Source organism: Pararoseomonas baculiformis, assembly GCF_017813395.1.
Classification (GTDB): Bacteria; Pseudomonadota; Alphaproteobacteria; order Acetobacterales; family Acetobacteraceae; genus Roseomonas; species Roseomonas baculiformis.
Genome location: NZ_JAGIZB010000004.1, coordinates 54773 through 273495, shown reverse-complemented (window position 1 = coordinate 273495; position 218723 = coordinate 54773). Strand labels below are relative to the sequence as shown.

Annotated in this window: 198 protein-coding genes, 1 tRNA gene and 2 riboswitches (1 of these 201 cut by a window edge); of the genes, 116 read left to right on the top strand and 83 right to left on the bottom strand. The window is 70.7% G+C overall.

Annotation, left to right across the window (positions count from 1 at the left end):
* Positions 1-240 precede the first annotated feature (240 nt).
* The 4 genes from J8J14_RS06115 (at position 241) to J8J14_RS06100 (ending at position 4599) form a co-directional block, all read left to right on the top strand.
* The gene (locus tag J8J14_RS06115; protein WP_209378565.1) at positions 241-1209 is read left to right on the top strand and encodes a Bug family tripartite tricarboxylate transporter substrate binding protein; all 969 of its coding nucleotides are present in this window, start codon (positions 241-243) and stop codon (positions 1207-1209) included.
* A 116-nt stretch (positions 1210-1325) separates the two neighbouring features.
* Positions 1326-3191 (top strand): hypothetical protein, encoded by a 1866-nt coding sequence (locus J8J14_RS06110; protein WP_209378564.1) that lies wholly within the window; start codon positions 1326-1328, stop codon positions 3189-3191.
* Between the two features lie 80 nt (positions 3192-3271).
* On the top strand, positions 3272-4042 hold the full coding sequence (locus tag J8J14_RS06105) for a DUF2272 domain-containing protein (protein ID WP_342452403.1): 771 nt from the start codon (positions 3272-3274) through the stop codon (positions 4040-4042).
* Between the two features lie 188 nt (positions 4043-4230).
* Entirely contained in the window at positions 4231-4599 is a 369-nt protein-coding gene (locus J8J14_RS06100) for an H-NS histone family protein (RefSeq protein ID WP_209378563.1), read from the top strand.
* Positions 4600-4719: 120 nt separating this feature from the next.
* Here the strand turns inward: J8J14_RS06100 and J8J14_RS06095 are convergent, their stop codons facing one another.
* From J8J14_RS06095 to J8J14_RS06090, 3 genes are all read right to left on the bottom strand, one after another.
* Positions 4720-5601 carry an aldose 1-epimerase family protein gene (locus J8J14_RS06095; RefSeq protein WP_209378562.1) on the bottom strand — a complete coding sequence of 294 codons (882 nt, stop codon included), beginning with the start codon at positions 5599-5601 and terminating at the stop codon, positions 4720-4722.
* A gap of 377 nt (positions 5602-5978) precedes the next feature.
* Complete coding sequence (locus J8J14_RS25385) at positions 5979-6101, bottom strand: hypothetical protein (protein ID WP_280842872.1); 123 nt, start codon at positions 6099-6101, stop codon at positions 5979-5981.
* Positions 6102-6392: 291 nt separating this feature from the next.
* Positions 6393-6599, bottom strand: coding sequence for a cold-shock protein (locus J8J14_RS06090; protein ID WP_209378561.1), 207 nt, complete (start codon positions 6597-6599; stop codon positions 6393-6395).
* Positions 6600-7106: 507 nt separating this feature from the next.
* Between J8J14_RS06090 and pnp the strand changes: the two genes are divergently transcribed.
* The 4 genes from pnp to J8J14_RS06070 all read left to right on the top strand — a co-directional run bounded on the left by pnp (position 7107) and on the right by J8J14_RS06070 (position 13806).
* Positions 7107-9353, top strand: a complete 2247-nt coding sequence (pnp, locus tag J8J14_RS06085) for a polyribonucleotide nucleotidyltransferase (protein WP_209378560.1) — start codon at positions 7107-7109, stop codon at positions 9351-9353.
* 172 nt (positions 9354-9525) lie between these two features.
* Complete coding sequence (locus J8J14_RS06080; protein ID WP_209378559.1) at positions 9526-10926, top strand: NAD(P)H-dependent flavin oxidoreductase; 1401 nt, start codon at positions 9526-9528, stop codon at positions 10924-10926.
* Positions 10927-11087: 161 nt separating this feature from the next.
* The gene (locus J8J14_RS06075) at positions 11088-11534 is read left to right on the top strand and encodes a (2Fe-2S)-binding protein (protein WP_209378558.1); all 447 of its coding nucleotides are present in this window, start codon (positions 11088-11090) and stop codon (positions 11532-11534) included.
* Positions 11535-11550: 16 nt separating this feature from the next.
* Positions 11551-13806: a xanthine dehydrogenase family protein molybdopterin-binding subunit gene (locus J8J14_RS06070; protein ID WP_245215446.1), complete on the top strand. Its 2256-nt coding sequence runs from the start codon at positions 11551-11553 to the stop codon at positions 13804-13806.
* Positions 13807-13835: 29 nt separating this feature from the next.
* Here J8J14_RS06070 and J8J14_RS06065 read toward each other — a convergent pair whose 3' ends face one another.
* Together J8J14_RS06065 and J8J14_RS06060 are read right to left on the bottom strand one after the other, a co-directional pair.
* Positions 13836-14312 carry an MgtC/SapB family protein gene (locus tag J8J14_RS06065; RefSeq protein ID WP_245215444.1) on the bottom strand — a complete coding sequence of 159 codons (477 nt, stop codon included), beginning with the start codon at positions 14310-14312 and terminating at the stop codon, positions 13836-13838.
* A 26-nt stretch (positions 14313-14338) separates the two neighbouring features.
* Positions 14339-15691 (bottom strand): amidase, encoded by a 1353-nt coding sequence (locus J8J14_RS06060; protein ID WP_209378557.1) that lies wholly within the window; start codon positions 15689-15691, stop codon positions 14339-14341.
* 149 nt (positions 15692-15840) lie between these two features.
* Here J8J14_RS06060 and J8J14_RS06055 point away from each other — a divergent pair, with 149 nt between their 5' ends.
* The 15 genes from J8J14_RS06055 to J8J14_RS05985 all read left to right on the top strand — a co-directional run bounded on the left by J8J14_RS06055 (position 15841) and on the right by J8J14_RS05985 (position 32451).
* The gene (locus tag J8J14_RS06055; protein ID WP_209378556.1) at positions 15841-16821 is read left to right on the top strand and encodes a TRAP transporter substrate-binding protein; all 981 of its coding nucleotides are present in this window, start codon (positions 15841-15843) and stop codon (positions 16819-16821) included.
* 17 nt (positions 16822-16838) lie between these two features.
* Positions 16839-17345 carry a TRAP transporter small permease gene (locus tag J8J14_RS06050; protein ID WP_209378555.1) on the top strand — a complete coding sequence of 169 codons (507 nt, stop codon included), beginning with the start codon at positions 16839-16841 and terminating at the stop codon, positions 17343-17345.
* Positions 17346-17350: 5 nt separating this feature from the next.
* Complete coding sequence (locus tag J8J14_RS06045) at positions 17351-18649, top strand: TRAP transporter large permease (RefSeq protein ID WP_209378554.1); 1299 nt, start codon at positions 17351-17353, stop codon at positions 18647-18649.
* Between the two features lie 84 nt (positions 18650-18733).
* Complete coding sequence (locus J8J14_RS06040) at positions 18734-19579, top strand: NAD-dependent epimerase/dehydratase family protein (protein ID WP_209378553.1); 846 nt, start codon at positions 18734-18736, stop codon at positions 19577-19579.
* 7 nt (positions 19580-19586) lie between these two features.
* Entirely contained in the window at positions 19587-20426 is an 840-nt protein-coding gene (locus tag J8J14_RS06035) for an aldose epimerase family protein (RefSeq protein WP_209378552.1), read from the top strand.
* A gap of 54 nt (positions 20427-20480) precedes the next feature.
* Entirely contained in the window at positions 20481-21242 is a 762-nt protein-coding gene (locus J8J14_RS06030; protein ID WP_209378551.1) for a DUF5872 domain-containing protein, read from the top strand.
* Positions 21239-21592 (top strand): DUF3140 domain-containing protein, encoded by a 354-nt coding sequence (locus tag J8J14_RS06025; RefSeq protein WP_342452402.1) that lies wholly within the window; start codon positions 21239-21241, stop codon positions 21590-21592. The genes J8J14_RS06030 and J8J14_RS06025 overlap by 4 nt, the downstream gene beginning before the upstream one ends.
* A 50-nt stretch (positions 21593-21642) precedes the next feature.
* On the top strand, positions 21643-22776 hold the full coding sequence (locus J8J14_RS06020) for an FAD-dependent oxidoreductase (protein WP_209378550.1): 1134 nt from the start codon (positions 21643-21645) through the stop codon (positions 22774-22776).
* The gene (locus J8J14_RS06015) at positions 22773-24353 is read left to right on the top strand and encodes an acyl-CoA dehydrogenase family protein (RefSeq protein WP_209378549.1); all 1581 of its coding nucleotides are present in this window, start codon (positions 22773-22775) and stop codon (positions 24351-24353) included. The genes J8J14_RS06020 and J8J14_RS06015 overlap by 4 nt, the downstream gene beginning before the upstream one ends.
* Before the next feature lie 110 nt (positions 24354-24463).
* Positions 24464-26011, top strand: a complete 1548-nt coding sequence (gene crtI, locus J8J14_RS06010) for a phytoene desaturase family protein (RefSeq protein WP_209378548.1) — start codon at positions 24464-24466, stop codon at positions 26009-26011.
* Between the two features lie 2 nt (positions 26012-26013).
* Complete coding sequence (locus J8J14_RS06005; protein ID WP_209378547.1) at positions 26014-27639, top strand: phytoene desaturase family protein; 1626 nt, start codon at positions 26014-26016, stop codon at positions 27637-27639.
* Between the two features lie 2 nt (positions 27640-27641).
* On the top strand, positions 27642-28436 hold the full coding sequence (locus J8J14_RS06000) for a lysophospholipid acyltransferase family protein (protein WP_209378546.1): 795 nt from the start codon (positions 27642-27644) through the stop codon (positions 28434-28436).
* A gap of 44 nt (positions 28437-28480) precedes the next feature.
* Complete coding sequence (locus tag J8J14_RS05995; RefSeq protein ID WP_209378545.1) at positions 28481-29575, top strand: glycosyltransferase; 1095 nt, start codon at positions 28481-28483, stop codon at positions 29573-29575.
* A 10-nt stretch (positions 29576-29585) separates the two neighbouring features.
* The gene (locus J8J14_RS05990; protein WP_209378544.1) at positions 29586-31190 is read left to right on the top strand and encodes a squalene/phytoene synthase family protein; all 1605 of its coding nucleotides are present in this window, start codon (positions 29586-29588) and stop codon (positions 31188-31190) included.
* A 61-nt stretch (positions 31191-31251) separates the two neighbouring features.
* Positions 31252-32451 (top strand): hydroxysqualene dehydroxylase, encoded by a 1200-nt coding sequence (locus J8J14_RS05985; protein WP_209378543.1) that lies wholly within the window; start codon positions 31252-31254, stop codon positions 32449-32451.
* Here J8J14_RS05985 and J8J14_RS05980 read toward each other — a convergent pair.
* Positions 32448-33104: a DsbA family oxidoreductase gene (locus tag J8J14_RS05980; protein ID WP_209378542.1), complete on the bottom strand. Its 657-nt coding sequence runs from the start codon at positions 33102-33104 to the stop codon at positions 32448-32450. The genes J8J14_RS05985 and J8J14_RS05980 overlap by 4 nt on opposite strands.
* Positions 33105-33243: 139 nt before the next feature.
* On the opposite strand from J8J14_RS05980, the gene J8J14_RS05975 reads away from it, so the two are divergent.
* On the top strand, positions 33244-33987 hold the full coding sequence (locus tag J8J14_RS05975; RefSeq protein ID WP_209378541.1) for an SH3 domain-containing protein: 744 nt from the start codon (positions 33244-33246) through the stop codon (positions 33985-33987).
* 27 nt (positions 33988-34014) lie between these two features.
* Here J8J14_RS05975 and J8J14_RS25380 read toward each other — a convergent pair whose 3' ends face one another.
* From J8J14_RS25380 to J8J14_RS05950, 5 genes are all read right to left on the bottom strand, one after another.
* Entirely contained in the window at positions 34015-35112 is a 1098-nt protein-coding gene (locus J8J14_RS25380) for a methyl-accepting chemotaxis protein (RefSeq protein WP_209378540.1), read from the bottom strand.
* Between the two features lie 100 nt (positions 35113-35212).
* Positions 35213-35297, bottom strand: a tRNA-Leu gene (locus tag J8J14_RS05965).
* A 53-nt stretch (positions 35298-35350) separates the two neighbouring features.
* On the bottom strand, positions 35351-37429 hold the full coding sequence (locus tag J8J14_RS05960; protein ID WP_342452401.1) for a protein-disulfide reductase DsbD family protein: 2079 nt from the start codon (positions 37427-37429) through the stop codon (positions 35351-35353).
* 14 nt (positions 37430-37443) lie between these two features.
* A complete protein-coding gene (locus J8J14_RS05955; protein WP_209378539.1) occupies positions 37444-38394 on the bottom strand; it encodes an aldo/keto reductase in 951 nt (316 codons plus the stop codon).
* 74 nt (positions 38395-38468) lie between these two features.
* Positions 38469-40199: a sensor histidine kinase gene (locus J8J14_RS05950; RefSeq protein ID WP_209378538.1), complete on the bottom strand. Its 1731-nt coding sequence runs from the start codon at positions 40197-40199 to the stop codon at positions 38469-38471.
* Positions 40200-40374: 175 nt separating this feature from the next.
* Here J8J14_RS05950 and hrpB point away from each other — a divergent pair, with 175 nt between their 5' ends.
* The 5 genes from hrpB to J8J14_RS05925 all read left to right on the top strand — a co-directional run bounded on the left by hrpB (position 40375) and on the right by J8J14_RS05925 (position 47363).
* Positions 40375-42813, top strand: a complete 2439-nt coding sequence (gene hrpB, locus J8J14_RS05945) for an ATP-dependent helicase HrpB (RefSeq protein WP_209378537.1) — start codon at positions 40375-40377, stop codon at positions 42811-42813.
* 79 nt (positions 42814-42892) lie between these two features.
* Positions 42893-43990 (top strand): trypsin-like peptidase domain-containing protein, encoded by a 1098-nt coding sequence (locus tag J8J14_RS05940; protein WP_209378536.1) that lies wholly within the window; start codon positions 42893-42895, stop codon positions 43988-43990.
* 104 nt (positions 43991-44094) lie between these two features.
* The gene (locus J8J14_RS05935; RefSeq protein WP_209378535.1) at positions 44095-44781 is read left to right on the top strand and encodes a winged helix-turn-helix domain-containing protein; all 687 of its coding nucleotides are present in this window, start codon (positions 44095-44097) and stop codon (positions 44779-44781) included.
* A gap of 9 nt (positions 44782-44790) precedes the next feature.
* Positions 44791-46236, top strand: a complete 1446-nt coding sequence (locus J8J14_RS05930; protein WP_245215442.1) for a sensor histidine kinase — start codon at positions 44791-44793, stop codon at positions 46234-46236.
* The gene (locus J8J14_RS05925) at positions 46233-47363 is read left to right on the top strand and encodes a YbfB/YjiJ family MFS transporter (protein WP_209378534.1); all 1131 of its coding nucleotides are present in this window, start codon (positions 46233-46235) and stop codon (positions 47361-47363) included. Before J8J14_RS05930 ends, J8J14_RS05925 begins: the two co-directional genes overlap by 4 nt.
* Positions 47364-47379: 16 nt before the next feature.
* On the opposite strand, the gene hemN is transcribed toward J8J14_RS05925, so the two are convergent.
* On the bottom strand, positions 47380-48735 hold the full coding sequence (hemN, locus tag J8J14_RS05920) for an oxygen-independent coproporphyrinogen III oxidase (RefSeq protein ID WP_209378533.1): 1356 nt from the start codon (positions 48733-48735) through the stop codon (positions 47380-47382).
* 125 nt (positions 48736-48860) lie between these two features.
* Here hemN and J8J14_RS05915 point away from each other — a divergent pair, with 125 nt between their 5' ends.
* The 4 genes from J8J14_RS05915 to J8J14_RS05900 all read left to right on the top strand — a co-directional run bounded on the left by J8J14_RS05915 (position 48861) and on the right by J8J14_RS05900 (position 53524).
* On the top strand, positions 48861-49841 hold the full coding sequence (locus J8J14_RS05915) for a phosphoribosylaminoimidazolesuccinocarboxamide synthase (RefSeq protein WP_209378532.1): 981 nt from the start codon (positions 48861-48863) through the stop codon (positions 49839-49841).
* A 75-nt stretch (positions 49842-49916) separates the two neighbouring features.
* Positions 49917-51146 carry a CaiB/BaiF CoA transferase family protein gene (locus J8J14_RS05910; protein WP_209378531.1) on the top strand — a complete coding sequence of 410 codons (1230 nt, stop codon included), beginning with the start codon at positions 49917-49919 and terminating at the stop codon, positions 51144-51146.
* Positions 51143-52045 (top strand): hydroxymethylglutaryl-CoA lyase, encoded by a 903-nt coding sequence (locus J8J14_RS05905; protein WP_209378530.1) that lies wholly within the window; start codon positions 51143-51145, stop codon positions 52043-52045. Before J8J14_RS05910 ends, J8J14_RS05905 begins: the two co-directional genes overlap by 4 nt.
* A 147-nt stretch (positions 52046-52192) precedes the next feature.
* Positions 52193-53524 carry a solute carrier family 23 protein gene (locus tag J8J14_RS05900; protein WP_209378529.1) on the top strand — a complete coding sequence of 444 codons (1332 nt, stop codon included), beginning with the start codon at positions 52193-52195 and terminating at the stop codon, positions 53522-53524.
* A 57-nt stretch (positions 53525-53581) separates the two neighbouring features.
* Here J8J14_RS05900 and nth read toward each other — a convergent pair whose 3' ends face one another.
* Positions 53582-54229 (bottom strand): endonuclease III, encoded by a 648-nt coding sequence (gene nth / locus J8J14_RS05895; protein ID WP_209378528.1) that lies wholly within the window; start codon positions 54227-54229, stop codon positions 53582-53584.
* Positions 54230-54368: 139 nt separating this feature from the next.
* On the opposite strand from nth, the gene J8J14_RS05890 reads away from it, so the two are divergent.
* Positions 54369-54881 carry a DUF2244 domain-containing protein gene (locus tag J8J14_RS05890; RefSeq protein WP_209378527.1) on the top strand — a complete coding sequence of 171 codons (513 nt, stop codon included), beginning with the start codon at positions 54369-54371 and terminating at the stop codon, positions 54879-54881.
* 48 nt (positions 54882-54929) lie between these two features.
* Here J8J14_RS05890 and J8J14_RS05885 read toward each other — a convergent pair whose 3' ends face one another.
* From J8J14_RS05885 to J8J14_RS05855, 7 genes are all read right to left on the bottom strand, one after another.
* Positions 54930-55388: a helix-turn-helix domain-containing protein gene (locus tag J8J14_RS05885; protein WP_209378526.1), complete on the bottom strand. Its 459-nt coding sequence runs from the start codon at positions 55386-55388 to the stop codon at positions 54930-54932.
* A 176-nt stretch (positions 55389-55564) separates the two neighbouring features.
* Entirely contained in the window at positions 55565-57121 is a 1557-nt protein-coding gene (lnt, locus tag J8J14_RS05880; RefSeq protein WP_342452400.1) for an apolipoprotein N-acyltransferase, read from the bottom strand.
* Positions 57122-57136: 15 nt separating this feature from the next.
* Positions 57137-58078: a hemolysin family protein gene (locus tag J8J14_RS05875; RefSeq protein WP_342452399.1), complete on the bottom strand. Its 942-nt coding sequence runs from the start codon at positions 58076-58078 to the stop codon at positions 57137-57139.
* The gene (gene ybeY / locus J8J14_RS05870) at positions 58075-58632 is read right to left on the bottom strand and encodes an rRNA maturation RNase YbeY (RefSeq protein WP_342452398.1); all 558 of its coding nucleotides are present in this window, start codon (positions 58630-58632) and stop codon (positions 58075-58077) included. Before ybeY ends, J8J14_RS05875 begins: the two co-directional genes overlap by 4 nt.
* A 7-nt stretch (positions 58633-58639) precedes the next feature.
* Complete coding sequence (locus tag J8J14_RS05865; protein ID WP_209378584.1) at positions 58640-59584, bottom strand: PhoH family protein; 945 nt, start codon at positions 59582-59584, stop codon at positions 58640-58642.
* Between the two features lie 128 nt (positions 59585-59712).
* Positions 59713-61098, bottom strand: coding sequence for a tRNA (N6-isopentenyl adenosine(37)-C2)-methylthiotransferase MiaB (miaB, locus tag J8J14_RS05860; protein ID WP_209378583.1), 1386 nt, complete (start codon positions 61096-61098; stop codon positions 59713-59715).
* Between the two features lie 180 nt (positions 61099-61278).
* Positions 61279-62208, bottom strand: a complete 930-nt coding sequence (locus J8J14_RS05855; protein ID WP_209378524.1) for a lysophospholipid acyltransferase family protein — start codon at positions 62206-62208, stop codon at positions 61279-61281.
* 134 nt (positions 62209-62342) lie between these two features.
* Here J8J14_RS05855 and J8J14_RS05850 point away from each other — a divergent pair, with 134 nt between their 5' ends.
* The 3 genes from J8J14_RS05850 to ggt (J8J14_RS05840) are packed head-to-tail and all read left to right on the top strand — an operon-like array spanning position 62343 to position 66404.
* Positions 62343-63938 (top strand): ABC transporter substrate-binding protein, encoded by a 1596-nt coding sequence (locus J8J14_RS05850; RefSeq protein WP_209378523.1) that lies wholly within the window; start codon positions 62343-62345, stop codon positions 63936-63938.
* A 5-nt stretch (positions 63939-63943) separates the two neighbouring features.
* Entirely contained in the window at positions 63944-64795 is an 852-nt protein-coding gene (locus J8J14_RS05845) for an alpha/beta hydrolase (RefSeq protein ID WP_209378522.1), read from the top strand.
* A 1-nt stretch (position 64796) separates the two neighbouring features.
* On the top strand, positions 64797-66404 hold the full coding sequence (ggt, locus tag J8J14_RS05840) for a gamma-glutamyltransferase (RefSeq protein WP_209378521.1): 1608 nt from the start codon (positions 64797-64799) through the stop codon (positions 66402-66404).
* Positions 66405-66419: 15 nt separating this feature from the next.
* Here the strand turns inward: ggt (J8J14_RS05840) and J8J14_RS05835 are convergent, their stop codons facing one another.
* The 3 genes from J8J14_RS05835 to J8J14_RS05825 all read right to left on the bottom strand — a co-directional run bounded on the left by J8J14_RS05835 (position 66420) and on the right by J8J14_RS05825 (position 68343).
* Positions 66420-67229 (bottom strand): GNAT family N-acetyltransferase, encoded by an 810-nt coding sequence (locus tag J8J14_RS05835; protein ID WP_209378520.1) that lies wholly within the window; start codon positions 67227-67229, stop codon positions 66420-66422.
* Positions 67226-67654: a Fur family transcriptional regulator gene (locus J8J14_RS05830; RefSeq protein ID WP_245215483.1), complete on the bottom strand. Its 429-nt coding sequence runs from the start codon at positions 67652-67654 to the stop codon at positions 67226-67228. The genes J8J14_RS05835 and J8J14_RS05830 overlap by 4 nt, the downstream gene beginning before the upstream one ends.
* A gap of 233 nt (positions 67655-67887) precedes the next feature.
* The gene (locus J8J14_RS05825; RefSeq protein ID WP_209378518.1) at positions 67888-68343 is read right to left on the bottom strand and encodes a MucR family transcriptional regulator; all 456 of its coding nucleotides are present in this window, start codon (positions 68341-68343) and stop codon (positions 67888-67890) included.
* Between the two features lie 181 nt (positions 68344-68524).
* On the opposite strand from J8J14_RS05825, the gene J8J14_RS05820 reads away from it, so the two are divergent.
* Positions 68525-68761, top strand: a complete 237-nt coding sequence (locus J8J14_RS05820) for a sulfurtransferase TusA family protein (protein ID WP_209378517.1) — start codon at positions 68525-68527, stop codon at positions 68759-68761.
* 52 nt (positions 68762-68813) lie between these two features.
* Here J8J14_RS05820 and J8J14_RS05815 read toward each other — a convergent pair whose 3' ends face one another.
* Positions 68814-69293 (bottom strand): GNAT family N-acetyltransferase, encoded by a 480-nt coding sequence (locus J8J14_RS05815; protein ID WP_209378516.1) that lies wholly within the window; start codon positions 69291-69293, stop codon positions 68814-68816.
* Entirely contained in the window at positions 69290-69928 is a 639-nt protein-coding gene (gene tsaB, locus J8J14_RS05810; protein WP_209378515.1) for a tRNA (adenosine(37)-N6)-threonylcarbamoyltransferase complex dimerization subunit type 1 TsaB, read from the bottom strand. The genes J8J14_RS05815 and tsaB overlap by 4 nt, the downstream gene beginning before the upstream one ends.
* Before the next feature lie 141 nt (positions 69929-70069).
* Between tsaB and J8J14_RS05805 the strand changes: the two genes are divergently transcribed.
* A complete protein-coding gene (locus J8J14_RS05805) occupies positions 70070-70666 on the top strand; it encodes a hypothetical protein (protein ID WP_209378514.1) in 597 nt (198 codons plus the stop codon).
* A 13-nt stretch (positions 70667-70679) separates the two neighbouring features.
* Here J8J14_RS05805 and J8J14_RS05800 read toward each other — a convergent pair whose 3' ends face one another.
* Positions 70680-71132, bottom strand: coding sequence for a nucleoside deaminase (locus J8J14_RS05800; protein ID WP_209378513.1), 453 nt, complete (start codon positions 71130-71132; stop codon positions 70680-70682).
* Positions 71133-71196: 64 nt separating this feature from the next.
* Between J8J14_RS05800 and J8J14_RS05795 the strand changes: the two genes are divergently transcribed.
* From J8J14_RS05795 to rsmD, 3 genes are read left to right on the top strand one after another with little or no spacing between them, the layout of a single operon-like run.
* Positions 71197-71940: a gamma-glutamyl-gamma-aminobutyrate hydrolase family protein gene (locus J8J14_RS05795; RefSeq protein ID WP_209378512.1), complete on the top strand. Its 744-nt coding sequence runs from the start codon at positions 71197-71199 to the stop codon at positions 71938-71940.
* The gene (locus J8J14_RS05790) at positions 71937-72818 is read left to right on the top strand and encodes a pseudouridine synthase (protein ID WP_209378511.1); all 882 of its coding nucleotides are present in this window, start codon (positions 71937-71939) and stop codon (positions 72816-72818) included. Before J8J14_RS05795 ends, J8J14_RS05790 begins: the two co-directional genes overlap by 4 nt.
* A 16-nt stretch (positions 72819-72834) precedes the next feature.
* On the top strand, positions 72835-73392 hold the full coding sequence (gene rsmD / locus J8J14_RS05785; protein WP_209378510.1) for a 16S rRNA (guanine(966)-N(2))-methyltransferase RsmD: 558 nt from the start codon (positions 72835-72837) through the stop codon (positions 73390-73392).
* 9 nt (positions 73393-73401) lie between these two features.
* Here rsmD and ribF read toward each other — a convergent pair whose 3' ends face one another.
* From ribF to J8J14_RS05770, 3 genes are read right to left on the bottom strand one after another with little or no spacing between them, the layout of a single operon-like run.
* Positions 73402-74343: a riboflavin biosynthesis protein RibF gene (gene ribF, locus J8J14_RS05780; RefSeq protein ID WP_209378509.1), complete on the bottom strand. Its 942-nt coding sequence runs from the start codon at positions 74341-74343 to the stop codon at positions 73402-73404.
* Between the two features lie 11 nt (positions 74344-74354).
* The gene (locus J8J14_RS05775; protein ID WP_245215440.1) at positions 74355-74951 is read right to left on the bottom strand and encodes an LOG family protein; all 597 of its coding nucleotides are present in this window, start codon (positions 74949-74951) and stop codon (positions 74355-74357) included.
* A 28-nt stretch (positions 74952-74979) separates the two neighbouring features.
* A complete protein-coding gene (locus J8J14_RS05770; RefSeq protein ID WP_209378508.1) occupies positions 74980-75414 on the bottom strand; it encodes a MaoC family dehydratase in 435 nt (144 codons plus the stop codon).
* Between the two features lie 90 nt (positions 75415-75504).
* Here J8J14_RS05770 and J8J14_RS05765 point away from each other — a divergent pair, with 90 nt between their 5' ends.
* Positions 75505-76647, top strand: a complete 1143-nt coding sequence (locus J8J14_RS05765) for a M20 family metallopeptidase (RefSeq protein WP_209378507.1) — start codon at positions 75505-75507, stop codon at positions 76645-76647.
* Positions 76648-76862: 215 nt separating this feature from the next.
* Positions 76863-78812: a putative bifunctional diguanylate cyclase/phosphodiesterase gene (locus J8J14_RS05760; RefSeq protein ID WP_209378506.1), complete on the top strand. Its 1950-nt coding sequence runs from the start codon at positions 76863-76865 to the stop codon at positions 78810-78812.
* A gap of 99 nt (positions 78813-78911) precedes the next feature.
* Here J8J14_RS05760 and J8J14_RS25375 read toward each other — a convergent pair whose 3' ends face one another.
* On the bottom strand, positions 78912-80900 hold the full coding sequence (locus J8J14_RS25375; RefSeq protein WP_209378505.1) for a TonB-dependent receptor plug domain-containing protein: 1989 nt from the start codon (positions 80898-80900) through the stop codon (positions 78912-78914).
* 149 nt (positions 80901-81049) lie between these two features.
* Positions 81050-81276, bottom strand: a riboswitch (cobalamin riboswitch).
* Positions 81277-81347: 71 nt separating this feature from the next.
* Positions 81348-81992, bottom strand: coding sequence for an exopolysaccharide biosynthesis protein (locus tag J8J14_RS05750; protein WP_209378504.1), 645 nt, complete (start codon positions 81990-81992; stop codon positions 81348-81350).
* A 213-nt stretch (positions 81993-82205) separates the two neighbouring features.
* On the opposite strand from J8J14_RS05750, the gene J8J14_RS05745 reads away from it, so the two are divergent.
* Entirely contained in the window at positions 82206-82826 is a 621-nt protein-coding gene (locus J8J14_RS05745; RefSeq protein ID WP_209378503.1) for a DUF1194 domain-containing protein, read from the top strand.
* Between the two features lie 10 nt (positions 82827-82836).
* Here J8J14_RS05745 and J8J14_RS05740 read toward each other — a convergent pair whose 3' ends face one another.
* Positions 82837-84948: an HWE histidine kinase domain-containing protein gene (locus tag J8J14_RS05740; protein WP_209378502.1), complete on the bottom strand. Its 2112-nt coding sequence runs from the start codon at positions 84946-84948 to the stop codon at positions 82837-82839.
* Positions 84949-85190: 242 nt separating this feature from the next.
* On the opposite strand from J8J14_RS05740, the gene J8J14_RS05735 reads away from it, so the two are divergent.
* Positions 85191-86303: a 2-aminoethylphosphonate--pyruvate transaminase gene (locus J8J14_RS05735; protein ID WP_209378501.1), complete on the top strand. Its 1113-nt coding sequence runs from the start codon at positions 85191-85193 to the stop codon at positions 86301-86303.
* A 46-nt stretch (positions 86304-86349) separates the two neighbouring features.
* Here the strand turns inward: J8J14_RS05735 and J8J14_RS05730 are convergent, their stop codons facing one another.
* Together J8J14_RS05730 and J8J14_RS05725 are read right to left on the bottom strand one after the other, a co-directional pair.
* Positions 86350-87024 (bottom strand): OmpW/AlkL family protein, encoded by a 675-nt coding sequence (locus tag J8J14_RS05730; RefSeq protein WP_209378500.1) that lies wholly within the window; start codon positions 87022-87024, stop codon positions 86350-86352.
* 100 nt (positions 87025-87124) lie between these two features.
* Complete coding sequence (locus J8J14_RS05725; protein WP_209378499.1) at positions 87125-88135, bottom strand: Bug family tripartite tricarboxylate transporter substrate binding protein; 1011 nt, start codon at positions 88133-88135, stop codon at positions 87125-87127.
* A gap of 129 nt (positions 88136-88264) precedes the next feature.
* Here J8J14_RS05725 and J8J14_RS05720 point away from each other — a divergent pair, with 129 nt between their 5' ends.
* The 10 genes from J8J14_RS05720 (at position 88265) to J8J14_RS05675 (ending at position 98862) form a co-directional block, all read left to right on the top strand.
* Positions 88265-89935 (top strand): formate--tetrahydrofolate ligase, encoded by a 1671-nt coding sequence (locus tag J8J14_RS05720; protein WP_209378498.1) that lies wholly within the window; start codon positions 88265-88267, stop codon positions 89933-89935.
* Between the two features lie 200 nt (positions 89936-90135).
* A complete protein-coding gene (locus J8J14_RS05715) occupies positions 90136-91065 on the top strand; it encodes a transglutaminase family protein (RefSeq protein WP_209378497.1) in 930 nt (309 codons plus the stop codon).
* A 67-nt stretch (positions 91066-91132) separates the two neighbouring features.
* The gene (locus J8J14_RS05710) at positions 91133-91945 is read left to right on the top strand and encodes a transglutaminase domain-containing protein (RefSeq protein ID WP_209378496.1); all 813 of its coding nucleotides are present in this window, start codon (positions 91133-91135) and stop codon (positions 91943-91945) included.
* Complete coding sequence (locus J8J14_RS05705; RefSeq protein ID WP_209378495.1) at positions 91942-92703, top strand: N-formylglutamate amidohydrolase; 762 nt, start codon at positions 91942-91944, stop codon at positions 92701-92703. Before J8J14_RS05710 ends, J8J14_RS05705 begins: the two co-directional genes overlap by 4 nt.
* 77 nt (positions 92704-92780) lie before the next feature.
* The gene (locus J8J14_RS05700) at positions 92781-93428 is read left to right on the top strand and encodes a YitT family protein (protein WP_245215438.1); all 648 of its coding nucleotides are present in this window, start codon (positions 92781-92783) and stop codon (positions 93426-93428) included.
* Between the two features lie 102 nt (positions 93429-93530).
* Complete coding sequence (locus J8J14_RS05695) at positions 93531-94880, top strand: carbohydrate porin (protein ID WP_209378494.1); 1350 nt, start codon at positions 93531-93533, stop codon at positions 94878-94880.
* Between the two features lie 249 nt (positions 94881-95129).
* Positions 95130-96689 (top strand): aldolase catalytic domain-containing protein, encoded by a 1560-nt coding sequence (locus J8J14_RS05690; RefSeq protein WP_209378493.1) that lies wholly within the window; start codon positions 95130-95132, stop codon positions 96687-96689.
* 25 nt (positions 96690-96714) lie between these two features.
* Positions 96715-97398, top strand: coding sequence for an HAD family hydrolase (locus J8J14_RS05685; RefSeq protein ID WP_209378492.1), 684 nt, complete (start codon positions 96715-96717; stop codon positions 97396-97398).
* Between the two features lie 14 nt (positions 97399-97412).
* On the top strand, positions 97413-98111 hold the full coding sequence (locus tag J8J14_RS05680) for an acylneuraminate cytidylyltransferase family protein (RefSeq protein ID WP_209378491.1): 699 nt from the start codon (positions 97413-97415) through the stop codon (positions 98109-98111).
* A gap of 4 nt (positions 98112-98115) precedes the next feature.
* The gene (locus J8J14_RS05675) at positions 98116-98862 is read left to right on the top strand and encodes a hypothetical protein (RefSeq protein ID WP_209378490.1); all 747 of its coding nucleotides are present in this window, start codon (positions 98116-98118) and stop codon (positions 98860-98862) included.
* Positions 98863-98940: 78 nt separating this feature from the next.
* On the opposite strand, the gene J8J14_RS05670 is transcribed toward J8J14_RS05675, so the two are convergent.
* The 4 genes from J8J14_RS05670 to J8J14_RS05655 form a co-directional block, all read right to left on the bottom strand.
* A complete protein-coding gene (locus J8J14_RS05670; RefSeq protein WP_209378489.1) occupies positions 98941-99672 on the bottom strand; it encodes a glycosyltransferase family 2 protein in 732 nt (243 codons plus the stop codon).
* Positions 99669-101285 (bottom strand): phosphotransferase family protein, encoded by a 1617-nt coding sequence (locus tag J8J14_RS05665; protein WP_209378488.1) that lies wholly within the window; start codon positions 101283-101285, stop codon positions 99669-99671. Before J8J14_RS05665 ends, J8J14_RS05670 begins: the two co-directional genes overlap by 4 nt.
* Positions 101282-101662, bottom strand: coding sequence for an HAD family hydrolase (locus J8J14_RS05660; protein ID WP_209378487.1), 381 nt, complete (start codon positions 101660-101662; stop codon positions 101282-101284). Before J8J14_RS05660 ends, J8J14_RS05665 begins: the two co-directional genes overlap by 4 nt.
* 144 nt (positions 101663-101806) lie before the next feature.
* Positions 101807-103894 carry a tetratricopeptide repeat protein gene (locus J8J14_RS05655; protein ID WP_209378486.1) on the bottom strand — a complete coding sequence of 696 codons (2088 nt, stop codon included), beginning with the start codon at positions 103892-103894 and terminating at the stop codon, positions 101807-101809.
* A 435-nt stretch (positions 103895-104329) separates the two neighbouring features.
* On the opposite strand from J8J14_RS05655, the gene J8J14_RS05650 reads away from it, so the two are divergent.
* From J8J14_RS05650 to J8J14_RS05635, 4 genes are all read left to right on the top strand, one after another.
* Positions 104330-105691: a DUF1800 domain-containing protein gene (locus J8J14_RS05650; RefSeq protein WP_209378485.1), complete on the top strand. Its 1362-nt coding sequence runs from the start codon at positions 104330-104332 to the stop codon at positions 105689-105691.
* Positions 105688-106881, top strand: a complete 1194-nt coding sequence (locus J8J14_RS05645; protein WP_209378484.1) for a DUF1501 domain-containing protein — start codon at positions 105688-105690, stop codon at positions 106879-106881. Before J8J14_RS05650 ends, J8J14_RS05645 begins: the two co-directional genes overlap by 4 nt.
* A 136-nt stretch (positions 106882-107017) precedes the next feature.
* Positions 107018-107782, top strand: coding sequence for a DUF1194 domain-containing protein (locus J8J14_RS05640; protein WP_209378483.1), 765 nt, complete (start codon positions 107018-107020; stop codon positions 107780-107782).
* Between the two features lie 47 nt (positions 107783-107829).
* Positions 107830-108081: a hypothetical protein gene (locus J8J14_RS05635; RefSeq protein WP_209378482.1), complete on the top strand. Its 252-nt coding sequence runs from the start codon at positions 107830-107832 to the stop codon at positions 108079-108081.
* A gap of 42 nt (positions 108082-108123) precedes the next feature.
* Here the strand turns inward: J8J14_RS05635 and J8J14_RS05630 are convergent, their stop codons facing one another.
* The 3 genes from J8J14_RS05630 to ygfZ all read right to left on the bottom strand — a co-directional run bounded on the left by J8J14_RS05630 (position 108124) and on the right by ygfZ (position 110704).
* On the bottom strand, positions 108124-109074 hold the full coding sequence (locus J8J14_RS05630; RefSeq protein ID WP_209378580.1) for a 2-hydroxyacid dehydrogenase: 951 nt from the start codon (positions 109072-109074) through the stop codon (positions 108124-108126).
* 90 nt (positions 109075-109164) lie between these two features.
* Positions 109165-109839 (bottom strand): GntR family transcriptional regulator, encoded by a 675-nt coding sequence (locus J8J14_RS25600; protein WP_209378481.1) that lies wholly within the window; start codon positions 109837-109839, stop codon positions 109165-109167.
* A gap of 46 nt (positions 109840-109885) precedes the next feature.
* Complete coding sequence (gene ygfZ, locus J8J14_RS05620; RefSeq protein WP_209378480.1) at positions 109886-110704, bottom strand: CAF17-like 4Fe-4S cluster assembly/insertion protein YgfZ; 819 nt, start codon at positions 110702-110704, stop codon at positions 109886-109888.
* 114 nt (positions 110705-110818) lie between these two features.
* On the opposite strand from ygfZ, the gene J8J14_RS05615 reads away from it, so the two are divergent.
* Genes J8J14_RS05615 through asnB form a run of 4 tightly spaced genes read left to right on the top strand, consistent with a single transcriptional unit; the run spans position 110819 to position 115280 of the window.
* On the top strand, positions 110819-111724 hold the full coding sequence (locus J8J14_RS05615) for a glycosyltransferase family 9 protein (protein WP_209378479.1): 906 nt from the start codon (positions 110819-110821) through the stop codon (positions 111722-111724).
* On the top strand, positions 111721-112491 hold the full coding sequence (locus J8J14_RS05610) for a glycosyltransferase family 2 protein (RefSeq protein ID WP_209378478.1): 771 nt from the start codon (positions 111721-111723) through the stop codon (positions 112489-112491). Before J8J14_RS05615 ends, J8J14_RS05610 begins: the two co-directional genes overlap by 4 nt.
* The gene (locus J8J14_RS05605) at positions 112488-113519 is read left to right on the top strand and encodes a glycosyltransferase (protein WP_209378477.1); all 1032 of its coding nucleotides are present in this window, start codon (positions 112488-112490) and stop codon (positions 113517-113519) included. The genes J8J14_RS05610 and J8J14_RS05605 overlap by 4 nt, the downstream gene beginning before the upstream one ends.
* 3 nt (positions 113520-113522) lie before the next feature.
* On the top strand, positions 113523-115280 hold the full coding sequence (gene asnB, locus J8J14_RS05600) for an asparagine synthase (glutamine-hydrolyzing) (protein WP_209378476.1): 1758 nt from the start codon (positions 113523-113525) through the stop codon (positions 115278-115280).
* A 2-nt stretch (positions 115281-115282) separates the two neighbouring features.
* Here the strand turns inward: asnB and J8J14_RS05595 are convergent, their stop codons facing one another.
* On the bottom strand, positions 115283-115732 hold the full coding sequence (locus J8J14_RS05595) for a BLUF domain-containing protein (RefSeq protein WP_209378475.1): 450 nt from the start codon (positions 115730-115732) through the stop codon (positions 115283-115285).
* A gap of 183 nt (positions 115733-115915) precedes the next feature.
* Here J8J14_RS05595 and J8J14_RS05590 point away from each other — a divergent pair, with 183 nt between their 5' ends.
* Positions 115916-117253: a hydrolase gene (locus tag J8J14_RS05590; protein WP_209378474.1), complete on the top strand. Its 1338-nt coding sequence runs from the start codon at positions 115916-115918 to the stop codon at positions 117251-117253.
* Positions 117254-117515: 262 nt separating this feature from the next.
* Here the strand turns inward: J8J14_RS05590 and metE are convergent, their stop codons facing one another.
* Together metE and J8J14_RS05580 are read right to left on the bottom strand one after the other, a co-directional pair.
* Positions 117516-119849: a 5-methyltetrahydropteroyltriglutamate--homocysteine S-methyltransferase gene (gene metE / locus J8J14_RS05585; RefSeq protein ID WP_209378473.1), complete on the bottom strand. Its 2334-nt coding sequence runs from the start codon at positions 119847-119849 to the stop codon at positions 117516-117518.
* Positions 119846-120043, bottom strand: coding sequence for a DUF1289 domain-containing protein (locus tag J8J14_RS05580; RefSeq protein ID WP_209378472.1), 198 nt, complete (start codon positions 120041-120043; stop codon positions 119846-119848). The genes metE and J8J14_RS05580 overlap by 4 nt, the downstream gene beginning before the upstream one ends.
* 106 nt (positions 120044-120149) lie before the next feature.
* A riboswitch (cobalamin riboswitch) is annotated at positions 120150-120375 on the bottom strand.
* A 103-nt stretch (positions 120376-120478) separates the two neighbouring features.
* On the opposite strand from J8J14_RS05580, the gene J8J14_RS05575 reads away from it, so the two are divergent.
* Positions 120479-121813 (top strand): dihydroorotase, encoded by a 1335-nt coding sequence (locus J8J14_RS05575; protein WP_209378471.1) that lies wholly within the window; start codon positions 120479-120481, stop codon positions 121811-121813.
* On the opposite strand, the gene J8J14_RS05570 is transcribed toward J8J14_RS05575, so the two are convergent.
* Positions 121810-122160, bottom strand: coding sequence for a hypothetical protein (locus tag J8J14_RS05570; protein ID WP_209378470.1), 351 nt, complete (start codon positions 122158-122160; stop codon positions 121810-121812). The two genes, J8J14_RS05575 and J8J14_RS05570, sit on opposite strands and share 4 nt — an antisense overlap.
* 108 nt (positions 122161-122268) lie before the next feature.
* On the opposite strand from J8J14_RS05570, the gene J8J14_RS05565 reads away from it, so the two are divergent.
* From J8J14_RS05565 to J8J14_RS05550, 4 genes are all read left to right on the top strand, one after another.
* Complete coding sequence (locus J8J14_RS05565) at positions 122269-122922, top strand: tetratricopeptide repeat protein (RefSeq protein ID WP_209378469.1); 654 nt, start codon at positions 122269-122271, stop codon at positions 122920-122922.
* Between the two features lie 16 nt (positions 122923-122938).
* Entirely contained in the window at positions 122939-124279 is a 1341-nt protein-coding gene (locus J8J14_RS05560; RefSeq protein ID WP_245215436.1) for an outer membrane protein assembly factor BamB family protein, read from the top strand.
* Between the two features lie 77 nt (positions 124280-124356).
* Positions 124357-125703 (top strand): ribosome biogenesis GTPase Der, encoded by a 1347-nt coding sequence (der, locus tag J8J14_RS05555; RefSeq protein ID WP_209378468.1) that lies wholly within the window; start codon positions 124357-124359, stop codon positions 125701-125703.
* A 91-nt stretch (positions 125704-125794) separates the two neighbouring features.
* Positions 125795-127303 carry a tetratricopeptide repeat protein gene (locus J8J14_RS05550; protein ID WP_209378467.1) on the top strand — a complete coding sequence of 503 codons (1509 nt, stop codon included), beginning with the start codon at positions 125795-125797 and terminating at the stop codon, positions 127301-127303.
* A gap of 141 nt (positions 127304-127444) precedes the next feature.
* On the opposite strand, the gene J8J14_RS05545 is transcribed toward J8J14_RS05550, so the two are convergent.
* The 5 genes from J8J14_RS05545 to J8J14_RS05525 all read right to left on the bottom strand — a co-directional run bounded on the left by J8J14_RS05545 (position 127445) and on the right by J8J14_RS05525 (position 132244).
* Complete coding sequence (locus J8J14_RS05545; protein ID WP_209378466.1) at positions 127445-128155, bottom strand: SDR family NAD(P)-dependent oxidoreductase; 711 nt, start codon at positions 128153-128155, stop codon at positions 127445-127447.
* The gene (gene purF, locus J8J14_RS05540) at positions 128152-129630 is read right to left on the bottom strand and encodes an amidophosphoribosyltransferase (protein WP_209378465.1); all 1479 of its coding nucleotides are present in this window, start codon (positions 129628-129630) and stop codon (positions 128152-128154) included. Before purF ends, J8J14_RS05545 begins: the two co-directional genes overlap by 4 nt.
* A gap of 3 nt (positions 129631-129633) precedes the next feature.
* Complete coding sequence (locus tag J8J14_RS05535; protein ID WP_209378464.1) at positions 129634-130212, bottom strand: CvpA family protein; 579 nt, start codon at positions 130210-130212, stop codon at positions 129634-129636.
* A gap of 171 nt (positions 130213-130383) precedes the next feature.
* On the bottom strand, positions 130384-131823 hold the full coding sequence (gene radA, locus J8J14_RS05530) for a DNA repair protein RadA (RefSeq protein WP_209378463.1): 1440 nt from the start codon (positions 131821-131823) through the stop codon (positions 130384-130386).
* A gap of 100 nt (positions 131824-131923) precedes the next feature.
* On the bottom strand, positions 131924-132244 hold the full coding sequence (locus J8J14_RS05525; RefSeq protein WP_209378462.1) for a four-helix bundle copper-binding protein: 321 nt from the start codon (positions 132242-132244) through the stop codon (positions 131924-131926).
* A 122-nt stretch (positions 132245-132366) separates the two neighbouring features.
* Here J8J14_RS05525 and J8J14_RS05520 point away from each other — a divergent pair, with 122 nt between their 5' ends.
* The gene (locus J8J14_RS05520; protein WP_209378461.1) at positions 132367-132765 is read left to right on the top strand and encodes an MAPEG family protein; all 399 of its coding nucleotides are present in this window, start codon (positions 132367-132369) and stop codon (positions 132763-132765) included.
* A 7-nt stretch (positions 132766-132772) separates the two neighbouring features.
* Here J8J14_RS05520 and J8J14_RS05515 read toward each other — a convergent pair whose 3' ends face one another.
* Entirely contained in the window at positions 132773-133849 is a 1077-nt protein-coding gene (locus J8J14_RS05515) for an SPL family radical SAM protein (protein WP_209378460.1), read from the bottom strand.
* A complete protein-coding gene (locus tag J8J14_RS05510) occupies positions 133839-134903 on the bottom strand; it encodes a spore photoproduct lyase family protein (protein WP_209378459.1) in 1065 nt (354 codons plus the stop codon). The genes J8J14_RS05515 and J8J14_RS05510 overlap by 11 nt, the downstream gene beginning before the upstream one ends.
* Before the next feature lie 95 nt (positions 134904-134998).
* Here J8J14_RS05510 and J8J14_RS05505 point away from each other — a divergent pair, with 95 nt between their 5' ends.
* The 3 genes from J8J14_RS05505 (at position 134999) to J8J14_RS05495 (ending at position 137373) form a co-directional block, all read left to right on the top strand.
* The gene (locus tag J8J14_RS05505; protein WP_209378458.1) at positions 134999-135841 is read left to right on the top strand and encodes an ABC transporter permease; all 843 of its coding nucleotides are present in this window, start codon (positions 134999-135001) and stop codon (positions 135839-135841) included.
* A gap of 32 nt (positions 135842-135873) precedes the next feature.
* Positions 135874-136500: a histidine phosphatase family protein gene (locus J8J14_RS05500; protein ID WP_209378457.1), complete on the top strand. Its 627-nt coding sequence runs from the start codon at positions 135874-135876 to the stop codon at positions 136498-136500.
* A gap of 75 nt (positions 136501-136575) precedes the next feature.
* Positions 136576-137373, top strand: a complete 798-nt coding sequence (locus tag J8J14_RS05495; RefSeq protein ID WP_209378456.1) for a lipid-binding SYLF domain-containing protein — start codon at positions 136576-136578, stop codon at positions 137371-137373.
* Between the two features lie 100 nt (positions 137374-137473).
* On the opposite strand, the gene ggt (J8J14_RS05490) is transcribed toward J8J14_RS05495, so the two are convergent.
* Both ggt (J8J14_RS05490) and J8J14_RS05485 read right to left on the bottom strand, forming a co-directional pair.
* Complete coding sequence (gene ggt / locus J8J14_RS05490) at positions 137474-139105, bottom strand: gamma-glutamyltransferase (RefSeq protein ID WP_245215434.1); 1632 nt, start codon at positions 139103-139105, stop codon at positions 137474-137476.
* A gap of 67 nt (positions 139106-139172) precedes the next feature.
* Positions 139173-140372, bottom strand: a complete 1200-nt coding sequence (locus tag J8J14_RS05485) for an MFS transporter (protein ID WP_209378455.1) — start codon at positions 140370-140372, stop codon at positions 139173-139175.
* Positions 140373-140552: 180 nt separating this feature from the next.
* Here J8J14_RS05485 and J8J14_RS05480 point away from each other — a divergent pair, with 180 nt between their 5' ends.
* The gene (locus J8J14_RS05480; RefSeq protein ID WP_209378454.1) at positions 140553-141287 is read left to right on the top strand and encodes an SDR family NAD(P)-dependent oxidoreductase; all 735 of its coding nucleotides are present in this window, start codon (positions 140553-140555) and stop codon (positions 141285-141287) included.
* 169 nt (positions 141288-141456) lie between these two features.
* Complete coding sequence (locus J8J14_RS05475) at positions 141457-144249, top strand: sensor domain-containing protein (RefSeq protein ID WP_209378453.1); 2793 nt, start codon at positions 141457-141459, stop codon at positions 144247-144249.
* Between the two features lie 37 nt (positions 144250-144286).
* Here the strand turns inward: J8J14_RS05475 and J8J14_RS05470 are convergent, their stop codons facing one another.
* The gene (locus tag J8J14_RS05470; protein WP_209378452.1) at positions 144287-144925 is read right to left on the bottom strand and encodes a VOC family protein; all 639 of its coding nucleotides are present in this window, start codon (positions 144923-144925) and stop codon (positions 144287-144289) included.
* On the bottom strand, positions 144925-145770 hold the full coding sequence (locus J8J14_RS05465) for an NUDIX hydrolase (protein ID WP_209378451.1): 846 nt from the start codon (positions 145768-145770) through the stop codon (positions 144925-144927). Before J8J14_RS05465 ends, J8J14_RS05470 begins: the two co-directional genes overlap by 1 nt.
* 198 nt (positions 145771-145968) lie before the next feature.
* Here J8J14_RS05465 and J8J14_RS05460 point away from each other — a divergent pair, with 198 nt between their 5' ends.
* From J8J14_RS05460 to J8J14_RS05445, 4 genes are all read left to right on the top strand, one after another.
* Positions 145969-147891 (top strand): ABCB family ABC transporter ATP-binding protein/permease, encoded by a 1923-nt coding sequence (locus J8J14_RS05460; RefSeq protein ID WP_342452397.1) that lies wholly within the window; start codon positions 145969-145971, stop codon positions 147889-147891.
* 37 nt (positions 147892-147928) lie between these two features.
* Positions 147929-148195 carry a hypothetical protein gene (locus J8J14_RS05455; protein WP_209378449.1) on the top strand — a complete coding sequence of 89 codons (267 nt, stop codon included), beginning with the start codon at positions 147929-147931 and terminating at the stop codon, positions 148193-148195.
* Between the two features lie 123 nt (positions 148196-148318).
* A complete protein-coding gene (gene rpmB, locus J8J14_RS05450) occupies positions 148319-148615 on the top strand; it encodes a 50S ribosomal protein L28 (RefSeq protein WP_209378577.1) in 297 nt (98 codons plus the stop codon).
* Between the two features lie 141 nt (positions 148616-148756).
* Positions 148757-149518: a sensor histidine kinase gene (locus tag J8J14_RS05445; protein ID WP_209378448.1), complete on the top strand. Its 762-nt coding sequence runs from the start codon at positions 148757-148759 to the stop codon at positions 149516-149518.
* Here J8J14_RS05445 and J8J14_RS05440 read toward each other — a convergent pair.
* From J8J14_RS05440 to J8J14_RS05420, 5 genes are read right to left on the bottom strand one after another with little or no spacing between them, the layout of a single operon-like run.
* Positions 149503-150477, bottom strand: a complete 975-nt coding sequence (locus J8J14_RS05440) for an esterase-like activity of phytase family protein (protein ID WP_209378447.1) — start codon at positions 150475-150477, stop codon at positions 149503-149505. The two genes, J8J14_RS05445 and J8J14_RS05440, sit on opposite strands and share 16 nt — an antisense overlap.
* A 52-nt stretch (positions 150478-150529) precedes the next feature.
* Positions 150530-152407: a cobaltochelatase subunit CobT gene (gene cobT / locus J8J14_RS05435; RefSeq protein WP_209378446.1), complete on the bottom strand. Its 1878-nt coding sequence runs from the start codon at positions 152405-152407 to the stop codon at positions 150530-150532.
* The gene (locus J8J14_RS05430) at positions 152404-153051 is read right to left on the bottom strand and encodes a glutathione S-transferase family protein (RefSeq protein ID WP_209378445.1); all 648 of its coding nucleotides are present in this window, start codon (positions 153049-153051) and stop codon (positions 152404-152406) included. The genes cobT and J8J14_RS05430 overlap by 4 nt, the downstream gene beginning before the upstream one ends.
* An 8-nt stretch (positions 153052-153059) precedes the next feature.
* On the bottom strand, positions 153060-154064 hold the full coding sequence (gene cobS / locus J8J14_RS05425) for a cobaltochelatase subunit CobS (RefSeq protein ID WP_209378444.1): 1005 nt from the start codon (positions 154062-154064) through the stop codon (positions 153060-153062).
* 50 nt (positions 154065-154114) lie between these two features.
* Positions 154115-154705: a J domain-containing protein gene (locus J8J14_RS05420; protein WP_209378443.1), complete on the bottom strand. Its 591-nt coding sequence runs from the start codon at positions 154703-154705 to the stop codon at positions 154115-154117.
* 73 nt (positions 154706-154778) lie between these two features.
* Here J8J14_RS05420 and J8J14_RS05415 point away from each other — a divergent pair, with 73 nt between their 5' ends.
* Together J8J14_RS05415 and J8J14_RS05410 are read left to right on the top strand one after the other, a co-directional pair.
* Positions 154779-155081: a BolA family protein gene (locus J8J14_RS05415; RefSeq protein WP_245215433.1), complete on the top strand. Its 303-nt coding sequence runs from the start codon at positions 154779-154781 to the stop codon at positions 155079-155081.
* Between the two features lie 25 nt (positions 155082-155106).
* Entirely contained in the window at positions 155107-156597 is a 1491-nt protein-coding gene (locus J8J14_RS05410) for a tetratricopeptide repeat protein (RefSeq protein WP_209378442.1), read from the top strand.
* 7 nt (positions 156598-156604) lie between these two features.
* On the opposite strand, the gene J8J14_RS05405 is transcribed toward J8J14_RS05410, so the two are convergent.
* Together J8J14_RS05405 and aroB are read right to left on the bottom strand one after the other, a co-directional pair.
* A complete protein-coding gene (locus J8J14_RS05405) occupies positions 156605-157159 on the bottom strand; it encodes a DUF2889 domain-containing protein (RefSeq protein ID WP_209378441.1) in 555 nt (184 codons plus the stop codon).
* Between the two features lie 74 nt (positions 157160-157233).
* Positions 157234-158976 (bottom strand): 3-dehydroquinate synthase, encoded by a 1743-nt coding sequence (gene aroB, locus J8J14_RS05400; protein ID WP_342452396.1) that lies wholly within the window; start codon positions 158974-158976, stop codon positions 157234-157236.
* 89 nt (positions 158977-159065) lie between these two features.
* Between aroB and J8J14_RS05395 the strand changes: the two genes are divergently transcribed.
* Positions 159066-159212 (top strand): hypothetical protein, encoded by a 147-nt coding sequence (locus J8J14_RS05395; RefSeq protein ID WP_209378440.1) that lies wholly within the window; start codon positions 159066-159068, stop codon positions 159210-159212.
* A gap of 24 nt (positions 159213-159236) precedes the next feature.
* Positions 159237-160139: a tyrosine recombinase gene (locus tag J8J14_RS05390; protein WP_209378439.1), complete on the top strand. Its 903-nt coding sequence runs from the start codon at positions 159237-159239 to the stop codon at positions 160137-160139.
* 6 nt (positions 160140-160145) lie between these two features.
* Here the strand turns inward: J8J14_RS05390 and J8J14_RS05385 are convergent, their stop codons facing one another.
* Both J8J14_RS05385 and J8J14_RS05380 read right to left on the bottom strand, forming a co-directional pair.
* Positions 160146-160889: an SDR family oxidoreductase gene (locus J8J14_RS05385; protein ID WP_209378438.1), complete on the bottom strand. Its 744-nt coding sequence runs from the start codon at positions 160887-160889 to the stop codon at positions 160146-160148.
* A 15-nt stretch (positions 160890-160904) separates the two neighbouring features.
* Positions 160905-161897, bottom strand: coding sequence for a Bug family tripartite tricarboxylate transporter substrate binding protein (locus J8J14_RS05380; protein ID WP_209378437.1), 993 nt, complete (start codon positions 161895-161897; stop codon positions 160905-160907).
* A gap of 194 nt (positions 161898-162091) precedes the next feature.
* On the opposite strand from J8J14_RS05380, the gene J8J14_RS05375 reads away from it, so the two are divergent.
* Positions 162092-163048, top strand: coding sequence for an acetyl-CoA carboxylase carboxyltransferase subunit alpha (locus J8J14_RS05375; RefSeq protein WP_209378436.1), 957 nt, complete (start codon positions 162092-162094; stop codon positions 163046-163048).
* The gene (locus tag J8J14_RS05370; RefSeq protein WP_209378435.1) at positions 163045-163389 is read left to right on the top strand and encodes a hypothetical protein; all 345 of its coding nucleotides are present in this window, start codon (positions 163045-163047) and stop codon (positions 163387-163389) included. The genes J8J14_RS05375 and J8J14_RS05370 overlap by 4 nt, the downstream gene beginning before the upstream one ends.
* A 7-nt stretch (positions 163390-163396) precedes the next feature.
* Here J8J14_RS05370 and J8J14_RS05365 read toward each other — a convergent pair whose 3' ends face one another.
* Positions 163397-163780, bottom strand: a complete 384-nt coding sequence (locus J8J14_RS05365; protein WP_209378434.1) for a hypothetical protein — start codon at positions 163778-163780, stop codon at positions 163397-163399.
* A 158-nt stretch (positions 163781-163938) separates the two neighbouring features.
* Here J8J14_RS05365 and J8J14_RS05360 point away from each other — a divergent pair, with 158 nt between their 5' ends.
* The 9 genes from J8J14_RS05360 to J8J14_RS05320 all read left to right on the top strand — a co-directional run bounded on the left by J8J14_RS05360 (position 163939) and on the right by J8J14_RS05320 (position 172848).
* Positions 163939-164871, top strand: coding sequence for a LysR substrate-binding domain-containing protein (locus J8J14_RS05360; RefSeq protein ID WP_209378433.1), 933 nt, complete (start codon positions 163939-163941; stop codon positions 164869-164871).
* Between the two features lie 70 nt (positions 164872-164941).
* Positions 164942-166276, top strand: a complete 1335-nt coding sequence (locus J8J14_RS05355; protein WP_209378432.1) for an NAD(P)/FAD-dependent oxidoreductase — start codon at positions 164942-164944, stop codon at positions 166274-166276.
* Positions 166276-167412 (top strand): M24 family metallopeptidase, encoded by a 1137-nt coding sequence (locus tag J8J14_RS05350; RefSeq protein WP_209378431.1) that lies wholly within the window; start codon positions 166276-166278, stop codon positions 167410-167412. Before J8J14_RS05355 ends, J8J14_RS05350 begins: the two co-directional genes overlap by 1 nt.
* An 11-nt stretch (positions 167413-167423) precedes the next feature.
* Positions 167424-167801 carry a RidA family protein gene (locus tag J8J14_RS05345; RefSeq protein ID WP_209378430.1) on the top strand — a complete coding sequence of 126 codons (378 nt, stop codon included), beginning with the start codon at positions 167424-167426 and terminating at the stop codon, positions 167799-167801.
* Positions 167801-169045, top strand: coding sequence for an NAD(P)/FAD-dependent oxidoreductase (locus J8J14_RS05340; protein ID WP_209378429.1), 1245 nt, complete (start codon positions 167801-167803; stop codon positions 169043-169045). The genes J8J14_RS05345 and J8J14_RS05340 overlap by 1 nt, the downstream gene beginning before the upstream one ends.
* A 30-nt stretch (positions 169046-169075) precedes the next feature.
* Positions 169076-170131 (top strand): ABC transporter substrate-binding protein, encoded by a 1056-nt coding sequence (locus tag J8J14_RS05335; protein ID WP_209378428.1) that lies wholly within the window; start codon positions 169076-169078, stop codon positions 170129-170131.
* Between the two features lie 11 nt (positions 170132-170142).
* Entirely contained in the window at positions 170143-171204 is a 1062-nt protein-coding gene (locus J8J14_RS05330; RefSeq protein WP_209378427.1) for an ABC transporter ATP-binding protein, read from the top strand.
* Between the two features lie 4 nt (positions 171205-171208).
* Positions 171209-172045 carry an ABC transporter permease gene (locus tag J8J14_RS05325; protein WP_209378426.1) on the top strand — a complete coding sequence of 279 codons (837 nt, stop codon included), beginning with the start codon at positions 171209-171211 and terminating at the stop codon, positions 172043-172045.
* Positions 172042-172848, top strand: coding sequence for an ABC transporter permease (locus J8J14_RS05320; protein WP_209378425.1), 807 nt, complete (start codon positions 172042-172044; stop codon positions 172846-172848). Before J8J14_RS05325 ends, J8J14_RS05320 begins: the two co-directional genes overlap by 4 nt.
* 37 nt (positions 172849-172885) lie before the next feature.
* Here the strand turns inward: J8J14_RS05320 and J8J14_RS05315 are convergent, their stop codons facing one another.
* From J8J14_RS05315 to J8J14_RS05295, 5 genes are read right to left on the bottom strand one after another with little or no spacing between them, the layout of a single operon-like run.
* Positions 172886-174631 (bottom strand): hypothetical protein, encoded by a 1746-nt coding sequence (locus tag J8J14_RS05315; protein ID WP_209378424.1) that lies wholly within the window; start codon positions 174629-174631, stop codon positions 172886-172888.
* Between the two features lie 21 nt (positions 174632-174652).
* Entirely contained in the window at positions 174653-175765 is a 1113-nt protein-coding gene (locus J8J14_RS05310; RefSeq protein ID WP_245215431.1) for a CgeB family protein, read from the bottom strand.
* Positions 175762-176859: a CgeB family protein gene (locus J8J14_RS05305; protein ID WP_209378423.1), complete on the bottom strand. Its 1098-nt coding sequence runs from the start codon at positions 176857-176859 to the stop codon at positions 175762-175764. Before J8J14_RS05305 ends, J8J14_RS05310 begins: the two co-directional genes overlap by 4 nt.
* Positions 176856-177455 (bottom strand): histidine phosphatase family protein, encoded by a 600-nt coding sequence (locus J8J14_RS05300; RefSeq protein WP_209378422.1) that lies wholly within the window; start codon positions 177453-177455, stop codon positions 176856-176858. Before J8J14_RS05300 ends, J8J14_RS05305 begins: the two co-directional genes overlap by 4 nt.
* Before the next feature lie 8 nt (positions 177456-177463).
* Positions 177464-178543, bottom strand: a complete 1080-nt coding sequence (locus J8J14_RS05295) for an inositol-3-phosphate synthase (protein ID WP_209378421.1) — start codon at positions 178541-178543, stop codon at positions 177464-177466.
* Positions 178544-178920: 377 nt separating this feature from the next.
* On the opposite strand from J8J14_RS05295, the gene J8J14_RS05290 reads away from it, so the two are divergent.
* From J8J14_RS05290 to J8J14_RS05255, 8 genes are all read left to right on the top strand, one after another.
* Positions 178921-180033, top strand: a complete 1113-nt coding sequence (locus tag J8J14_RS05290; protein ID WP_209378420.1) for an NAD-dependent epimerase/dehydratase family protein — start codon at positions 178921-178923, stop codon at positions 180031-180033.
* Positions 180030-181109: an NAD-dependent epimerase/dehydratase family protein gene (locus J8J14_RS05285; protein WP_342452395.1), complete on the top strand. Its 1080-nt coding sequence runs from the start codon at positions 180030-180032 to the stop codon at positions 181107-181109. Before J8J14_RS05290 ends, J8J14_RS05285 begins: the two co-directional genes overlap by 4 nt.
* Positions 181106-182224, top strand: coding sequence for a glycosyltransferase family 4 protein (locus tag J8J14_RS05280; protein ID WP_342452394.1), 1119 nt, complete (start codon positions 181106-181108; stop codon positions 182222-182224). Before J8J14_RS05285 ends, J8J14_RS05280 begins: the two co-directional genes overlap by 4 nt.
* Entirely contained in the window at positions 182221-183363 is a 1143-nt protein-coding gene (locus J8J14_RS05275) for a CgeB family protein (RefSeq protein ID WP_209378419.1), read from the top strand. The genes J8J14_RS05280 and J8J14_RS05275 overlap by 4 nt, the downstream gene beginning before the upstream one ends.
* Entirely contained in the window at positions 183360-184130 is a 771-nt protein-coding gene (locus J8J14_RS05270; RefSeq protein ID WP_209378418.1) for a TIGR04290 family methyltransferase, read from the top strand. Before J8J14_RS05275 ends, J8J14_RS05270 begins: the two co-directional genes overlap by 4 nt.
* Positions 184127-185035 carry a glycosyl hydrolase gene (locus J8J14_RS05265; protein ID WP_209378417.1) on the top strand — a complete coding sequence of 303 codons (909 nt, stop codon included), beginning with the start codon at positions 184127-184129 and terminating at the stop codon, positions 185033-185035. Before J8J14_RS05270 ends, J8J14_RS05265 begins: the two co-directional genes overlap by 4 nt.
* 71 nt (positions 185036-185106) lie before the next feature.
* The gene (locus tag J8J14_RS05260; RefSeq protein ID WP_209378416.1) at positions 185107-186090 is read left to right on the top strand and encodes an MDR/zinc-dependent alcohol dehydrogenase-like family protein; all 984 of its coding nucleotides are present in this window, start codon (positions 185107-185109) and stop codon (positions 186088-186090) included.
* Positions 186087-187073: a Gfo/Idh/MocA family protein gene (locus tag J8J14_RS05255; RefSeq protein ID WP_209378415.1), complete on the top strand. Its 987-nt coding sequence runs from the start codon at positions 186087-186089 to the stop codon at positions 187071-187073. Before J8J14_RS05260 ends, J8J14_RS05255 begins: the two co-directional genes overlap by 4 nt.
* A 16-nt stretch (positions 187074-187089) precedes the next feature.
* Here the strand turns inward: J8J14_RS05255 and J8J14_RS05250 are convergent, their stop codons facing one another.
* A complete protein-coding gene (locus J8J14_RS05250) occupies positions 187090-187281 on the bottom strand; it encodes a hypothetical protein (RefSeq protein ID WP_209378414.1) in 192 nt (63 codons plus the stop codon).
* A 170-nt stretch (positions 187282-187451) separates the two neighbouring features.
* Positions 187452-188276, bottom strand: a complete 825-nt coding sequence (locus J8J14_RS05245) for an IclR family transcriptional regulator (RefSeq protein ID WP_209378413.1) — start codon at positions 188274-188276, stop codon at positions 187452-187454.
* A 116-nt stretch (positions 188277-188392) separates the two neighbouring features.
* Here J8J14_RS05245 and J8J14_RS05240 point away from each other — a divergent pair, with 116 nt between their 5' ends.
* The 5 genes from J8J14_RS05240 to J8J14_RS05220 all read left to right on the top strand — a co-directional run bounded on the left by J8J14_RS05240 (position 188393) and on the right by J8J14_RS05220 (position 194721).
* A complete protein-coding gene (locus J8J14_RS05240) occupies positions 188393-190117 on the top strand; it encodes an AMP-binding protein (protein ID WP_342452393.1) in 1725 nt (574 codons plus the stop codon).
* Complete coding sequence (locus J8J14_RS05235) at positions 190114-191292, top strand: acetyl-CoA C-acyltransferase (RefSeq protein WP_209378411.1); 1179 nt, start codon at positions 190114-190116, stop codon at positions 191290-191292. The genes J8J14_RS05240 and J8J14_RS05235 overlap by 4 nt, the downstream gene beginning before the upstream one ends.
* 10 nt (positions 191293-191302) lie before the next feature.
* A complete protein-coding gene (locus tag J8J14_RS05230; protein WP_209378410.1) occupies positions 191303-192505 on the top strand; it encodes an acyl-CoA dehydrogenase family protein in 1203 nt (400 codons plus the stop codon).
* A gap of 12 nt (positions 192506-192517) precedes the next feature.
* Positions 192518-193666 carry an acyl-CoA dehydrogenase family protein gene (locus J8J14_RS05225; RefSeq protein WP_209378409.1) on the top strand — a complete coding sequence of 383 codons (1149 nt, stop codon included), beginning with the start codon at positions 192518-192520 and terminating at the stop codon, positions 193664-193666.
* A 65-nt stretch (positions 193667-193731) separates the two neighbouring features.
* Positions 193732-194721, top strand: a complete 990-nt coding sequence (locus tag J8J14_RS05220) for a tripartite tricarboxylate transporter substrate binding protein (protein ID WP_209378408.1) — start codon at positions 193732-193734, stop codon at positions 194719-194721.
* 48 nt (positions 194722-194769) lie between these two features.
* On the opposite strand, the gene J8J14_RS05215 is transcribed toward J8J14_RS05220, so the two are convergent.
* From J8J14_RS05215 to secA, 3 genes are all read right to left on the bottom strand, one after another.
* Positions 194770-195762 carry a Bug family tripartite tricarboxylate transporter substrate binding protein gene (locus J8J14_RS05215; protein WP_342452392.1) on the bottom strand — a complete coding sequence of 331 codons (993 nt, stop codon included), beginning with the start codon at positions 195760-195762 and terminating at the stop codon, positions 194770-194772.
* Positions 195763-195971: 209 nt separating this feature from the next.
* Entirely contained in the window at positions 195972-196952 is a 981-nt protein-coding gene (locus J8J14_RS05210; protein ID WP_209378407.1) for a hypothetical protein, read from the bottom strand.
* A gap of 252 nt (positions 196953-197204) precedes the next feature.
* Complete coding sequence (gene secA / locus J8J14_RS05205) at positions 197205-199940, bottom strand: preprotein translocase subunit SecA (protein ID WP_209378406.1); 2736 nt, start codon at positions 199938-199940, stop codon at positions 197205-197207.
* A 250-nt stretch (positions 199941-200190) separates the two neighbouring features.
* Here secA and J8J14_RS05200 point away from each other — a divergent pair, with 250 nt between their 5' ends.
* Together J8J14_RS05200 and argJ are read left to right on the top strand one after the other, a co-directional pair.
* Complete coding sequence (locus tag J8J14_RS05200) at positions 200191-201204, top strand: peptidylprolyl isomerase (RefSeq protein ID WP_245215430.1); 1014 nt, start codon at positions 200191-200193, stop codon at positions 201202-201204.
* 19 nt (positions 201205-201223) lie between these two features.
* Positions 201224-202459 (top strand): bifunctional glutamate N-acetyltransferase/amino-acid acetyltransferase ArgJ, encoded by a 1236-nt coding sequence (argJ, locus tag J8J14_RS05195; protein ID WP_209378404.1) that lies wholly within the window; start codon positions 201224-201226, stop codon positions 202457-202459.
* Positions 202460-202531: 72 nt separating this feature from the next.
* Here argJ and J8J14_RS05190 read toward each other — a convergent pair whose 3' ends face one another.
* Positions 202532-203740, bottom strand: coding sequence for an MFS transporter (locus J8J14_RS05190; protein WP_209378403.1), 1209 nt, complete (start codon positions 203738-203740; stop codon positions 202532-202534).
* 293 nt (positions 203741-204033) lie between these two features.
* Here J8J14_RS05190 and J8J14_RS05185 point away from each other — a divergent pair, with 293 nt between their 5' ends.
* Positions 204034-204888, top strand: a complete 855-nt coding sequence (locus tag J8J14_RS05185) for a shikimate dehydrogenase (protein WP_209378402.1) — start codon at positions 204034-204036, stop codon at positions 204886-204888.
* Positions 204889-204959: 71 nt separating this feature from the next.
* Here J8J14_RS05185 and J8J14_RS05180 read toward each other — a convergent pair whose 3' ends face one another.
* From J8J14_RS05180 to J8J14_RS05170, 3 genes are read right to left on the bottom strand one after another with little or no spacing between them, the layout of a single operon-like run.
* Positions 204960-205919, bottom strand: a complete 960-nt coding sequence (locus J8J14_RS05180) for a Bug family tripartite tricarboxylate transporter substrate binding protein (protein ID WP_209378401.1) — start codon at positions 205917-205919, stop codon at positions 204960-204962.
* Positions 205920-205940: 21 nt separating this feature from the next.
* A complete protein-coding gene (locus J8J14_RS05175) occupies positions 205941-207059 on the bottom strand; it encodes a pyridoxal phosphate-dependent aminotransferase (protein ID WP_209378570.1) in 1119 nt (372 codons plus the stop codon).
* 52 nt (positions 207060-207111) lie between these two features.
* Complete coding sequence (locus tag J8J14_RS05170; RefSeq protein ID WP_209378400.1) at positions 207112-208491, bottom strand: gamma-glutamyltransferase; 1380 nt, start codon at positions 208489-208491, stop codon at positions 207112-207114.
* Between J8J14_RS05170 and J8J14_RS05165 the strand changes: the two genes are divergently transcribed.
* From J8J14_RS05165 to J8J14_RS05150, 4 genes are all read left to right on the top strand, one after another.
* Positions 208466-209911, top strand: coding sequence for a M48 family metalloprotease (locus J8J14_RS05165; protein WP_209378399.1), 1446 nt, complete (start codon positions 208466-208468; stop codon positions 209909-209911). The genes J8J14_RS05170 and J8J14_RS05165 overlap by 26 nt on opposite strands.
* The gene (locus J8J14_RS05160; RefSeq protein WP_209378398.1) at positions 209908-210669 is read left to right on the top strand and encodes a DsbA family protein; all 762 of its coding nucleotides are present in this window, start codon (positions 209908-209910) and stop codon (positions 210667-210669) included. The genes J8J14_RS05165 and J8J14_RS05160 overlap by 4 nt, the downstream gene beginning before the upstream one ends.
* A gap of 74 nt (positions 210670-210743) precedes the next feature.
* On the top strand, positions 210744-212003 hold the full coding sequence (locus J8J14_RS05155) for a D-amino acid dehydrogenase (RefSeq protein ID WP_209378397.1): 1260 nt from the start codon (positions 210744-210746) through the stop codon (positions 212001-212003).
* 179 nt (positions 212004-212182) lie between these two features.
* Entirely contained in the window at positions 212183-213118 is a 936-nt protein-coding gene (locus tag J8J14_RS05150; RefSeq protein ID WP_342452391.1) for a M14 family metallopeptidase, read from the top strand.
* On the opposite strand, the gene J8J14_RS05145 is transcribed toward J8J14_RS05150, so the two are convergent.
* The 3 genes from J8J14_RS05145 to J8J14_RS05135 form a co-directional block, all read right to left on the bottom strand.
* Complete coding sequence (locus J8J14_RS05145) at positions 213115-213885, bottom strand: competence/damage-inducible protein A (protein WP_209378396.1); 771 nt, start codon at positions 213883-213885, stop codon at positions 213115-213117. The genes J8J14_RS05150 and J8J14_RS05145 overlap by 4 nt on opposite strands.
* A gap of 73 nt (positions 213886-213958) precedes the next feature.
* On the bottom strand, positions 213959-215008 hold the full coding sequence (locus J8J14_RS05140) for a bifunctional GNAT family N-acetyltransferase/(deoxy)nucleoside triphosphate pyrophosphohydrolase (protein ID WP_209378395.1): 1050 nt from the start codon (positions 215006-215008) through the stop codon (positions 213959-213961).
* Complete coding sequence (locus J8J14_RS05135; protein WP_245215429.1) at positions 214965-217973, bottom strand: Rne/Rng family ribonuclease; 3009 nt, start codon at positions 217971-217973, stop codon at positions 214965-214967. Before J8J14_RS05135 ends, J8J14_RS05140 begins: the two co-directional genes overlap by 44 nt.
* A 694-nt stretch (positions 217974-218667) precedes the next feature.
* Between J8J14_RS05135 and J8J14_RS05130 the strand changes: the two genes are divergently transcribed.
* Positions 218668-218723, top strand: the start of a protein-coding gene (locus J8J14_RS05130) for an N-acetylmuramoyl-L-alanine amidase family protein (protein ID WP_209378394.1). The gene runs 1066 nt beyond the window's last position; only the first 56 of its 1122 coding nucleotides appear in the window; it begins with the start codon at positions 218668-218670; its stop codon lies beyond the right edge, outside the window.

Genomic DNA, 218723 nt, shown 5'->3' with positions numbered 1-218723 from the left:
GCTTCATGGCTGACAGAATCGCAGGAATACCGCATCGTTCCAACTGAACCCTGCAATTCCAGCATCCCAAATCCCGAACTTTCCTGCTCCAGATCAACAGGTTGCTGGTTATTCAAGGCCGACCAAGTAGGGCCGGGCGGGCGCCGTAGCCTCCCTGCCTCGCTTGCCCGGAGGGTGCCGCCGGCCTTATCTCGGGCGGGGATTGCAGTTCCAGCTATCACAACAGGGGGAAACCACCACATGGCGCCCACGCACCGGATCAGCCGCAGGCTGGCCATTGCCCTGCCCTTCGGGCTGGCCTTCGCGGCCCGTGCACAGGCGCAGGCCGCGCCGCTGCGCCTCGTGGTCGGGTTCCCCGCGGGCACCACGCCGGACACGCTCGCCCGCCTCTACGGCGCGTCCATCGCCGCCACGCTCGGCCAGCCCGTGGTGGTGGAGAACCGCGTGGGCGGTGGCGGCATCCTGGCGGCGGAAGGGGTGGCGCGCGGGCCGGCCGATGGCTCCGTCCTCTTCGTCGCGGGGAACGGCCCGATCTCGATCAACAAGCACCTGACGGACCGCCTGCCCTTCGATCCGGATCGCGACTTCCGCCCGGTGGGCTTCCTGGGTGTCTCCATGCAGGTGCTGGTGGCGCGCCCCGGGCTAGCCGCGGATCTGGCGGGCTTCATCGCCCATGCGAAGCGCGAGGACATCAACTACGGCAGCGTCGGCGCGGGTTCGGCCAGCCACCTGCTGATGGCCGGGCTTTCCGCCCAGGCGGGGCTGAAGGCCCAGCATGTTCCCTATCGCGGCGCTCCGCAGGCACTGCTTGAAATCGCCGCGGGGCGGCTGGATGCCATGGTGGCGGCCATCGGCTCCGCGCTGCCGCTGATCCGCGAGGGCAAGGTGGTGCCCCTGGCCGTGACCGGCCCCGGGCGCGATCCGCTCCTGCCGGAGGTGCCGAGCTTCGAGCAGGCGGGCCTGCCCGGCTTCGTGCTGCCGGTCTGGAACGCCGTCTTCGCCCCGCGGGCGACGCCGGACGCGGTGGTGGAACGGGTTGCGGCCGCCCTCAGGCAGGCCCAGCAGGATGAGGCCGTGCGGCGTGGCGTCACCGCCGCCGGCTTCTCGATCGAGGCGCGCGACCCCGCGGCCATGACGCGTTTCATCGCGGCCGAAAGCGCCCGCTGGGGCGAGATCGCCCGCGCCACCGGGGTTCGCCTGACGGACTGATCCCACGCGCAAGCCCTGTCCGGACGCCGGTTTTTCGCTGCTGCATCATTCCAGCAACCGGCGATCCGCTTTACCATAGCGCCTCGTGATCGAGACCCAGCCGAGGCCTCAGCCCCATGCCTGACTTGCTGCATGTCCAGGAGCGCGACCGGCTCCTCGGTTCCCTGCGCCGTATGCTCCGCCAGGTGAATCTGGACGGCCAGCCCATGTCCGGACTGGCCCACAGCATTGGCGCCAACACCTCTCTGCGGACGCTGGACAATGCGATCGCGGCCGAGCTGATGGCCATCCCGGCGCTGCGTGCCGCCGACGCGACCATGGCCGACGCGGTCTTCAGCTTCGTCGCGGCCATGGCCGAGGAGGCCGGGCCGCCGCCGCGTGGCGTGATTCCGCCGGCCGCCCCGCGCGCCGAGATCCTCCGCGGCGACCCGCGCGACCTTCGCGTGCTGACTCCCTGGCACGAATACACGGGCGACCTCACCCATGGCGTGCTGCGCCAGCGCCTGCGCGGCGAGGGGCGGGATGCCGATGTCCTGCACACCGGCAACATGGCAAGGCTCCGCCTTCAGGGCGGCCTGCCCGGCCTGCTCGGCCGCTTCTCCCTTCGCGCCCGCACCCTCGACATCGAGGAGAACATCACCGGCCAGGGGGTGCAGGCCGAGGGAAGCGGCGTGCTGATGTGGCATGAGAGCACGCTGCGCCTCAGCCCCATGCCCGGCATTACGGTGCAGGCCGGCACGGTCCGGTACGAATACCGCGTCTCCGGCGCCGATCCCGTGCTGCGCCTGACGGTGGTGCTGCGCGCCGGGCAGAAGGCGGGGCTGACCGGGGTGCGCCTGACCACGGCGCTGGATGCGCTTTCGGAACGGAGCGTGGCGCCCGCCCATGTCTCCGTCGGCCGGTCCGGAAGCCAGTCCCGGCGTCCGCCCGGACCCTTCCCCGATGAGGCGCTGCTCGCCCAGGGCGCGATCGACTCCCTCCATCTCTGGCAGGCGGGACCGGAGGACGAGGCCCTGGCGCTGCATATCCGCCCGCGCGCCGGGGAGCAGGTGTTCAGCGCTCGCCTTCATGCGCGCCAGGGCGTGCCGCACTGGCTCGTGCTCCGCCACGCCATGCCCGATGTGCCGCGTGGCGGCACCGCCACCTTGCGCGAGGATCGCCTGCTGGCCCGCGGCGTCGCGCCGGGCGCTCCGGAGGCCGCACTTCGCCTGCTCCGCAATCCCGAGGCCCTGGCCGGGCGCGATCCGGGCCAGGCAGGGCTCGGCGCGCCCCTGGCGGCCATGGCTTCGGTGCTGCTGAACGCACCGGGCTTCAACCCGCCCCTGTCGCGCGACCGGGCCGCCCGCCTGCGCGAGGCGCTGGACCGCCAGCTCGCCGCGCTGCCGGATGAGGAGGGAGCAGCCCTGCCGGTTGCCGAGCTTGCGTCCCTCGCCCTGGGCCTGGATGCCGTCTGGCGGGGCGGTGGCCTGCCGAGGGAGGGCCGCCGCCTGCGCCAGGTGCTGGGCCAGCTTGTTGCCGCCGCTTCGCCCGAAGGCGCGGTGGGCCAGAGCCTCGCCGAGCATGGCGCGGCCATCCTGGCCATCGCCCGCGCCGCCACCCTGTTGCCGGAGCCCTGGCTGCTGGAAGCGCTGCATCGCGCCGTCATGGCGCTGAACCCGGATGGCCCGGCGCTGGCCGGCGTGGCGCCTGTCCGGCCCGTTCCCACCCGGGCCCTGGCCGCCCTTCTGCGGGGCGTGCGCGCCGTGGAGCTGGTTGCGCGTACGGGGCGGGTGGACCTGGATGCCGGCATGCTGGCGCGGGCCGCGGAGGTGCGGGATGCCTGCCTCCAGGCCCTGTCGGGGCGCCTCCGCGCCCAGGAGGACCGGCTGGAGGTGCTGCCGGGCGAGGCGGGCGAGCCCGATGCACCCAGCACGGCGGCGCTTCTTCTCGCCGTGCTGTCGCCGGACGAGGTGGCGCTCACGGCGGGTGGTGTCGCGGCTTGAGGCATCGCTGCCGGTTTCGCCTGGCCTCGGTCCTCGGCTTTGTCCTTCTTGCCGCCTGCGCGGCTCCGGAATCGCGGCCGGTGCGCGAGGCGCCGATCGCCTATCCTCCCTCGGTGCGGGACCGGCTCCTCCAGATTGCTGAGGCGGAGTGGCGCGAATGGGGTGGGCTGGTCGTCGGGCCGGGCCTGGCCCGACTGCCGCCCGGTGCCGAGAGCGCGACCGATTCCTTCCCCCGCGTCCTTGCCTACTGGCGGGCCGTGCCCGACGCGGAGGCCGCTTCGGCCGTGGCACGCAACCGCCTGCGCTGGGCGACGCAGCTGGCCGGGGCGCAGGGGCCGGGCGTCTGGTCCGAGCCGGCCTGGTCCGCCGCCTTCATCTCCTATGTGATGCGCCGGGCGGGGGTGGACGAGCGGGAGTTCCATGCTTCGGCCGCCCATTCCTTCTACCTTGATGCCATACTGCGGGATGCGAGGGAGTTCCCGGCCCAGGCACCCTTCCTGCCTCATGACCCCCCGGTCCGGGTGCCGGAGGCCGGGGACCTGATCTGCGCCGACCGGTCGCGAAGGCCCCTGGCATCCTGGCGGGATCGTCTGCCTGAAGCCGGCGAATTCCGGCCCATGCATTGCGACATCGTCATTCGCACCATGCCCGGCGCCGCCGAAGCGGTGGGCGGGAATATCGCCGATGCGGTGACCATTACGCGCTATGCGACGGATCCGGATGGCCGGTTGCTGCCGCGCAGATCCGGGGAGCCGTTTATCTTCGCCGTCATCGAAAATCGCCTGGGGCGGCTGCCGCCATTCTCCTCCGCTCCAGTGATCGCTCGGATGCGTGGAGACAGTCCGGGATAGATCTCCCGGGCCGTTGCGTCATGCGGCACCCGCGAAATAGCTGGCCGGATGATCTATAAGTGGGGCGATGCCCTCGACATTATCTCGGCATTCACGATATGCGCAGTTAATCTTCCCGAATCGGTCCTTCCTGGGTGAAGCGGCCATTCCATCGGGGAAAGCGACGATGAAGCTGAGGAAATTGTGCAATGGCTGAAACGGGCACCACATCGAAGGTCAAATTCGACCTGGACTCCATGACGGCGCAGGACCTGACGGCATTGATCGCCGCTGCTGAGGCAAAGCGTGCTGAAAAGCAGGACGAGGCCCGGAATGCGTTGATCGAGGAGTTCCGGGAAAAGGCCGCGCAGCTGGGATTGCCGCTGGAGGCGCTGCTGACAAACCAATCTGCCTCCCCTGGGCCTGCCGCCCGCCGCACAAGGCGTGATGCCGGCGGTTCCGTGCCGGCGCGCTACCGCGGCCCCAATGGCGAAACCTGGAGCGGCCGCGGGCGGATGCCGAAATGGCTTTCGGCCATGGAGGCCGAGGGCCGTAAGCGCGAGGAATTCCGCCTCTGACGCAATGCCGGCCGGGGCTCTTCCCGGCCGCGTGGCTTTTGGAATTCGGAAAGCCGGGGCGGCAAAATGCCGCCTCGGGCGATTGCCAATGATTGGCCGCCCTTCATTGACAGCTCCGGATCAACCGGGGCGCGGATTGAACCTGACAAACCAGCGGAACACGCGCGAACCGCCGGGGTCCAGAAGCGTCACGCCGGGTTTGGTACTGAAGGCGTCATCCCATCCCAGGGGCGCTGCAGTGCCGTTCCAGGGTTCTATGCAAAGAAACGCGGCGCCCGGCCTGGACCAGATTCCAAGATCGCCATACCCGTCCCAGGCCATTTCCAGCGCCGTTCCTCCGGGCGCGGAATAGCGGATAAGCCGGCCTGGAAATGCGGGAAGCACAATGGCATCGGCTTCGAAAAGATCGGGGTGTAAAGGAAGCACACCATCGGCCAGCGGGATGATTTCGGCCGAATCCAGAAGTCCGCCATTCAGTCGCCGCGCGTGGAGGTTTTCCTCCCGGAAATCGGGAAAGGAAAGGCTGTGCCCCTCGGCCAGGGGCGCCCCCGGCAATGGCCATGCAAAAGCGGGATGGGCGCCGAGGCTGAAGGGCAGCGTGGTTGGTCCGGAATTGGATACGGTGACGCTGCAGGAGAGTGCTCCCTGCGCAACTTCCCAGGCGACATCGAGCGTGAAGGGGAAAGGAAAGACCTCTCGCGTGGCCTCGTCATCGCAGAGGCGGAGCGCGGCGCCCGTCCGGTCCCGGCGTATCCAGGCGAAGGTCCGGTCGCGGGCGAAGCCATGCTGGGTCATGCGGTAAGCCCGGCCGTCATGCCGCAGCACATCGCCTGGAAGCTTGCCGACGATGGGGAAGAGGATGGGCGCGCGCCTCGGCCAGGCCGGCCCGGCCTGCCAGAGCCATTCCTGGCCCGATGCGTCCTGCAGGGACTGCAGTTCCGCCCCGGCCTCCGAAACGGTGGCGGAGAGTTCGTCGTCGCCGAAGCGGTGGATCTCGCTCATCCTCCTTGGATGGCGGTGCTGAGCCCCGGCCGCAACCCCGGCCGCCGCTGCGCACGCCTTCCAGGCAGTCGGGCCAGCGGTCCCCATGCTGGAAATGCTGCCGGCCCGGCATCAGCCACCTGCTCCATGCCGGGGTGAATGCACCGGCGGTGCTGCAGGTCACCAGCACCGCCTTCGGGCAGGGGAAGTGATCCTGGCGGTCCACACCGCCGATGGTCCGGGGCTTTCGCCACCCCTCGCCTGAAGAGGCGCGCCAGAGGGCACCGGGGCGGTGATCCTGGTGGGGGAGGATGCTGAAATCCCCACCTATTCGCGATGAAGAACGGCCCGGAAACGCGAAGGGCGCCCCGAGGGCGCCCCATGGGCCGGGAAACGGCCTAGCCCAGCACGTCCTGGACAATCTGGCGGATCTCGGCCTCGGTCAGCGTGCCGGTCTGCGCGGGATGGCTGGCGGTGCGGGGCAGGTTCTCGGCCCGCGGGTGATGGGGAATGTTCTGCATAGTCCTTGTCTTTCCTTGGCCTGGCGGCGCCGGGGCGTCGCTGGGCGGTTCTGGACCGACCTCAGCCTCGCGCCCCGAGAGGGCGCCGGCGGGGCCGGACCGTGGCGTGATCGTGGCTACGACGATCCCGGGCGTGCGGAGCATTCTGCCCAGTGGCCCGGCCCTAACGCGCCGGATCGTTCCTGGATGCACCCCGGATGCGGAACGAGCGCCGCTGGCCTGCCGGCCCTCGGCGCTCGTCCGGTTCTTGAGCCCTGTGGAGGGCCGGAAGGGCGGAAGCCCGCCTTCCCGTCAGCCCATCTGGAGGTTGGAGGCCGACATCTTGCCCTTCGGGTCCTTCTGGACATCGAAGGAAACCTTGTCGCCTTCGTTCAGGCCGCGCAGGCCCGCCCGGGTGACGTCGGAGATGTGGACGAACACGTCCTTGGACCCATCATCCGGCTGGATGAAGCCATAGCCCTTGGTCGCATTGAACCACTTCACGGTTCCAGTGGGCATCGATCGCATGTCTTTCGTAGAGGTTGCCCCCGTGAATCCCGGGCGGTGGCGCCATGGCGGGGGCGAGAAACCGGCAACTGGCGGCCCGGCGTCCTGGATGGATCGGCGGACGGTCTGGGCCAGCACTGGCGAAAAGAATGTGGGAGCCGGGGGGCGGGATTGCAACCCGCCTGGCCCAGGGCCGGCGCCGGCGGTGTTTTCCCTGGTCTTTTGAGGGAGGAGGGGTCATATAGCGCCTCGCCGGGCGAAGCCGTAAGGTTCCGCCCGCCCTCCGCGCATGCGGTGGGCTGACAGGAACGGCCGCGCCGCGGCGTTTCCGGCCACATGGAACCCCGCCGCGAAAAGCCCGCGCGCGGACCCCATGCCGCCCGAGACGCCGGGCATCCCTGCCCGGATGCATGTCTTGAACATGGGGGCAGGGCCGGCGCAGAGACCCTTCATCCCATCCGTGTGTCGCACCACCGCCCCACCGGCAATCCGGCCGCCTGGGGCCGACAGGACGCACGCATGTTCGATAACTACTACCGCAAGGACATCGACTGGGGCGGCAAGACGCTGACCCTCGAGACGGGCAAGGTCGCCCGCCAGGCCGATGGCGCCGTGATGGCGCGCCTGGGCGACACCATCGTCCTCTGCACCGTGGTCGGCGCCCGCTCCGTGAAGCCGGGCCAGGACTTCTTCCCCCTGACCGTGAACTACCAGGAGAAGGCCTTCGCCGCCGGCAAGATCCCGGGCGGCTTCTTCAAGCGCGAGGGGCGCCCCTCCGAGTTCGAGACCCTCACCTCCCGCCTGATCGACCGCCCGATCCGCCCCCTGTTCCCCGAGGGTTTCCGGAACGAGGTCCAGGTGGTCGCGACCGTGCTGTCGCATGACCTGGAGAACAGCCCGGACATCGTGGCGATGGTCGGCTGCTCCGCCGCGCTGACACTTTCCGGCATCCCCTTCTTCGGCCCGATCGCCGCCGCCCGCGTCGGCTATGCCGCCGGGGAATACATCCTCAACCCGACCCTCGAGCAGACCAAGACGAGCGAGCTGGAGCTTGTCGTCGCCGGCACCGCCGAGGGCGTGCTGATGGTCGAGTCCGAGGCGAAGGAGCTCTCCGAGGAGGTGATGCTCGGCGCCGTGGAGTTCGGCCACAAGGCCTTCCAGCCGGTCATCCAGGGCATCATCGAGCTGGCGGAGCGCGCCGCCAAGGAGCCCTGGCCGCTTGCCGAGGAGTCCGAGGCGACCAAGTCGCTGAAGACCCGCATCTCCGAGATCGGCCGCGCCGAGATGGCCGAGGCCTATAAGGAGACGGTGAAGCAGGCCCGCTACGCCAAGGTGGGCGAGGTCAAGAAGAAGGTCGCCGAGCAGCTCGAGGCCGAGGGTCTCGATGTCGGCGCCGCGAAGGGGCTGATGAAGGAGCTCGAGGCGGATGTCGTCCGCAACGCGATCCTCGACACCGGCATCCGCATCGATGGCCGCGACACCAAGACCGTGCGCCCGATCGTGGCCGAGGTCGGCATCCTGCCGCGCTCCCATGGTTCCGCCCTGTTCACCCGTGGCGAGACGCAGGCCTTCTGCGTGGCGACGCTGGGCACGGGCCAGGACGAGCAGATCATCGACGCCCTCGCGGGCGAGTACCGCGAGGACTTCATGCTGCACTACAACTTCCCGCCCTACTCGGTGAACGAGACGGGCCGCATGGGCTCCCCCGGCCGCCGTGAAGTCGGCCATGGCAAGCTCGCCTGGCGCGCCGTGCACCCGCTGCTGCCGGAGAAGGAGAAGTTCCCCTACACGATCCGCGTCGTGTCGGAGATCACGGAGTCCAACGGCTCCTCCTCCATGGCGACCGTCTGCGGCACCTCGCTGTCGCTGATGGATGCGGGCGTGCCGCTGAAGCGCCCCGTGGCCGGCATCGCCATGGGCCTGATCAAGGAGGAGAAGGGCTTCGCCGTTCTCTCCGACATCCTGGGCGACGAGGATCACCTCGGCGACATGGACTTCAAGGTGGCCGGCACGGAGCAGGGCATCACCGCCCTGCAGATGGACATCAAGATCACGTCCATCACCTTCGACATCATGAAGACCGCGCTGGAGCAGGCCCGTGACGGCCGCGTCCACATCCTCGGCGAGATGGCGAAGGGCCTGTCCGGCTCGCGCAACGAGGTGGCTGCCACCGCGCCGCGCATCACCGTGATCCAGGTGCCCAAGGACAAGATCCGCGAGGTGATCGGCACGGGCGGCAAGGTGATCCGTGAGATCGTCGAGCAGACCGGGACGAAGATCGACATCGAGGACGATGGCACGATCAAGATCGCGTCCAGCAGCACCGAGGCGACCCAGGCCGCCATCGACCGCATCCGCGGCATCACCGCCGAGGCCGAGGTGGGCGCGATCTATAACGGCACCGTCGTGAAGGTCGCCGACTTCGGCGCCTTCGTGAACTTTCTCGGCACCAAGGACGGGCTGGTCCACATCTCCGAGCTGAACCAGGAGCGTGTGAACAAGACCTCCGACATCGTCTCCGTCGGCGACAAGGTGAAGGTGAAGGTCATCGGCTTCGATGACCGCGGCAAGGTCAAGCTGTCCATGCGCGTTGTGGACCAGCAGACCGGCGCCGACATCACCGATCAGGTCGGCGCCAAGCGCCCCCGGGCCGAGGGTGAGGAGAATGGCGGTGGCAACGGTGGCGAGCGCCGCGAGCGCTCCGACCGGGGCGACCGTCCCCGCCGCGACCGCGGCGACCGTCCGCCGCGCCGTTACGAGGACTGAACCGTAAAAGGGTGCCCGGCCTGGCCCGGGCACCCTGCCGCGGGCAACCGCGGCCCCATAAAATCTCTGTCACGCCGGGGCCGGGGGACTGTTCTGCCCTCCGGACTCGGACCATATGCGGCCCGCGGGAAGGTCCCCCGACCATCCGCAGTTTCCAGGGAAGAACCCGGCCTTGAAGGCGATCAACACCATCCGCATGGGCGGCGCCGAGGTCCTGCCCCTCGTCGAGGGTGGCAAGGGCGTCTCCGCTTCCAACGGCGCCTCCTGCGGCCATTGGGCTGCCGAGGGTGGAGTAGGCACCTTCTCCGCCGTGAACGCGGATAGCTATGACGCCCAGGGGAACATCATCCCCCAGGAATACCACGGCAAGACCCGGCGCGAGCGGCATGAGGAGCTGGTCGCCTATGGGATCGCCGGCGGCATCGCCCAGGCGCGCGAGGCGCATGAGCGTTCCAACGGCCAGGGCCGCATCCACGCCAATATCCTCTGGGAGATGGGCGGGGCGGAGCGCGTGGCGCGCGGGATGCTGGAGGGGGCCAAGGGCCTGATCCACGGCATCACCTGCGGCGCCGGCATGCCTTATCGCCTGGCCGACATCGCGCGCGAGTACCGCGTGCACATCTATCCCATCGTCTCCTCCTCCCGCGCCTTCTCGGCACTGTGGAAGCGCGCCTATTCCAAGGCCAGCGAGTGGCTGGGCGGCGTGGTCTACGAGGATCCCTGGCTTGCGGGTGGCCATAACGGCCTCTCCAACTCCGAGGATCCGCGCAAGCCCGAGGCGCCCTATGCCCGCGTGCTGAAGCTGCGCCAGCAGATGCGCGAGTTCGGCCTGGGCGAGGTGCCCATCATCATGGCCGGCGGCGTCTGGTGGCTGGAGGAGTGGGAGGACTGGATCGACAATCCGGAACTCGGCCCCATCGCCTTCCAGTTCGGCACCCGTCCGCTGGTGACGCGCGAGAGCCCGATTCCGGATGCCTGGAAGCAGAAGCTGCTCACGCTGAAGCCCGGTGACGTCTCCCTGCAGAACTTTTCGCCCACCGGCTTCTACAGCAGCGCGGTCCGCAACCCCTTCCTGCGCGAGCTGGAGGACCGGAGCGCCCGGCAGGTGGCCTATACCGGCGAGCCCATGGGCGAGCACACGGCGACCTATGGCGTCGGGCCGCGCAAGCGCCCGGTCTACCTGGTGCCGGGCGACCTGGACCGGGTGCGGAGCTGGGAGTCCCAGGGCTTCACCGAGGCGCTGCGTACCCCGGACGAGACCCTGATCTTCGAGACGCCCGAGGCGAGCCGGCAGATCCTGGCGGACCAGGTGGCCTGCATGGGCTGCCTTTCCCAGTGCCGCTTCTCCAACTGGGCGCAGCACACGGACGACCATTCCAACGGCAAGAAGGCCGACCCCCGCAGCTTCTGCATCCAGAAGACCCTGCAGGAGATCGGCCATGGCGGCGACCCGGACCGGAACCTGATGTTCGCCGGGCACAACGCCTACCGCTTCGCCCAGGATCCGTTCTATTCCAACGGCTTCATCCCGACGGTGAAGGAGCTGGTGGGGCGGATCATGACGGGGCGCTGAGGCGCCACGACCGGATCGGGACCCTTTGGACGGCCCGGCCCTGAAAGGGGCCGGGCCGTCTTGATTCCGTGATCCTCCTGCCGCCCCCTGGCGCATGACAGCCCGGCAGCCACCGGAATAGCCTCGGCCCAAGGACCCTTCCGGCCCTGGCGGAGGCGAGCATGCTTGAGCTGACGATCAACGGCGAAACGCGGCGGGTCGAGGTGGAGGGGGATACCCCGCTGCTCTGGGTGTTGCGTGACACGCTGGGCCTGACCGGCACGAAATATGGCTGCGGCATCGCCCAGTGCGGCGCCTGCACGGTGCTGGTGGACGGCACCGCCATGCGGTCCTGCGTGACGCCCGCCGACAGCGTGGTGGGCACGCAGGTCATGACGATCGAGGCGGTGGAACGCGACCCGGTCGGTGCGAAGGTTGTCGAGGCCTGGGTGGAGAAGCAGGTGGCCCAGTGCGGCTATTGCCAGTCCGGCCAGGTGATGGCGGCCACGGCCCTGCTGAAGCAGACGCCAAAGCCCACCGAGGACGACATCGCCGCCGGCATGACCAATCTCTGCCGCTGCGGCACCTACAACGCCATTGCCGCCGCCCTGCGGCAGGCCAGTGCCTGAAGCGGAGGAGAGATCCATGGACGGCATGATCCATCCCGGCTCCGACGCCATCCTGCAGGCGGGGCCCGTTGAGCTGGCGATCCCGGAAACGGGCATCGCGAATCTTTCCCGCCGTGGGCTGCTGGGCAGTGCTGCCGGCGCGCTGCTGCTCGGCGTGATGCTGAAGGGGCGCCCGGCCCGCGCGCAGGGCGAGGGGCTGGCCGCCGCGGCACCGCGCCCCGGCACGCAGGTCCCCGCCTTCCTGGAGATCCGCCAGGATGGGACGGTGCGGCTGCTTTCTCCCTTCGTGGAAGGCGGGCAGGGCATCGCCACCGCCATGGCGCAGATCGTGGGCGAGGAGCTGGATGTCGATCCGGCGCGCTTCGTCGTGGATTGTGCCCCGCCGGGCGCGGATTACCTCGTGGTGAACGGCCGGCGGCTGACAGGCGGCAGCTACTCCGTCCGCTCCAGCTACGGCACCATGCGCCAGCTTGGCGCGACGGCGCGCAACCTGATGATCCGCGCGGCCGCCGCCCGGCTGAACCTGCCGGAGGCCGAGCTGGAAACCGAGAACGGCACGGTCATCCATCGCCGTTCCAACCGCTCCCTGACCTATGCGGAGCTGGTGGAGGCGGCGTGGAGGCTGCCGCCGAGCGAGGTTGCCGCGCTGCGCGACCCCGCGACTTTCCGCTGGATCGGCAAGCCGGTGCCGCGGATCGATGTGCGCGACAAATCCACGGGCCGCGCGCAATACGCGATCGACCTGACGGTGGAGAACATGCTGCACGCCGCCGTGCAGCACGCCCCGCGCCTGGGCCAGGAGCCAGCGAGCTTCGGCAATGAGGCGGCGGTGCGGGCGATGCCCGGCGTGCATTCCATCCAGCGCCTGCCCGGGGCCGTGGCCGTGCTGGCCGACAGTTGGTGGCGTGCCCGCCGCGCGGTGGAGACGCTGGAGGTCACGTGGAATGACGGGCAGCACGCGCGCGCATTGCCCGCCGACTTCTCATCCGCCGGAATGCTGGCCGCCTTGCGCGGCGAGCGTGGCGCGGGCAGCCCGGCGGAGGAGAATGGCGACCTCCGGGCCGCCTTCGCCGGCGCAGCCAAGGTGATCGAGGCGGAATACGACGCGCCCTATCTCGCCCATGCGCAGCTGGAGCCGCCCTCGGCCATCGCACGCTTCAACGAGGATGGGACCCTGGAGCTCTGGCTGCCGAACCAGGCACCGGAGATGTTCCAGGCCAGCGCCGCGCGGATGGCGGGGCTGGAGCCGGGGAAGGTGAAGATCCATTCCCCAATGCTGGGCGGCTTCTTCGGGCGGCACTTCCTCTATGACGCCGCCATGCCCTATCCCCAGGCCATCGCCCTTGCCAGGGCGGTGGGCCGGCCGGTGAAGGTACTTTGGACGCGGGAGGAGGAGTTCCTGCGCGACGCCTATCGCCCCATCGGCTTCGCCCGCTTCCGGGGCGCGGTGGGGGCGGATGGCATGCCCGTCGCGCTGCATGCCTCCGCGGTCGGGGAGGGGCCGATCGGCCGCTACTTCACGCCCGACCGGCCCGTGGATTCCTCGATGGTGGAGGGCATCGCGGGCAAGCCCTATTCGATCGCGGCGAAGCGGGTGGACTGCGTGAAGGTGAAGCAGCCGCCGGTCATTTCCTTCTGGCGCTCGGTCGGGCATTCGATGAACGACTTCTTCTACGAGTCCTTCCTCGACGAACTGGCCGATGCGGGCGGCAGGGATCCGTTCGAGATGCGGCTGGCCATGCTGTCCGACAAGCCGCGCCAGGCGACGCTGCTGCGCGCGGTGGCGGAGCTTTCAGGCGGCTGGAAGCGCGGGCCCTTCGAGCTGGACGGCGTGCGCCGGGCCCGCGGCGTGGCCATGGCCTCGCCCTTCGGCTCGGAGGTGGCGACGATCGCCGAGGTGTCGATCGGGGAAGGCGAGATCCGTGTCCATGACCTCTGGATCGCGATTGACCCGGGGCGTGCGGTGAACCCCGCCATCATCGAGGCGCAGGTCCAGTCCGCCGCCGCGATTGGCCTGTCATCCTCCTTGCTGGAGGAGGTCACCTATGAGGGCGGGGCGCCGCAGCAGCGCAACTTCGACACCTATTCCATCCTGCCCCCGGCCCGGATGCCCCGGATCCATGTGCGGATCGTGGAAAGCGGTGCCGCGCTGGGCGGCGTCGGGGAGCCGGGGGTGCCCGGCGTGCCGCCGGCGGTGGCGAATGCGGTGGCCGCGCTGACGGGCCAGCGCATTCGCAGCCTGCCCATGTCCAAGGTGCGGCTGGGCGCCTGAGCCACCGAGGCGCCGCGGGCGGAGGGGGATCAGTCCTCCTCCGCCTTGCGACTGCCCGGGATCAACCGCTCGGCCATCCGCACCACGGTCAGGATGACGATGCCCAGCACGGCCGACATGGCGGAGAGGGCGAACTGCCCTGCCCCGGCGGTGATGCCGACAGCCGTGGCCAGGGTGATGCTGGCGGCGCTGGTCAGGTTATGGACCCGGCCGTGATGCGCGAAAACCAGGCCCGCGCCGATGAAGCCGATGGCCTGGTAGATCCCTTGCACCACGCGGAGCGGATCGGCATCCCCACCCCCGCTCCGCACCTCGGCGTAGAGCAGCAGGCCCGAGGCAGTGACGGCCGAGGCGCTGAGTGCCACCAGCCCATGCGTCCGCACCCCCGCCGCGATGCCGCGTATCTCCCGGTCCAGGCCGAGGAGCATGCCGAGCAGGGCTCCCAGCCCGATGCGGAGCAGTAACTCGGCGTTCGAGATGGCCTCAGGCAGATGCGAGCGGACCAAGCCCCTTCCTCCTGCGCCTTGGCCGCTCAGCCCTGTCGCAGCGCGGCCTCGACCGCCTGCGCCACGCTGAAGAGCCGCGTGTCCCCGCCATGCTCGCCGACCAGCATCAGCCCAACCGGCGCCTGGCCTTCCTCATGGCAGGGCATGCTGACGGAGCAGCGGTCCAGGAAGTTGGCCACTGCGGTGTTGCGGAGCAGGAGGAGGTTGATGCGGTTGAACGCCTCCGCCGTGGCCAGTTCCTCGATCGCCGGGGGCGTCAGCGGGCAGGTCGGGGCGATGATGGCGTCGAAGGGCGCGGTCCGCGGGGCCAGGGCGGCCATGATCCGCCGCCGCTCCGCCATGAGCACGATGAGATCCGCCGCACTCATGCCGGAGCCGCGCTCGATGCGCGCGAGGATCAGCGGGTCGTAGAGGTCGCGGGAACGTCCGATCAGCTCCCGGTGCAGCGCCCAGGATTCGGCGGCCGCGAAGCCGCCCGTGGCATTGGCGGCAGGGATTTCCGCGATTTCAGGCAGGGACACGTCGATCAGCTTCGCACCGGCGGCTTCCAGCCGGCGCAGCGCGATGTCGAAGGCGGCGATCACGGGCTGGGAAAGGCCATCGAACAGAAAGGTCGAACTCGGCAGGCCCAGCCTCAGCCCTTCCAGCGGCAGGGCGGGGGGCGGGGTAGGGTCCTCCGCCCCCGCCATCACCGCGTCCAGCACCGCGCAGCAGGCGACGCTCGGCGCCAGTGGCCCGATGCTGTCCAGGGAGGTGGAGAGCGGGAAGGCACCCGCCGTGGGCACGCGGTGCGAGGTGGGCTTGAAGCCCGTGATCCCGCAGAGCGCGGCGGGCACGCGGCAGGAGCCGCCCGTGTCGGAGCCGATCGCTCCGAAGCCCATGCCATCCGCCACGGCCACCGCCGCCCCGGAGGAGGAGCCGCCGGGCGCATGCCCCGTTTCGCGCCCATAGGGGGAAAGCGGGGTGCCGTGATGCGGGTTCAGCCCCGTGCCGGAGAAGGCGAATTCCACCATGTTGGTCCGCCCGAGCACCACGAAGCCCGCGCGCTCAAGCCGTGCGATCGCAGGGGCGGTGGCGGCGGCGGGCTGCTCGTTGCGCCGTGCCATGGAGCCGGCGGTGGTGACGATCCCGGCCTGGTCGAACAGGTCCTTGATGCTGATGGGGATGCCGGCATAGGCGCCCGGCGCCCGCCCCACGCGCCGGAGCGTGTCCATGGCGCCGGCGGCGGCCATGGCTGCCTCGGCCTGTACCTGCACGAAGGCACGCCCTCCCTCGCCCGAGGGGGACGCGATCCGCGCGAGTGCCTCCTCTGTCAGGCGTGCCGCGCTGGTCGTGCCTTCCGCCAGCGCGCGGGCGGCGTCTTCGATCGTCTGTCGCATTCCCCCATCCTCGCCGGGGGCAGGTGGCGCGTCCAGAACCCATCCTTTCCGCCAGCGCCGGGATGGGCCGTTGACAGCGCTGCCGCAGCCGCCGCACGCTGCGCGTAACCAGAGGGTTATTCGCCCCGGCAGTCTGGAGGAGTTCCAAGATGTTCCGTCGCGCCGTCCGTTTCGCGGCCGCGGCCGCGCTTGCCGCGTTGCCATGGATCTCCACCCCGAGCCAGGCGCAGGAGTGGCGCGGCTGGAACATCCACCCGCCTGACTACCCCGTGTCCCGCGGCATGGACCGCTTCACGGAACTCGTCGCGCAGCGCACCAACAACCGCATCCGCATGCGCACCTACCACTCCGCGCAGCTCGGCCAGCAGGACGAGGCGATCCAGCAGATGCGAATCGGCAGCATCGACTTCGCCGAGTTCAACATGAGCGGGCTGAACAACATCGTCCCGTCCACCCAGGTGCTGACGCTGCCCTTCATCTTCCGCGACGTGGCGCACCAGCACATGGTCGTGGACGGCCCGATCGGCGATACGGTCGGCGAGGACCTGGAGAAGGCGGGCTTCGTCGTGCTCGCCTGGTACGATGCCGGCGCCCGCAGCATGTATGGCCGCCGCCCCATCCGCACGCCCGAGGACATGCGCGGGCTGAAGATCCGCGTGCAGACCTCCGACCTTTGGATCGACATCATGCGGGCCCTCGGCGCCAACGCGACGCCGCTGCCCTATGGCGAGGTCTATACCTCCCTCCAGTCCGGCGTGCTCGACGCGGCCGAGAACAACTGGCCCTCCTATGAGAGCAGCCGTCACTTCGAGGTGGCGCGTTACTTCACCACCACCGAGCACTCCAACGTGCCGGAGATCCTGGCCGTCTCCCGCCAGCGCTGGAACCGGCTGAACCCGGCTGACCGCGAGATCCTTCGCACCGCCGCCCGCGAGAGCGCGGCCTACCAGCGCCAACTCTGGGCCGAGCGCGAGCGGGTCAGCCGCGAGAAGGTCATTGCCGCAGGCGTTCAGGTGATCGACATCACGGACCGCTCCCCCTGGGCGCGGCTGATGGAGCCGGTCTATGCCAAGTATGCCTCTGATCCGCGCATGGCCGAGTTGGTGCGGCGGATCCGCGAAGCGCGCTGAGAGGGCGGCCTGAGAGCATGAACGCCGTATCCCGCCTGTTCGACCTGCTCTGCCGGATCGTCATCGTGGTGGCCGGCGCCGCGCTCATCTTTCTCGTGGCCATCACGGGATGGATGGTGTTCGGCCGCTACGTGCTGAACGATACGCCCACCTGGGTCGAGCGGGCGGCGGTGCTCATCGTGCTCGCCATTTCCCTCCCCGTCGCGGCGGTGGGAGTGCGCGAGCGCTTCCACCTCTCCGTCGTCGGGTTCCGCGAGGCGCTGCCGCGCCGCGTGCAGCGCTGGGTCATGGTCGGCTGCGATGCCGCGGTGGGCCTCTTCGGCATCGCGATGGCCTATTATTCCCAGGAACTGGTCGAGACAGCCTGGGCCATCCGCATCCCGCTCATCGGCGTCAGCCAGGCCTGGACCTATATGCCCCTTATCATCGGCGGCATCCTGATCGCTCTTTTCGCCGCCGAACAGGTGCTGCGCGACATCACTGGCGCAAACCAACCCGAAGCCACCATCGTCACCCTGGAGTAGCCTCCTTGGAAACCGGCCTGATCATCATCTTCGCGATCTTCATCGCGGGGATCGTCACCGGCTTGCCGGTGGCCTTCACCCTGGGCGTCGCAGCCCTGGTCGGCTTCATGTGGGAAGACATTAATCCCGCCGTCGCCTTCCAGCAGATGACGGCGGGCATGAGCATCTTCTCGCTCCTCGCCATTCCCTTCTTCATCTTCGCCGGCGAGATCATGATGCATGGCGGCATCGCGCGTCGCCTCATCAATGTCGCATCCGGCTTCGTGGGGTGGATGCGCGGTGGCCTCGGCGTCGTGGATGTCACCGCGTCGATGCTGTTCGGCGGCATCTCGGGCTCGGCGGTCGCCGACGCCTCCGCAGTCGGCACCCTGCTCATTCCCGCCATGAAGGAGAAGGGCTACGGCACGGATTATGCCGTGGCCGTCACGGCCACATCCTCCATCGCGGGCATCATGATCCCGCCCAGCCACAACATGATCATCTACTCGCTGGCGGCGGGCGGCGGCATCTCGGTTTCCGCCCTGTTCCTGGCGGGCATCGTGCCGGGCGTGCTGATGTGCCTCTGCCTCGCCACCACGGCCTATATCATCGCCGTGAAGCGCGGCTACCCGGCCGAGCCCTGGGCGGGTTTCAGGGCGCTGGCCTGGAGCTTCATCGATGCGCTGCCCGGCATGATGACGGCGGTGATCATCCTCGGCGGCGTGCTCTCCGGCGTCTTCACTGTTACGGAAAGCGCGGCTTTCGGCGCGATCTGGGCGGTGCTGGTCACGCTGATCGTCTATCGCGGCCTGACCTGGGAGAACTTCAAGATCTCGGTCGCGGCCTCGGTCCGCACCACGGCCATCGTCATGCTGCTGGTCGGCACCGCCAGCGCCTTCGCCTATCTCCTGGCGTTGTACCAGTTCGCCGACATGCTGACGGCGGCGATGCTCTCCATCAGCGACAACCCGATCGTCATCCTGCTGCTGATCAACGTGGCGCTCCTGCTGCTGGGCTGCGTGATGGACATGGCGCCACTCATCCTGATCACCACCCCAATCTTCCTGCCCGTCGTGCAGTCCATTGGCATGGACCCCGTGCAGTTCGGCATGGTGATGATGATGAATCTCGGCATGGGACTCACCACACCGCCGGTGGGCGCGGTGCTCTTCGTGGGCTGCGCCATCGGGCGCATCCCGATCGAGCATGTGCTGAAGACCATCGTGCCTTTCTACTGCGCCATCCTGCTTGCGCTGGCGCTCACCACCTACTGGCCGGCGGTTTCCCTCACCATTCCGCGCCTCGCCCTTGGCTATGGCAGCTAGGCGCCGATTCACGGCGGGGGCGCTTCACGGCGCCCCCGGTCCGCGCCACCATGCCGGCCTGATTCCCCGATAAGGACTGATCTGATGAGCGCTTCGAAGGACCGGCCTGTCCTTCTCACCGGGGCGTCCGGCAATCTGGGCCGGGCCCTGGTGCCCGCCCTGGCCGCGTCCGGCTGGAAGCTTCGCCTGACCGACATCGCCCCCTTCCCGGATGCGCTGCCGGAGGGGGTGGTGTTCACGAAGGCGGACCTGAATGACGGCCCCACCATCCTCCGCCTCGCCGAGGTCTGCCAGGCGATCCTGCATTTCGGCGGGATCAGCACGGAGCATCCGTTCGAGGTGGTGCTGGGCCCCAATCTCCGCGGCCTCTATCACATCTATGAAGCGGCGCGGCGCGAGAAGGCACGCGTGCTCTTCGCCAGCAGCAACCACGCCATCGGCTTCCATGAGCGCCCGGCCGGCAATGGCGAGTTGCTGGATGCCGATTGCGCCTTCCGCCCGGACAGCTTCTACGGCCTTTCCAAGGCCTATGGGGAGCTGATGGGGCGCCTCTACTGGGACAAGCACGGGGTGGAGAACCTCAATGTCCGCATCGGCTCCTCCTTCCCCGAGCCGGCCGATGCCCGCATGCTCTCCACCTGGCTGTCCTATGCCGACCTCGCGCGGATGATGGACAAGTTCCTCTCCGCGCCGCGCATCGGCCATGCCGTGGTCTGGGGCGCCTCGAAGAATCCTGCGACCTATTGGGGCAAGGACCACCGGGACCGCATCGGCTGGGAACCCGAGGACAGCGCCGAGGACTTCCGCGGCAAGGTGGGCGGCAAGCTCTCGGGCGATCCGGTGACGGAGCGCTACCAGGGCGGCGGCTACACCGCCATGGACTACACAAGGGACAAGCCTTCGCCGAAGGACCAGTTCTCGCTGGATTGAGCCGCCGGTGCTGGATATCGCAGGCGGCGCCTGGCGCGCCGCCCTGCTGCCCGGGCGCGGCGGCGCCCTGGCGGCCCTCACCCATGCCGGCCGGGATGTTCTCGTCCCCCTGCCCGAAGGCGCCGATCCCAACGACCACTGGGCCGGCGCCTTTCTCATGCTGCCCTGGACGAACCGGCTGGACGAGGGGCGGCTGCCGCATCCGGGCGGCCTGCATCACTTCCCCTGCAATCGCGTGGCGGAGCGCACGGCGTTGCACGGGCTTTCGCGCGAGCACCCCTGGGAGGTGGAGCGAAGCGAACCCGCCCTGGCCGTCCTGGTCCAGTCCATCGAGGACGGCCCCTATCGCTACCAGGCGAGGATGGAGATCGCGCTCGGCGAGGATTTCGCCATCAGCCTTTCCGTGACCAATCGCGGCATGGATGGCGTTCCCTTCGGCACGGGCTGGCATCCGTTCTTCGCCCGCCCGCCCGGAACGCGGCTCGCCTTCCACGCCACGGGCATGCTGCTGCGCGACGAGCGGAACCTGCCGGTGGAGGCCGTCGCCTCGTCCGGGCTGGATGGCGGGGAGGAGGTCTTCGTAGGTCTCGACACGCATTTCACGGGCTGGGATGGCGGAGCGCGCCTTACCCTCGGCGAGGCTTGCTTCCTGTTGCGGGGCGAGGAGGCCTGGTCCCGCAACATCCAGGTCTTCGCGCCGCGCGGCGCGGGCATTCTCTGTGCCGAGCCGGTGAGCCATGTCCCCGATGCGGCGAACCGGCCATTTCTCTCCGAACTCGGAGACATGGTGCGCCTTGCGCGGGGCGAAAGCCTCACCGGGCGCGCGCGGCTGCTCTTCCTTCCCTGAGGCAACCTTGCCGATTCGCGCGGCGTTGGCCGGCGGATCACGGAGGATCGCGGCATGGCATCCGGCACGGCGCAGAGGACCGATCCGAAACTCTGGGAGAAGGTGAAGGCCCGCATCATGCGCGGGAGCAAGGGTGGCGATGCCGGCGAATGGTCCGCGCGCAAGGCGCAGCTCGCCGTGCAGGAATACAAGAAGGCCGGCGGCGCCTATGAGGGCCGCAAGAGCGAGGCCAACCACCTGACGCAGTGGACCAAGGAGGAGTGGGGCACGAAGTCGGGCAGCAAGAGCGGCGAGACAGGCGAGCGCTACCTGCCCCGCAAGGCCCGCGAATCCCTGACCGACGAGGAATATGCCCGCACTACCGCCGCCAAGCGGCGTGACACGGCCAAGGGAAAGCAGTTTTCCCGCCAGCCCGCGGATGTGGCGCGCAAGGCGGCGAAGGCGCGGGATCACGCAGGCTCCGCCACGAAGGAAAGCGGGACGGCGGCGGGCAAGCGGCGCCCGGCGGCCGCGAAGCGGGCCCCGGCGACGGCCACAGCGAAGGCGGCCAGCGCGCCGCGCAAGCCGTCCACCACCAAATCCAAGGCGCCTGCCCGCCGGGCCGCCGCCGCCGAGGCCGCCGCTCCCCGCAAGACGGCCGCGGCACCGAAAGCCTCTGCGAAGCGTCCGGCCGCGGCGCGCAAGGCAAGGCCGGCGGGCAAGTCCGCCGCGCCCCGCCAGGCCACGGCGAAGAAGGCGCAGCCCCGCCGCAGCCCCGCTGCCGGCAACACCACCGCGACCCGCCGCGCCGCCCCGAACAAGCGAATCTCCCGGTGAGCGGCGAGCCCGACCCGAAGGAGGTGGTGCGTTCCTTCCGGGAGGCGGTGAACATGACGCCGGCCGCGCTGCGCAAATGGCTTTCCACCGAGGAGAGCCGTTCCGTCGGCGTGACCCATGAGGGCCATTCCGAATCCGTGGGGCATGAAAGCGGCCGGCACATCCTCCGCCTGCTGGAAACCGGCCTTTCCCATCCCTCCGAGGAGGACTTGGCCCATATGCGCAAGGTGGTCGGCTATGTGCATCGCCACGGTGCCCGGCGACCGGAGGGGGAGATCGAGCACACGCGCTGGCGCTACAGCCTGATGAACTGGGGCCATGACCCCCTGAAGGATCGCGGCGGGAGCTGAGGCCCAACGCCGGGGTTTCCCCCGGCCGCGCCGTGCCGCAGGATGACGCGATGGGTGACGCGCTCGTCCTCGGGGCCGGGATCATGGGCCTCTCCACCGCCTTCGCGCTGACGGAGGCCGGGCACCGGGTCACGGTGGTGGAGCAGGATCCCATCCCCAATCCGCGTGGGTCATCGGTGGATGACCACCGGCTGATCCGGCATGCCTATGGCGCCGCCACGGGCTATATGCGGATGGTCGAGGATGCCTATGCCGCCTGGGACCGGCTTTTCGCCGCCATTGGCGAGCGCCCCTATGCCGAAACCGGAGTCCTCGCCCTGGCCGGAGGGGCGGTGGGGGAGGCGGATTGGCTCGGCGCCAGCCGCCAGGCCCTGCGCGCCGATGCCCACGCCGTGCAGGATCTGCCGCCGGATTACCTGCAGGAACGATTCCCCTGGCTGCGGGCGGAAGGGCTGTCCGATGCCTTCTTCACGCCGCGCGGCGGCGTGCTGATGGCACGCCGCATCGTGGAGGCCACCGCGCGGCACCTGAACGAGCAGGGCGCGCTGTTCCTGCAGGGGCGGGTCACCTCGGTCGATCCGGCCCGCGCCCGCCTCTCCCTCGCGGATGGGCGCGTGCTGGAAGGCGACCTGCTCGTCATCGCCGCCGGACCCTGGGCGCCGCGCCTGCTGCCCGGCCTGTCCGCGCGTGTCACGCCCTCCCGCCAGATCGTCGTCTATCTCGAACCTCCGGTGGAGCAGCGGGAGGCCTGGGCCCGCGCGCCCATGCTGCTGGACCTCTCGGCGGATGGCGGCTTCTACGCCGTGCCCCCCGTGGCCGGCACCGGGCTGAAGATCGGGGACCACCGCTTCTCCTGCCAGGGCGATGCCGATGACCCGCGCGAGGCGACGGCCGTGGAACGGGACGCCATTCTCTCCCTCGCACTGCCCCGCCTGCGCGACGCGGAGAGCTACCGCGTGCTGCAGGCCCGCGCCTGCTACTATGATGTGGAGCCGCAGGAGCGCTTCGTGGTCGAGCCGCTCTCGGAGCACTGCGTGGTGATGAGCGGCTTCTCCGGCCATGGCTTCAAGTTCGGCCCCGTGCTGGGCGAGGCGGTGGCGGCCTCCTTCGGCGATCCCGCCCGCATGGCCGCGCTGCCGCGCTGGGCGGCCGGGGATGCGCGGGGCTGGGACATCGCCGCATGAACGCCGCCGAATCCCTGGCCTTCACCCTGAACCGCCTCCACGGGCTGCCCGCCCTCTCGGATCGCCTCGGCACGCCGCTGGCGGAGGGGGATGTCGCCGCCATCCTGGAGGAGGCTGGCCGCTTTGCCGAGGAACGGATCGCCCCGGGCCGGTTGGAGGCGGACCGGGCCGGCTGCGTGCTGGAGAATGGCCGCGTCCGCACCCCGCCCGGCTATCCCGCCCTGCTGAAGGAGTGGCGGGAGGCGGGCTGGCAGGGCGTGGCCGCGCCAGCGGAGCATGGCGGGCAAGGGCTGCCGCATTCCCTCTGGGCGGCGGTCTTCGAACTCGCCTCCTCGGCGGATATGAGCTTCGCGCTGATGCCGATGCTCACGGCGGGCGCGGTGGAACTGCTCTCTCACCATGCCAGCGCCGAGCAGGCGGCCCGCTTCCTGCCGCCCCTGATCTCGGCGGCCTGGAACGGGACCATGTGCCTGACCGAGCCCCAGGCCGGGAGCGACCTGTCGGCTGTCCGCAGCCGCGCGGTGCCGGACGGGCAGGGGGGATATCGTCTCTCCGGCCAGAAGATCTTCATCACCTGGGGTGAGAACGACCTGGCGGAGAACACCCTCCACCTCGTCCTGGCCCGCCTGCCGGATGCGCCGCCGGGCTCGCGCGGCATCAGCCTCTTCGCCTGTCCGAAGATCCTGCCCGATGGCCGCCGCAACGGCGTGCGCTGCGGCGGGGTCGAGCACAAGCCGGGCATCCATGCCTGTCCCACCTGCACCATGCTGTTCGAGGAAGCCGAGGCCGAGCTGGTGGGGGAGCCGAATCGCGGCCTGGCCGCCATGTTCGCCATGATGAATGTGGCGCGCCTGGCCGTGGGGGTGGAAGGGGTGGGGCAATGCGCCCGCGCCACCCGCCTGGCCGAGGACTATGCCGCCACCCGCATCCAGGGCGGCCGCCCCATTGCCGAATTCCCGGATGTCGCCCGGATGCTGGGCGAGATGCGCGCCATCACCGCCGCCGCCCGGCTGATCGCCCTGGATTGCGCCGTTTCGCTGGATCGCGCCCGGGCCGGGGAAAAGGGTGCAGAGACAAGGCTCGCCCTCCTCACCCCCATCACCAAGGCCTGGTGCACCGATCGCGGCGTGGATGTGGCCAGCCTCGGTATCCAGGTGCATGGCGGTGCCGGCTATGTGGAGGAGACGGGGGCCGCCCAGATCTGGCGCGACGCCCGGATCGCGCCGATCTACGAGGGCACGAACGGCATACAGGCCATGGACCTCGTCGCCCGCAAGCTGCCGCGCGACCTGCCCGCCTTCCTGGACCTGATCGCGGAGGCCGCCAAAGCGGATCCGGCGCTGGAGGGCCCGGCCCGCGACCTGGCGGAGGCGGCGGAACATCTCTCCACCGCCTCCCCGGAGGTGGCGGGCGCCGCCGCCGCGCCTTTCCTGGATGCGGCGGGCTGGGTGCTGGGCGCTGCCTGGCTGGCCCGGGCGGCGGCGGCGGAACCCGCCATGGCGGAGCAGGCCGGCTTCTTCCTGCGACGGCTGCTTCCCCGTGCCAGGGCGTGCCTGCAGGAGGCCATGGCGGGTTAAGGGATCATCCGGCCACGGCGGCGTGATTGGCCGGCCCTTGCAAGATCGGGCATCGACCAAAGCTGAACAGCGTTCGCACCGGACTTCTCTCCGGGATTTCGCAGGAGCCCATGAACGCACTAAGCCGCCCCTCCCTGCGCCCCGAACGACCCCATGCGGTCATCGTCGGAGCAGGTCCCGGAGGGCTCGCCTCCGCCATGCTCCTCGCCGCGCGCGGCCTTCGCGTCACCGTCCTCGAGAAGGACCGGGTCGTTGGCGGACGCAGCCGCACCATCGAGGCCGAAGGCGGCTACCGCTTCGACCTGGGGCCCACCTTCTTCCTCTACCCGCGCATTCTCTCCGAGATCTTCGCCGAATGCGGCGCGGTGCTGGAGGAGGAGGTTGAGCTTCTCCGCCTCGACCCCCAGTACCGGCTGACCTTCGAGCATGCGGCGGGGAACGTCACGCTGGACGCAACGCCGGACCTGGAGCGGCTGGAGGCGGAGGTGGCGAAGCTCGATCCGCGCGATGCCGCCGGCGTGCGCCCCTTCATGGCGGAGAACCGCCGCAAGCTTGCCGCCTTCCGCCCCGTGCTGGAGCGCGCCTTCACGCGGGCGGCCGATGTGATGGGCGCGGACATGCTGCGTGCGCTGCCGCTGCTGCGGCCGGGCCGTTCGGTCGATTCCGACCTGCGCCGGCATTTCCGCGACCCGCGCACGCGCCTCGCCTTCTCCTTCCAGTCGAAATACCTGGGGATGAGCCCGTTCCGCTGCCCCAGCCTGTTCACCATCCTCTCCTTCCTCGAATACGAGCATGGCGTGTTCCATCCGCGCGGCGGATGCGGCGCGGTGGCCACCGCCATGACGCGGGTGGCGGCCGATTTGGGCGTGGAGTTCCGCTTCGACACACCCGTGGAGCGCGTGCTGTTCGACGGGAACCGCGCGACGGGCGTTGAGGCCGGTGGCCGGCGGATCGACGCCGATGGCGTGGTGATGAACGCCGACTTCGCCCATGCCATGCCGAAGCTCGTGCCGGACGCCATCCGGCGGCAGTGGTCGGACCGCAAGATCGGCAAGGCGCGCTACTCCTGCTCGACCTTCATGCTCTATCTCGGCGTGGAGGGGCGTTTCCCGGACCTCGCGCACCACACCATCCTCCTGTCGGAGGAGTATCAGCGGAACATCCAGGAGATCGAGCGGGGCACGCTGCCCGACACGCCCTCGCTCTATCTGCACAACCCGGTCGCGACGGATTGCAGCATGGCGCCGGAGGGGCATTCGAGCCTCTATCTCCTGGTTCCCGTGCCGAACCTGACCCATGGGCACGAGTGGAGCGAGGCCGATACGGCGCGCTATCGGCGGCTGGCGCTGGACCGGCTCCGCGCGCTCGGCGTGCCGGACATTGAATCGCGCATCCGCTTCGAGAAATGCGTCACGCCGCGCGACTGGCGGGATGAATATGCCGTGGGGTACGGCGCCACCTTCAACCTGGCCCATGACCTCCGCCAGATGCTGATGTTCCGCCCGGGCAACCGCTTCGGCGACACCCGCGGCCTCTATCTCGTCGGGGGAGGCACCCATCCCGGCTCCGGCCTGCCCGTGATCTATGAGGGCGCGCGCATCAGCGCCGGCCTGCTGCTGCGCGACCTCGGCCGCGCACCCGTCTCCACGAGGATCTGAACATGGCCAAGGTTGCCATCATCGGCGGCGGTCTCGGCGGCCTGGCCGCCGCCTGCGTCGCCCAGGCGCGCGGCCATGAGGTCACGCTGTTCGACAAGAATGACTGGCTCGGCGGCAAGGCGGCGGTGCTGCATCTCGATGCCCCGTCGGAGCCGGGCGGGCGCAACGGCGGCAGCTTCCGCTTCGACATGGGCCCGACCATTCTCACCGTGCCCCGCGTCCTGCGCCGGATCTTCGCGGAAGCGGGGCGCGAGCAGGCGCGCGACCTGCCGCTGATCCGGCTGGACCCGCAATGGCGCTGCTTCTTCGATGACGGCACGCGGATCGACCTGCGCGAGAATGTCGATGACATGGCGCGCGACATGGACGCCTTCGCGCCCGGCAACGGCCAGGGCTACCGCGAATTCCAGGCGATGTCGGAGAACCTGCACCGGATCTCCGAGGGCTTCTTCTTCTGGAAGCCGGTGGAAGGCATCGCGGACACAATCGACTTCAAGGCCAATCTGCGCGCCGACACGCTGAAGGACGTGATGGCGCTCGGCATGGGCAAGCGCGTGGCGAAGGTGATCCGCGGCCATGTGCCCGATGCGCGGCTGGCGCAGATGCTGGACCATTACTGCCAGTATGTCGGCTCCTCGCCCTATCTCGCGCCCGCCGTGCTCTGCAGCATCGGCGACATGCAGGCGAGCGAGGGCATCTGGTATCCGGTGGGCGGCACGCGCGCCGTGGCGGAAGGGCTGGCGAAGCTGGCAGCATCCCTCGGCGCCGATCTCCGCCCGAACACCGAGGTGACGGGGCTGGACCTGCGCGACAACGGCACGCGGGTGGCCGGCGTGATCGCGAAGGGAGAGACCATCCCCTTCGATGCCGTCATCTCCAACATGGATGCCATCCGCACCTACAAGGAGCTCGTCGGCGGGAAGACCGGCCGCAAATACGAGAAGAAGGGCTTCGAGCCGGCCTGCTCCGGCGTCGTGCTCTATCTCGGCCTCAACCGCCGCTACGACCACGTCGCGCATCACGACTTCGTCTTCTCCCGCGACGCGGAGGAGGAGTTCGACGCCATCTACAGGAAGGGCATCCCCGCTCCCGATCCCACAGCCTACCTCGCCGCGCCCTCCGCCACGGATCCGAGCGTGGCGCCGGACGGGGGCGAGGCGCTCTATGTGCTCGTCCATACCCCGCATCTCCGCCCGGGCCAGGACTGGTCGAAGATGCTGCCGCAATACCGGCAGGTGATCCTGGACAAGCTGAAGCGTACCGCCGGGATGGAGGATATCGAGGAGCGTATCGTGGTGGAGCGCGCTCTTACGCCCCAGGACATCCATGACCGCTACAAGGTGCTGGACGGCGCCATCTACGGCCTCGCCTCCCACGGCGCCTGGACCGGGGCCTTCAAGCCGGGCAACCGCTCCAGGGCGGTGAAGGGTCTCTACCTCGCGGGCGGGGCCGCGCATCCCGGGCCGGGCATGCCGATGGTGATGATGTCCGGCTGGATCGCGGCGGACGCCATGGACCAGGACATGGGCGGGCGCGGCATGAGCGAGGCCGCGCGCCTGGCCGGCACGCGGGATTCCCTCCTGCGCGCCCAGGGGCAGCACGCCTTCCTGGCGCAGGCCGCCGAATAGGCATGGCGGAGCCGTCGCCCCTCGCGCTCCGCGACGCGCGGCTCTTCGGCTTCTTCCACTTCGTCTTCGCGCGCTTCTTCCGGCGCCATATGGGCGCGCTGCGGATGCCCCCCTGGGGCTTCCCGCAGGACGCCGGGGACAGGCCGCTGATCGTCCTGGCCAACCACCCGTCCTGGTGGGATGGCGTGGCCTTCATGCTGCTGCCCGTCCGCCTTCTTCCGCACCGCCACATCTTCATTCCAATGGAAGCGGCGGCGCTGGCGAAATACCCGTTCATGCGCCGCCTCGGCGTCTTCGGGATCGAGCCCGGGCCGCGCGGCGCCGTGGCCTTCCTGCGCACGGCCAAGGCGGTGCTGGCCTCGCCCGGCACCATGCTCTGGATGAATGCGCCCGGCCGCTTCCAAGATGTGCGGGAGCGCCCCGTGGCCATCGCGCCCGGTGTCTCCCGGCTGCCCGAGATCGCCCCCGATGCGATCGTGCTGCCGCTCGCCCTGGATTACGTTTTCTGGACCGAGCGCCGCCCGGACATGCTCGCCGCCTTCGGGCCGCCACTTCCGGCGGCCGAGCTGCTCGCCCTGGACCGTGAGGCGCGCGAGGAGCGCATCCGCGAGGCGCTGACCGGCACCATGGACCGCCTGACCGCGGAGGCCCTGACCCGCGACCCCGCCCGCTTCACGGTCGTGGCCGAAGGGGCGGAAGGCATGGGGGGCATTTATGATTTGTGGCGCCATGTCGCCGCCCTGGCCCGTGGCCGGCGTTTCAACCCTCGCCATGCCCATGGCACGAAATCCGGCTAGGATGGGCGTGTGAGGACGGAGATGAGCAAAGAGGTGGCCAGCCGATGATGGATGCGCTGGCACTGGCGCTTGCCATGTTCCCCGCCAGCATGGCGGCGGCCAACCTGTGCCTGCTGGGCCGGGCGGCGGGCAGGCCCGCGCCGGGCGCCCTTGTCTCCATCCTCATCCCCGCGCGGGACGAGGCCGCCAACATCGCCACCTGCCTGGACGCCGCCCTGGCCAGCACCGGGGTGGAGATCGAGGTGCTGGTGATGGATGACGGCTCGCGCGATGCCACGCCCGGGATCGTCGCCCGCCGCGCCGCCACCGATCCGCGCCTGCGCCTGCTGCACGCGCCGCCCCTGCCGCCGGGCTGGACGGGGAAGGTGCATGCCTGCGCCCGCCTCGCCGAGGCGGCGCGGGGCACGCATCTGCTGTTCATCGATGCCGATGTCCGCCTGGCCCCGGATGCCGCCGCCCGGATGGCCGCGCATGCGCAGGCCGAAAACCTCGCCCTGGTCACGGGCGTCCCGCGCCAGCGGATCGCGACGCTGGGGGAGGGGCTCACGGTCCCGGCCATCAACCTCATGATGCTGGGCTATCTTCCCGGCGCCGGCCGGGCCTTCACGCAGCACCCCGCCATGGCCGCGGCCTGCGGCCAGCTGATCCTGGTGGAGCGCGGTGCCTATGAATCGGTCGGCGGCCATGCCGCCTTCCGCCACCGCCTGCATGACGGCCTGGCCCTGGCCCGCAACCTCCGCATCGGCGGCCACCGGACGGAGGTGGTGGATGGCGCCCCGCTCGCCGACTGCCGCATGTATGGCGGCTTCGGCGAGGCCTGGAACGGCTTCCTGAAGAATGCGCGGGAGGGGATGGCGACGCCCATCGGCCTTCCGGTCTGGACACTGCTGCTGGCGGGCGGCCATCTTCTGCCCTGGCTGCTGCTGCCGAGCCCGCTCGCGGCGGCGGCCCTCATCATCACCTATCTCACCCGGGCCGCCATCACCTGGCGCGGGCGGGAGCCGAGCTGGACCATTCCCCTGCATCCCGCCACCGTCGCCGTCGCCCTCGCCATCCAATGGACTGCCCTGGCCCGTTCCGCGCTGGGCCGTCCCGCAGGATGGAAGGGGCGCGCCTATCGCGCCGCGGATGGGGCATAATCCACCCGTCATGAGCGCCAGCATCGCCGCCGGTCCCGCCACGCGCGGCCCGGATTCCGAGAATTTTCCGGTCGCCTCCCGCCTTCTCGCGCCGGAGATGCGCGGCCGCGTCCTCGCCTTCTACCGTGTCGTTCGGCTGGCCGATGACATCGCGGACGCGCCGGACCTCCAGCCCGCCGAGAAGCTTCGGCGCCTGGACCTGATCGAGGCCGCGCTGGATGGCGGCCCGGGCGTGCCCGAGGCCACGGCCCTGCGGGAGAGCGGCGCCGGCGTGCAGGAGGCGCGGGCCATGCTCACCGCCTTCCGCCGGGATGCCCGGAACGAGGGCTACGAGGACTGGAACGCACTGGCCGATTACTGCGCCCATTCCGCCAATCCCGTGGGGCGGATGCTGCTGCGCCTGCATGGCGAGGCAGAGCCCGCGGCCTTCCAGGCCGCCGATGCCCTCTGCACCGCGCTGCAGGTGCTGAACCATCTGCAGGACATGGGCGATGACCGGCGGGAGCTCGGCCGCATCTATCTCCCACGGGCCTGGATGGAGCAGGTGGGCGGCGAGGAAACCGTGTTCATCGAGGCCGCCCCGCGCCGCGCCGTGCTGGATGCCCTGCTGGACCGCACGGACACCTTGCTGGACATGGCCGCCGCCCTGCCGCGCCTTCTGAAGAGCCGCCGCCTGGCCTTTCAATCGGCCACCACCATCGGCTGCGCCAGGCGCCTGCTGGCCCGGCTGCGCGCCGCCGACCCCATGGCCGGGCGGGTGGCGCTGACCAGGCTGGACTTCCTCGCCGCCCTGGCCGCCGCGCCTTCCGGCGGTCCATCGGACGCCAGGCTCGTCCGCGCCCGCGTGGCGCGTGCCGGCTCATCCTTCTCCAAGGGCATGGCCTCGTTGAGAGGGGAGCGCCGCCGCGCCCTCTACGCGGTCTATGCCTTCTGCCGCGCCGTGGATGATATCGCGGACGGCGCCACGCCCGAGGCCGAGAAGCGCCAGTTCCTCGCCGAGTGGCGGCGGAAACTCGACGCGCCGGATTGCGCCGTCTCCCGCGAGCTGTCCTGGGCCCGGGCCGCGTTCGATCTGCCCCGATCCGAATGCGAGGCGATGATCGAGGGGATGGAGACGGATTCCACTGCCCGCCTCCGCATCCCGGACGAGGCCGCGCTGGACCTTTACTGCCGCCGTGTCGCCGGCAGCGTGGGCGTGCTCTCCGTCCGCATCTTCGGCGCGCCGGAGGCGGAGGCCTTCGGCCTTGCGCTCGGCCGCACCCTCCAGCTCGTCAACATCCTGCGCGACATCGACGAGGATGCGGTGCGGGACCGGGTTTATATCCCGCTCTCCTGGCTCGGCCCCGATGCCGATGCGGATACCCTTCTCAGCCGCCCTGACATTCACGAGGCATGCCACCGCCTCCTCGCCCGCGCCGAGGACGGCTTCGCCGCCGCGGAAGCCGCGCTGGCCGGTGCCGATGCGAAGACCCTTCGGCCGGCGCGGGTGATGATGTGGGCCTATCACCGCATCCTCCAGCGCCTCGCCGCGCGCGGCTTCCATCCGCCGCGGCTGCGCCCGCACCTGGGCCGTGCGGAGAAGGCCCGGTTGGCGGTGATGGCGCTGGGCTGGTGATGCGGCGCGCTGCTTGCCCAGGAAAAGCGGAGCCTTCCGCGGGGCCGAACCGGGCCAAGGCATGACCACCCATGTGATCGGCGCCGGCATGGCCGGCCTTGCCGCCGCCCTGGCGGTGCATGGGCCCGTGGTGGTGCATGAGGCCGCCATGGTGGCCGGCGGGCGGGCGCGGGCGCTGCCGGACGGCACGGATAACGGCACCCATGCCCTGCTGGGCGCGAACCGCATGGCGCTGGACTTCCTGCGCGGCATCGGAGCGCTGGACGAGTGGGTGGAACCGGAGCCCGACGGCCTGCCGGTTCTCGACATGGCCGATGGCCGCGCCCGGCGCGTGGCGCTTTCGCCCCTGGGATGGCTGCGCGCGGCGAAGCGCCCGGATGGGCTGACGGCGCGTGGGCTGGCCGCATTGATGCGGCTGGCCGGGCCGGGGGACAGGGCAGTGGGCCCGGCCCTTGCGGCCCATCCCACATTCCTGCGCGGCTTCGTGGAACCGCTGGTGATCGCCGCGCTCAACACGCCGGTGCAGGAGGCTTCCTCCCGCCGTCTGGCGGCCGTGCTGCGCCGCGTGGGCACGCCCGGCGCGGCCCGGCTGCTGGTGGCGCGGCGCGGGCTGGGGCCGGACCTCGTGGAGCCGGCGCTGGCGGCCATCCGCGCCCGGGGCGGGATGATGCACCACAATGCCCGCCTCCGCGCGCTGCGGATCGAGCATCACCGCCTGGCCGCGCTGGATTTCGGGGATGAGGTGGTGGTGATGGGGCAGGGGGATCGCGCGATCCTCGCCCTGCCGCCCTGGGAAGTGGCGCGGCTGCTGCCGCGTCTGCGGGTGCCCACGGAGCACGCGCCGATCCTGAACCTGCATTTCGGCCATGCCACGCCGGGGCCGGTGCGCTTTCTCGGTGTGCTGGGCGGGCTTTGCCAATGGGTGCTGGTGCGGCCCGGCGCCATCGCCGTGACCGTCAGCGCGGCCGATGCCGAGGCGCGCGAGGCGGCCGCCGATCTGGCGCCGCGCGCCTGGTCCGAAATCCGCCAGCTGGCCCGGGCCTTCGCCCTAGCCGGAGACTGGCCGGAGGAGCCGCCGCCCTGCCGGGCGGTGAAGGAGCGGCGCGCGACCCCGCGCCACCGCCCGGGCGATCCCCCGCCACCCCCGATCCTGGCCCTGCGCAACCTGGCCCTTGCCGGGGATTGGATGGAGCCGGTGCTGCCCGCGACCATCGATGCCGCGATCCGTTCCGGCCGCCGCGCCGCGAAGGCGCTGGGCTAGGCTGCCTCCAGCGTTTCGCGGATGGCCGCCGCCATGGCATCGGGGGACTGCGCGCCGGAGATGATCAGCCGCCGGTTCAGGATCACGGCCGGAACACCGCCAAGGCCTTGGGCCCGGGCGACATCCTCCTTCACCGCCGCCACGCCTTCCTCGCTTTCCAGCATGGCTGCGGAGCGGCCGGGGGGAAGGCCGGCGGCATCGCCGATCGCCGCCAGGACGGTCCTGTCGCCGATATCGCGCCCTTCGGCGAAATAGGCGGCGAAGATGCCCTCCACCACGCGGTCGGACAGCGCGGCCCCGCCTTCCAGCATGGCCAGGCGTATCAGGCGGTGGCTGTCGAGCGAGTTCGGGCTGCGCTCGATCCGTTCGAGATCGAAGGGGATGCCATCCTTGGCACCCTCCGCCGCGACCCGCGCATCCAGCTGCCGCCCGCGTTCCAGGCTGCCGAATTTCCGCGTGCGGTACTCGGCGCGCGGCATGCCGCCCGGCGGCATATCGGGGTTGAGCTGGAAGGGATGCCATTGCCGGGCCAGCGGCAGCCCATCCGCGGCCAGCACCGCCAGCGCCGCGTCAAGCCGACGCTTGCCGATCCAGCACCAGGGGCAGACCGTATCCACCACGACGAGAAGAACAGGTGCTGAAGCCTCGGCCATCAAAAATGATCCTCTTTGTGTCAACCGATGCGAATTCATTCAATTCTGCCCCGTCGAATAAATCCACGGGATCGTGAAGCGGAGGGTTGGACAGGCCCCGCGTTTAACAAGGAGTACAACACCCCGGTGGAACAAGGTGATGCGCAAGGGATTTCTCCTCGCCGGGCTGCTGGCGCTTGGCGGCTGCTTCGAGGATGCGGCGCCGAATGGCCAGGCATCGGCCCAACGCGACGATCCTCTCGGCCAGGTTCGCCTGGCGGCGGAAGGAAAGCTTCGTGACATCGCCCGCGATCCCGAGAACATGCGTTTCCGGGCCGTGGAAGTCCACAAGCAGTCGATCCCGGACACCTACGCCGTCTGTGGCCAGGCGACCCTGGCGGGCGGTGCCGTGTTCCTTCCCTTCGTCTCGGTGGTGAGCGCCACCAACGGCGGGCTGGAGGTGGAGCAGCATGTCGCCCGGAACAATGTGGAGGCGACACGGGTCTATGTGGAACTGGTAGGGCGCTGCTTCGATGGCGGGGGCCCGCAGGCCCGTGCGAACGGCACGCCCATGGCCCAGCTGCCGCCGCCCCTGCCGAACGGACTGCCAGTGCTTGATCAGATCCGCCCCGAGCCTCCGAAGGTGCCGGAACTCGTCACCGCGGTTTCGACGGAGCCGCGCCCTGTTGCCTCCAGCACGCTCGTCATGCGCCAGAACGGCAATGTCCGCTCATCGCCGAATGGCGGCGGGGCCGTGCTGCGGGTGGCCCGCAGCGGTTCCGTGCTGAACGTGTTCGGTACCGCGCCGGGCGGATGGTATCAGGTGGGCGACACGGAGCCGGAGGGCTGGGTGCATCGCACCGTCGGCTCGCCCCAGCCATCCGCGATGGCCTCGGCCCAATAGCCTGCGGCCGGGGCGGACGGCCCGGCCTCAGGCCGCCCCGCCCGGCGCCTGCAGGATCGCCCCGGCCCAGCCCAGGCCGCGATAGGTTTCGTAGCCCGGCGTGCGGTGGAAGGCGAGGGTGCGGCCGCCGGGCTCCTGCAGGCTTCCGCTCGGGCCCGTCGGAAGTTCCACCTGTTCGGTCAACTCCCCCCGGCCATCCGATGCCGCGAGCACCCGGCCCGCGGCATCCAGCAGCAGGACGCGTGAGGTCGCCGCCTCAGCCGGCGGGAGCCGTACGCCCTGGACCACCGCCCGGGCCTGCGGCGCCCAGTCGAAATGAACGCCCAGCACGCCCGTGACACGCCCCCGCACCGCGCCGCCTTCCCGGATGGCGGCGGCGTAGATGGCGGCGGGTGCGCCGCCAAGCGCCGGCTGGGGCGCGATATCCGCCACCGCGTAGTCGTCCCCGCTGGCAGAGCGCAGCGCTTCGGTGAACCAGGGCTGGCGGGAGACATCCAGGTCGTGGAGCCCTGGGTAGCGATCAGGCCGCCCATGGGCGATGACGCGGCCCGCGGGCGAGCAGATCCAGAGATCGAGATACACCGTATAGGCCGAGAGAATGACGCCCAGGCGCCGCTCCGCCTCCGCCACCCGTTCCGGCGTTGGGTCTGCCGCCGCATCCACCACGGCGGAATCCGTCGCCCACCACCGCACGTCGCAGGTGCGTTCGTAGAGATTGCGGTCGATGATCTCCACGGCGTTCAGGGCCAGGCCCACCAGCCGCTCACCACGGGTTTCGGCCGCCATGCGGGCGCCGACTGCCGCCAGCTCATCCAGGGCGGCGCGCAGCTCGCCTTCCATATCCGCCGCCAGCCGCCCGATCTCGGCGCTGACCGCCTTCACCTCCTCGGCCACCACGGCGAAGCCCTTGCCGGCCTCCCCCGCGCGCGCCGCCTCGATCGTCGCATTCAGGGCCAGGATCCGGGTCTGGCCGGTGATGGCCTGGATGGCCTGCACCTTGCGCCGCGCGACCTCGGCCGTTTCGCCGGCCAGGGCGACGACCCTTTCGGGTGTCGCAGCGGCCCCGGCGCAGTCGGCGGGCCGGCTGGCCGGGGAGCGGCGGAGCGGGGCCGAAAAGCCGTCCATCGAGATGAGTTCCCCTTGCCTGCATGTCCTGGCAGGCGGGGAGGGTAGGGCCGGTGCGGTGAATGAGCGGTGAACCGCGCGGCGAGGCGCGCAAGCGGCGTGGTCCCCCCTGCCGGATTCGAACCGGCACACCCCATGGGTGAGCGATTTTAAGTCGCCTGCGTCTACCGTTCCGCCAAGGGGGGCTGGCCTAGCATAGCGTTCCCTGGCGCGGCGTCACGCCGCCGGGCGCGCAGTGTCACGCCGCCGGGCGCGCAGCGTCCCGCCCGGCCGCCACCGCGTCGATGACCATCCGCTCCGTCAGGATCTGCGGCAGCACCAGCGGAGCGGCGGCGCCGGCGGGGTAGAAGAGATAGAGCGGCACGCCCTCGCGCCCCTGGGCTCGCAGCAGGGCCGTGATGGCGGGATCACCGCGGGTCCAGTCACCGGTCAGCACCGTCACGCCTTCCCGCTCGAAGGCCGCGCGGGTGGCGGCGGTTTCCAGCGCCACGCGCTCGTTCACCCGGCAGGTGATGCACCAGGCGGCTGTCAGGTTCACGAAGACCGGCCGGCCCTGGGCCCGCAGCGCGGCAAGCCGTGCCTCGGACCAGGCTTCGCCCGGTGCCTCGGCCATGGCCGGTGCCTGGGCGGTGGAAAGCCCGGGCAGCAGTGCCAGCGCGCCCAACAGCGCGGCCCCGGCCAAGCCGCGCCCGATCCAGCGGCGGCGGCCGGAGGCCTGCGCCACGCCCAGGGCCCAGGCGCCGAAGCCCACCAGCAGCGCACCCGCCAGCACGGGAACCAGCCCGTCCGGACCGGCCTGCACCGAAACGACCCAGGCCAGCCAGGCGGCCGCCCCATACATGGGAAAGGCCAGGAGTTGGCGCAGGCTTTCCATCCAGGCGCCGGGGCGCGGCAAGAGCCGCGTGAGGGCCGGGAAGCCCGCCAGCAGCAGATGCGGCAGGGCCATGCCCAGCCCCATCGCCCCGAACACCGCGATGGCGCCGGCGGGGGGCATGGCCATGGCGGCCCCCAGCGCCGCCGCCATGAAGGGGGCGGTGCAGGGCGTGGCCACCGCCACCGCCAGCACGCCCGTCCCCAGGCTGCCCCAACGCGCGCCGCCGCCCATGGCCGGGCCGCCCACCGCGAAGACGCCGGAGAGGTTCAGGCCCACCGCCAGCATCAGCCAGGCCATGCCGGCCACGAAGACCGGCGAGGTGAACTGGAAGCCCCACCCCGCCGCCATTCCGGCCGCGCGCAGCCCCAGCAGGGCGCCACCGATCGCGAGGAAGGCGATCACCACCCCCGCCACATAGGCCAGCGCCTCCGCCCGGACCGCCCTGCGGGAGGCGCCGGACAGTCGCGCCAGCCCCATGGCCTTCATGGCCAGCACCGGGAAGACGCAGGGCATCAGGTTCAGCACCAGCCCGCCCAGCGCTGCCAGCAGCGCCACCTGCCAGAGGGGCATGCCCGCCGGCAGGGCAGGCATGGCGCCCGGCTCCGCCGAGACGGCATAGGCGCTGCGCACCCCGGCCGCGTCGGTCATCGCCACCACGCCCGCGAGCGGGGACGGCACCGGCGAGACACCGCGTGCCAGGGACAGCACCATCGCGCCGTCGCGCAGCGCGAGCGCCTGTGGCCGGGTGTTGTCGATCACCCCCATGGCTTCGGGAAAGAAGAAGGCCTCCTTCACCGCGCCGGGAGCGAGGCCTGGGCCGGACAGCTCGATCGCACCCTTCGCCCCCTCGAAGCCCAGGCGCACGGCGAAGGGGGAGGGGCGGGGCAGGGCGGCCTCGGCCTGGCGGAACAGTTCCGCCGCCGCGGGGTCGGGGCGCGCGGCCGCCTCGACGGGCAGGTCCAGCCGGAAGGCGCCTTCCTCGGGGATGCAGACATCGGCGCAGACCAGCCAGCGCGCCGTGCCCTCGATGGTGTAGAGGCGGCCGGGCGGAAGATCGGCGGGCGGCGTGACGGTCAGCGGGAACACCGCCTCGCCGAGATAGCCGAAATTCACCAGCGGCCCGTAGGGGATGCGCTGCGGTGCGGGGAAGGCCAGGGCGCCGGCCTGCCCACCATCCCGCAGGTCCAGGTCCAGCGATGGCGCCTCGCCCGCATCGCCCGGGTTGATCCAGTAGCTGTGCCAGCCCGGGGCCAGCACCTGCCGCAATGCCAGGCGGAAGCTCTGCCCCGGGGCCACCGAAGCGGCCTCCGCCACCAGCGTCACGCGCGCGCGCGGCGATTCCACCGCCTCGCTCTCCACCGCCTGGGCGGTGAGCGGGGCAGCCAGGATCGCCAGGGAAAGTGCCAGGGCGTGCATCGGCGCGGCATAGGCCCGATGCGCCACCTCCCGCAACAAGATCAGGCGCTGGCCTGGTCCAGCGCCGCGACATCCTCCGCCGACAGGGTGAGGTGCACGGCCTTCACCAGGCTCCGCAGCTGCTCCAGGCTCGTCGCGCTGGCGATCGGCGCCGTCACGCCCTCCCGCGCGATGACCCAGGCCAGGGCCACCTCCGCCGGCCTGGCGCCCAGCCGGGCCGAAACCTCGTCCAGCGCCTGCAGGATCCGCATGCCACGCGCGTCCAGGTATTTCTCCACGCCCTTGCCGCGCGGGCTCTTCGAGAGATCCTCCTTCGAGCGGTACTTGCCCGAGAGGAAGCCGGAAGCGAGGGAATAGTATGTGATCACGCCGATCCCCTCCCGCATCGCCAGGTCGCGCAGCGCGCCATCGAAGCCGGAGCGGTCATAGAGGTTGTATTGCGGCTGCAGGGATTCGTAGCGCGGCAGGCCCTTCTCCTCCGCCACCCGCAGCGATTCCTCCAGCAGCGCGGCATCGTAGTTGGAGGTGCCGATGGCCCGGACCTTCCCCGCCTTCAGGAGCCTGTCATAGGCCCGCAGCGTTTCCTCCTGCGGCGTGTTCGGATCGGGCCAGTGGGACTGGTAGAGGTCGATGACGTCGGTGTTCAGCCGGCGCAGCGAATCCTCCACCGCCCTCTCGATCCATGCCGCCGAGAGGTCCTTGTGCCCCTGGCCCATGTCGGAACCGACCTTGGTGAGGATCAGCACCTTGTCCCGCTTGCCCGGATGGGCGCGAAGCCAGTTGCCGATGATCGTCTCGGATTCCCCGCCCTGGTTTCCCGGCGCCCAGCGGGAATAGACATCCGCCGTGTCGATCGCGTTCAGCCCGGCATCGACGAAGGCGTCGAGAAGGGAGAAGCTCGTTGCCTCGTCGATGGTCCAGCCGAAGACATTGCCGCCGAAGACGAGGGGCGCGATCTCCAGGCCGGAACGGCCGAGCGGGCGCTTCTGCATGAAGGTGTCCTTTCCAATACCGGACGGCAGTTGGGGCCTGCCCTGGCCGCTGCCCAGGGGTGGGCCGAGGGCGCCTATCCCGCCGCCCCGCCTCCGATCCGGATCTCGGCCCGCAGCCCCTCGCGCCGGAAATCGAAGGTGACAAGCGAGCCCGGCCCCATCTCCCGCGGCAATGCGCGCTCGAGCAGCCGCGTGCCGAAGCCGCGCCGTACCGGCGCCGCCTCGACCGGCGGGCCGCCCCGTTCGGTCCATTCCACCCACGCCACGCCCGCTTCGGTGGTGCAGCCGACCGTCACCAGCCCTTCCGGGCGGGAGAGGGCGCCGTATTTCGCCGCATTGGTCGCCAGTTCGTGCAGCGCCAGCACCAGCGCTTGGGCCTGGGCGGCGCGCAGGGCGGGGAACACCCCGGCGCAGCTGCACGCCACCGTCACGCGGCCTGTCTCCGTCCAGGGGGCGAGGGCCGCCCTGACGACGCTGGGCAGGGGCGTGTCGGCCCAGGTGCGGGCCACCAGCAGGTCATGCGCGCGGGCCAGGGCCCGTAGGCGCTGGTCGAGATCGGCATAGGACTGGGCGGGATCCCGTCCTTCTCCCCGCAGGGTCTGGGCGGCGATGGCCTGGACGGTGGCCAGGGTGTTCTTCACCCGGTGGTTCAGCTCACCGATGAGCAGGGCCTGGCGGCGATCGGCATCGGCCCGCTCCGCCTCGCGGCCGGCCAGGGCTGCCGCCGCATCGGACAGCGCCGCGCCCACGCGGCTCGCCTCCGCAACGCCGGGCGGCGGCCGGACCGGTTCCTCGCCGCGGCCGAGCGCCGCTGCCCCCTTGGCGAGCGCCGAGAAGGCCAGCGCGATCCGCCGCCCCTGCCAGGCTGCGCCGCCCAGCCCCAGCAGGAGCAGCCCGCCCCCGGTGGCCATGGCGGCGAGAAGGCCCGCATGGAGCGGTGCCGCGATCTCCTCCAGCGGGACCACCACCACGACGCGCCAGTGGGTTCCCGGCACCTCTGCCTGGACGCCGCGTGCCGGCATGCCCTCATGCGAGACGGTCTCGAAGGGGGAGGCTTCGGCCGCGATCGCCGCCATGGTGAGGGGCGTCGCCTGGCGCCCGATGAGGGTGCCGGAGTCATGGGTGCGCGCGACCACCAGCCCGCGCCCATCCAGCAGCGCCGCGCGCCAGGTATCGGGCAGCCGCTGCTCGGTCAGTACGCGGTCGAGCGAGGATGCCCGCAGGTTCATGCTGAGGTCGTAGAGCGCCTGTCCGTCCGTGCCCCGCACGGGAACATAGACCCCCACGATGTATTCCCGGGAGATCGGCCCGCGATCCAGGTTGGAAACCTCCGCCTTCCCGGTCTGCATGACACGCCTCGTCAGTTCGGGATCGACGCGGGGTGGCAGGGGCGTGCCCAGCGGGTGCTCGGAACTGAGGATCAGGCGGCCATCCGTCGCCGCCAGCATGATCCTTGCCCCGGCCGGCCGGGGCGTGCGCCCGATCTGCTCGCGGAAGATATCGAGCCGCCCTTCCGCGAGGGCAGGCGAGGCGGCGAGCGCCTCCAGCGTCCCCCGCACCGTCGCCAGCTCGCGGACGATGGCGGCGGAGAGTGCCTCGGTGCGGGCGCGGAGCGCGGCATCCGTCCGTTCCCGCGCGCCGTGCCAGCCTTCCAGCGCCGCCAGCCCCAGCGCCAGGGCCGCAGGCAGCGCGACCGAGAGGGCAAGGACGACGAGGCGTGTCCGCACCGACCATTCGGCACGCTGGGCGTGTCGCGGCGCGGCGTCCCGCGTCGCGCCCTCAACCCTGGCTGTGCTGGAATCCATCGGGACCGGCCGAAGCCTCGGACATAGGCATGTTCCACCGGCATAGAACGCCGGGCCGCGCTTGTCACCGAAGCAGCGCCGCGCGGGGGACGCCCTGCCACCATCGTGACCCCGGCCCGGTGATCCGGCGGATCGCGGTTTGACAACCCGCGCTCCTGCCCCGACACGCGCCGCGATGATCCTGCCCGAACTTCCGGTCAACGAGGCCCTGCCGGCCCTCCTCGCCGCCCTGCGGGTGCGCTCCAACGCCGTGCTCGTCGCCCCGCCCGGCGCAGGCAAGACCACCATCGTGCCCCTGACCCTGCTGGAGGAGCCCTGGGCGACGGGGAAGATCCTGGTGCTGGAGCCCCGCCGGGTTGCCGCCCGCGCCGCCGCGCGCCGCATGGCCGACCTGGCCGGGGAAGGGGTGCCGGGCGGGCTGGTCGGCCTTTCCACAAGGCTGGATCGCGCGACTTCGGACCGCACGCGGGTGGAGGTGGTGACCGAAGGCCTGCTGGTCCGGCGCCTGCAATCCGACCCGGGGCTGGATGGCGTCTGCGCCGTGCTGTTCGACGAGGCGCATGAGCGGCATCTGGACACCGATCTCGGCCTCGCCCTCTGCCTCGACCTGCAGCGGGAATTGCGGCCGGAACTGCGGTTGGTGGCCATGTCCGCCACGCTTGATGCCGGCGGCTTCGCCACCCTGCTCGATGCACCCGTGATCGAGAGCGCGGGCCGCGCCTATCCCGTCGCCATCCATCACCGCCCGCGCGACATCAAGGAACCACGCGACCTGCCCGAGGCCATGGCGGCGGCGATCCGGGAGGCGCTGCGCGCCCATCCCGGCGACGTGCTGGCCTTTCTGCCCGGCTGGGGCGAGATCCGCCGCACGGCCGAGCGGCTGGGCGGCGTGGATGCCGAGGTGCTGCCCCTGCATGGCGAGATGCCGCCGGCCGAGCAGGACCGGGCGCTGAACCCTTCCGGCCGCCGCAAGGTGGTGCTCGCCACCTCCATCGCCGAGACCTCGCTGACCGTGCCCGGCGTGCGGATCGTGGTGGATGGCGGCTTCCGCCGCGCGCCCCGGCTGGATGCCGCCACGGGCCTCACCCGCCTCGCCACGGTCCGCATCTCCCGCGCCGCCGCCGAGCAGCGCGCCGGCCGCGCCGGCCGCACCGAGCCGGGGGTCGCCATCCGCCTCTGGACCGAGGCGCTGCATCGCGGCCTGCCCCTGGCCGACCGGCCCGAGATGCTGGAGGCGGAACTGTCCGGCCTGGCGCTCGATTGCGCCGCCTGGGGCGCCGAGCCGCGCGCGCTGCCCTTCCTGGACCCGCCGCCGGAAGGCGCCCTGGCTGCCGCCCGCACGCTGCTGCAGGAGCTGGATGCGCTGGACCAGCAGGGCCGCATCACCCCCACGGGCCGCCGCATGGCACGGCTCGGCGCCCATCCCCGCCTGGCCCGGGTGATGGTGGAGACCCGCACGCCGGGGGAGGGGGCGCTGGCCGCCGACCTCGCGGCCCTGCTGGAGGAGCGCGATCCCATCCGCAACCGGGAGGCCCCGGCCGACCTCCATATGCGCCTGGAGCTTCTACAGGGCGGCGACCATCCGGAGGCGGACCGGGCAACGGTCCAGCGCATCCGCCGCACCGCGCAGCTCCATCGCCGCCGCCTCTCCATCCCCGAGCGCACGCCGCCCGAGGGCGATCCCGCGGCCCTCCTCGCCGCCGGCTTCCCGGACCGCATCGCGGCCAAGCGCGGCAACATGGATGGCGCCTTCCGCCTCGCCTCGGGCCAGGGGGCGCGGCTCTCCGCCACCGATCCGCTGCGCAAGGCCCAGCTGCTGGCCGTGGCGGCGCTGGAGCTGGCGGGCACCGAGGCCCGCATCCGCATGGCCGCCCCGCTGGACCGCGCCATGCTGGAGGCCCGCTTCCCCGAGCGCTTCCTGCGCGAAGAGGTGACGGAGTTCGACGCCCGCGCCAATGCCGTGGTGGCCCGCAGGCGGCTCCGCTTCGGCCCGCTGGTGCTGGAGGAAGCCACCCTTCCCCATGCCGACCCGGCCGCCGTTGCCGAGGCCCTGGCCCGCGCCGCCGCCAGCCGCGGCTTCCGGGACCTGGACTGGACCAAGGCGGCCACCCAGCTCCGCGCCCGCCTTCGCTGGGCCCAGGCAACGGAAGGCGCGCCCTGGCCGGATGTCTCGGACGCCGCCCTGGCAGCGGGGGCGGCGGAATGGCTGGCGCCCTACCTGAACGGCCTATCGAAGCTGTCCGAGCTGCGTTCGCTCGATGCGGTGGCGATCCTGCGGGGCCTGGTGCCCTGGGAATCCCAGCGCCGCCTGGACGCGGAGCTGCCGCCCCGGGTGGAGCTGCCCGGGGATCGCAGCGCCATGATCGACTATGACCGCGAGGTGCCGGCCCTGGAGGCCCGGGCGCAGCATCTCTTCGGCCTGGCCGCCACCCCGCCCCTGATGGGCGGGCGCATCCCCCTGCAGGTCTCCCTCCTGTCCCCGGCAGGGCGCCCGATCGCCGTCACCTCCGATCTCGGGGGCTTCTGGCGCGGTGGCTGGGCGGAGGTAAGGCGGGAAATGCGGGGCCGTTATCCGAAGCACGCCTGGCCCGAGGATCCATCCCAGGGTGCATGATGCCTTGAACCGGGATGGATCGTTCCCTCTCTATAGAGAGGACCTGTCCTCCCGAGTCGCCGGAGAGCCCCCACCCCCCATGCGTCAGCCCTTGCCTCGCCGCGCCGCCATCCTCGGTTTCGCGGCCCTCGCCGCCGCGCCAGGCTGCGCCCCTCTGGAAGCCCAGGCCCAGTCCGCCGCCCCGGGCACGCGCTTCACCGTGCTGCCGGATTTCGCCGACCTGGCCCAGGCCGTGCTGCCGGCGGTGGTGAACATCGCCGTCACGGGCGAGCAGACCACGCAGATCCCGCCCGAGCTCCGCGGCACCCCCTTCGAGCGCTATTTCCGCGACCGGCGCGGTGGCCGCCAGCAGGTGCAGGGCGCCGGCTCCGGCTTCATCATCGATTCCAGCGGCTATGTGGTGACCAACAACCACGTCGTCGGCTCCGCTGCCCGCGTCATCGTCTCCCTGCAGGATGGCAGCGAGCATCCGGCGCGCGTGGTGGGCACGGATGAGCTGACCGACCTTGCCTTGCTGCGCATCGAATCCCGTGTGCCCCTGACGGCCGTGCCCTGGGGCAGCAGCCCCGTGCGCGTGGGCCAATGGGTGATGGCGGCGGGCAATCCCTTCGGCCTGGGCGGCACGGTCACCACCGGGATCGTCTCGGCCCGCGGGCGCGAGATCGGCGCCGGGCCCTTCGACGACTTCATCCAGACCGATGCGGCCATCAATCCCGGCAACTCCGGCGGCCCGCTCTTCAACACGGTGGGGGAGGTGATCGGCATCAACACCGCCATCTACTCGCCGTCCGGCGCCAGCGCCGGCATCGGCTTCGCCACCCCCTCGGACCTCGCCCGCGGCGTGATCGAGCAGCTCCGCCGCGACGGGCGCGTGGAGCGCGGCTGGCTGGGCGTGGCGGTCCAGGACGTGGGGAACGACGCGCCCCGCGGCCGCCGCGGCGTGCAGATCCAGGGCGTGGAGCGCAACTCCCCGGCTGCCCGGGCCGGGCTGCGCCCGGGTGACCTCGTGACCGCGCTGAACGGGGACCGGGTCGAGACGTCCCGCGCCCTCATCCGCACCGTCGCGGGGATCGCCCCGGGGCAGAGCGTCCGCCTCTCCGTGCTGCGGGACGGGCGGGCGCAGGACATCAACGTGCAGGTCGGCCGGCGCCCGCCGGGCACCGGCACGCCGCAATAGGCCGTGCGCGCCTTGCGCCCGGCGCCCCGGCATGACGCTATGGGCCGCATCAAACCGGGCCAGGCTGGCCCGGCCGCCATTTTCCAAGCGAGCTAGGAAGCGCCGTGCGTATCCTCCTTGTTGAGGACGACCCTGAGGTCGCCCGTTTCGTCCGTAAGGGTCTGACCGAGGCCGGCCACATCGTGGAGCACCGCGATAACGGCAAGGACGGCCTTTTCGCCGCCGCCGGGGAACCCTTCGACCTGCTGGTGCTGGACCGCATGCTGCCCGGCGGCGTGGATGGGCTGCGCCTGGTCGAGACCCTGCGCGCGCAGGAAAACCGGACCCCGGTCCTCTTTCTCACCGCCCTCTCGGCGGTGGATGAGCGGGTGCGCGGCCTGAAGGCCGGCGGCGACGACTACCTCACCAAGCCCTTCGCCTTCGCCGAGCTGCTGGCGCGGGTGGAGGCCCTGGGCCGCCGCCCGGCCTCCGAGGCGCCGGCCACCCGCCTGCGCGTCGCGGACCTGGAGCTGGACCTGCTCTCCCGCACCGTGACCCGCGGTGGCAAGCGGATCGACGTGCAGCCGCGCGAGTTCCGCCTGCTGGAGCACCTGATGCGCCATGTGGGGCAGGTCGTCACCCGCACCATGCTGCTGGAGAAGGTGTGGGATTATCATTTCGACCCGCAGACCAACGTGATCGACGTGCATGTCTCCCGCCTCCGCCAGAAGCTGGACCGGGGCTTCGACAAGCCGCTGATCCATACGGTGCGCAATGCCGGCTACATGATCCGCGCGGAGGATCAGGCCTAGCGGCCCGCCATGCCGGCCGAGGAGATGCGCCGCGCGCCCGTCCCCCGGCTGGTGGACAGTGCCGGCTTCCGGATCGCCGTCTTCTTCGCGGTGATGTTCCTGCTGGGCGGCGTCGCCTTTTCCGGCATCGTCTGGTGGAACACGGCGGGTGGGCTGGACCGGCAGACCGATGCCGCCATCCGCGCCGATGTCGCTTCCCTCATCATCCGTTTCGAGGAGGATGGGCGGGCGGGTGTGCTGGACGGCATCGCCTTCCGCCTTGCCCGGGATGGGGATGCGCAGGATCTCTACCGCCTGACCGATTCCGCCGGGCGGCACCTCGGCGGCAACCTCCAGGCCACGCCGGAGGAGCTGGAAGGCCCCTCTCCGGATGCCGAGGCGCTGCGCTGGCTTCGTGCCCCGCTGATGCGGGAGGGCGCGCTGACCGAGGCCAGGCTCTACCGCGCCGATCTTTCGAATGGTGACCGCCTGATCGTCGGGCGCGACGTGGAGGAGCGGTTCCGCCTTCGCCAGCTTCTGGCACGCGGCCTGGGATGGGCCGCCAGCGTGGCCTGCCTTCTCGCCGTGATCGGTGCGGTGCTGCTGCGCCGCGCCCTGCAGAACATGCTGCGCCCGGCGGCCGAGACCGTCTCGGCCATCGCGGCCGGGGACCTCACGCAGCGCGTCCCGCTCTCGGGCCGCGACGATGAGTTCGACCGCCTGGGCCGGACGATGAACGCCATGCTGGACCGGATCGGCACGCTGATGGCCGGCATACGCGGCGTGTCCGATGCCATTGCCCATGACCTCCGCACGCCGGTCGCCCGCGCGCGCGGAAGGCTGGAGGAGGCGCTGGAGGCCGACCCCGAGGCGATGCGCCGGGCTGTCGAGCAGGGAATCGCCGACCTGGACGGCATGATCCGCATCTTCCACGCCGTTCTCCGGATCACCGAGGCCGAGGCGGGCGCCCGGCGGGCCGCCTTCGCTACGCTGGACCTGTCCCCCGTGCTGGCGGATGCTGCGGAGCTGTACGAGGCCATCGCGGAAAGCCGCGGGGTGGTGCTGGAGCAGGACCTGCCAGGCACCCTGCTCATCACCGGGGACAGGGACCTGCTCCTGCAGGCCGTGGCCAACCTGCTGGACAACGCGGTCAAGTTTTCCCCCGCCGGCGGGCGGATCCGCCTCTCCGCCGCGGCGGAGGGCACCCGGCTTCGGATCACGGTCGCGGATGAGGGGCCGGGGCTGCGGCCCGCGGACCGCGCGAGGGCCGGGGAACGCTTCTTCCGCGCCGACAGCGCCCGCGCCACGCCGGGCTACGGGCTGGGCCTGTCCCTCGTGCGGGCCGTGGCCGGGCTGCATGGCGGGGAATTGTTCCTGGGCGACGCCCATCCGGGCCGCCTTCCACCTGGGCTGGCCGCCACCCTGATCCTTGAGGCCGCCCCCGTCCCGCCATCCCCGGGAGGCGTGGCGGAATGACGCCGCGCGCGCCCTTCGCCTCGTCCCTGGCCGGCGCCGCCGCCCTGTGCACCACCATCGGCCTGGCCCGCTTCGGCTATGTGCCCCTTTTCCCGGCCCTGGTCGCGGCTGGCTGGGTGGGAGGGGGCGAGGCCGGGGCCCTGGGCGCCACCACCTTCGCCGGGCATCTCATCGGCGCGCTGTCAGCCACCCGCCTTGGCGGGGCGCTGGGCGTGCGGCGGGCGCTGGACATCGCCATGGCGCTGGCCACCCTGTCCTTCCTCGCCTGTGCCTTGCCCCTCGGCTTTGCCTGGCTCGCGCCCTGGCGCTGCGTGGCCGGCATTGCGGGCGGCATCGCCATCTCCCTCGCCGGGCCGGCGGTGCAGGCCGTCACCCCCGATGGGCGGCGGGGCGCCGCGGGCGGCATCGTCATCGCCGGGGTGGGGGTGGGGGTCATCGCCGCCTCGCTGCTCCTGCCCGCGCTGCTCTCCGCCGGCGTGGCCGCGGCCTGGCTCGGCCTCGGCCTGCTCTCGGCCGCTCTCTGGGCCTTCGCCCATCCGCGATGGCCGGATCCGCCCGCGCTTCCGCCCGCCGCTCCGCGCGGGGCGGGAGGGCAGGGGCCTGTCGGGGCCATCATCCTGGCCTATGGCCTCTCGGCGGCGGGCATGACGCCGCCCATGGTCTATCTGGCGGATCTCGCCGTGCGCGGGCATGGCATGGGCATCGCCGCGGGCGGCCTGGTCTGGGCCCTGTTCGGCCTGGGCGCCGTGATCGGCACTCTCGGCGGCGGGCGCGTGGCGGATCGGCTCGGGCGCTGGGCCATGGCCCTGTGGATGGCCGCCCAGGCCGGTGCCCTCGGCGCGGCGCTGCTGCCGCATCCCGCGGCGGTCATCCCCGCCGCCCTCCTTTCGGGCTTCTCCGGCGTCGGCATTTCCGCCGTGGCGCTGGGACGCCTGCGCGGCATCCTGGGCCCCGGCACCGGCCCTGCCTGGGCCCGCGCCACGGCCGTCTATGCCGCCGCCCAGGCCGCCACCGGCTATGCCCTGGCTTGGCTCTTCGCGGCGACCGGGAACGCGCACGCCCCCGTCTTCCTGGCCGGGCTGGTCCTGAGCGGGATGGGATTGGCGGTGGCGATCCGGCGCGGGTAAGGGCGCCTTCCCGGGCCTATACCGCCGGGGAATGCCGCATGGCGGAGGGCGCCAGATAGGCGTCGAAGCAGGCCGCCACCTGCCGCACGAACCGGCGCCCGGAGGTGGTGACGGCCAGGCGTCCCTCCTCCACCTCCACCAGCCCCTGGGCCGCCAGCGGCGCCATGCGTTGCAGGGCGGTGCCCAGGGCTTCGGCGGGCACCTCGTGCAGATCCAGCGCGAAGTCGCACATCAGGCGTTCGATCATCCGGGCCCGCCAGCGATCCTCCGGCGTCACCGCCACGCCGCGGGCGATGGGGAGGTGCCCCTCGGCCACCGCGGCGGCGTGGGCGCGCTCATCCAGCAGGTTCTGCGCATGGCCGCCCGGCAGGGTGCCGATCGCGGAGGGGCCGAGGCCGAGCAGCACGGGGGCGGCATCCGTCGTGTAGCCCTGGAAGTTGCGGCGCAGCTGCCCGCCGGCGGCGGCCCGGGCCAGCGGGTCGCCGGGCCGGGCGAAATGGTCCAGCCCCAGCGCCATGTAGCCCGCGCGGGCCAGCACGGCCTCGGCGGCCTCCGCCTGTTCCAGCCTGGCCTCGATGCCCGGGAGCGTGGCGGCGTCGATGGCGTTCTGGTGCGGCTTCATCCAGGCCACATGGGCATAGCCGAAGACGGCAACCCGGTCCGCGCCCAGTGAGGCCGCGAAGCGGGCGCTGGCCTTCACATGCTCCACCGTCTGGGTGGGCAGGCCATACATCAGGTCGATGTTGATCGCCCCGATCCCGGCGGCGCGCAGGCGGTCCACGGCCACGGCCACCAGTTCGGCCGGCTGGGGGCGGCCGATCCGCGCCTGGACCTCCGGTGATACATCCTGCACGCCCAGGCTGGCGCGGTTGAAGCCGAGCGCGCCGAGCATGTCCACCATCGGCTCGTCCAGGGTGCGCGGGTCCAGCTCGATGGCGATCTCCGCACCGGGGCGGATGCCGAAGCGGGCGCGCAGCTGGCGCATCATCGTCATCATCCGCACCGGCCCGATGATGGAGGGCGTGCCGCCGCCGAAATGCAGGTGGGAGATGCCGCCATGGGCGGGGAGGACATCGGCCAGCAGCGCCGCCTCGGCCTCCAGCGCATCGGCGAAGGCTTCGATCCGCGCGGCGGAGCGCGTGGGCTTGGCGTGGCAGGCGCAGTACCAGCAGAGCTCCCTGCAATAGGGAACATGCAGGTAGAGGGAGAGCGCGTCCTTCGGCCCGATCCCCTCGCGCAGCCAGCCGCGGTATTCGGCCTCCCCAAGCGGTCCGAACTGCGCCGCGGTGGGGTAGCTCGTGTAGCGGGGCACCCGCGCCTCGGCGAGCGCCAGCAGCGCGCGGGATGGGGTGTTCACGGCCGGGGAGGTCATGGCCCCGGCGATACCGCGCGTGCGGGCCAGTGGCCTTGATGCAGGTCAAAGGGCCAGGCCCGCCTGACAGGCGCGGCCCGAAGGGCTAAGGGGCCTGCACCAAGCCGTTCCAGGGATCGAGCCTCATGGACCCCGCCATCCTCCGCGCGCAGGCGCATCGCGTGCTGCGCGACGCCACCATCCCGGAACTGCCCAAGCACTACAGCGGCAAGGTGCGGGACAATTACGACCTGCCCGATGGCCGCCGCGTGATCATCGCGACCGACCGGCTCAGCGCCTTCGACCGCATCCTCTGCGCCGTGCCCTTCAAGGGCCAGGTGCTGACCCAGACGGCGCGGCACTGGTTCGAGCACACGCGGGACATCTGCCCGAACCATGTGCTGGAGTATCCGGACCCGAACGTGGTCATCGGCCAGCGGCTGGACATCCTGCCGGTGGAGATCGTGGTGCGCGGCTACCTGGCCGGCACCACCGGCACCTCCATCCTCACCCTCTACAAGGCCGGGCAGCGCGAGATGTACGGGATGCGCCTGCCCGACGGCATGCGGGACAACCAGCGCCTGCCCGCGCCCGTCATCACCCCCACCAGCAAGGCCTTCGATGGCGGCCATGACGAGCCGCTGACCCCGGCCGAGATCCTGGAGCGCGGGCTGCTGACCGCCGCCCAGTGGGAGCAGCTGAGCCACTACGCCCTCTCGCTCTTCGCCCGGGGCCAGGCCATGGCGGCGGAGCGCGGGCTGATCCTGGCGGACACGAAATACGAGTTCGGCACGGACCCGGATGGCCGGATCGTGCTGGCCGACGAGATCCACACCCCCGACAGCAGCCGCTACTGGAAGGCAGCGACCTACGAGGCGCGTTTCGAGGCCGGCGGGAAGCCCGAGAGCTTCGACAAGGACTTCGTCCGCTCCTGGGTCGCTGCGCGCTGCGATCCCTACAACGATCCCATACCCGAGATCCCGGAGGGAATGCTCATCGACACGGCCGCCGTCTATGTGGAGGCCTTCGAGACCATCACGGGCCAGGCCTTCACCCCGGATACGGAGGGTGCGACGGTGCTGGAGCGCATCCGGGGCCGCCTGGCGCCCCTGTTCCGCGCGGCCTGACGCCCGGGGGCGCCCCGGCCCCCTTGCCAGCCCCGTCCCGCCGGGGAACATCGGCGGGACTCAGGAGGATCGCCCATGCCGGACCAGACCGGCCCCAACGCACCGCCGGAAGACCCGCGCCTGCCGCTCACGGGGCTGCGCGTGGTCGAGCTGGGGCACTACATCGCCGCTCCCTTCGCCACGCGCCTGCTCGCCGATCTCGGGGCCGAGGTCATCAAGGTGGAGCCGCCGGAGGGCGACCCGCACCGGGACTGGGGCGCCAGGATGAACGGCCATGCGGTGTGGTTCAGCATCCATGGCCGCAACAAGCTCTCCGTCACGCTCGACCTGAAGAGCGAGGAGGGGCAGCGGCGGGTGAAGGCGCTCTGCGCCCGTGCCGACGCGCTGGTGGAGAATTTCCGCCCCGGCTACCTGGAACGGATCGGCCTCGGGCCGGATGCGCTGCGGGCAGAGAATCCGCGCCTCGTCATCGCCCGCGTCTCCGGCTACGGCCAGGACGGGCCCTATCGCGACAAGCCGGCCTTTGGCGCCATCGGCGAGGCGATGGGCGGGCTGCGCCACCTGACCGCCAATCCCGGCCAGACCGACCTGCCCCCGCCACGCTGCGGCGTCTCGATCAGCGACGACCTCGCGGGCATGTATGCCGCCCTTGCCCTTGTTTCCGCCTGCTGGGGGCGGGACCGGAACCCGGAGGGGAAGGGGACGACCATCGACCTCGACCTCGTCAGCTCGGTTTTCTCGCTGATGGAGGGGATGCTGCCGGAATATGGGCTGCTCGGCCGCATCCGGCAGCCCATGGGCGCTGCGCTGCCCAGCGCCGCGCCCACCAACACCTATCCCTGCGCCGATGGGAAATGGCTGGCGGTGGCGGGCAATTCGGACCTGATCTACCGCCGCCTGATGACGCGCATCGGCCGCCCGGACCTGGCCGATGACCCGCGCATGGCCAGCAATTCCGGCCGATGCGCCCATGCCGCCGAGCTGGACGAGGCCATCGCCGCCTGGACCCGGACACTGCCCGCCAAGGAGGCGCAGGAGGCGCTGGAAGCCGTGCAGGTGCCATGCTCCCGCCTCTATGACATGCGGGACTGCGTCGAGGACCCGCATTTCCAGGCCCGGGACATGATGCTGAACGTGCCGGATCCGCTGGTGGGCGCCGATGTGCCCCACCCCGCCGCCCCCTTCCGCTTCGAGGGCGTGGCACCGCGCGACATGGTACGCTGGCCCGGCCCTGCGGTGGGCCAGCACAATGACCATGTCTTCGGCACCCTTCTGAACGAGAAGAAGAGCGAGGAAGCGCCATGAACGAGCGCGCCATCATCAGCGACGTCGCCCCGCGCGACGGGCTGCAATCCATTGGCCCCTTCGTCCCGACCGAGACGAAGATCGCCATCGTCCGCGCCCTCCATGCCGCCGGCATCCGGCGGATGGAGATCGGCTCCTTCGTCTCCCCCAGAGCCGTGCCGCAGATGGCGGATACGGGCGAGGTGCTGAAGGCGGCGCTGGAGCTCCCCGGGCTGGAATCCACCGTGCTGGTGCCGAACCGCAAGGGCTTCGAGCTGGCGGCGAAGTCCGGCGCGCAGCGGCTGGGCCTCTTCATGTCGGCCACCGAGAGCCACAACAGGTCCAACCTGAACCGCACGCGCGAGGAGTCCTTCGCCGACCTCGCCGCGATCGTGCGGGATTCGAAGGCTGCGGGACTGCTGGTGCGGTTCAATCTCTCGACCGTCTTCCATTGCCCCTTCGAGGGCGTGGTGCCCGAGGATGAGGCACTGGGCTGGGTGGAGCGGATCGTCGCGCTCGACCCGGGCATGGAGATCGCCCTGGCCGACACCACCGGCAATGCTTCCCCGGACCAGGTGCGCCGCATGTTCGAGCGCGCCCACCATCTCTGGGGTGAGCGCTTCGCCTTCCATGGCCATGACACCTACGGCATGGGCGTGGCCAATGTCTCCGCGGCCTGGGAGGCGGGGGTGCGGATCTTCGATTCCGCGGCCGGCGGCCTGGGCGGTTGCCCCTTCGCCCCCGGCGCCACGGGCAATGTGGCGACCGAGGATGTGGTCTGGCTGTTCCGCCGCATGGGGGTGGAGACCGGGATCGACTGGAACAGGCTGCTGGAGGCCGCCGATATCGCCGCCGCCGTACCGGGCGGCACGCCCGGCGGGCGGCTGCGCGGCGTGCCGGCGGTGCGGCGCGCGGCCTGAACGCTGGCGGTGACGCGCCGGGCGTAACCGGCGCGCATCACCCGATCATCCGAATGCCCTTGCCCCGGCCGAACGGCTTGGGGAGCCCGCCCGCCTCGGCCAGCATGGCTCCCCTTCCTGTTCCCGATTCCGCAAGGACTGCCCGGCATGTCGTTCTTCCCCAGCTGGCCGCTCGCCCGCGGCCCTGTCGTCCCGCCTGAAGAACGGCTGCCCTGGGGCACCACCGGCGTCCTGGGTATCCAGCACCTGGTCGCCATGTCGGGCTCCACCATTCTCGGGCCGCTGCTGATGGGGTTCGATCCGAACCTCGCCATCCTCTTCTCAGGCATCGGCACGCTGATCTTCTTCCTGCTCGTGGGCGGCCGGGTGCCGAGCTATCTCGGTTCCTCCTTCTCCTTCATCGCGGTGGTGATCGCGGTCACGGGCTATGCGGGTTCCGGCCCCAACCCGAATATCGGCCCGGCGCTGGGCGGCATCATTGCCTGTGGCGCACTCTATGCCGCCATTGGCGTGCTGGTGATGTTCACCGGCTCCAACTGGATCGAGCGGTTGATGCCCCCCGCCGTGACCGGCGCCGTGGGCGCGGCCATCGGCCTGAACCTCGCCCCGGTGGCGGTGAAGGGCATCCAGGGTGCGGGGCCGCATGTGGTGGTGGCGCTGACGACGCTGATCGCCACGGCACTGATCGCCGTCTATGCACCGCTCGCCATCCGCCGCATCTCCATCCTGGCCGGCATCGCATGCGGCTATGTGGCCTATCTGCTCATCGGCAATGTGATGGGGCTGCTGCCGCCCATCTCCTTCGCGGAGCTCGCCTCCGCGCCCTGGATCGGCGTGCCCACCTTCCACAGCCCAAGCTTCGAGGCGGGCGCGATGCTGCTGATCGCCCCGGTGGCGTTCATCCTGGTCGCGGAGAATCTGGGGCACATCAAGGCCATCGGCGCCATGACCGGCCGCAACCTCGACCCCTATATCGGCCGTGGTTTCCTGGGCGACGGCATCGCCACCATGGTCTCCGGCGCCGGCGGCGGCACGGGCGTGACCACCTATGTCGAGAACATGGGCGTCATGGCCGTCACCCGCGTCTATTCCACGCTGATCTTCGTGGTGGCGGCCCTGGCAGCCATCGCCCTCGGCTTCTCGCCCAAATTCGGGGCGCTGCTGCGGACCATACCCGGCCCGGTGCTGGGCGGGCTGGCCGTGATCGTCTTCGGGCTGATCGCCGCGGCGATGATCCGGCTCTGGGTGGATAACCGGGTGGACTTCTCGGACCCGCGCAACCTTCTCACGGTCGGCGTGGCGCTGGTGCTGGGCTCGGGCGACTTCACGGTGAACCTGGGCGGCTTCTCCATTGCCGGCATCGGCACGGCGACCATCGCCGCGATCGGCCTCTACCAGCTTCTCGGCATCGGCCGGCGCGACCCCGTTCGCGTGGCCCATGGCATCGCCGAGGGAGGAGGCGAGCGCCCGCTGCATTGAGGGGCCCGGCGCAAGCCAGCAGGGCCCGGGGAAGTTCGCTCCCCCGGGCCTTTTCCGTCAGCCGCTGGTCGGCCCCGCCACCTTGTCCGGGTAGTTGCAGAATTCCCGCGCCACGCAGTGCCAGCATTCCGGACGCCTGGCCTTGCAGACATAGCGCCCGTGCAGGATCAGCCAGTGATGGGCATCCCGCAGCAGCTCCGGCGGGCAGCGCTTCACCAGCGCATCCTCCACCGCGCGGGGCGTGTCGCCCGGGGCCAGGCCGGTGCGGTTGCCCAGGCGGAAGATATGGGTGTCCACCGCCATGGCGTTCTCGCCGAAGGCGACGTTCAGCACGACATTGGCTGTCTTTCGGCCGACGCCCGGCAGGGCCTCCAGCGCCTCCCTCTCCCGCGGGACCTCGCCGCCATGGCGCGCCAGAAGCTGTTCGGCGAGGGCGGCGACATTCTTCGCCTTGGCCTGCCACAACCCGATGCGGCGGATATGCGGGGCGATGCCCTCCGGCCCGAGCCGGGCCATGGCGGCGGCGTCGGGTGCCGCCTCGAAGAGGGTGGCGGTGGCCTTGTTCACCGCGACATCCGTGGTCTGGGCTGAGAGAACCACGGCCACCAGGAGGGTAAAGGCATCCCGGTATTCCAGCTCCGGCTTGGGTTCCGGATTAGCCTGGGCGAGGGCGCGGATGAAGGCGGAGGCCTGGGCGGCGGCCATGCGCCGGGCCCGGCGAGGGGCACTAGCGGTGCCATGGAGGAGGGAAGCGGCTTTGCGCGGGGGGCGGCTCACGGCAACGTCCATAGCGCAGGGCAGGGGAAAGGGCGAAATCTCGCCGGGCCTTCCTATGTGCGCAGAGATGAGCACCGCCCAGGACACGCCCCTCTTCGAGGCCCTGACCACCCCCCACCAATCCGGCACCCAGGCAGGGCTGCGGGTGATCGCAGGGCTGGTCCTGCTCGGCTCCGCCGGGCTGACAGCCTTGTTCTGGTCCCTCGGCGCCTGGCCCGTGGCAGGCTTCATGGGCGGGGAGGTGGTGCTGGTGATCGGCCTGCTCCGGGCCCATCGGCGCTGGTCGGGCCGGATCGCGGAGCGGATCACCCTGGCCGGCGGGCGAATCCGGGTGGTGCGGACGGACAGGCGCGGCCGGAGCGTGGCGGCGGAGCTAGATGCCTACTGGGCCCGCGTGGCGCTCACACCCCGCCCGGGCCGGGTCAGCGAGTTGCGCCTTGCGGCACGAGGCCGGTCCGTGGAGATCGGCTGCTTCCTGTCGGAAACGGAGAAGGGCAGCCTGGCGGATGCTCTGAACCAGGCGCTGCGGGACTACCGGAACCCGGTTTTCGACAATCCCCAGACCCGGGACATTCGCTAAGGCTCAGGGGCAGCTTTTCAACAGCCCCAACCCTTACTCCCAGAGCCCTTACTCCGTGGGGGCGAGGCTCTTGATCAGGTCGAAGACGCGCTTGCGCACCGCAGGCTCCGTGATCCGGTAATAGGCCCGGACCAGTTCCAGCGTCTCGCGCTTGTGCAGCGTGTCGTCCTCGAAACCGTCCTGCGATTCGGCGAAGCCGGAGGAGAGGCGCGAGCGGAAGCCCGAGGAGGTGCCGCCCATGCTGTCCGGCATGTCGTCGAAGAAGAAGCCGATCGGCACGTCGAGCACGCGGGCCAGGTCGAACAGGCGGCTGGCGCCGATCCGGTTCACGCCACGCTCGTATTTCTGGACCTGCTGGAAGGTGAGGCCAAGCGCCTCCCCCAGCTTCTCCTGGCTCATCCCCATCAGGGTGCGGCGAAGGCGGACACGGCTTCCAACATGAACATCGATCGGGCTCGGCCGATGTTCGGGACGTTCCGTCCGCTCAAGCGCCTCCTCGCCCGACATGTGGCGCCACTCCTTCATCTCGATAGGCAGGGGAGCGGCGCACGTCCTGCACACCATGACCACGGGGCCCCGCCGCGCGCATCATAGATCCCTGCAATGCTGTTGAGAACTTGGCGGCAACCTAACGAATTGTCAACTCTTTCGAGGATTCTAAAAAAAGGAACGGATGCTCATAACTAGGTTGTGAAGGACGGCGAAGTTCGCCTGCCCAGCACCTGCCTGCGATGACCCCACCATCCCCCCAGTAATGCCAGCAGCGCCAGGACAGCGGGGATCACAAGGCCGAGGCGGGCGAAGGGCGTGGGCTCCCCCGCCGCCGGCAGCGGGGAAAGCGCGATTCCCGTTTCCCCGAGGGCAAGGCGCGTGATCTCGCGCCCCCGCGAATCGAAGCTGGCCGAAATGCCGGTCTGCGCGGCCCTGGCCAGGGGCAGGCCTTCCTCCACCGCGCGCAGCCGCGCGGTCGCCAGATGCTGGTAGGGGCCGGCCGAAATGCCGAACCACGCGTCATTGGTGATGTTCAGCAGCCATCCCGGGCGTTCCGCGCCTACCACGGCGCCGGGGAAGATGACCTCGTAGCAGATCAGGGGCCCGGCGGGGGGCAGGCCGGGCAGGGGCAGGGCCACCGGGCCCGGGCCGCCCTGGAAATCCACGCCGCCGCGGACCACACGGATCGGCAGCAGGCCCGAAAGCGGCATGTACTCGCCGAAGGGGACAAGATGGGCCTTGTCGTAGACGGCGGCGATCTGCCCGTCCGGCTCCAGGGCGACGAGGCTGTTGAACAGCTTGGTCGGCCGCCGGTCCGGCCCCCATTCGGCGCGCACCGTCCCGGCCAGGAGCAGGCCATTGCCGGGCAGGGCGGCGGCGGCGATCCGCCGGGCCTCGGGGTCGTCGGCCAGGAGGAAGGGACTGGCTGTCTCCGGCCAGATGATCACGGGGCGCGTGCCCGGTGCCTCCCGCTCCACCATTTCCGCTCCCTGGCGGCTCAGCTCGAGATAGCGGCGGAAGATCGGCCAGCGGCTCTCCTCCCGCCATTTCGCCTCCTGGGCCACGTTCCCCTGCACCAGGACCAGGGTGACGGGCAGGGCCGGCGGCTCCTCCGGCAGGAGGCGCAGCACGCCCAGCCCGGCGAAGGCCAGGATCGCGGCGGCACCTCCGGCCATGGCGCGGCGCCCCAGCAGCGGCGTGCAGGCCAGCAGCACCGTCACGAGGGAAAGGCCATGCGTGCCGATCCAGGCGGCGCCCTGCACGGGCAGGGCCGCGAAGGCCCATGCCGAGCCCAGCAGGTTCCAGGGAAAGCCCGTGAAGGCCCATCCACGCACGAACTCGGCCAGCACCCATCCTCCGGCCAGGACCAGCGCACGCGGCCAGCCCGGCCGCGCCTTCCAGGCCAGCAAGGCCGGGATGACCGAATAGATGCCCATCCACAGGGCCAGCAGGGGCACCGCCAGCGGCACGAGCCACCAGAGCCGCTCCGCCTCGGTCAGGATCGAGTAGGTGATCCAGTAGAGGCCGATGACATGGTGCCCCCAGCCGAAGGCCCAGCCGAGCATGGCGGCGCGCTTCCAGCTTCCGGCCTTGCCCAGCAGCAGCAGAAGGCCGGGAAGGGCGATCAGCAGGACCGGGATGGCATGGATGGGGGGCATGGCCAGGGCTGCCAGCCCACCCAGCCCGAAGGCCGTGACAAGCGCGCGCCAGCCCGCGCGCGACTCCAGGTGCCGGATCAGGCGCTGCACGGGATTCTTTCGATTCTATTCTGCGGCCTGGGAGGAAGGCATCCCGGGCGCATGGCCGGCGCCCGGTAGCTCGATGGCGGGGGCCGCGGGCGGTGGGCGGCGGACCCGGACCCGCCTAATGCGGCGCGGATCAGCCTCCAGCACGCGGAATTCCAGCCCGGAGCTGTGGGAGACCAACTCCCCCCGCGCGGGCACCCGCCCGGCCAGGGTGAAGACCAGCCCGCCAACGGTGTCGATATCCTGGTGGCGTTCCTCGGTGGTCAGGATCTCGCCCATGCGGGTCTCGAAATCCTCGATCTTCATGCGGGCGTCCAGGTCCAGGCTGCCATCGGGGCGCTCGGTCACCTGGGGCGGCGCCTCCTCGTCATGCTCGTCCGAGATGTCGCCCACGATGGTCTCGACCAGGTCCTCGATCGTCACCAGCCCGTCGATGCCGCCATACTCGTCCACCACCAGCGCCATATGCGTCCGCGCCTCGCGCATCTGCAGCAGCAGGTCTAGCACGGGCACCTGCGGAACCACGAAGAGCAGGGGGCGCAGCACCGCTTCCAGGGAGAAGGGCTCGCTTTCCCGCCCCACGGCCGCGAACACGTCCTTGATGTGGATCATGCCCCGGATGTCATCCAGATTCTCCTGGTAGACGGGGAAGCGGCTATGCCCCTCGCGCTGGATGAGCTGGATGGATTCCTGAAGCGTCAGGTTGCAGGGCATGGCGATGATGTCGGCGCGGGGCACCATCACATCCACCGCGGTCTTGTTCCGCAGCTTCAGCACATTGCCGAGGATGACGCGCTCATTGGCGTCCAGCGCGTCGGCCTCCGGCTCCGCGCCCTCCTCGCCCTCGCTCTCGACCAGGGCTTCCACCTGGTCGCGCACGCTTTCGGCCTCGCGCCGGCGGAGCAGGCCCTGAAATTTCCAGAACAGGCTGTTCCGGTCTTGTCCGTGCCGTTCGCTCACGCGATCCCCCTCCAGGGATTGGGCAGGGCCAGGCGGCGCATGACCCGCGCCTCGGCCCGCTCCATCCGCCGCGCCTCCCCGGCGCGCAGATGGTCATGGCCGACCAGGTGCAGCACCCCATGGGCGACCAGATGGGAGAGATGCGCCATCACCGTTCGCCCGGCCGCCCGTGCCTCGCGGCGGACGACGCCCAGGGCCAGCGCCACATCGCCGGGCAGGTCGGGATGGAGAGGCGGGAACGACAGGACATTGGTCGGCTTGACCTTGCCGCGATGGTCGCCGTTCAGGCGCTTTACGGCACGGTCCCCGGTCAGCAGCACCGTCACGGCGCCGGTGATGCCGGATTCGTCGAAGGCGGCCGCCGCGGCACGGCGCGCGACCTCCTCCACCCGTGGCACGGCGGACCGCCATGCCGGGTCCTCCACCACCACTTCGATGTCATGATCCCACCCGCCCGGATCGGCCGGAGGCTCGTGATCCAGCCCGGCGGCCCAGCCGCCGGCGCTGCTATGTGAAGGCCCGGCGGCACCACCGCCGGGCGGGCGACTGCCCACCTCTTTCCTACTCCCTGTTCTTCCCGCGCGGGGCGCCGCGCCCATCGGCGGCAGCTTCGGCCCGGCCATAGGCCGAGACGATGCGCCCGACCAGGGGATGCCTTACCACATCGGCCTCGGCGAAGCGCGTGATCCCGATGCCCTCCACCCCATCCAGGATGGAAAGGGCCTCCACCAGGCCGGATTTCTGGCCGGGCGGCAGGTCCACCTGGCTGGGGTCGCCCGTGATCACCATCCGCGCGCCCTCGCCCATGCGGGTGAGGAACATCTTCATCTGGGCCGGCGTGGTGTTCTGCGCCTCGTCCAAGATCGCATAGGAATGGGCCAGCGTCCGGCCGCGCATGAAGGCCAGCGGCGCGATCTCGATCTCGCCCGAGACGATGCGGCGCGCCACCTGGTCGGCCGGCATCATGTCATGCAGCGCGTCATAGAGCGGGCGGAGATAGGGATCGACCTTCTCCTTCATGTCGCCGGGCAGGAAGCCCAGCCGCTCGCCGGCCTCGACCGCCGGGCGGGACAGGATGATCCGGTCCACGCGGCCCGCCATCAGCAGGGCCACGCCCTGCGCCACGGCCAGATAGGTCTTGCCGGTGCCGGCCGGGCCGACGCCGAAGACCATCTCCTGCCGCTGCAGCAGGTCCATATAGGCCGCCTGGGTGCGGCTACGGGGCGCGATGGCGCCCTTGCGGGTGCGGATGGCCGGCATATCGGCCAGCGGCAGGCGCGGGTCTTCCACCGGGCCATCAGCCATGCGCAGCGCGGCCTCAACCTCTGCCATGCCGGTCGCGTCTCCTCTTTCCAGGCGTTGCCAAAGGGATCGCAGGACCGATTCCGCCAGCCCTGTCGCCTCCGCCCCGCCGCTGATCGTGGCGCGGTTCCCGCGCGATGCGATCCGGACCCCCAGTCGCTGCTCGATCCGCGACAGGTGCCGGTCGTGTTCCCCATAGAGCATCGGCAACAGGGCGTTGTCGTCGAAGCTCAGGGTGACGGTCCGCTGGGCATCCGGCGCGAAGCCGGAACGCACCGCCGAGCGGGGATCGGACCGGAGGGCGATACCCCCGGCCGGGGCGGCGATCTGGGTCAAGCGGCGGCAGACTCCTCATGCACCATGTTTGCGGAAAGAGAATTGGGGAGCGCGGCCTCCAATGTCATCGGGACCACGGCGCCCACCGGGGCTGCGCCGGTTGCATGAACCGGCTGGAGCCACGGGCTGCGGCCCGCCACCTGGCCGGGATGCCGCCCCGTGCCGGTGATGAGCACATCCACCACGCGCCCGACGCAGGCGCGGTTGAAATCGTCCTGCTGCTGCCGGAGCAGGGCCTGCAGGGTTTGCAGGCGGGAATCCTTCTCCGCCTCCGGCACCAGGCCGGCCATGGAGGCGGCGGGCGTACCCGGCCGGGCCGAGTACTTGAAGGAATAGGCCCCGGCGAAGCCGATCCGCTCCACCAGCCTCATCGTCGCGTCGAAATCCGCCGCGGTCTCGCCGGGATGGCCCACGATGAAGTCGGAGGTGAGCGCCAGGTCGGGCCGGGCCTCCCGCAGGCGGTCCGCGATGCGGAAGTAGAGATCCGCCTTGTGCCCCCGGTTCATCGCGGCCAGCACCCGGTCCGAACCGCTCTGCACCGGAAGGTGCAGGTAGGGCATCAGGGAGGGGATCTCCCCATGGGCCGCGATGAGGTCGTCGTCCATGTCGCGCGGGTGGCTCGTTGTGTAGCGCAAACGAGCAACGCCCGGAATTTCCGCCAGTTCCCGCAACAAACGCGCGAGGCGCCAGCTGTTGCCATCGGGAGACGCGCCGGCCCAGGCATTCACGTTCTGGCCAAGCAGCGCGATTTCCCGCGCGCCATTGGCCGCCAGCTGCCGGGCCTCCGCGAGAATGGCCGCCGCTGGGCGGGAAAACTCCGCGCCGCGCGTATAGGGGACCACGCAGAAGGAGCAGAACTTGTCGCAGCCCTCCTGGATGGTGAGGAAGGCGACGGGACCCTGGGGCGCGCGGGCCTCGGGCAGGTGGTCGAACTTGTCCTCGGCGGGGAAATCCGTCTCGATCACGGCGCCGGCCGCGCGGCTGGCGCGGGCCACCATCTCCGGCAGGCGGTGATAGGTCTGCGGGCCCAGCACGATGTCCACCCAGGGGGCGCGGGCCGTGATCTCGGCGCCCTCCGCCTGGGCGACGCAGCCGGCCACCGCGATGACGGTCTGGCGGCCTTCCGCCGCGCGGGCCTTCTTCGTCTCCCGCAGGCGCCCGAGATCGGAGAAGACCTTCTCGCTCGCCTTCTCCCGGATGTGGCAGGTGTTGAGGATGACCATGTCGGCCTCCTCCGCGCTCTCGGTCGGCGCATAGCCGAGCGGGGCGAGGATGTCGGCCATCCGCCCGCTGTCATAGACATTCATCTGGCAGCCCCAGGTGCGGATCAGGAGCTTGCGGGTGGCCCTGGCCTGCCCCTGGGCGGGGGCCGGACCGGCCATATCGGGGCCGGTGGAACTGCTCATCTGGCGAAAGACCCTCTCGTTCCGAAGCTGGCGGCTTCGGGCCGGGGGGATGTGCGGCGCGGGGCCTTCCAGGTCAAGAAAAGCCCGGCGCGCTGGGGAAGGGCGCGGCCATCCCGGAAGGGTCGCGGAACGCCGCGATTCCCGTCAAGCGGCCCCTCATGCGGTCACGGCCGCCCGCACCGGCAGCGGCCTGGGTTCCCGGTTCTGGCGCAGGATGGCCGCGCCTTCGGCCACCGTGGCCTCGGCGGCGGCGGAGAGGGCCTTGCGGTTCGGGATGGCCGAGGGCTCCACCGGGTCGTGCAGCAGGATGGTGACGCGAAGCCCGGCATGGCGGCAGAGGCGCCAGGCATGGGGGCCGATGGACATGTCGCCATACCAGGCGAAGACCGGCCGGTCCCGCCGGCAGGCCGGCAGGCCGCCCAGCCGGTCATAGGCGACGGAAACGGGCTGGATCAGCTCCGCCGCATCGGCCACCGCCAGGAAGGAGGAGCGGAAGGGCAGCACCCGGGTGCCGTCCGAGCTGGTGCCTTCCGGGAACAGGATAAGGGAGTTTCCGGTGGCCAGCCGGTCCCGCATCTCCTTCGCCTCGTTGCCCGTGCGTCCGCGGGAGCGGGAGACGAAGACGGTGCGGCCGAGCCTCGCGACCGTGCCGATCAGCGGCCAGCGCCCGACCTCGGCCTTGGAGACGAAGGCGGCCTCCAGCGTGGCGCCGAGCACGAGGATATCGAGCCAGGAGGAGTGGTTGGCGAGGTAGAGGGTGCGCGGCGCGCCGAGGCGGGTGCCCACCACCCGGATCCGCATCCCCAGCAGGAAGCACATCACCCGCCAGTAAACGCGGGCGAAGACGATCTTCGGCCGGCCCGGCAGGAGCAGCAGGACCGCCTGGACAGGCATGGCGGCGAGGGTCCAGAGCGTGCCGAGGACGAGGCGCCGGACGGCGCGGAACCGCCCGCCGAAGGGGCGGTCCCCCATCACGTCGAACAGGCGCCCGCCGGGCAGGGCGCGGCGGAAGCGCAGCGGCTTGCGCCGGCGCAGGCGACTGGGAGGGGCAAGGGCCTCGGCTGGGTCGCGTATGGAGGCATCCATCAGCGCGGGTTAGCCCGGCAGCGAGGGCACGTCCATGGCGCCGGGGTGACAGCCGCGTGACGCTCCCCTTCCGGGCCCCTCGACCCCGGATGCGGGCCGGTTCTAGTCTCCGACGACCCAAGGGGACCGGTGACATGACTCAGCGACGCGACCTCCTTCGCCTGGCCCTGGCCTCGGGGGCCTGCTGGGTGGCGCCGGGATGGCTGGCGGCGGCCAGGGCACAGGGCGCCGGGGGCGTGCTCCGGATCGGCATGGCGGCGCCGAACACCACGCTGGACCCGCATCTGCTGAGCAACGCCCCGAACAACGCGGTGGCGACCCATATCTTCGACAGCCTGATCGTCAACGACCATGCCTCGCGCTCCGTGCCCGGCCTGGCGGAGTCCTGGACGCGCCAGGACGACACGCACTGGACCTTCAGGCTGCGCGATGTCCGCTTCTCCGATGGCACGCCCTTCACGGCCGAGGACGCGATTGTTTCCATCCGCCGCGCCACGGAGATTCCCAGCGCAGCCTCCTTCCGCACCTATACGCGCAGCATCAAGGCGATGTCCGCGCCAGATCCCTACACGCTGCTGGTGGAGACGCGGGCGCCGGACCCGCTGCTGCTGAACTCCATCGGGCGGGTGCGGATCATCAGCGCGAAGTTCAAGGACGCGCCGAGCGCCGAGTTCAATGCGGGCCGCGCCGCCATCGGCACCGGCCCCTACGTCCTGCGCGAATACGTGCCCGGCAACCGGATCGTGCTGGACCGCAACGATTCCTGGTGGGGCGGCCGCACGCCCTGGGAACGGGTGGAACTGCGGGTGGTGACGGATGACGCGGCCCGGCTGGCCGGGCTGCTGGCCGGCGACCTCGACATCATCGAGGCCGTCGCCTCCGGCAACACGGACCGCATCCGCGGGGACCAGCGCCTGCACCTCATCAGCGGCATCTCCTCACGCTTCGTCTATCTCGGCATGGACCAGGTGAACGAGGTCTCGCCGCATGTGACGGGGCTGGATGGCCGCCCGCTGGACCGGAACCCGTTCAAGGACCTCCGGGTCCGGCAGGCGCTTTCCATGGCCATCAACCGGCAGGCGATCGCGGAGCGGGTGATGGAAGGGCAGGCCGTGGTCGCCACCCAGTTCCTGCCCAAGGGCGGCCCCGGCACCGACCCGACGCTGGAGGTGACGCCCTTCGACCCTAACCGCGCCCGCGCCCTGCTGGCCGAGGCCGGCTATCCCCGCGGCTTCCGCCTGACGGTGCATGGGCCGAATGACCGCTACATCAACGATGCCAAGATCGTGCAGGCCGTGGCGCAGATGTTCACCCGCATCGGCATCGAGTGCCGGGCGGAGGTGATGCCCTGGGCCACCTATGCCGGGCGCAACAGCCAGCGCACGGAGCATTCCTGCTTCCTCGGCGCCTGGGGCGTGAACACGGGCGAGACGAGCAATCCCATGTCCGCCCTGATCGCGAGCGAGGACAAGGCGGCCGGCTTCGGCATCAGCAATGGCGGGCGCTATTCCAACCCCGAGGTGGACCGCCGCTTGAAGGAGGCGCTGCGGACCATGGACGACAATGCGCGCAACGCCCTGCTGGGCGAGGCCAGCGGCATCGCCTTCCGCGACGTGGCGCTGATCCCGCTGCACCATGAGGTCTCGGTCTGGGCCGCGAAGAAGGGCGTGGGTTATGTCACCCGCGCCGACCAGTACACGCTCGCCATGGGCGTCACGAAGGAAGGCTGAACTCCATGTCCGCCCAGCTGAAGGAGGAGGACGCGCAGGCCAGGCTGCTGCGCGCCACCTATGATGTCGGCAAGACCGCCATCTATTCCGCCAAGATCGATCCGCGCTTCCAGTACTGCCTCTATGTCCCGCCCCAGATCGGGCCGGAGACGGAGCTGGTGGTCTGTGTCCACGGCACCTCCCGCACCTCCTTCCTGGATTTCCGGGACGGGTTCGCGGAGTTCGGGCGCTGGAACAACTGCGTCATCCTCTGCCCGATCTTCCCGATCGGGCCGCTCGGGGACGGGGCGCGCAGCGGGTACAAATACATGCAGGAGGGCGACATCCGGTATGACCGGGTGATGCTCGGCATGGTGGAGGAGGTGGCGGCGAAATACGGCCGCGCCTGGGACAAGTTCGCCATGTTCGGCTTCTCGGGCGGCGGGCACTTCACCCATCGCTTCGCGATCCTGCATCCGGGAAAGCTCTGGGCCGCCTGCATCGGCGCTTCCGGCTCGGTCACGCTTCTCGACGCCGACCGGGACTGGTGGGTGGGCATCCGGAACCTGAAGGAGGTCTTCGGGATCGCGTTCGACCGCGAGGCGCTGGCCCAGGTGCCCGTGCAGATGCTGGTGGGCGATGCCGACCTCGAAACCTGGGAGATCACCCACAAGCCCGGCGGCACCTACTGGATGGAAGGGGCCAATGATGCGGGCCGCACGCGGCCGGAGCGGCTGAAGGCGCTGCAGAAATCCTTCGAATCCGCCGGGGTGAAGGTCCGTTTCGACCTGGTGCCCGGCGTCTCCCATAGTCGCATGCAGGTGATCGACCGCGTGCAGGACTTCCTCGCCGATCTCCTCAAGCAGAAGCGCGCCTGACATGCCCGGAATGATCGTGGCCCCGCAGCCCGAGGCTGTGGAGGCTGGTGCGCGGGTGCTGGAACGCGGCGGCAACGCGGTGGATGCCGCCATCGCCTGCGGGCTGGTGCAGGGCGTGGTGGACCCGCAGATGGTCGGCATCGGCGGCTTCGGCTCCATGCAGGTCTTCATGCCGAAGCGGGGCGTGCACAAGGTGCTGGAGTTCTTCTCCCGCGCACCGCTCGCCGCCACGCCGGACATGTGGGCGGACAAGCTGCTGGGCCAGTCGCGCGATGGCTTCGCCTTCCTGCTGGAGGGCGGAATCAGCGAGGCCGGGCACCTCGCCGTCTGCACCCCGGGCAATGTGGCGGGCTATGCCGAGGCGCTGAGCCGCTGGGGCACGATGGAGTGGCGGGACGTGTTCCAGCCCGCCATCGCGCAGGCGCGGCAGGGCTGGATGGTGCGCCCGCATGTGCACTGGTTCTGGAGCCAGGACCAAACCGCCAGCGGGCAGGTGAACACCATCGACAAGCTGCGGATGACCGCCACCGGGCGCCGCGTCTATTTCCGCGAGGATGGCAGCCTCAAGCGGCTCGGCGACATCATCCACAACCCGGACATGGCCCGCAGCCTGGAGCGCCTGGCCGAGGGCGGGCCGGAGCTGTTCTACACCGGCGAGATGGCCGAGGAGATCGCCGCCGACTTCAAGGCGAATGGCGGGCTGATCGGAATGGAGGACCTGCGGAGCTACAAGCCCAGCCTCGCCGATCCGATCTGGGGCGAGTACCGGGGACACCGGATCGCGACGAACCCGCCGCCGAGCAGCGGCTTCGCCATGCTGCAGGTGCTGCACATCCTTGAGCATTTCGACATGGGCAGCCTGACCCATGGCGGGGTGGAGCATGTCCGCATCCTGGCCGAGGCCATGAAGCGCATGACCATCGACAAGGACCGCAACATGTCGGACCCGGCCTTCGTGCCGGTGCCGACGGAGCAGCTTCTCTCCCGCGACTACACGGCCGGCGTCGCGGATGGCATCCGCCGCGGGGAGCGGCTGCGGGTGACGCGGCTGGAGCGCAAGACCGAGCGCGACACCACCCATGTCTCGGTGGTGGACGGGGATGGGAACTGCGTAACCATGACGCATACCCTGGGCAGCCCATCGGGCGCGATCACCGAGGGGCTGGGCTTCATGTACAACGGCTCCATGAGCCGCTTCGACCCGCGCCCGGGCCATGCGGGCTCGATCGCGCCGGGCAAGCGCCGCGCGTCCTCCTCCGCGCCGACCATCGTTTTCCAGGGCGATGCGCCCCGCATCGTCATCGGCGCGCCAGGGGGCAGCTACATCGCCCCTGCCGTGGCGCAGGGCATCAGCAACGTGCTGGATTTCGGCATGTCCATGTCCGACGCCGTGGCGGCGCCGCGGATCGTGGCGGTGTCCGATTCCATCGACGTATCCAACCGCATTCGGCGGGACGTGACGGATGCGCTGGCCGGGATGGGGTACGACATCAAGCGGAGCTGGATGAGCTACGCCTTCGCCGCGCTTCACGGCATCCAGGTCAGGGATGGCAGGCTGGAAGGCGGGGCCGATCCGCAGCGCGACGGGATGGCGCTGCGGGTGACGTGAAGGGAAAGGGACGGGCTACTCGCCCGTCCCGCCCAGCTTGCGTTCATAGTGCTTGTAGTATTTCGCCGTGACCTGGTCGGTCTTCACCACCACGCAGACATCGGTGGTGTTGAACTGCCGGTCCACCACGGCACCGTCGCCCACGAAGCCGCCGAGGCGCAGATAGCCCTTCACGAGCGGCGGCAGGTCGGCCAGCACGCGCTTCGCATCCATGGCCGCCGGATCCATCCGGTTCATCGGCACATAGAGGTCCGGCAGGGCGCGGGGCCGAAGCTCCGGCGGTGCCAAGTGGCTGGCGTGCAGATAGGTCAGCGGTTCGGCCAGGGCGTCCGGGTCCGTTCCCGGCAGCGAGGCGCAGCCGAACATCAGCGCGATCCTGTGCTGGAACACATAGGCGGCGATGCCCTGCCACAGCAGCTGCAGCGTGCCGCGGGTGCGGTATCCCTCGTCCACGCAGGAGCGGCCCAGCTCCAGCAGCCCGCCTTCCAGCTTCAGCAGCGGCTCCAGATCGTATTCCGAGGCGGAGTAGAAGCGGCCCACCCGCTCGGCGGCCTGCCGCCGGATCAGGCGATAGGTGCCCACCACCGCCGCTGCGCCCTCGCCGCGCGCATGGTCCAGCACCAGCAGGTGATCGGCCACGGGATCGTAGGAATCGGCGTCCAGCCGCGTCGCGGCCGTGACCTCGTCGGGGCGCGCGCCCATTTCCTCGTAGAAGACGCGCCAGCGCAGGGCCTGCGCCGCCTCGATCTCCGCCGCGCTTTCCGCGATCCGGACGCCCAGGGTGCCGCTGCGAATCTCCCCGAAGCCGGGTACCGGCTCGGTCATCCCTGGTCCTTCTTCGTGCCGGCGGGGCGGCGCCTGGCGTCCGGTGCCGGAGTGGCGGCGGGCGCGGGGATCTTCTTCCCGAACAGCTCCAGCCGCTGCTGCACCAGGGTGAAGCCGTAGCGGGCCGCGATCGACTGAACGAGGCGCTCATGCTCCTCGTCCTCGAACTCGATGACCGTGCCCGTGTCCACGTCGATCAGGTGGTGGTGGTGGCCGCGATCGGCCGGGTCGTAGCGGGAGCGGCCGCCACCGAAGTCGCGCCGCTCGAGGATGCCCTTCTCCTCCAGCAGGCGCACGGTGCGGTAGACGGTGGCGATGGAGACCTTGCTGTCCAGCGCGATGGCGCGCCGGTACAGCTCCTCCACATCCGGGTGGTCCTCGGCCTCGGACAGGACACGGGCGATCAGGCGCCGCTGCCCCGTCATCTTCAGGCCGCGCTCGATGCAGAGCCGTTCGATCCGGGTCGGATCCGCGCCCGGAGTGGCCTTGCCGTGCGGCGCCTTGGTGTGTGTGTGAGTGGCGTGGTCCATGATGATCCCGTTCGGGCGCAGACTACCCCGCTCCAGCCCTGGCGCCAAACCGGTCCGGCCGGATGTTCACAGGCCGGACTGGCCGGCCGGATAGCCCATCCGGTGCGGATGGGCCGAATCGACCCTGCTCAGTCCTTCGCGAGGCGGACCCGGCGGGCCGCGCGGGGGCGGGTGCCCAGGCCGATCTTCTTGGCCAGGGAGGAGCGGTGCTCGGCATAGGCCGGGGCCACCATCGGGTAGTCGGGCGGCAGCCCCCAGCGTTCCCGGTACTGTTCCGGCGTCATGTTGTAGGCGGTCTTGAGATGGCGCTTCAGCATCTTCAGCTTCTTGCCGTCCTCAAGGCACACCAGATACTCGGCGGTGATGCTCTTCTTCACGGCCACGGCCGGCTCGGGGCGGGTGGGCGGCGCCGTCTCGACCGGGCGGCCCAGCCCTGCCAGGGTGCGGTGCACGTTCTCGATCAGCGCCGAAAGTTCGGTCAGCGGCACGGGGTTGTTGGAGACATGGGCTGCCACGATCTGCGCCGTCAGCCCCAGCACGCTGCCCTCGGCGCTTTCCCGCACCGTTGTCGCGCTATCAACCATCTTGATCCCCTCGCCTGGCCCGGACGTCCGCGCTTCTGGCGAAATAAAAGACATCCCCATGAACCGAACACGTGTTGCGGCCCGATTCGCTGCTGATTTACATCTTTTGCCAGTTCTTTAATAGGGAAGATTGAGAACTGCCCGCATGAATAAAGAAATCGCAACTCATGGCGGGCCGGAAATGCCAGCCGAGACTTGTCATCTGGACATCACTCGCGAGACTTGCCCGATGACTTTCGTCCGGACACGCCTCGCGCTCGACCGCATGGCGGCCGGGCAGGTCCTGCTGGTCCTGCTCCGCGGAGAGGAGCCGCTCCGCAACGTGCCACGCACCGCGGCCGAGCAAGGCCATGCGGTGCTGGGCCTGGAGCCGCAGGCGGATGGCGCGGCCCGGCTCTGGATCCGCAAGGGCGGCTAGGGCCGCGCCAAAGCTGGAGAAGCCTGCAGGCGGCGGCCCCTGGCCTGCATTCCTACGATGAAACGGTTGCCTGCTCCAGTGGGCCTATCCTCAGGACGAGTGCGTCGCTCCGATCCGCGTAATAGCAGCGCCGCCGCCCCACCTCTCTGGCGCCTGCCCGGCCATAGAGGGCCCGGGCCGGTGCGTTCCCCTCCGAAACCTCCAGGAACAGGCACGCCGCGCCGCGCCGCGCCACTTCCGCCAGGCATGCGCCGAGAAGGCTGCCGCCCAGCCCCTGCCGGCGGCAGGCCGGATCGACGGCAAGGGTCAGGATTTCGGCCTCCCCGGCCACTGCGCGAGCGAGGATGAACCCCCTCGGCTCGTCTTCCGGGCCGGAACCGGGCGCGACCAGCCCGAAGGCGCCCTCCAGTCCCAGCATCGCGCGGATGGCGACCGCTCCCCAACGCTCCGCCGGGGCGAAAGCGCGCCCATGCAGGGCAGCCAGGGCCGGCACCTCCGCCAGCCCCGCCTCGCGGATCGGTTCTTCCCTCACGCCGCGCCAGGGAAGCGGAGGGCCAGCGGCTCGGCATAGAGGGGCGCCGCCTCCCGGCCACCTGTTCCTGCCGAGAGGTGCCGGGCGGCCAGGGCGGCCACGACACCTGCCGCTGGTAGCCTTGCATCCGAGAGCAGGGCATCCGCCCCGCCGGCCCGCAGCCGGGCTGCGGCCTGGGGCGCGGCATCCCCCACCAGCACCACCGGCCCGTCCGGCATGGGGAGCGAGGGTTCCTCCACCATCATCGCGGGATAGTCCCGGCGCTCCAGCACCAGCCCGCCACGGCCGGCGAAGGTGACCGACCAGACCTCGCGTCCCTCCCGCTGCCAGGGAGGCAGCGCCTCTGCCAACGCCTCGCCCGTGGTCACGCCCAGCAGGGGCACGCCCCAGCCATCCGCCAACCCGCGCCCGAGGGCGATGGCCGCGCGGATCCCGGTGAAGCCCCCCGGGCCCACCGTCACCGCCACCGCATCCGGGCGCCCGTGCCCCTGCCGCAGCACCGAATCGGCCAGGGCCGGCAGCACGGCGGGCTGGCCGCGGGCGCCATCCTGCCGGGCTTCAGCCAGGAGCGCCCCATCCTGCCACAGGGCGGCGGAGGCGCGCGCCAGCGCCGCATCCAGTCCCAGCAGCCGCATCCGAGTCTCCTTCTGTCTGCCCGAACACACCGATCCGCCGAACACACCGATCCGGGCGGGGCAAGGTATGTTCCCACACTGGTTGCGGGCCAAGCAGCCTGACGACTAAATTCAGGGTTTGTTGCAGTAAGGGAATGTTGGATGCCGAGGCGGCTCAGTGACCGTATCGACGACCTGCTGGACATGGCCCTTGCCCTCAAGCGGGACCTGGCCGAATCCGGGCACCGGGTCGAGGGCATGTCGCCCAACTTCGTCCAGCACATCCTCTCCCACCCCGATGCGCTCGGAGCCCAGCCTCTCAGCCAACCCTATGAGGCGATCGCGCCCGGGCTGACCATCGGCTTCCGCAAGGGCGCCAAGCCCGACCTGCACCTGCGCCCCACGCCGGACGGCGCGCTGGAGGTGACCCTGCAGCAGCGCACGAGCAGCGGCTGGGTGACGCTGGAGATGGACTGGGACCATGCGACCCTCCGGGAGAAGCGCCGCGCGACCCTTCTCCTGCGCGGCAGCTCGCCCGACCAACTGGTGCTGTCCACGCTGCTCCGGCGGACGGGGGCGGATGGGGCCAGCATCGACATCCCGGGCCGCGGCATCGAGCTGGGGCCGGATGCCTCCTTCCATGCCATCGAGTTCAACGACCCCGGCGACGAGCCCGAGACACCGCAGACCTGCCGCGTGATCGTCTTCTGCCCGGTCCATCCTTTCGCCATGCGGCTGACGGAACTGAGCCTGCGCTGACCGCGGCGGGGCCTCAGCGCCTCGCGGCGAAGAAGGCCCGCAGCAGCGCCGCCGATTCCGTCTCCCGCACGCCGCCCACCACCTCCGGCGCATGATGGCAGGAGGGGGCGGCGTAGATGCGCGCGCCATGCTCCACCCCGCCCCCCTTGGGGTCATAGGCGCCGAAGACCACGCGCCGCACCCGGAAGAAGGATGCGGCCTGGGCGCACATGGGGCAGGGCTCCAGCGTCACCCAGAGGGTGCAGTCGGCCAGGAGCTTCTCGCCTCGCGCGCCGGTGGCGGCCCGCAGCGCCAGGATCTCGGCATGGGCGGAGGGGTCGTGCCGCGCCTCCACCTCGTTCCCGGCGCGGGCCAGCACCCGGCCCGCGGCGTCCGTCACCACCGCGCCCACGGGCACCTCGTCCCGCGCCCCGGCCGCCCGCGCCTCCTCCAGCGCCAGCGCCATGGGGGAGCCATCCGCTGTCATCCCATCTCCGCCATGCCCATCCGCCGCTTGTGGCGGCGCCCTCCCAGGCTCTACCAACCGATCCATGACCGCACGACCCCTGATCGGCCTGACCCTGGATGCCGAGGAGCCCGGTGGCTACTCGAAGCTGCCCTGGTATGCCCTGCGCCAGAACTACTTCGCCGCCGTCTCCGCCGCCGGGGGCCTGCCCATCGCCCTGCCGCATGAGCCGGCCCTGGCCGATGACTACCTGGACCGGATCGACGGCCTGCTCGTCACCGGCGGGGCCTTCGACGTGGACCCCGCCCTCTATGGCGGCGGGCCCCGCCATGACACGGTGGTGCTGAAGGAGGGGCGGACCGCCTTCGAGATCGCGGTGCTGCGCGGCGCCCTGCGGCGGAACATCCCGGTGCTCGGCATCTGCGGCGGCGAGCAGCTCCTCGCCGTGGCGCTGGGCGGCACGCTGATCCAGCACATCCCGGACAGCGTGCCGGACGCGCTGGCCCATGAGCAGCCGAACCCCCGGACGGAACCGGGGCATGAGGTGGCGCTGACACCGGGCACCCTGCTCTCCCGCATCGTCGGCGCGCCCTCCATGGCCGTGAACTCGGCGCATCACCAGGCCGTGGACCGGCCGGGCGAGGGGGCCATCGTGAACGCCCGCGCGCCGGATGGCGTGGTGGAGGGGCTGGAACATCCGGGCTACCGCTTCTGCCTCGGCGTGCAGTGGCACCCCGAATACGCGGTGGATGCGCGCGACCAGGCGATCCTGGACGCCTTCGTCGCCGCCGCGAGCCAGGCCCGCCAGACCCAGGCCGCCGCCGAATGAGCGAGGAGGCCGATACCCCCGAGCGCGGCGAGCGCATCGCCAAATGGCTGGCCCGCGCGGGCGTTGCCAGCCGCCGCGACGCGGAGGCGCTGATCGCCGAGGGCCAGGTGACCCTGAACGGGAAGGTGGTGGAAACCCCCGCCACCTTCGTGAACGACGGGGATGCGGTGGTGGTGCGCGGGCAGCGCGTGGGCGGGGCCGAGCCCACCCGCCTCTTCCGCTACCACAAGCCAGACGGGCTGGTGACGACCCACAAGGACCCCCAGGGCCGCCCCACGGTTTTCCAGAAGCTGCCGGAAGGGCTGCCGCGCCTCGTCTCGATCGGGCGGCTGGACCTGACGAGCGAGGGGCTCCTCCTCCTCACGAATGATGGTGCCCTGGCCCGGCGGCTGGAGCTTCCCTCCAATGGCTGGCTGCGCCGCTACCGCGTGCGCGTGCATGGCCGGGTGAACGAGGGCGGGCTGGCCTGGCTGGCGCGCGGCATCACGGTGGACGGGGTGAAGTACGGCCCGATCCAGGCGGGGCTGGACAGCCGCCAGGGCACCAATGCCTGGCTCACCGTCTCCCTGGAGGAGGGGAAGAACCGCGAGATCCGGCGCGTGATGCAGCATCTCGGGCTGCATGTGACGCGGCTGATCCGCGTGGCCTACGGTCCCTTCCAGCTCGGCACCCTGCCATCGGGCGCCGTGGAGGAGGTGAATGCCCGGACCATGCGCGAGCAGCTGGGCATCCGCTCCGCCGCGCCGCGCATCCAGCGCGGGGTGGAGCGCACGCCGCTTCCGCCGGAAACGGCGCCGCCGCGGGCCCGGCCGCCGCGCGCGCGCCGCGCCGGCGACCCGCACCGCACGCCCTGGGGCGCCAAGCCGCGGACGGAGTGAGGGGCAGGGCGCGAGGATGAGGATCGTTGCTGGCCGCTGGCGCGGGCGTGCCCTACAGGCCCCGCCGGGCGCGACGACGCGGCCCACGGCGGACCGCCTGCGGCAGGCCCTCTTCGACTCCCTCTGGCATGCGCCCTGGGCCGGCCGGGGCGTGATCGAGGGCGCGGCGGTGCTCGATGCCTTCGCCGGCACCGGGGCGTTGGGGCTGGAAGCCCTGTCCCGCGGAGCCGCGCGGGCCTTCTTCATCGAGCAGGACCGTGCCGCCCTGGCCGCCCTGCGGGCCAATGTCGTGGCGTTGCGGGCCGAGGGGATGGCGCGGGTGATTGGGGGGAGCGCGCTGCGCCCGCCGCCCGCCGATACGCCCTGCGGATTGGTCTTCCTGGATCCCCCCTATGGCAAGGATCTCGGCCCGGCCGCCCTGGCAGCGCTGCGCGCCGCGGGCTGGATCGCCCCGGGGGCCCTGGCCTGCCTGGAGACCGGGCGGGATGAGGAAAGGCCCGAGCTGCCAGGCTGGGAGGTGGTGGCCGAGAGGGAAGGCGGGGCGGCCCGGATGCTCGTCCTCCGGGGCACCTAGCGCGCCGCGTCAGCCCGGATCCGGGACCGCCAGAACGCTCCGCGCCCGGGCGGCGTCGGCCGCGATGGCGGCCTTCAGCTCATCCAGACCCTGGAAGGTGGCGTCTTCCCGCAGGAAGCGGTGCAGGCGGATGCCGATCTCCTGGTCGTAGAGATCGCCCGACCAGTCGAAGAGATGCGTTTCGAGCCGCGTTTCCGCATCGCCGCCCAGGGTGGGGCGGCGGCCGATATTGGCCACGCCCGGCACCAGGCTGCCATCGGGCAGCACGGCGAAGACGGCATAGACGCCGCGTGCGGGTTCGAGATGGCGGCCCATCCACAGATTGGCGGTGGGCCAGCCCAGCTCCCGGCCCAGGCGGTCCCCGTGGAACACCGTGCCCCGCACCTCCCAGTCACGGCCCAGCAGGGCGGATGCGCGCTCGGGGTAGCCATCCTGCAGGGCGCGGCGGATGCGGGTGCTGCTGATAGGGCCGGCGGCATCGGAAACCGGGGGAACGACAGTCAGGCCGATGCCGTTCCGCTCCGCCCAGCGCGCCAGGAAGGCCACGTCCCCTCCACGGCGGTGGCCGAAGGCGAAATCGGCGCCGCAGGCCAGGTGCCGCGCCCCCAGCCCGTCCCGCAGGATGGAGTCGCAGAAGACCTCGGCCTCCATCGCGGCCAGGGCGGCATCGAAGGGCAGGGCGTGGACATGGGCGCAGCCGGCGGCCTCCAGCGCCGCGGCCTTGGCGGGCAGCAGGGTCAGGCGGAAGGGTGGATCCTGGGGGCGGAAATGCTCGCGCGGATGCGGCTCGAAGGTCAGGGCGCCCAGGGGCAGGTCCGGCCGCGCCCCATGGGCGGCGGCCAGCACGGCGCGGTGGCCCCGGTGCACCCCGTCCAGGTTGCCCAGGGCCAGGGTGCCGCCGCGCGCGGCTTCCGGCAGGCGGCGCCAATCCGTCCAGAGATGGCAGGGCATGGCCGGCCGGATCAGGCCTGCGCCACGCGCTCGATCCAGCGCGTCAGCTCGGGCGGGCGATAGGCGGCCAGCATGTCCAGCGCCTGCGCCGGGCTCCCGGCCGTGAGGGAAAGGCTGCGATGCTCCGGGCGGACGAAGCCGGCCGTCACCATCCCGTCCATCATGGCGCTCAGCGTGGACCAGTAGCCCTTCACGTCCAGGAAGACCGTGCCCTTCCGGTGCAGGCCCAGCTGGGACCAGGTGAGAACCTCAAAGGCCTCCTCCAGCGTGCCGAAGCCGCCCGGCAGCACCACGAAGCCGTCCGACAGCTTCGCCATCATGGCCTTCCGCTCATGCATGGAGGAGACGACATGCAGGCGCGTGACGGAGCCATGGCCCAGCTCGCGCTGCATCAGGTGCTCGGGGATCACGCCGTCCACCTCGGCGCCCGCCTCCAGCGCGGCATCGGCCACCACGCCCATCAGCCCCACCTTGCCGCCGCCATAGACCAGGCCAAGGCCGCGTTCCGCGATCGCATGGCCCAGGGCGCGGGCGGCTTCGGCGAAGGCGGGATCAGTGCCGGGATTCGCGCCGCAGAAGACGCAAACCTTTTTCATCTCAATGCTCATGGGGGGAATGTGGCATCGCGGCAGGCCACTATCCAGCGGGGGCAGCCTCTCTGGGCGGGATCATGACCACGGCTTCACCCTCCACCACCAGCACCCCCGCGGCGGAGCAGGTGGTGCGCAGCGTCGCGCGGCGGCGCGCGGGGTCCAGCGCCACCACCTCGGCCTCGGCCACCACGGTCTGGCCGATCCGGACCGGAGCCCGGAACTTCAGGCTCTGGGAGACATAGACGGCGCCGGGCCCGGGCAGCCGCGTCCCCAGCAGCCCGGAGATGAGCGAGGCCGTGAGCATCCCATGCGCCACCCTTTCGCCGAAGAAGGAGGTGGCGGCGGCCTCGGCATCCAGGTGGACGGGGTTGTTGTCCCCCGAAATGGCGGAAAAGAGGAGGATATCCGCCTCCGTGATCGTCTTCGCGAAGCGGGCGGACTGGCCCAGCGACAGATCCTCGAAGCGCATTCCGTCCATGCCCGATCCCCCGGATTCCCGTCCGGCGAGCATGGACAAGACCGGACCCCGGCGCGAGAACCCCCCACCCAAGAGAGAGGACAATGCAGCATGCCCCAGACCCGGATCGGCACCAGCGAGGCCCTGCTGGAGGAGCTGCGCGGCTGGGTGCTGCATGAGACGCCGACCACCGACCCGAAGGCCGTGAACGGGCTGATCGACCGGATCGAGGCGGAGCTGCGCGAGGCCGGCGCCGAGCTGGAGCGCATCCCGGGCCGGGATGGCTATGGCGACACGCTGATCGCCCGCACCCGGTCCAGCCCGGCCACGGGCAACCGCCCGCCCGTGGTGATCGCCGGGCACCTGGACACGGTCTGGGACCACGGCACGCTGGAGAAGTCGATGCCCTGGAGGGTGGAGGGCGAGAAGGCCTTCGGCCCCGGCATCTATGACATGAAGGCGGGTTCGTTCCTGGCCTTCAACGCGCTGCGCGAGATCCTGCGCCAGGGGGTGCAGACCCGCAGCCCGGTCACCCTGCTGCTCACGCCCGATGAGGAAGTGGGCAGCCCGACCTCCCGCGAGATCATCGAGCGCGAGGCGCGGGGTGCGACCGCCGTGCTGATCCCCGAGCCGGCCGGCAATCCCGGCGGCGCCTGCGTCACGGCGCGCAAGGGCGTGGGCCGCTTCGTGGTGAGGATCGAGGGTGTCTCCGCCCATGCCGGCGGCAACTGGACCGAGGGGCGCAGCGCCGTGGTGGCACTGGCCGCGCTGATCGGGAAGGTGCATGCCATGGTGGACCTGGCGGGCGGCACCACGACCAATGTCGCGCCGGTCTGGGGCGGCACCCGCCCCAACGTGATCCCGCCCGAGGCCGGCTGCGAGATCGACCTGCGCGTGGCCACACTGGCCGATGGCGAGCGGATGGAGAAAGAGATCCTCGCCCTGGCCGGGACGGAGGATGGCATCACCATCACCATCGAGGGTGGGATGAACCGCCCCTCCTTCGCCGAGAACGCGGATATCCTGAAGCTGTATGAGCGCGCCCGGACCCTGGCGCGCGAGGCCGGCTACGAACTGCCCAAGCAGCACCGGGGCGGCGGCTCCGACGGCAACTTCACCGCTGCCATGGGGGTTCCCACCCTGGACGGGCTGGGCTGCACCGGCGCCGGCGCCCATGCGCCGAACGAGCACATCCTGTGGCGCGACCTGGCGCCACGGGGGCAGGTGATCCTGGGGCTGCTGGAGACGCTTTGACGGTCGGGGCGGGGGCGCCCCGGCGGGCGCTTCCCCCTTCTGCAGGCCCATTGGCCGGCCTTTCGGGCCGACCTCATGAGAACTCGTGAAGCCGTGGAGGGTTCTCGCAGGCGAAACTTGCAATCATAACGAGAGTTGATCGAAGCCTGATCGCGGCATGCGGTCGCGAACAGGGGCTTCACCCTTCATGGTTGTCCATTCCGGGGAGTGACAGCGTGGTTTTTCGCCATCCGCCTGTTTCGCTCCTCATCTCGCTGCAATTCGGCCTGCTGACCGCCGGGCTGATCGCCACCCTGCCCGAGAGGCAGGGCCACTTCCTTGTCCTGACGGCCTCCTGGGATACGGGCCTCATCCTGGCCCATGGGCTCCTGCTCTTCCTGCTGATCCGGCGGCTGGTCGGTCACAGGCGGGAACAGGTCGCGCGCCTGAAGGCGCTGAATGTCGAGCTTCTCCTCGCGCTTCGGCGGGCGCGGGATCTGGCGGAATGCTGTTCCGACATGGTCTGGGAGACGGATCTGGAGGGGCGCTTCACCTTCATCTCCGACCACAACGGGATTCATCGGGGCGATGAATGCGCCCGCATCGGGGGCATGATCGCCGATTATCCGGCGCGCGATCCCATCACCCCGCCCGAGATCTGGGCTCGCCGTCTGGCGGGACAGGCCGCCGGGGAGCCTTTCCGCGACTTCCAGTTCAGCCTGCGCCAGTCCGATGGCTCCATTCGCCATTTCCAGTCCAACGGCGTGCCGGTCCGCTCGGAAGCCGGGGTGCTGATCGGCTTTCGCGGCACGACGCGCGACCGCACGCGGGAGGTAGAGGTGCTGCACGAGCTGGCCCACCAGGCCATGCATGACACGCTGACCGGCCTGCCGAACCGCCGCAGCATCGCGCGGGAACTGGAGGAGATCACGGAGGCGGGGAACCAGCCGGCCGCAGTGCTCCTTCTCGACCTGGACGGCTTCAAGACCGTGAATGATATCCATGGCCACGCCGCCGGGGATGCGCTGCTCCGCCTGGTGGCGGAGCGGCTGCGCGGCGCCGTTCGCCCGGATGATGTCGCCGGGCGCCTGGGCGGAGATGAATTCGCCGTGCTGCTGCGGGATGTGGATGCCGCCAGGGTTCTGGAAATCGGGCAGCGCATCGTCGGCCAGCTTTCCGAACCCTATGTCCTGCCCTGCGGCACGGAGCTGCGTGTCGGCGTGAGCGTGGGTGGATGCCTGACCGGGGAGGGGGATGCGGACACGCTGCTCCGCCTGGCCGACCAGAGCCTGTACGAGGCGAAGCGTCGCGGCGGGAACAGCGTGCGCCTGCACGGGCAGGAGGCGCCCGTGCAGACGGAGCGCCGCGACCGGGCGTGGCCTGAGGGGGCGGCGATGCGCCAGCTCCGCTCCGCCGCGACAGTGCCGGCCGCCCTCCAGCTCGCGCTTGAGCGGGAGGAGCTGTCCCTGGATTTCCAGCCCATGCGCCGCGTGGCGGATGGGCGGGTGGAGGGGCTGGAGGCGCTGCTACGCTGGCGCAGCGCGGAACTCGGGCCGGTGTCGCCGGAGGTGTTCGTCCCCGTGGCCGAGGAAACCGGGCTGATCGTGCCGATCGGCCTCTGGGCGATCGAGAAGGCCTGCGAGGCGGCGGTGGGCGGAAGCTGGCGCATCGCGGTGAATCTCTCGCCCGTGCAGTTCAGCCAGCCCGGGCTGATCTCCGGGATCGGGGCAATCCTGCATCGCACCGGGCTGCAGCCATCCCGGCTGGTGCTCGAGCTGACGGAGCGCACGCTCACCGCGCGCCCTGGAAGCGTGCGGGAGAAGCTTCGGAGCCTTCGCGCCATGGGCGTGCTGCTCGCGCTGGATGATTTCGGCACGGGCTATTCGAAGCTGGCCTCGCTGCACGACTTCCGGTTCGACATGGTGAAGGTGGACGGCTCGGTCCTGCGGATCGGGGCACCGCAGCGGGAGCCCGTCCTCTGCGCGCTGCTCGACATCGCCCGTGCCTTCGGCGCGGCCACGGTGGTGGAGGGCGTGGAGAATGAGGCGGAGTGGAGGATGCTGGGGAAGCTCGGCGCCGACTTCGCGCAGGGCCGTTTCCTCGGCGCCCCGCGGGAGAGCGTGGCGGCCGCGCTGGCGGAGCCGGCCATGCCCGGGGCGCGGCTGCCTCCAGGGGTGGCGCGGTAGCCCACGCCCCCGGGTGCCGCGACAGCTCGCGGCACCGGGTTGCCGCGAACGCTCGCGGCGCCGTGGTCCCGCGGCGGCCCGCGGAACCACGCGGCCCTGTCAGAACCGGAAGCGCGTTCCCGCCAGAACGGTGCGGCCCGGGATGACGAAGCCGTTCGCCGGCTCGAAGTCGCTGTCGGTCAGGTTGCGGCCCTCCACGAACAGCGCCACCGGCTCGGTCACCTGCCAGGTCGCGGTCAGGTTGAAGATGGTGCCGGCCTTGTTGTCCCGCGGCACGGTGTAGGCGCTGCCATCGTTGCGGTAGGAGGCGAAGGCGCCCTCGCGCGAGCGGCCATAGACGATCAGCTCCGGCGCGATGGTCACGTTCGCCACCGGGCGGATGCTGGCGTTCAGGGCCAGCTGCTGCTCCGGCCGGCGTGCCAGGCGCTCGCCGGTGCGGGCGTCGCGGGCATCGGTGATGGTGTAGGCGGCGGATGCCGTCAGCCACCGGGCCGGGCGCAGCGTGGCGGTGAACTCCGCGCCCTTGATCCGCGCGCGGTCCACATTCTCCAGCGAGGTGAAGAAGGGATCGAAGTTGATCAGGTCGCGGATGCGGTTGTCGAAATAGGTGGCGCCGAGCGTCGCGAAGTCGCGCTGCGCACCCAGCGGCAGGTCGAACTCGATGCCCGCTTCCCAGCCCTGGGATGTCTCGGGGCGCAGCTCCGGATTGCCCTGGAAGAAGCCGGAGATCCGGCCATAGCGCTGGTAGAGCGAGGGCGCCTTGAAGGCCGTGCCATAGGCGGTGCGGATGCGGGCGGAAATCTCCGGCACGGCCAGCACGGCGCCGAGCCGGTAGGTGGTGTGGGTGCCGTAATCCTCCGCGCTGTCATTGCGGATGCCCGCGGTCAGGTCGAGGCGCCGGAACAGGCGCAGCTGGTACCCCACATGCCCGGCGGTGAGGTCCGCATCGGCGTTGGTGGTGGTGCGGAAGAAGGCGCTGCCGGAAGCCTGGCGCACCTCCTCCCGCTCATGCGTCAGGCCGAAGGCGATCTGGCTCTGGTCGATGAACCCGGCATCGGGCAGGCGGATCTGGTTGCCCCAGTCAAAGACCGTGCGCTCGCCGCGATACAGGTCGTCGGTGGTGGAGAGGTCGAAGCTGTCAGCCAGGTTGGAGTAGCGGCGGCGGTCCACGGTGCGGGCGATTCGGAAGCCGGTGGTCCAGACATCGAAAGGCTTGCCCTCGGCGCGGAGCTGGCCCGTGTAGCGGCGATCCTCGAAGGAGTAGTTCGGGTCGTCGAAGGGCACATTGTCCAGCCCGCCATGGTTCTCCCGCCAGCTGGCAAGGCCTTCCAGGCGGAAGCGCTCGCTCGGCGTCCAGCCCAGGCGCACCGTGGCGCCGGCGCTGCGGAAGCCGTCGCGCTCGCCCGTGTTGCCCTCGATGCGGGAAGGGGTGGCATCCGTGCCGCGGGTGGAGAGGCTGCGCAGGGCGAGGAGATAGTCGAACGCGCCTGCCGTGCCGGTGACGCCGGCCTGGGCGCGCAGGGTACGGTTGCTGCCGCCCGCCAGCTCACCGAAGGGCGCCGCCACCTGGCCACGCGGGGCACGGCGGGTGACGATGTTCACCACCCCGCCGATCGCGCCTGATCCATAAAGAGATGAGGCGGGGCCGCGCAGCACCTCGATGCGCTCCACCTCCATCCCCAGCAGGTCGTTGCCGAAGTTGAAGGCGCCATTCGGCTCGGAGACATCGTTTACCGGCACGCCGTCCAGCAGCACCAGGGCGTGGCGGGAGGCGGTGCCGCGGATGAAGGCGCTGGCCGGCTGGCCCAGCCCGCCGGACTGGATCAGCGCCAGGCCCGGCACGGTGGCCAGGGCCTCGGAAAGGGTCTGGTAGCCGCGTTCCTCGATGGTCTGGCGGTCGATCACGGTCACGGCGCCGGGCACGCGCTCGATGGGCGTCGGCACGCGGGTGGCGGTTACCACCGTCTCGGCCACGGCAGCGCTGGGCTGGGTGACGGGCGGCGTGCCCGGATTGGTCCCCGGATTCGTCCCCTGCGCCAGGGCGGGGAAGGAAAGGGCGGTGAAGGAGAGCAGAAGAAGGCGTCGCATCGGGTTATCCCCAGCCGAGCGGTCACGATCAGCCGCGCGCCCCCCAGGAGGAGGGCACGCGGCGGTGGACGCGGTTCTCGCCAGCGGAAGGGGCGGTTGTGCCCCCTGTCCAAAGGTCCGTTGCGCCGGTGCACCTCGCCCGGCACGCGCGAGACAGCTCTGCGCCGGCCGGTCTCCTGGCTCGCGGCCTCCTCTCACGAGGGATCGGCCCCCGCCTTCTCACCAGCCCGGAGGGTGGCAATGGCCTTGGGGGCCGCATCGGCCGCCTACAGTTGCGAGGGCAGCTGCGGATGGGCGCCCCCGCTCCAGGGGAGCCGGGGCACGTCGCGCATTCCCGTTTCAGCCCTTGCGGGCCACCGGCGCATGGGGCGGGCGTGTATCGCGGCACGGGGCGCGCCGGGAGGGGGTGCGGGCAGGCAGGTGTTGCTCTTCTGCCCGCTGTGCTTCCTAGAACACGAAGCCGAGCGCCTCGATGCCCAGCCAGCAGAGCACGGCCAGGACGGCGGTGGCGAAGAGGCAGCCCAGCAGGGTCAGGACGATGCCCCAGCCCATCGTCTTGCTATCATGCTCCACCAATCCCAGCGCCATGACGATGTTGCCGAAGGCGGGCGGACCATTCGTGCCCGGGCCGGGGAGGATGAGCATGATCGCGACATAGACGGTGAGCCAGCCGAAGAGCCGGTCCCCGAAAGGGGAGGTGAAGGGCCCCGAGCGCGGCCGGACATAGCACTCGATCCGCCGCAGCCATTTGGAGGAGGCCCCGGCGAGGCGCAGCAGGTCTGTCCGCTTGATGGACTGGCGGGCCATGAAGGCCGGCAGCCTCGGCACACGCCGCCCCATGCCCATCTGCACGCCCAGCAGCAGCATGGGCAGGCCAAAGACCGTCGCCATGCCGGGCAGGAGCGAGGGAAGCAGCAGGAGAAGGATCAGAAGCCCGAAGGCACGGTCCCCGAAGGCCTCGGACATCTCGCCGAGCGTGATGCGTTCTCCGGGGAAGGTCGCCGCGACCTCCGCGACGATTCGGGAAATGGGAGCGCCCTCATGCCCCATGTCCTCGCCGGTGGGCGGGGCCAGATTGATCGTGCCGTCCATCGGTGGCGGTTCGCTCCCAGGGCCGGGATGGCCCGGAGGGGCCCTGCGTGGCCCCTGGCTGTCGGAAGCTCACGATCTAGTGCGCCCGGCGCCCGGGCCCAAGCCCCGAACCGGCGGCCGGCGTTGAAATCGCCGACAGCATCCCTGCGGCCCGGAGCTGCGCGGCCCAGGGCCAGGCTTCCCCCCGGCCCCGGGCAGGGCCAAGACTGCGGCATGCGGGACGTGGACATAGCCCTGTGCCTGGCGGTGGATGCCTCGTCCTCCGTCGATCATGACGAGTTCGGGCTGATGATGGGCGGGCTGGCGGAGGCGTTCCGCCATCCGGCGGTGACCGAGGCGGCCATGGCCGGGCCGCGCGGGGCGGCGGCGGTGGCGGTGCTGCTCTGGTCCGGCCCCGGTGCCCAGGAGGTCGTGGTGCCCTGGACCCTGCTCGCCGATGCTGAAGGGGCCGTGGCCCTGGCGGAGGCCGTGGACAGCGCCCCGCGCCTGGTTCCCGCGGGCGCGACGGCATTGGGCGAGGGGCTGGCGGCGGCGCTGAAGCTGCTGGCCGGATTCCCGGCCGATGCGGCGCGGGAGGTGGTCGATCTCTCGGGCGATGGGGCGGGCAATGCCGGCGTTGCCTCCGCGCCGGTGCGCGACGCGGCGGTGGCGGCGGGGGTGGTGATCAACGCCCTGGCCGTGGTGAACGAGGAGCCGGACCTGACCGCGCATTACGCGGCCGAGGTGATCGGCGGGCCCGGCGCCTTCGTCATGGAATGCCGGGACTACACGGATTTCGCCGAGGCGATCCGGCGCAAGCTGCTGCGGGAGATCCGGGGGGCGCTGACGGCCTGAGTGGACTGGATCAGCCTGCCATCCCCGGGCCGCCGGGCAGCAGGGCGCGATCGATCGGGGCCTCGATCTCGCAGACCAGTCCCGTCGGATGCCAGACCGGCCTGGCCTGGCCCCCGAGCTGGTCGCGCAGGCTGGCCTTTATCACGCGGCTTCCGAAGCCCTGGCGAGAGGGCGGGCCAGAAACAGGCGGGCCGCCGCTTTCGGCCCAGCACAGCCGTAGCAGCCCGGCCGCGTGATCCGTAGACCAGGAGAGATCGACCAGCCCGCCGGGGGCGGAGAGTGCGCCGTATTTCACCGCGTTGGTGGCAAGCTCGTGCAGCACCATGGAAAGGGCCTGGGCGGCGCCCGGGGTGAGCATGACATGCGGGCCCGAGAGCCGGGCGCGCGGCGCCCCGTCCGAGGCAGAGGAGCCGCCGGCCTGGAAGGCGCCCAGTTCGGCTTCCGCCAGGGCGCGCAGCTCGGCGCCGCGCCAGCTCGCCTGGGCCAGCAGCGTATGGGCGCGGGCGAGGGCTGCGATCCGGGCCTCGACCGCGCTCGCATAGGTGGCCGGATCGTCCCGCGGCGTCAGCCGCAGCACGGCCTGGACCACGGCCAGCACGTTCTTGGCGCGATGGTCCACTTCGAGGGAGAGAAGCCTGCGGGCCTCCTCCGCCCGCTTCCGGGCGGTGATGTCCTGCGCCACGGTCACCATCCGAAGCGGCTGGCCCGCGGCGCCCCGCATGGAGACGGCGGTGCTGGACTGCACCCAGACCACCTCGCCATCCGGCCGCAGGAGCCGGCTTTCGGTATCCATCCCGCCAAGCTGCCCGGCGGAGGGGGCTGAAAGGGCGCGGTCCGCGGGGTGGAGGAGATCCCGCGGGCCGAGGCGGCCCACCAGCTCCGCGGCCGGGCGGCCCGTGATGGCGCAGAAGGTGTCATTGACGCGGAGATAGCGACCGGTGGCCGCTTCCGTCTCCGCCACGCCGGCGGCGGCCGTCTCGAAGATCGCGCGGAACTCGGCCTCGCGCGCGGCCAGGGTTGCCTCGGCCCTTTCGCTCGACCGGCGCAGGGCCTCGAACTCCGCGACGCCGGCCGGCGGGACCGGCGGCAAGGGGGCGGAGCTGCCCGCGACCACGGCGTCCGCCCGCCGGACCAGTGCTTCGACCGGGTGCAGCATCCGGCGGGCGAGCCAGGCCGCCACACCGAGCCCGATCCCGAGCGCCACGGCGGAGCCGACCAGCAGCGCGCCGAGGGGGGCGAGCCAGCTGAGCCTGTACTGGGCATAGGGCACGGACACGACCACGCTCCAGCCGGGCCCCATCTGGAGGTCCTGGGCCGAGAAAAGCCCGGGTTCTCCATAGACGGTCATGGCGCGGAACAGGCGCTTGGAGCGCTCGGCCGGGTCCACCATCCGGCTCGGGGGTATCATGCCGACGAAGCGGTCATGGTCCTGGGACCGGGCGACGATGCGGCCATTTCCATCGGCGACAGAGACGAAGGCATCGCTGGAGGGGCGCCTCTGCCGCAGCCGCCGGGAGAGCACGGCCGGGTCCATCACGAGGACAACGACCTGCGTGACCTGCCCATCCCGCATGACCGGTGCGGCCGCGACCACCACATGGCGGCCGGTGGCCTGCCCGGTGAAAAGATTCGACATGGCGGGCCGGCGCGTCTCCACCACCTCGCGGACGATGTCCCAGGCGCCCTGCCCAGGGGCGGAGGGCGGCGGAAGCGGCGCGTCCGCCGGCAGGGCGGTGTTCAGCAGCTGCTGGTGGCCCGGCGCGGCATCATTGACCACGACCCACCCTTCCGAGCCTTCCGCGATTCCGCGCGCCCACTCCCGGAACACCTCCAGCTCTCCCCGCTGCAGCAGGGGCGAGGAGGCGAGAGCCGTCACCGTGGTGAGCTGCGTGTCGATCTCGCTGTCCACGAACAGGGCGAGGGCGCGCGTGGTGTCCTGCAGCCGGGTTTCGAAGGCATGCCGGTAGCTGCCGGCAAGATGCCAGGCCGCGCCGCCGCTGATGAGGAGGGCAGGGGCCAGGACGGCGAGGACCAGGGCGAGGAGATGGGAGCGGAGGCCGCGCAGCCCCGGCGCTTCCGGGCGCGCGGCGCCCATCTTCTCCAGTGCAGCCGTTTGCGGCATCCCGTTGACGAATCTCCCGGAGGCTTTGCGGCGGGATGCGCAAGCACGGAGGCGTTCACCTCGCGTCTCGAAATCGTGTAGTGGCCCGGCTGGGCGGGCGCAAGCTTGCCGCGAGAGGCGCCGTTCGGCGGAGACCTACGGTTGTTGCTTCCGGGGAGCGGATCCTCCCCGCGGTGGCTTGTCCGGCTGCGGCGCGAGGTGCAGTTTGGCGTGGCGCCTGGTCACGCCCGCAAGGTCCAACAATGCTGCTGCTTACCCCCGGTCCCGTTCAGACCCGCCCCGAGACGCGGGCGGCCATGGCCGTGGACATCGCCCCCTGGGACCCGGATTTCGGGCCCGAATACGTCGCGGTGCGCGAGCGGGTGCGGGACCTGGCAGGCGGCGTGGCCGGGGTGCATGCCACCCTGCCGCTGCAGGGCGCCGGCCATTTCATGGTGGAGGCCGCCATCCGCAGCTTCCTGCCGCCGGGCGGGCGAATCCTGGTCCCGCGCAACGGCGCCTATGCCGACCGCATGATCCGGCTGGCGCAGGAAGCCGGGCGCGACCCCGTGCCGCTGCCGCTGCCCGATACGCGCGGCGTGACGGCGGAGGAGATCGCGGCCGCGCTGGCCGCCGATCCCAGCATCTCCCATGTCGGCATGGTCTATTCCGAGACGGGCAGCGGCATCATCAACGACCCCGCCGCCGTGGGCGCCGCGGTGCGGGCGGCTGGGAAGCGGCTGATCGTGGATGCGGTTTCCGCCTTCGGCGCGCTGCCTTTCGACCTGAAGTCGCAGCCCGAATGCGACGTGGTGCTCTTCACCTCCAACAAGTGCCTCGAAGGGCTGCCGGGCATCGGATTCGCCGTTTGCCCCATGGATCGCGCGCGGGAGCGTGCGGGCATGGCGGGATCCTGGTGCTTCGACCTGGGGGATGTGCTGCGCCATGCCGAGCGTTCCGGCTGGGGCTCCTTCCGCTTCACGCCGCCGGTGCAGGCGCTGCATGCCTTCCGCGTGGCGCTGGACCTGTATGATGCGGAGGGCGGGCAGGCCGCGCGGCTGGCGCGCTACGCCGAGAACATGCGCGTGCTGCGCGCCGGGGCGGAGCGGCTGGGGCTGCGGCCCTATCTCGACGCCGCGCACCAGGGACCCATCATCCTGACCCTGCACCAGCCCGACGCGCCCGGCTTTACCCTGCCCGGCTTCGTGGAGGCGCTGAAGCGGCGCGGCGTGCTGATCAGCAACTTCTACACGACGCCGACGCCGAGCATCCGGATCGGCTGCATCGGCGCGGTGACGCCGGATGACATGCGCTTCGCCCTCACCGCCATGGAAGCGGCGCTGCAGGAACTGGGCGTCAACCGCCGCGCGGCGTGACGGGTGGGCGGGCGCCTCGCGGCGCCGCGCCCATCGGCCCTGCCGGTCAGAAGCGGTAGCGGATGCTCGCGCCGAGGATCCAGGGATCGAGATCCGCGCGCGCATGGATCGCGCCGCTGTTCACCGCGACGCCCGGGTTCAGCCAGAGCTTCTTCGCATCGACATTCAGCAGCCAGCGCGGCGCGAGCTCCACATCCACGCCGAGGTTCACGGCGTAGCCGAAGTCGTTCTTCACATCGACCTTCGTCACCGGCGCGGTGCGGCCGCCGCCCTCGCCATAGAAGAAGGTGTAGTTCAGCCCGGCGCCGATATAGGGGCTGATGCGCGCGGCGGGGAAGGGATGGAACTGCGCGGTGAGGGTGGGAGGCAGCGCCCAGACGCGGCCGAGATCCACATCGCCGATTGCGGAGCCGCGCACCTGCACGTCATGGCGCGTGGTGGCCGCGATGAGGTTCAGCGACACCTGCGGCAGGACGAAATAGGTGAGGTCGAGCTGCCCCGTGACGGTGTCGCTCGCTTCCGGCCTGCCGCCGATGGCGCTGACGCGGCCGCCGCTCCGCGGCATCACGCCGATGAGGCCGGCGCCGAGCACGACATCGCCGGCCTGCTTGCCGCGCACGGCCTGGCCGAAGGGATCCTGGGCATGGGCGGGCGCCGAGAGGGGCGCCAGCGCGGTGCAGGCCAGGAAGGCCGTGGCCAGTGCACCGTATCGAATCGACATTGGGTCCTCGCTTTTCCATGACGGCGCGGGGCCGTCATGGAAAGCGGGTTACGCCCGCGGGATTGGCCCGACTTTGATCTGCGTCAAGCGGGCTGGCGCGTCATCCGGCGGTGATGTTCGCGCTGCGCACCACCTCGCGCCAGCGGGCGATCTCGGCTTCCTGGAAGCGCCGGTAATCCTCGGGCGTGGTGGGCACGACATCGAATCCGATTTGTTCCAGCCTCGGCTTCACATCGCCATGCAGCAGCGAATCGCGCAGCGCGCCGGCCACGCGGTCCCGCAGCGGCGTGGCCATGCCGGCGGGCGCCATGAAGGCCTGCCAGGAGGTGACGACGAAATCCTCCAGCCCGGCCTGCTTCGAGGTGGGCACGCCGGGCAGCACCGGATGCGGATTCTCGCTCGTCACCATCAGCGCGCGCAGCCGCCCGCCATTGATGTGTCCCGCCACCGTGCCGAGGTTCTGGAAGGAGAGATCGACATTCCCCGCGATCAGGTCGGTGGCCGCCGCCGCGCCGCCGGTATAGGGCACATGGGTGATCTGCGTGCCGGTGCGCAGCTTAAACAGCTCCGTCGTCATCTGGTCCGAGGAGCCGACGCCGGAGGTGGAGTAGGAGGCGCGGCCGTTGCGCTCCTTCAGCCAGGCGATCAGGGAGGGCACGTCCTTCGCCGGGTGGTCGCGGTTCACCACCAGCGCGTTCGGCGTGGTGACGGCGAGGACGAGGGGCGTGAAGTCCTTCACCGGATCATAGCCAAGATTGGGGCGCAGCGCGGCGTTGATGGCCCAGACGCCAATGGAGCCGATCATCATCGTGTGGCCATCCGGCGCCGCGCGCATGGCGGCGCGGGCCGCGATCTCGCCATTCGCGCCGGGGCGGTTTTCCACCACCACGGGCTGGCCGATCACCTGGGCCATGCGGTTGGAGGCGGCGCGGGCCACGATGTCCGAGGGGCCGCCCGCCACGAAGGGCACCAGCACCGAAACCGGGCGCGCGGGCCAGGCTTCGGTGGATTGGGCACTGGCGGGGCGTGCGCGAATCAGCGCAGGCGCGGCAAGGATGGCCGGGGTGGCCAGCAGGGCACGGCGGGGCAGGCCGCGGGGGCGGTCGGTCATGGCGTTTTCCTCCGGATCTTATCCTTGCCGTAACCTTGGCATTCCCGGTGCCGGTCCGCCAAGCGCCATTGGCTTGCCGCGCGCACGGGCCTGCCTTAACCCCGTGGCGACGAGCCGCAGGGACCTGGGATGACGACGGATCTGGAGATCGCGCGGGCCGCCACGCTGCGGCCCATCACCGAGATCGCGGAGCGGGCCGGAATCCCCCTGGAGGCCCTGGAGCCCCATGGGCGCTACAAGGCCAAGATCGGCATGGATTTCGTGCGCGCCCAGGAGGGCAGGCCGGAGGGCGCGCTGGTTCTGGTGACCGGCATCAACCCCACCGCCGCCGGTGAGGGCAAGACCACCACCACCATCGGCCTGGGCGACGCGCTGAACGCGCTGGGCACCCGGACCATGATCGCGCTGCGCGAGCCCAGCCTTGGCCCCTGCTTCGGGGTGAAGGGCGGCGCGACAGGCGGCGGGCGGGCGCAGGTGGCGCCGATGGAGGAGATCAACCTCCACTTCACCGGTGATTTCCACGCCATCACCAGCGCCAACAACCTGCTGTCGGCGATGATCGACAACCATGTCTACTGGGGCAACGCGCTGGACCTGGATGCGCGGCGCATCGCCTGGAAGCGCGCCATCGACATGAACGACCGCGCCTTGCGGCTGGCGGCGGTCGGGCTTGGCGGCGTGGCCAACGGCTTCCCGCGGGAGGACGGCTTCGACATCACCGTCGCCTCCGAGGTGATGGCCATCTTCTGCCTTTCGAAGGATCTGGACGACCTGCGCGCGCGGCTCGGGAAGATCATCATCGGCCAGGCGCGGGACGGGCGCGCCGTGACAGCGCATGAGCTGAAGGCGGATGGCGCGATGGCCGCGCTGCTGCGCGACGCGCTGATGCCCAATCTGGTGCAGACGCTGGAGGGCAGCCCGGCCCTGGTGCATGGCGGACCCTTCGCCAACATCGCCCATGGCTGCAACAGCGTGATCGCGACGCGGCTGGGCCTGCGCCTGGCCGATGTGGTGGTGACCGAGGCGGGCTTCGGCGCCGATCTGGGGGCCGAGAAGTTCTTGGACATCAAGTGCCGCATGGCCGGGCTGAAGCCCGCCGCCTGCGTGGTGGTGGCGACGGTGCGCGCGCTGAAGATGCATGGCGGCGTGGCGAAGGCGGCGCTGGGCACCGAGGACGTGGCCGCGGTGCGCCGCGGCCTTTCGAACCTGGAGCGCCATGTGGAGAACATGGGCAAGTTCGGCCTGCCCGTGGTGGTGGCGCTGAACCGCTTCACCAGCGACACGGATGCCGAGATCGCGGCGGTGCAGGAGACGATGCGGGCCGCGGGCACGCGCGCCATCCTCTGCACCCATTGGGGCGATGGCGCGGCCGGCGCGGCGGAGCTGGCGCGGGCGGTGCAGGACCTGATCGCGGGCGGCACGTCCCGCTTCCAGCCCATCTACCCCGACGACATGCCCCTGGCGGACAAGATCGCGACCATCGCGCGGGAGGTCTATCGCGCCTCTGACATCGCGCTGCCGCCGGCCCTGGCCATGCGGCTGAAGAAGTTCGAGGAGGCCGGCTTCCGCAACGCGCCGGTCTGCATCGCGAAGACGCAATACTCCTTCTCCGCCAATCCCGCGCTGCTCGGCGCGCCCAGCGGGCACACCCTGCCGGTGCGCGAGGTGCGGCTCTCGGCGGGTGCGGGCTTCGTGGTGGCCATCTGCGGCGACGTGATGACCATGCCCGGCCTGCCGCGCCACCCCGCCGCGGAGACGATCGGGCTGGATGCGGAAGGCCGCATCGACGGGCTGTTCTAGCCGCTCGGCCGGGGGCGGCTGTCCACCTGCCCCCTGGTCCAGGCCCGCGCAGAATTCACATGGGATAAATTTGGGCCGCAACTGCATCGTCCGGCTTCACGTTAGCGCGGGTATGGGCGGGCCGGAGGCGGCTGGGCATGAGCCCGGGCCGGTTCCGGCCCGTTCCTTGCCTCGGCAACCGGGGCCGAGAGGTTGCCCCCATGCCGATCCTGACTGTCCGACACGTCACGACCTATCGATACCGTCAGCCCGTATCCTTCGGCGAGCACCGGATGATGCTGCGGCCCCGGGCGGGGCATGACCAGCGTCTGCTGAAGGCCCGGATCGACATCACCCCGGAGCCGTCGGAGCTCTGGTGGGTGCATGATGTCTTCGGGAACAGCGTGGGCGTGGCCAGCTTCACCGCACGGGCCCGGGAGCTGCGCTTCGCGAGCCGCGTCATCCTGGATCATCGCCCTGTCGAGGAGCTGGATTTCCGGCTGGAGGAGCATGCGCGCAGCCTGCCCCTCTCCTACTCGACCGAGGAGATGCCGGATCTCGCACGCTCGATCGAGCGCCACCACCCCGATCCGGACCGCGTCGTGGATCGCTGGGCCCGCGGCTTCCTGAGCAGGAACGGGCCGACCGGGACGCTGGACCTGCTGGCGGCCATGACCCATGCGGTGAAGCGCGACTTCACCTATGTGCCGCGGGCCCTCGGGGGTATCCAGGAGCCGGTGCGCACGCTGGAGCTGGGCAGCGGCACCTGCCGGGATTTCGCCCTGCTGATGATGGAGGCCGTCCGGTCACTCGGCCTCGCGGCGCGCTTCGTTTCGGGCTACATCTTCTCGCCCGGCCATGACGCGGCGCTGCGCGAAGGGCGCGCGCATGTCGGCGGCGGCTCCACCCATGCCTGGGTGCGCGTCTACCTGCCCGGCGCGGGCTGGGTCGAGTTCGATCCCACAAACGGCATCGTCGGCAACCGCGACCTGATCCGCGTGGCCGTGGCGCGCGACCCGGCGCAGGCCGTGCCGCTCCATGGCAGCTGGAAAGGCTTTCCGGACGACGCGCTGGGCATGGATGTCTCGGTCACCGTCACGGCCGAAGGCGAGCCTTCCCCCGCGGAACCGGCCGAGCGGCAGCACGCATGAGCCGCCCTCCATCCAGCCGGCGCGGAGATGCCCCGTGCCCACCCCACCTGACCGGAGACGCCCGCCGATGAAGATCCATGCCGGCTACGACATCACCTATGAATGCCCCGGCCCCACGCCGATGATCCTGGCGCTGAGCGTTCATCCCTCCCGCATGCCGGATGTTCTCGGGCCGCATCAGATCCGCTTCGATCCGCCGATCGGCGCGACGGAGTATCGCGACGGCTTCGGCAATATCTGCCACCGCATCGTCGCGCCACGGGGGCGGCTGACCATCTCCACGCGCTTTGACGTGCTGGATCCCGGCGTGCCGGATGTCTATGCGCCGGAGGCGCGGCAGCTGCCGGTGGAGGAACTGCCCGACGAGGCGCTCGTGTTCCTCCTTGCCAGCCGCTACTGCGAGACGGACCGTCTCTCGGACCTCGCATGGTCCCTGTTCGGCGGCACGGAGCCAGGCTGGGCGCGGGTGCAGGCCATCTGCGACTACGCGCATGACCGCATCCAGTTCGGCTACGAGCACGCGGATGTCTTCCGCACCGCCCATGGCGGCAATGTGGACCGCGTGGGCGTATGCCGGGATTACGCGCATCTCGCCGTCACGCTCTGCCGCTGCATGAACATCCCGGCGCGCTACTGCACCGGCTATCTGGGGGATATCGGCGTGCCGTTGTCGGATGCGGCGATGGATTTTTCCGCCTGGTTCGAGGTTTATCTCGGCGGGCACTGGTACACCTTCGATGCGCGGCACAACGTCCCCCGCATCGGCCGCATCCTGATGGCGCGTGGCCGCGACGCGGCGGATGTGGCCATGACCACCACCTTCGGGCCCTGCCAGCTGGCGGGCTTCCATGTGACGACCGAGGAGGTGAAGGCCGGGTGAGCGATCCCGCGCCTGTCACGCTGCTGAACGCGGAAGGCGGCTCGCCCTTCATCCTGCTCTGCGAGCACGCATCGAACCACATCCCGGCGCGCCATGCCGGGCTGGGCCTGCCGGAGAGCGAGCTGGGGCGGCACATCGCCTGGGATATCGGCGCCGCATCCCTGGCCCGGCGCCTCTCCGCCCTGCTGGACGCGCCGCTGCTCCTTTCCGGCGTGTCGCGCCTGGTCATCGACCTGAACCGTCCCCCGGGCGTGCCGACCAGCATCCCGGAGCGCAGCGAGGACACGGTGATCCCCGGCAACCTGGCCATCGGGCCGGAGGAGCGCGAGGCGCGAGAGGCCGCTTGGTTCCATCACTATCACCAGGCGGTCACAGCCCTGCTCGACCGGCGGAAGGAGAGGGGAAGGCCGGCGATTGTCGTCGGGGTGCACAGCTTCACCCCGCGGTTCCAGGGCGTGGACCGGCCCTGGCATGCCGGCGTGCTGTTCGGGGCGGCGGCCATGTTCGGGCGCGGCCTCGCCGCAGCGATCGCGGAGGACACGGCGCTGGTGGTGGGAGAGAACGAGCCCTACCGGATCGAGCCGGGCGTGTTCGACTATACCGTGCCGGTGCACGGCGATGCGCGAGGGCTGGATGCCGTGCTGATCGAGGTGCGGCAGGACCTTCTGGGCGATGCGGCGGGAATCGAGGCCTGGGCGCTGCGCCTGGCCTCCGCCCTCGGCAAGGCGGCGGGACGCTATCCGCCCGGGGAAAGCTGACCGCATTCTTTTGCTGCGGCGCGGCAGGGACTTGGGTATAGGTCAGCCCATCTGACCGATCCCTCCGGAAGATCGCCTTGCAGCAACATCCCCGCCCCGTACCCGGCCCTGCCGGAGTGTCCCTGCCCTCCTCCCCGCACAGGGGTTACGAGGACGCCGCGGCGCTCCTGCTGGGCTGCTCCATGGTGGGGCTCGGCCTGGTTCTCTATGGCGAGGCGCGGATCGTGACGAGCGGCTTGGCAGGGCTGGCGCTGCTGCTCGGCTACGCGACGCCGCTCGATTCCGGCCTGCTGTTCTTCGCCTTGAATATTCCGTTCCTAAGCCTGGGATGGCGGCGAATGGGGGCGCGCGTGCTGCTGCGCACCGTGGTCGCCATCGCGGCGGTCTCCCTTCTCGCGCGCTACTCGCCGGCCTGGCTCGGCATCGCCCATGTCTCCCCGCTCTATGCGGCCCTGATGGGAGGAATCCTGATGGGAATGGGGGTGCTGGCCCTGATGCGCCACCGCACCGGGCTTGGCGGCATCAATCTGCTGGCGATGGACCTGCAGGAAAGGCGGGGCTGGCGGGCTGGCTATGTGCAGATGGGCTTCGATGCGCTGGTGCTGCTCGGCGCCTGCTTCGTGCTGGATTGGAACCAGGTCGCGCTCTCCCTGTTCGGTGCTCTGGTGCTCAACCTGATCCTGGCGATGAACCACAAGCCTGGCCGCTATCTCGGGGTGAGCTAAGCTGTCCGGAGTCTGATCGCCGCGGCGGCCTTTGGCTCGTCCTGTCCCGCATCGCGCCGCGCATCGGAACACACCGCCCTTGGGCCGGCCGGAGTAGGAAGAATGGCAAGCACCACACGGGCCCTTGGGCGCGGGGCGCGGGGCATGGCCCGTTCAGCGAGGCCCTTCCTGCTCTCCATGGCGATCCTGGCCAGCAGCGCCTGGGCCTTCCCAGGTTCGCGGGCCGAGGGCAACGGCCCCGATTTCTCCGAAAACCTGACCGGCGATTGGGGCGGACAGCGGAGCGCCCTGGCGGCGCGGGGGCTTGAGCTTCGCCTGGACTACACGGGCGAGGTGCTCGGCAATCTGGATGGGGGCGTGCGGCGCGGCGCCATCTATGAGGGTGCGGTCCGGCTGGGTGTCACGCTCGACCTGGAACGGGCCATGGGATGGACGGGCGGGAAGCTGCAGGCCGATGCGCTACAAACCCATGGCCAGGGCCTGTCCGAGCATTACCTGGGCAATCTGCTGACCGTGAGCAGCATCGAGGCCGCACCCTCCACGCGCCTGTATACGGCTTGGTTCGAACAGTCGCTGTTCAGCGATTTTGCCTCGCTGCGCATCGGCCAGTTGCTGGCGGATGAGGAATTCCTGGTCAGCGAACAGGCAGGCCTTTTCGTCAATGCCACCTTCGGATGGCCCGCCATCGCCGGGGCCGGCTTGCGTGGCGGTGGGCCGGCCTATCCGCTCGCGACGCCTGGTATCCGGATCCGGCTGGGAGCGCCCGAGGCGACCTATCTCGCGTTCGGCGCATTCAACGGCGATCCAGCGGGCGGGCGCTCGGGCGATCCACAGCGGCGCAACCGGAATGGACTGCTTTTCCCGGTGGGCGACGACGCCTTCCTGATCGGTGAGGTCGGACACGGGGTCGAGCGGGGCATCACCGGCCTGCCCGCCACCTTGAAGTTCGGCGGCTGGTATCACACCGGGCGCTACCAGGACCTGGGCGCAGCGCTTGAGGGCGAGCCCTCGATGCGCCGGGGCAATTACGGCCTCTATGCCCTGGCCGATGCCCAGCTCTGGCGGCCCCAGGGGCAGGAGGACGGGGGGATAGGCGCCTTCTTCCGGGTGGTTGGCACCCCGGCTCGCCTCAACCCGATCGATCTCTATCTGGATGCTGGCCTGACCTATAAGGGGCCGTTGCCGGGCCGTCCGGAGGATGTGCTTGGCCTCGGCGTCGCCTATGCCCAGGTTTCGGGGGCGGCCCGGCGGCGGGACCGCGAGGCCCGGTTGCTTGACGACCTCGGCGGCGCCTTGCGCCGGCAGGAGGCGTTGGTGGAGCTGACCTACGCGGCGCAGCTCCAGCCCGGCTGGCTGCTACAGCCCGTGGCGCAGTATGTTGTGCATCCCGGCGCCGAGGCCGGGATACGCAATGCGCTTGTCCTGGGTATGCGCACGGCCTTGAGCTTCTGACCGGGCGCCGGGGACCCGTTTCCGAGGGGGGGCGAGGTCTCCTCACCTCTGCTCACGTTCGTGTGAGGTCTGCACCAAATGGGGTAGCCAGGCCCGTTCCGCCGCCCGTACCAACTCGCCTCGTGTGCAAGCCGGGCTTCATGCCGGAGGGGTGGACCACTGCCTCCGGTGATTGCAGATTGCCCACCGTGGGTTGCATGGCTAGGTTCCGCCATTGTGCGGCGCGGCATGCCCGGTGGAGAGATGGCAATGGTTCAGGTCCTGGACTGCACCTTCCGTGATGGTGGGTACTATACCTCCTGGGACTTCGATCCCCGCCTTGTCGATACCTATATGGACAGCGTGGCCCGGCTTCCAATCGACCATGTCGAGGTCGGCTATGTGAACGACCGGCTGTCCGGCTACTATGGCGAGTACTTCTTCCTCACGGCCGACAAGCTTCAGGCGCTGCGCGAGCGGCTGCGGCCCGAGCAGAAGCTGCTGGTGATGATCGACGCCAAGGCGGTGGAGCCGGAGCGCGTGCCCGCCCTGTTTGGCCCGCTGGTCGGCATCATCGACATGGTGCGCATCGCCTGCTCGCCGGCCCAGCTGCCGCACGGGCTTTCGCTGGCGCGCGAGTTGAAGAAGATCGGGCTGCAGGTCGGCTTCAACGTGATGTACCTGTCCACCTTCAAGGACAATCTCGACCACATCCGCCTCGCGATCGAGAGCCAGGATGCCTATGACGCCCTGTCCCTGGTGGATTCCTATGGCGGCGTGACGCCGAGCGAGGTGTCCCGCCTGTTCCGCGAGCTGCGCGAGCGCATGCCGGGCTTCTCCATTGGCTTCCACGGGCATGACAACATGTGCCTGGCCTTCGCCAACACGCTGGCGGCGATCGAGGCGGGCGCCGACATCGTGGATGGCACCTTCACGGGCATGGGCCGCGGGGCCGGCAACGCGAAGACCGAGACGATCCTCATCCAGCTCGCGCGCGAGGGGAAGAACGCCCCGCTGGACCACCAGGCGCTTTCCGCCGTCGTCGCGCCCTTCGAGGCGATGCAGCGCGAGCAGGGCTGGGGCACGAACCTGCCCTACATGATCTCGGGGGCGAACAACCTGCCCCAGAAGGACGTGATGGATTGGCTGGCGAAGAACCGCTACTCCGTCCTTTCCATCGTGCAGGCGCTGCAGCGCCAGGGCGGCCAGGACGTGGACAACGCCGTCTACCCGGATGTCTCCACCCTCGGCATGAGGGCGGGGGATGTGCTGCTGGTGGGTGGCGGCCCCTCGGTGAACCGCCATTGCACCGCTATCGCGCGGCTGGTCGCGCAGCATGATCCGGTGGTGATCTTCTCCTCCTCGCGGCATCTCGACATCGCGGGCCAGATCGGTGGCCGCCAGCTTCTCTGCCTGCCTGGCCATGATGCCTTCCGCGCGCCGGCCGAAGCGATGGCGGGCGTTGCCGCCGCCGTGGTTCCCGCCCCGCCCCGCGTGCCGGGCTGCGTGCCTGAGGGGCTGAAGGCAAAGGTCGTCCAGGCCCGCTCCTTCGAGACGGATGAGGGTCATCTCGGCCCGGTTTCCGACAACAGCCCGCTGGCCCTTGCCCTGGGTGCCGCCCTTAGCCTCGGCGCGCGCCGTTGCTTCCTGGTTGGCTTCGACGGCTACACCATGGCCTCGGCCGCCGAGCAGGAGCTCTCGCGCGAGGTCCAGACGGTGCTGGACTCCTTCGCGGCCCATCCGGGTGGCGCGGAGCTCTCCAGCCTTACGCCCACGCGCTACCGCGTGAAGCAGGGCTCGATCCATGGGCTGATCGCGGAAGTCGCCTGACGTCTTCACCCCAGGGCTCCTCCGAATGACCAGGCCGCAGCCGGACGCCGTCGTGTTTGATTGCGACGGCGTCCTTCTTGTCTCCAACACCCTGAAGGTCGCGGTGTTCCGCGAGGCGCTGGCGGAGAAGGGTTTCCACCCCGACGACATCGCCCGTTTCTCGCGCTACCAGGCCGCGAATTTCGGCACGTCCCGCTACCGGCTCTTCGAGCATTTCCTCAGCTGGGGGGATCTGAAGATCCGGCCGGACGCGGATCGCGACGCGTTGGTGCAGGGCTATGCCCGCCTTCTGCGGAGCCGCTACACGCGCTGCGCCAGCACCCCGCATATGCGCGAGGTGCTGGATGGGCTGGCGGCACGCGGCGTGCCGCTCTTCGTCGTCTCCGGATCGGATGGGGTCGAGCTTCGGGAGGTTTTCGCGGAACGCGGACTGGCCGGGCGGTTCCGTGCCATCCACGGCTCTCCCGCGACCAAGACCGAAAACCTCAAGCTCGTCGCGGGGGAGCTGGGCCTGCCACTTCCTCTGGCTGATACCTGGTTCATCGGGGATGCCGAGGCCGACTTCAGGGCGGCGCAATCCGTTGGGGCCCGCTTTGCCTATGCCGACCATTTCTCCACGGCCAAGCCGCGGATGCGTGCCCTGGCCGCCGAGCACGGCTTTCCCATGATCCGCGATCTGCGCGGACTGCCCGCCCTTCTTGACGCCTGAAGCCACGGAACCCAATGCCCGTCACCGCCTTCCTTCCCTGCCGCGCCGGCAGCCAGCGCGTGCCGCACAAGAACACGCGCCCCTTCGCGGATCGTCAGGACGGGCTGCTGGGCATCAAGCTGGAGCAGCTGTTGTCCTGCCCCGTCATCGATGTCGTCGTGCTCTCCACCAACGACCCTGAGGTGGAGGCGATCGCGGCGCCGCATGTGGCGGGATCGGATGGGCGGCTGCGGCTGGACCGGCGGCCGGACCATCTCTGCTCATCCAGCACCTCGACGGATGAGGTGATCGGCTATGTGCCCTCCGTCATCCCCGAAGGCGACGTGCTGTGGACCCATGTGACCAGCCCCTTCTTCGGGGCGCCGGAATACGCGGCCGCGATCGCGACCTACCAGGCAGCGCGCGCCGCGGGAACGCATGACAGCCTGATGGGCGTGACCGAGTTGCGGACCTTCATCTGGAACGCGAAGAACTCGGTGAACTATGACCGCTCCGTGGAGAAATGGCCGCGTACGCAGACCCTTGCGCCGCTCTACGAGGTGAACAGCTCGATCTTCATCGCGAATGCGGAAACCTACCGCACCCAGGGGGACCGGATCGGCGCCACGCCGCTGCTCTACGCCATCCCGAAGGACAAAACGGTGGATGTGGACTGGGAGGAGGATTTCATCATCGCCGCCGAGCTCTGGCGCCTGCGGGGCGGGAAGGGGTAGCACCATGGCCTATGTTTTCGTCTGCACGCCGACCTCCGGGACTGCGTCGATGCTGCGCATCCTGCAGGCCATCGCCGGGCCTGACCTGCGCCTGAAGGCCGCCAACGGTCCCGCTTCCCTCGAGAAGAAGGAGAACGTGACCTTCCTCGACGCGAAGGCGAACAACGTCCTCTACTGGTTCCGCGGGCCGCGGCACTGGGACGCCTCGCTCGACGTCTCGGCCTTCCGCATCATCGCCCATTTCCGCGACCCGCGTGACCTGGCGTGCAACCAGTACTGGTGGGCGCTGCAACACCCGAACACGCATGACACGCCCGAAGTGGCGGAGCAGAAGCGCCGGAAGGTCGAGGAACTGGGCATCGACCACTACGTCATGGGCCGGAACAACACCGCCAGTTACGAGATGCTGCGGAGCCTTTCGGATGGACCGCTCGGCGATGCGGTGACCTGGACCTCCTACAACCAGCTCTGCTGTGCCTTCGACTACATGGTCGACAATCTCTGCCGCACCTTCAACCGCGCGCCCTCCATGGTTGCGGAGGCGCTGCGGATCGAGCGGCCGGAGAACCTGTTCGCCAACCCGGACTGGGTGAAGGTGGGCGGCACCTGGAAGGGTTCGGACGTGACGCCCGGACGCTTCCGCCGGGACCTGAAGCCGGAGACGGTGGAAGCGATCACGCAGCGCCATGAGCGGGAGCTGGCCTTCTGCCGCTACCGGGATGCGTCCTTCATGGCGCATCACTACAGCTGAGCCATTGAGCCGACGGCCTGGTGCCGGTGCGGGGCATTCCCTCCGGGGATCCAGCACCCAGGGGTGCGGGATGGATGGTCAGCCCGCCGGTTGTTGTGCCAGCAACGCTTCGTACTCTGCCGGCACGCCGCAGAAGATCACCTTGTCCGCCGCCACCAGATCGTAGTGGATCCGCCCGCCGTGGGTGATGAGGTGGTTGTAGAGGGGGGCTACGTAAAGCTCCGGCGCGCTCGGCTGCTCCCGCTCCTTCCGGAGCGCCTCGTGGAAATCATGCGCCCGCGCGAAATGGTAGAGGCCCGTGCAGCAGAGATCGGAAAGCGGGCGCTTCTCGGCCGTTTCCAGCGCAACCGGCTCCGGTCCGTCGGCGGGACGCACATAGGACCAGTTGGCGCCTGATCCGCGGAACACCTCCAGGTAGCCATCGGATGCCGGCCACCACGGCGCATCCGGGAAGCGGAAGCCCGGGCGGAAGGTGTCGATGTTGAAGATGGTGACCGGCGAATCATCCGGCACGCCAGCCTGGAGGAACCCTAGCTCGACCGTTTCCGCCTGCCCTGCCGTGGGGGCGGTGAGGATGGCCACGCGGGCTTCGCTGATGCCGAGCGTCCGGCATTCCTGTGCGATGAAGGTGGCGGTATCCGCCACGTCCCGGGCGATGAAAAGGAAGGGGTGGCTCGCGAAATAGGCCGCGAAGCTCTCGACCGCATGGGCGAAGACGCTGCGCCCGTGCAGGGGCAGCATGTATTTGGGCCTGTCGTAGCCGGCCTCGGTAAAGCGGCGGGACATGCCCGCCATCGGGATGACGATCATGCCGGCACCTCTTCGAGCATGCCATAGAGGCGCAGCGCATTCGCGATGAAGGCGCGCTGCCGGTCAGGGCGGTCGGAATGCAGAGGGATCATGGAAAGGAACAGGCCGGTCATCACGGCATGGACCTCCCGGCGCAGCGCATCGGAGTCGTTCAGCAGGATCTCGTTGAACAGGCGCTGGAGCCAGGCCTGCTGAGGCGTGCGCTCGAAATTGATGGAAAGCCGGTATCCCTCATTGGCGGACATGGTGTAGCGGCCCGCGATGATATGGTCGTACCGGCCGATGATGGAGTGGGCGAGCTTGGCCAGATCGTAGCGCCGGTCGCCATGGATGGAGGCGACGCCGGTGTCGATGTAGCCGCGCGGATCGATGACCTTGATGCGGCATGTCCGCGAATCATACAGGATGTTGCTGAAGCAGAAATCGCCGTGCATCACGGCGGAGGCGCGGTCGGAGCTCCGCTCCAGGATGCCGGTGAGCTCCTTCGCGATGCCCATGAGGGACGGGAAGGGGCGCCCGGCAAAGCTGAGGGGGCGGTCGATCTCGAAGCCGCTGCTCCGGGCGAAATCCTCAAGGCGGCTGACCGTCTTGTCGATGGCGAGCTTGCGCAGGAGCGCCTTCCCGCTATCCGGCCCCTCGTTCCTCGCGCAGAGCGAGAGGAACTCGCCGCAGGACTCGATGGCACGCGTCCACACCGGGCGGCTGAGGGAACCGAAGACGAAAAGCTCCGACAGCGTTGGGATGTACTGGTATTCGGTCTCGTAGAAGGCCAGGCCTTCACTCTCGCCGCTGTCCAGCACGCGTGCCGTGAAGAGCTGGATGCTTGGGGGAACCTGCTGCAGCCAATGGGCTTCCGCGCGCATCTTGTCGCCATCGGCGCTCATCTTACGGGCTGTCCGGCCATCCAGGCGGAGCGTGTTGAAGGAGCGCGCGGTGGTCACGGCCCTGCGGGACCGGAAATAGGTTTGCGCATGGCCGAAGTCGAACCAGTTCTCGACATGCTGGGCCTGGAGGGGGCGCTCCTTCGCGTACAAATTGATACCGGCCACGAAATCGCCGCGCGCGCGCGTGATCGAGCGCACCAGGTTGATGCTGCTGGCAAAGGCGAAATACCCCGCGGCCACGGGCCGGCCCGATGCCCGCTCGCTGCCGGCAGGAAGCGTCTCCAGTGCCCGGACATGGCCCCCGGCCAGATCTGCCTCCGCCCATGAATAGCCGTCGCCATTCTCGGCCAGGGCGATGCTGTCCACGGTATCCAGCGCCAGATCGTCGATCAGCGTGTCCCCATGCAGGATACGGAGGGGCTGGTCCGGCGCGCCGATGGTGTTCACCGCATAGGTGACAGCTTCGCCGAGCTGAAGGTTGTCCGGCACCGGAATGACCGTCACCCCCAGTTCGTCAAGGCGTCGGCGATCTTCGGTCGTGATCTCGTAGCTTTCCGGCAGGGTGAAATAGACCGGCCGCCGGGAGCCGAGCCGGGTGAGGTGGTACTCATACAGCCGGGCCATGCCCACTGGCAGGAAGGCAGGCGGCAGGTTCCCGAACTCGGCCGCCAGCTCGGCGCCGACATAGGCGCCTGACATGATCAGCCAGATCCCGCTCGTGCTGCTCATGGCGCCGAGGTCTTTCCGATAAGAGCGTGGATCTCGTCCAGGCTCAGCTTCACGAACTCGTCCGGCCGGATAGCGCGGTCATCGACATAGAAGCCGTCCGTGCCGCACCAGGGCTTGCCGACATGGATCTCGTCGAAGGGAATGTCGTGCTTCTTCAGCCAGTCCACGATCACGGGCAGGGTGAAGGCGGTGATCTTCCCCACCGAGCCCTTGAAGGTCCGCATGTTCCGCGCGGACTGGATGATGATCTCGAAGCCCTGCGCCTTGTAGCGCCGGATCTGCTCGACAACCTCAAGGTTCGGCTGCTTCTCCGCGTAGGGGACGCCAGGGTCCTCGAGCGTGATGGTGCCGTCCAGGTCAAGTACGAGCCGCTGCATGCCTCAGGGATTCCTGTTGCGGCCGTCGGAGGGGCCAGCTCCTGGCACCCCGCGCCCGCCTGATTCGTCCGGCGAACCATGTCAGGACCGCAGCTGCCCCGAAAGCGCGGGGCGGTGACATGCGGTTGGAAAAAGACGGGCTGCTCATTCCGGCTTTGGCAGGCCTGAGCCCATGGGCCAGACGAAGCTGTTCCTCAGGCGCGCCCATGCGGCGGCAGCGTCAGCCGGAACGGCGCGCCACAGCGCCGCGAAAGGGGCCTTGGCGCGCGCCGCCGCCATGGCTTCCAGCGTGGCGACCACCAGATCGGTCTCGAAGACGTCGAGTTCCTGGCGGCCCGTGAGTTCCTCGGCAAGGGTCTGGCCGAACACGTCAATGGGCAGCTGGTCCGAGAGGAGCGCCGTCGTCTGCGTTCCCCGGAGCAGCCCCGCCGCCACACCCTGGTCGATCACGTGCTCGCCGAGCAGATGCTCGGCGAACTGGCCGCTGGAGCCTGCGAAATACCGCGAGGAACCTTCCCGGCGGAGCCCTTCCCACACGGAGGCGTACTGATCGGCCACCGCCCCGTTCATCATGGCGAAACGGTCATAGAACTTGGTCGATGTGCTCGCGACCAGGCAGATCGGCTCCTGCGCCGCGTAGAGGACATCCTCCCTCTCCAGATGCGTGATCCCGTTGTCGCAGCGCAGCCGGATGACAACGTCGAAGCGCTTGCCGCTCGCCTGCTCGAAGGCGACCTTCTGCTGGTTGCAGGCGTGAATCATGTAGAACATTTTCGCCTGGTTCAGCTTGTTCAGCCAGTGGAGCCCGGGCTTGTCCTTGTACTCGCGGTCGAACGCTGCCTCGTCATGGACCTCGACATGTGGCGTCGAGAAATACTGCCGCAGCTCATCGGCCGTGTGGGATCGCTGCTGGGAGAGCATGGCGCTCACACGCGGAAAACTGCGGGTGTAGAGTTCCTCGCCGAAATGGTCGGGGTTCATGCGGGGCGCCACGCCCGGCGGCAGGCGGCGTACCACCTGGCCGCGCTGGCCGAAGCCCACGCCGGCATCGGCCCAGGTGGAAACAAAGACGGCTGCGTCCATCCCATCGATGACACGCTTTGTCGCGGGCCAGGCATAGCGGTATCCGCGAAGCTGCCCCGAGAGGCAGATCGCGATCTGCGGCTGCCGAAGGAAGGGCAGCCGGCGCGCGGAAACCATGGGGGAGCCGAGCGAAAGGTCGCGGCGCACGGGGCGCTGTCCGGTGCCCTCTACGAAGCGGCGTGCGAGGGTCGCGATACCCGGATCGTCGAGGTGCGGCCCGAGCCGCTCGCTCAACTGCTCCAGATCACTCGCGTGCAAGCCGCCGGCAAGCGCCATGTAGGCGGCCGCGCGCAGCAGCGCGTCCGCCGAGATCCCGTCGGGGTTAGCCGCCGCGCAGAGGCGCCCGGCGTCCTTGTGCCCGCCCGCCAGGCTCAGGAAGACCACCTCTTCCAGCACGAAGGGCGGGTACATCGGGTGGCGCCGGCGCATGGTCCACACGGCCCAGCGGGAAAGGATGGGGCGATGCAATCTCGAAACAGTCGTCCGCACCCGCATGAGGTCCTCTGGAGAGGTATCCTCGGCAAGGAGGTAGCGGCGCAGGACGGTGCTGAAGGCCGCGTCCTTGCCTGCCTTCGCGAGGCTGCCCAGCTGCTTCCTGAGTGGCCCTGAGAGCTTCCTGGCCTGTAGCTGCGCCGTGCCTTCCGCCCATTCCTGCTCGGCCCGGGCAAGCTGCGCGCGCCGTTCGAGCTGGCGCTCGCCGGCATCCATCACGTCCATCGCCTTCCGTGCAATGTCGAAGGCGGCAGCCTCGATGCAGGTCTCAATCCCGAGATGGCCGATGAGGGGCACGCGCTCCTGGCCGGCTTCCGCCGTCGCGCGGCCCATCAGCGCGACAATGGCGGGCACATTCCCGTCCAGGAACCAGCGCTGCGCCAGCTGCCGCGTCGCTTCGGGGTGCCATGGCGAGATCTCGAACGCTCTCTCGATGGAACGTGTCCCGGCGTCCCATTCCCCTTCGGCGGATGCGATGGATGCAGCAAGAAGCAGCGGTTCCGGCGCCGTGGGATGGTCCGCGGCAAGCTCCTTCACGAGCAGGCGGGCATCCCCCATCCGGCGTTGCAGGAGCAGTTCCCTGACCTCCGCCTGGGGCACGCCCCAGGAAACCGCTCGCTCAGGGGCTGCCTTGGCTGGAGCTCGAACTTCACTCAAGGAAGGCTCTTCTCCTCAGGCGGCTTTTCCACGCAGTGGTGGTCCAGCGAGCCTTACGAGGCCGGTCCATGACGCAGCCAAGGCATGCTGTCCTTCACGCGGGCTGATCTAACTTATTGCGCTGCACACAAGCAACACAGGGCCAGCTCGTGCCGGAACCGGCGTGATCCCACGTTCCCAAGAGGCGCTGTCGCGAGTCGCGGGAGGCGAAGCAGGGTTGTCCTTTCATGCCGCGCCGCCTGCCAGAACGCTGGGAACGGCATCGCGGCATCGTGACGCCCGTTGTCCGCGTGGGAATGCAGCCCGAGCCGCGGCCTGCGCAAGCACCAGCCCCACGGGTTGCAAAACTGTGGACAGCGACCCAAGCAGATGGGGGCCTGATCATGCCAGCCTGGAGCGGGGGCGGACGGGCTGTGCCACTTGTTCTCCCGGAGCATGAAGCTGGCTGATCCATCCTCGATTGTCGCGGTCAACCGCTTCGGCCTCGGCGCTGCACCAGGCGAGCTCCGCAGGCTGCTGCCCGATCCGCGCGGCTATGTCCTGAGCCAGCTCGGCCGGCCTGCCGCTCCGGTGGAGCATGAGGGCGACGCGCCCCTGGACACGGCGCGTGGGCTGGAACTCATCATGGAGCGCCGGCGCGCCATTAACGCCCAGAACGCGGCGATCCGCCGGGGGGAGGCCGATCCGGGCACCCGCTTCCTTCGCCCGGGCGACATGGGGCAGCAGGAACTCGGTCTCGCCTTGGAGCGGGCGGCGAAGACCGACCTGCCCCTGGTGGAGCGCCTCGCGCTCTACTGGATGGACCACTTCACCACCACGGGCGGGTTTATCGGCTTCCTCGGCGGCGGGATGGAGCGGGAGGCGATCCGCCCCCACATGCTCGGTCCATTCGCGAACCTTCTCGTGGCGGCCACGCTGCACCCCGCCATGCTATTCTACCTGGACAACCGCAACTCCGCAGGGCCTGGGTCGGTGGTGGGCCTTCGCTCGCGCGGGCGGCGCGGGTTGAACGAGAATCTCGCCCGCGAGGTGCTGGAACTGCATAGCCTCGGCGTGGATGGCGGCTACACGCAGCAGGACGTGATTGCGCTTGCGAAGATCCTCACGGGCTGGACCATCAGCCTCGATGATCCCCCGCCACGCCCGGAGCGTGCGGGCTTCTTCGCCGAATGGCACGAACCCGGTCCCAAGACACTCCTGGGGAAGACCTATGCCCAGGACGGGCCCGGCCAGGCCGTCGCCGCCCTTACCGACCTCGCACGGCACCCCGCGACCGCGCGCTACGTCGCCCGCCGCATGGTGCGGCATTTCGTCGGGCATGGGCTGCCCGGGCTGGAGGCACGGGTCGCCGAGGTCTTCCGCCGCACGGATGGCGATCTCGCCGCCGTCACGCGCAGCCTCGTGACGGATAACGAGGCCTGGGTCCCCCCGCGCAAGGTGCGCTCGCCCATGGAGCTGATCCTGGCCACGTCCCGCCTGCTGGGCGGGCCGCCGCCCCAGCCTCCGGCCGGCCGGGCGCTGGTCGCCCTGGGGCAGCCCTTCTGGCAGGCGCCCTCGCCGAAGGGCTGGCCGATCGAGGATGATGCCTGGGCTGCGCCGGACGCGATCAAGACCAGGCTTGACTGGGCCTCGGAACTGGCGGCCCGTTCCGCTCCCCGGACCGATGCCCGCGCCTTGCTCGAAACCGCCTTCGGCGACGCCGCCAGCGCCGAGACACGGCGCGCGGTGGAGCGCGCGGCCGATGGGCGCCAGGCGCTTGCCCTTCTTCTCCTCTCCCCGGAGTTCCAGAGGCGATGACCCATCCTGTCATGCGCCGCGCCGTCCTCGGCAGCCTCGGTGCGCTCTTCGCCTGGCCCTATGCGCCCCGTCTCGCGCGGGCGGCGGGGCGCGATCCCCGGCTGCTCGTCGTCATCCTGCGCGGCGGGCTGGACGGCATCTCCATGCTCCAGCCCGTGGGCGATCCGGCCTTCGCCGCCCTGCGCGGGGCGGATGCCGGCCACTCCGTCCAGCTCGACAACCTCTTTGCCCTGCACGGCAACATGCCGAAGCTGCTGACCATGTTCCGGGACGGGGAGGCGCTGGCGCTGCATGCCACCCACACCCCCTATCGCGGCCGTTCCCATTTCGACGGGCAGGACGTGCTGGAAAGCGGCCTGCCGCGCGTCACCACCGGCGAGCGCACGGGCTGGCTGAACCGCGCCCTCGTCGCCCTGCCGCGCGGGGAGCGGGTGGTTCCCCCGAAAGGGCTGGCCGTGTCGCCGGTGGTGCCCGTGATCATGCAGGGGCCCGCCCCGGTGGAAACCTGGCAGCTCCAGCGCTTCCGCTATGCCGATGAGGATCTGGTCGCCCGGTTGCTCGACCTCTACGAGGCGCGCGACACGCGCCTGGCCGAGGCGCTGCGCAGCGGTGCCATGCTCGACAACCTCATGCAGGTCACCCCGCCCGGCCAGCCCGGAGAACGCGTGCCGGGCCGCCCGGATTTCGTCACGGAGGCCGCCGCCGCGGCCCGCATCATGGCCCAGCCGGACGGGCCCCGCGTCGCGGCGCTCGGCCTGAACGGATGGGACACGCATGCCGCGCAGGGCACGGCGCGCGGCGCCCTGTCCAACCGCCTCGGTGCGCTGGATGATGCCCTGGCGGCGCTTCGCATCGGGCTTGGGCCGGTCTGGTCCGATACGGTGGTGGTGGTGGCGACCGAGTTCGGCCGCACGGCGCGGCTGAACGGCACGGGCGGCACGGATCACGGCATGGCCACCGCCGCGCTCCTGCTGGGCGGGCGGCTGAAGGGTGGGCGCGTGCTGGCCGACTGGCCCGGGCTCGCACCCCATGAACTGAATGAAGGGCGAGACCTGCGCCCCACCACCGACCTGCGGGCTGTGCTGGCAGGGGTGATGGTGGAGCACCTGCATCTTCCCGCCCGGGCCATCGCTGATGTTTTCCCGGACAGTGCGCCGGTGCGTCCCTATCCCGGGCTCATCCGGGCCTGACCCGCGGAAGGGACTTGGAAAAGGCGAACTCCGCTTTTATGCTGCATCGCACAATAAGCCGCCGGGAACCGGCGGATCCTGCCTTCGGGGGCAGGCAAGAACAGCCGGCCACGGCGCTGCCTCAAGGAACAGAACCATGCAGCGTCGCCAACTCATGCGCCTGTCCGGCGCCGGGGTGCTCTGCGCCCCCCTGACCATCCGCCATGGCCGGGCAGCCACGCCCGAGCCGGTGGATGCCGAACTCATCCTGGCCATCGATGTGAGCCGTTCCATCGATGCCGAGGAGCACGAGACCCAGATGCGCGGCTATGCCAGTGCCTTCCGGGATCCGGATGTCCTCCGCTCCATCATGGGCGGCGAGATCGGTGCCATCGGCTGCTGCCTTTTCACCTGGTCGGATTCCGACAGCCAGGAGGACCTGGTCACCTGGGCCCGCATCGGGGATGCCGCCTCGGCCGAGCGCTTCGCCGCCGCCATCGATGCCGCGCCGCGCCGGACCTGGAGCTACACCTCGATCTCCGGTGCCATGGAACACGCGCTGCGCCTCTATGGGCGCAGCCCCTTCGAGGGCACCCGGCGGGTGCTGGATATCTCCGGGGACGGCATGAACAATTCCGGCCGGCGCCTGGATGGGGTGCGCGCGACGATGCTGGATGCCGGCATCATCGTGAACGGGCTGGCGGTGGTGGACCGTGCCCCCGCCGCGGGAAGCGGCGCGGTCGTGCTGGAGGACTACTACCGGGACGAGGTGATCGGCGGCCCCGGCTCCTTCCTGGTGGTGGCAGAAGGCTTCGAGGCTTTCGACCGTGCCGTGCGGCGGAAGATCGCGCGCGAGGTGGCTGGGCGGGAGCAGGCCAGGCGCTTCGCCGGCCTGGGCAGGGTGGATCGGATGGCGGTCTGATCCGTGTTGGCCCTTCCTCCCGGCCGGCAGTTGCGTTAGCCACGCGCATGGCCCGCCTGACCGTCGTTTCCACCCGTGACTACCGCCAGCACGTCCTCGAGATCGAGGAGCGTGGGAATGGCAGCTGTTCCGTCGTGATCCATCCGCCTGCCCGGCTGGGCAGGCCGCGCCTCGTGGAGCCTGCCGGGGAAGCGAAGCTGCTGATCGACCTGGTGAACCAGGCCAAGGCCGAGATCGACGCCGTGATGGGCCCCAAGCCCCCGCCGCGCCGCCCGGTCATGCGCCGGAACTATGGCTGATCCCGGGGGCCGGGGAGGGGCATCCTCCCCGGCCTTTCTTCTTCAGACCGGGTCGGGCGCCGGGCGCCCGGCCAGCACCGCCGCGACATTGTCCAGCGCCTTGAAGCCCATGGCATCCCGCGTCTCCGCTGTGGCGCTGGCGACATGCGGGGTGAGAAAGACATTGGGCAGCTCCGCCAGGCGCGTGTCGAAATCCGGCTCCTTCCGGAACACGTCCAGCCCGGCGGCGAAGAGCTGGCCGGATTGCAGGGCCTCGATCAGCGCGTCCTCGTCTACCAGCGATCCCCGCGCGGTGTTCACGAAGACGGCGCCGCGCGGCAGCAGGCCGAAGGTCTCCCGCGTCATCAGCGTGCCGGCCTCGCCGCCCGGCAGGTGCAGGGAGAGGATCTGGCAGCGCGGCAGCATCTCCCGCAGGTCGGGGAAGTAGGTCGCGCCCAGCTCCAACTCGGCCGGAAGGCGGCGGCGGTTGTGGTAGAGGATGGTCATCCCGAAGCCGCGCGCCCGCTGCGCCATCGCCTGGCCGATCCGGCCCATGCCGACGATGCCGAGGGTCTTGCCGCTGGGGCGGATGCCCAGGTTGTCCGGCATGCCGAAGCCCTTGCGCCAGCCGGCCCGCATGATGGCCTCGTATTCATACCCCCGGCGGCAGGCGTTCAGCAGCAGCATGAAGGCGAGGTCCGCGGTGCAATCCGTCAACACGTCCGGGGTGTTGGTCACGATCACCCCCGCCGCCTTGCAGGCGCCGGCATCCATGTGGTCGTAGCCCACGCTGGTATTCGCGATCAGCCTCAGGCTCGGTGGCAGCTTTGCCGCATGCCCGGCCGTGATCCGCACCTTCGGGCCGGTGACGAGGGCCGCGAGGCCCTGTTCCGCCACCACGGCCAGGGCCTCGTCCGCGTCCATGTCATGCCCGGCGACGATGGCGCCGAATTCGCGGCGGGCGCGCTCCGCCACTGCCTCTGGCACGCGGCGTGCGATCAGCACCCCACCCATTTCCGTTCCGTTCGTGCCGGTTGAGCTCACGTCCTCACCTCTGTTCTCGTTGTGGCGTCGGTCTGCGGTGCCTGGGCTGGCAGGCCCGGCTCAGGTCTTGCGGGCTTCGGGGAAGGCCACTTCGAGGGAGCGGAGCGTATGGGCACGCATCAGCGCCTCCGCCGCATCGGCATCGCCCGCCTCCATGCGGTCGAGAACCGCGGCGTGCTCCGCCAGCGCCTGCCGGCGCTCCTCGCGCGTCGCAAGGACGCGGCTGCGGCTGATATGGTGGTAGGCCTGCAGGGCCCTCAGCGTGCGGACCAGCAACGCATTGCCGGTGACGGCATGCAGGGTGAGGTGGAAGGCATCATTGGCCTCGGCCAGCCGGGCCGGGTCGTCCTGTTCCGTCGCGACGCGGATGGCCTCCAGCCGGGCGCGCAGGGCGGCGATCGCCTCGGGCGCGCGCTGGCGGGCGACAAGGCTGGCCGCCACCCCTTCCAGCGCCACGCGGATGCGCCCCATCTCGATCAGCCGCGCCCGGTCCAGCGCGGCGACAAAGGTGCCGCTGCGCGGGCGGCTCTCCACCATGCCCTCGCCCTCCAGGCGCCGCAGCGCCTCGCGGATCGGCTGGGCGGAAATGGCGAGGGCCGCGGCAAGGCTGCGTTCGGAGAGCTTGCGCCCGGCAGGCAGGGTTCCGTCCACGATCGCCTCCCGCAGCCTTTCATAGGCGCGGTCGGCGAGGGAGGGGGTGTCCTCCGAGACAAGCGGCGATAGGGGATGCGACACAGGGTGACGCTATTGCAGTTTAGCAGAGCCCCGCAAGCGCCGCCGGCTATGCGGCTGGGACGGGCAGGCGCATCCATTCAGGGATAGCGGGGCGGAGGACGGCCTCCCCACAGGCCAGGCTGGGCGCCCGGGCCGCTTCCAGCCGCAGCAGCGCCAAGCCGAAGCCGTTCCGGGCCGAGCGCATCTCCCCGACCGGCGCCCCGTCCAGCGTCACGGGAGTGTCGCGTGGCGGGACAGGGCCCTCCACCATCACCCGCACCAGCCGGCGCTTCAGCAGGCCGCGATAGCGGGTCCGCGCCGTCAGCTCCTGGCCCATATAGCAGCCCTTGTCCCAGGCGATTCCATGCAGCTCATCGAAGCCGGCTTCCAGCAGCACGGTCTTGTCCCGGTCCAGGTCCCGCACCCCGTCGGGCAGGCCCAGCTCCAGGCGATGGCGGTCATAATCCCCCGGATCGCCCGGCAGGGCCGTTCCATAAACCCGCCATCCCGCCCCCTCCAACCGCGGATCCCGCCGCGCGAAGCTGCCAAGGGGCGGCTCCTCCCCCCAGGCGGCGCTCACGGAGATATCCCCCGAACGGTCCGTGAGCGTGACCTTGGACCGGAGCCGGAAGCGCGACAGGCGCTCCACCACCATTGGCGCATCCTCCCGTGGCAGGTCCAGCAGGATGGCCTCCGGCGCGAGTTCCGGCCCCTCGAAGACCAGGAAGTCGCTGATCCACTTGCCCTGGGGAGAGAGCAGCGCGGCCCAGGCCATGCCGGTGCCGAGGGCCGTGACATCGTTGGAGACAAGGCCCTGGAGGAAGCTGGCCCGGTCTGGGCCTGCGATCTCGACAAGGCCACGATCGGGGAGGGGGGCGGTCGGCATGGGGGGGAGATCGGGCGGCAACGGGCTCCGCGCAAGCCGGGGCTCCGCGCAAGCCGGGGCTGCGCGCACTGGCTGGCCCCATCCGGGCTTCCCCGTGCTAAGGAGCGCCCGCCCATGCGGATCCTCTTCGTCACCTCCACGCGGATCGGCGACGCCGTCCTCTCCACCGGCCTGCTGGACCACCTGCTCCGCACCCATCCGGGCGCGCGGATCACGGTCGCCTGCGGCCCGGCGGCGGAAGGCGTCTTCGCGCGCATGCCCGGGCGGGAACGGACGATCGTGGTGACGAAGAAGCCCCTGTCCCGCCACTGGCTCGGCCTCTGGGCCGAGGTGGCCACGACCTTCTGGGACCTGGTGGTGGACCTGCGCGGCTCGGCGCTCGGCTATCTGGTGCCGGCGCGGCGGCGGGTGGTGATGCGCGGTGGCCGGCGGCCGGGCCACCGGATCGGCCATATCGCGGGGGTGCTGCGGCTGGACCCGCCCCCTCATCCTGTCGCCTGGTTCGCGCCGGAGGATTCGGCGCGGGTAGATGCGCTGCTGAGCGATGACCGGCCCCTCCTCCTGCTCGGGCCGACGGCGAACTGGGGCGGCAAGGTCTGGCCGGCCGAGCGTTTCGTGGCCCTGGCCCGGGCGCTGGCCGCGCCTGGCGCCGCCCTGGCCGGGGCACGCCCGGTGTTGCTGGGCGGGCCGGGCGAGGCGGAGCGGGCCATGGCCATGCCGGTTGTTGAAGCCATGCCGGAGGCGCTGGACCTCGTGGGCCGGCTCTCACTGCCCGAGGCGGCGGCGCTGCTCGCGCGCGGGCGGCTTTTCGTTGGGAATGATTCGGGGTTGATGCATCTCTCCGCAGCCACCGGGGCACCGACCCTCGGTCTTTTCGGGCCGACGCCCGCGGGCGAATACGCCCCGGTCGGCCGCGCCGCCCAGGCCGTGGTGGCGGCCGACGGCACCATGGAGGGGCTGGGTGTGGGGCAGGCCCTGGAAGCCGCCCGCGCCCTGCTCCCGGCGCCGGTCTCCGCATGAGCCGCATCTCGGCCCTGGTCGTGGCCCGCAACGAGGAGGCGCGGCTTCCCGCCTGCCTCGCCAGCCTGGCGCAGGCCGATGAGATCGTGGTGGTGCTGGACCGCAGCACCGACCGCAGCGCGGAGATCGCGCGCGCGCAGGGCCACCGCGTGGTCGAGGGCGCGTGGTCGCTGGAGGGAGACCGCCGCAATGCCGGGATCGATGCCTGCGGCGGCGATTGGATCCTGGAGGTGGATGCCGATGAGACGGTGCCGCCCGAACTCTGGGCGGAGATCCGCCGCGTCACCGCCGCCTCCCCCCATGCCTTCCACCGTGTCCGGATCGACAACCATGTGGGCGAGCGGCTGATCCGCTGGGGCTGGGCAGGCAGCTTCGGCACGACGCTGAAGCCCATCCTCTTCCGGCGCGGCGCCAAGCGCTGGCGGCCGCAGCGCGTGCATCCCGGGCTGGACTGGACGGGCACCGAGGGCGAGCGGATCACCGCCCATGGCATCCACCACGCGCTGGACCGCGACATCTCCGACATGCTGCGCCGGCTGGACCGCTATTCCAGCGCCAAGGCCGCGGACATGCTGGCCGAGGGCAGGATCGGCTCGCTGCCCGACAATCTTCGCCGCTTCGTCAGCCGCTTCTTCAAGTCCCTGATCGGGCGGGGCGGCTGGCGGGAGGGGGGGTGGGGCCTGCTGCTGGCCTTCTGCACCGGCCTGTTCCCGCTTCTCTCGCATCTGAAGGCGCGGCTGGAGCCAGAAAGGCACCGGCCGGAATGAGGATCGCCAACATCATGGCCGGCGCCTCCATGGGCGGCGCCGAGACCTTTTTCGAGCGTATCTCCATTGCCCTGCATCGCGCGGGCGATCCCGTGCTGCCCGTGATCCGCCGGGAGGCCGATCGCGCGGCACGGCTTCGTGCGGGGGGGCTCGCCCCGGTGGAGCTGGGCTTCGGCGGCCCGCTGGACCTCATCACCGCGCCCCGGCTGGGCAAGGTTCTCCGGGAGTTCCGGCCGGATATCGCCATGGCCTGGATGAACCGTGCCGCGCGCTTCGCACGCCCCGGCCCCTGGGTGCTGGTAGGCCGGCTGGGGGGCTATTACGACCTCTCCTACTACCGCCGCTGCGACCATCTGGTGGCGAATACGAAGGACCTGGTGCGCTGGATCGTCGGCCAGGGCTGGGATGCCCGGCGGGTTCACCACCTGCCGAACTTCGCGCCCGATTTCGCGGGCGCCGAGCCGGCCCCTCTTCCCGCGCCGAAGGGGGCGGCAAGGCTTCTCGCCATGGGCCGGCTGCACGCGAATAAGGGTTTCGACACGCTGGTCCGCGCCGTGGCGCTGGTGCCCGGCGCGCATCTTTCCATTGCCGGGGAGGGACCGGAGCACGCAGCCCTGCTCACCCTGGCGCGTTCCCACGGCGTGGAGGACCGCGTGGCCTTCCTCGGCTGGCGCCGGGATACGGGCGCGCTGCTGGCGGGCTGCGACATCTTCGTCATGTCCTCGCGCCATGAGCCGCTGGGGAACGTGGTGCTGGAAGCCTTCTCCGCCGGCGTGCCGGTGGTCGCGACGGCGACCGCTGGGCCACGGGAGCTGATCGCGCATGGTGAAACGGGCCTGATCGTGCCGGTGGACGATCCGGACGGCATGGCCCGTGCCATCAAGGCCCTGATCGCCGATCCCCGCCATGCGCGGTCCCTGGCCAGGGAGGCGCGCGCGGTCTTCGAGGCGCATCACGCGGAGGCGCCGGTGGTGGCGCGGTGGCGGGCGCTGCTGCCCAGCCTGCAACCCCATAGGACAGGGCGCTAGGCCATGTGCGGCATCGCGGGCATGGCTCTCGCCTCCGGGCGGGCGCCGGATCTCTCCCTGCTGGAGCAGATGACCCAGGCGCTGGGCCATCGCGGGCCGGACGGGCATGGGCACCATGTCTCCGGCCCTGTTGCGCTGTCCCACACAAGATTGGCGATCATCGACCTGGCGGGTGGGGACCAGCCGCTTTTCGCCGGCCCGGCCGCGCTGGTCGGCAATGGCGAGGTCTACAACTACCGGGAGCTGCGTGCGGAGAACGCGCTGGTCTGCTCCACCGGTTCGGATTGCGAGCCGCCGCTGCATCTGTGGCGGCGGGACGGGCTGCGCTTCATCGAACAGCTCCGCGGCATGTATGCGATCGCCATCCATGATAAGGCGGCGCGGCAGGTGGTGCTGGCGCGCGATCCCTTCGGCATCAAGCCGCTCTATGTCGCGCCGGTGCCGGGCGGCATGGCCTTCGCCTCCCAACCCGCGGCGCTGCTTTCCACGGGGCTGGTGCAACCGAAGATCCGGGCCGAGGCGCGGGAGGAGCTGCTCCAGCTGCAGTTCACCACGGGTGCCGAAACGATCTTCGATGGCATCCAGCGCCTCCTGCCCGGTGAGGCGATGGTGCTGGGCGATGGCTCCGTGCTGGAACGGGCCCGCCGCGCCGCCCTGCCGGAAGGCGGGCCGGAGGCCGTCACCGAGGAGGAAGCACTCGCACGCTTCGGCGCGGCCTTCCGCGAGAGCGTGGACCTGCACCAGCGCAGCGACGTGCCCTATGGCATGTTCCTTTCCGGCGGCACGGACAGTGCGGCGGTGCTGGCGATGATGGCGCGGCTGAACGACCACCCCGTGCTGGCCTATACCGCCGGCTTCGATGTCCCGGGTTCCGTGGATGAGCGGGAACGGGCCGCGCATGTGGCGAAGGCCGCCGGCGCGCGGCACGAGACGATCACGGTGAGCGAGGCCGAGGTCTGGCGCCACCTGCCGGAGATCGTGGCCTGCATGGACGATCCGGCGGCCGACTACGCCATCATTCCCACCTGGTTCCTCGCCCGCCGCGCGCGGGAAGAGGTGAAGGTGGTGCTTTCGGGTGAGGGTGGTGACGAGCTGCTGGGCGGCTATGGCCGCCACCGCTCCGCCATGCGCCCGTGGTGGCTGGGCGGCAAGGCGATGCGCGCCCATGGCGCCTTCGACCGGCTGGACGTGCTGCGCGAGGAGCCGCGCCTGTGGCGCGACGGCATTGCCGCCGCTGAGGCCGCCGCGGCGACGCCCGGCCGCACCCGCCTGCAGGCGGCCCAGGCCCTCGATATTGCGGACTGGCTGCCCAACGACCTGCTGACGAAGCTGGACCGCTGCCTGATGGCACATGGCGTGGAAGGCCGCGTTCCCTTCCTGGACGAGGGCGTGGCGCGGGCCTGCTGGCGCCTGCCGGATGCGATGAAGGTGCGGGATGGGCGCGGCAAGTGGCTGCTGCGCCAATGGCTGGCGCGGGAATTCCCGGCTTCCGATCCCTTCGCGAAAAAGCAGGGCTTCACCGTGCCCGTGGGCGCCTGGATCGCGAGGGCGGCGGACCGCCTGGCGCCGCTGGTGGCCGCGCAGCCCGGTGTGGCCGAAATCGCGCGGCCCGACCGCATCCTGCCCCTGTTCCGCGCCGCCGCGGGCAAGCGGGAGGGTTTCGCGGCCTGGAACCTGCTGTTCTGGGCGCTGTGGCATGCCCGCCATGTCGAGGGCCGCCGCATGGAAGGCGATGTGTTCGAAGCGCTTGCGGCCCGCTGACCTCAGCGCGCCCCGGCACTCTCGAGAAGGTAGCACATCATCGACATGACCGGCGCTGCCGGCTGTTCGCCCTCGGCGAAGTGGCGCGTCGGGGTGAGGATAGTTTCCTCCCCCGCATGGGCGCCGAGATAGGCCATGGACCACTCGCCGAACTGACGCTCAGGCGCCGGCCCTTCCTCGATCCGCAGGATATGGTGGCGGGGGTCGGCATAGATGCGCGTCAGCACCTCGTCGATCGCCTGAACGGAGCCCTCCAGCACCTGAACGAAGCAGCGCTCTGTCAGCAGCAGCGCACCGGTGATGCTGGTCCGGAGATTGTGCCGGCGGGACCGCAGCAGGATATCCTCGACCTCCGCCGCCCAGTGATCGACCGGCCCCCCGATCAGGCTCTCGCTGACATAGATGGCGCGGTGCAGCGGCCCTGCGGCTATTGCCGGATCCGAAGCGGGCATGGGACGACTCTGGTTCGACGAAGGGCGCGGAACGACCAGTGCCCGGTATAAGGGAAGCGGCACCCTTGAGGAACGGGCGGGATCATCACGCTCGTGAAAGCACCGCGCCCGGGTTGTTCAAGGGGATGGCGGCGGCCTAGCCTCCCGCAAAAGCAGAGTTAAGAGGAAATGACCGTTCCTTCCATGAGCCGCCGGACCCTGTTCGGCGCCGCAGCCCTCGCGGCCATGACGCCGCGCCTCCTTCGCGCCCAGGAGCCCGCCCTGACCCCGATCCTTTTCGTGCATGGTAACGGTGACCATGCGGCGCTGTGGATGACGACGCTCTGGCGTTTCGAGAGCAATGGCTGGCCGCGCGACAGGCTGCATGCGCTGAGCTTCACCAACCCGCTCGCGCGCGATGACGACGCGGTGGCGCAACCCCTGCGCTCGTCTTCCGAGGAGGCACGCAGCGAACTGGCGGCGGAGATCGCGGCGCTGCGCCAGCGCACCGGCGCGGCGCGTGTGGCGCTGGTGGGCAATTCCCGCGGCGGCTACCCCATCCGAAACCATGTGCAGCTGCACGGCGGCGGGGCGGAGGTTTCCCATGTCGTCACCTGCGGCACGCCGAACAACGGCATCTGGGACTGGGACGCGAACCCGAACCGCGAGTTCAGCAAGCGTTCGGCCCTGCTGCAGCGGCTGAACGCGGGCGAGACGCAGGTGGTGCCGGGAACCGCCTTCCTGACCATTCGCTCGGACAATAACGACCTCTACGCCCAGCCGGATGGACGCTATCTCGGCCGCCCCGGCGTGCCGACGGGCGTGGGCCATGACAGCCCGGAGCTGCGCGGCGCAACCAACATCGTTCTGCCCGGCGTGGACCACCGCGAAACCGCCTATTCCGCCCGCGCCTTCCGCGAGATCTTCCGCTTCATCGCGGGGCGCGAGCCGGACCGGCTGGATGTGGTGCCGGAGGAACGGCCCGTGCTGAACGGCCGCGTGACCGGCACACCCGGCGGCGTGCAGACGAACCGGCCCGTTGCCGGTGCGACGGTCGAGGTTTACCGCCTGCACCCCAATACCGGCGAGCGCATGGGCGGCCCGATCCACGCGAAGACGACGGGCGAGGACGGCCAATGGGGGCCGCTGGCGGTAGGCCCGGACTGGCTGCTCGAATTCGTGGTGGCGGCGCCGAACCACCCCATCACCCATTCCTACCGCAACCCCTTCCCACGCTCCTCCGAGGTGGTGAACCTCCGCCCTGCCGCGCCACCGGCCCAGGCGGATCGCGAAGCTGCCGCGGTGGTGCGCTTCACCCGCCCGCGCGGCTATTTCGGCATTCCGCGGGATGTTGTGCTGCTGGACGGCAAGGAACCCAGGGACGTGCCGCGCGGCGTGGCGGCGGGCGCCACCGCCGTCGCACGCCTGCCGGCTTCCGAGATCGGCCGGCCAGTGGTGGGCGTGTTCAACGAGGAGCGCATCGTCGCCCGCGCCTGGCCGCTTGCGGAGAACCGGATCACGGTGGCTGAACTGACCTGGTGAGCGAGGGGCGCTGCCCCGGGGAGAGGAAGAAAGAATTCTTCCTCTCCCCGGACCCCTCACCATCATCTTTTTCTATCAGTTGTGAGCGGTTCGGCTGGTGGTGCGCCTCCGGTCGATGACCGGAGGCGACTGAAAGGGCAGGAGCAGGGGGCAGAAACCCCGTGTTGCACCCTACCGCGGCAGCCTGATGGGGTTCCAAGGGCCTCAGGCCCTTGGCGGGTGAGGTCCGGAGAGGGCGGGGCCCTCTCCGGCGTTCCCAGGGCTACTCTGCCGCCTGAGCCCGAAGGCTGCGGGCAGCTGCGACCATATTCGCGATGGCCGGGCGCACCTCCGCCCAGTCGCGCGTCTTCAAGCCACAATCCGGGTTCACCCAGAGGCGCTCTGCGGGGATGCGCTGTGCCGCCACCTGCAGCAGGTTCCGCATTTCCTCCGCATCCGGCACGCGGGGGGAGTGGATGTCCCATACGCCCGGCCCGATCTCGTTGGGGTACGCGAATTCCGCGAAGGCCTCCAGCAGCTCCATGCGGGATCGCGCGGTCTCGATGGAGATGACGTCGGCGTCCATATCCGCGATCGAGCCGATGATGTCGTTGAACTCCGAATAGCACATATGGGTGTGGATCTGCGTCGCATCCCGAACCGCGCTGGCGGCGATGCGGAAGCACTCCACCGCGTCGCGCAGGTAGTCGGCGCGGTCGGAGACGCGTAGCGGCAGGCCTTCGCGGATGGCGGGCTCGTCGATCTGCACGGCGGCGATGCCGGCCGCCTCCAGATCCGCCACCTCGTCGCGCAGCGCATAGGCGAGCTGGCGGCGCACCATGGCAGCGGGCACGTCGTCGCGCACGAAAGCCCATTGCATCATCGTGACAGGCCCGGTCAGCATGCCTTTCATCGGGCGCTGTGTCAGGGACTGGGCATAGGCGCTCCAGCGAACCGTCATCGGCGCGGGGCGGGAAACATCGCCGAAGATCACCGGCGGCTTCACGCAGCGCGATCCATAGGACTGCACCCAGCCATTCCGGGTGAACGCATAGCCTTCCAGGAACTCGGCGAAGTGCTCCACCATGTCGTTCCGCTCGAACTCGCCATGCACGAGCATGTCGATCCCGGCTTCCTCCTGCCAGCGGACCGAGTGCTCGATCTGCGCGCGCAGATAGGCCTCGTACTCCTCCTGCGTCGTTTCCCCTCGCTTGCGGGCAGCGCGTGCGGCGCGCACCTCCGCCGTCTGGGGAAAGGAGCCGATGGTGGTGGTGGGAAAGGGCGGCAATGTCAGCCGCGCCTGCTGCGCCGCCTGGCGCTTGGAGAAGGGCGAGGCGCGGCGTGCGTCATCCGGTGTCCCGGCGGCGATCCGCGCCGCCACGGCCGCATCATTCAGCCGGGGCGAGGCACGGCGCGAGGCCTGGATGGCATCGCTCTCGGCCAGCGCGGCCTCGATGGCGGGCGCACCCTCGCGCAGCCCCTTCGCCAGCACCGCCACCTCGTCCAGCTTCTGCCGGGCGAAGGCCATCCAGCTCCGCAGCTCCGGATCCAGCGCGGTCTCGCCCTCCAGGTCGATCGGGCTGTGGAGCAGGGAACAGGAGGGCGCGACCATCAGCGTCTCCGCCCGCCTTTCGCTGGCGGCTTCCCGCAACAGCCCGAAGGCGGCACGCAGGTCGGTGCGCCACACATTGCGGCCATTCACCAGCCCCAGCGACAGGGCGAGGCGCGGCGGCGCCTTGGCGAGGGCGGGGGCCAGCTGCTCCGGCGCGCGGACGAGGTCGAGGTGCAAGCCGTGCACCGGCAGCGCCAGGGCAAGGTCCAGGTTGTCCCGCAGCCCGCCGTAGCAGGTGGTGAGCATGATGGAGAGTGGTGCGGCCACGCCTGCCAGCGTGTCATAGGCCGAGGCGAAGGCGCGGCGGGCCTTGTCAGAAAGATCCAGCACCAGGCAGGGCTCGTCCAGCTGCACCCAGCGTGCACCGGCGGCGGAGAGCCGCTTCAGCGTCTCGGCATAGATCGGCAGCAGGCCCGGCAGCAGGTCCAGCGGATCACCCTCGGCTTCCGCCATCTTGGACAGCATGAGGAAGGAAACAGGGCCGAGCAGCACCGGGCGCGCGTCGAACCCGGCGCGCGTGGCCTCCTCATAGGCCTCCACGGCTGGGAAGGCCGTCGCGGTGAAATCCTGTCCGCGCCGAAGAATGGGGACGAGGTAATGGTAGTTCGTGTCGAACCACTTGGTCATTTCCAGCGCGGGCGCACCCTTTGCCGGAAGCGCATGGGCATGGCCATGCGCGCAGGCCTCCGCCACGCCGCGTTCGCCGCGCGCCAGCGTGAAATAGGTTTCCAGCGAGACCGGCCCGCCCTTTCTCCAGCCATAGCCATCGGGGATGGCACCGAGGGCGCAGGCGGTATCCAGCACATGGTCGTAGAGGGAGAAATCGTTCACCGGGACGCAGCCGAGCCCGGCATCGCGCTGCAGTGCCCAGTGGCGGTGGCGCAGCGCCTGCGCGGCGGCCCGGAGTTCGGCTTCGCCGATCCTTCCGGACCAGAAGGATTCGAGGGCGGCCTTCAGCTCGCGCTTCAGGCCGATGCGCGGGAAACCGAGATTGGTGGCGGTCATTCCGTGGGTTCCGTTCGGGTTCGGCGGCGCCCGGCGCAGCGCGCGAGGATGGCGCGGCGCATCGCGTCATCGGCGGATGGCCAGGCGGCGATCTCGTCGATGCTGCGGAAGCAGCCGAGGCACATCCCATTCCCATCCAACCTGCAGAGCTTCACGCAGGGCGAGGGGAGGGCGCCCGCAGAGGCGGCCGTCATGGGGTTCAGCGCTGGGAGAGGGCCGGTGCCCGACGGGGTGGCGGAGGATCGCCGGAAAGGTTGACGCGCATGCTTCTTCTCCACCGGACGCGCCCCGCGCCGGCTGAAAGGGGTTGCCGCGGCGGCAGGTCTCCTGGCTCGCGGGTCCATGCCGCGCGCCCTGCCTTCCCGGGTTTCCCCAGTGGCCCCGCCCTTTTCGGGGCGGATGGGCGCGCGGCTCGCCGCTGACAGTTGCGGGGGCAGCCGCCGACTGGACCCGGAGCGATGAGCACCAGGCCGCACGGCGTTCCCTTTTCACCCGCTCGCGCGGGACCGACGCTTCATAAGGATATCTTTAAGTCTTGGGGGTAGCGCAAGCCCCGATCGCGTGATCACCCGATTGACCGGCTCCGGAGAGGGCGCCAAACGGAAACGCCTTCAGCCCCGGAGATGCCCATGGCGAGCTACGACCTGATCCTGCGCGGCGGCACTGTCGTGCTGCCCTGGGGCGAGGCGCAGGCGGACCTGGCCGTGCGTGGCGGCAGGATCGCCACCATCGGGGATCTCCGCACCGCCGAGGCGGCGGAGGTGATCGACTGCGCCGGGCTGCACGTGCTGCCCGGCCTGATCGATCCGCATGTGCATCTGCGCGACCCGGGCGACCCGGCGGTGGAGACCATGGCCACGGGCACCAGGGGCGCCGTGCTCGGCGGGCTGACGGCGGTGTTCGACATGCCGAACACCCAGCCCTCCATCACCTCGGTGGGGCAGCTGGACTGGAAGCGGAACCACATCCGCGAAACCGCCTGGTGCGACCTCGGCATGTATGTCGGCGGCGCCCGCAGCAATGTGGGCGAGCTCGGCACGCTGGAGCGCGAGCCGAATGTCTGCGCCATCAAGGTCTTCGCCGGCTCCTCCACCGGCGACCTGATGATCGAGGATGACGAGACGCTGGAGCGCGTGATGCGCAATGGCGGCCGCCGCATCGCCTACCATTCCGAGGACGAGTACCGGCTCCAGGCCCGCAAGCCGATGTTCGCCGAGGGCGGGCCGCACAAGCTGCACGCCGAATGGCGCGACGTGGAATGCGCCTTCCTCGGCACGCGACGCCTCATGGCGCTGGCCCGCAAGACCAACCGCCCCGCCCATATCCTGCATGTCTCCACGGCAGAGGAGCTGGAGTACATGAAGGATTTCCGAGATGTCGGCACGGTGGAGGTGCTGCTGAACCACCTGACGCAATGGGCGCCTGATGCCTATGATGCGCTGGGTGGATATGCCGTGATGAACCCGCCCATCCGCGACAGGCGCCATTACGATGCCGCCTGGGCCGCGGTGGCCGATGGCACGGTGGACACGGTGGGCAGCGACCACGCCCCGCATTCCAGGGCCGCGAAGGAGCGCCCCTGGCCCGCCACCGCCGCGGGGCTGACGGGGGTGCAGACCATCGTGCCGCTGATGCTGAACCATGTCTCCGAAGGGCGCCTCTCGCTGTCGCGCCTGACGGATCTGATGGCCGCGGGTCCCGCCCGCGTCTATGGCGCCATCGGCAAGGGCCGCATCGCCGCGGGCTACGACGCCGACTTCACCGTGGTGGACATGGGCAAGACCCGCACGATCGAGGCCGACTGGCTCGTCTCGCCCTGCGGCTGGAGCCCCTTCATCGGCGCCCGCTGCCAGGGCTGGCCGGTGATGACCATCCTGCGCGGCCGCGCCGTGATGCGGGAGGACCAGGTGATCGGCGAACCCTCCGGCGAGCCCGTCCGGTTCGAGGGAACGCGGGCGGGCTAGAGCGCCCGCGCCGGCCAGGGCGGGGCCGGTTCACCCGGCCTGGCCTGGGCGACCCCGGCTGGCGGCGGGTTGCCCGGCACCGGCCCGTTCCAGCAATCCACCGATCCCAGGCTTCGGGTGCAATAGGGCTGGGCCTGGGGCTGCGACTCCGGCCGGCAGTAGCGTTCGCCCGCATCCAGATAGGCGACGGAGCAATCCCGCCCGGACAGGCCGGACACCATCAGGTCCGGCACCGCCCGGCCTGTCAGCATCAGGGAAACGCCATTGGCGGCGGCGACGGGCACCACCGCCTCGCAGCCCGGAAGGGCGGCGAGGAGGAGGGGAAGGAAAAGGGCAGGGCTCCGCATCCGGCCATGCAACACCCCCCGGGCTTAACGCCCCGTGACGGTCCCGCTATACCCCGGGCCCTATTGTCCATCCTGCACAGGGGCCCTGTGGCTTCGAAAGGAACCCGCTTGCCCGATATTTTCGACGAGGTGCAGGAGGACCTGCGGGCCGAGCGCGCCCGGCAGCTCGGGATCCGCTATGGCGGCGCCCTGGCCGCCCTGGCCCTGGTGGCCGTGCTTGGCGTCGCCGGCTGGCAGGGCTGGCGCTGGTACCAGACCCGCGAGGCCGAGGCCGCCGCCAATGCCTTCCTGGTCGTCCACCGGGAAACCGAGCTCCAGGGCGCCGATCTGAAGGCCTCCGCGGCCCGCTTCGACGAGATCGCCGCCCGCGCGCCGGATGGCTACCGCACCCTGGCCCGGCTTCGCGCCGCCGCCCTGAAATCCGAGACGGGCGACCTGCCCGGCGCCCTGGCGGAATGGGATGCGGTGGCGAATGACCGCTCGGCGGACCCGCTTTACCGGGACCTCGCCAGCCTCAACTGGGTGCTGCACGGGCTGGACAGCCAGGATCCCGCGCTGCTTGCCGCCCGGATCGCGCCACTGGCCGCCGATGGCAGCCCCTGGCGCGCCTCCGCCCGCGAGCTGCAGGCCCTGGTGGCCATCCGCCAGGGCAACACGGCCGAGGCCCGCCGCATCCTGCAGGGGCTGACTACCGACACCGCCGCGCCCCAGGCCCTTCGCGATCGAGCGACCCGGGTGCTGGCGCAGCTCCCCAACGCCTGAGAGGATCCGCGACGCGATGATGAACCCTTCCCGCCGCGCCCTGTTCCTGGGTGGTGCCGCCCTCGCCCTGTCGGGCTGCGAGACGATCGACAGCATCTTCGGCGAGAGCAAGACGCCGCTGCCCGGCGAGCGCCTGCCCGTGATCCAGGCCGACCGGGAGGTGGCGGCGGATCCGGCGCTTGCCGGGCGCCCCGTCACCCTGTCGGCGCCCACGGCACTGGCCGAATGGCCGCAGGCCGGCGGCAACCTGGCCCATGATCCCGGCCATGCCTCGGCCGGGGAGGTGCTGCGGGAGGCCTGGCGCGCCAGCATCGGCACTGGCTCGTCCTATCGCCGCCGCATCACATCCGGCCCCATCATGGCCAATGGCACGGTCTTCACCGCCGATGCCTATGGCATGGTCTCCGCCTTCGATGCCGCGACCGGCGGGCGTCGCTGGACCCGCGAGACCACCCCGGAAAAGGACAATGTCGGCGCCGTGGGTGCGGGCCTCGCCTTCTCCGACGGCGTGCTCTACGTCGCCTCCGGCATGGCCGAGGTGCTGGCGCTGGATCCCGGCACGGGCCAGATCCGCTGGCGCGTCTCGACCCCTGCGCCCAGCCGGGGCGGCATTACCGTCGCGGGTGGCCGCATCTTCGTTCCCACGGTCGAGAACCAGCTGATCGCCTTCTCCACCGAGGATGGACGGCGCCTCTGGACCTATCGCGGCACGCCGGTTTCCGCCGTGCCGCTGGGACTCTCCGCCCCGGCGGTGGATGGCGAGACCGTCGTCGCCGGCTTCCCCTCCGGCGAGCTGGCGGCCATCCGTGCCACGGATGGCCGGGTGGTCTGGACCGAAAGCCTCGCCGCCGGCGGCCAGGCCGCGCGGCGTGGCGGGCTGGCGGAACTGGCCGGCGTGGCCGGGTACCCCGTGATCGACGAGGGGCGCGTGATCGCGGTGGGCCAGGCCGGCACGGCGCTGATGGTTGATCTCCGCTCGGGCCGCCGCCTCTGGGAGCGGGATGTCGGCAGCGCCCACTCCCCTGCGGTGTCCGGGGACTGGATCTTCGTCGTCACCCCCGAGAACCAGCTGGTCGCGATGGGCCGGGCCGATGGCCGGGTCCGCTGGGTGACCCTGCTGGACGAGCGCTCTGCCCGCGACCGGCGCCGGAACCCCGCCAGCTTCGGCACCCCGCTGCTGGTGGGGGGACGTATCCTCGTGCCCTCCTCCCTGGGGGAGGCGGTTCTGGTGGACCCGGCCGAGGGCGGCGTCGCGGGGCGGGTCCGGCTGCCCGGCGGTGGCACGCTGCCTCCGATCGCCGTGGGCGGCACGGTCTATCTCGTGACGGATGACGGCACGCTGGTGGCGTTGCGCTAGCCTTTCCCGGCGCGGCGGACCCGCCGCGCCGGACACATTGACTTGACCCCGGGGCGCGGGCGGTGCTCTTGCGCCCCATGCTTCCCCGTATCGCCGTGATGGGCCGCCCCAATGTGGGCAAGTCCACCCTGTTCAACCGCCTCGCCGGGCGCCGCATCGCCATCGTGGACGACACGCCAGGCGTCACCCGCGACCGCAAGGAGGTGGTGGCGCGCATCGCCGGGCGCGACGTGCTGCTGGTGGACACGGCGGGGCTGGAGGAGGCCGCGCCGGACACCATCCCCGGCCGCATGCGCGCCAGCTCCGAGGCGGCCCTGCGGGGCGCGGACCTCGTCCTGTTCGTGGTGGATGTCCGCACGGGCCTGACCCCCGCCGACCGCTCCTTCGCCCAGTGGCTGCGCCGCCATGGCAAGCCCGTGCTGCTGCTGGCCAACAAGGCCGAAGGCCGCCAGGGCGCCGCCAACGCGCTGGAAGCCTATGAGCTGGGCCTGGGCGCCCCCCTCCTGGTCTCCGCCGAGCATGGCGACGGCATGGGCGAGCTGCATGACGAGATCCGCGCCGCCCTGCCGCCCGAGCCGCCCGAGGAGGAGGAGGAAGACCCGAACCGCCCCCTGCGCCTGGCCATTGTCGGCCGCCCCAATGCCGGCAAGTCCACCCTGCTGAACGCGCTGCTGGGCGAGGAGCGGATGATCACTGGCCCCGAGCCCGGCCTGACCCGCGATTCCGTGGCCGTGCAATGGACGGACGAGACGGGCAGGCCCGTGCGCCTGGTGGACACGGCCGGCCTGCGCCGCCGCGCCCGCATCACCCAGGCGCTGGAGCAGATGTCCACCGCCGCCACCATCGCCGCGCTCAAGGAATGCGAGGTGGCGGTGCTGGTGGTGGATGCCGTGCAGGGCATGGATGAGCAGGACCTGCGCATCGCCCGCCTGGCGGAGCGCGAGGGCCGCGGCGTGGTGATCGCCTTCAACAAATGGGACGCGGTGGAGGACCGCAACGCGGCCCGCCGCCGGTTGGAGGATGTGCTCACCGCCTCGCTCGCCCAGCTCAAGGGCATCTTCGTCGTGCCGCTCTCCGCCGCCACCGGGCGGGGGGTGGAGCGGCTGATGCCCACGGTGCGCGAGGCCTATGAGATCTGGAACCGGCGCGCCCCGACGGGCGCGCTGAACCGCTGGTTCGAGCATGCGCTGGAGCGCCACGCGCCACCGCTGGTGGAGGGCAAGCGGCTGAAGCTGCGCTACGTGACCATGCCGAAGGCACGCCCGCCGACGCTGGCCATCTTCGGGACCCGGGCGGAGATGATGCCGGAGGATTACCGGCGCTACCTCGTGAACTCCTTCCGGGAGGCCTTCGACATGCCGGGCGTTCCCGTGCGCATCAATCTTCGCGGCACGGAGAATCCTTACGCCGAGGGGGAGGGGTGAGGCGCATCGTTCCCCGCTGACGGAAAGGGGGCGGGACGATGGTTCTGGCGCCCCTGGATGAGACCTGATTTCCTGGTGCGCCATGCCGCCAATGCCGGTTGAGACGATTTTCGAGGATGAGGAGATCGTCATCCGGTTCCTGCCGGGCGATCTGGCCCGGCCGACCCTCGTGACCTTCGGTGAGTACACCTATCGTCCCGAGGCGGGCGGGTTCTGGGCGGATGCTCCTGCCGCGAGGATGGGCTGGCCCGCGATCGGCTTCATCGGCCGGCGGCCGAACTGGTACCCCGCCCGGTCCGTGCATGCGGCGCTCGGAGCCGTGCGGGCACGGATGGGGGCTGTTGCCGTTGGCTATGGCTACAGCATGGGGGCCTACGGGGTTCTGAAATACGGGCAGGCGCTGGGGCTCACCCACGGCCTTGCGTTGTCCCCGCAGCTCTCCATCGCGCCTGAGGACCTGCCGCATGATCCGCGCTACCATGTGAACCACGATCCGCTGCTCCATGCAGGCATGCGTGTGCGTGACGAGGATCTGCCCGGCCAGGCCTGGGTGATCTTCGACCCGCAGCACTGCGGTGACGCTCAGAATATGGCGCTTCTCGCCTCTCCGAGGCTCCACCACCTCCCCGTGCGCGGCATGTTCCACAGCAGCATCCGGCTGATGTTGGGGCAGACGAGGCTGGAGGAGGCGCTGGATCAGCTTGTGCGGAATGACCTGGCGGGCATGCGGCGGAGCTTGCGTGCCCGGCGGCGCGAATCGGCGTTCTGGTGTGCCGGGATGGGCGCAGCCCTGCTGGGCCGGAACCGCCTGGCGCCTGGAAACACCCTGCTGATGCGTGCAAGGGCCCAGGGCCTGGGTTCTGCCGACGAGGCGGAGGTGCTGGGGGAAGCGCTGGTGACGGAGTGCGCAATCCCCGGCCGCCCCGCCGCCCACCGGCACCCCGGCCCGATCCAGGAAAGGCTGCTCGCGCTCCCCAACCAACCGCCCGAGGCGCATCTGGATCGGACCCTGCGTTTGGCCGCGGCCGGCCAGATCGAGGCGTCGCGTGCTGCTGCGGAACGAGGCCTGGCGGAAGTCGGCCCGCATGCGGGGCTCATGACCCATCTCGGTCACCTGCTGCTGGGCGTGAACGAGCTGGCCAAGGCGCGCGAGAATCTGGAGACGGCAGTGCGCCTCGCCCCCCAGGAGCAGTGGGCCTGGGTCGGCCTTTCCATCGCCAGGCTGCGGACCGGGGATGTGCGCGCGGCGGAGGAGGCGGCGCGTGAGGCAGCGCGGCTTCGTCCTACCCAGTTTCACGCTCAGCTCGCCTTGGGCGAAGCCTTGCTGGCTCAAGGCCGTCCTGTCGAGGCGGCGGACGCCTTCCGCCGGGCTGGCGAGCTGGGGGGCGACGGCGCGGCGGCCGGGCTGCAACGGGCGCAGCAACTGGCAGCCCGAATGCAGGCGACGCAGCAAGCCTCCTTGTTCCGGGGCAGGCACAGCCTGAGCGCCGCCCAGGTCCCGGAATTCTCCAACGATTTCCAGCCGGTCAGGGCGGCGGCCGCCATTGCCGGGAGGGGCAGCTGGCTGGCCAGCCTGTTCAAGCGGCTCGGCAAAGCCTGAGCCCCTATCGGGCGGAACCGCCATCCCGTCCCGCCATTCGCTGCAGGTGGAGCGGGGATGGTGCAGGGAGAAGCGGGTGGAGGGCTTCGATCGCCTTCAATGCGAGGAAGCCGCTCGATCCGGTGACGAGGAGCGCTATCCTCAGGCCGCCCGAACCAGCTCCCCGCTACGCGCCTCGTCGGGCAGGCAGAGCGCGGCGATGCGCGGGGCCACTTCGGCGGGTTGGGCGATGCTCATCGGGTCCTCGCCCGGCATGGCCGTGCCGCGCAGCCGCGTGTTCACCGGGCCGGGGTCATAGAGGTTCACGCGCAACGGCGTGGTGGACACCTCGGCGGCCCAGGTGGTGGCTAGGTGCTCCAGCCCGGCCTTGGTGGCGCCATAGGCGCCCCAGAAGGGCCTGGGATCCCGCGCCCGGTCCGTCGTCAGGATCACGGCGCGGCCGGCATCCGAGGCGCGGAGCGGCGGATCCAGGGTGCGGATCAGGCGCCATGCGGCGGTGAGGTTCACCGCCACCACCTCGGCCCAGTCACGCGGCGTGATATGGGCGACCGGGGTAAGGGTGCCGAGGGCCCCCGCGGCATGGACGAGGATGTCCAGCCGTCCGAAGCGCTCCACGATCGAGGGGCCGAGCGGGTCCAGCTTGTCCGCTTCCTTCGCCAGGTCGAAGGGCAGCAGGGTCGCGCTACCGCCAAGGGCGCGGATGGCGTCGTCCGTCTCCTCCAGCCCGCCCTGGCTGCGCGCCGTCAGCACGCAATGGGCGCCCAGGCGGGCCAGCTCGATGGCGGCGGCGGCGCCGATCCCGCGGGAGGCGCCGGTAACGAGGGCGATACGCCCCTGGAGAGGCCCGCTCATACGCCGTTCAGCGCCAGAAGGGCGGGGCGGCGCTCGGCATGGCCCTCAAGGTCGGTCAGCGGAATGGCGTAGTCTCCGGTGAAGCAGGCATCGCAGTAGCCCGGGTTCTTCGCGTCCCGGCCCTTGCGGCCCAGGGCACGGTAGAGCCCGTCCAGCGAGATGAAGGCGAGGCTGTCCGCGCCGATGATGCGGGCCATCTCCTGCACATCGTGCTTGGCCGCCAGCAGCTTCTCCCGCTCCGGCGTGTCGATGCCATAGAAGCAGGAATGGGTCGTGGGCGGGGAGGAGATGCGCATATGCACCTCCTTCGCGCCGGCCTGCCGGACCATTTCCACGATCTTCTTCGAGGTGGTGCCGCGGACGATGGAGTCGTCCACCAGGATCACCCGCTTGCCCTCCAGCATCGCACGGTTGGCCGAGTGCTTCAGCTTCACGCCGAGGTGGCGGATGCTGTCCGTCGGCTCGATGAAGGTGCGGCCGACATAGTGGTTGCGGATGATGCCCAGCTCGAAGGGGATCCCGGCCTCGGCGGCATAGCCCATGGCGGAGGGAACGCCGGAATCCGGCACCGGCACCACCAGGTCGGCATCCACCCCGCTCTCGCGCGCCAGCTCCTGCCCGATGCGCTTGCGCGTCTCATAGACGGGCGTGCCTTCGACCACGGAGTCGGGACGGGCGAAATAGACGTATTCGAAGATGCAGAAGCGGTTCGAGGTGTTGGCGAAGGGCTTGATGCTGCGCACGCCGTCATTGTCGATGACGACGATCTCGCCGGGCTCGATGTCGCGCACGAATTGCGCGCCCACGATGTCCAGCGCGCAGGTCTCGCTGGCCAGCACCCAGGAATTGGCGCCCTCGCCACCCAGATGGCCCAGCACCAGCGGGCGCACGCCCAGCGGGTCCCGCACGCCCATCAGCGCGCCGTCATGCAGCGCAACGAGCGAATAGGCGCCGTCCACCTGCTTCAGTGCGTCGATCAGCCGGTCCAGCACCGTGGCATAGAGGGAGATGGCGATGAGGTGGACGAAGACCTCCGAATCCGTGGAGGACTGGAAGAGGCAGCCACGCCGGACCAGGGCGCGGCGCAGCGCCAGGGCATTGGTCAGGTTGCCGTTATGGGCCACGGCGAAGCCGCCGAAGGCGAAATCGGCATAGAGCGGCTGCACGTTGCGCAGCGCCGTCTCGCCGGCCGTGGCATAGCGGTTATGGCCCACCGCCGCCCGGCCGGGCAGCATGGCCATCACCCGCGCATCGCCGAAGATGTCGCCCACCAGGCCCAGGCCCTTGTGGCTGCGGAAGCCCTTGTCGCCCAGGGAGACGATGCCCGAGGCCTCCTGGCCACGGTGCTGCAGGGCGTGGAGGCCCAGTGCGGTCAGCGCCGCCGCGTCGGGGGCGTTCCACACGCCGAAGACGCCGCATTCCTCATGGAAGGCGTCGTCGGCATCGTCGAACGGGTTGGTCGTCAGCTCGGTCATGGGTCAGATCCGGTTGCGCGCGGGGGGGCGCAACAGTTCCTCGGCGGTGGGGGCCCGGCCGCTGGGCGGATCGGGCAGGCGGGGGCGGTACTCGGGAGGCAACTGGGCATTCAGCCAGGCGGCGCCGTCGGCGATCAGGGGCATGAAGCGGGCGTCGCGCACCGGGGTGGGCCAAAGCTCCATGTTCGGAACGAAGGCACCTGCCGCGATATAGGCAACCAGGATCACGATCACACCCCGCCCGAGGCCGAAGACCACGCCCAGGGCGCGGTCCACGCCCCCCAGCACCGAGTTCCGCACGGTGCGGGCGATCAGGGCGATGATGATCTTCAGGATGATGAGGGTAACGACGAACACCGCCGCCAAGGCGGCGACATCGGCGATCCAGGGGGCGCTTGCTGTCCATTCCGCCGGGAAGAGCCCGACGAAGAGCCCCCGCGTGCCGTTCAGCATGTAGAAGGCGAACAGCAGGGCACCCACCCAGGCGCCCACGCCGAGGACTTCGCGGACGAGGCCGCGCAGGTAGCCAATGGCGCCGGAGACGGCGACCACGGCAAGGAAGACGGCATCGACCCAGGTCATTGGGCGCGGGATATAGCGATGCTGCGGCGCGGCGTCACGCGCCGGGCGCCCCGGCTGTCGCGGGGGAGGCATGTGGGGGCGCCATGGAAGGCCGCCGCGGGCCAGGGTGCCAAAGCGGAAAGGCGCCGGATCCGGCCCGGCGGCATCCGCCAGGGGCCGGGAGGGCGCCCCTCACTCTGCCTCTGCCCCCTCCGCCTGGGCCTTTGCCTTGCCCGGCGCCCTGGGCCGGGCTCCGGCCGCGAAGGGCGCCACGAGATCCGCGAGATGGCCGATCTCGCTCAGCCGCAGCCCATCCGGGGCGGAAAGCGCCCGCCCGCCCCGCGCCACGCGCCGGGGCAGGGTGGCGGCGGAGAAGCCGAGCTTCGCGGCCTCGCGCAGCCGCAGTTCGGTCTGCGCCACCTGGCGGATCTCGCCGGAAAGGCCGACTTCACCGAAGAACACCGTGTCGGGCGGGCAGGGGCGGTCGGTCGCGGCGCTGAGCAGGGCGGCGGCCACCGCCAGGTCGGCCGCGGGCTCGTTGATGCGCAGCCCGCCGGCGATGTTCAGGTACACGTCATTCATGCCCAGGGTCATGCGGCAGCGGCTTTCCAGCACCGCCAGCAGCATGGCTAGCCGCCCGGTGTCCCATCCCACCACCTGCCGGCGCGGGCTGCCCCCGGCGGAGGGGGAGAGCAGGGCCTGGACCTCCACCAGCACGGGGCGCGTGCCCTCCAGCCCCGCGAAGACGGCCGAGCCCGAGACATTGCCGCGCCGCTCCGCCAGGAACAGGGCGGAGGGGTTGCGGACCTCTGCCAGGCCGGCCTCGGTCATCTCGAAGACGCCGATCTCGTCGGTGGCGCCGAAGCGGTTCTTGGTGGCGCGCAGGATCCGGAACTGGTGTCCGCGATCGCCTTCGAAATAGAGGGTGGCGTCCACCATGTGCTCCAGCACGCGGGGACCGGCCAGCGTGCCTTCCTTCGTCACATGGCCCACCAGCACTAGGGCGAAGCCCTTGGCCTTGGCCAGCCGCCCCAGCTCGGCGGCGCAGGCGCGAACCTGGCTGACGGTGCCGGGGGCGGAATCGAGGCTGTCGAGCCAGACGGTCTGGATCGAGTCCATGATCACCAGCCCCGCGTCGCGCTCCTCCTCCAGGCTGGCGAGGATGTCGCGCAGCGAGGTGGCGGCCGCGAGGCCCAGCGGCGCGCCGGAGACGCCCAGGCGCAGGGCGCGCAGCCGCACCTGCTCGATCGCTTCCTCACCGGACACGTAGAGGGTCCGCTTGCCCGATTCCGCCACCCTGGCCGCGGCCTGGAGGAGGAGGGTGGATTTGCCGATCCCGGGATCGCCGCCCACCAGCACCACGGAGCCCGGCACGAAACCGCCGCCCAGCACGCGGTCCAGCTCCTCGATCCCCGTGCGCGTGCGGGCGGGCGGGGAGGACCTGCCCTTGAGGGCCACGAACTCGACCTTCCGCCCACCGACCGAGGCGCCCTTGGCCGGGCCGGGAACGCGGTTCTCCACCGCTTCCTCGGCCAGGGTGTTCCATTCGCCGCAGCCCTCGCACTTGCCCTGCCATTTCGGGTGGACCGTGCCGCAGGACTGGCAGACGAAGCGATGGGTGGGTTTGGCCAAGGGATGCCCGATCAGGAACGAAACGTGGACATCCGGGATGTAGAGCGCGCTGGGCCCGCTTGGAAGGGGCGGGCCCGGTGGCGGGCGAAGGGCCCGGCGATCAGGCCGCCATCTTCTCGCATTCCGCCGCGCAGTCGCGGCAGGCCTGGGCGCACTGCTTCATGTGGTCGTCGGCATCGGGATGGTTGCCGCAGGAATCGGCGCACTGGCGGCAGATTTCCGCGCATTCCCGGCACAGATGCTTCGCGTGCTCGGAATGGCGGATCATGAAGTCGGCCGAGGTCGCGCAGATCTGGGCGCAATCCATCATGATCTTGATGTGGTCCACCGCCGCATGGCTGCCGCCCTTGGTCAGGCAGTGGATGATGCAGTGCAGGCAGATGCGGTGGCATTCCATGCAGGCGCGGATGCAGGCGTCCATGGCGGCTCTCCTGTTGGGGGGTGCTGCCTTAACGACCTCTCCAGGGGGGAAGGTTGCCCCAGAATCGGGCTGCGCGGCCCCGGTGAGGGGCGCATGATCGGTCCGGATAGGGAGGGCGTCGGATGACTCCGGAGCTTCGCTGGCTGGTCTGGAGCGTGCTGCTGGGCCTGGTTCACATCGTCGCTGCCGCCGTCGCGAGCACGCGGCAGAGCCCGGGTGGGCTGGCCTGGGCGGCGGGCCCACGAGACCAGCCGCAGCCCGCGCCTTCGGGCGTGGCCGGGCGGCTGACCCGGGCAAGGAACAATTTTCTCGAGACCTTCCCGCTTTTCGCCGCCGCGGTGCTGGCGGCGCATCTGGCCGGGGCGACCGGGCCGCTGACCGCCTGGGGCACGCTGGTTTATTTCTGGGCCAGGGTGGTCTACCTGCCGATCTACGCGGCGGGGCTGCCATGGATCCGCTCGCTGGTCTGGGGCGCCTCCATCATCGGGCTGGTGATGGTGCTGCTGGCGCTGATCGCCTGATGCGGCCTCAGGTGAAGTAGAGCACGCGCGCCCCTGGCAGGTGGCGCGCGACGCTCGCCTCCAGTTCCCGCCGCAGCTCGCCCATCAGCTCGCGCGGGAACACATATTTCACCGAGCCGAACTTCGTGGTTTTCCGCGTGCGCAGGGCCGGGTCCATCTCCAGCGTGCTGCCGGGATACCAGCCCTGCAGCACCTCCCGCGAGCCCTCGGTGAAGCGGTGGGTGATCAGTTCCACGGTCAGGTCGGGATCGGGGGCGCCCTCCAGCGCCGCGGCACAATCCGACAGCAGGGCGTCATAGGCCTCGCGCCAGCCGGGCAGGTTGAGGATGGGCGCGACGGTCAGGCCGATGCGGTATCCGGCCATGGCGGCCTTCCGCATGGCCCGGAGCCGGTTCGGCATCCGCGGCGCCCCGCCCTCGAAGCGCTCCGCCTCGCGTGCGTTGACGGAGAAGCGGATGCGCGTGCGGCGCCCATGCGGCAGGGCGAGCAACGGGCCCACGGCATCGTATTTGGTGGTGAAGCGCAGCTGCGCCTCCGCTTCCCAATCGCCGAAGAAGCGGATGGTCTCGGCCAGGCTGCCGGTGATGTGCTCGATGCCCAGGGGATCGGTGTAGCAGGAGGCCTCGAAGGTCGTGCCCTCGGCCGCGCGGGCGGCGTTGCGGGAGGTGACCTGCCCCTGGCCGAGCAGCGGCGGCAGCGCCGGCAGGATTTCCGGCAGGTTGGCGTAGGCGCGGATGATGGGCGGGCCGGCAAGCGATCCCGCGAGGTAGCAATAGCTGCAATGGGCCGGGCATCCCTCGGCCAGGTCGAAGCGCCAGTCCGCGCTGGGCGGGATGGGCTGGGGCCTGCGGCGGCTGGGGGAGGCGACGACCACGGCCATGGTGGTCTTCGCGTCCCGGTAATTGTCGGGCAGGCCCGTCAGCCGGTCCGCCTTGAGCCGGACGATCTCGCTGCCCAGCGCCGCCGCGCGCTCCGCCATCGCCGCCCCTTGCGGCCAGGAGAGGGCGGAGGGGGTGATCAGCAGGCGCTTCGGCTTCCAGGCCGGATGGAGGCGTGCGGAGGCCTCCAGCTGGTCAGAAGGCATAGCGCACGCGGCAATAGGGCATGCGGGCCGCCAGCAATTCCTTGAACCGCTGCAGCCAGCGGCCCTTCCATCCCGTGCGGTAGCGCAGGTTCACGCCGCCGGCCTCGGAGACCTTTTCCTCCTGAATGTCCGGCCGCCAGAGCAGCTCCTCGGCCTTCGGGTGCCAGGCGAGGTTGATCTCGTGCAGGTCCTGGTTGTGGGTCAGCATGATGACCTCGGCCGCCAGCTGCTCCTTCACGGCGGCGGGCAGGACATCGTCCAGCTCCTCGAACAGCGCGCCCCATTCCGCCTCCCATCCCTCGCGCAGCACGACCGGGGAGAAGTTCAGATGCACCTCGTAGCCCGCGCGATGCAGCTCGGGGATGATGGCGATGCGCTCAGCCATGGGAGAGGTGCGGACATCCAGCAGCTTCCCCATCGCGGGCGGCATCAGGGACATGCGGATGCGCGTGCGTCCCCGCGGGTCATAGTCCAGCAGGTCCCGGTTCACCCATTTGGTGGCGAAGCTGCCTTTCGCGTTGGGCAAGGTCCGGAACAGGGCGACGAGGTCGCGCACATTGTCAGAGATCATCGCATCGACGGAGAGATCGCCATTCTCCCCGAGGTCATAGACCCAGTCGCGCGGGTCCACCTGGTTCGGCTCCGCCTTGGGGCCCAGCTTCGCGGCGTGCCGGGCCGTGGCGGCCAGGATCTCCTCAATGTTGACGAAGACGCTGATCGGGTTCGAATGCCCCTTCCGCCGGGCCACGTAGCAGTAGGCGCAGGCCATGGCGCAGCCATTGGAGGAGGAGGGCGCGATGAAATCCGCGCTGCGCCCGTTGGGCCGGAAGGCCAGGCCCTTCTTCACGCCAAGGACGAGGGATTCCCGCTTGGCGCGCAGGTAGTCGCCCGGGTCGCCCTCCCGCAATTCCGGGATCCGCCAATGGGAGGCGACGGGGATGCGCTCGGCTTCCGGGAACCGGGCCAGGATGTCCCGCCCGCGCGCATGGGCCTCCACGGCGGGTTCCAGGTAGATGCGGGCGATGTCCAGCAGGGCAGGCGGGGGTGGGGTCATGTCCGCGGAAGATATGGGGTGTCCCGCCAGGGCCGACAGGTGGCGGGGCGGGGCGCCGCGGCTATGTTGCGCGGGAGCCAGGAAGGAGAGCTGGAATGATCGGCGCGGCGAAGCGTGATCCTGCCGGGCATTCCCCGGCGCTGGCCTCGGCCCGGCGGATCTGGGGGATGATGTACCGCCATCTCGCCCTGTTCCGCCGGTCCTGGCCGCGCGTGCTGGAGCTCATGTACTGGCCGGTGCTGCAGATGATCGTGTGGGGCTTCGTCACCGCCTATCTCGCCGGGGTGCAGCAGAACACGACCAGCCTGGCGGCGGGCGCCCTGCTGGGCGGCGTGCTGCTGTGGGAGGTGGCGCTGCGGAGCCAGATGGGCTTCGCCATCTCGTTCCTTGAGGAAATCTGGTCCCGCAACCTGGGCCATGTCTTCGTTTCGCCGCTGCGGCCATGGGAACTCGTGGCCGCCCTGGTGGGCATGGGCGCGATCCGCATGCTCACCGGCGTGCTGCCCGCCATCGCGCTGGCCTGGTTCCTCTATGGTTTCGCCCTCTTCTCCCTCGGCCCCGTGGTGGTGCTGTTCTTCGCGGCGCTGATGATGATGGGCTGGGCCGTGGCCCTGGGCGTGACCAGCCTGATCCTGCGCCACGGTGCCGGGGCGGAGCCGCTGGCCTGGTCCGTGCTGTTCGGGCTGACCCCCTTCGCGGCCGTGTTCTACCCGGTTTCCGTCCTGCCCGGCTGGCTCCAGCCCCTCGCGCTTGCCACCCCTGCCGCCCATGTTTTCGAGGGGATGCGGGCCGCCTTGCTGGAGGGGCGGATCGCCTGGGGCCATCTGGGCGCGGCCTTCGCGCTGGACCTGCTCTGGCTGGGCGCCATGGCGCTGCTCTTCATGCGCCAGTTCCGGCGGGCGCGCGAAAGCGGCGCCCTGCTCACCATCGGGGAATAGGCAGGGCCGGGCCCCGCGGGATAAGAGCCCCCATGACGGAAACGACCCGAATCTTCCTCATCCGCCACGCGCTGGTGGAGGCTTCCGCGCGGCTCACCGCCTATGGCGCGATGGATGTGGCCCTGTGCGAGGCGACGCTGGAGCGCGAGCGCCCCGCCCATGCCTGGCTGGCCGGGCGCCTGCCCCCGGCGGCCCGCTGGTACTGCACCCCGCTGGCCCGCACCCGGGCCACCGCCATGGCGATTTTCGCCGCGGGCTATCCGGCGCAGGAACCAACCGACCTGCCGCATTTCGTGGAGCAGCACCTGGGCGAGTGGCAGGGGCTGACCCATGAGGAGTTCACCGCCGTGCTGCGGGACCCGCCCCACCCCTTCTGGAACCATGGCGCCGATGAGCGCCCGCCGGGTGGGGAAAGCCTTTCCGATGTGGTGGAGCGGGTAGGCCCCACGCTGGAGGCGGTGGCTGATGAGAACCGGGGCGGGGATGCCGTGATCATCGCCCATGGCGGCTCGATCCGGGCCGCCCTGGCCCATGCCTGCAATCTCACGCCCTATCAGGCTCTTCAGTTCAGCGTGAAGAATCTCTCCCTCACGCGGCTGGAACGGGAAAATGGCCATTGGCGCGTGGGCGCGGTGAATGAGGAGCCGCCCCAGGGCTGACGGGCCGGCGCCCTGGCCTCGCCACGATCAAGCCGCTAGTCTCCCGGCAGAGCAAGGGGTTGGGGGAAGAACTTCATGCGACGCAGGATGATCGCGCTGGCCGCTCTGGCTGCCCTGGCCTTGGGCGCCCAGCCGCGCACGGCGCTGGCGCAGACCGAGCAGACGCTGGTGGACCGGGCCGCGCTGACCGTCGGGGAAATGCTGGGCAGCGGCGACCCGAATGTGTTGCGGGACGCCACGCAGATGCTGGCCCAGTCGCGGGCGGTGATCATCTGCCCCCGCATCTTCCGCGCGGGCTTCCTCTTCGGTGGCCAGGGCGGCGACTGCGTGCTGATGGCGCGGGACGGCGCGGGCTCCTGGTCCTCCCCGGCCTTCTACACCATCGGCTCGGCCAGCTTCGGCCTGCAGATCGGGGTGCAGGACATGCAGGTGATGATGATGGTCCTGACCGATAAGGGCCTGGGCGCGGTGATGGACAGCCAGATCAAGATCGGCGCCGATGCCGCCATCGCCCTGGCCACCATCGGCGGCGGCATCGCGGGCGCCACCACCGCCGCGGTGGGCGCGGATATCGTCAGCTATGCCCGCACCCGCGGCCTCTATGCCGGCATCTCGCTGGAGGGGTCGCTCCTCTCCAGCCGCAGCGACTTCAACACCGGCTATTACGGCCGCCCCCTGGGCACCCGGCAGATCGTGATCGACATGCAGGCGCATAACCCCGCGGCCGATCCGCTCCGGGCAGCGCTGATGCGCTTCAGCGCTCCGGGCGGTGGCATGGCGCCCTCGCCCATGGCGGCGGCGCCGGCCGGGCCGGGGCAGATGCAGATCCAGCCGGCGCCCACCGGGGGCGTGATGCGGGAGACGCTGCGGTAGGGGAGAAAGGCCGGGGAGAAGCCATTCTCCCCGAACCCCTTTTTGTTTTGCTTTCTTCTTCCGGGTTTGGGGGGCGCCGAGACCTGTGGCGCCCTGCCTTTCAGACGCCCGCGGCGTAGCCGTCGCGCTGCGGGTCGGCGCCGCCCTCGATGGCGCCATCCCACATCGTGATCCCGTGCACGGCGGCGAAGGGATAGCTGGTGGGGTTGCGGCGGACCTCGTAGCCCATTCCCTCCACTGCCTTCTGCACGCTGCGCGGGATACGGTTGGAGATGTCGATCGCGTCGCTCGTGCTGGAGAAGCGTGGCGCCATCACGGCTTCCTGCATCGTCATGCCCCAGTCGATGACGTTCAGCAGCACCTGCAGGATGGCAACGCCGATCCAGGCCCCGCCCGGCGCGCCCAGCGTCGCCACGGGCTTTTCGCCATCGAAGACGATCGTCGGCGCCATGGTGGAGAAGCGGCGCTTGCCCGGCGCGATGGAGCCGGCGCGGCCGGGGCGCGGGTCGTAGTTGTTCATGCCGCCATTCAGCATGAAGCCCGTGCCCGGCGGGATGACGCCGGAGGGAAGGCCCAGCGTATGGGTCAGCGTCACCACCATCCCATCCGCATCCACGCAGGACACGGTGGTGGTGTGCTTGGCATCCGCCCCGAGGCGCGGCAGCGAGACCTTCTCGCCCGCGCGGATGCCGGCGGCGCATGCCTCGGCATAGGAATCGGAAAGCAGCATCTCGATCGGCGGCGGGATGAAATCGGGGTCGCCGATATGGCGGTCCTTGTCCCGCATGGAGGTTCGCATGGCCTCCGACACCACGCGGATATATTCGGGCGCGTTGTGGCCGAGCGAGACGAGATCGAAGCGTTCCAGGATGCGCAGCATTTCGGCGATCACGATGCCGCCCGCGGGCGGGGGCGGCACGGCGATGCCGTGGCCGCGGTAATCCACCCGCAGCGGCTGGCGCCATTGCGGCATGAAGTCCCGCAGGTCCTCGGCGGAGAGCAGCCCGTCCTGCGCCTGCATGTCGGCCAGGATCCGGCGGGACAGCGCGCCGGTGTAGAAGGTCTCCGCCCCCTCGCGCGCCACCAGCCGCAGGGTCTCGGCCAGGTCGGGGTTGTGGATCGTCTGGCCCAGGCGCTTGGGTGCGCCATCGGCGCCCATGTAGATGCGCCGGCCATCCTCGGTGAAGCCGAGCTTCGCGGCATAGGAGAGGCGGCCATAGGCCTTCTCGTCCAGGTGGAACATGGTCGCGACATGCGGGCGAACCAGCCAGCCTTGCTCCGCGAAGCCGATGGCCGGGGCGAAGAGGCTGCTCCATTCGGCGCGGCCGAAGCGCTCATGCGCCATGCCGAAGACCCGCAGGATGCCGGGGGTGGTGACGGCGCGGTGGCCGATCTCGTTCACATGGTCCCGCACGACATAGCCGAAGCCATCCGGGCATTCGCCGAGATAGCGGTCCGCCCACATGTCCTCGCGGCAGGCCTTCGGCGCGGCCGAGAGACCATCCAGGATCACCTGCTCGCCCGTGCGCGGGTCCAGAACATGCAGCACGCCCAGGCCGCCGATGCCGCACATCATCGGGTCCACCACGCCCTGGGCGAGGGCGCAGGCCAGCACGGCATCCAGCGCGTTTCCGCCCGCGCGCAGAATGGCCTCGCCAGCCTCCACCGCCTCGGGCTGGGGCGCGACGATCATGGCGCGGGGGTGGGGCAGGCGGCGGGATGGTCTGGGCATGGCGACTCCTCTGGCAGGGAATCTTGCCGCCTTTCCTGCCCCGCGTCGCCCCTTCGCCGCCCCGCTGTCAGGCCGGGAGGGCCCGTAGCCGAGCGGCGGGGGAGGCGAGGATGACGGCAAGCTGGGCCAGGAAGCCGCAGGCCGAGGCGAGCAGGCAGGCCTCCACCCCGTATCGGGCGGCGAGCAGGGCGCCGGCGGCGGCGCCGAGCGGCCGCGCGCCGAAGGTCGCGGTCATCACCGTGGCGGAAACCCGGCCGAGCAGGGCGGCGGGCGTGACCGCCTGGCGGAGCGTTGTGGTGTGGATGGTCCAGAGCACCGGCCCCGCCCCGAACAGGAACAGAGCCACCCCTGCCAGCACCGGGGAGGGAAGGGCGGCCGTGCCCAGCATCAGCAGCGCGGCCAGGGCGGCGGCGCTGGGACCCACGGTGATCAGGGCACCAAGGGACCAGGAAGCGGAGAGCCGCGGCGCCGCCAGGGCGCCCGCTACCATCCCCGCGCCATAGAGGCCGAGCGTGATCCCGACGCCTGTGGCCGAGAGCCCGAGATTTCCCACGGCATGCACGACATAGCCCGCCTGCAGGATGAACCAGGCCGTGTTGAACAGGATGGCCGTCGCCAGGATCGGCCGCAGCAGCGCGTGGCCGAGCACGAAGGCGATTCCCTCCCGCAGCTCGCCGATCGGGTGCCGCGATGCAGCCGGGATGCGGCCCGGCTCCGCCAGCCCGATCAGCAGGCCAGCCGAGAGAAGGGAGAGCCCGATTGCCACGCCATAGGCCGGCCCCGCGCCCACCCAGCCGATCAGGCTTCCGCCCAGGGCGGGGCCGGCCGCGAAGGCGAGGCTGCGCCCCAGTTCCAGCCCGCGATTTGCGCGGGCCAGCGCCTCCCGCGGGACCAGTCTCGGCAGCAGGGCCGGCGCCGCGACCCCCTGCGCCACGGTGCCCGCCGCGCCGAGGAAGCCCAGCGCGGCCAGGGCCGCCAGCTCCAGCCGCCCATTCATGGCCAGGAGGAGGATGCCGAGCAGCGACAGGGCCCGCAGTGCCTCGGCCCCGATCATCAGGCCCAGCCGGGAATGGCGATCCGCCAGAAGCCCGGCGGGCAGGGCGAGGATGAGGAAGGGCAGGGTTTGTGCCGCCTGCAGCCAGCCTGTCTCGGCCGCGCCGGCGCCGAGCGTCAGCACCGCGAGCAGCGGGGCCGCCGCCAGGGCCAGTTGCTCGGAAAGCTGCGCCGCAAGATTGGACAGGACGAGGCGGCGAAAGGGATTCGGCATGGCGGGGTTCCGGGATGTCTCCGGCAGCGTTCCGGATAGGCTGCCGGCCCGCCTCCCGCCGGTTGCGGCGCAATGCCCCTCGCTTGCGCCGCTCCACCTGCTCACGGCATGTGATGCCTCGCGCAGCGGACCCGAGGCCATGACCCAGCACGCCATCCTCACCGAACGGAGCCCTGGCCGATGAGCGCCCGCATCATGCTCCTGACCGGCGCGAGCCGGGGCATCGGCCATGCCACGGTGAAGCGCTTCCAGGAGGAGGGGTGGCGCATCCTCACCGTCTCCCGCCAGCCTTTCTCGGAGGAGTGCCGCTGGCCCGGCGCGCGCTGGGGCCATATCCAGGCGGACCTTTCCGACCCGGTGCAGGTGCAGGACATGATCCGGGAGGTACGCGCGCGGCTGCCCGACAGCCAGCTGCATGCTCTGGTGAACAACGCCGGCATCTCCCCCAAGGGCGCGGAGGGCCAGCGGCTGGGCGCTCTGGACACGGACCACGCGCTCTGGAGCTATGTGTTCAACGTCAACCTCTTCTCCACCGCCGCCCTGGCGCGTGGTCTCTTTCCCGAGCTGCGGGCGGGTGGCGGCAGTATTGTGAACGTCACCTCGATCGTGGGCTCGCGCGTCCATCCCTTCGCCGGGGCGGCCTATGCCTGCTCGAAGGCCGCGGCGGCGGCGTTGACGCGGGAACTGGCCCATGAATTCGGGGCCCATGGTGTGCGGGTGAATGCCATCGCCCCGGGCGAGATCGACACGGCCATCCTGTCCCCGGGAACGGAGGATATCGTGGAACGCCAGATTCCCATGCGCCGGCTGGGGCGGGCGGAGGAGGTCGCGGAGACGATCCTGTTCCTCTGCTCCGCCGCCTCATCCTACGTGAATGGCGCAGAGATCCACATCAATGGTGGACAGCATGTTTGATGCGGTTGCGGATTAACCGGCGACATGGCGTAAAGTTATACAATCAAGAGTTGCAAGGGTGCTCTCGTAAACTTTATGTGTTGGTCCGGTTCATCTTATCCGGGCAACAATGGTGCATCCCCTGTTGAATGCCGGCCCGGCCTCCCCAGACCCAGGGACGGCGGAGTATATGGCAGCACTGGTCTCCAGCACGCCGGAGATACCTGGAATTGGCTTCTGCCTGCTTGACCGGGATCTGCGGGTGATCCAGGCGAGCCGCCGGATTCCCGAAATCACCGGCCAGTCCTTTCCCGCGCTGTGCGGAAAGCCCCTGCCCGACCTGCTCCCGTCACTCCAGGGCCGTCTTGCGCCCTGGCTGCGCCAGATGATCCAGGATGGCCGGCCCGGCCGGCTGGAGGTGGAGGGGCATGAGCTCGGAGCACCCAGCGCCGGCCGCAGCTTCCGCCTCTGTGCTGAGCCGATGCAGGCCGATGGCGCCGGGATCACGATCTTCTTCCGCGACATCACCGAGGAGCGGGCATTCGGCGCCGCGCTCGCCGAGCGCGAGGCCGCCTTCCGGCGGCTGTTCCACGCCAATCCGGCCCCGATGTGGGTCTATGACCGCGAGACCCTCCGCTTTCTTGAGGTGAACGACGCGGCGCAGAAGGTCTATGGCTGGACCAGGGAAGTCATGCTCGGCATGACCATCCTCGACATCCGGCCGGCGGATGAGCGGGAGCGGGTGCGCCGCTCCGCCCTCGAGGCCAGATCGGCCCGGAAGGTCTCCGGACCCTGGCGGCACCTGGACGCGATGGGGCGCGAGCGCCTCGTGGACGCGGTTTCCTATCTGCTGGACTTCAACGGCCGCCCGGGCGTGCTCGTCACGGCCTGGGACGTGACAGACCGGGTGAAGGTCGAGCTGGCCCTGCGGGAGAGCGAGGAGAATTTCCGGTGGGCCGTGGAGCTCAGCCCGCAGATCCCCTGGATCGCCGATGCGGATGGGCGCCTCATCTCCATCAGTCCTCGCTGGGTGCAGCTCACCGGTATGCCCATGGACCAGACCCTGGCCATGGGATGGCTGGATGCCATCCATCCCGAGGACATGCCGCGCATGCAGGCCGCCTGGCGGCGCGCCTTCACCTTCGGGGAGCCGCTGGATGTGGAAACACGCTTCTGCCTCTCCGATGGCGGCTTCCGCTGGTTCCGCTCGCGCGCGGCGCCGCGGCATGACTCCGGCGGCGGCATCATCCGCTGGTACGGCACGGATGAGGACATCCATGAGCGCAAGCTGGCCGAACAGGCGCTGCGCGAAAGCGAGGTGTTTGCCCGCAGCGTGATCGAGAGCAGCATGGACTGCGTGAAGGTGCTCGATCTCGAGGGGCGCCTGATCTTCATGAACCGGTCCGGGCTGGACCTGATGGAGATCGCCGATTTCGGCGCGGTGCGGGGCTGTGCCTGGCCTGGCCTGCTGCCCGATGAGGCCCGCGCCCTGACGGCCCGCGCCGTCGAGGCGGCCCGCGCCGGGGAGGTGAGCCATTTCAACATGACCTGCACCACCAGCACCGGGAAGCCGAAATGGTGGGACGTGATGGTTTCCCCGATCCGCGATGCCGATGGGAAGGTCGTACGGATCCTGGCCATCTCCCGTGATGTGACGGAAATGCGGGCGGCGGAGAAGAAGATCTCCTATCTCGCCTATCACGACCCGCTCACGGACCTGCCCAATCGCCGGCGCTTCCATCAGCGCCTCGATGAAGTCCTGGCGGAGCTGCGGCCTGGGGAGCACCTGGCGCTGCACTGCATCGACCTGGATGGCTTCAAGATCATCAACGACACGCTCGGCCATCCGGTCGGCGACGCGCTGCTGCAGCAGGCCGCGCAGCGGCTCCGCGCCTGCGTGGGGGATCAGGACTTCGTGGCCCGCACGGGCGGGGACGAGTTCGCCGTCATCCAGTGCGGGCTGGAGGCGCCCGCCGATGCCGCCGCCCTGGCACAGCGGATCGTCGCGGCGCTGAACGAGGATTACGGGTTCGAGGGGCGGCCGGTGCATGCCAGCAGCAGCGTCGGCCTGGCCATCTGCCCCGAGGATGGACTCTCCTCTGACGAGCTGGTGCGGAACGCGGACATCGCCCTTTCCCGGGCCAAGGCGGATGGCCGGGCCGTGTACCGCTTCTTCGAGCGGCGCATGGACGAGGCGGTGCGCCGCAAGCAGGAGCTGAAGCTGGGACTGCGCCTGGCCTGCGAGCGCGATGAGCTGGAACTGCGCTTCCAGCCCTTCGTCAGCATCGAGCATGGGCATGTGACCGGCTTCGAGGCACTGATGCGCTGGCGCCACCCGACGCTGGGCATGGTTTCCCCGGCCGAGTTCATCCCGGTGGCGGAGGAAAGCGGGCTGATCACCCGGATGGGCGAATGGGCCCTGCGCGCGGCCTGCCGGGAGGCGAGCCGCTGGCCGGAGGGGCTCCGCGTGGCGGTCAATCTCTCGCCGGTGCAGTTCCGCAAGCCCGGGCTGGTGCGCGCCGTGACGGTGGCGCTGGAGGAGTCCGGCCTGGCGCCCGGGCGGCTGGAACTGGAGATCACGGAATCGGTCCTGCTCGGGGAGGAGGAGGCGAATCTGCAGATCCTGCAGGAGCTGCGCGCCCTTGGCCTGCGGATCGCGCTGGATGATTTCGGAACGGGCTTCTCCTCCCTCGGCTACCTGCTCCGCTTTCCCTTCGACAAGATCAAGATCGACCGCGCCTTCGTGCAGGGCCTGCCCGACCGGGAGGATGCGAAGGCCATTGTCAGCGCGATTGCCCGGATGGGGCAGGGCCTCGGCATCTCCATCACCGCCGAGGGGGTGGAGACGGCGGGGCAATATGCCTCCTTGAAGCTCAAGGGCTGCAACGAGGCGCAAGGCTTCCTCTTCAGCCCGCCCGTCCCGGCGCAGGAGGTCGGGGGGCTGCTGGAGCGGCTGCGCGCGTCCGGCGAATTGGCGGCCTGAAGGCGCGGCCCCGGCCGCGCTCGGGCCGGCCAGGGCGTCAGCCGATCTCCTTCGGCCCTTCCGGGGTGCCGATCACGGCGCGGAGGCGGGTCTCCGCGCCTTCCCGGATGTCGGGAAGCCGGCCGAGGCCCAGCCCGGTGAGCAGGTCCCGCAAGCCGGCGGGATCGGGATGCTCGATGACGAAGCGCTCCAGCCGGGCGCCCAGATCGGGCATGGCCGGAGCCGGGCAGCCCCGCTCACCCCAGTCGATCACGCAGGGTGCCGCGCCACCGGCGGGCAGGGCACCGTCGGGCCGCACGCCGAAACGCCAGCGCCGGTCCCCGCGCGACACCCACATGGCCTCGCCGAACAGGCCGCCCTGTGCCGCCAGCAGTGCCTCAAGATTTCGGCCACGCGCCACCCAGGCCCTGAGGCGCCGCCCCGCATCCCATTCCGCCCGCACCGCCGCGGCGTCATCCAGCCCGAACCATCGGGCATGGGTGGGGGCAGGGGCGGAGGGATCCACGGCGATCACCTCCAGGAAGGCGCCGTCGCCCAGGCGTAGCAGGTGGTTATGCGTGCCCATTTCCGGGTGCGCACCGCCATAGGGCATCGCGATTCCCAGGCTGGCCCGCACATGCTCCACACCCTCGGCCAGGCTTGGGGCGATGAGGACGAGATGGTCGAGTTCCAGCATCACACGAGCTGGTCCAGCCCGGCCCGCAGGGAGCCATCCGGGTCCTCCAGCAGCCCTTCGCGGATGAAGAGGTCGATCAGCACGAGGTTCACGTTGAACTTCACGCTCTCCGTGTCCCGCACCACCTCCAGCACGCGCTCGATGGGCCAGAGCTCGAAGCGCTCCACCTCGTCGTCATTGGGCCGGGGCTCAACCCCCTCGGGCATGTCGAGGTCGAAGACATGGAGCAGGTCCCGCCGCATCCCCTCATCGGTCCGCATGATGTAGGAAACGCGGCCGGCGGGCCGTGCCTTCAGCGCCAGCTCGGCCGGAAGGGAGGCCTCCTCCTCAGCCTCCTTGGCCAGGCAGCGCTCCGGGGTCATCCCGGCCGGGATGCCGCCCGCCACCACATTGTCCAGCTGGCCCGGCGCCACCGCCTTGTCCTTCGCGCGCCAGCCCACCCAGAGATGCAGCCCGTCCGGGCGGCGCACCAGGCCATTCACATGCACGCCCTGGCTCATGATGCCCATGGCCGGCAGCACGCCCCGGTCCACCGTGGCCAGGACGGGGCCGGCCGCATGGGCGCGCACGTCGAACTCCTCCCCCCGGATGCGGCCGAAGCCGGCCTTGGCCAGGGTGCGGGCGATCTCGGCCATGGCGGTGGTCCGCGCGGCGGCGCCGCGGATCCCGGCGGCGAGCGAGACGCCATCCGGCCCGAAATGCACGCTCTTGGGCAGGAAGGTTAGGGCACGGGCCGCATCCGGTTCCAGCCATCCCACCTGATCATCCCCGACCCGGAAGGGCAGGTATCCGGCGGGGGAGGGGATGTTGTTGCAGGCGGCGATATGGCGGGCGAAGGGATTCATGGACCCATCCTGCCCTGAGGCGGGGCGCGCGGCATCCCCGCCATGCTTCACCATGGCTGGCGCGGGCAGGGGTTAGGCCCCATCTCTTCCCGCAACGGCCGCCCCGCCCCGGGGCGGCACCCCCATACCGGACCCGCCCCGGCGCCGGCCTCCTGGCCGTCCGCACCCGGCCGCGCGGCCCGCCTCCGGAGTTCCCGCGTGCCTCCCGCACAGTCCAGTCCCCAAGCCGAAAGCCCCGCGCCCCGCGGCACATTCGACACGCTCCGCAGCCTCGCCCCCTATCTCTGGCCGAAGGGGGAAAGGGGGCTGCGGGCCCGCGTCGTCATCGCCCTCCTGCTCCTGGTGGCGGCGAAAATCGCCAATATCCTTGTGCCCATGGCCTATGCGCGGGCCGTGGATGCGCTCACTCCCCATGTCGGCGCGCAGGCCGGCACGGCCGCCGCGATTCTGACCGTGCCGGTCGCGCTGGTGGTGGGCTACGGGCTGCTGCGAATCGCCTCCTCCGCCTTCGGGGAGCTGCGGGACGCGGTCTTCACCAAGGTGCAGGCCCGGGCGGGCCGGCGGATCGCGCTGCAGGTCTTCACCCACCTGCATGCCCTCTCACTGCGTTTCCACCTGGACCGGCAGACAGGCGGCCTCTCCCGCGTGATCGAGCGGGGGACGCGGGGGATCAACTTCGTCCTCGACTTCATGCTGTTCAACATCATCCCGACCATCATCGAGATCCTGCTGGTGGCGGCGATCCTCTGGGGGATGTTCAGCTTCTCCTTCGCGGCGGTGACGCTGGGCACCATCGCCCTCTATGTCACCTTCACCCTGATGTTCACCAACTGGCGCCTCCGCTTCCGCCGCCAGATGAACGAGACGGACCAGGAGGCGAACACCAAGGCCATCGACAGCCTGCTGAACTACGAGACGGTCAAGTATTTCGGGAACGAACGGCATGAGGAGCGGCGCTACGACGCCTCCCTCGCGCGCTATGAGCGGGCCTATACCCAGTCCGAGGTATCGCTGAACTTCCTGAACATGGGGCAGGCGGCGATCATCGCCATCGGCCTGACGGTGGTGATGCTGATGGCGGCGCGGGGCGTTGCGAATGGCAGCATGACGGTCGGCGACTTCGTGCTGGTGAACACCTATCTCATCCAGCTCTACCTGCCGCTGAACTTCCTGGGCTTCGTCTATCGCGAGATGAAGCAGGGGCTGGTGGACATGGAAGCTATGTTCACCCTGATGCGCGAGGCGCGCGAGGTGGCCGACAGGCCCGGCGCCCCCGCCCTGCCGGCCGGCCCCGGCGCGGTGCGCTTCGAGAATGTGCGCTTCGGCTACGGGCGGAACCGCGAGATCCTGCACGGCATCAGCTTCGAGGTGCCGCCCGGGAAGATGCTGGCCATCGTCGGGCCGACCGGTGCGGGCAAGTCCACCATTTCCCGCCTGATGTTCCGCTTCTACGACGTGTGGGACGGGCGGGTGGTGATCGACGGCGCCGATCTGCGCGACGTGACGCAGGAGAGCGTGCGCGCGGCCATCGGCGTGGTGCCGCAGGACACGGTGCTGTTCAACGACACCATTGCCTACAACATCGCCTATGGCCGCCCCGACGCCACCGAGGAGGAGGTGATCCAGGCCGCGAAGCTGGCCCAGGTGCATGACTTCGTCATGCGGCTGCCCGATGGCTACAAGACCCGGGTGGGCGAGCGCGGGCTGAAGCTTTCGGGCGGCGAGAAGCAGCGCGTGGCCATCGCCCGGACCATCCTGAAGGACCCCCGCATCCTGATCCTGGACGAGGCGACCAGCGCGCTGGACACCCGGACCGAGCAGGAGATCCAGTCCGCCCTGCGTGGCGTGGCGCGGGGCCGGACGACGCTGGTGATCGCCCACCGCCTCTCCACCGTGGTGGAGGCGGACGAGATCATCGTGCTGTCCGAGGGCCGGATCGCCGAGCGCGGCAGCCATGCCGCGCTGGTGGCGGCCGAGGGCATCTATGCCGGCATGTGGCGGCGCCAGGCCCAGGCTGTGGCGCTGGCCGAGGCCGCCGCGGCGGCGCGGGAGGGCGAATCCCCGTCCCTGCCTCTGGACAGCTCTGCATCCATGGGGTCTTCCGCTCCCGCCACGGCCTGACCATCTGGACGTAACATTTGACAAGGAGGCCCCGGGAATGTCCCTGGACCCGCAAGGCATGGCCCCGGAAGACCTGAGCCATGCCGGCTCGGTGACCGACAAGGCCATCGAATACATGATCGAGCAGGGCATCGCCCCGATCTCGATCGCTTCCGCCCTGCTGGGCGGCGCGCTGGGGCTGATGGCCCGGACCATGGAGGACAAGGCGATCGCCCGTGTCCTCCGCAGCGCGCTGATGTCCGTTGAGAGCGGCGAGCTGCAGGAGATGCGCCAGCAGGGCGCAGCGCAGCCCCCGGCGAGCTGAGGCGCCTTCCGGCTTGACTCTTGGGGCCCACGCCTCCATACGCCGCCCTTCCTATCAGACCACCACCCGTGCCCCGTGCGGTCTCGCATGGCCGCGCGGCCGAACCACCCAGGGGTTTCCACCATGTCCCGCCGCTGCGGCATCACCGGCAAGGGCGTCCTGACGGGCAACAACGTCAGCCACGCCAACAACAAGACCCGCCGGCGCTTCCTGCCGAACCTCCAGCAGACGTCCTTCTTCTCGGACGTGCTCGGCACCTCCATCCAGCTTCGCCTTTCCACCCGCGGCATCCGCACCGTGGAGCATAATGGCGGCCTGGACTCCTTCCTGCTCGGCACGCCCGACCGCGCCCTGACCGTCGAGGCAAAGGTCCTGAAGCGCCGCATCGAGAAGGCGCAGGCGAAGAAGGCGGCGGCCTGAGCCCCTTTCCCGCCCTTCCAGGGTGAGTTCCGGCGGCGCGAGGAGATCTCTCCTCGCGCCGTTGTCATGTCCGGCACTTGGCGGGGGCGGGGGCGGGGTCGTTCATCATTCCGCAGGGGCACCGCTGGCAGGGTGCGGCGCATGGAGACCCTGCTCCCCGTCCTTGCCCTGTCCTGCATCCCGCTTGCCCTGGCCGCCTGGCACCTTCTGGGGCGCAGCCGAAGGCTGGAGGGACGCCTTCTCCATGCCGAGCTGCGCCTTGCGACCCAGGCCCGCTCGCTCGGCCTCCTCGTCCGGGAACTGGAGGCGCCGGGGCTGAGCCTGCTCGGCCTGGCAGCCCGGCTTCCGCCGGAGGTGGCGCCAGGGGTGGAGACAGAGGGCCGGCGCCTTCTGGTCCTGGCCGATGAGTTGGCGGACCACGGGGTGGCGCAGCCGCAAACCCGCTGCCTGAAGGAAGCACGCCTCCCCCTCGGCCCCTTGTTGGGGGAGGCTGTGGAGGCGATGACCCTGTCCATGGGCGAGGGCGCGCGGCACTGGCGTGTGTGCCCGGAAGCCGAAGCGCTGGTGCTGATGGCGGATCGCCGTGCCCTGGGCCGCGTGCTCGCCCAGGCCCTGGGCCGGGCCGCGCTCGAAACCCGGGCGGGGGACCGGATCACCCTTCGCCTCGTTCGCGCCGCCGAGACCGTGGCGCTGGTGATCGAGGACGAAGGGGCCGGCCTGCCCGGCGGCGACCTGGCGGGCGGGGAGGGCACGCGGGGCCTTTCCTTCGGCCTCTCCGCCGCGCGGGAACTGATGCGCGCCCATGGTGGGGAACTGACCCTGGAAGCCGCGCCCGGGATCGGGGCACGCACCTGGCTGACCCTGCCGCGCGCGCGGGTGCTGGAGGATCAGCCCATCGCCTGATCCGCCCAGCCCAGCACCATCAGCAGGCTGCGCTGGAAGGGCATGTCGTTGTCGTCCGAGACAATGGCCACCAGGGGGCGGCCATCATGCAGGAAGGCGCTGATTCCCTCCCAGTTATCCGTTGGAAGCGGCGGCGCCAGCTCTGCGACGAGCTGGCCTTCCAGCAGGTCCGGCGCAGTGCCGATCGGGGGAATCCGCTTGATGCGGGCCGAGAACCAGTCGCCGTTGAATGGATGGAAGCGCCGTTCGAGCACCAGGGCACCCCCATCGGGCAAGGGGCAGAGGTCGCTCGGGTCATAGCCTGGGCTGGTGCGGTAGTTCAGGCGATGCCAGCGGCCGGGGCGGCCGATCCAGCTGGTCCGCAACGTCGCATCCATGCCGATGCGGTGCCCCTCGGAAATCATGAGCCAGCACCCGTCCGGCAGCACGCCCAGGGACTCCAGCCCCGCATTATAGGGCTGGCGGCGGATGGCCTCGGGCGCATCCACCGGGCGGGCGGGGCCATCGATGTCCTGGTAGCGCCAGATCCGGTGGAGGCGTTCGAAGCCGACCAGCCAGGAGCCATCCGGCAAGGCGGCCAGGCATTCGGCATCGCCCAGGGCACCGCGGGGCAGGCTGCGCCCGGCCGGGTCGCGCAGCGGGCCGCTGCTCGGGTTTTCCAGCCGGAGGGGCGCGCCATCGGCGGCGAGGACCAGGCGTGCCCTGGCCCAGTTCCCGCGATCGCAGACGGCCGTGAGGGTGAGGTCCGCGCCGACATGCAGGCCGGAAAGGCTATGCGTGCCGAGCTGCTGCGTGTTGATGGAGAGCACGCCAAGCGGGCGCAGCGCCATGTCCCGCACGGCGCCGCCCAGCGGTTCGGTGCGGCTGAGCGCCCCGGCGGGCGAATGGCAGGAGGTGGCGCCCAGAAGCGCCGCCATGGCCGCGCGCCGCCCCAGCTGGCGGCGCCTCAGCCCCGCCATGCCGGGTTCCGTTCCGGGTTCCGTCGCGGGCCGGGAGGCATGGCCCCCGGCGTCACACCATCACCGGCGCCCGCTCCGCGGCCGCGCGCTGCCAGGCGGCCGCCGCATCCTCGTCGAACAGCTCCGCCAGCTTCTTCATCATCGTCCCGCCGAGCTCCTCGGCATCCACGATGGTGACGGCGCGCCGGTAGTAGCGGGTCACGTCATGGCCGATGCCGATGGCGATCAGCTCCACGATGTCGCGGCCCTCGATGTCGTGGATCACCTTGCGCAGGTGCCGCTCGAGGTAGTTGCCGGGGTTCACGGAGAGGGTGCTGTCATCCACCGGTGCACCATCCGAGATGACCATGAGGATGCGGCGCTTCTCCGGGCGGGAGAGGAGGCGCTTATAGGCCCATTCCAGCGCCTCGCCGTCGATGTTCTCCTTCAGGAGACCCTCGCGCAGCATCAGGCCCAGGTTCTTGCGGGCCCGCCGCCAGGGCGCATCGGCAGCCTTGTAGACGACATGGCGCAGATCGTTCAGGCGGCCCGGATTGCGGGGCTTGCCGTCCTGCACCCAGCGCTCCCGGCTCTGGCCGCCCTTCCAGGCGCGGGTGGTGAAGCCCAGGATCTCCACCTTCACCGCGCAGCGCTCCAGCGTGCGGGCGAGGATGTCACAGCACATGGCCGCCACGGTGATGGGGCGGCCGCGCATGGAGCCGGAATTGTCGATCAGCAGCGTCACGACCGTGTCGCGGAAATCCGCCTCGCGCTCGCGCTTGTAGGTCAGCGAATGGGTGGGGGAGGCGACGATCCGGGCGAGGCGGGCGACGTCGAGCAGCCCCTCCTCAAGGTCGAACTCCCAGGCGCGCTGCTGCTGGGCGAGCAGGCGGCGCTGGAGGCGGTTGGCGAGCTTGGAGACGACGCCCTGGAGATGGGAGAGCTGCTGGTCGAGCTGCTGGCGCAGGCGGGCCAGCTCCTCCGCATCGCAGAGATCGTCGGCCCCGACCTCCTCGTCGAACTGGCGGATATAGGCGCGGTAGGCGGAGGCATCATCCGTGACCGGAACCTCCTTGCGCTGCTGCGGGCCGCCCGGGCGATCCTCGCCCTCGGCGGCGGCGCCGTCATCCTCGTCGTCCTCGCCGGATTCCTCCTCGCCCGCCTCGCCCTGCGTCTGTTCGGGCTGGGCGCCCATCTGGCTCTCGGCTTCCTGAGGCTTGCTCTCGCCCTCGCCCTGGTTGTCCTGGGCGCCGGAGGTTTCGCTGCCCTCGTCCTCCTGGTCCTGGGATTCCTCGGACTCGGCCTCCGTCTCGGCCTCGGCAAGGTCGAGCGCGGCCAGGAGCTTGCGGGCGGCGCGGCCGAAGGCGTCCTGGTCCTCGGCATGGTTGGCCATCTCGGCCAGGGCGTCATCGGCGCGGGGCCCGAGCGTATCCCGCCAGAGATCGAGCACGCGCTGCGCGGCCGGGGGCACGGCCTCTCCGGTGAGCTTCTCCCGCGCCAGCAGGGACAGCGCCGCGGTCAGCGGCAGCTGGTCCTTGCGGGTCATGCGGTCATAACCCTCCGCCTCGGCCTGCTCGTTGTGGCGGGCGCGGAGATTGGCGGCGACGCCGGCCATGTGGCGGCCACCCACAGCTTCCACCCGGGCCTGCTCCAGCGCGTCGAACACCTCCCGCGCCTCTCGGCGGCCGGGGGTGCGGGCGGCATGGGTCGCCTCGTCATGGTGCCGCAGCTTCAGGGCCACGGAATCGGCGGCGCCGCGCAGCTTGGCCATCTCGGCCGGCGGCAGGGCGCGGGTGGGCAGGGGAAGGCGGGCGCGCTTGCCGGCCAGGCCGGAGGGGCCTGGCTGGAAGGCCACCTGCACCTCGCTGGATCGCGCCATGGCGCGAATGGCGCCGGCGGTGGCGCGCTTGAACTCCTCCTGCCGGGTGGTGTCCTTGTTGCTGCCGCTCATGATGCTTGCCGCTGGGGGGCGGCTCCCTTGCGTATGGCGGCCTGCCTCGCGGGGCGGGCCTCGATAGCGTCGAGGTAGCGGGCGATGACCGGGCCGGGCTGGAGCATTCCCCATTCCACGACCCAGGCGAGCAGCCCGCCGAGGAGGATATCGGCGGCGGTGAACTGGTTCCCGACCAGCCATGGCCCGGTCGTGAGCGCGGCTTCGGCGCGCAGGACGGTATCGGGGAAGCCGGGCCAGCCCAGCGCACGGGCGGGGGCGGGCTTGGCGCGGGGGAAGGCCATGTCCGCCATGGCCGGTTCCATCACGCCCGGCGCATAGGCCATCCAGAAAGCATAGGCGGCGCGGGCCGGGGAACCGATTGGCGGAGCCAGGCGCGCCTCGGGCAGCGCATCCGCGACATAGGCGGCGATGGCGGCGGCCTCGGTCACCACCACGCCGTTCCAGTCGCCTTCCGGTCCGCGATCCACCAGGGCGGGGAGCTTCCCGGCCGGGTTGACCGCCAGATACTCCGCGGTCCTGTTCGTGGCGGCCTCGAGGCTGTGCCAGGACAGTTCGTAACCCGCCCCCGCCTCCTCCAGCAGCCAGAGGCTGCCAAAGGAGCGGGACTTCGGCGCGTGATGCAGCAGGAAGCGCGCCGCCATGGGGCGGATCAGCGCTTCACATAGAGACCCGTCGGGATCTCCTCGTTGAAGCAGCGCTGGTAGTACTCGGCCACCGTGCTCCGCTCCGCCTCGTCGCACTTGTTGAGGAAGGAGAGGCGGAAGGCGAAGCCGACATCGCCGAAGATCTTCGCGTTCTCGGCCCAGGTGATGACCGTGCGCGGGGACATGACGGTGGAGATGTCGCCGGCGATGAAGCCCGCGCGGGTCAGGTCGGCGAGCGCCACCATCGCCTCGATCTGCTTGCGCGCCTTCGCGTCGTTCTCCGGGATGCCCATCTTGGCGGCGACGATCTGCGTCTCCTGCGCATGGGGCAGGTAGTTCAGCGTGGCCACGATGTTCCAGCGGTCCATCTGGCCCTGATTGATCTGCTGGGTGCCGTGGTACAGGCCGGTCGTGTCGCCCAGGCCCACCGTGTTGGCGGTGGCGAAGAGGCGGAAGGACGGGTGGGGGCGGATCACGCGGTTCTGGTCGAGCAGGGTCAGCTTGCCCTCGACCTCGAGCACGCGCTGGATCACGAACATCACGTCCGGGCGGCCGGCGTCGTACTCGTCGAACACCATGGCGCAGGGATGCTGCAGGGCCCAGGGAAGGATGCCTTCCTTGAACTCCGTCACCTGCTTGCCGTCCTTCAGGACGATGGCGTCCTTGCCGACCAGGTCGATGCGGGAGATGTGGCTGTCCAGGTTCACGCGCAGGCAGGGCCAGTTCAGGCGCGCGGCCACCTGCTCGATATGGGTGGACTTGCCGGTGCCGTGATAGCCCTGGACCATCACGCGGCGGTTGAAGGCGAAGCCGGCGAGGATGGCCAGGGTCGTGTCGCGGTCGAACTTGTAGGTCGGGTCCACCTCCGGCACGTGCTCGGTGCGGCCGGAGAAGCCGGGGACCATGAGATCGCTGTCGATCCCGAAGACCTCGCGGACGGAGACCTGCACATCCGGCTGGTCGATGGAGGCCGTCGGGCGGCTTTCGGCGATGCTGGCGACCTTGTTCATGGGCGGGTCCGGTTCCGTGGAGAAGGGGAGGAGGCGGCGGGACTCTCGGGTCAGGCTGCCTGGCTCGGCTGTGGGGCAAGCGTCGCGAGACGCTTGCGGATGAGGCTGTAGGCCCGGTTGATATCCTTCAACCGTTCCTCGGAAGACCTGTCCCCGCCATTGGCGTCCGGATGGTAACGCTTGGCGAGGTCCTTGTAGCGGGCGCGCAGCCCGTCCTCGTCGATCGGCCAGCCGAGGCCCAGAACGTCCAGGGCGGCGCGCAACTCGGGCGGCGCTTCCTTCGCGGTCTTCTTGGGTGTCGGCTTGGTGTCGGCGAAGAGGCCGAGCGGATCGCGGATGCCTTCGGGCCCGATATGGGCTTGCCCCCCCAGCCGGCCAAGGGGCCAGGTGGGGCGCTGCCAGCCCGAATCCTCGCGCAGGTTCTGCTCGATCTCCTCGGGGCTCATGCCCCGGTAGAAATCCCAGGCCTGATTGTAGGCGCGTACATGCTCAAGGCAGAAATGGTAGTAGTCGCGCAGGCGGGAGCGGTCACGCGGGGCGCGGAAATCGCCCGGCGCCTCGCACCCCGGCGCCTCGCAGATGCGCGTGGCGGCTCCGGAGGGGACCGTGGATCGGAGGGTTGCTGTGCCGCGTCGGGCCATGGTCTGGACCTTATGAGCGTAGCGGACCGCGCCGGCAAGGCACGAAACAGCCCTTCACACCTGCCCGCAACACATGGAAAAGCCCCTTGATATGGACATGCCGGATCTGAACACGCGGGCCGGGCGCCTGCGGGCCACCCTTCTCCACGCCTTCCCCGGGGCCGAGGTGGCGGTGCGGGACGACAGCGCGCTGCATGCGGGGCATGCGGGGGCGCGGCCCGGGGGGGAAACCCACTTCGCCGTGCGTGTCATTGCCCCCGGATTCGCGGGGATGACGCGGCTCGCCCGGTCCCGCGCCGTGCATGCGGCCCTGGCCGAGGAGTTCGGCGGCGGGATGCACGCGCTTTCCCTGGAGCTTCGCGCGCCCGGGGAATAGGCGAGGGCGGAAGGGGGGGGCGGTCTTGGCGATCCCGGCCATCGAGGCGGTGTTCGAGGATGCGGAACTGGTCGTCCGCGCCATCCCCGGCGACCCGACGAAGCCGACCCTCGTCACCTTCGGGGACTACCCGGCCCGCCCCTTCCAGCCCGGCTTCTGGGCCATCGGGCCCGCCTCCCGCCTGGGCTGGCCGGCCCTGGGCTTCGTCGCCCACCGGCCTAACTGGTACCCGGCCGCCTCCATGGCGGCGGCAGCGGCGGCGCTGCGCGGCCGGATCGGGCCGGTTGCCCTTGGCTACGGCTACAGCATGGGAGGCTATGCCGCCCTGAAACATGGCCGGTTGCTTGGCCTGACCCACGCCCTCGCCCTGTCGCCCCAGGCCTCCATCGCGCCGGCGGATCTGCCCGGGGATACGCGCTACCACGCCCATTTCGATCCGGCCCTGCATGCGGGGATGCGTGTCGGGGCCGGCGAGCCACCGGTGCGGGCCTGGATGCTGTTCGATCCCGCCCATGCGGCGGATGCGCTCAATGCCGGGCTGCTGGCGCCGCTGGGGCCACGCCCGGTTCCGGTGCGCGGGGTCTATCACGGCACCATCCGGCTGCTGGCGGGACAGGAGCCCTTCGAGGCCGCGCTGGATGCCCTGTTGCGGGACGACCTTCCCGCCCTAAGGCGCATGCTGCGCGCCCGGCGGCGGGAGACGCCCTTCTGGCGCATCGGAATGGGCACGGCCCTTCTGAGCCATGGCCACGTCGCCGCGGGCGACGCCCTGTTCGAGCAGGGGCGGGCCATGGGCGCGGGATTGGACGCCGAGGTGGAGGTGTTGGGTGAGGCGCTGGAGACCTGGCGCCTGCGCGGCGGCGGCCGGCGCCCGGCGGCGGCGCTGATCCAGCGGCTCCTGGCCTGCGAGGGACTGACCCCGGCCGCGCATCTGGACCGGAGCCTCAAGCTCGCCGCCCTCGGCATGCTGGCGGAATCGCGCCGCGCCGCCAAGGCCGCGCTGGCCGAGGGCGCGGCCCTGCCGGCCCTGCTGACCCATCTGGGCCATCTGCATCTGCTCGAGGGCATGCCGGATCTGGCGCACGGCCTGCTGGAGGATTCGGCGCGCCAGGCTCCCGAGGCGTTCTGGACCTGGGTGGGCGTCTCGGTGGCGCGGCTTCGCACGGGCGATCCGGAGGGGGCGGAGGAGGCGGCGCGGCGGGCCATCGCGCTGCAGCCCGGGAACCACCACACCCATCTGGCCCATGGGGATGCGCTGCTGGCCCTCCGCCGACCGGAAGAGGCCGCGGAGGTGTTCCGCCGCGCCGCCGGGCTGGGCGGCGGCGAGGGGGCAGCGATGGGGCTTGCCCGGGCCGAGCGCCAGTTGCGGGCGAAGCAGGCGCCCGGGGATGGCGCGCCGGTGACGAAGGCCGAGGCCATGCGGGCCACGGCAGCCCGCATCGCGGCGGGCTATCCGGATCCCGTGCCGCCGCGGGCGCCCTCCCTGCTGGCGCGGTTGTTCCGCCGGGCTTTCTGAACGGGGCTCAGCCCGGCTGCGGGGCGGCCCAGCGCTGCTGCACGATGGGGCTGTCCGGCGCATAGGCCAGGCAGGTGCCGACCAGCCGGTTCTGCGAGGCCTGGGCGGCGGCCGGATCGGCCAGCTCGCGCTTGCGGCGGGAGGAATAGACGGTCTGGAAGGCAACGGTGGCCATCTGGGCCAGCATCTCGCGCAGATGGGTGCAGCCATGCACGCCGCCCACCCGCTCCTTCACAGCCCGGGTGAAGCCGGGGCCGATCCGCAGCCCGGCAAGGGCGGCGAAGTTCGGGGCCGCCTGCGGGCAGATGGAATAGGGCGAGTGGTCCGTCGCCGCCTCGCAGCTCACGATCAGCAGGTCCTCGTCCACGGTCAGGCGCAGCCACATCCCGTGCAGGGGTTCGCCTGGCTCGATGGTTCCGCGGTCCTGGTTCACGAAGGGGTAGGTCTTCGTGTCCTCGAGATGGCCCTCGATGTCGAACAGGCCATCGGCCCGGCGGTAGCCGTGCATCATGATGGCGCGCCGGTGCAGGGTTTCCCGGTCGGCGGGGGGCGAGAGCGGCATGGTGCGTCGCAAGATAGGACGCGACGCGCCCCAGGGCCAGGGCAGGATTCACCTGTAACCGGCGGGGGCCTTCCTCAGGCCGCCGCACCCTCGTCCCGCAGCAACGCCGCCACCACCTCCGGCGGAACGTCGGAGGTCGTGAAGGCCCCGCCGGCGCCGCGCATCAGCACGAAGCGCATCGCGCCGTCCCGCACCTTCTTGTCCTTCCGCATCCGGCCGATCAGCGCCTCGGCCGAGAAGCCGCGGGGCAGGTCCCCCAGCCGGGCGGGGAGGCCGACGGCGGCCAGGTGCTCCATCACCCTTCCCGGCCATTCCTGGGCGCAATGGCCAAGGCGGGCGGAAAGGCTGGCGGCGAGGCCCAGGCCCACCGCCACCGCCTCCCCATGCAGCAGGCTGCCGTCATAGCCGCATTCGGCTTCCAGGGCGTGGGCGAAGGTGTGGCCGAGATTGAGCAGGGCGCGGCCGCCCTCGGCGGCCTCCTCCTTTTCGTCGGCCACCACCACGCCCGCCTTCAGGCGGCAGGATTCCAGCACGGCATGGCGCAGCGCATCGGGATCCCCTGCCATGGCGGCCGGGCCCTGCGCCTCGCACCAGTCCCAGAGCGGTCCCTGCAGCAGGCCGTGCTTCGCCACCTCGCCCCAGCCCGCGCGCAGCTCGCGGGCGGGAAGGGTGGAGAGGGCATCGGTATCGGCCAGCACGATCCGGGGCTGGTGGAAGGCCCCGGCCAGGTTCTTGCCCGCGCGGAGGTTCACGCCGGTCTTGCCGCCCACCGAACTATCCACCTGGGCGAGGAGCGTGGTCGGGATCTGCACGAAGGGAAGGCCGCGCAGGGCGACGGCGGCGGCGAAGCCCGCCAGGTCCCCCACCACCCCGCCGCCCAGGGCGATCACGGCCGTCCCGCGATCCGCCCCGGCCGCAAGGATGGCTTCCAGCACCTCCTCCAGCATGGGGAGGCGCTTCGAGCCCTCGCCGGGCGGCACCGTCACCTCCGCGCGGATCTCGAAGCCCGCCTCGGCCAGGCCGGCGCGCAGGGTGGGCAGGTGCAGCGCGGCGACCGCGGCATCCGAGACGATGGCGACCCGGCGGGAGGGGAGATGCGGGGCCAGCAGCCCGCCCGCCCGGGGCAGCAGGCCGCGCCCGATCACCACCTCATAGGCATTGGCGGAAAGGGCGACGGGCAGGCGGGAAGGGGGCTGCCAGGCGGCGATGGCGCGTTCCGCGCGGATGGTGGTCACTTCGGGGGTATCCTCGCCGCAATCGAGGACGATGTCGGCCTCGGCATAGAAGGGATAGCGGGCCTGCATCAGGCCACGCAGCACGTCCTCGGGGTCGCGCCCGGTGAAGAGGGGGCGGTGGGTGCGGCCGGCGATGCGGCGCTTCAGCACGGGAATATCGGCGCGCAGCCACAGCGTGACGGCCCCCGCCTCCCGCAGGGCCTGGCGCGTGCGCGCATCGGCATAGGCGCCGCCGCCCGTGGCCAGCACCGCGGGCGGCCCGGCGGCGATCCGCGAAATCACGCGGCGCTCGCCATCGCGGAAATGCGCCTCGCCATAGCGGGCGAAGATCTCCGCGATGGTCAGGCCCGCGGCATTCTCGATCTCGGTGTCCGCGTCCAGGAAGGGCAGGCCGAAGCGGGCGGCGAGGCGGCGCCCGATGGCGGATTTCCCGGCGCCGGGCATGCCGACGAGAACGATGCTGCGGCCGGGCCTGTCCGGGCGCGGCATTCCGGCCGCGCTGGCGGGGAAGGGGGCGGGGGGCAGCGGGGGCTCGTGAAGGCCCGGCTGGGAAACAAGGGGATCGGCGAGGTTGCGTGACACGGCGCGCAAGGCTAGCACAGCCCCGCCGCCGCGTCGTCCGGGCGGTCTGCCGGCTTTTTTGCCGGGCGCTTTGGGAAGCCGACCGCCTGATGTTCCGACGCCCCCTCCTGCTGCTCGTGATGCTGCTGATCGGGGCCCTCCTGGCAGCGCTGCTGGCCGTGGGCGCCTTCCCGCCGGGCGTGACCCAGCAGCCCGTGGAGCGCGTGCTGCCGAATGAGCGGTTCGGCACCCGCTGATCCGGCCCGCCTGACCCGCCGCGCGTGAACCGGCATCTCGAGGCCTTCCTGGAGATGCTGGCGGCGGAGCGCGGCGCCGCGCGCAACACGCTCGCGGCCTATCGCGCCGATCTGGAGGATGCCGCGGGCTTCGCCCAGCGCCGGGCCGGCGAGCCGCCGGAGGCGATGAGCGCTGAGACGCTGCGCCGCTATGTCTCGGGCCTGACCGATGCCGGGCTTTCCCCCCGCACGGCGGCACGCCGTCTCTCCGCGCTGCGGCAGTTCCACCGCTTCCTGGCGCGGGAAGGGGTGCGCGCGGATGACCCGACGGAGGCGCTGGACAGCCCCCGCAAGGCCGCCCTGCTGCCCCGCCCCTTGCGCGAGGAGGAGGTGGCGGCGCTGATCGCCGCGGCGGAGCGCCTGCCGGAGCGGCGCGCACCCCTGGCGGTGGCGGTCTGCGAGCTTCTCTACTGCTCTGGCCTTCGGGCGAGCGAGCTGATCGAGCTTCCCGCCACGGCCCTGCGCGAGGATTCGCCCCTAGTGGTGGTGCGCGGGAAAGGGGGCAAGGAGCGCCTGGTGCCCATCAGCGCCCGTGCCCGTGCTGCCGCCCTGGCGGCGCGCGCGGCGGCGAAGGGGAAGGAGGAGTCCCGCTGGCTTTTCCCCTCCCGCGGGGCTTCGGGGCACCTGACCCGGCAGACGCTGAACAACCTGCTGAACGAGGCGGCGCTGGGGGCGGGGATCGACCCGGACCGGGTCTCGCCGCATGTGCTGCGGCACTCCTTCGCTTCCCATCTGCTGGGGCGTGGGGCGGATCTGCGCAGCCTGCAGGTGCTGCTGGGCCATGCCGACATCGCCACCACCCAGATCTACACCCATGTGCTGGAGGAACGCCTGCGCGCGCTGGTGGAGGAGCACCACCCTCTTTCCGCCGCGCGGCAGGCGGGCTGAGACGGCTCAGCGGCCGCCCGCCATCGGAATCAGCGCGCCGGTGAGATAGGCCGCCTCTCCCGAGAGGAGCCAGAGGATGGCCTCCGCGCATTCCTCCGCCGTGCCGATGCGCCCCATCGGGATGCTGGGCGCCATCTTCGCCAGCCTGTCGCCAACCCCGGCGGTGGCGTGGATCTCGGTGTCGATCAGGCCGGGGAGGAGGGCATTCACCCGGATGCCCTCCGGCGCCAGTTCCTTCGACAGGCCCAGGGTCAGGCTGTTCACCGCCCCCTTGGCCGCCGCATAGGCTGTCCATTGTCCGCCGCCGCCGATGGTGGCGGCGATGGAGGAGAGGTTCACGATCGCACCGCCGGCCCCGCCCTGTTTCGTGGACATGCGTTGGATGGCGGCCTGGGTGCAAAGGAAGGTGCCGGTGACGTTCACGTCGAGGATGCGGCGGATGGTCGCGGCGTCGTAATCCTCGGTGCGGGTGGCCGGGCCGGTGATGCCGGCGTTGTTCACCAGCCCGGTGAGCGGGCCGAAGGCCTGGTCCGCCGCGGCGAAGAGGGCCTCCACCTCCTCCTCCCGCGAGACATCGGCGCGCGCCATGATGGCGCGCCCGCTGCCTGCGCGGATCTCCTCCACCACCGCCCGGGCGCGTTCCTCGCGCTCGGCATAGTTCACCACCACGGCATGGCCCCGCCGCGCCGCCAGCCTGGCGGTGGCGGCGCCGATGCCGCGCCCGGAACCCGTGACCAGGATCACGCCCATCCGCTGAAGTCCTCCCTATTCAACCTGCAGCCGCAGCTCGGCGATCAGCGGGCGCACCTGCGCCAGCTGGTCCGAGACGGCCTGGCGCAGCTCGGCCGGGGAGGAGCCGACCGGCTCGGCCCCGACCTCGGCCAGCCGGCGCTGCAACTCGGGCTGGGCCGCGGCGGCGGCGATCTCCCGCTGCAGGCGGGTGATGATGGCCTCGGGCGTGCGGGCGGGGGCGAAGAAGCCGTTCCAGCCGCGCAGCTCCATGTTCGGGAATCCCTGTTCCCGCACCGTGGGCACGTCCGGCAGGGCGGCGGATCGCTGGGCGGCCAGGGTGGCCATCGGCTTCAGGGCGCCGCCGCGGACATGGGGGAGGGCGGTGGAGAGCTGGTCCCCGCCGAACTGGATGCGGCCGGCGACCATTTCCTGCACGAGCGGCGCGGCGCCCCGGAAGGGCACATGCTCCATGTTGATGGAGGCATCGCGCTTCAGCACCTCCCCGGCCAGGTTCATGATGCTGCCGGGACCGGTGGACCCGTAGAAGAGGCCGGTGGGCGAGGCCTTCGCGAAGGCGACGAACTCCTTCAGGTCGCGCGCCGGCACCGCGGAGGTGGCGACCAGGAGCATCGGCACGTTGGCGGCGAGGGAGACGGGCGCGAAATCCCGCTCGATGTCATGCAGGGCGCGGTTGGCCAGCTGCATGGCGACGGTCGTGGAGCTGAAGGTAAGATTGTGGAAGAGCAGGGTGTGCCCATCCGGCGCGGCTTTGGCGACCACATCGGCGCCCACCGATCCGCCCGCGCCACCCCGGTTCTCGATGACCACGGCCTGGCCGAGGCTTTCCGTCATGCGCTGCGCGAAAAGACGGGCGAGCATGTCCGTGGTGCCGCCCGCCGGGAAGGGAACGACGACGCGGATCGGGCGGTCCGGGTAGTTGCCTTGTGCCCGGGCAAGGCGGGGCAGGGGCAGGGCGGCAAGACCCGCCGCTGCGAGCAGGGACTGGCGCCGGGTGATGGATGCCATGACGTTTCTCCATGTGCTCCGCCCATGTATCCGGACGGTTACAGCGGGAGCGTAGATCGCGTCGCGGCGCGGCGGGAACGGGTTCCGTTCCGGGCGCCGGAGCCGGCGCAGCGCATTCGCGTGATCCCGGCGGGCGGCTGGCGCCTCGTCCCGCCCTGCGCTAATCCCCCCGCGCCCCCGGACCGGACCTTTTGATGCGTCACTTCCTGGATTTCGAAAAGCCGATCGCCGAGCTGGAAGGCCAGATCGAGGAGCTGCGCCGCACGACCGATGCGGGCGGGATCGATGTGGCGGACGAGATCGGCAAGCTCCGCGACAAGGCCGAGAAGCTGCTGGCCAGCACCTATGCCAAGCTTACCCCCTGGCAGAAGGCGCAGGTGGCCCGGCATCCGGACAGGCCGAAATGCCTGGCCTATATCGCCGGGCTGATCGAGGATTTCACGCCGCTGGCCGGCGACCGTGCCTTCGCGGACGACCAGGCCATGGTGGGCGGGCTCGGACGTTTCCGCGGGCGGCCCGTGATGGTGCTGGGTATCGAGAAGGGCACGGATACCGACAGCCGCATCAAGCACAACTTCGGCAGCCCCAGGCCCGAGGGCTATCGCAAGGCCCGCCGCCTGATGGATCTCGCCGGGCGCTTCAACCTGCCCATCCTGTCCTTCGTGGACACGGCGGGCGCCTTCCCGGGCGTGGAGGCGGAGGCGCGCGGGCAGGCCGAGGCCATCGCCCGTTCCATCGAGGCCTGCCTGGAGGCCCCGGTTCCCTTCGTGGCGACCATCATCGGCGAGGGCGGATCGGGCGGCGCCATCGCCATCGCCGCGGCGGATCGGGTGCTGATGCTGGAGCACTCGATCTACAGCGTGATCAGCCCCGAGGGCTGCGCGAGCATCCTGTGGCGCGATGCCGCCCAGGCCCCCACGGCCGCCGAGGCGCTGCGCCTGACGGCCGAGGACCTGAAGAAGCTGAACCTGGTGGATATCGTGGTGCCGGAGCCGATGGGTGGCGCGCACCGGGAGGCAGCCGCCGTCGTGGCGGATGTGGGCAATCGCATCGAGGCCTGCCTGAACCCGCTGATGGAACTGGATGGCGCCACGCTGCGCGCCCGGCGCCGCGAGAAGTTCCTGGAGATGGGACGGACCGGCATCGTGTGAGCACGCCCGCGCCTGCCCGGTGGATCGCGCTGCGCCTCCTCGGCGTGGCGGGGCTGCTGGCACTCGCGGGGCTGCTGCTGCTCGGGTTGCCCGGGGCGTTCTGGCTGGCCCTCGCCTCTCCGCTGGCGGGGCTACTCACCAGCCAGCAGGCGCCGCCGGACTCCGCCTGGCCCATGGCGATCCTGGTGGCGCTTATCTGGCCCTGGGGTCTCCCGCTTGCCTATCTCGCCGCCCTTCCGCTGGCCCGAGGGTGGCGGCGCGGGCTGGCGACCCTTGCGGGCATGGCCGGCATGGCGCTGCTCCTGGCCGCCGGGATGCAGGTCGCGTTCGGGCGGCTCTGATGCCGGGTCAGCGGTAATAGCCACGGTGGTAGCCGCGGCCATAGCCGTGGTGGCGGTAGGACGGGCGGTCGTAATAGCCCCGGCCACGGTAGTAGCGGCGGTCGTCGCGTCCGCTGCTGGCGATGGCGGCCCCTGCGATGGCGCCCACCACGCCCGCAGCGAGGGCAGTACCGACCTGGGCGTCGCGCTGGGACTGCCAGGCCTCCGCATTCGCGGCCGGCGCAAGCGCTTGGTAATCCTGGCAGGCCTCCAGCCAGCCTTGCTGGCAGGCATAGGCGGCGTTGCTGGCCTGCTGCTGATAGGGCCCGGCCACCGGGGCGCAGGCAGCCATGCTGCCGGCGGTGAGGAGGGCGGCGAGGCGGAAGGCGATACGGCGGTGCAGCGCGTGCATGGCGCGGGTCTTCCTTGCTCGATGTTGGGATGGGAACGTTGCGGAGGGGGACATGGTTCCGGCCCCTCCATGGGCCGGCCCGGCCCATCCTGCCCTTCCCGGGTTAGCGGGATCTGACGGATTCTTGACGTAGGAGGAGGCAGCCGCGAGGCTGGCGCATGGCGGCCCGATCACTCGAGTTCCGGCATCTCGAGGTGCTGCGCGCCCTCATGCGCTCCGGCACCGCAACCGGGGCCGGTGCGTTGCTTGGCATTTCCCAGCCCGGCGTGAGCCGGCTCCTCTCCCAGGCCGAGGCGCGGGCGGGCTTCCCGCTGTTCGAGCGCGTGCGCGGGCGGCTGGTGCCGACCGCCCTTGCCCATGCGCTGCATGAGGAAGCCGAGCGGGTCTTCATCGGCATCGAGGAGATCTCCGCCCTGACGGAGCGGCTGCGGCGCCGGGCGCCGCGGCGGGTGCTGATCGCCTCGATCCCCGTTCTCACCCTTTCCGTCCTGCCGCGCGCCGCGCGGGCCTGGCGGGAGGCGCGGCGGCCCGAGGCGCTGGCCATCCATTCGCGAACTGTCGGCGGGGTGCTGGGCATGGTGGCATCGCGCCAAGCCGATCTGGGGCTGAGCACCAATGTGCCGGCCGTTCCGGGCGTGCGCTCCGCGGTGCTGGCGCGGGGGCAGGCCTATTGCGCCATGACAGCCGGGCACCGGCTGGCAGCGCTGCCCGTGGTGCGGGCGGTGGATCTGGATGGGGAGCCCTATATCGCCCTCTCCCGCGAGGAGGGGCGGCAGGCCCTGGTGGATGCGGCGCTGGAGGGCAGCGGCGCGCGCCCCCTGGAGGTGGCCGAGTGCCGCATGACCAGCGGTGCCGCCGCCATGGCGGCCGCCGGGGCGGGGGTGACGGTGGTGGATGCCTTCGCGGCGGCGCCCTTCCTGGCCGGCGGGCTGGTGCTGCGGCCCTTCGAGCCGGCGGTGAACATCGAGTACCGGCTGCTCTGGCCCGAGGATGCGGAGGACAGCTTCGGCCGCAACATCCTGGTGCAGGGCATCCGCGCCGCGGCCCGCGCCGTGGTGGCGGAGGTGTCCCGGCAGCTCCGCAGGCCATAAGCGGGCGCCGGGCCGTATGACAATTTGATATGGGGCGCCCAGGCGGCGCAGGTGCCACGCTCGCCATCGCATGAGTGACGCCCCCTTCGCCCCCGGATTCGTTGAACGCCCCTACTGGTGGGAGGCGGCGCCGCCGCCAACGCCATCGGCCGTGCTCCTGCCGGACGAGGCGGAGGTGGTGATCATCGGGGGCGGCATCGCCGGCCTCTCCACCGCCATCGAGCTGGGGCGCAACGGGGTGCGTGCGCTGGTGCTGGACCGGGAGGCGATCGGCTGGGGTGCCTCCTCCCGCAATGGCGGGGCGCTGAGCGGCGCGGGAAGCCTGGGGAAGATGCGCACCGACCTCGCGGAGGCCTTCGGCAAGGAATACGTCTCCGAGCTGATGGAGGAGGGCGAGCAGGCCTTCGAGGATTTCGAGGCCTTCGTGACGCGCGAGGGGCTGGATTGCGACTATGCGCGCTGCGGTCGCTTCGTCGGCGCCCATGCCCCGCGCGCGCTGGAGACGCTGAAGCGCCGGATCGAGATGATCAACGCGGCGGGCACCGAGGAAGCCTTTTTCATCCCGCGGGACCGCGTGGCGGAGGAGATCGCGACCGACCGCTTCGTCGGCGGGATGATGCTGCGCCGTGCGGGATCGCTGCATCCGGCCAAATATGTCCGCTCCCTCGCCGGCGCGGCGGAGCGCTATGGCGCGACCCTGCTGGGCGGGGTGGAACTGCGGAGCTACCGGCGCGAGGCCGATGGCGGCTTCGTGCTGGAGACGAGCCGGGGCCGTCTGCGCGCGCGGAAGCTGATGCTCGCCACCAATGGCTATACGGGCGGCGCCACGCCATGGCACCGGCGGCGGCTGATCCCGGTGGCGAGCTACATGATCGCGACCGAGGCAATCGGCGAGGAGCGCGTGCGGCGCGTGCTGCCGAAGCTGCGCGTCTATGGCGACACGAAGAAGGTCCTCTACTACTTCCGCCCCTCGCCGGACCATACGCGCATCCTGTTCGGCGGGCGCGCCAGCTTCGTGAACGCCGATACGCGCCGCTCCGGCGCCACGCTGCACCGCTTCCTGACGGATCTGATCCCGGAGCTGGGGGGCGTGCGGATCAGCCATTCCTGGAAGGGGAATGTCGCCTTCGCCTTCGACATGATGCCTCATCTGGGGGAGCATGAGGGCGTGCACTACGCCATGGCCTGCAACGGCAGCGGCGTGGTGACGATGACGCATCTCGGCCATGCGGTGGCGCAGAGCATGCTGGGCGGCGCGAACCGGCCTTCCGCTTTCGCGCGCCTCTCCTTTCCCACCAGGCCCCTCTACACCGGGCATCCCTGGTTCCTGCCCTTTGTCGGGCTTTCCTACCAGCTTCGGGATCGGCTGGACGGCTGGCGCGTGCCGCGCAAGGACGCGGCCTGATGGGCGGGCACCCCTATTTCACGCCACAGGAATTCGCGCTGCGCCTTGCGCGGGTGAAGGAGCGGCTGCAGGCGCTGGGCGTGGAGGTAGCGCTCTTCGACGAGATCGAGGCGATGACCTGGCTCTCGGGCTTCGGCAGCTCGGCCAATCGCTGGCGCTGCGTGGTGATCCCGCTGGAGGCGGAGCCCTTCTTCGTGATCCGCGCGCTGGACGCCTCCGTCTGCCGGCAGCGCAGCTGGATCACGGATGTGCCGACCTTCCGCGACTGGGAGGACCCTGTGCCCGTGCTGGCCGATGCGCTGCGGGCGCGGGGGCTGGAAGATGCGGCGATCGGCCTGGACTTCGACAGCTATGGCACGTCCATCGCGCGCCTTGCCGCGATGAAGGCCGCGCTGCCCAGGGCGCGCTTCGTGAATATAGGGTCCGTGATCGCCGAGCTGCGCCTGATCAAGTCCCCGGCCGAGATCGAGCTGCTGCGCCGGGCAGCAGAGATCGCGGATGAGGCGCTGCGGCGCGCGGCGGCGGTTTGCGTGCCGGGCGGCACGCAACGCGAGGCGGCCAAGGTGGCGCAGCAGACCTTCGTGGAGATGGGGGGCGATCCCTACCGGCCCGGCCCGATCACGGCCGGCCGCGGATGGGATTTCCTGCACGGTCATCTGGGCGACGAGCCGCTTTCGCCGGGCGATGTGGTGCATATCGAGCTGACGCCGCGCATCCATGGCTATTCCTCACGCGTGATGCGCTGCGTGGTGCTGGGGGAGCCGGAGCCGGAGCGGCTGCGCGCGACGGAGATCCTGGCGGAGCTGCAGGACCGGCAGATCGCGGCCATGGTGCCGGGAGCCTTGGCGGAGGATGTGGATGCCATCCTGCGGGACGGCGTGATTCGCGCCGGGCTGCGCGAGAGCTACGACAACATCACCGCCTATACGCTCGGCCTGTATGGCGATGCGGGGCCGCGGACGAGCGACTTCACGCGCATCCTGCATCCCGGCGCCGGCTGGCGGCTGGAAGCGGGGATGGTGTTTCATGTCTATGCCTCGGCGGGCGGGTCGGCGCTGAGCGAATCCGTGCTCATCACCGAGAACGGGCCAGAGCTGCTGACTCACCTGCCGCGCACGCTGCTGATCAACCAATAGGAAGAATGCCGATGTTCGAAGCCGTCGAGACCGGGATCGCGAAGTCGAAGGGGCCGATCAGCGGCACCGTGAAGAGGGGCAACCTGGTCATCACCGCCCAGATCCCGAAGGACCCGGAGACGGGCGCCGTGATCGGCGGCGACATCGAGACGCAGACGCGCCGCACCCTGTCCAACCTCAAGATGGCGGTGGAAGCCGCGGGTGGCACCCTGGCGGATGTGATGCTGTGCCAGATCTACCTGGTTGAGCCGGGTGACGCGGCCGGGATGAACGCCGTGTATCGCGAGTTCTTCCAGGAACCCTATCCCTGCCGCGCGACGGTGGTGGTGAAGGAGCTGCTCGCGCCCGGCATGCGGATCGAGCTGATCGCCACGGCGCAGCTCGGCTGATGGGCTCCGGGCGGGTCATCATCCTCGGCGCGGGGGTGGCGGGGCTTTCCACGGCCCTTCCCCTGCTGCGCGCCGGGCGCGAGGTGACGGTGATCGATCCGCTCGGGCCGGCCGGCGGGGCTTCCTTCGGCAATGCCGGGCTGCTGAGCGCGGACACGGTTGTGCCCATCGCCCTGCCCGGCATGCTGCGCAAGGTCCCGGGCTGGTTGAGCGACCCGCTGGGCCCGCTGGTGGTGCGCCCGGCCTATCTGCCCAGGGCCGCGCCCTGGCTGGCGCGCTGGATCCGCGCGGGGCGCATGGACCGCGTGCATGCCATCTCCGACGCCATGCGCGCCCTGCACGCGCCCGCCTTCGATGACTGGCGCGAATTGCTGGGGGCGGAAGGCTATTCCGAATTCATCCGCCGCACCGGCCAGGTGCAGATTTGGGACGAGCCGGAGGAAACGCCCGGCGCGGCCCTGGAGCGCGGCCTGCGCGAGCGCCTGGGCATCCAGGCCGAGGTGCTGGGCGCGGACGAGATCCGCCAGTTCTTCCCCGGCATCGCGCGCCATGTCTCGCGCGGCGTCCTCGTTCCGGGCAATGGCCACACTGTCAGCCCACCGCGCGTGGTGCGGCGCCTGGGCGAGCTGTTCCTTGCCGGTGGCGGCACCATCCTGCCGGAACGGGCGATGAAGCTGATCCCGCAGGAAGGCGGGGGATGGATGGTGATGACCAACACCGGCAATCACCGGGCCGGGCAGGTGGTGGTGGCGGGTGGCGCCTGGTCCCGCCTGCTGCTCGATCCGCTCGGCATCCGCGTGCCGCTGGAAACGGAGCGCGGCTACCATCTGATGCTGCCCGATCCGAGCATCACGCCGAAGCTGCCCATCCTCTACAAATCCGGCAATTTCGGCGTGACGCCGATGGAAGAGGGGCTGCGCGTGGCCGGCACGGTGGAGATCGCCGGCCTGGATGCGGCGCCCGACGAACGGCGTGCCCAACAGCTTCTGCGGCAGCTGCGCGGGTTGTTCCCGGATATCCAGGGTGGCGAGGCCCGGCTCTGGATGGGCTATCGTCCCTCCACGCCGGATAGCCTTCCCGTGCTGGGGCCGGTGCCGTCCCATCCCGGGCTGCATCTCTGCTTCGGGCACGGCCATTTCGGCATGACGGGCGCCCCGCCGAGCGGCAGGCTGGTCGCTGGTACGATTCTTGGAGACACGCCGCGCATCGACATGGCTCCCTATTCCATCACCCGTTTCCACTGAGCTGATTCCGTCCAGAAGGAGAGGCGCTCCATGACCGAACTGATCCGCCTGAACAGGCGCCTGCTGCTGGGCTCCGCCCTCGCGGTGCCCGCGCTGGTGTCGCGCCCCGCGCGCGCGGCCGGCGAGGTGATCGTCCGCACGCCGGGCGGCACCTATGACGACGTGATGCGGCGGCATGTCTACGAGCCCTTCACGAAGGAGACGGGCATCGTGGTGCGCCCGGTGGCGGCCACGGCCTCCAAGCTGATCGCCATGTTCCGCGCCAACAACGTGGAGCTGGACCTGATCGACACGGGCGACGGCCAGCTCCTCACGCTCGAGCGCATGGGCGCCCTGGCTCCGATCGCCTACGACAAGTGGAAGTGGTCCAAGCCCGAGGACATCGTGCCGCAGGTGCGGAATGAGCGCCGCGTGGCCAACTTCGTCTATTGCACGGTGCTGGCCTACAACAAGGATCACTTCGCGGGCGGCGCGCCCAATTCCTGGGCCGATTTCTGGAACGCCGGCAAGTTCCCGGGGCCGCGCATGCTGGCGGACATGGCCTCCGGCTCGCCCAACCTGGAATTCGCGCTGCTGGCTGATGGGGTGCCGAAGGACCAGATCTATCCCATCGATGTGGACCGCGCGCTGAAGTCGATGGAGCGCATCAAGCCGCAGATCCGCCGCTTCTGGGACACGGGCGCGCTCTCCGCCCAGATGCTGTCGGACAAGGAGGTGGTCGCGGGCTCGATCTGGAATGGCCGCCTGCAGGTGCTGATCGATCGCGGGGCGCCGCTGGCCTATACCTGGAACGAGCACATGATCCAGACCCAGGCGCTGGGCGTGTTCAAGGACGCGCAGAACGTGCAGGGCGCGCAGCTGCTGATCGACTACATGCTGCAGCCCGAGGTGCAGGCCAAGTACTCCAAGGACCTGATCTACGGCCCGACCAACAACAAGGCCTTCCCGCTGCTGTCCGAGGAGGAGCGCGCCCGTGCGCCCGGCAGCCCGAATTCGCGCCAGATCGGCTTCTTCCAGAACAGCGTCTGGTGGGAGGATAACCGGGACCGCGTGAACCGCCTCTGGTCGCGCTGGGTCCAGCGTTGAGGGAGGCGGCGGTGAGCGCCGGCTCCGTCGCGCTTGAGGGCGTGACGAAGCGGTATGGCGCGGAAACGGTGGTGGCGGGCGTCTCGCTCGCCATCGCCCCTGGCGAGTTCTTCACCCTGCTCGGCCCCTCCGGCTCGGGCAAGACGACCACGCTCTCCATGCTGGCGGGCTTCGTCATGGCCGATGAGGGCCGGGTGATGCTGGGCGGGCAGGACATGACCCATGTGCCGCCGCGCGGGCGCGGGCTGGGCATGGTGTTCCAGAACTATGCCATCTTCCCGCATCTGAACGTGGCGGAGAACGTGGCCTTCCCGCTGACGGTCAAGCGCGCGCCGAAGGCCGAGATCGCGGCCCGCGTGGCCGAGGCGCTGGAGATGGTGAAGCTGACCGGCTTCGAGCAACGCTATGCGCGCCAGCTCTCGGGCGGGCAGCAGCAGCGCGTGGCACTGGCCCGGGCCATCGTCGCGCATCCGCGCATCGTGCTGATGGACGAGCCGCTGGGCGCGCTGGACAAGAACCTGCGCTACCACATGCAGGTGGAGATCAAGGAGATATCGCGCCGGCTTGGCACGACGGTGATCTACGTCACCCATGACCAGGAGGAGGCGCTGACCATGTCAGACCGCATCGCCATCATGGAGCGTGGCCGGATCGCCCAGATGGGCCCGCCGCGCGAGGTGTACGAGAAGCCCGATTCCAGCTTCGTGGCCGCCTTCCTCGGCGAGGCGAACCTGCTGCCTGCGCGGCGCGACGGGAATGCGGTCGCCGGCCCCGGCGGCGCGCGGCTGGAGGCCGGGGCGGGCGCGCTGTCCGCGCCGGAAGGGTTGCTCTTCATCCGGCCGGAGAAGGTGACGATCGCGCCGGACGCGCCGGGCGAGGGGCCGAACATGCTTCCCGGCCGGGTGCGCCACGCCTCGTTCCTCGGGAATGTGGTGCGCTACGCGGTGGAGGTGCCGGAGGGCGCCACGGTGCTCTGCGACGCGGCGAACGGCGCCGGCGCCACCCTGCATGCCCCGGGTGATCCGGTGCGCCTGAGCTGGCGCGCCGAGGACAGCCGGCTTCTGGCGGCCTGATCCCGTGCCGCTGAAGATCCGTGCGGCGCTGCTGCTGCTGCTGCCCTCGCTGCTGCTCCTGTTCGCCCTCTTCCTGCTGCCGATCGGCTGGTTTCTCTCCTCCTCGATCATGGAACTCGGCTCCTGGGAGGAGGTGATGGCGGAGGCCGATGCCGTGCTCCTCTCGGGCGCGGTGGGTGGGGCATTGCTGAACACGGGTTGGGTCGGGGCCGTCGTCACGCTGCTGACGCTGGTGATCGGCTATCCCGTTTCCTACGCGCTGTCGCGGGCGCGGGGGGCGGCCTTCACCGTCATCCTGCTCTGCATCGTGCTGCCCTATTTCACCAGCACCATCGTCCGCACCTATGCCTGGATGGTGCTGCTGGGGCGGAACGGGCTGATCAACCAGATCCTGCTGGGCCTGGGGCTGGTGAGCGAGCCGGTGAATCTCCTCTACAACCGCACCGGCGTGATCATCGGCATGACCTATGTGCTGCTGCCCTACATGGTCCTCACGCTCTACGCCGCGATGAAGGCGGTGGATCCGCGGCTGATGCAGGCGGCGGAGGGGATGGGCGCCTCGCCCGCCACCGTGTTCCGCCGCGTCTTCATGCCGCTCACCCTGCATGGGGTGGTGGCGGGGGTGCTGATCACCTTCATCCTGGCCATTGGCTTCTTCATCACGCCCGCGCTGATGGGCGGGCCGGGCGACGTGATGATCGCCATGCTGATCGAGCGCGAGGTGGAGCTGACGCAGAACTGGCCGGCCGCCGCGATGATGACCGTGGTGCTGCTGGCGGTGACGCTGACGCTCTATGCTGTGTACAGCCGCTTTGCCGAGCCCGGGGAGGCGATGCGATGATGGGGCCGGTCTGGCGCGCCACGCTGTTGCGGGCGCTGGTGGTGCTGCTCTGCTTCGGGCTGCTGGCCCCGATCATCATCGTTGCCATCGCCTCCTTCTCCGGGGACGGATACCTGAAGTTCCCGCCCGAGAGCCTTTCCACGCGCTGGTATGAGCGCTTCCTCGGCGATCCCCGCTGGCGGCAGGCCATCGTCAACTCGCTGATGATCGGGGCGCTGACCTCCGTGCTCTCCACTTTCCTGGGCTTTCTCGCGGCCTATGCGATGGTGCGGGGGCAGTTTCCCTTCAAGCGGGTGATCGCCGCGCTGCTGCTGACGCCGGTGATCGTGCCGCATGTGATCACGGCGGTGGCCATCTACTTCCTCTCGGCCCGGATGGGGCTGGTGGGGGTGCGGCCCTGGATCGCGGTGGCGCACACGGTGGTGGCCATGCCGGTGGTGCTGGTGATCCTGCAATCCGCGCTGCGCACCGTGGACCCGGCGCTGGAGCGGGCGGCGATGGTCTTCGGCTGCACGCGCTGGGGAGTGTTCCGGCGCGTGGTGCTGCCCCTGGCCCTTCCCGGGGTGGTGTCCGCCGCGCTGTTCTCCTTCCTCACTTCCTTCGACGAGCTGGTGATCTCCATTTTCCTGGCGGGCTTCCGTTCGGAAACCCTGCCCGTGCGGATCTGGAACAGCCTGTTGCTGGAGGTGGAGCCGACCATCGCCGCGGTTTCCACCCTGCTGATCGCGGTGACGACGATCGCTCTGGCGATCGATGCGCTGCTGCGCCGGCTGCGGGGTGGGGCAGGGATGCCGGCCCGTTGAGGTCGGGCGGGGCGGGAGGCTGGCGCTTCCGCCCCGTCTATCCCGCCCGCAGGCAGCGCTGCAGCTTCTCCGCATAGCGGTCCGCCGCCTCGCTCGCGCGGGTCGCCTCGGCGGGGTTCCAGCCGAAGGCATCCGCCGCCATGCTGTGATAGCCGAGCTGGAAGGCCAGGTAGCAGGGCATCAGGAAGTCGAGCAGCGGCCTGTCCCGGCCGAGCGATGCGAGCAGTGCCGCCTGCTCCTGCCGCGACAGGCGCAGCTCCACCGTGGCTCCGGCGATGTCCCAGGCGATGTCCTGGCAGCCCAGCAGGTCATGGGCGGCGGCATGATCCACCGCATCCGTCTTGAGCAGGCTTCCATCGGGCAGGGAGAGCCATTCCCAGGCATGCATCCGGTTGTCCGTCCAGCAGCGCCGGAAACGCGCTTCCAAGGCGGCCAGATGCGGCTGCCAGCGATCGAGCCGGGATGCGGTGGCCAGGCCCAGCGCCTCCTCGGCATTGGCTCGTGCCATGGCGAAGAGCGTCGCCGCCGAGGCGCCGTCCTCGGGCGCGGCGGGCATCTGCCGCGAGCGGAAGCCGAGATAGTGCTGGAGATGCCGGATGAGGGCGTCGCGATCCACCCGGGCGGGGTCAAGGGGAAGCGCTTCGCCGAGCCAGCGCTCTGCCAGGAAACCATGCAGCAAGCCGGCAACGGGGGGCGTGAAGCCGGCCTCGTGCAGCCGCCGCGCCCGGTGGGCTGCTAACTCACCCTCCCGGCCAAGGCCCGCGAATTTCAGAAGCCATGTGCCGCCCGCTGTCCGGAAGAGGAATTTGCGTCGCTCCATGAAGGGGTGGACCGGTGGCCAGGCGGCCTCGTCCGCCAAGCGGAGCCGGCGCCAGCCACCGCCCGAGATCTCCTCCATCGGACAGGTGGCGGGGCCGAGAAGGGATGCGGCCCAGCTCTCCAGCCGCTGCGCCGGCAGGGGTGGATCGAGAAGAAGCGCATCGAAGGAGGCGGGGTGGCGGGCCACGCGGGCCCAACGTTCCCGGTCCCGCTCCGGCGCCTGCCCGCCCGGCATGCCAGCATGGCCGGGCATGAGATGCATCCGCTCCAGCGGCACCCCGCCTTCCGCGAGGAAGGCCATGGCCGCGCCGAAGCTGCTGCCCGACAGCCCCGGGCCTTCATCGACAATGGCGTGATGTGCCCCGGGGTCGGAGAGCATGGCGGCCGCCAGGTATTTCTCCACGGCAAGTTCGCGCAGGAATGGATGCCCCACCGGCCGCAGGGTGCGGGGCACGGGGGCGTCCCGGGCGGCAGCCACCATGGCGCTCAGGCTTGTTCCGATGGAGCGCAGCCCCATGACGCGGACCGGCAGGTTCCTGGGCAGGGCCGATGCCGCGAGGCCATAGGCTTCCGGGTACAGGGCGTAGAAGGCGAAGCCCTCCGCGCGTTTCGTCTCCACCCTTGCGGGGAGAGGAAGCGCTTCGAGCGCCGCGATCCAGGCATCCGAGGGCGGATTCGCCACCGTGAAGGCGGATTGCCAGGACTGCCAGACATGCCGGGCCAGTTCCGTGACCAGCGCCATCGCGGCATCCGCAGCAGGAGACGCGGCATCCATCCCCCGCGCCTGGAACGCCGCATCAGCCAGCCCCTGGGCCAGCTCCCCGGCCCGGATCAGGGTGGCGACAAGGGCGGCATGCCGGTCCAGCCCGGCGGGAAGGTGCCGGATGCGCTGCAACGCCTCACGCAGCGCCGCAAGGACGGCGCACGGCTCCTCATGCCGGGGGAGATCGCCGTAGAGGATCACGGCCTGCGATCAGGCCCGGCCTCAGGACGCGACCTGCGCCTCCGCGGGCCGTGCCGCCGCCTGGCGTGCCATGGCCTCGCGCAAATGGCCCTCCAGCTCCGCCGCACGGTGGGAGGCCGTGTGCTCGCCCAGCACGCGGGTGCGGAGCGCCTCGCTCATCGCCCGGCGGCGTTCCTCGGGCATGGTGCGCAGCACATGCAGCACATCCTCCGCACCATCGGCCAGCAGCAGCTCCTCACCGGGGCGGAGCAGCGTCTCAATGCCGTCCCAGCGGTCCGAGATGATGGGCACGCCGCAGGCACCGGCCTCAAAGAGCCGCACGCTGGGGCTGTAGCCGGCGCGGATCATGTCGGCCCGAGTCACGTTCAGGGTGAAGCGGCTGCGGGCGTAGAAGGCGGGGTGCCCGGCGGGCGGCACATGCTCGATCCGCTCGACATTGGCTGGCCAGTCGATGTCAGCGGGGTATTGCGGGCCTGCCACGGCGAAGCGCAACTCCGGCGCGCGGCGAGCGGGCTCCAGCAGCAGGCGTTCCAGAACCGGCTGCCGGTCCGGGCTGTAGGTGCCGAGATAGCTGAGGTCCCATCGCGGCTCCAGGCCGAGCGGACGATAGGCCTCCTCATCGACGGAGCAGTAGAGCTGCCGTGCGGCCGGGGAGCCGTAATGCCGTTCCAGCCGGTCCAGCGTCGGCCCGCCCGTGAAGGAGAGATAGAGGTCATAGCCCGGGATGATGGCGGGCGAGAGGTATTCCTCGTCGCCCCGTTCCAGCTTGGCGAGGGTCACTGGCGTGTCGATGTCGTAGAAGGCCGTGACGCCGCGCGCCGTGGACTGCACCATCCGGCCGGCAGCCACGCCGTCCGGCACATAGGAGCCGACGATCACCGCATCGGCCGAGGCGATCGCCGTGCGCCATTCCTCCAGCGCCGCCAGATCGGGGTAAAGCTCCAGGCGGCAGAAATCCGGGTTCGGTAAATCCCGGTGCTGCGCATACCAGGGTACGTCGCGCTCCAGGAACAGGATGTCGTGGCCGCGCGCCGCGAAGGCGCGCAGCAGGGCGCGATAGGTGGTGGCATGGCCATTCCCCCAGGAGGAGGAAAGGCTCAGCCCCAGCACAACCACCCGCATCTTGCCGCTCATGCCGCGATGCCCCGGGCGCGCACGCGCTCAGCTTCCCGCTTCAGCAGAATGTCCACCTCGGCACCGCGCCGTGCATAGGTGTGCTCCGCCAGGATGCGGGCCCGGGCGGCCTCGCCGATGGCCTTGGCGCGCTCGGGGGTGAGGCTGCGGACATGCTCCGCCACATCGGCACCGTCCCGCGCCACCAGAACCTCCTCGCCCTCCTTCAGGAAGAGTTCGAGGCCGACCCAGGCATCGGTGATGAGGCAGGCACCGGCACCCGCCGCCTCGAAGACGCGCGTGGCCGGGGAGTAGCCCACCGCCGCCATGCTGTCCCGCGCGACATTCAGCACCGCGAGGCAGGAGGTATTGAAGGCGTTGTGGTCCCGCGTGCCGACATGGCCGATCTGGCGTATGTTGGAAGGCATGGGCTTGTCGTGCCAGCCATTGCCGCCGAGCAGGAAGGCGCGGTCCGGCAAGTGGGCTGCGGCCTTGATGAAGAACTCCTCCACCCGTGCCTCCCGGTCCGGCAGGCGGTTGGCGAGGAAGTTCAGGTCCCCGGCGAAGCGGAGATCGGACGGGACGGGATGGTGCGTCTCCGGGTCGAGCGCGTTGTAGATCGGGATGCAGCGCCGTGCTCCCAGCCCCTCATAGGCCGCGATCACCGGCGGGCCGCCACCATAGGTGAGGACGAGGTCGAGGGAGGGGAGGGTGCGCCGGAGGGCGTGGTCCGGGGCCGGGGTGATCTCGGCCAGGGTCGCCGGCGCATCCACATCCCAGAAGATGCGGATGGCATCCGGCCGGGCGGCCTTCATCACGCCCTCGATCAGCGCATCGTCGAACACGCCGACGCCGCTGGCCTTCACCACCACATCGGCGCGCGCGGCCTCGGCCACCACGGCGCGCATGGCGGATTCCGTGGCCTCATAGACGCGCACCTCCGCCCATTCCGGTGGCTCGATATCGCGGTGCTTCTGCCGGTCGAAGGCGTCGGGCTCGTAGAAGGTCACCTGGTGGCCGCGTGCCGCCAGGTCCCGCAGCAGCCCGCGATAATAGGTGGCCGCGCCGTTCCAGTAGGAGGAGAGAAGGCTCGATCCGTAGAACGCGATTCTCATGCCGCCACCGTTTCGTTCATGCACAGCACCTTTCCGTCGCCCTCCCACAGGGCCAGCGCGCTCACCGAGGCGGGCGCGATGTCGAAGCGGAGGAGATTGTCGAGATCCAGCCCGAGATAGCGGGCCAACACGGCCTTGATGACATCCGCATGGCTGACAACCGCGATCCGCTCGCCGGGATGCGCGGCGCCGAGACGCTCGATCTCCGCCACGGCGCGGGACTGCGCCTCGGCCATGCACTCGCCACCGGGCACGCGGGCCGTCCCGCGCGCAGCGTTCCAATGCGCCCATTCGGCATCGCCATCGAGGGCGGCAAAGTCGCGCCCGGTCCAGTCGCCGTAATCGATCTCCTGGATGGCGGGGCTGATCTGCGGTGCCAGCCCCATCCGGGCGGCGATGGGGGCGGCCGTCTCGCGCGCACGCTCGAGCGGGCTGGTGTAGAGGGCCGACAGCGATTCCCGCGCAAGGCGCCTGGCCAGCGCCTCCGCCTGGGCCCGCCCGGCCGGCCCGAGGCTCACGCCTGCCATCCGGCCGCAGAGCGTGCTTCCCACGCGGTCATGCGCCGCATGGCGCAGGAGGAAGAACGTGGTGGCCACGCCGCCACCTAGCTCTCGCCTGCCACGAAGCGCATCGTGCGCTCACGCGCCTCGCCGTCATGGAACTGCTGGGGCGGCGACTTCATGAAATAGCTGGACGGACCGATCAGTGCGCCGCCGATCCCGCGATCCAGCCCGATCTTGGCGCAGCGCACCGCATCGATCACCACGCCGGCGGAATTGGGGGAATCCCAGACCTCCAGCTTCAGCTCGACATTCAGCGGCATGCCGCCGAAGCCCGTGCCCTCCAGCCGGATCTGCGCCCATTTGCGGTCGGTGAGCCAGGGCACATGGTCGCTGGGGCCGACATGGACGGAATCGGCAGGCAAGGGCATGTCGAGCTGGCTGGTGACGGCGCGGGTCTTGGACAGTTTCTTCGATTCCAGCCGCTCGCGCTCCAGCATGTTCAGGAAGTCGGCATTGCCGCCGAAATTCAGCTGATAGGTGCGGTCCAGCCGCACGCCGCGATCCTTGAACAGATTGGCCAGCACGCGGTGCACAATGGTGGCGCCGACCTGGCTCTTGATGTCGTCCCCGATAATCGGCACGCCGCGCGCCTCGAAGCGGCGCTGCCATTCGGGGTTGGAGGCGACGAAGACAGGGATGCAGTTCACGAAGGCGCAACCGGCCCGGAGCGCCTGCTCCGCGTAGTATTCGGTGGCCTTCTGCGAGCCGACGGGAAGGTAGGAGACGACCACATCGGTGCGCGACTCCTCCAGGATGGATGCGACATCGGCGACCGGCTCGTCCGATTCGGTGATCTCCGCGCTGAGATAGCGGCCGATCCCGTCCAGCGTCGCGCCGCGCCGCACGATCACGCCTGTGGGCGGGACATCGGCGAAGACATGGGTGTTGTTCGGCTCGGCCAGGATGGCATCCGCGACGTCGCGGCCGACCTTGGCGGCGTTCACGTCGAAGGCCGCGGAGATCTCGATGTCGCGGACATGGTAGCCGCCGAGCTCCACGTTCATCAGCCCCGGCACCGGTTCGTTCGAAGCGGCGTCACGATAAAAGCGGATGCCCTGCACGAAGGAGGAGGCGCAGTTCCCCACTCCGACGACGGCGACGCGCACCGGGCTGCGGCTCATCGGGACATGCCCTCCGGGCTGGGCTGGAGGGGCATGCGCGGCCATGCGGCCAGGAAGCTGAGCGACCCGGGCATCAAGAGATCAGAATTCCTATTTTCCCGTGTGTCGGCCATGCGTCAGCCGATGCATCAACTTAGCTTCACGCTTCGGAGCCGATCAATCGCTGGCGGTGCGTGCATCGCTGACGCTTGCTTGTCACAAGAAAATGTGATGCCATTCCTGACCACCTTCTACCCTGCTGTCATCTTCTACATACGATGCAGAGCAGGTAAGGACTCACCAACGACGCCGTAAGACGGCAGCCGTGCGGAGTCGGGCATCCTCATCCGTTCTGCGCGTCTCGCCGCGCATGCGGCTGTCAGCCGGAGGACGAGGTTTTGGCGGAATCGATCCTGATCACCGGCGGTGCCGGCTTCATTGGTCGCTACGTGTCGCGCGCCCTTCTGGATCGTGGCGACCATGTTCGCGTGCTCGATAGCTTCATCGAGCAGGTGCATGCCGATCGCGGTGCGGATGGACTCGACTCTGAGGTCGAGGTGGTCCGCGGTGATGTGCGGGATCCGGACGCGGTTGCCCGCGCGCTCAAGGGTATCGACAAGGTCGTTCACCTCGCGGCTGAAGTCGGTGTCGGCCAGAGCATGTATGCGATCGATCGCTACGTGTCGGTGAATGACCATGGCACCGCGGTGCTCTTCCAGCAGCTGATCGACCAGCCGGTGAAGCGCGTGGTCGTCGCCTCATCCATGAGCATCTATGGCGAGGGGCTCTACCGTGACCAGGATGGCAACCTGGTGGAGGATGCGGTGCGGCGCCCGCGCAGCGGCCCGGATGCGCCCTGGGACCCGTTGGACGCGAAGGGGCGCCCCATGGTCCCGGTGCCGACGCCCGAGTGGAAGCGGCCGAACCTCGCCTCGGTCTATGCGATCAGCAAGTTCGTGCAGGAGCGGCTGACCCTCACCGTTGCCCCGACCTATGGGATGGAGGGCGTCGCGCTCCGCCTCTGGAATGTCTATGGCGCGGGGCAGGCTCTTTCGAACCCCTATACCGGCGTGCTCGCGATCTTCGCCGCGCGGCTTCAGAACGGCCAGCCGCCGATGATCTTCGAAGACGGGCTGCAGCGCCGCGACTTCGTGCATGTGGAGGACGTGGCCAATGCCTTCCTCCTCGCGCTGGACCGGCCCCAGGCCGCGGGCGGCGTGTACAATATCGGCAGCGGGGTGGACCGCACGGTCCAGGACGTGGCCGCGGACCTGGCCGGGGCGATGGGCGTGGACCTTGAGCCCGAGATCGCCGGCAAGACCCGCGCCGGCGACATTCGCCACAACATCCCCGACATCACCAAGGCACGCGAGGAGCTGGGTTACCGTACGCAGCATCTCGACTTCACCGCCGATCTCGCTGAGCTGGCGGAATGGGTGGCGCGGCAGCAGGCGCAGGACCGCGTGACCCAGGCCCGGAACGAGCTTGAGCTGCGGGGGCTCGTGGCGTGAACGCCGTCTCCTCCCCGGGGCCGGCCGTAACCGGCAAGCAACCCATCCTGATCACGGGCGGAGCGGGCTTCATCGGTTCCAACCTCGCGGACCGGCTGGCCGCGGAGGGGCATGACATCCTCATCTATGATGCGCTGTCCCGTCCGGGTGTGGAGACCAACCTGGAATGGCTGCGGCGGCGGCATCCGCGCAAGGTGTCCGCCACCATCGCCGATGTGCGGGATGCGGCGGCCCTGGGTCAGGCGGCGCGCGACGCCTCGGCGGTGTTCCATCTTGCCGCGCAGGTCGCGGTGACCACCAGCCTCGTGGATCCGCGCGCCGATTTCGAGATCAACCTGGCCGCGAGCTTCGGCCTGCTGGATGCGCTGCGCCAGCGTGGCGGGCGGGTGCCGCTGATTTTCGCCAGCACCAACAAGGTCTATGGCGATCTCGCCGATGTCGGGCTGGTGCTGGACGGGGACTCCTATGTGCCCGCCGATCCGGAACTGCGGGCGCGCGGGATCGGTGAGGACCGCTCGCTGGATTTCCACACGCCCTATGGCTGCTCCAAGGGCGCGGCGGACCAGTATGTGCTCGATTTCGGGCGCTCCTTCGGCGTTCCCACCGCCGTGCTGCGCATGAGCTGCATCTATGGCCAGCGCCAGATGGGCACCGAGGACCAGGGCTGGGTCGCGCATTTCGTCCTTCGCGCGCTGCGTGGCGAACCGATCAGCATCTATGGCGATGGCTGTCAGGTTCGGGACGTGATGGATGTGGGTGACGCGGTTGAGGCCTATGTCGCGGCCCTGCGCCATATCGATGCCGTGTCAGGGCGCGCCTTCAACCTCGGCGGCGGGCCGGCGAATGCCATCAGCCTGCGCCAGCTCATCGGCCATATCGGCGACATCACGAACCGCAAGGTCGAGACCCGCTACTCCGACTGGCGCGCGGGCGACCAGCGCTACTATGTTTCGGACACGACCGCCGTGACGCGCGAGCTGGGCCTTCGCCCGGCCCGCCCCTGGCGCGAGGGCGTTGCCGCGCTCGCCCAGTGGCTCCGCCAGGAGCGGGTCGCGCTGGAACCGGCGAGCGCGTGAGACGCCCCGGCCAGGGCCTTCGCCTGCTGATGACGACGGACGCCGCGGGCGGCGTCTGGACCTATGCGCTCGACCTGGCGGAAGGGCTTGCCGCGCGGGGCGTGACGATCGTCCTGGCCGTGATGGGGCCGCCACCATCGGAAACGCGGCGTGCCCAGGCGGAAGCCATTCCCGGCCTGCAGCTGCGCCTCACCGGATTGCCGCTGGATTGGCTTGCGGATCGGCCTGAGGCGGTGCTTGAGGCCGGCGAGGCCATCGCCGGGCTGGCGCGGGACACGGGGGCGGAGCTGGTCCATCTGAACAGCCCCGCCCATGCCGCCGGGGCCCGCTTCCCGGTGCCGGTGGTCGCCGTCCTGCACTCCTGCACCGCCACCTGGTGGGATGCCGTGCGGGAAGGTGCCTTGCCGGATGACTTCAGCTGGAGGGCTGATCTGCTCCGGCGCGGGGCGGCGGCGGCCGACCGTCTGGTCGTGCCCAGCCAGGGCTTCGCCGAGGCCGTGATGCGGCGCTATGCCCTGCCGCAGCGGCCCGTCGTTGTTCATAACGGGCGGCGCCTGATGGCATCCCCCGGGCAGTCCTCGCCGGATGTGCCGCCTGTCTTCGCCCTGACGGCGGGGCGCCTCTGGGATGCCGGGAAGAACCTTGCCACGATGAATGCCGCGGCGGCGGAGCTGGACCTGCCCTTCTTCGCGGCGGGGCCCCTGGCCGGGCCGGATGGCAGCCAGGCCGAGGCACCCGCCCTGCGGAACCTCGGCTCGCTGGAGGAGGCGGTGCTGGCGGAATGGCTCAGCCATCGGCCGATCTATGTCTCGGTGGCGCTGTACGAGCCTTTCGGCCTGGCCGTGGTCGAGGCGGCACAAGCCGGCTGCCCGCTGGTGCTTTCGGATATCCCGACCTTCCGCGAGCTGTGGGACGGCGCCGCTGTCTTCGTGCCCCCGCGTGACGCGGCTGCCCTGGCCCAGGCCATCGCCCGGCTTGGAGGGGATGCACGGGAACGCGAAAGGCTCGGCGCCGCCGCCCGGAGTCGCGCGGCGCGATACAGCGTGGAGGCGATGGTCGAGGGGATGCTCGCGGCCTATCGCAGCGCCGGAGCAGAGGGGAGCGCCGCCGCATGAAGCTGGTCTATCTCACGCACTCGCTTGCCTCGTGCTGGAACCATGGCAACGCGCACTTCCTCCGCGGAGTGCTGCGGGAATTCGTGCATCGCGGGCATGAGGTGTTGGCACTGGAGCCGGAAGGCGCGTGGAGCCTGCAGAATCTGCTGCGCGACCATGGCGAGGCCGGGCTTGAGGCCTATCGGGCCCATTATCCGGAACTGGCCTCCCGCCGCTTCTCGACGATCCAGGAGGCGGAGGCTGCCCTGGCCGATGCCGATCTGGTCATCATGCATGAGTGGAACGAGCCGGAGCTGGTCGCGGCCATCGGAAGGCTGCGCCGGCGGGAAGCGCGTTTCACGCTGCTCTTCCACGACACGCATCACCGCGCCGTCAGCGATCCCGAGGCGATCCGCACCTTCGACCTGGACGGGTATGACGGGGTGCTGGCCTTCGGCGCCACCCTGGCGGAGGTCTATCGCGCCTGGGGCTGGGGCGACCGGGTCTTCGTCTGGCATGAGGCGGCGGATACGCGTCTCTTCCATCCCCCTGTGCAGGAGCAACCGCGCGAAGGCCTGGTCTGGATCGGCAACTGGGGCGATGGCGAGCGCAGCGAGGAGCTGGAGAGCTTCCTGATGCGCCCGGCGCAATCCGCCGGCCTGCCGCTCGACATCTACGGCGTGCGCTATCCGGAGGAGGCGCTTGCGACCCTCGCGCGCTATGGCGTGCGCTTTCGGGGATGGCTGCCGAATGCGCGCGCGCCCGAGATCTTCGCGCGGCACCTCGCCACCGTGCATGTGCCCCGCCGCTTCTATGTGCGGATGCTGCCCGGCATCCCCACCATCCGCGTGTTCGAGGCGCTGGCCTGCGGCATCCCGCTGGTCTCGGCGCCCTGGCAGGATTCCGAGGGGCTGTTCCGCCCGGGCCGCGACTACCTGACGGCGCGTGACGAGGCGGAGATGACCCGGCACCTCGCCGCCCTTCGCCAGGACCCGGCGCTGCGCCAGGCGCTGGTGGAGAGCGGGCTGGAAACGATCCGCGCGCGCCACAGCTGCGCGCACCGCGCGGATGAGCTGCTGGCGGTTCTTGACCGGCTCGACGCGGCGCCGGTCCGGCGGCTCGGCCATGCGGAGGAGCCGGCGGTGGGAGAGGCAGGATGAGTGCGACGACCACGCTTTCGAAGGAAGAGATCCAGCGCCGGGTCGAGGCGCTGGGCGAATGGTTCCACAACCTTGACCTCGGTGGCGTGCAGACCGCGCCGAACCACTTCCTCTGGAACTACCCCGCCAACAAGTTCAAGCATTTCGCCCATGTGATCCCGCAGGACCTGACGGGAAAGACGGTGCTGGATATCGGCTGCAACGCCGGCTTCTACTCGATGGAGATGAAGCGGCGCGGGGCGGCGCGGGTGCTGGGCATCGATTCCGACGACCGCTACCTCGCCCAGGCCCGCCTCGCCTCCGAGGTGACGGGGCTGGAAGCGGAGTTCCGCAACCTCTCCGTCTATGACGTGGCGGAGCTGGGCGAGCGCTTTGACCTCGTGATCTTCATGGGCGTGCTCTACCACCTGCGCCACCCGCTGCTGGCGCTGGACCTGATCCATGAGCATGTCGCGAAGGACCTGCTTCTCTTCCAGTCCATGCAGCGCGGCGCCGAGGAGGCGATGACGCCGGAGGAGGACTATCCCTTCTCCGAGACGGCCGTGTTCGACGACCCCCGCTGGCCGAAGCTGCACTTCATCGAGAAGCGATATTCGAAAGACCCCTCCAACTGGTGGGCGCCGAATGCGGCGGCGGCGGAGGCCATGCTGCGCTCCGCCGGCTTCGCCATCCTCGGGCACCCGGAGCAGGAGGTCTATCTGTGCCGGCGCGTGGAGGCCCCCTGGGGCGCCGGTGCCGCCTATCCCGCGAAGGAGAAGCGCGCGTGATCGAAGCCGCGATGATCTGGAACGAGCCCAACAACAAGTCCCATTGGGACCCCGAGATCGATCCGGGTTGGGTGAAGTTCGCCGAAACCGCGAAGCTCGCGGGCCGTGCCATCAAGGAGGCCAACCCGCACCTGCCGCGCGTGCTCGGCGGCATCTCGCCCATCGATCCCTCCTTCATCGAGAACCTGACCGGCCAGGGCGTGATGGAGGAGATCGACGTGGTGGCCGTGCACGGCTTCCCGCTCGACTGGAACCTCTGGAAGATCGGCGAGTGGCCGCAGAAGATCGAGGAGATCCGCGCCGTCACGAACAAGCCGATCTGGGTGACGGAGGTGGGCATCTCCACCTTCGGGGCCGAGGAGGTGCAGGCCTGGGGCGTGGACCGCACGGCGGAGCTGCTGATCGGCAAGGCGCCGCGCATCCACTGGTACAGCCTCTATGACCTGCCGCAGGCCTGGGGCGCGACGACGCGCCACAAGGAGGCGGAGGGTTCCTCCTATTACCGCCACTTCTACATGGGGCTGCTGCGCGAGGATGGCTCGCCGAAGCCTTCCATCGAGCATTTCGCGAAGCACACGCCGCATATGGGCCTGTGCCAGTGGTTCCATTACGAGGACCACCGCCTCTATGACGCGGTGAAGTGGATGAAGCGCCTCGGCGTCACCTATCTCCGCACCGGCCTCTCCTGGGCGGACAGCTTCCGGCCGAATGCGCTGGACTGGTTCGACCGCCAGATGGAAGCGCTGGCGGATTTCGACGTGACCGTGACCTTCTGCTTCACGCCGGAGCATCGGGGCATCGCGCCCCACCACACCAGCCCGCCGCAGGTGCCGGAGGAATTCGCGGATTTCTGCGCCTCCATGATCCGGCGCTACGCGCCGGCGAAGGCCAGCATCGCGGCCTGACCGCCGCGGCGGACGGAGTTGGCCGCCGGCAGCCTGATGCTGCTGGCGGCGCATGGCATGAGGAAAGACGGATGAGTGCGACGAGCGCGCCGGATCGCATGCGCGCGGCGGTGCTGACCGGTCCGGGCAAGGTGGAGGTGCAGGAGGTGCCGCGCCCGCGGCCCGGGCCCGGCCAGGTGCGGCTGCGCCTGGAAGGCTGCGGCGTCTGCGCCTCCAACCTCACCCCCTGGTCAGGCCCGGCCTGGATGACGTTCCCCACCGAGCCCGGTGATCTCGGCCATGAGGCCTGGGGCGTGGTGGATGGGCTGGGGGAGGGGGTCCAGGGACTCTCCATCGGCGATCGCGTCGCCGCGCTGACCTATCGCGGCTATGCCGAATACGACCTCGCGGATGCGGGAAACGTGGTGCGCCTGCCGGACAGCCTGGCCGGCCAGCCCTTCCCGGGCGAGCCGCTGGGCTGCGCCATGAACATCTTCCGCCGCAGCGGGATCGAGGCGGGGCAGACCGTCGCCATCATCGGCATCGGCTTTCTCGGCGCCATCCTCACCCGGCTGGCGACCGAGGCGGGGGCGCGCGTCATCGCCATCTCCCGCCGCCCCTTCTCGCTCGACCTCGCACGCGACATGGGCGCGGCCGAGACGATCCCAATGGAGGACCACAACGGCATCATCGCCCGCGTGAAGGATCTGACCGGCGGCACCTTCTGCGACGTGGTCATCGAGGCCGTGGGCAAGCAGTGGCCGCTCGACCTCGCGGCCGAGCTCTGCAGGGAGCGTGGCCGGCTGATCGTGGCGGGCTACCACCAGGACGGGCCGCGGCAGGTGAACATGTGGCTGTGGAACTGGCGCGGGCTGGACGTGATCAACGCCCATGAGCGTGACCCGAAGATCTACATGCAGGGAATCCGAGAGGCGGTGGAGGCCGTGGCGGCCGGGCGGTTCGACCCGAAGCCGCTGATGACGCATGAATTCGGCCTGGACCGCCTCGGTGAGGCGCTGGATGCCACGCGCGACCGGCCGGATGGCTTCCTCAAGGCCCTGGTGCGCTTCGAATGAACCGGCCCCGAATCGGCTTCCTCGGCGTCGGCTGGATCGGCCGGCACCGGATGCAGGCGATCCTCGCGACAGGCGCGGTAGAGGCGGCCGCCATCGCCGATCCCTCGCCCGAAATGGCGGCGCAGGCGCAGGCCCTCGCGCCGGATGCGAGGCTGGTCGGCAGCCTGGAGGACATGCTCGCCCTGGGGCTGGACGGGGTGGTCATCGCGACGCCCAGCGCGCTCCATGCGGCACAGACGATCCAGGCCCTGCAGGCGGGCGTGGCGGTGTTCTGCCAGAAGCCCCTGGGGCGGACGGCGGCGGAGGTGCGGGAGGCGGTGCAGGCGGCGCGCGCCGCGGGCCGGCTGCTCGGCGTCGATCTGTCCTACCGGTTCACCGAAGGCATGCGCCGCATCCGCGAGATCATCGCTTCAGGCGAACTGGGCCGCGTCTATGCGGCCGATCTCGTCTTCCACAACGCCTATGGCCCGGACAAGCCGTGGTTCCGCGACCCCGTGCTGTCGGGTGGCGGCTGCGTCATGGATCTGGGCGTCCACCTCGTGGACCTGGCGCTCTGGGCGCTCGGCTTCCCGAAGGTGGAACGGGTTTCGGGCCGTCTCTTCGCCGGTGGGGAGCCCCTGGCCGGCCGCGCGGACCGCGTGGAGGATTATGCGGTCGCGACGATCGAGCTGGAGGGCGGCACCGTGCTCCGCCTGGCATGCTCCTGGAACCTGCATGCGGGACAGGATGCGGTGATCGCCGCCGAGTTCCATGGCCAGGCCGGCGGGGCAGCGCTGCGGAACCAGAATGGCTCTTTCTACGACTTCGTGGCGGAACGCTTCCGCGGCACCGCGCGGGATGTCCTGGCCACCCCGCCGGATGAATGGGGTGGCCGCGCCGCGGCGGATTGGGCCACGCGCCTGGCAGGCGGCGCGCGCTTCGATCCTTCCGCCGAAGCGCTGGTGACCGTGGCCGAGGTGCTGGACCGGATCTACGGCCGCTAGGGCCGCAGGGCCCGGCTCAGCGCCGGGCCTTGCCGCGCGCGATCTCGCGCTCGATCGCCGTGCGCTCGCCCGATCCGAGCTTGCGCGCGATCTCCCGCACGATGGCCTGCGACACGCGGTGCCGCTTTGCCAGATAGGCGATGGTTTCCTCGAGCGCCGCGGCTTCCGCCGGGTTGGCGGCCTCGGGCTTCGTCTTGCTATGGGACACGTTGAACCTCGTGATGTCGGCGGGCTGCGTATCCGCGCCGCAGGGCAAGTCCTGTTGCCATTCCGCGGGGGCGCGGCATGGGCGGGGCTTCGAGAAGGGCGGAAAACAGCCGGGCTGGGCCTGAAGCCGGACAGGCGGCTTTCCGAAGATGGGGCTTCCGCCCGGTTCCTTCAACTCTCCATCCTGCCATTGGTGGCGCGTCCCGGGCCGCTGGCAAGGGATTCGATGCGGCGGGCCACGGCAGCCAGCCTGGGACCGACCTCGGCCACCAGGCGCTCATGCTCCAGCATGAAGGCCGGTGCGCCGCAGTTCAGGGCGAAAACCTCGCCGCCGGGGAGGGTGACGGCGGCACCGGCGGCATGGACGGTGGGCGTCCAATCCCCGGCCGAAAGGGTGAAGCCGTGCGCCGCCCGCATGGCACAGCCCTCCGCCAGGCTTTGCTGGATACGCGGCCAGTCCTGTGGATAACGGGCAGCCAGGGCATCATCCAGGCTTCTCCGCTCTGCCTCGGGCGAGGCGGCGTAATAGGCGCGTCCCATGGCGGTCAGACCGATCGGCACCCGCGAACCGATTTCCAGCTGCACGGCCACCGCCGTGCGGGGGGATACATGCTCGACATAGAGCATGGAGAGGCCATCCCGCCGGCCGAGCGAGACGGAGGCGTTCGTCTCGCCCGCCAGGTGCCGCATCAGTGGCGCGGCCAGGCGGCGGATGCCCATATTCGCCAGGGCAAGTTGCCCAAGCGGCACGACACCGAGCCCCAGCTGGTATTTCCCGAAGCGTGGGAGGTAAGTGAGATAGCCCAGGCGGGTCAGGGTATAGGTGAGGCGGGAGACGGTGGCGCGCGGCAGCCCTGTCCGCTCGGCGAGTTCCTGGTTTCCCAGGATCGGGTCTTCCGCCTCGAAGGCATGCAGGATCTCGAAGCCCCGCGCGATGGCGGTGACGAATTGCCGGTCCTCGCCCGCCTCCAAAGGGGCGGCCGCCCGTTTCCGCATTCTTCCTCCCTTTGTCCCGGCTTGACCGGGTTCCAGGCCTGGCCGATATGAGGGCCAAGAACGCAGAACATAATTCCGCAATGCGGAAATTGGAAGCAGCCACGGAGAGGGAACGCGTGACGCAGCCGGCATCGGCAGCCGAGATCGACGGGGCGTCGGATCTGGCCGGAAGGCTGTCCCGGCCCTGGATCGCCTCCTATCCGGAAGGATGCCGTTGGGACGCGCCGCTGGAGCGTGGAACCCTGGGCGGGCTGCTCGATCGGGCCGTCGCCCGCTGGGGCGCGAAGCCGGCCCTGGAGTATCGTGGCCGCCAGATCAGCTATTCGGAGCTTGGGGCAGCGGTCGAGCGCCTCGCGGCCGGCCTGATGGGCCTTGGCCTGGGGCAGGGCCAGGCCGTTGGGCTGCTGCTGCCGAACACGCCCTGGCACCCTGTCTGCTTCCTTGCCCTGGCGCGGATCGGTGCACGGGTGGTGCATCTGAGCCCGCTGGATGCGAAGCGGGTCCTTCAGCACAAGCTGCGGGACAGTGGCGCGCGGCTGCTGGTCACCACCGACCTGCCCGGCCTTCCGGCAGCCGCCCTGGACCTGCTGGAAACCGGCGCGGTGGAGCGGGTGCTGCTGGGCGAGGACGCGGCCTGGCTCTCCGGCGAAGCCGACGGGGGCGTGGAGCCCGATGCCCGCTTCCTGCGTCTCTCCGCCCTCTCCGCCGAACCGCCTGCTTCCTGGCCCCGGGTTTCGCCCGATGATGTCGCCCTGCTGCAATATACGGGCGGCACCACGGGTATGCCGAAAGGCGCGATGCTCACCCATGGCAATCTCACCGCGGCGGTGAGCATCTACCAGAACTGGAATGACGGCGGCGTGCTGGTGGCGGGCGAGCAGCGCGTGCTGGCCGTGCTCCCGCTGTTCCATATCTACGCGCTGACCACCGTGCTGCTTCGCCACCTGGCCGATGGCAACGAGATCCTGCTCCGCCCGCGCTTCGATGCGGAGACGACGCTGCGCGATATCGAGGGGCGGCGCGTGACCGTGCTCTCCGGCGTGCCCACTATCTGGATCGCGCTGCTCAACCATCCCGGCGCGGCGGCCTTCGATCTTTCCTCCCTGCGGGCCTGCATTTCCGGCGGGGCGCCGCTGCCCTTCGAGGTGGCGGCCAGGGTGGAAAGCCTTCTCGGCCAGCGCCTGCGGATCGGGTGGGGCATGACGGAAACCGGCCCGGCCGGCACGCGGGTTCCGGTGGTCGCCACGCCGCGCCCCGGCATCATCGGCCTGCCGCTGCCCGGCGTGGATCTGCGCATCGTCTCCATGGAGGATCCCGCCCGGCCGCTGCCGCCGGGCGAGGTGGGGGAGATCGCCATCCGCGGCCCCAGCGTGTTTGCCGGCTACTGGAACCAGCCCGCCGAGACCGAGGCGACCTTCCGCGACGGTTGGTTCCTCACCGGCGATATTGGCCGCATGGAGGAGGACGGCATGTTCTTCCTCATGGACCGGCGCAAGAACATGATCATCTCCGGCGGGTTCAACGTGTATCCCGCCGCGATCGAGGCCGCGATCCACGAGCATCCGGATGTGGCGGAGGTGATCGTGATCGGCATTCCCGATCCCTACAGGGGCCAGTCCGCCAAGGCCTTCGTCACCCTGCGCCCCGGCGCGCCGGAGATGACGCTGGATGCGCTGAAGGCCTTCCTGCGGGACCGCGTGGGGCGGCACGAGATGCCCGCCGCGCTGGAACTGCGCGACTCCCTTCCCCGTTCCCCCGCCGGCAAGCTGCTGGCCAGCACCCTGGTCGCCGAGGAGCGCGCCCGCGCCGAGGCCGCCGCACAGGAGGGTTCCAACCCATGACCGACGCCGTCATCGTCTCCACCGCGCGCACGCCGATCGGCAAGGCGCATCGCGGTGCGCTGAACAACACCCATGGCGCGGACATGGCCGCCCACACCATCGCCGCCGTGATGGAGCGCGCGAAGCTCGAGCCCGAGGGTGTCGAGGAGGTGATCTTCGGCTGCGGCTATCCCGAGGGCGCGACGGGCGGCAACGTGGCCCGGCACGCCGCGATCCGTGCAGGAATCCCGGTCTCCTCCGCCGGCGTGACGGTCAGCCGCTTCTGCGCTTCCGGCCTGGAGGCGATTGCCCATGCCGCCAAGCGCATCATCGTGGACAAGGTGCCCGTCACCATCGCCGGCGGCGTGGAGTCCATCTCCCTCGTCCAGCCCACGGTGAACCGGAACCGCTACCGGAACGCCTGGCTGGAAGAGAACAAGCCCAGCATCTACGACGCGATGATCGACACGGCCGACCTGGTGGCGGAGCGCTACGGCGTCTCGCGCGAGGCGCAGGACGAGTTCTCGCTGGAGAGCCAGCGCCGCACCGCCGCCGCGCAGCAGGCCCGCCGCTTCGATGACGAGATCGTGCCCTTCACCGCCGTGATGAAGGTGACGGACAAGGCGACCGGCGAGACCCGCGAGGAGACCGTCACCCTGTCCAGGGACGAGGGCAACCGCCCCGACACCTCGATGGAGGGTCTCTCCAAGCTGAAGCCGGTGAAGGAGGGCAAGTTCGTCACCGCCGGCAATGCCAGCCAGCTCTCCGACGGCGCCAGTGCCAGCGTGCTGATGTCCGCCGAGGAGGCCGCGCGCCGTGGCCTCGCCCCGCTTGCCATCTTCCGCGGCTATGCCACTGCTGGCTGTGAGCCGGAGGAGATGGGCATCGGCCCCGTCTTCGCCGTGCCGCGCCTGCTGGCCCGCCATGGGCTGAAGGTGGACGATATCGACCTGTGGGAGCTGAACGAGGCCTTCGCCTCCCAGTCCATCTATTGCCGGGACAAGCTGGGCATCGACCCGGCCAAAGTGAACGTGAATGGCGGCGCCATCTCCATCGGCCATCCCTTCGGGATGAGCGGCGCACGGCTGGTTGGCCACGCCGTGCTGGAAGGCCGCCGCCGCGGTGCCAGATATGCGGTGGTGACCATGTGCGTCGCGGGTGGCCAGGGTGCGGCCGGCCTGATCGAGATCGTCTGAGGAGGCCCCGATGGAACTCCGCTTCACGCCCGAGGAGATCGCGTTCCGCGACGATCTCCGCCGCTTCTTCCGGGAGAAGATCCCGGCCGGCATCCGCCAGAAGGTCGCGGAAGGCCGGCACCTGGGGAAGGATGACATCGTCACCTCCCAGCGCATCCTGAACGAGGCCGGGCTGGCCACGCCGAACTGGCCGGTGGCCTGGGGCGGCAAGGACTGGTCCGCGGTGCAGCGCTACATCTACACCGAGGAGTTGCAGCGCGCCGCCGTGCCGCTGCCGCTGCAGTTCAACGTCTTCATGGTCGGCCCGGTGATCGCTGCCTTCGGCTCCGAGGAGCAGAAGCGCCGCTTCCTGCCCGCCACCGCCAATCTCGACATCTGGTGGTGCCAGGGCTTCTCCGAGCCCGGCGCCGGCTCCGACCTCGCCTCCCTCAAGACGCGGGCGGAGAAGAAGGACGGCAAGTACATCGTCTCCGGCCAGAAGGCGTGGACGACGCTGGGACAGCATGCGGACTGGATCTTCTGCCTGGTCCGCACCGACCGCGAGGCGAAGAAGCAGAAGGGCATCTCCTTCCTGCTGATCGACATGAAGTCGCCCGGCATCACCGTGCGTCCCGTCATAACCATCGATGGCGCGCATGAGGTGAACGAGGTCTTCTTCGACGAGGTGGAAGTCCCCGCCGAGAACCTCGTGGGGGAGGAAAACAAAGGCTGGGACTATGCCAAGTTCCTGCTGGCCAATGAGCGCACGGGAATCGCGCGCATCGGCCTTTCCAAGCAGCGCCTGGCCCGCGCCAAGCGCCTGGCGCGCGAGACGGAGGCCGGTGGGCGCACCCTTTGGGAAGACACGGATTTCCGCCGGCGGGTGGCGGAGATCGAGGTCGGGCTGAAGGCGCTGGAGATCACGCAGATGCGCGTGGTGGCCAACCAGCGGCACCGCCATGCTGACAAGCCCGATCCCGCATCCTCCATCCTGAAGATCAGGGGATCGGAGTTGCAGCAGGCCACGACCGAGCTGCTGCTGGAGGTCGCCGGCCCCTATTCGCTGCCCGCGCCGGACCATGAGCAGCCCGAGGGCTGGAACGAGCCTGCTGTCTCGCCGGAATGGGCGGATGCGGCCGCGCCGCTCTATTTCAACTACCGCAAGGTCTCGATTTACGGCGGCTCCAACGAGATCCAGCGCAACATCATCGCCAAGGCCTTCCTGGGTCTCTGAGGGGTATCGGGCGTGGATTTCGACATGACGGAGGAGCAGCGGCTCCTCAAGGAAAGCATCGACCGCTTCGCGGCGGACAATGCGCGTGATCCCGGCGCGCACAGCGCGCCCGGCGCGGCCCAGGACGGCGCTGCGCTGTGGAGCGGCTTCGCGGAGCTCGGCCTGCTGGCGCTGCCCTTCTCCGAGGAGGATGGCGGCATCGGCGGCGGGCCGGTGGAGACGATGATCGTCATGGAGGCGATCGGGCGCGGGCTGATCACCGCTCCGTATCTCTCCACCGTGGTGCTGGGTGGCGGCTTCCTGCGGCTTGGCGGCACGGAGGCGCAGCGCCAGGAGTTCATCCCGCAGATCGCGGACGGGTCGCTGAAGCTTGCCTTCGCGCAGCTGGAGCGCCAGTCCCGCTACGACCTGCATGATGTCTCCACCACCGCGCGGCGCGACGGAAGCGACTATGTGCTGGATGGCCGCAAGGGCGTCGTGCTCGGCGGTGACGAGGCGGGGCTGCTGGTGGTCACGGCCCGCACGGCGGGATCCCGGCGCGACGAGGGCGGCATCACCCTTTTCCTCGTGGATGGAGATACCCCGGGTGTCACCCGCCGTGGCATGCCGGCGCAGGATGGCAGCCGTGTGGCGGAGATCGCGCTGGACGGCGTGCGCGTTCCGGCGGAGCGTGTTCTGGGCGAGGTGGATGGCGGGCTGAGGCTGGCCAGCCATGTGGTGGATGTGGCGCTCGCCGCCCTTTGCGCCGACAGCCTGGGCGCCATGGAGGAGCTGCAGCGCCTCACGGTGGACTATCTGAAGACGCGCCAGCAGTTCGGCGTGGCCATCGGCAGCTTCCAGGCCCTGCAGCACCGCGCGGCGGACATGCTGGTGGCGGTGGAGCAGGCGCGCTCCATGGCCATGTATGCGGCGATGATGGCGGAGGAGGCGGACCCGCGCGAGCGCCGCCCGGCCATTGCCGCCGCCAAGGCGCAGGTCAACCGCTCCGGCCGCCAGGTCGGGCAGGAGGCCGTGCAGCTCCATGGCGGCATCGCCATGACCTGGGAGTACAAGGCAGGCCACTACTTCAAGCGCCTGACCTCCAATGACGTGCTGTTCGGTGACACCGATCACCATCTGCGCGCCGTGATGGAAGCCGGTGGGCTGGTGGAAGAGATCTGACACGGGCCCCGCCTTTCCCGGCGCAAGAACGGGCCGAACGGCCGCCTGATTTGAGGAGACGAATCATGACCATCGACCGCATCGGGCGCCGCACGGCGCTCGGCCTCGGGCTGGGTTCCGCGCTAGGCGGCACCCTGGCCCGCCCCGCCCTGGCACAGGCCCGCTTCCCGGACCGGCCCATCCGCCTGATCGTGCCTTGGGGCGCGGGTGGCTCCACCGATATCCTGATGCGCGCTCTGGGCGATGCCATGTCCAGGCGGCTCGGCCAGCCCGTGGTGATCGAGAACCGCTCGGGCGCGGGCGGCATCCTCGGCGCGCAGCTCGTTGCCAGCGGCGCGCGGCCGGATGGCTACACCATCACCCAGATGCCCATCTCGGTGTTCCGCTACCCGCAGATGGTGGCGCGCCCGCCCTTCGATCCGATGAAGGACTTCACCTATATCGCGCAGCTCACGGGCTACCTGTTCGGCGTGGTGGTGAAGGCCGATGCTCCCTGGCGGACATTCCAGGAACTGCTGGCCTATGCGAAGGCCAATCCGGGCAAGGTCACCTATGGCACGCCGGGATCGGGCACCTCGCTCCATATCACCATGGAGCAGATCGCGGCGGCCCAGGGCATCGACTGGGTGCAGGTGCCCTATCGCAGCGCCTCGGAGAACCTTCAGTCCACCCTGTCCGGCACCACCCAGGTCTCGGCCGAGACGAGCGGCTGGGCCGAGCTGGTGGCGGCGGGGCAGCTTCGCCTGCTCTGCACCTGGGGGGCGGAGCGCGCCAAGCGCTTCCCCGATGCGCCGACGCTGAAGGAAATGGGGATCGATATCGTTTCCACCTCGCCCTACGGCATCGCGGGCCCGGCGGGGATGGATCCCGCCGTGGTGCGCGTGCTGGAGGAGACGCTGCGCGAGGCTTCGCGGGATCCCGCCCATGTCGCCGTGCTGGAGCGCTTCGACATGGCCCCGGCCTTCCTGGGCAGCGCCGAATACGCTGCGGCGGCGCGCAAGCAGTATGAGGAGGACGGCGCGATGATCCGCCGTCTCAACCTCAAGGCGAACTGAGCCGGGGCATGTCCTGCCCGCCCCGGAGGGGGCGGGGAGGGCAGCCTGTCAGTCGACCCTGGCGCCGGAGCGGCGCACCACCTCGCCCCAGCGGGCGATGTCACGCTCATGCACCTGGCGGAAGGCCGCCGGGCTGGGATCCGCGGCCGGGGTGATGCCCTGGTTCTCGGTCAGCCAGTTCACGAAATCCGGTTCGCTGATGATGCGGGCCACTTCCTGGGCCATGCGCTGCTGGATCGGGGCGGGCAGGTTCGGCGGCGCGAGCAGCCCGTACCATGTGGTGCTCTCGAAGCCGGGCAGGCCGCAGGCTTCCTCCACCGTCGGAACATCCGGCAGCGGCGTCAGGCGCTGCCGCGTGGTGACCGCAAGGGCCCGCACCTGGCCCTGGCGGGCTGCCGCGATGCTCGGGCCGCTCTGGTTGAAGAAGAAGGTCGTCTCGCCGCTCAGCAGCGAGAGCATGGCCGGCCCCTGCCCGCGGTAGGGGATGTGCAGCACGTTCACATCGGCCGCCGTGGCGAACTGCACCCCGGCCAGATGGGTGGATGCGCCATTGCCGGTGGAGGCGTAGTTCAGCGCGCCGGGCCGCGCCTTCGCGGCGGCGATCAGGTCGCGGCAGTTGCCGATGTTGGGGGAGTGCTGCGGGCTGACGATCAGCACGTTCGGCACATCGCCCAGCAGCGCGATATGCGTCACGTCCTTCAGCGGGTCGAAGGGCAGGCTGGAATAGAGCGTCGCGTTGATCGCATGCGTGCCTGCGGTGCCGAACAGGAAGGTGTATCCGTCGGGCCGTGCGCGGGCGACATATTCGGAAGCGATGTTCCCGCCCGCCCCCGTGCGGTTGTCCACCACCACGGGCACGCCCAGCGCCCGGGAAAGCGGCTCGGCCAGCTTGCGCGCGTAGATGTCCACGCCGGAACCGTTGGGGAAGCCGCCCATGATGGTGATGGGGCGGTTCGGCCAGGGTGCTTCCTGTGCCTGGGCGAGAGCGGGAAGGGCGAGTGCGGTCATGGCCGCGAGGCGGAGGGCGGTTCTGCGGATCACGTTTTTCATCCTCTGCGCATTCGGTGTCGTCCGGCGCCTCCGGCAAGGGCGCGCGAGAGGAGTATGAAGGCGGGACGCGCGCCATGAGAATAGTTCCATGGCGCGCCTTTCCGCTTCCCAGGCAGGGTTTGCCCGGAACGGCGCCAGGCCGGAGCCCCGATGGTCACGAACGGGGCAGGGGCATGGAGCCCGTGCCCGGCCGCACGCGGTCAGAACGCGCCGTGGCGCGCCAGATGGGCTGCCAGCGCCGGCACACGCCCGGCCAGCACGATCTTCTGCAGCGGGCTCCGCACCTCGCCAAGCTCGATCTGCATGTTCTCGTCGATCACGGGGGGCGAGACGCGCGCTTCCTTCAGGCCCAGGCGTATCAGCGCGATGTAGCACTGGCGCGACGCCTTCAGCACGTTCTGGAGATCGCCGAGGACCCAGACATTCTCCATCAGGTTCTGGGCCTGCACGATCGGCTTCACCGCCTCCACGCCCCGGGTGAGGGCAGCAAGCGCATGCTCGTTCCGGCCGAGCATATGCGCCAGCAATCCCTCGGCGAAGGCGCAGATCACGAGGTTGAGCGCGGAAACCTTCGCGTAGTGCACGAGATGGGTGTGGCGCGTGGCCAGCTCGAAGAAGGAGAGCGCCTGCTCGTAGGATTCGTCGTAGAGGGACAGATGCGCCGCCACGGTCGCGAGCGAGACGGTCCAGCGGACATGCCGCCAGTCCACCCTGGCCCCGGCATCCTCGGCCGCCTTGACCAGCGCCGCCCCCGCGGCGGTCACCGGCCCCGCCTCGGCCAGCAGCCAGGCCACGCGGGCCGTCTCATCCCCGTCCAGGGAGTCGGCCGGCTTCTCCAGGTAGCGGTGACTGAGGATCGTCAGCGAAGCGGCGCGCAGCACGAACTCCGCGTCCGGATGGTTCAGGTAGAAGCTATGCGCCGCAAGCTCCAGCAGATGCCGGGAGCGGAAGCGGGAATGATGCAGCTGCACCCGGTCCAGGAAGCTGGCGGGCGAGACGGCGAGCGCCTCGAAGAAATCACCCTGCAGCACCCATTCGGCCGCGTCGGACAGGTCGTTGCCGGACTCATCCAGCACGTGGAAGGCATAGTCCTCGCGCGTGCGGAGGGCCGTGACATTCAGCGTCGCCCGGGCCCGAAGATCCTCCTCAAGCGTGAGCCAAGCCAGTTCACGCTCACCCATTCGAAGCGCGACATGCCGCCCGGCCCATTCAGCCGGAGCCCGCACCGTCAGAGCAAGAGACAGGTGACCTTTTACTTCCTCCGGAAACGCCTCAATCTCAATTCTTGCTTTCGTCATGACTGTCCGAATCGTGCCACGGATTTGTCCCTTCGTGGCTTCAAGGCGTCAAACCCGAAAAGGGCTGAGACGGATTTCCTGGCTGTTCCACGCCCTGGAAGGACACGCCATCAGGCGCCCCCTCAAGGCCGCCCCTCAGGCCCGCCCGTGGCAGTGCTTGTACTTCTTGCCCGACCCGCAGGGGCAGGGGGCATTGCGGGGTGTACGGTCCCAGCTGGACGGGTCGTTCGGGTCCACGCCCTCGGCCACGCGGTCCGCCGCGACCGATACCGCGCTGCCATAGTCGCCGGCGCCCATGTCGTAGCCCAGCAGCGGGTCGCCCGTTTCCGGGCCGGGGTGACGCATATCGAGGACCGAAACCGGCTCCGGGCTTGGCACCGGCGCATCCGGGGCGAGGCTCACCTGCATGAGCCAGCGCGTCGTCTCCTCGCGCATCTCGCCCAGCATGGCGTTGAACAGGTTGAAGGCCTCGGACTTGTACTCGTTCAGCGGGTCGCGCTGCCCATAGGCGCGCAGGCCGATGCCCTGGCGCAGATGGTCCAGCGAGAGCAGGTGGTCCTTCCAGACCTTGTCGAAGACCATCAGGAGGATGGACTTCTCCACCTCGCGCATGCGCTCGATCCCGATATTCGCGGATCGCGCGGCATAGGAGGTCTCGGCCGCCTCTAGGATGCGCTCGCGGAGCTGGGTCTCGTCGATCCCCTCCTCGCGTCCCCACTCGGCCACAGGCAGGTCCAGGCCCAGCAGGTCCAGCACGCGGGACTGCAGCCCCTCCAGGTCCCACTGCTCGGGATAGGAATTCTCCGGCACGGCGACGGCGACCATGTCGTCGATCACCTCCCGGCGCATCTCCGCCACGGTCTCGGCCACGTCGCTGGCCTGCATCAACGACCTGCGCTGGGCGTAAACCTCCTTGCGCTGGTCGTTCATGACGTCGTCGTATTTCAGCAGGTTCTTGCGCGTGTCGAAGTTGCGTGCCTCGACCTTCTTCTGCGCCTTCTCCAGGGCCTTGTTGATCCAGGGGTGGATGATCGCCTCCCCCTCCTTCAGCCCCAGCTTCTCCAGCATCCCGCCCATGCGGTCGCTGCCGAAGATGCGCATCAGGTCGTCTTCCAGCGACAGGAAGAAGCGGGACGCGCCCGGGTCACCCTGGCGGCCGGAACGGCCGCGCAGCTGGTTGTCGATGCGGCGGCTCTCATGCCGCTCGGTGCCGATGACGAAGAGGCCGCCAGCCGCCTTCACCTTGGCCGCGCTGCCCTCCACCTCGCGCCGGATCTCGGCCAGCCGGGCCTCGAACTCGGGGCCTGCGGGCTCGCCGGGGAAGGTGGCGCGCGCCAGCATCTCGGCATTGCCGCCGAGTTTGATGTCGGTGCCGCGGCCGGCCATGTTCGTCGCGATGGTCACCGCGCCCGGGCGGCCGGCCTGGGAGATGATGGCCGCTTCCTGCTCGTGATAGCGGGCGTTCAGCACCTGGTGCGGCACGCCCTTCTTCTTCAGCAGCTCGGAGATCAGCTCCGACTTCTCGATGCTGGTGGTGCCGACCAGGCAGGGCTGCCCGCGCTCGCGGCACTCCTGGATGAGGTTGGCGACCGCGTCATACTTCTCTCGCGCGGTCCGATAGACCTCGTCATCGGAATCGGCGCGGGCAATGGGCAGGTTGGTGGGGATCTCCACCACCTCGAGCTTGTAGATCTCGGCGAACTCGTCGGCCTCGGTCGAGGCCGTGCCGGTCATGCCGGACAGCTTGGGATAGAGGCGGAAGTAGTTCTGGAAGGTGATGGAGGCCAGCGTCTGGTTCTCGGGCTGGACCTCGACGCCCTCCTTGGCCTCCAGCGCCTGGTGCAGCCCGTCGGAGTAGCGGCGACCTTCCATCATGCGGCCGGTGAACTCGTCGATGATGACGATCTTGCCGTCGCGGGAGACGATGTAGTCCACGTCGCGGGAGAAAAGCGTGTGGGCGCGCAGGCTCTGGTTCACATGGTGGACCAGGGTCACGTTGTGGAAGTCGTAAAGGTCACCCTCCTCCAGCAGCCCAACCTCGGTCAGGGCGGCGGAGACGGCCTCGTTGCCCGCCTCGGTAAGGGAGACGGTCTTGTTCTTCTCGTCCTTCTCGAAGTTCTCCGCCGTCTGCGCGATCACGCGCACCACCGCGTTGACGCGGTTGTACAGGTCGGATGTGTCGTCGGTCGGGCCGGAGATGATGAGGGGCGTGCGCGCCTCGTCGATCAGGATCGAGTCCACCTCGTCCACGATGGCGTAGTTGAAGGGCCGCTGGACCATCTCGTCCAGCCGGTACTTCATGTTGTCGCGCAGGTAGTCGAAGCCGAACTCGTTGTTCGTGCCATAGGTGATGTCGCAGCCATAGGCCTCGCGGCGCTGCGGATCGGTCTTGCCATAGACGATGGTGCCGACCGTCAGGCCCAGCCAGTTGTAGAGGCGGCCCATCTCCTCGGCGTCGCGGGTGGCGAGGTAGTCGTTCACCGTCACCAGGTGCACGCCCTTGCCGGTCAGGCCGTTCAGATAGGCGGGGAGGGTGGCGACGAGGGTCTTGCCCTCGCCGGTCTTCATCTCGGAGATCCGGCCCTCATGCAGCACCATGCCGCCGATCAGCTGCACGTCGAAGTGGCGCATCCCGAGAACCCGCTTCGAGGCCTCCCGGCACACGGCGAAGGCCTCGGGCAGCAGGCTGTCCAGCGACTCTCCCTTGGCGAGGCGCTCCCGGAACTCGGGCGTCTTGGCGCGCAGGGCCTCGTCGGAGAGGGCGGCCATCTGGGGTTCCAGCGCGTTGATGGCCGGCACACGGGACCGGTAGCCCTTCAGGGCGCGGTCGTTCGAGGTGCCGAGGAAGGCGCGGGCGAGGCGGGCGAACATCGGGGCAGGTGGTCTCCGGGCACACCAGGGGGGCCGCCACCGAGGGACCGCGGCGCGGCCGGTCAGGAGAGGGGCGCAGAAGCCCTGCGTGCGAAGACGACAGATAGGCAAGGGGGGAGGCTCGGTCAACGAAAGGGGGCGCATCCCATGGCGGAACGCCGGGTTGTGATCCGAGCGGGGCTGGCGATGCGCCTTGTGACGGAACGACCGCTCCGCCATGTTGCGCCCCCTTCCGCCGAGGCTTTTCCCGATGCGCAGCCTTCTCCTCTCCACCGTCATGGTGCCGGCCCTGCTCTCCGCCGGGTTGGCCCTGGCCCAGGCGCCTTCCCAGGCCCAGCGCCCGGCCGCGCCCGCGGCCCCGGCCTCGGCTCAACCGTCCACGCCCCAGGCGGCCGCGCCCCAGGCGGCGAATCCACAGCCGGCCGACCCGGTGGTGGCCCGGGTGGAAGGGCAGGAGATCCGCCTCTCCGATGTCCGGGACGCCGCGAACGAGCTGCCGGACGAGCTGCGGAACGCCCCGCCGGCCATGCTCTACCCCCTGATCCTGGACCAGCTGGTCGCCCAGAAGGCCCTCGTGGCCCGCGCCCGGGCCGAGAACCTCCAGAACGACCCGGAGGTGCAGCGCCGCATCGCCCGCGCCACCGACCAGGAGCTGCAGCAGGCCATCCTGCGCCGCGAAGTGGCCCCGGCGCTGTCCGAGCAGGCACTGCGCCAGCGCTACGAGCGCGAATCCGCCAGCCGCCAGGGCGAGGAGGAGCTGCACGCCCGCCACATCCTCGTCCCCACAGAGGCCGCGGCCCGTGAGGCACTGGCCGAGGTCCGCCGCCCCGGCACCGACTTCGCCGAGGTGGCCAAGCGCCGCTCCACCGGCCCGGGCGCCCAGCAGGGCGGCGATCTCGGCTTCTTCAAGAAGTCCGACATGATCCCGGAATTCGCCGAGGCCGCCTTCGCCCTTCAGCCCGGCCAGATCAGCGAGCCCGTCCAGACGCAGTTCGGCTGGCATGTGATCAAGGTGGAGGGCCGCCGCACGGCGCCGCCGGCCAGCTTCGAGGAGAGCCAGGAGGCCCTGCGCCAGGCCGCCTTCGAGGAAGCGGTGAACGCCGCCGTGGAGCGCATCCGCGGCGCGGCCAGGGTCGAGCGCTTCAACCTGGACGGCTCGCCGCAGCGCCCGCCCAGCCTGATGGACGGCGCCACCCCGCCCGCCGCGCAGCCGCCTGCCGCGCAGTCCCCGGCCGCCAGCCCGGCCCCGGCCCAGCGGCGGTAGACGCCGGAGGCAGACGAGAATGGCCAAGGACCTCCCCGTTTCTCCCCTGAAGGTGGACATGCCGCCCCTGCCGGCGCTGAAGGGCGTGCGGCTCGGCGTGGCTGCCGCCGGGCTGCGCTACCAGGGCCGCCCGGACGTGATGATGATGGAGTTCGCCCCCGGTACCACCGTCGCCGGCGTCTTCACCAGCAACAAGTGCCCAGGCGCCCCGGTGGACTGGTGCCGCGCCGCCCTGAAGGGCGAGGCGGCCCGCGCGCTGGTGGTGAATGCCGGCAACGCCAATGTCTTCACCGGCCGCGCGGGGGTTGTGGCCTGCGAGGCGACGGCCGCTGCCGCCGCCTCGCTGGCGGGCTGCAAGCCCACCGAGGTGTTCCTGGCCAGCACCGGCGTCATCGGCCAGGTTCTGCCGCATGAGAAGCTGGCGGCGGCGCTGCCCGCCCTACATGCGGAGCTGGAGGAGTCGGCCTGGGCGGATGCCGCGCGCGGCATCATGACGACCGACACCTTCCCCAAGGCGGCGGCCCGCACGGCCACCATCCACGGCACCCAGGTGACCATCGTCGGGATCGCCAAGGGCAGCGGCATGGTCGCGCCGGACATGGCCACCATGCTCTCCTTCCTGGCCACCGACGCCGCCATTCCCGCCGCCGCGCTGCAATCCTGCCTGCGCAAGGGCGTGGAACTGAGCTTCAACCGCACCACGGTGGACAGTGACACCTCCACCTCCGACACGGTTCTGCTCTTCGCCACGGGCCAGGCCGGGCATGACCGCGTCTCCGCCCTCGCCGGCGCGGCCCTGGACGATTTCCAGGCGCAGCTGAACGCCGTGCTGCTCGACCTTGCGCTGCAGGTGGTGCGGGATGGCGAGGGCGCGCAGAAGCTGGTGAAGGTGACCGTGAAGGGCGCCGCCTCCGACAGCTCGGCCAAGCGCATCGCCATGGCCATCGCCAATTCCCCGCTGGTGAAGACCGCCATCGCGGGCGAGGACGCGAATTGGGGGCGCATCGTCATGGCCGTCGGAAAGGCGGGCGAGCCCGCCGACCGGGACCGGCTTTCCGTCGCCGTCGGCGGCACCTGGATGGCCCGTGATGGCGGCGTGGTCGAGGGCTATGACGAGACCCCGGTGGTCGAGCACATGAAGGGCCGGGAGATCGACATCGAGGTCGATATCGGCCTCGCCAGGGGTGAGGCGACGGTTTGGACCTGCGACCTGACCCACGGCTATATCGACATCAACGGGTCGTACCGGTCCTGAAGCCGGGCGCCCTTCCGGAGCGATGATCCGGAAGGGCGTTGCCGCCGCGCGGCGGCCCCAAGGGTGGCTGGTTCAGCGCGGCGGCATGCCGCGGGTCTCGGGCATGATCAGCCAGAACAGCAACCCGCCCAGCGCCGCCACGACCGACATGGCCAGGAAGGTGGCGTTATAGCCGGCATGGACCACCATCTGCCCGGCCAGTCCCGCGCTCAGCACGCCACCCACGCCATGCACCGTGCCCACCACCCCCTGGGCCGCCGCGAAATGCCCGCTTCCCCGCGTGAGATCCGCGATCACCACCGGGAAGAGCGCACCAATCAGCCCGGCGCCCACGCCATCCAGCAACTGCACCGCGATCAGCCAGGTCGTGTTGTCCGATAGGGTGTAGAGAACCCCTCGCAGGGCCAGGGCGGCGAAGGCGGCCAGCAGCAATGGCCGCCGGCCCCAAGCATCCGCCCGCGCCCCCGCCAGCGCGGCGACCGGCACCATCACCGACTGCGCCGCGATCGCCGAGGCAGCGGTGAGGGTGATTCCCTGCCCCAGGTTCTGCAACGCGAGCTTCTGAGCCACCAGGCCGAGCATGGAGGCATTGGCCAGGTGGAAGAGCGCGCCGCAGGCCGCGAAGGCGATCAGCGAGCGGGAGTTGCGCAGCAGCAGCCAGGCGGAGGGGCCCTGCAGCTGTGCCTCGCCGGGCAGCAGGCCTCGCGCCACGGAATGGTCGATGGCCCGCGCGGGCACGGCCGCCGCGGCCAGCACGCTCGCGATCATGGTGAAGCCCATGCTCCAGAACAGGACCGAACTGCCGAAGAAGGGTGCTGTGAGAAGGATGGCGAGGCAGATCGCCCCGTCCCCCAGATGGAACAGCGCCTCGTTCCGCCCCGCGCGCCGGGCGAAGCGGGCGGGGCCGACCACGCCGAGGGAAATGGAGGCAAGGGTGGGGCCGATGGTCACCCCGGCCAGGGCGCCAACCACCCCGGCCAGCGCCACCGGCCAGAAGCGCGGCGCGAGCGGAATGAAGAGGCAGGTCGCCGTCACGATCACGACCGCGGCGGCGATCAGGGCGCGCTTGGCGCGTATGGCATCCACCAGCGCCCCCATGGGCGCCTGCGAGAACAGGCCGGTTAGCCCGCCGATCGAGAGCGCGGCGCCGATGCTGCCGGGGTCCCAGCCATGCTCGGTGATGAGATAGACGCCGAGAAAGGCGCCCAGCCCGTAGCGCGCGTCCGACACGAAGAAGCTCAGCGCATCCAGGCTTCTTTCGGCGCGGCGTTGAAGGGGCATTCGGCTCCGTGCGCCTCAGCTTCGTGACGATGCGCCGGGCCGGGAGGCAGCGGGCCGGAAAGGCCCGCAACACGGCGTCAGCCGAGCCATAAGGAGCCGCAACCTTCCGGGTTTCCCGCCCCGGCGGCAGCCGGCGCTTCTCAGCCGGACATATCGGGGGGAACCTTACCGGACGCTTCCGGCTGCATTAGCCTACCCGGCAAACAGGAGGCTGGTCTGGCCATGCATGCGGATGGGAAGGTCGCCGGGGCCTACGGCGAGAACGACATCATCGCGCTCTGCCTCGCGTGACCATGGCAGCCTCCAACCGCGTCCTCCTCGGCCTGCTCGGCTATCCGATCGCCCATTCCGCCGCGCCGGCGATGATGGAGGCAGCGGGAAGCGCGGTGGGGCTCGACATACGCCTCCACCTCATCGAGGTGGCGGACGCCCCGCCGGAGAGGCTTCGCCGTATCCTGGATGGAATCCGGCTGATCGGCTTCGCCGGGATCAACGTCACCTTTCCCTACAAGCAGTCCGTGATCCCCTTCCTCGATGCCATGGACCCCGGGGCCAGCCAGATCGGCGCGGTGAACCTCGTCACGGTGCGGGATGGCGGGCTGACGGGCCACAACACGGATGCCACGGGCTTCCTCTCCGGCCTGCGCGAGACGATCGGCGAGGCCGTGACCTCCGGCCCCGCTGTGCTGGTCGGCGCGGGCGGCGCCGGCCGCGCCATCGCCTGGGCCCTGGCGCAGGCGGGCGTGCCGGAGGTGCGCGTGCTGGACCAGGACCGGAGCAGGGCCGAGAGCCTCGCGCGGGATGCCTCGGGCTGGGGCGGCGGCCGCTTCGTGGCGGCGCCGGACGCCGCCTCGGCGATGGCCGGCGCACAGGGCCTGCTGAACGCCTCCCCGGCCGGGATGCTGCCGGATTGCTCCAGCCCGGTGGATACGGGGCTTCTCCGGAAGGGCATGTGGGTGGCCGATGCGGTGTATCACCCGCCCCTCACGCCCCTGCTGGCGGCGGCGCAGGCCAAGGGCTGCGCGCTGATGCCCGGCCGCGCCATGTCCGTGGCCCAGGCCGAGGATGGCTTCCGCCTCTTCACCGGCCGCGAGGCGCCCCCGGGCGTGATCGCCGCGGCCTTCGACCGGCATATCGGCGGCCAATGAAAGGTCCTGCCGGTGATGGCCCGGCCCCTTCGGGCAGGGCTCTCCCGGTCGGGGCCGGCGGGCGGGAAACGTTACTCCGCGGTGCGGATGTTCAGGCGCCGCACCAGCTCGGACCAGCGCTCGCGCTCGGTGCGCGCCGCCTCGGCCAGGGCCTGGCCATCGCCCGTGCGCGGATCGACGCCCAGCCCCAGCAGCCGCGCACGCAGCTCCGGATCCGCCATCACGGCCTGGGACGCCTCGGTGATCCGCTGCGCGACCGGGGCGGGCATGTTGGCCGGACCGAAGATGCCGAACCAGGTCTCGGAAACCAGGCCGGGCAGCCCTGCCGCCTCGCCCGTGGGCACGCCGGGGGCAAGGGGCGTCTCGGAGGCGGAGGTGACGGCCAGGGCCTTCACCGTGCCGGCCTGGATATGGGTGGTGGCGGTGGCGGGCACGTCCAGCAGCGCATGCACATCGCCGCGCCGCAACTCGGCATAGACGGCGCCCGTGCCGCGATAGGGCACATGCACCATGCCGAGATCGGCCAGGCTGTCCAGCAGCGCCCCGTTGAGGTGCGGCGTGGTGGCGACTCCGGAGGAGCCGTAGTTCACCTGCCCCCGCCGCGCCTTGGCCCAGGCGATGAAGCCGCGCAGGTCATTCACCGGCACGGTGGTGGAAACCAGCACGAGGGAGGGCGAGGCGCCGATCAGCGCCAGGGGCGTGAAGTCCTTCTCCACGTCATAGGGAAGGCTCGCGCCGGTCGCGGGGGCGGTGGAGTGGATGGAGGAGGTGGCCAGCAGAAGCACCAGCCCATCGGCCGGGGAGCGCACCACCACCTCGGCCGCCGGTACGCCGCCCGCGCCGGGGCGGTTCTCCACCACCACCGTCGTGCCCAGGCGTTGCGCGAGAAGCGGCGCGAAGAGGCGGGAGACGGCATCGGTCGCGCCGCCCGCCGGGAAGGGGACGATCAGGCGCGTGGGGCGCTGCTGCGCGGTGGCGGGGCTGCCCAGCGCGGCCAGGGCGGGCAGGGCCAGAAGGGAACGGCGGTTCATCGGACGTCTCTGTGGTGAGGGTCAGCCCTTGAGCCAGCGGCGCAGCCGGCCCGGGGCCTCGGCCATGTCGGCCTCAGGCCCGCAATAGCTGAAACGCAGGAAGCGCGCGCCCCGTTCGGGATCGAAATCGACACCGGGGGTGGCGGCGATCCCGGCTTCCGCCAGCATCCGGGCGCAGAATCCGGGGCTGTCATTGGTCAGGTGCCCGACATCGGCCCAGATGTAGAAGGCGCCATCGGCGGCCGCGATCCGGTCGAACCCCGCCGCGGGCAGGCCCTGCAGCAGCAGGTCGCGGGAGCGGCGATAGGCGGCGCGGTTCGCTTCCAGCTCCTCGGTGCAGTCCATCGCCGCCTCCGCCGCGATCTGCGCCACATGGGGGGCGGAGATGAACATGTTCTGCGCCAGCCGCTCCACCGGTCGGACGAGGTCCTCCGGCAGCGCCAGCCAGCCGATGCGCCAGCCGGTCATGGAGAAGTACTTGCTGAAGCTGTTCACCACGACGGCGCTGGGGGAAAGCGCCGCGGCGGTGGCCTCGGGCATGTCGTAGGACAGGCCGTGATAGATCTCGTCCGAGATCAGCCGCACGCCATGCGCGTGGCACCAGCGGGCGATCTCGGCCAGCTCCTGCGGGGAGAGCATGGTGCCGGCGGGATTGCAGGGGCTGGCGACGATCACCCCGGCCGGGCGCGGGTCCAGCGCCTCCAGCATGGCGACATTGGGCTGGAAGCGCGTGGAGGCGTCGCAGGGCAGGAGCTGCGGCACCATGCCGAGCGCCGTCAGGATATTGGCGTAGGGCGGATAATAGGGCGCGGCCATCGCCACGCGGTCCCCGGCATCGAAGGCGGCCAGGAAGGCGAGGGGGAAAGCGCCCGAGGCGCCGACCGTCACCGCGATCCGCCCGGCGGGCACGGCCGCGCCGTAATGCTCCGCGTAGCGGCGCGCGATGCGCTCGCGCAGGCTCCGCAGCCCGAAGGCCTCGGTATAGCCCATGGGGTGGCCGTCCCGCAGGGCACGGGCGGCGGCCTCGGCGGCGCCGCGCGGGGCGCCGGTGCCGGGCTGGCCGACCTCCATCCGGAGGATGCCGGGCTCGCCCGGCCGCAGCGCCGCGGCGCGCGCATTGGCGGCCGCGATCACATCCATCACCAGGAAGGCGGGGGCATTGGCACCCCGCCCGACCTTCAGCCCTGCCAAGTCAGTTGTTCCCGGTGGCCAGCCCGAAGCCGCGAGGATCCGCCACGGCTCCGCAGCGGGAGGCACTGACGCCGCCCTGGCAGGAAGCCGCCACGCCGCGCCCGGGCTCCGGCGCGCCGGAAGCGATGGCCTGGGCCAGCGGCGCGCCGCGGACAAGATGCAGCCCCGCCGGGCCGCCCGCCGCGGCCGGGGCCGCGCCCTGGCCCGAACCGGCGCCGGCATAGCGCATGGCCCTGGCACCGGGGCTGGTAACGAGGATGGCGCCCAGCGGCGCCGCCTGCACGCTGCCCAGGCCCGGCGCGGCGGCCAGCATGAAGCCCATGCCCGGCACCATGCGGCCCGTGCCGAAGAGGTTGTTCAGGGTGAAGGCGCAGGCCACCGCCCCGCCCTCGCGGTCCTGCACCACGATGGCGGTGCTGGCGCCGAAGCTGCCGGGCAGTACCGGCGCGGCCTGGCCTGCCGCGGTGGCGCGGAAGGCCGCGAGGGTCGCGCCCCCATCCACGCTGGCGGGAAGCACGGAGAGCAGGTCGGAGCCCAGCCGCTCCTGCGCGGGAGCCAGCGCCTGGGGCACGGCGGCCCGCATCTCGCCCAGGGTGAGGAAGCCGCCGGCCACGGCGCTGCCATCCTCCACCCGGCGCGCCAGGCCGCCCTGGTGGAAATCGCCCACGCCCGCGCTGCGGAGCGCGGCCAGGGTGCTGGCCAGTTCCACCTGCACCAGCGGCGTTCCCTCGCCCGCCGGTGCCCCGCCGGGCGCGAAGACGGCGCGGCTCACGGGGTCGGCGAGCAGCGGGCCGGACACGGCGGCCAGGTCGCTCGCCAGCGCGCGGGAAACGGGCGTGCCGTTGCGCGCCATCTGCTCGGCCGGGGCCATCAGCTGCTCGAAGGGCAGGCGGCCCTGGCGGGCATGCAGGGCGAAGAGCCCGCGGGCCATCATCGGCACCGCCGCCGGGCGGTCCGCGCCGGCGGGCGCACCCGCCCGCGCGCCGGGCTGGAAGAGGAAGGCTTCCACCTCGCTCCGGCGGGAATCATAGCCCAGGCAGGCGCCGCCGCCGCCGAGCCCGGCGCGGGAGGGAAGGGTGACGCCCAGGGCGAAGCCGGCCGCCACCGCCGCATCCGCCGCCGATCCGCCGGCCGAGAGGATGTCCCGCGCCACCTGGGCGGCGCGGGGCTCCTCGGCCGCCACATTGCCCAGGAAGCCGCGCACATGCCCGGCCTGCCCGGCCGGAACCGATGAGCCGCCGCCGATGAGGTTGCCCACCCGCTGGGCGGTCGAGCATCCCGTCAGCGCAACGAGGGACAGGGCCATGGCTGCCATGGCTGGCCGGCGGGGGCCGGTCCGGAATAGGGTGCCGCCCATGCGGAAGCCGCTCGCGCTCGCCATATGGTTTCGGGCCATCCCTGCCGCCGTGCTGGTCATGGCCGCGTTCCTCGCACCGGGCATGGCCCAGGCGCAAGGGGGTGGAGGGGCGGGCGGCCGCACGCCGCTCGCGATCATCCGGGATGCGGAGACCGAAAACCTCGTCCGCAGCTTCCTGGATCCGCTCCTGGCGGCGGCCGGCGTGGACCGGCGGCTGGTCGAGCTCACCCTGGTCCAGGACCGGGCCATCAACGCCTTTGTCGCCCAGGACAACCGGCTGTTCATCCATACCGGCCTGATCCAGCAGGCCGAATCCGCCGGGGAGCTGGCCGGGGTGATCGCGCATGAGGTCGGCCACATCGCCGGCGGCCATCTGGCGCGGCTGCCCGAGGAGATGCGGCTGGCCGTGCTGCGCTCCGTGGCGGCCATGCTGCTCGGCGCCGGGGCGGGGGTGGCGGCGCGTTCCTCGGATGCCGCCATGGGCCTGATTTTGGGCGGCCAGACCAGCGCCATGGGCGCCTTCTACGCCTTCACCCGCACCCAGGAGCAGTCCGCGGACCAGGCCGGGCTGGTACTGCTGAACCGGCTTGGCTGGTCCGGACACGGGCTGGAAAGGCTGCTGCGCCGCCTGCTGGACCAGGAGCTTCTCGCCGTCGGCCGGCAGGACCCCTATTTCCGCACCCATCCGCTCTCGCGGGACCGGCTGGAATTCGTGCGGGAGGAGCTGGCGCGGAACCGGGCTTCCGGCCCCGGCCTGCCTCCGGCCCTCGAAACCGCCTTCACCATGGTGCGAGCCAAGCTGAACGGCTTCATCGATGCCCCGGCGGCCAGCTGGCGCCGCTACCTCAACGATGACACGGCGCCGGGCCGCTATGCCCGCGCGATCGCCCAGTACCGTTCCGGCCGCACCGATGCCGCGCTGGACATCCTGGAGCCCGCGCTGCGGGAGCAGCCCTCGAACCCCTATCTGCTGGAGTTCAAGGGCCAGGTCCTTTTCGAGGGCGGCCGCCCGCGCGAGGCTATCGCCCCGCTCGCCGCCGCCACCCGCCTGGCCCCGAACGAGCCGCTGATCCGCGCCGCCTATGGCCGCGCCCTGATGGAAGGGGGCGGGGACCGCGAAACCCTGCGCCGCGCGGTGGCGGAGCTGCAGGCGGCCGCCCGGCAGGACCGGGAGAATGGCTTCACCTGGGGCCAGCTGGCCACCGCCTATGCCCGGCTGGACGACCTGCCGAACGCCGAGCTGGCCCTGGCCGAGAAGGCCGTGGCCGAGGGCGACACCGCCGAGGCCCGGTTCCGCGCGGCCCGCGCGGAAAAGGGGCTTCCCGCCGGCCCCGCCCGCGTCCGGGCCGCCGACCTGCGGAACGCGGTGCGCCGTGATAACCTCACCTCCGATGAGCGCCGCGCGGAAGATGCGCTGCGGCGAAGGGACAGGAACAGCCGATGAAGAAGATCCTGATGGCCGGGGCCGCGCTGCTCATGGCCGGCGGCGTCGCCCTGGCCCAGGTGAGCGCCACGCCGGGCGAGGCGCGGGCGGGCTTCTCGCCGCAGCAGCGCGAGGAGATCGTCTCCATCCTGCGGGAGGCGCTGAGGACCGACCCATCGATCCTGCGGGACGCGATCGGCGCGATGCAGGAGGCGCAGCGGAATGCGCAGGAGACGGCACGGCGCGAGGCCCTGGCCGCCAGCCGGGACGCGCTGTTCAACGATGCGCGCGACCCCATCAAGGGCAATCCGCGCGGCGACGTCACCATCGTCGAGTTCTTCGATGCGCGCTGCGGCTACTGCAAGGCGCTGCACCCGAGCATGCAGGCGCTTCTCCAGCGGGACCGCAACATCCGCGTGGTCATGAAGGACCTGCCCATCCTGGGCCCGAACAGCGTGCTGGCCAGCCGCGCCCTGCTGGCCGCGCAGAAGCAGGGCAAGTACGAGCCGCTCTACGACGCGCTGCTGCGGCTTCGCACCGATCCGACCGAGCAGGTGATCCAGGCCGAGGCGCAGCGCGCCGGCATCGACTGGGCGCGGCTGCGCCGCGACATGGATGACCCCGCCATCCAGGCCCGGCTGCAGGCCAACATCGCCCTTGCCGAGCGCCTGCAGATCGAGGGCACCCCGGCCCTGGTCATCGGCGACACGCTGGTCCCCGGCGCGGTGGAGCTGCCCGAGCTGGAGCGGCTGGTCGCCCAGGCGCGCCGCCGCGGCTGATACCGGCGCGGAGGCGACGGAGCAGGCGCGGGCGGCTGTAGCCGTGGCACGATTCGCCGGGCGATGATGGGCGCATGAAGGTCCTCGTCCTCGGCGCCGGCGTCACCGGGCTCGCCGCCGCCTATCTCCTCGCGCGCGATGGCCACCAGGTGACGGTGCTGGAGCGCCGCACGGGCGTGGCGTTGGAGAGCAGCCACGCCAATGGCGGCCAGCTCTCCTATTCCTATGTCGCGCCGCTGGCTGGCCCCGGGGTGGTGGGCAAGCTGCCCGCCTGGCTGCTGGACCGGGACAGCCCCATCCGCTTCCAGCCCCGCCTCGATCCCGCGCAATGGGTCTGGGGGGCGAAGTTCCTCGCGGCCTGCAATACCGGCACGGCGGACCGCACCACGCGCCGCCTGCTTCTGCTCTCCTTTCTGTCACGGGATCTCACCCGCGCCGCGATCGCGGAGGAGCGTATCGACTGCGCCTTCCGCCATGCCGGCAAGCTGGTGGTTTATTCCGACCCCGCCGGCTTCGATGCCGCGCGCCGCCTGCTGGACTACCAGCGCAGCCTCGGCAGCGAGCAGGAGGCCCTCTCCCGTGAGGAATGCCTCTCGGCCGAGCCCTCCCTCGCCGGGATCGCGCATCGCCTCGTCGGCGGCATCCTGACGCGCGGCGAGGATGCGGCGGAGTGCCGCCTCTTCTGCGCCGGGCTGGAGGCCGCGATGCGGGGTGGCAACCTGGCCGTGACCTTCCGCTTCGGCACGGATGTGCGCCAGATCCTCGCCGTGGGCGGGCGGGTGATCGGCGTGCAGACGGGCGCGGGGGTGGATGAGGCGGATGCCGTCGTCATGGCCATGGGCGCGGGCAGCACCCGGCTTCTTGCGCCGCTGGGGCTGCGCCCGCCCGTTTATCCGCTGAAGGGCTACAGCCTCACCCTGCCGATCCTGAAGGATGACGCCGCGCCGCGCATCAGCGTGACGGATTTCGCCAGGAAGGTGGTCTATGCCCGGCTTGGCCAGGGGCTGCGCGTGGCCGGCATGGCCGATCTGGTCGGCTATGATACGGGCTTCGACCTCTCCCGCCTGGACCTGCTGGTCCGCCAGGCGCGGGAGGCCTTCCAGGATTCCACGGATTGGAAAACCCTGAACCCCTGGGCCGGCCTGCGCCCGGCCACCCCAACCGGCCTGCCCATCCTCGGCCCCGTGCCCGGCCTGCCGAACCTGCACATGAATATCGGCCATGGCGCCCTGGGCTTTACCCTGGCCATGGGCTCGGCCCGCGTGGTGACGGATCTGCTGGCCGGGCGGCCCTCGCCGATCCCGCTGGAAGGATTCGCGGTCGGGCGGGGATGAGGAAGCCGAAGCGCGATTGTCGGCCGTGCAGGTTCAGCAGAACCCATCCCCCGTGCCGGATTGTCGCCCGATTGCCAGTCTATAAAGTGGCAACGGGAGGCCGTGAATGGCGAGACGCCATCTGTCCAGGAACATGATGCGCCCTGTCCCGGCCATGGCCGGCAGGGCGGCACCGCCGCGTGGATAGCGAGTTCCCCGTCCGCATCCCGGTGCCGAACCTGGCCGGGGCGGCACAGGGCAATACCGGCATACCCGGCGTCTGGCGCTTCGATTCCGGCCTGCCCGGGCCGCATGCCGTGATCACGTCCCTCATCCATGGCAATGAGTTCACGGGCGCCGCCGTGCTCCTGCGCTGGCTGCGCCAGGAGCTGCGCCCGCGCCGTGGGGTGCTCACCCTCGTCTTCGCGAATCTTGAAGCCTTCGCCCGCTTCGACCCGGAGGACCCGACCCTGTCCCGCTACGTGGACGAGGACATGAACCGGGTCTGGAGCCATGCCATCCTCGATGGCCCGCGGGACAGCCTGGAACTGCGCCGCGCGCGCGCCCTGCGCCCGGTGATCGAGGCGGCGGACGCGCTGCTCGACCTGCATTCCATGCTATGGCCTTCGGAGCCCCTTATGCTGACCGGCCGCAGCCGGGCCGCGCGCGCGCTGGCGGTGGCGGTGGGTGCCCCGGCAACGGTGGTGCTGGACGGGATGCATCCGGACGGGCCCCGCATGATGGACCACACGCCCTTCGCCGCGCCGGGCACCCATCGCGTAGCCCTGCTCGCCGAGGCCGGGCTTCATTGGGAGCCCGGGACGACGGAAATGGCCGAGGCTTGCGCCAGCGGGTTCCTGCGGGCGCTCGGCATGATCCACGGGGCGCCTGAACCGGACCGAAGCGGCGCTGCGGTATGGGAGGTGACGAAAGGCATTGCGGCCACCTCCCGCCAGTTCATCTTCACGGAGCCCTTCCGTGGCGGCGTGGTGATTCCCCGCGCGGGCACGCTGATCGCCCGCGACGGGAATGCGGAGATCCGCACGCCGCATGACGACTGCATGCTGGTGATGCCCAGCCCGCGCGTGATGCGCGGGCATGTGGCCGTGCGCCTGGCCCGGCGAGAGGCGCGCTAGGCCGCCGCGGGCTCGCCCTCGACCGGCTCCTTGCCATCGGCGCGGATCAGCGCCGCGATCTCGGCCGCCGCCGCTTCCAGCGCGGCCTCGTCCGTGCCCTTGGCCACCAACGCCACGCCGTTCCCGCCCGCGCGGTAATAGGGATAGGAGCCGATATCGAGCATCGGGAAACGCTCCTGGATCGCGGTCAGCCCGGCGGCGATCTGGCCTTCCAGCAGCCCCGTGGCGTGCAGCGCGCGGGACTTCACGGGAATGCCGCCTTCCAGCCCCGGCGCCACCACCTCGAACATGCTGCGCATGATGCGCGGCACGCCCGCCATCACATGCACATTCCCCATGATGAATCCGGGCGCCGAGGTTTCCGAGCAGAGGATCGGGGTCGCGCCGCGCGGCAGGGTGGCCATGCGCAGGCGGGCCGCGTTCATCTCCACCGGCGGGTTCCGGCGGGCATAGTCGGCCTCCATGATCCGGCGCGATTCCTCATGCACCTCCCAGGGCACGCCGAAGGCGCGGGCGACGCATTCGCTGGTGATGTCGTCATGCGTCGGGCCGATGCCGCCGGTGGTGAACACATAGGTGAAGGCCGCGCGCACCTCGTTCACCGTCCGGATGATCACCTCCGGCACATCCGGGATCACGCGCACCTCGCGGAGCGGGATGCCCAGCTCCCCCAGCCTGGTCGCGATGAACTTCAGGTTTGCATCCTGGGTGCGGCCCGAGAGCACCTCGTTCCCGATGATAAGCAGGGCGGCGGTCGGCTGGTTCATCTGGCGTTTCTCTTGCGCGGTGCGGGAAGGGTCGCGCGTTCCGGCGCCGCGTCAAGCCCGCGCCCGGCAAGGTTCAGAGGAAGTCCCGCAGCAGGGCGACCAATGGCTTGTCCGCAGGGGGCATGGCGTAGTCGCCGAGCTTTGCCGGGCGCACCCAGGCCAGGGCCTGGCCCTCGCGTCCTTCCAAGGTCCCGCCCCAACGCCGGCAGAGATAGAGGGGCATGAGCAGGTGGCGGCCCTCCAGCGGATGGGAGGCGAAGGCGAAGGGCGCAAGGCAGGCGGCGGAGACGTCGATGCCCAGCTCCTCCTTCAGTTCGCGGATCAGCGCGTCCTCCGGCGTCTCGCCGGCCATCAGCTTGCCGCCGGGGAACTCCCACAGCCCTGCCATCGGCTTGCCTTCGGGGCGGCGGGCCAGCAGCACGCGCCCGTCAGGATCGATCAGCGCGCAGGCGGCGACGAGAAGCAGCCTGGCGCCCGTGGGCATGGCGGGCGTGGCGGCGGCCGGGGCTTCCGGCGCGGGCGCATCCGCCGGTGGGGCAAGCTCGGCCCGGCCGGCGCGGAAGCGGCGCACGGGGAGGCGGGCGTTGCGGGCGGTGAAGTCCTGCTCCGCCATCCCGTCCTCGACGAAGCCGATCCGCGCCAGCACGGCGGCGGAGCGGGCATTCTCCTCCAGCACCGAGGCGTGGATCACGTCGAGGTCGAGATTGGCCAGGGCCCAGCGCGCCAGCCGGCCGGCGGCTTCCGGGCCGATGCCCTGGCCCCAGTGGCGACGGCCGACCCAGTAGCCGAGCTCGGCATGGCGCGGCGCATCGGGCGAGGTGGTCAGCCCGACGCAGCCGACCAGGGCTTCGTCCCGGGTGATGGCCAGGTGCCAGGCGGTGCCGGCCGCGATCTGCGCGCGGGTGGAGGCGATCCACTCATCCGCCAGCTGGCGCGGATAGGGGAAGGGGACGCGCGCCAGCATGCGCGCGACCTCCCAGTCATTCACGAGCCGGTGGAGCTGGGCCGCGTCCTCCGCGCGCAGGGCGCGGAGGGTCAGCGCCCCCGCGCCCAGCGGCGCGAAGAGCTCGTCCGTCACGTCAGCGGCGCCACCAGCCCTTCTTCGCCGGGGCGGAAGGCGCATCCTCGCTGCCCAGGAGCACGGGCTGGATGACGGTGCCCACCACCGGCTCGGTCCGCTCCTCGGCCTGCGCCGCGTCGGCCGGAGCCATTGCAGGAATGGTGGGCACGGCTGTGGCGGCGGCGGGCACCGGCATGTCGGGCTGGGTCAGCTCCGACGCTGCCGGCTCCGACGCTGGCGCTGGCGCGGCCGGCTCAGGCGCTGTCGGCGCCGGCGTTGCCGCCTCGGGGTGGATGGCCTCGGGCGGGGTCGGCTCAGGCGCGGCTTCCGCCGGCATGGCCGGTGCCTCGGCCGGGGCCGTGCCGGCGCTTGCCTCTGCCGGCGCGGGGGCAACCCGCTCCTCCGGGGCCGCCGCGATCGGGATCTCGCGGATCTGGCGCGGGGCAGCCTCGGCCGAGGCCGCCTGGTCGGCCGCGTCCATCGCTTCGATCAGGGCGTCATAGGTGCCCGCGAAGGGATCGGCCGGGGTCGGGCCGGTGTAGCGCGGCGCCTCCTCGGCCACCGGGCGGGGCGCCTCGGGCTCGGCCTCCCGGCGGAAACGGCCTCCCGGGCGCCGGCCACGGCGGCGACGGGAATCGCCTTCGGGGCGCTCGCCCTCGGGGCGGGGTGCCTCGGCGGGCGCTGCCTCGGCCGGGGTTTCCCCGGCCACGGGCTCCGGGGCCTCGGATTCGTCGGCGGACTCCTCCTCGGCGCCCTCCTCGTCCGCCGTGCCCTCGGCATTCTCCGTCGCGCCATTCTCCTCGCGGCGGCCACCACGCCGGCGGCGGCGCCGGCGGCGGCCGCGCTCGCCATTCGCGTCGCCGCGGGCCTCGGCGGCGGCGCTGCCCTCCTCGGCCTCCTCGGCGGTGACGGGCTCCTCCTCGTCATCCCCGCCGCCCCCGGTCACGAAGACCGGCTCGGGCGCGTAATCCATCCGCAGCGCCGGGGCGGCGCTGGTCGGGGCGGGCAGGGTCTGCGGGCGCGTGCGTTCGATGCGGTTCTGCGCCGCGGACATCTCCGCGTCCGGCTCGAAGATCACGCACATGTCGTGGCGCTGTTCCGCCGCCGCCAGGCGCTCGCGCTTGCGGTTGAGGATGTGCATGGCGACCGAGGGGGCGCAGCGCACGACGATCTCGGCGGCGCGGCGCTTGGCGCCCTCCTCCTCGATGGCGCGCAGCACATGCAGGGCCGAGCTCTCCTCAGAGCGCACGATGCCCAGGCCCTGGCAATGCGGGCAGGTGACGAAGGAGTGCTCCGTCAGGCTCGGACGCAGCCGCTGGCGGGACATCTCCAGCAGGCCGAAATGGGAGATGCGGCCGACCTGGATGCGCGCGCGGTCGTGGCGCAGCGCCTCCTTCAGGCGGCGCTCCACCATGCCGTCGTGGCGGCTGCTCTCCATGTCGATGAAGTCGATGACGATCAGCCCGGCCAGGTCGCGCAGGCGCAGCTGGCGGGCGATCTCGTCCGCGGCTTCCAGGTTGGTCCGGAGCGCCGTGTCCTCGATATGCCGGTCGCGCGTGGCGCGGCCCGAGTTCACGTCGATGGAGACCAGCGCCTCGGTCTGGTTGATGACGATGTAGCCGCCCGAGCGGAGCTGCACCGTGGGCGACATCATCGCGTCCAGCTGCTGCTCCACGCCGGCGCGGGCGAAGAGCGGCATGCCGGGCTCGCGGTAGAGCTTAATCTTCCGCTCGTTCTGCGGCATCAGCATCCGCGTGAACTCGCGGGCCTGACGGAAGGCTTCCTCGCCTTCGATCTGGATCTCCTCGATGTCCTTCGCGAAGTTGTCGCGGATGGCGCGCTTGAGGAGGTCCGCTTCCTCATAGACCAGGGCCGGGGCCGTGGAGGCGAGGGTGCGCTCGCGGATGTCGTCCCAGAGGCGCAGCAGGTATTCGCCGTCGCGCCGGATCTCGGGCTTGGGCCGCTGCGCCCCGGCCGTGCGGACGATCATGCTCATGCCGCGCGGAAGGTTCAGGTCGTCGATCACCTCGCGCAGGCGCTTGCGGTCGGTGGCGGAGGTGATCTTGCGGGAGACGCCGCCGCCCTTGGGCGAGTTCGGCATCAGCACGGAGAAGCGGCCGGGCAGCGAGATATAGGTGGTGAGCGCGGCGCCCTTGTTGCCCCGCTCCTCCTTCACGACCTGCACCAGGATGATCTGGCGGCGCCGGATCACCTCCTGGATCTTGTAGTGGCGCAGGAACTTGGAGGGGATGCGGCGCTCGCGGCGCTCATCGTCGCCGTTGCGGTCCTCGCCCCCGATCGTCTCGGGCGGGGGCGCCGCCTCGGCCTGGTCCTCGTCCTCGTCCTCGGAATCCGTCTCGTTCCCGGACCGGGAGGGCTCGGCCACCGGGTCGCCCTCGCTCACGCGGTCCACATGCATGGTCATGGGCTGGGCACGCGGGGTGGTCTCGGGCGGCGGGGCGCCGTCCTCGCCGCCGCCGGTCTCGCCGGCAGGGGTTTCGGGCGCTGCGGGCGCATCGGCGTCAGGCGCCGCGGGGGCCTCGGCGGCGGTCGTCGTGTCGGCGGTGGCGCCGGATTCGTCCAGGGTCTCGCCCGGGGCGGGGAAAGCGGCGGGCTCCTGGGCGGCCGGGGCCTGCCGATGCGCCCCGGTGTCGTCGCGGCCGATCAGGTCGGCATCGTCATCGGGTGCGCGGCGCTCGGCCGCGGTCTCGATCTCGTCCTCGGGGTCCTCGTCATCCTCCTCCTGGGCCTGCATCTCAAGCAGGCGCTGCCGGTCGGCGACGGGGATCTGGTAGTAGTCGGGATGGATCTCGCCGAAGGCAAGGAAGCCGTGGCGGTTGCCGCCATACTCGACGAAGGCGGCCTGGAGGCTGGGCTCCACGCGGACGATCTTGGCGAGGTAGATATTGCCCTTCAGCGGGCGGCGGTTCTGGGTCTCGAGGTCGAAATCCTCAAGACGGTTGCCGTCCAGCACCACCACCCGCGTCTCTTCGGGGTGGGATGCATCGATCAGCATGCGCTTGGTCATGGAAGGCGGAGCTCCGCGCCGCGCGGGGCCTGAGGCAGCCGGCGGCGGTGAGGGTTGCTGGGCCGGGATAGGCGCGGCGCGGGGCAGAGCGAAGCATCGCCGTCATCCGTCCTTTCTCCCGTCGCGGGCGGCCCGGAGGCAGCCCAGATGCTGTTCATGGGCACGAAGCGTGCCCGGAGGTTTCGGCGTGCCCTGCGCGACCCCTTCGGCGCGCCGCCCTCGCTTCGGGCGAGGGCACGCGCGGGCGGGCCGGCGACTGGCGCGAGGCGGTCCGCCGGTCCCGGATAGGGGACGCTTGGCCCTGCCGCGCCGCATGGCGCGCGCCGGGGAAGGTTGATACGCCCCGCTGCCCCTTGTACCGGGCCGGCTCGCCCGGCCGGCAACCGGCTCTGGCGGCGGCCCTTTCCGGGGCGCTACGGGGTTCGGGCGTCCAAACTGGCTGGACAAGCCGCGCAGGACTGGCAGCGATTGCGCATCGGCTGCACCCGGAACCCTCCACCGGCGGCGTGCCGCCGGGGCGATGCACCATACGCAGGGGGGGGACGAGGGGCAAGGCGCTGTGTGCCACGGGCCACACCCGCCCGCGAAGCGCCTGTTTCCTTCCGTCACGCTTCGAACAAGGTTCAACCGCAATCCCGATGCTACGATGTAGGGCAAGGGGATACCTGACGACCTTGAGGGGGGACGTGAGGAGATGAAGGGATCATTGCCGCGCCGTGGCCTGCTGGCCGCGGCCCTGGCCGCGCTGGT

Excerpts from the sequence above, each read along its gene's own strand:
- J8J14_RS05710 (WP_209378496.1), top strand. The coding sequence starts at position 91,133 with ATGAAGATCCATGCCGGCTACGACATCACCTATGAATGCCCCGGCCCC.
- J8J14_RS05500 (WP_209378457.1), top strand. The coding sequence starts at position 135,874 with ATGACGGAAACGACCCGAATCTTCCTCATCCGCCACGCGCTGGTGGAG.
- J8J14_RS05495 (WP_209378456.1), top strand. The coding sequence starts at position 136,576 with ATGCGACGCAGGATGATCGCGCTGGCCGCTCTGGCTGCCCTGGCCTTG.
- J8J14_RS05575 (WP_209378471.1), top strand. The coding sequence starts at position 120,479 with ATGGCGAGCTACGACCTGATCCTGCGCGGCGGCACTGTCGTGCTGCCC.
- J8J14_RS05885 (WP_209378526.1), bottom strand. The coding sequence starts at position 55,388 with ATGTCGGGCGAGGAGGCGCTTGAGCGGACGGAACGTCCCGAACATCGG.
- pnp (WP_209378560.1), top strand. The coding sequence starts at position 7,107 with ATGTTCGATAACTACTACCGCAAGGACATCGACTGGGGCGGCAAGACG.
- J8J14_RS05855 (WP_209378524.1), bottom strand. The coding sequence starts at position 62,208 with ATGGATGCCTCCATACGCGACCCAGCCGAGGCCCTTGCCCCTCCCAGT.
- J8J14_RS05335 (WP_209378428.1), top strand. The coding sequence starts at position 169,076 with ATGACCGAACTGATCCGCCTGAACAGGCGCCTGCTGCTGGGCTCCGCC.
- J8J14_RS05665 (WP_209378488.1), bottom strand. The coding sequence starts at position 101,285 with ATGAGCAGCACGAGCGGGATCTGGCTGATCATGTCAGGCGCCTATGTC.
- der (WP_209378468.1), top strand. The coding sequence starts at position 124,357 with ATGCTTCCCCGTATCGCCGTGATGGGCCGCCCCAATGTGGGCAAGTCC.
- J8J14_RS06060 (WP_209378557.1), bottom strand. The coding sequence starts at position 15,691 with ATGCGACAGACGATCGAAGACGCCGCCCGCGCGCTGGCGGAAGGCACG.
- purF (WP_209378465.1), bottom strand. The coding sequence starts at position 129,630 with ATGACCGAGCTGACGACCAACCCGTTCGACGATGCCGACGACGCCTTC.
- J8J14_RS05645 (WP_209378484.1), top strand. The coding sequence starts at position 105,688 with ATGACCCATCCTGTCATGCGCCGCGCCGTCCTCGGCAGCCTCGGTGCG.
- J8J14_RS05415 (WP_245215433.1), top strand. The coding sequence starts at position 154,779 with ATGGAAAAGCCCCTTGATATGGACATGCCGGATCTGAACACGCGGGCC.
- J8J14_RS05930 (WP_245215442.1), top strand. The coding sequence starts at position 44,791 with ATGCCGGCCGAGGAGATGCGCCGCGCGCCCGTCCCCCGGCTGGTGGAC.
- J8J14_RS05395 (WP_209378440.1), top strand. The coding sequence starts at position 159,066 with ATGTTCCGACGCCCCCTCCTGCTGCTCGTGATGCTGCTGATCGGGGCC.
- nth (WP_209378528.1), bottom strand. The coding sequence starts at position 54,229 with ATGGCCGCCGCCCAGGCCTCCGCCTTCATCCGCGCCCTCGCCCAGGCT.
- J8J14_RS05790 (WP_209378511.1), top strand. The coding sequence starts at position 71,937 with ATGAGCGAGGAGGCCGATACCCCCGAGCGCGGCGAGCGCATCGCCAAA.
- J8J14_RS05570 (WP_209378470.1), bottom strand. The coding sequence starts at position 122,160 with ATGCGGAGCCCTGCCCTTTTCCTTCCCCTCCTCCTCGCCGCCCTTCCG.
- J8J14_RS06040 (WP_209378553.1), top strand. The coding sequence starts at position 18,734 with ATGAGCGCTTCGAAGGACCGGCCTGTCCTTCTCACCGGGGCGTCCGGC.
- J8J14_RS06075 (WP_209378558.1), top strand. The coding sequence starts at position 11,088 with ATGCTTGAGCTGACGATCAACGGCGAAACGCGGCGGGTCGAGGTGGAG.
- J8J14_RS06000 (WP_209378546.1), top strand. The coding sequence starts at position 27,642 with ATGGCGGAGCCGTCGCCCCTCGCGCTCCGCGACGCGCGGCTCTTCGGC.
- J8J14_RS05230 (WP_209378410.1), top strand. The coding sequence starts at position 191,303 with ATGGAACTCCGCTTCACGCCCGAGGAGATCGCGTTCCGCGACGATCTC.
- J8J14_RS05910 (WP_209378531.1), top strand. The coding sequence starts at position 49,917 with ATGCCGGACCAGACCGGCCCCAACGCACCGCCGGAAGACCCGCGCCTG.
- J8J14_RS05925 (WP_209378534.1), top strand. The coding sequence starts at position 46,233 with ATGACGCCGCGCGCGCCCTTCGCCTCGTCCCTGGCCGGCGCCGCCGCC.
- J8J14_RS05800 (WP_209378513.1), bottom strand. The coding sequence starts at position 71,132 with ATGACAGCGGATGGCTCCCCCATGGCGCTGGCGCTGGAGGAGGCGCGG.
- J8J14_RS05260 (WP_209378416.1), top strand. The coding sequence starts at position 185,107 with ATGAGTGCGACGAGCGCGCCGGATCGCATGCGCGCGGCGGTGCTGACC.
- J8J14_RS05950 (WP_209378538.1), bottom strand. The coding sequence starts at position 40,199 with ATGGATTCCAGCACAGCCAGGGTTGAGGGCGCGACGCGGGACGCCGCG.
- J8J14_RS05560 (WP_245215436.1), top strand. The coding sequence starts at position 122,939 with ATGATGAACCCTTCCCGCCGCGCCCTGTTCCTGGGTGGTGCCGCCCTC.
- J8J14_RS05690 (WP_209378493.1), top strand. The coding sequence starts at position 95,130 with ATGGTTCAGGTCCTGGACTGCACCTTCCGTGATGGTGGGTACTATACC.
- miaB (WP_209378583.1), bottom strand. The coding sequence starts at position 61,098 with ATGGCCGGTCCGGCCCCCGCCCAGGGGCAGGCCAGGGCCACCCGCAAG.
- J8J14_RS06030 (WP_209378551.1), top strand. The coding sequence starts at position 20,481 with ATGGCATCCGGCACGGCGCAGAGGACCGATCCGAAACTCTGGGAGAAG.
- J8J14_RS05940 (WP_209378536.1), top strand. The coding sequence starts at position 42,893 with ATGCGTCAGCCCTTGCCTCGCCGCGCCGCCATCCTCGGTTTCGCGGCC.
- J8J14_RS05245 (WP_209378413.1), bottom strand. The coding sequence starts at position 188,276 with ATGCGGAAACGGGCGGCCGCCCCTTTGGAGGCGGGCGAGGACCGGCAA.
- J8J14_RS05715 (WP_209378497.1), top strand. The coding sequence starts at position 90,136 with ATGCCGATCCTGACTGTCCGACACGTCACGACCTATCGATACCGTCAG.
- J8J14_RS05235 (WP_209378411.1), top strand. The coding sequence starts at position 190,114 with ATGACCGACGCCGTCATCGTCTCCACCGCGCGCACGCCGATCGGCAAG.
- J8J14_RS05405 (WP_209378441.1), bottom strand. The coding sequence starts at position 157,159 with ATGCCGCTCTCGCCCCCCGCCGACCGGGAAACCCTGCACCGGCGCGCC.
- J8J14_RS25385 (WP_280842872.1), bottom strand. The coding sequence starts at position 6,101 with ATGCAGAACATTCCCCATCACCCGCGGGCCGAGAACCTGCCCCGCACC.
- J8J14_RS05515 (WP_209378460.1), bottom strand. The coding sequence starts at position 133,849 with ATGCCTTCTGACCAGCTGGAGGCCTCCGCACGCCTCCATCCGGCCTGG.
- J8J14_RS05275 (WP_209378419.1), top strand. The coding sequence starts at position 182,221 with ATGAAGCTGGTCTATCTCACGCACTCGCTTGCCTCGTGCTGGAACCAT.
- J8J14_RS05650 (WP_209378485.1), top strand. The coding sequence starts at position 104,330 with ATGAAGCTGGCTGATCCATCCTCGATTGTCGCGGTCAACCGCTTCGGC.
- J8J14_RS05200 (WP_245215430.1), top strand. The coding sequence starts at position 200,191 with ATGCGCAGCCTTCTCCTCTCCACCGTCATGGTGCCGGCCCTGCTCTCC.
- J8J14_RS05735 (WP_209378501.1), top strand. The coding sequence starts at position 85,191 with ATGCTGCTGCTTACCCCCGGTCCCGTTCAGACCCGCCCCGAGACGCGG.
- J8J14_RS05535 (WP_209378464.1), bottom strand. The coding sequence starts at position 130,212 with ATGACCTGGGTCGATGCCGTCTTCCTTGCCGTGGTCGCCGTCTCCGGC.
- J8J14_RS05865 (WP_209378584.1), bottom strand. The coding sequence starts at position 59,584 with ATGCTCTATGGGGAACACGACCGGCACCTGTCGCGGATCGAGCAGCGA.
- J8J14_RS05980 (WP_209378542.1), bottom strand. The coding sequence starts at position 33,104 with ATGGCCGAGGCTTCAGCACCTGTTCTTCTCGTCGTGGTGGATACGGTC.
- J8J14_RS05915 (WP_209378532.1), top strand. The coding sequence starts at position 48,861 with ATGGACCCCGCCATCCTCCGCGCGCAGGCGCATCGCGTGCTGCGCGAC.
- J8J14_RS05955 (WP_209378539.1), bottom strand. The coding sequence starts at position 38,394 with ATGCAGAAGCGCCCGCTCGGCCGTTCCGGCCTGGAGATCGCGCCCCTC.
- crtI (WP_209378548.1), top strand. The coding sequence starts at position 24,464 with ATGAACGCACTAAGCCGCCCCTCCCTGCGCCCCGAACGACCCCATGCG.
- J8J14_RS05140 (WP_209378395.1), bottom strand. The coding sequence starts at position 215,008 with ATGCGCCTTCCGCCCCGGCGAAGAAGGGCTGGTGGCGCCGCTGACGTG.
- J8J14_RS05525 (WP_209378462.1), bottom strand. The coding sequence starts at position 132,244 with ATGGACGCCTGCATCCGCGCCTGCATGGAATGCCACCGCATCTGCCTG.
- J8J14_RS05345 (WP_209378430.1), top strand. The coding sequence starts at position 167,424 with ATGTTCGAAGCCGTCGAGACCGGGATCGCGAAGTCGAAGGGGCCGATC.
- J8J14_RS05210 (WP_209378407.1), bottom strand. The coding sequence starts at position 196,952 with ATGGGTGAGCGTGAACTGGCTTGGCTCACGCTTGAGGAGGATCTTCGG.
- J8J14_RS05485 (WP_209378455.1), bottom strand. The coding sequence starts at position 140,372 with ATGCCGAATCCCTTTCGCCGCCTCGTCCTGTCCAATCTTGCGGCGCAG.
- ygfZ (WP_209378480.1), bottom strand. The coding sequence starts at position 110,704 with ATGCCGACCGCCCCCCTCCCCGATCGTGGCCTTGTCGAGATCGCAGGC.
- J8J14_RS05170 (WP_209378400.1), bottom strand. The coding sequence starts at position 208,491 with ATGGCGAGCGCGAGCGGCTTCCGCATGGGCGGCACCCTATTCCGGACC.
- J8J14_RS05590 (WP_209378474.1), top strand. The coding sequence starts at position 115,916 with ATGAGCCGCCGGACCCTGTTCGGCGCCGCAGCCCTCGCGGCCATGACG.
- J8J14_RS05695 (WP_209378494.1), top strand. The coding sequence starts at position 93,531 with ATGGCAAGCACCACACGGGCCCTTGGGCGCGGGGCGCGGGGCATGGCC.
- J8J14_RS05295 (WP_209378421.1), bottom strand. The coding sequence starts at position 178,543 with ATGAGCCGCAGCCCGGTGCGCGTCGCCGTCGTCGGAGTGGGGAACTGC.
- J8J14_RS05995 (WP_209378545.1), top strand. The coding sequence starts at position 28,481 with ATGATGGATGCGCTGGCACTGGCGCTTGCCATGTTCCCCGCCAGCATG.
- J8J14_RS06070 (WP_245215446.1), top strand. The coding sequence starts at position 11,551 with ATGGACGGCATGATCCATCCCGGCTCCGACGCCATCCTGCAGGCGGGG.
- J8J14_RS05975 (WP_209378541.1), top strand. The coding sequence starts at position 33,244 with ATGCGCAAGGGATTTCTCCTCGCCGGGCTGCTGGCGCTTGGCGGCTGC.
- J8J14_RS05520 (WP_209378461.1), top strand. The coding sequence starts at position 132,367 with ATGACTCCGGAGCTTCGCTGGCTGGTCTGGAGCGTGCTGCTGGGCCTG.
- J8J14_RS05155 (WP_209378397.1), top strand. The coding sequence starts at position 210,744 with ATGAAGGTCCTCGTCCTCGGCGCCGGCGTCACCGGGCTCGCCGCCGCC.
- J8J14_RS25375 (WP_209378505.1), bottom strand. The coding sequence starts at position 80,900 with ATGCGACGCCTTCTTCTGCTCTCCTTCACCGCCCTTTCCTTCCCCGCC.
- J8J14_RS05595 (WP_209378475.1), bottom strand. The coding sequence starts at position 115,732 with ATGCCCGCTTCGGATCCGGCAATAGCCGCAGGGCCGCTGCACCGCGCC.
- J8J14_RS05670 (WP_209378489.1), bottom strand. The coding sequence starts at position 99,672 with ATGATCGTCATCCCGATGGCGGGCATGTCCCGCCGCTTTACCGAGGCC.
- J8J14_RS05900 (WP_209378529.1), top strand. The coding sequence starts at position 52,193 with ATGTCGTTCTTCCCCAGCTGGCCGCTCGCCCGCGGCCCTGTCGTCCCG.
- J8J14_RS05610 (WP_209378478.1), top strand. The coding sequence starts at position 111,721 with ATGAGCCGCATCTCGGCCCTGGTCGTGGCCCGCAACGAGGAGGCGCGG.
- J8J14_RS06055 (WP_209378556.1), top strand. The coding sequence starts at position 15,841 with ATGTTCCGTCGCGCCGTCCGTTTCGCGGCCGCGGCCGCGCTTGCCGCG.
- J8J14_RS06110 (WP_209378564.1), top strand. The coding sequence starts at position 1,326 with ATGCCTGACTTGCTGCATGTCCAGGAGCGCGACCGGCTCCTCGGTTCC.
- J8J14_RS05320 (WP_209378425.1), top strand. The coding sequence starts at position 172,042 with ATGATGGGGCCGGTCTGGCGCGCCACGCTGTTGCGGGCGCTGGTGGTG.
- J8J14_RS05720 (WP_209378498.1), top strand. The coding sequence starts at position 88,265 with ATGACGACGGATCTGGAGATCGCGCGGGCCGCCACGCTGCGGCCCATC.
- J8J14_RS05820 (WP_209378517.1), top strand. The coding sequence starts at position 68,525 with ATGCCAGCCGAGACTTGTCATCTGGACATCACTCGCGAGACTTGCCCG.
- hemN (WP_209378533.1), bottom strand. The coding sequence starts at position 48,735 with ATGACCTCCCCGGCCGTGAACACCCCATCCCGCGCGCTGCTGGCGCTC.
- J8J14_RS05795 (WP_209378512.1), top strand. The coding sequence starts at position 71,197 with ATGACCGCACGACCCCTGATCGGCCTGACCCTGGATGCCGAGGAGCCC.
- J8J14_RS05135 (WP_245215429.1), bottom strand. The coding sequence starts at position 217,973 with ATGACCAAGCGCATGCTGATCGATGCATCCCACCCCGAAGAGACGCGG.
- J8J14_RS06005 (WP_209378547.1), top strand. The coding sequence starts at position 26,014 with ATGGCCAAGGTTGCCATCATCGGCGGCGGTCTCGGCGGCCTGGCCGCC.
- J8J14_RS05685 (WP_209378492.1), top strand. The coding sequence starts at position 96,715 with ATGACCAGGCCGCAGCCGGACGCCGTCGTGTTTGATTGCGACGGCGTC.
- J8J14_RS06090 (WP_209378561.1), bottom strand. The coding sequence starts at position 6,599 with ATGCCCACTGGAACCGTGAAGTGGTTCAATGCGACCAAGGGCTATGGC.
- J8J14_RS05270 (WP_209378418.1), top strand. The coding sequence starts at position 183,360 with ATGAGTGCGACGACCACGCTTTCGAAGGAAGAGATCCAGCGCCGGGTC.
- J8J14_RS05635 (WP_209378482.1), top strand. The coding sequence starts at position 107,830 with ATGGCCCGCCTGACCGTCGTTTCCACCCGTGACTACCGCCAGCACGTC.
- ribF (WP_209378509.1), bottom strand. The coding sequence starts at position 74,343 with ATGCCCTGCCATCTCTGGACGGATTGGCGCCGCCTGCCGGAAGCCGCG.
- J8J14_RS05305 (WP_209378423.1), bottom strand. The coding sequence starts at position 176,859 with ATGAGAATCGCGTTCTACGGATCGAGCCTTCTCTCCTCCTACTGGAAC.
- J8J14_RS05850 (WP_209378523.1), top strand. The coding sequence starts at position 62,343 with ATGACTCAGCGACGCGACCTCCTTCGCCTGGCCCTGGCCTCGGGGGCC.
- J8J14_RS05480 (WP_209378454.1), top strand. The coding sequence starts at position 140,553 with ATGAGCGCCCGCATCATGCTCCTGACCGGCGCGAGCCGGGGCATCGGC.
- J8J14_RS05385 (WP_209378438.1), bottom strand. The coding sequence starts at position 160,889 with ATGGGCGTGATCCTGGTCACGGGTTCCGGGCGCGGCATCGGCGCCGCC.
- tsaB (WP_209378515.1), bottom strand. The coding sequence starts at position 69,928 with ATGCGGCTGCTGGGACTGGATGCGGCGCTGGCGCGCGCCTCCGCCGCC.
- J8J14_RS05365 (WP_209378434.1), bottom strand. The coding sequence starts at position 163,780 with ATGCACGCGCTGCACCGCCGTATCGCCTTCCGCCTCGCCGCCCTCCTC.
- J8J14_RS05180 (WP_209378401.1), bottom strand. The coding sequence starts at position 205,919 with ATGAACCGCCGTTCCCTTCTGGCCCTGCCCGCCCTGGCCGCGCTGGGC.
- J8J14_RS05740 (WP_209378502.1), bottom strand. The coding sequence starts at position 84,948 with ATGCCGCAAACGGCTGCACTGGAGAAGATGGGCGCCGCGCGCCCGGAA.
- hrpB (WP_209378537.1), top strand. The coding sequence starts at position 40,375 with ATGATCCTGCCCGAACTTCCGGTCAACGAGGCCCTGCCGGCCCTCCTC.
- J8J14_RS05430 (WP_209378445.1), bottom strand. The coding sequence starts at position 153,051 with ATGGCGGCGCGCTTCCTGCTGCATCACGCGCCGAAGTCCCGCTCCTTT.
- J8J14_RS05145 (WP_209378396.1), bottom strand. The coding sequence starts at position 213,885 with ATGAACCAGCCGACCGCCGCCCTGCTTATCATCGGGAACGAGGTGCTC.
- J8J14_RS05360 (WP_209378433.1), top strand. The coding sequence starts at position 163,939 with ATGGCGGCCCGATCACTCGAGTTCCGGCATCTCGAGGTGCTGCGCGCC.
- argJ (WP_209378404.1), top strand. The coding sequence starts at position 201,224 with ATGGCCAAGGACCTCCCCGTTTCTCCCCTGAAGGTGGACATGCCGCCC.
- J8J14_RS05830 (WP_245215483.1), bottom strand. The coding sequence starts at position 67,654 with ATGACGGGGCAGCGGCGCCTGATCGCCCGTGTCCTGTCCGAGGCCGAG.
- J8J14_RS05775 (WP_245215440.1), bottom strand. The coding sequence starts at position 74,951 with ATGAGCATTGAGATGAAAAAGGTTTGCGTCTTCTGCGGCGCGAATCCC.
- J8J14_RS05190 (WP_209378403.1), bottom strand. The coding sequence starts at position 203,740 with ATGCCCCTTCAACGCCGCGCCGAAAGAAGCCTGGATGCGCTGAGCTTC.
- ggt (WP_209378521.1), top strand. The coding sequence starts at position 64,797 with ATGCCCGGAATGATCGTGGCCCCGCAGCCCGAGGCTGTGGAGGCTGGT.
- cobT (WP_209378446.1), bottom strand. The coding sequence starts at position 152,407 with ATGAGCGGCAGCAACAAGGACACCACCCGGCAGGAGGAGTTCAAGCGC.
- J8J14_RS05510 (WP_209378459.1), bottom strand. The coding sequence starts at position 134,903 with ATGACCCCACCCCCGCCTGCCCTGCTGGACATCGCCCGCATCTACCTG.
- J8J14_RS06020 (WP_209378550.1), top strand. The coding sequence starts at position 21,643 with ATGGGTGACGCGCTCGTCCTCGGGGCCGGGATCATGGGCCTCTCCACC.
- J8J14_RS05745 (WP_209378503.1), top strand. The coding sequence starts at position 82,206 with ATGCGGGACGTGGACATAGCCCTGTGCCTGGCGGTGGATGCCTCGTCC.
- J8J14_RS05350 (WP_209378431.1), top strand. The coding sequence starts at position 166,276 with ATGGGCGGGCACCCCTATTTCACGCCACAGGAATTCGCGCTGCGCCTT.
- J8J14_RS05255 (WP_209378415.1), top strand. The coding sequence starts at position 186,087 with ATGAACCGGCCCCGAATCGGCTTCCTCGGCGTCGGCTGGATCGGCCGG.
- J8J14_RS05455 (WP_209378449.1), top strand. The coding sequence starts at position 147,929 with ATGTCCCTGGACCCGCAAGGCATGGCCCCGGAAGACCTGAGCCATGCC.
- J8J14_RS05340 (WP_209378429.1), top strand. The coding sequence starts at position 167,801 with ATGGGCTCCGGGCGGGTCATCATCCTCGGCGCGGGGGTGGCGGGGCTT.
- cobS (WP_209378444.1), bottom strand. The coding sequence starts at position 154,064 with ATGAACAAGGTCGCCAGCATCGCCGAAAGCCGCCCGACGGCCTCCATC.
- metE (WP_209378473.1), bottom strand. The coding sequence starts at position 119,849 with ATGACCGCCACCAATCTCGGTTTCCCGCGCATCGGCCTGAAGCGCGAG.
- J8J14_RS05550 (WP_209378467.1), top strand. The coding sequence starts at position 125,795 with ATGCCGGTTGAGACGATTTTCGAGGATGAGGAGATCGTCATCCGGTTC.
- J8J14_RS05605 (WP_209378477.1), top strand. The coding sequence starts at position 112,488 with ATGAGGATCGCCAACATCATGGCCGGCGCCTCCATGGGCGGCGCCGAG.
- J8J14_RS05835 (WP_209378520.1), bottom strand. The coding sequence starts at position 67,229 with ATGACCGAGCCGGTACCCGGCTTCGGGGAGATTCGCAGCGGCACCCTG.
- J8J14_RS25380 (WP_209378540.1), bottom strand. The coding sequence starts at position 35,112 with ATGGACGGCTTTTCGGCCCCGCTCCGCCGCTCCCCGGCCAGCCGGCCC.
- J8J14_RS05580 (WP_209378472.1), bottom strand. The coding sequence starts at position 120,043 with ATGACGGCCGCCTCTGCGGGCGCCCTCCCCTCGCCCTGCGTGAAGCTC.
- J8J14_RS05765 (WP_209378507.1), top strand. The coding sequence starts at position 75,505 with ATGCCCCAGACCCGGATCGGCACCAGCGAGGCCCTGCTGGAGGAGCTG.
- J8J14_RS05440 (WP_209378447.1), bottom strand. The coding sequence starts at position 150,477 with ATGGCGGGGCTGAGGCGCCGCCAGCTGGGGCGGCGCGCGGCCATGGCG.
- J8J14_RS05770 (WP_209378508.1), bottom strand. The coding sequence starts at position 75,414 with ATGGACGGAATGCGCTTCGAGGATCTGTCGCTGGGCCAGTCCGCCCGC.
- J8J14_RS06015 (WP_209378549.1), top strand. The coding sequence starts at position 22,773 with ATGAACGCCGCCGAATCCCTGGCCTTCACCCTGAACCGCCTCCACGGG.
- J8J14_RS05505 (WP_209378458.1), top strand. The coding sequence starts at position 134,999 with ATGATCGGCGCGGCGAAGCGTGATCCTGCCGGGCATTCCCCGGCGCTG.
- J8J14_RS05750 (WP_209378504.1), bottom strand. The coding sequence starts at position 81,992 with ATGGACGGCACGATCAATCTGGCCCCGCCCACCGGCGAGGACATGGGG.
- asnB (WP_209378476.1), top strand. The coding sequence starts at position 113,523 with ATGTGCGGCATCGCGGGCATGGCTCTCGCCTCCGGGCGGGCGCCGGAT.
- J8J14_RS06115 (WP_209378565.1), top strand. The coding sequence starts at position 241 with ATGGCGCCCACGCACCGGATCAGCCGCAGGCTGGCCATTGCCCTGCCC.
- J8J14_RS05680 (WP_209378491.1), top strand. The coding sequence starts at position 97,413 with ATGCCCGTCACCGCCTTCCTTCCCTGCCGCGCCGGCAGCCAGCGCGTG.
- secA (WP_209378406.1), bottom strand. The coding sequence starts at position 199,940 with ATGTTCGCCCGCCTCGCCCGCGCCTTCCTCGGCACCTCGAACGACCGC.
- J8J14_RS05475 (WP_209378453.1), top strand. The coding sequence starts at position 141,457 with ATGGCAGCACTGGTCTCCAGCACGCCGGAGATACCTGGAATTGGCTTC.
- J8J14_RS05890 (WP_209378527.1), top strand. The coding sequence starts at position 54,369 with ATGAGCACCGCCCAGGACACGCCCCTCTTCGAGGCCCTGACCACCCCC.
- J8J14_RS05380 (WP_209378437.1), bottom strand. The coding sequence starts at position 161,897 with ATGGCATCCATCACCCGGCGCCAGTCCCTGCTCGCAGCGGCGGGTCTT.
- J8J14_RS06095 (WP_209378562.1), bottom strand. The coding sequence starts at position 5,601 with ATGAGCGAGATCCACCGCTTCGGCGACGACGAACTCTCCGCCACCGTT.
- rpmB (WP_209378577.1), top strand. The coding sequence starts at position 148,319 with ATGTCCCGCCGCTGCGGCATCACCGGCAAGGGCGTCCTGACGGGCAAC.
- J8J14_RS05730 (WP_209378500.1), bottom strand. The coding sequence starts at position 87,024 with ATGTCGATTCGATACGGTGCACTGGCCACGGCCTTCCTGGCCTGCACC.
- J8J14_RS05615 (WP_209378479.1), top strand. The coding sequence starts at position 110,819 with ATGCGGATCCTCTTCGTCACCTCCACGCGGATCGGCGACGCCGTCCTC.
- J8J14_RS05310 (WP_245215431.1), bottom strand. The coding sequence starts at position 175,765 with ATGAGCGGCAAGATGCGGGTGGTTGTGCTGGGGCTGAGCCTTTCCTCC.
- J8J14_RS05805 (WP_209378514.1), top strand. The coding sequence starts at position 70,070 with ATGCCGAGGCGGCTCAGTGACCGTATCGACGACCTGCTGGACATGGCC.
- J8J14_RS05355 (WP_209378432.1), top strand. The coding sequence starts at position 164,942 with ATGAGTGACGCCCCCTTCGCCCCCGGATTCGTTGAACGCCCCTACTGG.
- J8J14_RS05630 (WP_209378580.1), bottom strand. The coding sequence starts at position 109,074 with ATGGGTGGGGTGCTGATCGCACGCCGCGTGCCAGAGGCAGTGGCGGAG.
- J8J14_RS05220 (WP_209378408.1), top strand. The coding sequence starts at position 193,732 with ATGACCATCGACCGCATCGGGCGCCGCACGGCGCTCGGCCTCGGGCTG.
- ggt (WP_245215434.1), bottom strand. The coding sequence starts at position 139,105 with ATGCCCAGACCATCCCGCCGCCTGCCCCACCCCCGCGCCATGATCGTC.
- J8J14_RS05375 (WP_209378436.1), top strand. The coding sequence starts at position 162,092 with ATGCGTCACTTCCTGGATTTCGAAAAGCCGATCGCCGAGCTGGAAGGC.
- J8J14_RS05175 (WP_209378570.1), bottom strand. The coding sequence starts at position 207,059 with ATGGATGTGATCGCGGCCGCCAATGCGCGCGCCGCGGCGCTGCGGCCG.
- J8J14_RS05165 (WP_209378399.1), top strand. The coding sequence starts at position 208,466 with ATGCGGAAGCCGCTCGCGCTCGCCATATGGTTTCGGGCCATCCCTGCC.
- J8J14_RS06050 (WP_209378555.1), top strand. The coding sequence starts at position 16,839 with ATGAACGCCGTATCCCGCCTGTTCGACCTGCTCTGCCGGATCGTCATC.
- J8J14_RS06100 (WP_209378563.1), top strand. The coding sequence starts at position 4,231 with ATGGCTGAAACGGGCACCACATCGAAGGTCAAATTCGACCTGGACTCC.
- J8J14_RS05675 (WP_209378490.1), top strand. The coding sequence starts at position 98,116 with ATGGCCTATGTTTTCGTCTGCACGCCGACCTCCGGGACTGCGTCGATG.
- J8J14_RS05160 (WP_209378398.1), top strand. The coding sequence starts at position 209,908 with ATGAAGAAGATCCTGATGGCCGGGGCCGCGCTGCTCATGGCCGGCGGC.
- J8J14_RS05640 (WP_209378483.1), top strand. The coding sequence starts at position 107,018 with ATGCAGCGTCGCCAACTCATGCGCCTGTCCGGCGCCGGGGTGCTCTGC.
- J8J14_RS05545 (WP_209378466.1), bottom strand. The coding sequence starts at position 128,155 with ATGAGCGGGCCTCTCCAGGGGCGTATCGCCCTCGTTACCGGCGCCTCC.
- J8J14_RS05845 (WP_209378522.1), top strand. The coding sequence starts at position 63,944 with ATGTCCGCCCAGCTGAAGGAGGAGGACGCGCAGGCCAGGCTGCTGCGC.
- J8J14_RS05445 (WP_209378448.1), top strand. The coding sequence starts at position 148,757 with ATGGAGACCCTGCTCCCCGTCCTTGCCCTGTCCTGCATCCCGCTTGCC.
- rsmD (WP_209378510.1), top strand. The coding sequence starts at position 72,835 with ATGAGGATCGTTGCTGGCCGCTGGCGCGGGCGTGCCCTACAGGCCCCG.
- J8J14_RS05470 (WP_209378452.1), bottom strand. The coding sequence starts at position 144,925 with ATGCTGGAACTCGACCATCTCGTCCTCATCGCCCCAAGCCTGGCCGAG.
- J8J14_RS05660 (WP_209378487.1), bottom strand. The coding sequence starts at position 101,662 with ATGCAGCGGCTCGTACTTGACCTGGACGGCACCATCACGCTCGAGGAC.
- J8J14_RS05990 (WP_209378544.1), top strand. The coding sequence starts at position 29,586 with ATGAGCGCCAGCATCGCCGCCGGTCCCGCCACGCGCGGCCCGGATTCC.
- J8J14_RS05185 (WP_209378402.1), top strand. The coding sequence starts at position 204,034 with ATGGCAGCCTCCAACCGCGTCCTCCTCGGCCTGCTCGGCTATCCGATC.
- J8J14_RS05420 (WP_209378443.1), bottom strand. The coding sequence starts at position 154,705 with ATGGCCCGACGCGGCACAGCAACCCTCCGATCCACGGTCCCCTCCGGA.
- J8J14_RS05465 (WP_209378451.1), bottom strand. The coding sequence starts at position 145,770 with ATGAATCCCTTCGCCCGCCATATCGCCGCCTGCAACAACATCCCCTCC.
- J8J14_RS05725 (WP_209378499.1), bottom strand. The coding sequence starts at position 88,135 with ATGACCGACCGCCCCCGCGGCCTGCCCCGCCGTGCCCTGCTGGCCACC.
- J8J14_RS05985 (WP_209378543.1), top strand. The coding sequence starts at position 31,252 with ATGACCACCCATGTGATCGGCGCCGGCATGGCCGGCCTTGCCGCCGCC.
- J8J14_RS05905 (WP_209378530.1), top strand. The coding sequence starts at position 51,143 with ATGAACGAGCGCGCCATCATCAGCGACGTCGCCCCGCGCGACGGGCTG.
- J8J14_RS05825 (WP_209378518.1), bottom strand. The coding sequence starts at position 68,343 with ATGGTTGATAGCGCGACAACGGTGCGGGAAAGCGCCGAGGGCAGCGTG.